Origin of the sequence: Streptomyces sp. cmx-18-6 (genome assembly GCF_046548915.1) — a bacterium.
Classification (GTDB): Bacteria; Actinomycetota; Actinomycetes; order Streptomycetales; family Streptomycetaceae; genus Streptomyces.
The window spans coordinates 1-229,292 of sequence record NZ_JAEBEP010000006.1; the positions used below are offsets into that span (position 1 = coordinate 1).

187 protein-coding genes, 10 tRNA genes, 1 rRNA gene, 1 other RNA gene, 2 pseudogenes and 2 riboswitches (1 of these 203 running past the window's edge) are annotated in these 229,292 nt (G+C 71.5%); of the genes and pseudogenes, 103 read left to right on the top strand and 98 right to left on the bottom strand.

The genetic code is table 11. From position 1 onward, the window contains the following. Window positions 1–116 (bottom strand): 16S ribosomal RNA (locus ACLJPL_RS15475); the annotation flags it as partial. 746 nt (window positions 117–862) lie between these two features. After that, window positions 863–1,420 (bottom strand): MarR family winged helix-turn-helix transcriptional regulator, encoded by a 558-nt coding sequence (locus tag ACLJPL_RS15480; protein WP_411081424.1) that lies wholly within the window; start codon window positions 1,418–1,420, stop codon window positions 863–865. A gap of 163 nt (window positions 1,421–1,583) precedes the next feature. On the opposite strand from ACLJPL_RS15480, the gene ACLJPL_RS15485 reads away from it, so the two are divergent. Next, window positions 1,584–2,927: an MFS transporter gene (locus ACLJPL_RS15485; RefSeq protein WP_411081770.1), complete on the top strand. Its 1,344-nt coding sequence runs from the start codon at window positions 1,584–1,586 to the stop codon at window positions 2,925–2,927. A gap of 86 nt (window positions 2,928–3,013) precedes the next feature. Here ACLJPL_RS15485 and ACLJPL_RS15490 read toward each other — a convergent pair whose 3' ends face one another. Next, window positions 3,014–4,750 carry a SpoIIE family protein phosphatase gene (locus ACLJPL_RS15490; RefSeq protein ID WP_411081425.1) on the bottom strand — a complete coding sequence of 579 codons (1,737 nt, stop codon included), beginning with the start codon at window positions 4,748–4,750 and terminating at the stop codon, window positions 3,014–3,016. Window positions 4,751–5,204: 454 nt separating this feature from the next. After that, window positions 5,205–6,695, bottom strand: a complete 1,491-nt coding sequence (locus ACLJPL_RS15495) for an NAD(P)/FAD-dependent oxidoreductase (protein WP_411081426.1) — start codon at window positions 6,693–6,695, stop codon at window positions 5,205–5,207. Between the two features lie 344 nt (window positions 6,696–7,039). Between ACLJPL_RS15495 and ACLJPL_RS15500 the strand changes: the two genes are divergently transcribed. Beyond that, window positions 7,040–8,071 (top strand): TetR/AcrR family transcriptional regulator, encoded by a 1,032-nt coding sequence (locus ACLJPL_RS15500; protein ID WP_411081427.1) that lies wholly within the window; start codon window positions 7,040–7,042, stop codon window positions 8,069–8,071. A 298-nt stretch (window positions 8,072–8,369) separates the two neighbouring features. Continuing rightward, entirely contained in the window at window positions 8,370–10,544 is a 2,175-nt protein-coding gene (locus tag ACLJPL_RS15505) for a sigma-70 family RNA polymerase sigma factor (protein ID WP_411081428.1), read from the top strand. A gap of 179 nt (window positions 10,545–10,723) precedes the next feature. On the opposite strand, the gene ACLJPL_RS15510 is transcribed toward ACLJPL_RS15505, so the two are convergent. Continuing rightward, window positions 10,724–12,835 carry an asparagine synthase-related protein gene (locus tag ACLJPL_RS15510; RefSeq protein ID WP_411081429.1) on the bottom strand — a complete coding sequence of 704 codons (2,112 nt, stop codon included), beginning with the start codon at window positions 12,833–12,835 and terminating at the stop codon, window positions 10,724–10,726. An 888-nt stretch (window positions 12,836–13,723) separates the two neighbouring features. On the opposite strand from ACLJPL_RS15510, the gene ACLJPL_RS15515 reads away from it, so the two are divergent. The 4 genes from ACLJPL_RS15515 (at window position 13,724) to ACLJPL_RS15530 (ending at window position 19,441) form a co-directional block, all read left to right on the top strand. Further along, entirely contained in the window at window positions 13,724–15,298 is a 1,575-nt protein-coding gene (locus tag ACLJPL_RS15515; protein WP_411081430.1) for a sporulation protein, read from the top strand. Between the two features lie 114 nt (window positions 15,299–15,412). Then, window positions 15,413–16,669, top strand: coding sequence for an L-2-hydroxyglutarate oxidase (lhgO, locus tag ACLJPL_RS15520; RefSeq protein WP_411081431.1), 1,257 nt, complete (start codon window positions 15,413–15,415; stop codon window positions 16,667–16,669). Continuing rightward, on the top strand, window positions 16,662–17,654 hold the full coding sequence (gene trmB, locus ACLJPL_RS15525; protein ID WP_411081432.1) for a tRNA (guanosine(46)-N7)-methyltransferase TrmB: 993 nt from the start codon (window positions 16,662–16,664) through the stop codon (window positions 17,652–17,654). Before lhgO ends, trmB begins: the two co-directional genes overlap by 8 nt. A 155-nt stretch (window positions 17,655–17,809) precedes the next feature. Next, window positions 17,810–19,441 (top strand): PrsW family intramembrane metalloprotease, encoded by a 1,632-nt coding sequence (locus ACLJPL_RS15530; RefSeq protein ID WP_411081433.1) that lies wholly within the window; start codon window positions 17,810–17,812, stop codon window positions 19,439–19,441. Between the two features lie 22 nt (window positions 19,442–19,463). Here the strand turns inward: ACLJPL_RS15530 and ACLJPL_RS15535 are convergent, their stop codons facing one another. The 6 genes from ACLJPL_RS15535 to ACLJPL_RS15560 all read right to left on the bottom strand — a co-directional run bounded on the left by ACLJPL_RS15535 (window position 19,464) and on the right by ACLJPL_RS15560 (window position 24,736). After that, window positions 19,464–20,408 (bottom strand): aldo/keto reductase, encoded by a 945-nt coding sequence (locus ACLJPL_RS15535; RefSeq protein WP_411081434.1) that lies wholly within the window; start codon window positions 20,406–20,408, stop codon window positions 19,464–19,466. 213 nt (window positions 20,409–20,621) lie between these two features. After that, on the bottom strand, window positions 20,622–21,671 hold the full coding sequence (locus tag ACLJPL_RS15540; RefSeq protein WP_411081435.1) for a M23 family metallopeptidase: 1,050 nt from the start codon (window positions 21,669–21,671) through the stop codon (window positions 20,622–20,624). An 11-nt stretch (window positions 21,672–21,682) separates the two neighbouring features. After that, window positions 21,683–21,835, bottom strand: a riboswitch (cyclic di-AMP (ydaO/yuaA leader). A gap of 210 nt (window positions 21,836–22,045) precedes the next feature. Next, window positions 22,046–23,323: a PP2C family protein-serine/threonine phosphatase gene (locus ACLJPL_RS15545; RefSeq protein ID WP_411081771.1), complete on the bottom strand. Its 1,278-nt coding sequence runs from the start codon at window positions 23,321–23,323 to the stop codon at window positions 22,046–22,048. Window positions 23,324–23,464: 141 nt separating this feature from the next. Continuing rightward, window positions 23,465–24,223 (bottom strand): MerR family transcriptional regulator, encoded by a 759-nt coding sequence (locus tag ACLJPL_RS15550; RefSeq protein ID WP_411081436.1) that lies wholly within the window; start codon window positions 24,221–24,223, stop codon window positions 23,465–23,467. Between the two features lie 115 nt (window positions 24,224–24,338). Then, window positions 24,339–24,412: transfer RNA gene (locus ACLJPL_RS15555), tRNA-Met, on the bottom strand. Between the two features lie 111 nt (window positions 24,413–24,523). Further along, a complete protein-coding gene (locus tag ACLJPL_RS15560; protein WP_411081437.1) occupies window positions 24,524–24,736 on the bottom strand; it encodes an ABATE domain-containing protein in 213 nt (70 codons plus the stop codon). Here ACLJPL_RS15560 and ACLJPL_RS15565 point away from each other — a divergent pair. Further along, a pseudogene (locus ACLJPL_RS15565) lies at window positions 24,687–25,049 on the top strand (alpha/beta fold hydrolase); the annotation flags it as partial. The gene ACLJPL_RS15560 and the pseudogene ACLJPL_RS15565 overlap by 50 nt on opposite strands. Before the next feature lie 137 nt (window positions 25,050–25,186). Here the strand turns inward: ACLJPL_RS15565 and ACLJPL_RS15570 are convergent. From ACLJPL_RS15570 to ACLJPL_RS15595, 6 genes are all read right to left on the bottom strand, one after another. Continuing rightward, the gene (locus tag ACLJPL_RS15570) at window positions 25,187–25,729 is read right to left on the bottom strand and encodes a DapH/DapD/GlmU-related protein (protein WP_411081438.1); all 543 of its coding nucleotides are present in this window, start codon (window positions 25,727–25,729) and stop codon (window positions 25,187–25,189) included. A 446-nt stretch (window positions 25,730–26,175) separates the two neighbouring features. Beyond that, window positions 26,176–26,249, bottom strand: a tRNA-Lys gene (locus ACLJPL_RS15575). 312 nt (window positions 26,250–26,561) lie between these two features. Then, window positions 26,562–28,940 carry a DEAD/DEAH box helicase gene (locus ACLJPL_RS15580; RefSeq protein WP_411081772.1) on the bottom strand — a complete coding sequence of 793 codons (2,379 nt, stop codon included), beginning with the start codon at window positions 28,938–28,940 and terminating at the stop codon, window positions 26,562–26,564. A 239-nt stretch (window positions 28,941–29,179) separates the two neighbouring features. Further along, a complete protein-coding gene (locus ACLJPL_RS15585; RefSeq protein WP_411081439.1) occupies window positions 29,180–29,770 on the bottom strand; it encodes a hypothetical protein in 591 nt (196 codons plus the stop codon). A gap of 236 nt (window positions 29,771–30,006) precedes the next feature. After that, a complete protein-coding gene (locus tag ACLJPL_RS15590; RefSeq protein WP_411081440.1) occupies window positions 30,007–30,381 on the bottom strand; it encodes a fluoride efflux transporter FluC in 375 nt (124 codons plus the stop codon). 89 nt (window positions 30,382–30,470) lie between these two features. Beyond that, window positions 30,471–30,950 (bottom strand): FluC/FEX family fluoride channel, encoded by a 480-nt coding sequence (locus tag ACLJPL_RS15595; protein WP_411081441.1) that lies wholly within the window; start codon window positions 30,948–30,950, stop codon window positions 30,471–30,473. A gap of 104 nt (window positions 30,951–31,054) precedes the next feature. On the opposite strand from ACLJPL_RS15595, the gene ACLJPL_RS15600 reads away from it, so the two are divergent. The 5 genes from ACLJPL_RS15600 (at window position 31,055) to ACLJPL_RS15620 (ending at window position 33,669) form a co-directional block, all read left to right on the top strand. After that, complete coding sequence (locus ACLJPL_RS15600; RefSeq protein WP_411081442.1) at window positions 31,055–31,405, top strand: metallopeptidase family protein; 351 nt, start codon at window positions 31,055–31,057, stop codon at window positions 31,403–31,405. Between the two features lie 210 nt (window positions 31,406–31,615). Then, complete coding sequence (locus tag ACLJPL_RS15605) at window positions 31,616–33,307, top strand: metallophosphoesterase family protein (RefSeq protein WP_411081443.1); 1,692 nt, start codon at window positions 31,616–31,618, stop codon at window positions 33,305–33,307. Window positions 33,308–33,387: 80 nt separating this feature from the next. Continuing rightward, a tRNA-Glu gene (locus ACLJPL_RS15610) sits at window positions 33,388–33,460 on the top strand. A gap of 39 nt (window positions 33,461–33,499) precedes the next feature. Then, window positions 33,500–33,574: transfer RNA gene (locus tag ACLJPL_RS15615), tRNA-Asp, on the top strand. Between the two features lie 21 nt (window positions 33,575–33,595). Continuing rightward, a tRNA-Phe gene (locus ACLJPL_RS15620) sits at window positions 33,596–33,669 on the top strand. Between the two features lie 42 nt (window positions 33,670–33,711). Here the strand turns inward: ACLJPL_RS15620 and ACLJPL_RS15625 are convergent. From ACLJPL_RS15625 to ACLJPL_RS15635, 3 genes are read right to left on the bottom strand one after another with little or no spacing between them, the layout of a single operon-like run. Beyond that, window positions 33,712–34,593 (bottom strand): cytochrome c biogenesis CcdA family protein, encoded by an 882-nt coding sequence (locus ACLJPL_RS15625; protein ID WP_411081444.1) that lies wholly within the window; start codon window positions 34,591–34,593, stop codon window positions 33,712–33,714. Then, window positions 34,590–35,435 (bottom strand): DsbA family protein, encoded by an 846-nt coding sequence (locus ACLJPL_RS15630; RefSeq protein ID WP_411081445.1) that lies wholly within the window; start codon window positions 35,433–35,435, stop codon window positions 34,590–34,592. Before ACLJPL_RS15630 ends, ACLJPL_RS15625 begins: the two co-directional genes overlap by 4 nt. A 58-nt stretch (window positions 35,436–35,493) precedes the next feature. After that, window positions 35,494–36,042: a hypothetical protein gene (locus ACLJPL_RS15635; protein ID WP_411081446.1), complete on the bottom strand. Its 549-nt coding sequence runs from the start codon at window positions 36,040–36,042 to the stop codon at window positions 35,494–35,496. Window positions 36,043–36,218: 176 nt separating this feature from the next. Between ACLJPL_RS15635 and hrpA the strand changes: the two genes are divergently transcribed. The 3 genes from hrpA (at window position 36,219) to ACLJPL_RS15650 (ending at window position 40,760) form a co-directional block, all read left to right on the top strand. Next, on the top strand, window positions 36,219–40,160 hold the full coding sequence (hrpA, locus tag ACLJPL_RS15640) for an ATP-dependent RNA helicase HrpA (RefSeq protein WP_411081447.1): 3,942 nt from the start codon (window positions 36,219–36,221) through the stop codon (window positions 40,158–40,160). 137 nt (window positions 40,161–40,297) lie between these two features. Beyond that, window positions 40,298–40,372 (top strand) — tRNA-Asp (locus tag ACLJPL_RS15645). A gap of 139 nt (window positions 40,373–40,511) precedes the next feature. After that, the gene (locus tag ACLJPL_RS15650) at window positions 40,512–40,760 is read left to right on the top strand and encodes a DUF6274 family protein (protein ID WP_411081448.1); all 249 of its coding nucleotides are present in this window, start codon (window positions 40,512–40,514) and stop codon (window positions 40,758–40,760) included. A gap of 814 nt (window positions 40,761–41,574) precedes the next feature. On the opposite strand, the gene bldC is transcribed toward ACLJPL_RS15650, so the two are convergent. Continuing rightward, window positions 41,575–41,781 (bottom strand): developmental transcriptional regulator BldC, encoded by a 207-nt coding sequence (gene bldC / locus ACLJPL_RS15655; protein WP_003949541.1) that lies wholly within the window; start codon window positions 41,779–41,781, stop codon window positions 41,575–41,577. 706 nt (window positions 41,782–42,487) lie between these two features. Next, on the bottom strand, window positions 42,488–43,333 hold the full coding sequence (locus ACLJPL_RS15660; RefSeq protein WP_411081449.1) for a hypothetical protein: 846 nt from the start codon (window positions 43,331–43,333) through the stop codon (window positions 42,488–42,490). Window positions 43,334–43,617: 284 nt separating this feature from the next. On the opposite strand from ACLJPL_RS15660, the gene ACLJPL_RS15665 reads away from it, so the two are divergent. After that, window positions 43,618–44,700 carry a Leu/Phe/Val dehydrogenase gene (locus ACLJPL_RS15665; RefSeq protein ID WP_411081450.1) on the top strand — a complete coding sequence of 361 codons (1,083 nt, stop codon included), beginning with the start codon at window positions 43,618–43,620 and terminating at the stop codon, window positions 44,698–44,700. Window positions 44,701–44,991: 291 nt separating this feature from the next. After that, entirely contained in the window at window positions 44,992–45,249 is a 258-nt protein-coding gene (locus ACLJPL_RS15670; protein ID WP_411081451.1) for a DUF3073 domain-containing protein, read from the top strand. Between the two features lie 158 nt (window positions 45,250–45,407). On the opposite strand, the gene purM is transcribed toward ACLJPL_RS15670, so the two are convergent. The 9 genes from purM to purS form a co-directional block, all read right to left on the bottom strand. Further along, window positions 45,408–46,481: a phosphoribosylformylglycinamidine cyclo-ligase gene (gene purM, locus ACLJPL_RS15675; protein WP_411081452.1), complete on the bottom strand. Its 1,074-nt coding sequence runs from the start codon at window positions 46,479–46,481 to the stop codon at window positions 45,408–45,410. Between the two features lie 63 nt (window positions 46,482–46,544). After that, the gene (gene purF, locus ACLJPL_RS15680; RefSeq protein WP_411081453.1) at window positions 46,545–48,071 is read right to left on the bottom strand and encodes an amidophosphoribosyltransferase; all 1,527 of its coding nucleotides are present in this window, start codon (window positions 48,069–48,071) and stop codon (window positions 46,545–46,547) included. Window positions 48,072–48,427: 356 nt separating this feature from the next. Further along, on the bottom strand, window positions 48,428–49,267 hold the full coding sequence (locus tag ACLJPL_RS15685) for an META domain-containing protein (RefSeq protein WP_411081454.1): 840 nt from the start codon (window positions 49,265–49,267) through the stop codon (window positions 48,428–48,430). Between the two features lie 51 nt (window positions 49,268–49,318). After that, window positions 49,319–50,122 (bottom strand): sterol carrier family protein, encoded by an 804-nt coding sequence (locus tag ACLJPL_RS15690; protein ID WP_411081455.1) that lies wholly within the window; start codon window positions 50,120–50,122, stop codon window positions 49,319–49,321. 39 nt (window positions 50,123–50,161) lie between these two features. After that, the gene (locus tag ACLJPL_RS15695; protein ID WP_411081456.1) at window positions 50,162–51,061 is read right to left on the bottom strand and encodes a M23 family metallopeptidase; all 900 of its coding nucleotides are present in this window, start codon (window positions 51,059–51,061) and stop codon (window positions 50,162–50,164) included. Window positions 51,062–51,100: 39 nt separating this feature from the next. Beyond that, window positions 51,101–51,634, bottom strand: a complete 534-nt coding sequence (locus tag ACLJPL_RS15700) for an ArsR/SmtB family transcription factor (RefSeq protein WP_411081457.1) — start codon at window positions 51,632–51,634, stop codon at window positions 51,101–51,103. A gap of 104 nt (window positions 51,635–51,738) precedes the next feature. Beyond that, window positions 51,739–53,988, bottom strand: coding sequence for a phosphoribosylformylglycinamidine synthase subunit PurL (gene purL / locus ACLJPL_RS15705; protein WP_411081458.1), 2,250 nt, complete (start codon window positions 53,986–53,988; stop codon window positions 51,739–51,741). Beyond that, window positions 53,985–54,665 carry a phosphoribosylformylglycinamidine synthase subunit PurQ gene (gene purQ, locus ACLJPL_RS15710; protein WP_411081459.1) on the bottom strand — a complete coding sequence of 227 codons (681 nt, stop codon included), beginning with the start codon at window positions 54,663–54,665 and terminating at the stop codon, window positions 53,985–53,987. Before purQ ends, purL begins: the two co-directional genes overlap by 4 nt. After that, on the bottom strand, window positions 54,662–54,913 hold the full coding sequence (purS, locus tag ACLJPL_RS15715) for a phosphoribosylformylglycinamidine synthase subunit PurS (protein ID WP_411081460.1): 252 nt from the start codon (window positions 54,911–54,913) through the stop codon (window positions 54,662–54,664). The genes purQ and purS overlap by 4 nt, the downstream gene beginning before the upstream one ends. Before the next feature lie 421 nt (window positions 54,914–55,334). Between purS and ACLJPL_RS15720 the strand changes: the two genes are divergently transcribed. The 8 genes from ACLJPL_RS15720 to ACLJPL_RS15755 all read left to right on the top strand — a co-directional run bounded on the left by ACLJPL_RS15720 (window position 55,335) and on the right by ACLJPL_RS15755 (window position 60,218). Beyond that, window positions 55,335–55,670 carry a histone-like nucleoid-structuring protein Lsr2 gene (locus ACLJPL_RS15720; protein WP_411081461.1) on the top strand — a complete coding sequence of 112 codons (336 nt, stop codon included), beginning with the start codon at window positions 55,335–55,337 and terminating at the stop codon, window positions 55,668–55,670. A gap of 225 nt (window positions 55,671–55,895) precedes the next feature. Further along, window positions 55,896–55,967: transfer RNA gene (locus ACLJPL_RS15725), tRNA-Gly, on the top strand. 79 nt (window positions 55,968–56,046) lie between these two features. After that, window positions 56,047–56,122 (top strand) — tRNA-Gly (locus tag ACLJPL_RS15730). 132 nt (window positions 56,123–56,254) lie between these two features. Continuing rightward, entirely contained in the window at window positions 56,255–57,283 is a 1,029-nt protein-coding gene (locus tag ACLJPL_RS15735; protein ID WP_411081462.1) for an ABC transporter ATP-binding protein, read from the top strand. Beyond that, a complete protein-coding gene (locus ACLJPL_RS15740; RefSeq protein ID WP_411081463.1) occupies window positions 57,280–58,116 on the top strand; it encodes an ABC transporter permease in 837 nt (278 codons plus the stop codon). The genes ACLJPL_RS15735 and ACLJPL_RS15740 overlap by 4 nt, the downstream gene beginning before the upstream one ends. A 54-nt stretch (window positions 58,117–58,170) precedes the next feature. Then, window positions 58,171–59,493: a sensor histidine kinase gene (locus ACLJPL_RS15745; protein ID WP_411081773.1), complete on the top strand. Its 1,323-nt coding sequence runs from the start codon at window positions 58,171–58,173 to the stop codon at window positions 59,491–59,493. Further along, window positions 59,490–60,119 carry a response regulator gene (locus ACLJPL_RS15750; protein WP_411081464.1) on the top strand — a complete coding sequence of 210 codons (630 nt, stop codon included), beginning with the start codon at window positions 59,490–59,492 and terminating at the stop codon, window positions 60,117–60,119. Before ACLJPL_RS15745 ends, ACLJPL_RS15750 begins: the two co-directional genes overlap by 4 nt. Before the next feature lie 23 nt (window positions 60,120–60,142). Further along, a tRNA-Gly gene (locus ACLJPL_RS15755) sits at window positions 60,143–60,218 on the top strand. Between the two features lie 66 nt (window positions 60,219–60,284). On the opposite strand, the gene ACLJPL_RS15760 is transcribed toward ACLJPL_RS15755, so the two are convergent. The 6 genes from ACLJPL_RS15760 to ffs form a co-directional block, all read right to left on the bottom strand. After that, entirely contained in the window at window positions 60,285–61,202 is a 918-nt protein-coding gene (locus tag ACLJPL_RS15760; RefSeq protein WP_411081465.1) for a phosphoribosylaminoimidazolesuccinocarboxamide synthase, read from the bottom strand. Window positions 61,203–61,286: 84 nt separating this feature from the next. After that, window positions 61,287–62,747 (bottom strand): N,N-dimethylformamidase beta subunit family domain-containing protein, encoded by a 1,461-nt coding sequence (locus ACLJPL_RS15765; protein WP_411081466.1) that lies wholly within the window; start codon window positions 62,745–62,747, stop codon window positions 61,287–61,289. Between the two features lie 224 nt (window positions 62,748–62,971). Then, a complete protein-coding gene (locus tag ACLJPL_RS15770) occupies window positions 62,972–64,684 on the bottom strand; it encodes a hypothetical protein (RefSeq protein ID WP_411081467.1) in 1,713 nt (570 codons plus the stop codon). Window positions 64,685–65,010: 326 nt separating this feature from the next. Beyond that, entirely contained in the window at window positions 65,011–66,261 is a 1,251-nt protein-coding gene (purD, locus tag ACLJPL_RS15775; RefSeq protein WP_411081468.1) for a phosphoribosylamine--glycine ligase, read from the bottom strand. A 244-nt stretch (window positions 66,262–66,505) separates the two neighbouring features. Beyond that, complete coding sequence (locus ACLJPL_RS15780) at window positions 66,506–68,746, bottom strand: DNA polymerase III subunit gamma and tau (protein WP_411081469.1); 2,241 nt, start codon at window positions 68,744–68,746, stop codon at window positions 66,506–66,508. A gap of 115 nt (window positions 68,747–68,861) precedes the next feature. After that, window positions 68,862–68,956: signal recognition particle sRNA small type (ffs, locus tag ACLJPL_RS15785), an RNA gene on the bottom strand. A gap of 132 nt (window positions 68,957–69,088) precedes the next feature. Here ffs and ACLJPL_RS15790 point away from each other — a divergent pair. Together ACLJPL_RS15790 and ACLJPL_RS15795 are read left to right on the top strand one after the other, a co-directional pair. Further along, window positions 69,089–69,176: transfer RNA gene (locus tag ACLJPL_RS15790), tRNA-Ser, on the top strand. Window positions 69,177–69,354: 178 nt separating this feature from the next. Next, window positions 69,355–70,137, top strand: a complete 783-nt coding sequence (locus ACLJPL_RS15795) for an HNH endonuclease (RefSeq protein WP_364888910.1) — start codon at window positions 69,355–69,357, stop codon at window positions 70,135–70,137. A gap of 231 nt (window positions 70,138–70,368) precedes the next feature. Here ACLJPL_RS15795 and ACLJPL_RS15800 read toward each other — a convergent pair whose 3' ends face one another. Together ACLJPL_RS15800 and ACLJPL_RS15805 are read right to left on the bottom strand one after the other, a co-directional pair. Further along, window positions 70,369–70,863, bottom strand: a complete 495-nt coding sequence (locus ACLJPL_RS15800) for a Pycsar system effector family protein (RefSeq protein ID WP_364888908.1) — start codon at window positions 70,861–70,863, stop codon at window positions 70,369–70,371. Continuing rightward, window positions 70,860–71,585, bottom strand: a complete 726-nt coding sequence (locus ACLJPL_RS15805) for an adenylate/guanylate cyclase domain-containing protein (protein WP_358666446.1) — start codon at window positions 71,583–71,585, stop codon at window positions 70,860–70,862. The genes ACLJPL_RS15800 and ACLJPL_RS15805 overlap by 4 nt, the downstream gene beginning before the upstream one ends. Before the next feature lie 418 nt (window positions 71,586–72,003). Here ACLJPL_RS15805 and ACLJPL_RS15810 point away from each other — a divergent pair, with 418 nt between their 5' ends. Continuing rightward, a complete protein-coding gene (locus ACLJPL_RS15810; RefSeq protein WP_358666444.1) occupies window positions 72,004–72,465 on the top strand; it encodes a hypothetical protein in 462 nt (153 codons plus the stop codon). Window positions 72,466–72,688: 223 nt separating this feature from the next. Here ACLJPL_RS15810 and ACLJPL_RS15815 read toward each other — a convergent pair whose 3' ends face one another. From ACLJPL_RS15815 to ACLJPL_RS15825, 3 genes are all read right to left on the bottom strand, one after another. Further along, window positions 72,689–73,924 carry a tyrosine-type recombinase/integrase gene (locus tag ACLJPL_RS15815; RefSeq protein ID WP_411081470.1) on the bottom strand — a complete coding sequence of 412 codons (1,236 nt, stop codon included), beginning with the start codon at window positions 73,922–73,924 and terminating at the stop codon, window positions 72,689–72,691. Between the two features lie 11 nt (window positions 73,925–73,935). Continuing rightward, window positions 73,936–74,241: a helix-turn-helix domain-containing protein gene (locus ACLJPL_RS15820; RefSeq protein WP_073767940.1), complete on the bottom strand. Its 306-nt coding sequence runs from the start codon at window positions 74,239–74,241 to the stop codon at window positions 73,936–73,938. A gap of 176 nt (window positions 74,242–74,417) precedes the next feature. Further along, a complete protein-coding gene (locus ACLJPL_RS15825) occupies window positions 74,418–74,921 on the bottom strand; it encodes a helix-turn-helix domain-containing protein (RefSeq protein WP_411081471.1) in 504 nt (167 codons plus the stop codon). Window positions 74,922–75,221: 300 nt separating this feature from the next. Here ACLJPL_RS15825 and ACLJPL_RS15830 point away from each other — a divergent pair, with 300 nt between their 5' ends. The 4 genes from ACLJPL_RS15830 (at window position 75,222) to ACLJPL_RS15845 (ending at window position 80,664) form a co-directional block, all read left to right on the top strand. Then, window positions 75,222–76,502, top strand: coding sequence for a DUF3631 domain-containing protein (locus ACLJPL_RS15830; protein ID WP_411081774.1), 1,281 nt, complete (start codon window positions 75,222–75,224; stop codon window positions 76,500–76,502). A 424-nt stretch (window positions 76,503–76,926) separates the two neighbouring features. Then, window positions 76,927–77,889 carry a DUF2637 domain-containing protein gene (locus ACLJPL_RS15835; RefSeq protein ID WP_411081472.1) on the top strand — a complete coding sequence of 321 codons (963 nt, stop codon included), beginning with the start codon at window positions 76,927–76,929 and terminating at the stop codon, window positions 77,887–77,889. 491 nt (window positions 77,890–78,380) lie between these two features. After that, window positions 78,381–78,905, top strand: a complete 525-nt coding sequence (locus ACLJPL_RS15840) for a plasmid mobilization protein (RefSeq protein ID WP_411081473.1) — start codon at window positions 78,381–78,383, stop codon at window positions 78,903–78,905. Next, complete coding sequence (locus ACLJPL_RS15845) at window positions 78,895–80,664, top strand: relaxase/mobilization nuclease domain-containing protein (RefSeq protein WP_411081474.1); 1,770 nt, start codon at window positions 78,895–78,897, stop codon at window positions 80,662–80,664. The genes ACLJPL_RS15840 and ACLJPL_RS15845 overlap by 11 nt, the downstream gene beginning before the upstream one ends. A 141-nt stretch (window positions 80,665–80,805) precedes the next feature. Here ACLJPL_RS15845 and ACLJPL_RS15850 read toward each other — a convergent pair whose 3' ends face one another. The 3 genes from ACLJPL_RS15850 to ACLJPL_RS15860 all read right to left on the bottom strand — a co-directional run bounded on the left by ACLJPL_RS15850 (window position 80,806) and on the right by ACLJPL_RS15860 (window position 83,479). Further along, window positions 80,806–81,801 carry a hypothetical protein gene (locus tag ACLJPL_RS15850; RefSeq protein WP_411081475.1) on the bottom strand — a complete coding sequence of 332 codons (996 nt, stop codon included), beginning with the start codon at window positions 81,799–81,801 and terminating at the stop codon, window positions 80,806–80,808. Between the two features lie 281 nt (window positions 81,802–82,082). After that, window positions 82,083–82,610: a GNAT family N-acetyltransferase gene (locus tag ACLJPL_RS15855; RefSeq protein ID WP_411081476.1), complete on the bottom strand. Its 528-nt coding sequence runs from the start codon at window positions 82,608–82,610 to the stop codon at window positions 82,083–82,085. Then, window positions 82,607–83,479: an XRE family transcriptional regulator gene (locus tag ACLJPL_RS15860; protein ID WP_411081477.1), complete on the bottom strand. Its 873-nt coding sequence runs from the start codon at window positions 83,477–83,479 to the stop codon at window positions 82,607–82,609. The genes ACLJPL_RS15855 and ACLJPL_RS15860 overlap by 4 nt, the downstream gene beginning before the upstream one ends. Before the next feature lie 618 nt (window positions 83,480–84,097). On the opposite strand from ACLJPL_RS15860, the gene ACLJPL_RS15865 reads away from it, so the two are divergent. The 7 genes from ACLJPL_RS15865 (at window position 84,098) to ACLJPL_RS15895 (ending at window position 92,001) form a co-directional block, all read left to right on the top strand. Further along, window positions 84,098–84,523 carry an ATP-binding protein gene (locus ACLJPL_RS15865; protein WP_411081775.1) on the top strand — a complete coding sequence of 142 codons (426 nt, stop codon included), beginning with the start codon at window positions 84,098–84,100 and terminating at the stop codon, window positions 84,521–84,523. After that, window positions 84,520–84,939 (top strand): DUF6415 family natural product biosynthesis protein, encoded by a 420-nt coding sequence (locus ACLJPL_RS15870; RefSeq protein WP_026237980.1) that lies wholly within the window; start codon window positions 84,520–84,522, stop codon window positions 84,937–84,939. Before ACLJPL_RS15865 ends, ACLJPL_RS15870 begins: the two co-directional genes overlap by 4 nt. A 218-nt stretch (window positions 84,940–85,157) precedes the next feature. After that, the gene (gene fxlM / locus ACLJPL_RS15875) at window positions 85,158–86,393 is read left to right on the top strand and encodes a methyltransferase, FxLD system (RefSeq protein WP_411081478.1); all 1,236 of its coding nucleotides are present in this window, start codon (window positions 85,158–85,160) and stop codon (window positions 86,391–86,393) included. Window positions 86,394–86,448: 55 nt separating this feature from the next. After that, complete coding sequence (locus ACLJPL_RS15880) at window positions 86,449–86,640, top strand: FxLD family lanthipeptide (RefSeq protein WP_012380187.1); 192 nt, start codon at window positions 86,449–86,451, stop codon at window positions 86,638–86,640. A gap of 86 nt (window positions 86,641–86,726) precedes the next feature. Further along, a complete protein-coding gene (locus tag ACLJPL_RS15885) occupies window positions 86,727–89,792 on the top strand; it encodes a lantibiotic dehydratase (RefSeq protein ID WP_411081479.1) in 3,066 nt (1,021 codons plus the stop codon). Next, on the top strand, window positions 89,789–91,021 hold the full coding sequence (locus tag ACLJPL_RS15890) for a lanthionine synthetase C family protein (RefSeq protein WP_411081480.1): 1,233 nt from the start codon (window positions 89,789–89,791) through the stop codon (window positions 91,019–91,021). The genes ACLJPL_RS15885 and ACLJPL_RS15890 overlap by 4 nt, the downstream gene beginning before the upstream one ends. After that, a complete protein-coding gene (locus tag ACLJPL_RS15895; protein WP_411081481.1) occupies window positions 91,003–92,001 on the top strand; it encodes a thiopeptide-type bacteriocin biosynthesis protein in 999 nt (332 codons plus the stop codon). Before ACLJPL_RS15890 ends, ACLJPL_RS15895 begins: the two co-directional genes overlap by 19 nt. 77 nt (window positions 92,002–92,078) lie before the next feature. On the opposite strand, the gene ACLJPL_RS15900 is transcribed toward ACLJPL_RS15895, so the two are convergent. Next, the gene (locus ACLJPL_RS15900; RefSeq protein WP_173314252.1) at window positions 92,079–92,228 is read right to left on the bottom strand and encodes a hypothetical protein; all 150 of its coding nucleotides are present in this window, start codon (window positions 92,226–92,228) and stop codon (window positions 92,079–92,081) included. 209 nt (window positions 92,229–92,437) lie between these two features. Here ACLJPL_RS15900 and ACLJPL_RS15905 point away from each other — a divergent pair, with 209 nt between their 5' ends. Both ACLJPL_RS15905 and ACLJPL_RS15910 read left to right on the top strand, forming a co-directional pair. Next, on the top strand, window positions 92,438–93,994 hold the full coding sequence (locus tag ACLJPL_RS15905; protein WP_411081482.1) for an ATP-binding protein: 1,557 nt from the start codon (window positions 92,438–92,440) through the stop codon (window positions 93,992–93,994). Window positions 93,995–94,129: 135 nt separating this feature from the next. After that, window positions 94,130–95,647 carry a restriction endonuclease gene (locus tag ACLJPL_RS15910; protein WP_411081483.1) on the top strand — a complete coding sequence of 506 codons (1,518 nt, stop codon included), beginning with the start codon at window positions 94,130–94,132 and terminating at the stop codon, window positions 95,645–95,647. Window positions 95,648–96,038: 391 nt separating this feature from the next. Here ACLJPL_RS15910 and ACLJPL_RS15915 read toward each other — a convergent pair whose 3' ends face one another. The 4 genes from ACLJPL_RS15915 to ACLJPL_RS15930 form a co-directional block, all read right to left on the bottom strand. Next, window positions 96,039–96,257, bottom strand: coding sequence for a GNAT family N-acetyltransferase (locus ACLJPL_RS15915; RefSeq protein ID WP_411081484.1), 219 nt, complete (start codon window positions 96,255–96,257; stop codon window positions 96,039–96,041). 311 nt (window positions 96,258–96,568) lie between these two features. Further along, window positions 96,569–97,483: an FAD-dependent oxidoreductase gene (locus tag ACLJPL_RS15920; RefSeq protein WP_411081485.1), complete on the bottom strand. Its 915-nt coding sequence runs from the start codon at window positions 97,481–97,483 to the stop codon at window positions 96,569–96,571. Window positions 97,484–97,487: 4 nt separating this feature from the next. Further along, window positions 97,488–98,057 (bottom strand): isochorismatase family cysteine hydrolase, encoded by a 570-nt coding sequence (locus tag ACLJPL_RS15925; protein WP_411081486.1) that lies wholly within the window; start codon window positions 98,055–98,057, stop codon window positions 97,488–97,490. Between the two features lie 22 nt (window positions 98,058–98,079). After that, complete coding sequence (locus ACLJPL_RS15930) at window positions 98,080–99,213, bottom strand: helix-turn-helix domain-containing protein (RefSeq protein WP_411081487.1); 1,134 nt, start codon at window positions 99,211–99,213, stop codon at window positions 98,080–98,082. A 209-nt stretch (window positions 99,214–99,422) separates the two neighbouring features. Between ACLJPL_RS15930 and ACLJPL_RS15935 the strand changes: the two genes are divergently transcribed. The 11 genes from ACLJPL_RS15935 to ACLJPL_RS15985 all read left to right on the top strand — a co-directional run bounded on the left by ACLJPL_RS15935 (window position 99,423) and on the right by ACLJPL_RS15985 (window position 112,997). Continuing rightward, entirely contained in the window at window positions 99,423–99,890 is a 468-nt protein-coding gene (locus ACLJPL_RS15935; protein ID WP_403236676.1) for an NUDIX domain-containing protein, read from the top strand. Between the two features lie 3 nt (window positions 99,891–99,893). Beyond that, a complete protein-coding gene (locus ACLJPL_RS15940) occupies window positions 99,894–100,541 on the top strand; it encodes a hypothetical protein (RefSeq protein ID WP_411081488.1) in 648 nt (215 codons plus the stop codon). Then, window positions 100,538–102,337, top strand: a complete 1,800-nt coding sequence (locus tag ACLJPL_RS15945) for a DUF4254 domain-containing protein (protein ID WP_411081489.1) — start codon at window positions 100,538–100,540, stop codon at window positions 102,335–102,337. Before ACLJPL_RS15940 ends, ACLJPL_RS15945 begins: the two co-directional genes overlap by 4 nt. 49 nt (window positions 102,338–102,386) lie before the next feature. After that, window positions 102,387–102,962 carry a phosphoribosyltransferase gene (locus tag ACLJPL_RS15950; protein WP_411081490.1) on the top strand — a complete coding sequence of 192 codons (576 nt, stop codon included), beginning with the start codon at window positions 102,387–102,389 and terminating at the stop codon, window positions 102,960–102,962. Continuing rightward, on the top strand, window positions 102,959–104,119 hold the full coding sequence (locus ACLJPL_RS15955; protein ID WP_411081491.1) for a glycosyltransferase family 9 protein: 1,161 nt from the start codon (window positions 102,959–102,961) through the stop codon (window positions 104,117–104,119). The genes ACLJPL_RS15950 and ACLJPL_RS15955 overlap by 4 nt, the downstream gene beginning before the upstream one ends. Then, the gene (locus ACLJPL_RS15960) at window positions 104,116–105,252 is read left to right on the top strand and encodes a hypothetical protein (RefSeq protein ID WP_411081492.1); all 1,137 of its coding nucleotides are present in this window, start codon (window positions 104,116–104,118) and stop codon (window positions 105,250–105,252) included. The genes ACLJPL_RS15955 and ACLJPL_RS15960 overlap by 4 nt, the downstream gene beginning before the upstream one ends. Continuing rightward, window positions 105,237–105,998: an SDR family NAD(P)-dependent oxidoreductase gene (locus tag ACLJPL_RS15965; protein WP_411081493.1), complete on the top strand. Its 762-nt coding sequence runs from the start codon at window positions 105,237–105,239 to the stop codon at window positions 105,996–105,998. Before ACLJPL_RS15960 ends, ACLJPL_RS15965 begins: the two co-directional genes overlap by 16 nt. Further along, window positions 105,991–106,548, top strand: coding sequence for a histidine phosphatase family protein (locus tag ACLJPL_RS15970; RefSeq protein WP_411081494.1), 558 nt, complete (start codon window positions 105,991–105,993; stop codon window positions 106,546–106,548). Before ACLJPL_RS15965 ends, ACLJPL_RS15970 begins: the two co-directional genes overlap by 8 nt. A 1,025-nt stretch (window positions 106,549–107,573) precedes the next feature. After that, window positions 107,574–108,932, top strand: coding sequence for a hypothetical protein (locus tag ACLJPL_RS15975; protein ID WP_411081495.1), 1,359 nt, complete (start codon window positions 107,574–107,576; stop codon window positions 108,930–108,932). Window positions 108,933–109,626: 694 nt separating this feature from the next. Beyond that, window positions 109,627–110,412: a class I SAM-dependent methyltransferase gene (locus ACLJPL_RS15980; protein ID WP_411081496.1), complete on the top strand. Its 786-nt coding sequence runs from the start codon at window positions 109,627–109,629 to the stop codon at window positions 110,410–110,412. A 308-nt stretch (window positions 110,413–110,720) separates the two neighbouring features. Beyond that, window positions 110,721–112,997 (top strand): tetratricopeptide repeat protein, encoded by a 2,277-nt coding sequence (locus ACLJPL_RS15985; RefSeq protein ID WP_411081497.1) that lies wholly within the window; start codon window positions 110,721–110,723, stop codon window positions 112,995–112,997. Window positions 112,998–113,091: 94 nt separating this feature from the next. On the opposite strand, the gene ACLJPL_RS15990 is transcribed toward ACLJPL_RS15985, so the two are convergent. Continuing rightward, window positions 113,092–113,718, bottom strand: a complete 627-nt coding sequence (locus ACLJPL_RS15990) for a hypothetical protein (RefSeq protein ID WP_411081498.1) — start codon at window positions 113,716–113,718, stop codon at window positions 113,092–113,094. A 112-nt stretch (window positions 113,719–113,830) separates the two neighbouring features. Further along, window positions 113,831–114,220: a VOC family protein gene (locus tag ACLJPL_RS15995; RefSeq protein ID WP_411081499.1), complete on the bottom strand. Its 390-nt coding sequence runs from the start codon at window positions 114,218–114,220 to the stop codon at window positions 113,831–113,833. A 163-nt stretch (window positions 114,221–114,383) separates the two neighbouring features. On the opposite strand from ACLJPL_RS15995, the gene ACLJPL_RS16000 reads away from it, so the two are divergent. After that, entirely contained in the window at window positions 114,384–115,586 is a 1,203-nt protein-coding gene (locus ACLJPL_RS16000; protein ID WP_411081500.1) for an Lrp/AsnC family transcriptional regulator, read from the top strand. A gap of 162 nt (window positions 115,587–115,748) precedes the next feature. Here the strand turns inward: ACLJPL_RS16000 and ACLJPL_RS16005 are convergent, their stop codons facing one another. Further along, window positions 115,749–117,335 carry an MFS transporter gene (locus ACLJPL_RS16005; RefSeq protein WP_411081501.1) on the bottom strand — a complete coding sequence of 529 codons (1,587 nt, stop codon included), beginning with the start codon at window positions 117,333–117,335 and terminating at the stop codon, window positions 115,749–115,751. Between the two features lie 90 nt (window positions 117,336–117,425). On the opposite strand from ACLJPL_RS16005, the gene ACLJPL_RS16010 reads away from it, so the two are divergent. Together ACLJPL_RS16010 and ACLJPL_RS16015 are read left to right on the top strand one after the other, a co-directional pair. Beyond that, the gene (locus tag ACLJPL_RS16010) at window positions 117,426–117,821 is read left to right on the top strand and encodes a MarR family winged helix-turn-helix transcriptional regulator (RefSeq protein WP_411081502.1); all 396 of its coding nucleotides are present in this window, start codon (window positions 117,426–117,428) and stop codon (window positions 117,819–117,821) included. Between the two features lie 277 nt (window positions 117,822–118,098). Then, window positions 118,099–119,976: a lysyl oxidase family protein gene (locus ACLJPL_RS16015; RefSeq protein ID WP_411081503.1), complete on the top strand. Its 1,878-nt coding sequence runs from the start codon at window positions 118,099–118,101 to the stop codon at window positions 119,974–119,976. Between the two features lie 61 nt (window positions 119,977–120,037). Here the strand turns inward: ACLJPL_RS16015 and ACLJPL_RS16020 are convergent, their stop codons facing one another. From ACLJPL_RS16020 to cobN, 3 genes are all read right to left on the bottom strand, one after another. Continuing rightward, window positions 120,038–120,493 carry a GNAT family N-acetyltransferase gene (locus ACLJPL_RS16020; RefSeq protein WP_411081504.1) on the bottom strand — a complete coding sequence of 152 codons (456 nt, stop codon included), beginning with the start codon at window positions 120,491–120,493 and terminating at the stop codon, window positions 120,038–120,040. Between the two features lie 137 nt (window positions 120,494–120,630). After that, window positions 120,631–121,761, bottom strand: coding sequence for a hypothetical protein (locus tag ACLJPL_RS16025; protein WP_411081505.1), 1,131 nt, complete (start codon window positions 121,759–121,761; stop codon window positions 120,631–120,633). Between the two features lie 68 nt (window positions 121,762–121,829). Next, a complete protein-coding gene (gene cobN, locus ACLJPL_RS16030; RefSeq protein ID WP_411081506.1) occupies window positions 121,830–125,435 on the bottom strand; it encodes a cobaltochelatase subunit CobN in 3,606 nt (1,201 codons plus the stop codon). A gap of 118 nt (window positions 125,436–125,553) precedes the next feature. Then, window positions 125,554–125,633: riboswitch (cobalamin riboswitch) on the bottom strand. 188 nt (window positions 125,634–125,821) lie between these two features. Here cobN and ACLJPL_RS16035 point away from each other — a divergent pair. From ACLJPL_RS16035 to ACLJPL_RS16045, 3 genes are all read left to right on the top strand, one after another. Continuing rightward, window positions 125,822–127,156: a cobalamin biosynthesis protein CobG gene (locus tag ACLJPL_RS16035; protein WP_411081507.1), complete on the top strand. Its 1,335-nt coding sequence runs from the start codon at window positions 125,822–125,824 to the stop codon at window positions 127,154–127,156. A gap of 90 nt (window positions 127,157–127,246) precedes the next feature. Further along, window positions 127,247–127,876: a precorrin-8X methylmutase gene (locus ACLJPL_RS16040; protein ID WP_411081508.1), complete on the top strand. Its 630-nt coding sequence runs from the start codon at window positions 127,247–127,249 to the stop codon at window positions 127,874–127,876. Then, the gene (locus ACLJPL_RS16045) at window positions 127,873–129,405 is read left to right on the top strand and encodes a precorrin-2 C(20)-methyltransferase (protein ID WP_411081509.1); all 1,533 of its coding nucleotides are present in this window, start codon (window positions 127,873–127,875) and stop codon (window positions 129,403–129,405) included. Before ACLJPL_RS16040 ends, ACLJPL_RS16045 begins: the two co-directional genes overlap by 4 nt. On the opposite strand, the gene ACLJPL_RS16050 is transcribed toward ACLJPL_RS16045, so the two are convergent. After that, complete coding sequence (locus tag ACLJPL_RS16050; RefSeq protein ID WP_411081510.1) at window positions 129,375–130,160, bottom strand: cobalt-precorrin-6A reductase; 786 nt, start codon at window positions 130,158–130,160, stop codon at window positions 129,375–129,377. The genes ACLJPL_RS16045 and ACLJPL_RS16050 overlap by 31 nt on opposite strands. Window positions 130,161–130,206: 46 nt before the next feature. Between ACLJPL_RS16050 and ACLJPL_RS16055 the strand changes: the two genes are divergently transcribed. From ACLJPL_RS16055 to ACLJPL_RS16065, 3 genes are all read left to right on the top strand, one after another. Then, window positions 130,207–131,316, top strand: a complete 1,110-nt coding sequence (locus tag ACLJPL_RS16055) for a cobalt-precorrin-5B (C(1))-methyltransferase (RefSeq protein ID WP_411081511.1) — start codon at window positions 130,207–130,209, stop codon at window positions 131,314–131,316. Window positions 131,317–131,460: 144 nt separating this feature from the next. Beyond that, window positions 131,461–131,736: a hypothetical protein gene (locus ACLJPL_RS16060; RefSeq protein ID WP_411081512.1), complete on the top strand. Its 276-nt coding sequence runs from the start codon at window positions 131,461–131,463 to the stop codon at window positions 131,734–131,736. 114 nt (window positions 131,737–131,850) lie between these two features. Then, window positions 131,851–132,285 (top strand): pentapeptide repeat-containing protein, encoded by a 435-nt coding sequence (locus ACLJPL_RS16065; protein ID WP_411081513.1) that lies wholly within the window; start codon window positions 131,851–131,853, stop codon window positions 132,283–132,285. 45 nt (window positions 132,286–132,330) lie between these two features. Here ACLJPL_RS16065 and ACLJPL_RS16070 read toward each other — a convergent pair whose 3' ends face one another. Together ACLJPL_RS16070 and ACLJPL_RS16075 are read right to left on the bottom strand one after the other, a co-directional pair. Next, window positions 132,331–132,603, bottom strand: coding sequence for a hypothetical protein (locus tag ACLJPL_RS16070; protein ID WP_411081514.1), 273 nt, complete (start codon window positions 132,601–132,603; stop codon window positions 132,331–132,333). Window positions 132,604–132,636: 33 nt separating this feature from the next. Further along, window positions 132,637–133,041 carry a hypothetical protein gene (locus ACLJPL_RS16075; protein ID WP_411081515.1) on the bottom strand — a complete coding sequence of 135 codons (405 nt, stop codon included), beginning with the start codon at window positions 133,039–133,041 and terminating at the stop codon, window positions 132,637–132,639. Between the two features lie 271 nt (window positions 133,042–133,312). Here ACLJPL_RS16075 and ACLJPL_RS16080 point away from each other — a divergent pair, with 271 nt between their 5' ends. The 5 genes from ACLJPL_RS16080 to ACLJPL_RS16100 all read left to right on the top strand — a co-directional run bounded on the left by ACLJPL_RS16080 (window position 133,313) and on the right by ACLJPL_RS16100 (window position 137,924). Further along, window positions 133,313–133,783 carry a cation:proton antiporter regulatory subunit gene (locus tag ACLJPL_RS16080; RefSeq protein ID WP_411081516.1) on the top strand — a complete coding sequence of 157 codons (471 nt, stop codon included), beginning with the start codon at window positions 133,313–133,315 and terminating at the stop codon, window positions 133,781–133,783. Window positions 133,784–133,785: 2 nt separating this feature from the next. After that, window positions 133,786–135,063 carry a cation:proton antiporter gene (locus ACLJPL_RS16085; RefSeq protein WP_411081517.1) on the top strand — a complete coding sequence of 426 codons (1,278 nt, stop codon included), beginning with the start codon at window positions 133,786–133,788 and terminating at the stop codon, window positions 135,061–135,063. A 107-nt stretch (window positions 135,064–135,170) separates the two neighbouring features. Next, window positions 135,171–135,608 (top strand): winged helix-turn-helix transcriptional regulator, encoded by a 438-nt coding sequence (locus tag ACLJPL_RS16090; protein WP_411081518.1) that lies wholly within the window; start codon window positions 135,171–135,173, stop codon window positions 135,606–135,608. Window positions 135,609–135,793: 185 nt separating this feature from the next. Then, the gene (locus tag ACLJPL_RS16095) at window positions 135,794–137,314 is read left to right on the top strand and encodes an MFS transporter (RefSeq protein ID WP_411081519.1); all 1,521 of its coding nucleotides are present in this window, start codon (window positions 135,794–135,796) and stop codon (window positions 137,312–137,314) included. A 154-nt stretch (window positions 137,315–137,468) separates the two neighbouring features. Further along, window positions 137,469–137,924, top strand: coding sequence for a tellurite resistance TerB family protein (locus ACLJPL_RS16100; RefSeq protein WP_073875010.1), 456 nt, complete (start codon window positions 137,469–137,471; stop codon window positions 137,922–137,924). Between the two features lie 43 nt (window positions 137,925–137,967). Here ACLJPL_RS16100 and ACLJPL_RS16105 read toward each other — a convergent pair whose 3' ends face one another. After that, window positions 137,968–139,041 (bottom strand): PucR family transcriptional regulator, encoded by a 1,074-nt coding sequence (locus tag ACLJPL_RS16105; protein ID WP_411081520.1) that lies wholly within the window; start codon window positions 139,039–139,041, stop codon window positions 137,968–137,970. Window positions 139,042–139,427: 386 nt separating this feature from the next. Between ACLJPL_RS16105 and ACLJPL_RS16110 the strand changes: the two genes are divergently transcribed. The 4 genes from ACLJPL_RS16110 (at window position 139,428) to ACLJPL_RS16125 (ending at window position 150,349) form a co-directional block, all read left to right on the top strand. Next, on the top strand, window positions 139,428–140,102 hold the full coding sequence (locus ACLJPL_RS16110; RefSeq protein WP_411081521.1) for a hypothetical protein: 675 nt from the start codon (window positions 139,428–139,430) through the stop codon (window positions 140,100–140,102). 291 nt (window positions 140,103–140,393) lie between these two features. Further along, window positions 140,394–142,517 carry a flotillin family protein gene (locus ACLJPL_RS16115; RefSeq protein ID WP_411081522.1) on the top strand — a complete coding sequence of 708 codons (2,124 nt, stop codon included), beginning with the start codon at window positions 140,394–140,396 and terminating at the stop codon, window positions 142,515–142,517. A 743-nt stretch (window positions 142,518–143,260) separates the two neighbouring features. After that, window positions 143,261–148,285, top strand: a complete 5,025-nt coding sequence (locus tag ACLJPL_RS16120) for a DNA repair ATPase (protein ID WP_411081523.1) — start codon at window positions 143,261–143,263, stop codon at window positions 148,283–148,285. Between the two features lie 30 nt (window positions 148,286–148,315). Next, window positions 148,316–150,349, top strand: coding sequence for an NAD-binding protein (locus tag ACLJPL_RS16125; RefSeq protein WP_411081524.1), 2,034 nt, complete (start codon window positions 148,316–148,318; stop codon window positions 150,347–150,349). Window positions 150,350–150,373: 24 nt separating this feature from the next. Here ACLJPL_RS16125 and trpS read toward each other — a convergent pair whose 3' ends face one another. Next, the gene (trpS, locus tag ACLJPL_RS16130; protein ID WP_411081525.1) at window positions 150,374–151,444 is read right to left on the bottom strand and encodes a tryptophan--tRNA ligase; all 1,071 of its coding nucleotides are present in this window, start codon (window positions 151,442–151,444) and stop codon (window positions 150,374–150,376) included. A gap of 360 nt (window positions 151,445–151,804) precedes the next feature. Between trpS and ACLJPL_RS16135 the strand changes: the two genes are divergently transcribed. From ACLJPL_RS16135 to ACLJPL_RS16150, 4 genes and pseudogenes are all read left to right on the top strand, one after another. Then, window positions 151,805–152,896, top strand: a complete 1,092-nt coding sequence (locus ACLJPL_RS16135; RefSeq protein WP_411081526.1) for an LLM class flavin-dependent oxidoreductase — start codon at window positions 151,805–151,807, stop codon at window positions 152,894–152,896. Window positions 152,897–152,901: 5 nt separating this feature from the next. After that, window positions 152,902–153,495: pseudogene (locus ACLJPL_RS16140) on the top strand (FMN reductase); the annotation flags it as partial. Between the two features lie 279 nt (window positions 153,496–153,774). Beyond that, complete coding sequence (locus ACLJPL_RS16145; protein ID WP_411081527.1) at window positions 153,775–154,200, top strand: universal stress protein; 426 nt, start codon at window positions 153,775–153,777, stop codon at window positions 154,198–154,200. Window positions 154,201–154,335: 135 nt separating this feature from the next. After that, window positions 154,336–157,890: an AAA family ATPase gene (locus tag ACLJPL_RS16150; protein ID WP_411081528.1), complete on the top strand. Its 3,555-nt coding sequence runs from the start codon at window positions 154,336–154,338 to the stop codon at window positions 157,888–157,890. A gap of 83 nt (window positions 157,891–157,973) precedes the next feature. Here the strand turns inward: ACLJPL_RS16150 and ACLJPL_RS16155 are convergent, their stop codons facing one another. The 4 genes from ACLJPL_RS16155 to ACLJPL_RS16170 form a co-directional block, all read right to left on the bottom strand. Continuing rightward, window positions 157,974–158,831, bottom strand: a complete 858-nt coding sequence (locus ACLJPL_RS16155; protein WP_411081529.1) for an ABC transporter permease — start codon at window positions 158,829–158,831, stop codon at window positions 157,974–157,976. Continuing rightward, window positions 158,828–159,802 (bottom strand): ATP-binding cassette domain-containing protein, encoded by a 975-nt coding sequence (locus tag ACLJPL_RS16160; protein WP_411081530.1) that lies wholly within the window; start codon window positions 159,800–159,802, stop codon window positions 158,828–158,830. The genes ACLJPL_RS16155 and ACLJPL_RS16160 overlap by 4 nt, the downstream gene beginning before the upstream one ends. A gap of 95 nt (window positions 159,803–159,897) precedes the next feature. Next, window positions 159,898–160,485 carry an NADPH-dependent FMN reductase gene (locus tag ACLJPL_RS16165; protein WP_411081531.1) on the bottom strand — a complete coding sequence of 196 codons (588 nt, stop codon included), beginning with the start codon at window positions 160,483–160,485 and terminating at the stop codon, window positions 159,898–159,900. 155 nt (window positions 160,486–160,640) lie between these two features. Beyond that, entirely contained in the window at window positions 160,641–161,048 is a 408-nt protein-coding gene (locus ACLJPL_RS16170) for a hypothetical protein (protein WP_411081532.1), read from the bottom strand. A gap of 130 nt (window positions 161,049–161,178) precedes the next feature. Here ACLJPL_RS16170 and ACLJPL_RS16175 point away from each other — a divergent pair, with 130 nt between their 5' ends. Beyond that, window positions 161,179–162,048, top strand: coding sequence for a hypothetical protein (locus ACLJPL_RS16175; RefSeq protein WP_411081533.1), 870 nt, complete (start codon window positions 161,179–161,181; stop codon window positions 162,046–162,048). Window positions 162,049–162,147: 99 nt separating this feature from the next. Here the strand turns inward: ACLJPL_RS16175 and ACLJPL_RS16180 are convergent, their stop codons facing one another. Beyond that, window positions 162,148–162,549, bottom strand: coding sequence for an RNA-binding S4 domain-containing protein (locus tag ACLJPL_RS16180; protein WP_411081534.1), 402 nt, complete (start codon window positions 162,547–162,549; stop codon window positions 162,148–162,150). A gap of 73 nt (window positions 162,550–162,622) precedes the next feature. Then, on the bottom strand, window positions 162,623–164,692 hold the full coding sequence (locus tag ACLJPL_RS16185) for a PhoX family protein (protein ID WP_411081535.1): 2,070 nt from the start codon (window positions 164,690–164,692) through the stop codon (window positions 162,623–162,625). A gap of 305 nt (window positions 164,693–164,997) precedes the next feature. Between ACLJPL_RS16185 and ACLJPL_RS16190 the strand changes: the two genes are divergently transcribed. Further along, window positions 164,998–166,608, top strand: coding sequence for a VWA domain-containing protein (locus ACLJPL_RS16190; protein ID WP_411081536.1), 1,611 nt, complete (start codon window positions 164,998–165,000; stop codon window positions 166,606–166,608). Here ACLJPL_RS16190 and ACLJPL_RS16195 read toward each other — a convergent pair. The 5 genes from ACLJPL_RS16195 to aspS all read right to left on the bottom strand — a co-directional run bounded on the left by ACLJPL_RS16195 (window position 166,533) and on the right by aspS (window position 172,230). Beyond that, on the bottom strand, window positions 166,533–167,801 hold the full coding sequence (locus ACLJPL_RS16195; RefSeq protein WP_411081537.1) for a sensor histidine kinase: 1,269 nt from the start codon (window positions 167,799–167,801) through the stop codon (window positions 166,533–166,535). The genes ACLJPL_RS16190 and ACLJPL_RS16195 overlap by 76 nt on opposite strands. A gap of 44 nt (window positions 167,802–167,845) precedes the next feature. Continuing rightward, on the bottom strand, window positions 167,846–168,499 hold the full coding sequence (locus ACLJPL_RS16200) for a response regulator transcription factor (RefSeq protein WP_411081776.1): 654 nt from the start codon (window positions 168,497–168,499) through the stop codon (window positions 167,846–167,848). Window positions 168,500–168,713: 214 nt separating this feature from the next. Continuing rightward, window positions 168,714–169,295: a Uma2 family endonuclease gene (locus ACLJPL_RS16205; RefSeq protein WP_411081538.1), complete on the bottom strand. Its 582-nt coding sequence runs from the start codon at window positions 169,293–169,295 to the stop codon at window positions 168,714–168,716. An 83-nt stretch (window positions 169,296–169,378) separates the two neighbouring features. After that, on the bottom strand, window positions 169,379–170,173 hold the full coding sequence (locus ACLJPL_RS16210) for a L,D-transpeptidase family protein (RefSeq protein ID WP_411081539.1): 795 nt from the start codon (window positions 170,171–170,173) through the stop codon (window positions 169,379–169,381). 254 nt (window positions 170,174–170,427) lie between these two features. Continuing rightward, window positions 170,428–172,230 carry an aspartate--tRNA ligase gene (gene aspS, locus ACLJPL_RS16215; protein WP_411081540.1) on the bottom strand — a complete coding sequence of 601 codons (1,803 nt, stop codon included), beginning with the start codon at window positions 172,228–172,230 and terminating at the stop codon, window positions 170,428–170,430. A 208-nt stretch (window positions 172,231–172,438) separates the two neighbouring features. Between aspS and ACLJPL_RS16220 the strand changes: the two genes are divergently transcribed. Then, window positions 172,439–174,547 carry a SpoIIE family protein phosphatase gene (locus tag ACLJPL_RS16220; RefSeq protein WP_411081541.1) on the top strand — a complete coding sequence of 703 codons (2,109 nt, stop codon included), beginning with the start codon at window positions 172,439–172,441 and terminating at the stop codon, window positions 174,545–174,547. Window positions 174,548–174,608: 61 nt separating this feature from the next. Here ACLJPL_RS16220 and ACLJPL_RS16225 read toward each other — a convergent pair whose 3' ends face one another. From ACLJPL_RS16225 to ACLJPL_RS16235, 3 genes are all read right to left on the bottom strand, one after another. Further along, entirely contained in the window at window positions 174,609–175,715 is a 1,107-nt protein-coding gene (locus ACLJPL_RS16225; RefSeq protein ID WP_411081542.1) for an AI-2E family transporter, read from the bottom strand. Between the two features lie 88 nt (window positions 175,716–175,803). Then, window positions 175,804–176,760, bottom strand: coding sequence for a pirin family protein (locus tag ACLJPL_RS16230; RefSeq protein WP_411081543.1), 957 nt, complete (start codon window positions 176,758–176,760; stop codon window positions 175,804–175,806). Between the two features lie 286 nt (window positions 176,761–177,046). Further along, complete coding sequence (locus ACLJPL_RS16235) at window positions 177,047–177,514, bottom strand: SseB family protein (protein WP_398840059.1); 468 nt, start codon at window positions 177,512–177,514, stop codon at window positions 177,047–177,049. 222 nt (window positions 177,515–177,736) lie between these two features. Here ACLJPL_RS16235 and ACLJPL_RS16240 point away from each other — a divergent pair, with 222 nt between their 5' ends. The 4 genes from ACLJPL_RS16240 to ACLJPL_RS16255 all read left to right on the top strand — a co-directional run bounded on the left by ACLJPL_RS16240 (window position 177,737) and on the right by ACLJPL_RS16255 (window position 182,043). Continuing rightward, window positions 177,737–179,563 carry an acyl-CoA dehydrogenase gene (locus ACLJPL_RS16240; protein WP_411081544.1) on the top strand — a complete coding sequence of 609 codons (1,827 nt, stop codon included), beginning with the start codon at window positions 177,737–177,739 and terminating at the stop codon, window positions 179,561–179,563. Between the two features lie 109 nt (window positions 179,564–179,672). After that, complete coding sequence (locus ACLJPL_RS16245) at window positions 179,673–180,299, top strand: Uma2 family endonuclease (protein ID WP_411081545.1); 627 nt, start codon at window positions 179,673–179,675, stop codon at window positions 180,297–180,299. A 101-nt stretch (window positions 180,300–180,400) separates the two neighbouring features. Next, window positions 180,401–181,696, top strand: a complete 1,296-nt coding sequence (locus tag ACLJPL_RS16250) for a M18 family aminopeptidase (protein ID WP_411081546.1) — start codon at window positions 180,401–180,403, stop codon at window positions 181,694–181,696. 125 nt (window positions 181,697–181,821) lie between these two features. Beyond that, window positions 181,822–182,043: a DUF6458 family protein gene (locus ACLJPL_RS16255; RefSeq protein WP_411081547.1), complete on the top strand. Its 222-nt coding sequence runs from the start codon at window positions 181,822–181,824 to the stop codon at window positions 182,041–182,043. Between the two features lie 93 nt (window positions 182,044–182,136). On the opposite strand, the gene ACLJPL_RS16260 is transcribed toward ACLJPL_RS16255, so the two are convergent. Beyond that, a complete protein-coding gene (locus ACLJPL_RS16260) occupies window positions 182,137–183,954 on the bottom strand; it encodes a thioredoxin-like domain-containing protein (protein ID WP_411081548.1) in 1,818 nt (605 codons plus the stop codon). A gap of 64 nt (window positions 183,955–184,018) precedes the next feature. Between ACLJPL_RS16260 and ACLJPL_RS16265 the strand changes: the two genes are divergently transcribed. Beyond that, window positions 184,019–184,510 carry an LURP-one-related/scramblase family protein gene (locus ACLJPL_RS16265; RefSeq protein WP_411081549.1) on the top strand — a complete coding sequence of 164 codons (492 nt, stop codon included), beginning with the start codon at window positions 184,019–184,021 and terminating at the stop codon, window positions 184,508–184,510. Between the two features lie 106 nt (window positions 184,511–184,616). Here the strand turns inward: ACLJPL_RS16265 and ACLJPL_RS16270 are convergent, their stop codons facing one another. After that, entirely contained in the window at window positions 184,617–185,411 is a 795-nt protein-coding gene (locus tag ACLJPL_RS16270; RefSeq protein WP_411081550.1) for a carbon-nitrogen family hydrolase, read from the bottom strand. Between the two features lie 373 nt (window positions 185,412–185,784). On the opposite strand from ACLJPL_RS16270, the gene ACLJPL_RS16275 reads away from it, so the two are divergent. Continuing rightward, entirely contained in the window at window positions 185,785–186,609 is an 825-nt protein-coding gene (locus ACLJPL_RS16275; RefSeq protein WP_411081551.1) for a maleylpyruvate isomerase family mycothiol-dependent enzyme, read from the top strand. 86 nt (window positions 186,610–186,695) lie between these two features. Here ACLJPL_RS16275 and ACLJPL_RS16280 read toward each other — a convergent pair whose 3' ends face one another. Beyond that, window positions 186,696–188,003: an MFS transporter gene (locus ACLJPL_RS16280; RefSeq protein ID WP_411081552.1), complete on the bottom strand. Its 1,308-nt coding sequence runs from the start codon at window positions 188,001–188,003 to the stop codon at window positions 186,696–186,698. Then, on the bottom strand, window positions 188,000–188,683 hold the full coding sequence (locus tag ACLJPL_RS16285) for a GntR family transcriptional regulator (RefSeq protein ID WP_411081553.1): 684 nt from the start codon (window positions 188,681–188,683) through the stop codon (window positions 188,000–188,002). Before ACLJPL_RS16285 ends, ACLJPL_RS16280 begins: the two co-directional genes overlap by 4 nt. Window positions 188,684–189,024: 341 nt before the next feature. Here ACLJPL_RS16285 and ACLJPL_RS16290 point away from each other — a divergent pair, with 341 nt between their 5' ends. After that, window positions 189,025–189,927 carry a D-alanyl-D-alanine carboxypeptidase family protein gene (locus tag ACLJPL_RS16290; RefSeq protein WP_411081554.1) on the top strand — a complete coding sequence of 301 codons (903 nt, stop codon included), beginning with the start codon at window positions 189,025–189,027 and terminating at the stop codon, window positions 189,925–189,927. Window positions 189,928–190,011: 84 nt separating this feature from the next. On the opposite strand, the gene ACLJPL_RS16295 is transcribed toward ACLJPL_RS16290, so the two are convergent. Beyond that, window positions 190,012–190,296 (bottom strand): DUF397 domain-containing protein, encoded by a 285-nt coding sequence (locus ACLJPL_RS16295; RefSeq protein ID WP_411081555.1) that lies wholly within the window; start codon window positions 190,294–190,296, stop codon window positions 190,012–190,014. A 47-nt stretch (window positions 190,297–190,343) separates the two neighbouring features. Further along, window positions 190,344–190,826 carry an SRPBCC family protein gene (locus ACLJPL_RS16300; RefSeq protein ID WP_411081556.1) on the bottom strand — a complete coding sequence of 161 codons (483 nt, stop codon included), beginning with the start codon at window positions 190,824–190,826 and terminating at the stop codon, window positions 190,344–190,346. Window positions 190,827–190,888: 62 nt separating this feature from the next. Here ACLJPL_RS16300 and ACLJPL_RS16305 point away from each other — a divergent pair, with 62 nt between their 5' ends. After that, entirely contained in the window at window positions 190,889–191,485 is a 597-nt protein-coding gene (locus tag ACLJPL_RS16305; protein ID WP_411081557.1) for a TetR/AcrR family transcriptional regulator, read from the top strand. Window positions 191,486–191,595: 110 nt separating this feature from the next. Here the strand turns inward: ACLJPL_RS16305 and ACLJPL_RS16310 are convergent, their stop codons facing one another. Genes ACLJPL_RS16310 through pdhA (ACLJPL_RS16320) form a run of 3 tightly spaced genes read right to left on the bottom strand, consistent with a single transcriptional unit; the run spans window position 191,596 to window position 195,177 of the window. Continuing rightward, a complete protein-coding gene (locus ACLJPL_RS16310) occupies window positions 191,596–193,020 on the bottom strand; it encodes a dihydrolipoamide acetyltransferase family protein (RefSeq protein ID WP_411081558.1) in 1,425 nt (474 codons plus the stop codon). Window positions 193,021–193,033: 13 nt separating this feature from the next. Beyond that, complete coding sequence (locus tag ACLJPL_RS16315; RefSeq protein WP_411081559.1) at window positions 193,034–194,014, bottom strand: alpha-ketoacid dehydrogenase subunit beta; 981 nt, start codon at window positions 194,012–194,014, stop codon at window positions 193,034–193,036. A 2-nt stretch (window positions 194,015–194,016) separates the two neighbouring features. Beyond that, window positions 194,017–195,177, bottom strand: coding sequence for a pyruvate dehydrogenase (acetyl-transferring) E1 component subunit alpha (gene pdhA, locus ACLJPL_RS16320; protein WP_411081560.1), 1,161 nt, complete (start codon window positions 195,175–195,177; stop codon window positions 194,017–194,019). Between the two features lie 349 nt (window positions 195,178–195,526). Between pdhA (ACLJPL_RS16320) and ACLJPL_RS16325 the strand changes: the two genes are divergently transcribed. The 3 genes from ACLJPL_RS16325 to ACLJPL_RS16335 all read left to right on the top strand — a co-directional run bounded on the left by ACLJPL_RS16325 (window position 195,527) and on the right by ACLJPL_RS16335 (window position 197,816). Beyond that, a complete protein-coding gene (locus ACLJPL_RS16325) occupies window positions 195,527–196,186 on the top strand; it encodes a response regulator (protein WP_411081561.1) in 660 nt (219 codons plus the stop codon). Window positions 196,187–196,283: 97 nt separating this feature from the next. Beyond that, a complete protein-coding gene (locus tag ACLJPL_RS16330) occupies window positions 196,284–196,721 on the top strand; it encodes a pyridoxamine 5'-phosphate oxidase family protein (RefSeq protein ID WP_411081562.1) in 438 nt (145 codons plus the stop codon). A gap of 63 nt (window positions 196,722–196,784) precedes the next feature. Beyond that, window positions 196,785–197,816: a phosphotransferase enzyme family protein gene (locus ACLJPL_RS16335; protein ID WP_411081777.1), complete on the top strand. Its 1,032-nt coding sequence runs from the start codon at window positions 196,785–196,787 to the stop codon at window positions 197,814–197,816. Window positions 197,817–197,952: 136 nt separating this feature from the next. Here the strand turns inward: ACLJPL_RS16335 and ACLJPL_RS16340 are convergent, their stop codons facing one another. Next, complete coding sequence (locus ACLJPL_RS16340; RefSeq protein ID WP_411081563.1) at window positions 197,953–199,569, bottom strand: protein kinase domain-containing protein; 1,617 nt, start codon at window positions 199,567–199,569, stop codon at window positions 197,953–197,955. Window positions 199,570–199,908: 339 nt separating this feature from the next. On the opposite strand from ACLJPL_RS16340, the gene ACLJPL_RS16345 reads away from it, so the two are divergent. The 6 genes from ACLJPL_RS16345 (at window position 199,909) to ACLJPL_RS16370 (ending at window position 208,078) form a co-directional block, all read left to right on the top strand. Then, window positions 199,909–201,546, top strand: a complete 1,638-nt coding sequence (locus ACLJPL_RS16345; protein ID WP_411081564.1) for a protein kinase domain-containing protein — start codon at window positions 199,909–199,911, stop codon at window positions 201,544–201,546. Between the two features lie 795 nt (window positions 201,547–202,341). After that, window positions 202,342–202,665: a hypothetical protein gene (locus tag ACLJPL_RS16350; protein WP_411081565.1), complete on the top strand. Its 324-nt coding sequence runs from the start codon at window positions 202,342–202,344 to the stop codon at window positions 202,663–202,665. A 182-nt stretch (window positions 202,666–202,847) separates the two neighbouring features. After that, complete coding sequence (locus ACLJPL_RS16355) at window positions 202,848–203,471, top strand: PadR family transcriptional regulator (RefSeq protein WP_411081566.1); 624 nt, start codon at window positions 202,848–202,850, stop codon at window positions 203,469–203,471. A gap of 178 nt (window positions 203,472–203,649) precedes the next feature. Next, on the top strand, window positions 203,650–204,519 hold the full coding sequence (locus ACLJPL_RS16360; RefSeq protein ID WP_411081567.1) for an ABC transporter ATP-binding protein: 870 nt from the start codon (window positions 203,650–203,652) through the stop codon (window positions 204,517–204,519). Then, the gene (locus ACLJPL_RS16365) at window positions 204,516–207,380 is read left to right on the top strand and encodes an FtsX-like permease family protein (RefSeq protein ID WP_411081568.1); all 2,865 of its coding nucleotides are present in this window, start codon (window positions 204,516–204,518) and stop codon (window positions 207,378–207,380) included. The genes ACLJPL_RS16360 and ACLJPL_RS16365 overlap by 4 nt, the downstream gene beginning before the upstream one ends. A 149-nt stretch (window positions 207,381–207,529) precedes the next feature. Continuing rightward, window positions 207,530–208,078: a bacterial proteasome activator family protein gene (locus tag ACLJPL_RS16370; protein WP_411081569.1), complete on the top strand. Its 549-nt coding sequence runs from the start codon at window positions 207,530–207,532 to the stop codon at window positions 208,076–208,078. Window positions 208,079–208,268: 190 nt separating this feature from the next. On the opposite strand, the gene ACLJPL_RS16375 is transcribed toward ACLJPL_RS16370, so the two are convergent. From ACLJPL_RS16375 to pdhA (ACLJPL_RS16405), 7 genes are all read right to left on the bottom strand, one after another. Then, entirely contained in the window at window positions 208,269–209,264 is a 996-nt protein-coding gene (locus ACLJPL_RS16375) for an NAD(P)H-quinone oxidoreductase (RefSeq protein ID WP_411081570.1), read from the bottom strand. Window positions 209,265–209,351: 87 nt separating this feature from the next. Continuing rightward, the gene (locus ACLJPL_RS16380; RefSeq protein WP_411081571.1) at window positions 209,352–210,506 is read right to left on the bottom strand and encodes a potassium channel family protein; all 1,155 of its coding nucleotides are present in this window, start codon (window positions 210,504–210,506) and stop codon (window positions 209,352–209,354) included. Continuing rightward, a complete protein-coding gene (locus ACLJPL_RS16385) occupies window positions 210,464–212,425 on the bottom strand; it encodes a molybdopterin-binding protein (protein ID WP_411081572.1) in 1,962 nt (653 codons plus the stop codon). Before ACLJPL_RS16385 ends, ACLJPL_RS16380 begins: the two co-directional genes overlap by 43 nt. Continuing rightward, complete coding sequence (locus ACLJPL_RS16390; RefSeq protein WP_411081573.1) at window positions 212,422–213,333, bottom strand: NTP transferase domain-containing protein; 912 nt, start codon at window positions 213,331–213,333, stop codon at window positions 212,422–212,424. Before ACLJPL_RS16390 ends, ACLJPL_RS16385 begins: the two co-directional genes overlap by 4 nt. A 118-nt stretch (window positions 213,334–213,451) precedes the next feature. Beyond that, a complete protein-coding gene (locus ACLJPL_RS16395; RefSeq protein WP_411081574.1) occupies window positions 213,452–214,927 on the bottom strand; it encodes a dihydrolipoamide acetyltransferase family protein in 1,476 nt (491 codons plus the stop codon). After that, window positions 214,927–215,958, bottom strand: a complete 1,032-nt coding sequence (locus ACLJPL_RS16400; protein ID WP_411081575.1) for an alpha-ketoacid dehydrogenase subunit beta — start codon at window positions 215,956–215,958, stop codon at window positions 214,927–214,929. The genes ACLJPL_RS16395 and ACLJPL_RS16400 overlap by 1 nt, the downstream gene beginning before the upstream one ends. Continuing rightward, window positions 215,955–217,124, bottom strand: a complete 1,170-nt coding sequence (pdhA, locus tag ACLJPL_RS16405) for a pyruvate dehydrogenase (acetyl-transferring) E1 component subunit alpha (protein ID WP_411081576.1) — start codon at window positions 217,122–217,124, stop codon at window positions 215,955–215,957. Before pdhA (ACLJPL_RS16405) ends, ACLJPL_RS16400 begins: the two co-directional genes overlap by 4 nt. Before the next feature lie 254 nt (window positions 217,125–217,378). Between pdhA (ACLJPL_RS16405) and ACLJPL_RS16410 the strand changes: the two genes are divergently transcribed. Beyond that, window positions 217,379–217,984: an Lrp/AsnC family transcriptional regulator gene (locus tag ACLJPL_RS16410; protein WP_411081778.1), complete on the top strand. Its 606-nt coding sequence runs from the start codon at window positions 217,379–217,381 to the stop codon at window positions 217,982–217,984. A gap of 16 nt (window positions 217,985–218,000) precedes the next feature. On the opposite strand, the gene ACLJPL_RS16415 is transcribed toward ACLJPL_RS16410, so the two are convergent. Continuing rightward, the gene (locus tag ACLJPL_RS16415) at window positions 218,001–218,600 is read right to left on the bottom strand and encodes a TetR/AcrR family transcriptional regulator (protein ID WP_411081577.1); all 600 of its coding nucleotides are present in this window, start codon (window positions 218,598–218,600) and stop codon (window positions 218,001–218,003) included. Window positions 218,601–218,755: 155 nt separating this feature from the next. On the opposite strand from ACLJPL_RS16415, the gene paaN reads away from it, so the two are divergent. Beyond that, window positions 218,756–220,456, top strand: a complete 1,701-nt coding sequence (gene paaN / locus ACLJPL_RS16420; RefSeq protein ID WP_411081578.1) for a phenylacetic acid degradation protein PaaN — start codon at window positions 218,756–218,758, stop codon at window positions 220,454–220,456. Here the strand turns inward: paaN and ACLJPL_RS16425 are convergent. Genes ACLJPL_RS16425 through ACLJPL_RS16435 form a run of 3 tightly spaced genes read right to left on the bottom strand, consistent with a single transcriptional unit; the run spans window position 220,453 to window position 223,285 of the window. Further along, window positions 220,453–221,184 carry a TrmH family RNA methyltransferase gene (locus ACLJPL_RS16425; RefSeq protein ID WP_411081579.1) on the bottom strand — a complete coding sequence of 244 codons (732 nt, stop codon included), beginning with the start codon at window positions 221,182–221,184 and terminating at the stop codon, window positions 220,453–220,455. The genes paaN and ACLJPL_RS16425 overlap by 4 nt on opposite strands. Further along, window positions 221,181–222,566: an HTTM domain-containing protein gene (locus ACLJPL_RS16430; protein WP_411081580.1), complete on the bottom strand. Its 1,386-nt coding sequence runs from the start codon at window positions 222,564–222,566 to the stop codon at window positions 221,181–221,183. Before ACLJPL_RS16430 ends, ACLJPL_RS16425 begins: the two co-directional genes overlap by 4 nt. Beyond that, window positions 222,563–223,285: a DUF5819 family protein gene (locus ACLJPL_RS16435; protein ID WP_411081581.1), complete on the bottom strand. Its 723-nt coding sequence runs from the start codon at window positions 223,283–223,285 to the stop codon at window positions 222,563–222,565. Before ACLJPL_RS16435 ends, ACLJPL_RS16430 begins: the two co-directional genes overlap by 4 nt. A 115-nt stretch (window positions 223,286–223,400) precedes the next feature. Here ACLJPL_RS16435 and paaA point away from each other — a divergent pair, with 115 nt between their 5' ends. The 6 genes from paaA (at window position 223,401) to ACLJPL_RS16465 (ending at window position 228,379) form a co-directional block, all read left to right on the top strand. Further along, window positions 223,401–224,489: a 1,2-phenylacetyl-CoA epoxidase subunit PaaA gene (gene paaA / locus ACLJPL_RS16440; RefSeq protein WP_411081582.1), complete on the top strand. Its 1,089-nt coding sequence runs from the start codon at window positions 223,401–223,403 to the stop codon at window positions 224,487–224,489. Continuing rightward, the gene (paaB, locus tag ACLJPL_RS16445; protein WP_382726010.1) at window positions 224,486–224,776 is read left to right on the top strand and encodes a 1,2-phenylacetyl-CoA epoxidase subunit PaaB; all 291 of its coding nucleotides are present in this window, start codon (window positions 224,486–224,488) and stop codon (window positions 224,774–224,776) included. Before paaA ends, paaB begins: the two co-directional genes overlap by 4 nt. After that, the gene (gene paaC, locus ACLJPL_RS16450) at window positions 224,773–225,489 is read left to right on the top strand and encodes a 1,2-phenylacetyl-CoA epoxidase subunit PaaC (protein ID WP_411081583.1); all 717 of its coding nucleotides are present in this window, start codon (window positions 224,773–224,775) and stop codon (window positions 225,487–225,489) included. The genes paaB and paaC overlap by 4 nt, the downstream gene beginning before the upstream one ends. Continuing rightward, window positions 225,483–225,980: a 1,2-phenylacetyl-CoA epoxidase subunit PaaD gene (gene paaD / locus ACLJPL_RS16455; RefSeq protein ID WP_411081584.1), complete on the top strand. Its 498-nt coding sequence runs from the start codon at window positions 225,483–225,485 to the stop codon at window positions 225,978–225,980. Before paaC ends, paaD begins: the two co-directional genes overlap by 7 nt. Continuing rightward, window positions 225,981–227,039: a 2Fe-2S iron-sulfur cluster-binding protein gene (locus tag ACLJPL_RS16460; protein WP_411081585.1), complete on the top strand. Its 1,059-nt coding sequence runs from the start codon at window positions 225,981–225,983 to the stop codon at window positions 227,037–227,039. A 182-nt stretch (window positions 227,040–227,221) separates the two neighbouring features. Further along, window positions 227,222–228,379 carry an acyl-CoA dehydrogenase family protein gene (locus ACLJPL_RS16465; protein ID WP_411081586.1) on the top strand — a complete coding sequence of 386 codons (1,158 nt, stop codon included), beginning with the start codon at window positions 227,222–227,224 and terminating at the stop codon, window positions 228,377–228,379. Window positions 228,380–228,416: 37 nt separating this feature from the next. Here the strand turns inward: ACLJPL_RS16465 and ACLJPL_RS16470 are convergent, their stop codons facing one another. Both ACLJPL_RS16470 and ACLJPL_RS16475 read right to left on the bottom strand, forming a co-directional pair. Next, window positions 228,417–228,761, bottom strand: coding sequence for a rhodanese-like domain-containing protein (locus tag ACLJPL_RS16470; protein ID WP_356834813.1), 345 nt, complete (start codon window positions 228,759–228,761; stop codon window positions 228,417–228,419). An 81-nt stretch (window positions 228,762–228,842) separates the two neighbouring features. Then, window positions 228,843–229,292 carry the final stretch of a hypothetical protein gene (locus ACLJPL_RS16475; protein ID WP_411081587.1) on the bottom strand. It continues 564 nt past the right edge of the window, so the window shows 450 of its 1,014 coding nt (coding positions 565–1,014); its start codon lies beyond the right edge, outside the window; it ends in the stop codon at window positions 228,843–228,845.

Consider the following 229,292-nt stretch of genomic DNA (forward strand, 5'->3'; position numbering starts at 1 on the left):
CACGTGTTACTCACCCGTTCGCCACTAATCCACCCCGAAAGGCTTCATCGTTCGACTTGCATGTGTTAAGCACGCCGCCAGCGTTCGTCCTGAGCCAGGATCAAACTCTCCGTGAATGTTTACCCGTCATCGGGTGCACACATCACGAGAGCGGAACAACAAGTCGGAATAAGACCCGTTGTTCACAGCGTCCTCGCTGTGTAATGCCTACCGCCGCGCATAGCGGCCGTAGGACTTTTCAAAGGAACCACCAACCTGCACCAAGTGCAGGCCGGGGTATCAACATATCTGGCGTTGACTTTTGGCACGCTGTTGAGTTCTCAAGGAACGGACGCTTCCTTCGGTCCCGTATCACCGGGGCCCTCCGGGCGCTTCCCTTCGTTTTACTTCTTGCTGTTTTGCTGTCTTGCGTTTCCGACTCTATCAGACTGTTTCCTGTCCGATTCCCGGTCGAAGCGGGTCGAGCGATCGTACTTTTTCGCTTTCCAGGTTCTTCGCTTTCGCGTTTTCCCTTTCCGGCGAGTCCGACTCTACCAGATCCTTTCGGGCCTGATTCCCAGTCAGCGGGGCTTGTCCTCCCGGCCCTTGGGCCGTTCCGACGCCCAAACTCTAGCGGATTCCCCCGGTGGCTCATAATCGGGCCGTTCGAAATGAATTCCGGCATGCCGAAATTATCCCGAGTGGGAGGTCGTGCTGAAGTTTGGTTGCCGCGTGATGCGGCGGGATCGGTTGTCGCAGAACCGTTCCGGCCCCATGACAACTCGAAGAACTTTACGGATCGGTCCGGGGCGTGTCAACCCCGCCTCGACCACGGCCCCAGTACCGGCCCCGGCCCCGGCTTCAGCCCCGGATCCACGTCCGGTCAGTCCAGGTCGGTGAGACGGCCGCCGGCGTCCGGCTGGGCGTGTTCCACCCGGCGCAGGAGGCGGATCAGGAGCTCGCCGAGGACTCCGCGTTCGTCGCCGGAGAGGTCCTGGAGGAGGTCCTCCTCGAAGTCGCTGGCCATGCGCATCGCCTCGAGCCACTTCGTACGGCCCTCGTCGGTCAGTTCGACGATGACGCGGACCCGGTTGTTCTCGTCGCGGTCCCGGGTGACCAGGCCCTCGCCGGCCATCCGGTCGATGCGGTGGGTCATGGCGGCCGGGGTCAGGCCGAGGCGCTTCGCCAGTTCGCCGGGGCCGAGGCGGTAGGGGGCGCCCGACAGGACCAGGGTCTTGAGGACCTCCCACTCGGCGCTGCTGATGCCGAGGGCGGCGACCTGTCTCCCGTACGCGACGTTCATCCGGCGGTTCAGGCGGCCCAGCGCGGAGACGACCTGTTCGACCTGGGGGTCGAGGTCGCGGAACTCTCGCTGGTAGGCGGCGATCTGCTCGTCGAGGCTCGGCTCGTGGGGGCCGGGCTCCTCGGTGCTCTCAGACATGGCGGGCAGTATCGCATGCCCCTACCAGCCTTGAAGTCCTTCAGGGTGAAGTTTTCACCTTCTAAGTTTAGTGCTAAAGTCTTCGAGTCTGATTCGTTCGGGATCTTTGATGACGACCTTTGAGACCTTCTAGACCTTGAGGTAGGTGAGTGTGACCAGGGAGATGGGCGCAGCGCTGCGGCGGATCCAGCTGGGCAGCGCGCTGAGCGCGTTCGGGCTCGGGTTCACCGTTCCGTATCTGTACGTCTACGTGGCGCAGGTGCGGGATCTGGGCGCCGGTACGGCGGGAGTCGTGCTGGCGGTCTTCGCCATGGCAGCGCTGGCCGTTCTGCCGTTCACCGGGCGGGCCATCGACCGGCGGGGCCCGCTGCCCGTGCTGGTGGTGGCCTCCGGTCTCGCCGCCGTGGGCGCCGCGGCCCTGGGGTACGCGAGCAGCGTGCCCGCCGCCGTGCTGTCGGCCGCGGTCCTCGGTGCGGGCACCGCCGTCATGCAGCCGGCCCTGGCCACGATGCTCGTCTGGTGCTCCAGCACCGCCACCCGTACGCGCGCCTTCGCCACGCAGTTCTTCCTCCAGAACCTGGGCCTCGGCCTGGGCGGGCTGGTCGGCGGGCAGCTCGTGGACGTGAGCCGTCCGGCGAGCTTCACCGTGCTGTTCCTGATCGAGGCCGTGATGTTCGTGGTCCTCGGCGTCGTCGCGGGGACCGTGCGGATGCCTCGTACGGCCTCCATCGGCGCGGCCCGTCCGAGTGACGGTTCCGCCAAGGGCGGGATGCGGGCGCTGCTCTCGCACCGGGCCATGGTCCAGCTGTGCGTGCTGGGGTTCGTGCTGTTCTTCGCCTGCTACGGGCAGTTCGAGTCCGGTCTCGCCGCCTACGGCACCGAGGCCGCCGGGATCCAGCCGTCGACGCTCGGCTTCGCGCTGGCCGCCAACACCGCGGTGATCGTCGTCGCCCAGTTCGTCGTGCTGCGGCTCGTGGAGCGGCGGCGGCGCAGCCGGGTCATCGCGGCGGTCGGTCTCATCTGGGCCTTCGCCTGGATCGTGGCGGGGTACGCGGGGCTCGGGCACGGCAGCCAGACCATGGCGACGGCCGCGTTCATCTCGACGTACGCGCTGTTCGGGCTCGGTGAGGCGATGCTGTCGCCGACCGTGGCCCCGCTGGTCGCCGACCTGGCGCCGGAGTCGATGGTCGGGCAGTACAACTCGGCGTTCGCCCTGTGCAAGCAGCTCGCGCTGGCGGTCGGTCCCGCTGTCGGCGGGCCGATGGGGGCCGCGCTGCACGGCCCGTACATCGTGACGTTCGTGCTGTTCTCGCTGGGCATCACGGTGCTCGCGCTGCGGCTGGGGCGTCAGCTCACCCCCGTACAGGATCAGCCTTCACTGGGTCACACCCCCTCGCGGGTGGTGGCGGTGTCGCTGCCCGAGGGCGGGGAGAGCGGTGCGGAGGCGGCCGAGCGGGCCGTGTCGGTCACCGCGCCGGCGGCCGCGTCCGCCGCTGCCGGTCGCTGAGCCCGGCTCCCGGCGGCGTAGGGAGTCGTGGAGCCAGGTCGCCGGGCCGGCTCCCAGGTCGTTGAGTCACCTGGCCCTCTTCCGCGTCAGCGGGGGAGGGCGAACTCGCACCAGACCGCCTTGCCGCCGCCCGGGGTGCGGCGGCTGCCCCATGAGGTGGCGATCGACGCGATGATCTCGATGCCGCGTCCCGCCTCGTCCGCCGGTTCGGCCTGGCGGCGGCGCGGCAGGTGGTCGTCCCCGTCGGTCACCTCGATGATCAGCCGGCGGTCCGTGCGGCGCAGTCCCAGGCGCATCGGCGGGGTGCCGTGCTGGAGCGAGTTGGCGACCAGCTCGCTGGCGGCCAGGACGCCGAGGTCGCGGAGCTCGACCGGGAAGCGCCAGGACGTCAGGACTCCGGTGGCGAAGGCGCGGGCGCGCGGGGTGGCCTCGATGCCGCCGAGGAGGTCGAGCGCGGCGTTGTGGAACAGCTCGGCGTTCGTCCCCGTGCGCGCGGGGTGCTGGACGACCAGGACCGCCACGTCGTCGTCGTGCTCGGCGGTCACCCCCAGCGAGCGGATCAGCCGGTCGCAGACCACCTGCGGGGATCCCTTCGCGCCGGAGAGGGCGCGGGCCAGGGAGGCGACGCCCTCGTCGATGTCCTCGCTGCGCCGCTCGACCAGGCCGTCCGTGTAGAGGACCGCGGTGGAGCCGGGCGGCAGCGCGATCGTGCCCGAGGTGTGGATCCAGCCGCCGGTGCCGAGCGGTGGGCCCGTGGGCTCGGCGGCGCGCTGGACCGTGCCGTCCTCGTCGCGGACGAGGATCGGGAGGTGGCCGGCGGAGGCGTAGACGAGCTGCCCCTCGTTCGGGTCGTGGACCGCGTAGACGCAGGTGGCGATCTGGGTGGCGTCGATCTCGGAGGCGAGGCCGTCCAGCAGCTGGATCACCTCGTGCGGCGGGAGGTCGAGCCGGGCGTAGGCGCGGACCGCGGTGCGGAGCTGGCCCATCACGGCGGCGGCCCGGACCCCGCGGCCCATCACGTCGCCGATCACCAGGGCGGTGCGGCCCGCGCCGAGGGTGATCACGTCGTACCAGTCGCCGCCCACGGCCGCGTCGGTGCCGCCGGGCTGATAGGTGGCGGCGATGCGGAGGTCGTCGGGCTGCTCCAGCTCCTGCGGGAGCAGGGAGCGCTGGAGGGTGACGGCCGTCTCGCGCTGGCGGCGCTCGCTGGTGCGCAGGCGCTCGGCGGCTTCGGCGTGGTCGGTGACGTCGGCCGCGTGGACGAGGACGCCTCCCTCGCGCCTGTCGTCCCTGTCCTTCCCTTTCTCCCTCTCGCCGTCCTTGTCCTCCCCGTCCTCCGTGTCGCCCCACGCGGCCACCGGGGTGCAGGTCACGGTGTACGAGCCGCCTTCGGCGGTCCTGCGCGACTTGACCGTGCGGGCGGTGCCGCTGCGCAGGACCTGGTCCAGCAGGGGCAGCACGCTCAGCTCGGCGAGCTCGGGCATGGCGTCGGCGGCGGGCGCGCCGGTGGGGCGGGGGCCGAACGCGGCCTCGTACGCGTCGTTGACGTACGCGATCCGATGGTCCGGGCCGTGCAGCAGGGCGACGGGGGCGGGGAGCCGGCCGAGGATCTCGCGGGCCGAGAGGTCGTCCGGGTCGGGTCCGGGGACGGCCGGCGCGGGGGCGGGCCCGGGTGGTGCCGGGGGCGCATCGTCCGGCGGGTCGGACGCCTCCTGCGCCTGGGCGTACTCGGCTCGGGCCGCAGGTACGGAACTGCGGTCGTCCCGCGCGGCGGCTCGACGCTGCGTACCGGGAAGGCGGGCGCTCCAACGCGTGAAGTTCACGGAATTTCTGGCCTCGTGTGTCGGTCTGGTCCGCTCGGGCGGGCTGATTCTTCCGGCGGCTCTTCCGCCGGTTCTTCCGCCGGGTTGGCAAGCGCCGGGGGCCGTGCCCCCGGGAAGGCGCAGCCGGGCCTCGTCGTCCTGTCGGTGCGTCGCTGCTGGTCACTGTTGGTCACTGCCGGCCGGGTCACTCTGTGCAGGTGTGGGCCCACCTATGGTCACACGTCCAGTGTGACCGACCGTACTGACAGTCGTCGTCCGTTCGCTGTCCTGGCCCTGTCCGGGTGCTGTCCTGGCCCTGTCCGGGTGCTGTCCTGGCGCTGTCACTGGCGCTGTCCTGTGCACTGTCCGAACGGGGTGCGGGCGGCGGTCCGTTCGCTCGTCGGGCGGCGTACGGGTGCGGGTCCGGCGGGTCCGGCTGGTCCGGCTGGTCCGGCGGGTACGGCGGGTACGGACGTCAGGGGGAAGCCTGAGGTGGCAGGTCGCCCGGCGGGGTCTCCGGCCTCTCGTCGGCGCCGGTCCCGGCGCCCGTGTCGGCGTCGGGGCGGGGCAGGGTGCCGGGGCGTGGTGAGGGGGCTCTGCCGCCGCCTGCGGCGAGTTGGAATTCGGCGCGCGGGTGTTCGAGCGAGCCGAGGGAGACGATCTCCCGTTTGAAGAGCCCGGCCAGGGTCCATTCGGCAAGGACGCGCGCCTTCCGGTTGAACGTGGGCACCCGGCTGAGGTGGTACATACGGTGCATCAGCCAGGCGGGGTAACCCTTGAGCCTCCGACCGTAGACGTGGGCGACGCCCTTGTGCAGACCGAGGGAGGCGACCGATCCGGCGTAGGTGTGCCGGTACTCCTTGAGCGGCCGGTCCTCGATCGAGGCGAGGACGTTGTCGGCCAGGACCTTCGCCTGGCGGACCGCGTGCTGGGCGTTGGGGGCGGTCTCGCTGCCCGGTTGGGCGGCGGTCAGGTCGGGGACGGCGGCGGCGTCGCCCGCGGCCCAGGCGTGCGGCATGCCCTCGACGCCCAGGGCGGCGGTACAGCGGAGCCGGCCGCGTTCGGTGAGGGGCAGATCGGTGGCGGCCAGGAGCGGGGCGGGCTTGACACCGGCGGTCCATACGAGGGTGCGGGTGGGGAAGCGGGAGCCGTCGCTCAGGACGGCGATCCGGTCCTCGCAGGTGTCGAGGCGGGTTTCGAGGCGTACGTCGATGTTGCGGTCGCGCAGCTCGCCGATCGCGTACCTGCCCATGGCCTCGCCGACCTCGGGGAGGATGCGGTCGGAGGCTTCGACCAGGATCCATTTCAGGTCCGTGGCCTTGATGTTGTGGTAGTAGCGCGAGGTGTAGCGGGCCATGTCCTCCAGCTCCGCGAGCGCCTCCACACCCGCGTAGCCGCCGCCGACGAAGACGAAGGTGAGGGCGGCGTCGCGGATCGCGGGGTCGCGGGTGGCCGAGGCGATGTCCATTTGTTCGATGACGTGATTGCGCAGTCCGATGGCTTCTTCGACGGTCTTGAAACCGATGCCGAAATCAGCCAGTCCCGGAACGGGGAGCGTGCGCGACACGGACCCCGGGGCGATGACGATCTCGTCGTACGCGATCTCCCGGGCGCCGGTGCCGTCCTCCGCTGTGGCGAGGGTGGTGACGGTCGCCGTGCGTTTGGCGTGATCCACGCGTTCGGCTTGGCCAATAACGATCGTGCAGTGGTTCAGAATGCGCCGCAGCGGTACGACCACATGGCGCGGCGAAATCGAGCCGGCGGCCGCTTCGGGCAGGAACGGCTGGTACGTCATGTAGGGCTCGGGGGTGACGACCACGATCTCCGCATCGCCGGTCTTCAGTCTCTGCTTCAACTTCCGTTGGAGACGCAGTGCCGTGTACATCCCGACGTAGCCGCCGCCGACGACGAGAATGCGCACACCTGGCCGGGTGCCGGGGGTCGTCCCCCGGGAATCTGGAGCCATCACCACCCCATGACGCAACGGAGTCAGTGGTTTGTCCACAGGCCCGGCAAATTGTGTGACCGGAGGATCCTCAGGGCCACTCGCGCCCGGGCGGTCGGGTGATCCGGCAGCCGTGCAGGTCAGGCACTACGCAAGGGGCGAGCGGGCGGGGAACCACAGAGGGTCGACCGGCTCCTGGTCCGGGCGGGGGCCGCCCCATACGGAACTACCCCCTTCTGAATTGACGCGGGCTCAACTATGTTCGTAACCCGTCGGGGTGTCGGGTGCGGATTTCGTATGGCTCCGCTCCCCGGCTGACACGGCGGGAAGTCTCCGGGGGGAGACGTCATAACCGGGGGAAAGTTATGCACATTCAGGATTCGCATGGGCAGTCCGCGCTCTCGCACGCTTCCGAGGACCAAGGACGCCTGGGCTCCGTGGGAGCGCTCGGCGTCATGAGCTCGGCCGATGCCGTCCGGTCCGCGGCCGCGGTGAGCGCGGCGGCGATCGGAACAGCGGCAGGGGTAGGAACGACGGCGGTCGGAGCGACGGCCGTGGGAACGGCTTCGCTCGGTTCTGCTTCGGCCGGGCCGTCCCCGGCCGGATCGGGCGCGAACGGGGTGGCTGCGAACGGGGCGGGCGCGAGCGGAGCGGCGGGCGCAGTGCCTGTGGTCGCTCCGCGTTCGGCTCCGCTGCGCGTCGACGCGCAGCGCAATCTGGAGCACGTTCTGCGCGCCGCGCGTGAGGTGTTCGGTGAGCTGGGGTACGGCGCGCCGATGGAGGACGTGGCACGGCGCGCCCGGGTCGGGGTCGGCACCGTCTACCGCCGCTTCCCCAGCAAGGACGTGCTGGTGCGGCGGATAGCCGAGGAGGAGACCTCCCGGCTGACCGAGCAGGCGCGTACGGCTCTGGGGCAGGAGGAGGAGCCCTGGTCGGCGCTCTCCCGCTTCCTGCGGACCTCGGTGGCCTCGGGTGCGGGCAGGCTGCTGCCGCCGCAGGTGCTGCGGGTCGGGGCCGACCAGGAGGAGCCGGGTCTGCCGGCGTCGCCCGGGACGGGTTCGTCGGCGGGCGAGGCGGTGGACGAGACCCGTGTTCCGCAGCAGAGACAGGGCGTCGGTCAGGCCGACCTCCGTGCGGCCGGCCCGCGCACCGGGGGCTCCGACGAGCTCGACGGGCTCGGTGAGGGGACGGGCGCGATCGAGCTGCTGGAGGTCGTGGGCCGACTGGTCGACCGGGCGCGGGAGTCGGGTGAGCTGCGCGGGGATGTGACCGTGGCCGACGTGCTCCTGGTCATCGCCACGGCCGCTCCGTCGCTGCCGGACGCCGCCCAGCAGGCGGCGGCGTCGTCCCGGCTGCTGGACATCCTGCTGGAGGGGCTGCGGTCCCGGCCTTCCTGACCTCGTGCCCGAGGCTCGGGCCGGATCTCATGGGAGGCCGCGCGCCTGAGCTCGTGCGGGTCTGTGGGTCTGCTGGTCTGTTCGTCCTACCGGCCGTACCGGTCGGACGAACAGACCAACGGGTGCCGGAAGACAGAAAGGCGTGAGGATCTATTCCCCGCAAGAGGGGTCTTCAGTACTTACATTCGAGAAAACGCCCCGGATGAGTGGTTGGCAGTACTGAGGGGTCATCGCGATTGAGCCATGTGGCAGTCTTGGCCGATATTCGGGTCCGAGGGTGTATACGGGGGCTTCCGCGATGAGCGGTAACGAGCAGCACGAAGAGCCGCTCGACGAGATCGCTGCGCCGGGCGGGGGTACGAAAGCCGGCGGCAGGACACAGGCCGAGGGCGGCACGAGGGCCGGTGGAGGCGCGACTCCCGCCGGAGGCACGAAGGCCGTGGACAGTACGAAGGCCGTCGGCGGCACGTCGGCCGCCGGGCTGTCCTCCGGGCAGGTGCCGGTCCAGCCCGTACGCGGGCCTGCGGACCCGGACGGCGACGGCGAGGGCGGCACCGTCCTCCCCGGGCCGTGGCCGGCCGCGGCCGGCCAGGAGGACGACGCCTCCGCGGGGGGCGCGGCGTACGCGGTGCCGTCGCAGCGCGAGGGGCGCGGCGGGTCCGCCGATCTCGGACTGTCCGACGCCCAGTTGGTCGAGGGCATGCGCGACGGGGACAACCTCGCCTACGAGGAGCTGTTCCGGCGGCACTCGGGTGCGGTGCGCCGGTACGCCCGCACCTGCTGCCGGGACGGGCACACCGCCGACGACCTGACCGCCGAGGTGTTCGCGCGCACCCTCCAGGCCGTACGGGGCGGGAAGGGGCCGCAGGAGGCCGTCCGGGCCTACCTGATGACCGCCGTGCGCCATGTCGCCGCCGCCTGGACGAAGAGCGCCAAGCGGGAGCAGCTGGTCGACGACTTCGCGGTGTTCGCCGCGTCGGCCTCGCGCACCTCGGAGCTCGGCGAGGACGACACCCTCGACCTCGGCGCCGATGTGCTGGCCATGCACGAGGCCGAGCAGTCGATGGCCATGCAGGCGTTCCGGAGCCTGCCGGAGCGCTGGCAGGCGGTGCTCTGGCACACCACCGTGGAGGAGGAGTCGCCCAGCGAGGTCGCCCCGCTGTTCGGGCTGACCGCCAACGCCACCGCCGTACTGGCCAGCCGGGCCCGCGAGGGGCTCAAGCAGGCTTATCTCCAGGCCCATGTGAGCCAGGCGCTCACGACCGGCGGCGACTGCGCGCAGTACGCCGACCGGCTCGGGGCCTATGCCCGGGGCGGGCTGCGGATGCGGGCGGAGCGCGGGCTGCGCAAGCACCTCGACGAGTGCGCGAAGTGCCGGGTGGCCGCAGGCGAACTGGAACATGTGAACGCCGGGATTCCGGCGCTGCTGCCCATCGCGGTCATCGGCTGGTTCGCCGCCGGGTACTCGCTCAAGGCCGCAGGCGTCGTGGCGGGCGGAGCCGCCGGGGCGGCCGGGGCGGGAGCCGCCGCTGCCGCGACCGGGAGCGGGGCCTCCTCGGGCGCGGCCGGCGGGGCCGCCGGGAACGCCTCCTCGGGCGCCGCGGCGTCCGAGGGGCTCGGCGCGCCCGCCAAGGCCGGGATCGCCGCCGCCGTGGTCGTGGCCGCCGCTGCCGGGCTGGTGTGGGCGCTCGTCGGCGACGACCAGCCCAAGCCGGACCCCAAGCCCGTGGCGAAGCCCCCGGCGGTGGCCCCCGCCGACCCCTCGCCGGAGCCGCCCGCGTCGGAGCCCGAGCCGGAACCGCCGGCCGCGCCCGCCCCCGTACCCCCGGCGTCATCGGAACCGGAGCCCGAACCGGAACCGGAGCCGGAGGCGGAACCGCAGCCGGGACCGGAACCGGAGCCGCCTACTCCCGATCCGGAGCCGAGCGCCGAGCCCCCGCCCGCTCCGGAGCCGCCCGAGCCCGCGCCGCCGGCGCCGAGCCCGCCGCCGTCCCCGCGGCCGACGCCGAGTCCGGAGCCGCCCCCGCAGCCCGCGCCCACCGTCTACCGGGTCAGCGAACTCCCGTACTCGCTGCTCGGCGACCACACCGAGCCGGAGGTGGTGGTGGGCCGGAGCAGCTGGGTCTGGCAGCGCTCGAACGTGACGATCGCCGACACCAGGTACGCGCACGGGGTGACCGTGCACGCCCGGTCATCGGTGACCATCCAGCTGAACCGCCCGTGCACCCGCTACGAGGCGATGGTGGGCGTGGACGACCTGACGATGGGGCTCGGGGCGGTGCGCTTCTCCGTGTTCGACGGGGGCGGGACGCGGCTGTGGCGCTCCCCCGTGATGGAGGGCGGGGCGCCCGCCGTCCCGGTCAGCGTGGGCATCGGCGGCCTGTCGTCGATCCGGCTGGTGGTGGAGCCCGAGGGGCCGTTGGGCGGGGTGGCGCTGGCGGACTGGGCGGAGTCCCGGATCAGCTGCACCTGAGGCCGGGGGGTCGGGGGCGGGGGCTGGGGGCCCGGGCCGTGGGCCGTGGCCCCGCGGGGGCCCTGGGCCGTGGGCCCGGCTTCGATCGACGCCGGGCCCCCCTGGGCTCCGTCGCATGCCGTCCCGCGACACCGTGCACCCGCCCTGCCGTCACATGCCGTTCCGCGACACCGTGGCCCTCACGGCTGGAGCGTGCGCCGGGACGGGACCACTCCGCCCGCCACCGCCCGCTGGCGCGGCGCGGCCGTGCCCGTCCAGCAGGTGCCCCGGCGGGTGACCAGGCGGCGCAGCCACAGCTCCGTGGAGGCCAGGTCCGCCAAGCCGTCCAGCGGAAGCGGTTCGCCCTCGGAGGCGGCGCGGAGGGCCTTGCGGACCACCCGCGCCTCGACCAGGCCCGCGTCCGCGAGGAGCGGGGCGTCGAACAGGGCCATCAGGTCGGGCAGCGCGGCGCGCAGGCCGGTGTGGGTGACGGCGGTGGAGGTGGCCTGGGACGGGGTGCCCCAGCCGGGCGGCAGGTCGTGGATGCCCGCTCCCCCCAGCACCCGGCGCAGGATCGCGGCCCGGGCGCCCGGCTGGACCCGGAGCGACTCGGGCAGTGCGCGGGCCGCCCGGACCACCTGGTTGTCCAGGAACGGGGCGTGCAGGCGCTGGCTGCGGATCTCGGCCGCCTGCTCCAGGATGCGGTGGTCGGCGGCGCTGCGGGCGAGGGCGGCGCGGGCGCGGGCCTCGCCGGGGCGCTGTACGGAGGTGGGCCGGATCGCCGCTTCCTGGAGGCGAACCGATACTTCGGCCAGCGCCTCGCCGGTCAGCCAGCGGGCCGCGGGGCCCGGGCGGGACCAGGCGAGGGCGGCGAGCGAGGCGTCAGCGGGGGTGGCGAGGTCGGGGGCGTGCCGGTTGGCGTCGGGGAGGAGTCCGGCGGCGGTCTCCAGGCCGGTGCGGTACGACGTACGGGCCAGGCGGCGGGCGGCGCGGTAGAGCGTCAGCGGGACGAACAGGGAGTGCGCCGTGGGGCCTTCGGCCTTGGTGAGGGCGGCGACGGGGCGCAGCAGGTGGCGTCTGCGCCGGTCCATGAGGAGGTCGGCGAGGCGCGCCGGGTGGGCGTCCAGGACCTGCCGCGCGCCGTGGCCCACGAAGTGGTCGGCGCTGCCCGCGGCGAGCCGGCGGCGGTGGCGTTCGGCGACGACGAGGGAGGGGGAGGGTTCGTCGGTGAGCGCGCCGGTGGCCAACGAGGCGTAGGGCAGGGCCTCTTCGCCGGCCGCGACGACCACGTGGTGCAGGCGCGGGTTGGCGGCGATGGCGCGGGCGCGCTCCAGCTCGTCCTCGTCGCCGCGGGTGGTGAGGTCGTTGAAGGTGACGGCGAGGAGCCGCTCCCCCGCGCCGGTCCCGTGGCCGAGGAGGGTGCCGGGCAGCCCCGGCAGTCCGGAGGCCAGCAGGGCGAGCGTGGCGGACGCGCTGCCTCCGGAGAGGTCGGCCCCGATGCCCGCCACGGGGCCGCCCCGGGCCGCGCGGCGGTCGGCGGGTCCCATGCCGGGGACGGGCCCCGGGTCCGGCGGCAGGGTCTCGGGTGCGTGGCGGGGGGCCGTGAGCCGGGCGCGTACCGCTTCGACGAGCGCGTCCCGTACGCCCTCCACCGCGTGCACCGGGTCGACCTGGGGCGCGGCGACGGCCAGGGAGGCGACGGCCTCGTACCCGGTGATCTCCCGCGAGCCCTCCCGCAGGATCAGCGCGTGGCCCGGCGGGACCCGCCGCACACCGACGTACGGAGTGCCGTCGCCGAGCGCCTCGGGGGTCTCCGGGCAGGCGAGGAGGGCGGCGAGGTGCCCGATGTCGAGCTGGGCCTCGATGAGGTCGGCGAGCGGCAGGGCGGCGGTGGCGTAGGCGGTGCCGTTGGCCCAGGGGGTGTGGAAGACGGGGCGCGCGCCGGCCAGGTCGCCCGCGACGGTGATGCGGCGGCCGATCTGGACGACGGCGGTGTAGCTGCCCGGCCAGGCGGTGAGGTGGCGCATCGCCCCGCCGCGCGCGGCGAGCAGGCCGACGCGCAGTTGTTCGTCGGTGGCTCCGCAGCAGCCGAGTACGGCGAGGCGGGCGGTGGGCGCGCCTTCGGGGGTCGCGACGCCGATGATCCGGATCTCGTCGGGGCGCCAGTCGCCGACCGCCCACAGCGGATCGGGGTCGCCCCACAGGAGTTGGGAGCCCACGGGGTGGACCGTGCGCCCCTCGCCGCCGTGGCCGACCGCGCCGACGGTGCCGAAGCTCGCGGCGATACTGCTCCATCCCACCAACCAACGCATCGCCGCCTCCACAGGCTGTGGACGAGCGGCGCACCTGATGAACGCGCCGCCGTTGCGGGACATGCTGCCACGACAACGCCGCACGAGAGGGGGTACGGGCAGCGCACGCCGGAAGGGCATGCGCCCCTGGCAAAGGCCCGACAGGATCTTCACGGGAGTCTTCACCGCGGCGACAGCAACGGAACACCGCATTCCGGGAGTTGCGGGCCGCCGCACGGGCCGGGGAGGCCGTATCGCCCTCCACCGGGCGGCGTCGAACCGCTCCGCGCCGGGAATGCGGAGGGGTCGCCGCCGCCCGGGAAGAGCGGTCGAAATCCGGCCATAGCCGGACCCTTGGCCAGACCATCACCCGATGGTCGTTATTCAGCCATTCTCATGAGGCTCCGCCGCCCGCGCATACCTGTCCGCGCCCCCCGCGGCGGACCCTGCCACGCACAGTCCGGGAGGTGGGCCTCACCTCCCGGACCGGTCCGCCGCCCGCGGGGAATGGAGCGGCGGTATCCCCCAGCCCACTGAGTCCAGTGCAGCGGGCCGACCCACGCGGTACCCAGCCAAGCCCCTCGCCCACGGCCCGGGCCAGAGCGCACGGCCGGGCGCACGGCCACACGCCAGGAGCACGCCGCTCCCCGGCCCATGCACCCCCGGGGTATCGCCCGGACCGCCCGGACGGGCAACAATCCCGCCATACGGACGTCCGCCCCTTAACGGTGGGGATGGGGAGAACTACGCTGTGTTTACCGGTGTTCTCAGCAGGGGGCATATTCCTCGGGGCTCAGCCACATGCGTGTGCAGGCGGAGTACGAGGGTTCGAACCTGGGGAGGATCGGTACGAATGCCGCGCGCCGTCCTCGGTGACGCGGCGGCTGTCTGTGTGTCGAGGGGTGGCGCATGTCCAGGGAGCAACGCGGGCCGAACGAGAAGCTCGGCACGGTTCTCGCCCTCGCGGGAATCAGTAACGCCGGGCTCGCCCGGCGGGTCAACGACCTCGGAGCACAGCGCGGTCTGACACTTCGCTACGACAAGACCTCGGTGGCCCGGTGGGTCGCCAAGGGGATGGTGCCGCAGGGAGCGGCGCCCCATCTGATCGCGGCGGCGATCGGGGCCAAGCTCGGCCGGCCGGTCCCGCTGCACGAGATCGGCCTCGCCGACGCGGACCCCGCGCCGGAGGTCGGCCTCGCCTTCCCCCGGGACGTGGGCGAGGCGGTCAGGTCGGCCACCGAGCTGTACCGACTGGATCTGGCCGGGCGCAGGGGCGGCGGCGGAATCTGGCAGTCGCTGGCCGGTTCGTTCGCGGTGAGCGCGTACGCGACCCCCGCCTCCCGCTGGCTGATAACCCCCGCCGATCCGTCGGTCGCCCGCGACCCGACGGCGGCACAGGCGGCGATCCTCGGCGCGCGGGGCGGCGGACCCGACGGACCGGGTCCACGCGGCCCCCAGGGCGCACCGGACGGCCGCGGCGCACACATTCCGCACACACCCGGGGGCGCGCAGAGCGGCTCCGTGCCCGCGCAGCCCGGCCCGGAGTCCGTCGCGGACGCCTCGCCGCTGCGGGTCGGCCACAGCGACGTGATGAAGCTGCGCGAGGCGGCCCAGGACGCCCGGCGCTGGGACTCCAAGTACGGCGGGGGCGACTGGCGTTCCTCCATGGTCCCGGAGTGCTTACGCGTCGACGCCGCACCCCTGCTGCTGGGCTCGTACACCGACGAGGTGGGCCGGGCGCTGTTCGGCGCGGCGGCGGAGCTGACCCGGCTCGCGGGCTGGATGGCGTTCGACACCGGCCAGCAGGAGGCCGCCCAGCGCTACTACATCCAGGCCCTGCGCCTGGCCCGCGCCGCCGCCGACGTACCCCTCGGCGGCTATGTCCTCGCCTCGATGTCCCTACAGGCGACCTACCGCGGCTTCGCCGACGAGGGCGTCGACCTCGCCCAGGCAGCCGTGGAGCGCAACCGGGGCCTGGCCACCGCCCGCACCATGAGCTTCTTCCGCCTGGTGGAGGCGCGCGCCCATGCGAAGGCCGGCGACGCACCGGCCGCGGGGGCCGCGCTCAAGGGCGCGGAAAGCTGGCTGGAGCGGTCCCGCACGGGCGACGCCGACCCCCCCTGGCTGGGCTTCTACAGCTACGACCGGTTCGCCGCCGACGCCGCCGAGTGCTACCGCGACCTCAAGGCCCCCCGCCAGGTGAGGCGCTTCACCGAACAGGCGCTGTCCCGGCCGACCGACGAGTTCGTGCGCAGCCACGGCCTGCGGCTCGTCGTCTCCGCCGTCGCCGAGCTGGAGTCGGGCAACTTGGACGCGGCCTGCGCTGCGGGCACCCGGGCGGTGGAGGTGGCGGGCCGCATCTCCTCGGCCCGCACCACCGAGTACGTACGCGATCTGCTCCACCGCCTCGAACCGTACGGGGACGAGCCGCGCGTCGCCGAGCTGCGGGAGCGGGCCCGGCCGCTGCTGATGACCCCGGGCTGAGCCGGGGCCCGCGGCCGGAGCGGCACCGGCCCGGGTGTGCGCCACGCCCCGCCCGGATCGGGTTTGAGCCCGTTGTCAGTGGGTCAGTGCACTATCGGGGTGGGAGGTGGCGTGATGATGACGCACGCGGCGTACGACTGCGATGTGCTGGTGATCGGCGGCGGGATCGTCGGTCTGTCGACCGCGTATGCGCTCCAGCGGTCCGCTCCGGGCACCCGGGTGACGGTGCTGGAGAAGGAGCACGGCCCCGCCCGCCACCAGACCGGCCGCAACAGCGGAGTGGTCCACAGCGGGATCTACTACCGCCCCGGTTCGCTCAAGGCGCGGTACGCGCTGCGCGGCTCCGCCGAGCTGGCCGACTTCTGCGCCGAGCACTCCATCGCCCACGCCACCACCGGCAAGCTGATCGTCGCCACCGAGCGCTCCGAGCTGCCCCGGCTGCACAGCCTGGTCCAGCGCGGCCGTGAGCACGGACTGCCGGTGCGGGAGCTGGGCCCGGCGCAGATCGCGGAGTACGAGCCCGAGGTCCGGGGCCTCGCGGCGATCCGGGTCGGCACCACGGGCGTCTGCGACTTCACCGCCGTCGCCACCCGCCTCGCGAGCGAGGTCACCGCGGCGGGCGGCGTCGTGCGGTACGGGGCGGAGGTCACCGCGATAGACCGGCGCGCCTGGGGCGTGGCGGTGCGCACGGCGGACGGGCCGGTGGTCCGCGCCCGGACCCTGGTCAACTGCGCGGGGCTGCACTGCGACCGGGTGGCCCGGCTGGCGGGCGACGACCCGGGGATGCGGATCGTGCCGTTCCGGGGTGAGTACTACGAGCTGGCCCGCCCCGAGCTGGTGCGCGGCCTGGTCTACCCGGTGCCGGACCCGGCCTTCCCCTTCCTCGGCGTCCACCTGACCCGGGGCTTCGACGGCTCCGTCCACGTCGGGCCGAACGCGGTCCCCGCCCTGGCCCGCGAGGGGTACGGCTGGCCGGTGGTGCGCCCCGGCGAACTGCTGTCCACGCTGAGCTGGCCGGGCACCTGGACCATCGCCCGCAAGCACTGGCGGTACGGGGCGGGCGAGGTGCACCGCTCGCTCTCCCGGTCCGCCTTCACCCGGGCGGTGCGGCGGCTGCTGCCCGCGGTGCGGGAGGAGGACCTGCGCCCGTCGCCCGCCGGGGTCAGGGCCCAGGCGGTGCTGAAGGACGGCACGCTGGTCGACGACTTCCTGATCCGCGAGGCCCCGCACACCGTGCACGTGCTCAACGCGCCCTCGCCCGCCGCGACGGCGGCCCTGCCCATCGGACGGGAGGTGGCGCGGCGGGCGCTGCGCCGGGCTCGGGAGACGGGGTGGAGGCCGCCCGCCGTAGAATCGGGTCATTGTGTCTGAGCAGCCTTTGAACCCCAGCACCGCCGCGGCCCCCGAGTCCGGGGCGGCCGACGCCGAAGCCACAGCCGACGCCACCACGGTCCACGCGTCGGCGACCGGATCGACGGCCGCCGACGTCATGGCCGACGAGGCCACGGCCACCGAAGCCACCGCTGCCGGCGGAGCCCCGGCCGCCGATGCCACGGCCACCGCCGAGGTCACGGCCGCCGACGAAGCCGCCGCGCTGCGGGCCGCCTCCTTCGAGCGTGCGCGCCGGCTGCGCCAGGAGCCCCGCTTCCCCGGCGGTCCCGCCGCCGACCCGGCCGGCTCGCACCACGAGCGCCGGATCCGCAGCTTCCAGCCGCGCCGCAGCCGGGTCACCACCGGTCAGCAGGACGCCCTGGAGCGGCTGTGGCCCAAGTGGGGCCTGGACATCGACGGCAGCTACGTGCTGGATCTGCACGAGCTCCTCGACGGCCTGCCGGTCGTCCTGGAGATCGGGTTCGGCATGGGCGAGGCCACCGCGCAGATGGCGGCCGAGGACCCGGGCACCGGCATCCTCGCCGTCGACGTCCACACCCCCGGCCAGGGCAACCTGCTGGGCCTCGCGGACAAGGCCGGCTCGACCAACGTACGGGTGGCCAACGGCGACGCGGTCATCCTCCTGCGCGAGATGCTGGCCCCCGAGTCGCTCGACGGCCTGCGGGTCTACTTCCCCGACCCGTGGCCCAAGGCCCGGCACCACAAGCGGCGGCTGATCCAGCCCGAGTTCCTGGACCTGGTGGCCCCGGTGCTGAAGCCCGGGGCGATCATCCACTGCGCGACGGACTGGGAGCCGTACGCGGAGCAGATGCTGGAGGTGCTGACCGCGCACCCCCGCTTCGCGAACACGGCGGCGGACGGCGGATACGCGCCGCGCCCCGCGTTCCGGCCGCTCACCCGCTTCGAGGGCCAGGGCCTGGACAAGGGCCATGTGGTGCACGACCTGCTGTTCGCCCGTGTCTGACGCACGCTTCGGGGCCGGGACACGGGACCGGACCCGGCGCACCGCCTGCGACGGCCGCGTCCCGGCCGAACGGTAGGACGTCCCGGCCGAACGTTGAGCCGTCCTGGCCGGATGCACCGTCGCCGGTTGTCAGTGCCGCTCGTTAGGGTCGAGGGGTGTCCGACGGTTCCGTGCAGTACCAGCAGCGGCAGCCGGCGGTCCCGGTCCTCCACGAGCAGCGCCTCGACGAGGTGCTGGGAGCCGTGCCGGAGCGCGGCCGATGGAAGTACCGGCCGCGCCGCGTCGGCATGGTGTGGCGCAGCAAGGTGTTCCGCGCCGGGGCGGTGATCGTGGCGCTCGCGCTGTGCGGGCTGGTGATCCTCGCCCTGGTCCGCGAGGAGACCGGGCCGGAGGGGTTCCTGGTCGGTCTCGGCCTGGCGGTGCTTCCGGTGCCGCTCATGATGGCGGCCTTCCGCTGGCTGGACCGGGTCGAACCGGGCCCCTGGCGCAATCTCCTCTTCTCCTTCGCCTGGGGCGCGTGCGCCGCCGCCCTCGTCTCGATCATCGCCAACTCGTTGGCGATGCGCTGGATAGCGACCGCGACCGCCGATCCGGCGAGCGCCGACACCCTGGGGGCGACCGTGATCGCCCCGGTGGTGGAGGAGAGCGCCAAGGCGGTCTCCGTACTCCTGGTCTTCGTCTTCCGGAGGCGGGAGTTCCGGGGGGTGGTCGACGGCATCGTGATCGCCGGCTTCACCGCGACGGGCTTCGCCTTCACCGAGAACATCCTCTACCTGGGCAACGCCTTCGGCGAGGACCAGCACCTGGGCAGTTCGGGGCTGGCCTCGGTGACCGTGGGGACGTTCTTCGTACGGATCGTGATGTCGCCGTTCGCGCATCCGCTGTTCACGGTCCTCACCGGCCTCGGCTTCGGCTTCGCGGCCGTCAGCGCCCGCCGCCACCGGTTCCGCCGGATCGCCCTGCCGCTGCTCGGCCTGCTGCTCGCGATGGGCCTGCACGCCCTGTGGAACGGTTCGACGGTCTTCGGCCCGTTCGGCTTCTACGCGGTGTACGGGGTGGTGATGGTCCCGCTGTTCGGCCTGGTGACGTGGCTGGCGATCTGGTCGCGCCAGCGGGAGCTGCGTGCGCTCGCCGCCGAACTGCCGGTGTACGCGGCGGCCGGCTGGCTGAGCCCCGCCGAACCGCAGGCGCTCTCCTCGATGCGGGCCCGGGGCGTGGCCCGCGACATCGCCCGTCACTGGCACGGGATGCCGGACCGGTCCCGGGGCCGGGCGGCGGCCCGCGCGGTCGCCGAGTACGAGTCGTTCGCGACCTCCCTGGCGGGCCTCCGCCGCCGGGCCCGCCACGGCGCGGTCGGCCCGGACTTCGCCGAGCGGGAACGGGAACTGCTGCACCACCTCTGGCAGCGCCGCGCCATCGCGGGCCCGGCCCTCACCCACGCCGCCCGCGTCACGAGCACCAGACCCCGCCCCCACGCCCGGCCGCCGATGCCGTACGGCTACGGATACGGCCAGAGGCAGGGGTACGGACCCGGATACGGCCAGGGGCAGGGGTACGGACCCGGATACGGCTACGGGCAGGGGTACGGACCCGGATACGGCTACGGGCAGGGCCGGCGCCAGGGTTACGGCCCCGAGTACGGCCACGGGCAGGGACAGAGCCACGGCTACGGCCAGGGGTACGGCCCCGGCCACGGCAGCCCGGTCCCGCCCCAGCATCAGTACCCGTACCCGCACCCGCACCCCCAGTCCGGCCCCCGGTCCGGCCCCACCCCGCCTCCCCCGTAAGGCGGGGCGAGCGCCGGGCGGGTCAGGCGGACGCCTCCGTGAGCGCGGCGACCTCATCGTCCGTCAGGTGCAGGTCGGCGACGGCCAGGAGCGCGGGGAGCTGGTCGACCGTGCGGGCGGAGGCGATCGGGGCGACGACCGTGGGGCGGGCGGCGAGCCAGGCGAGGGCGACCGTGGCGATCTCGGCGTCCCGTTCCGCGGCGATCCGGTCGAGGGCGGCGAGCACCTTGGGCCCCCGCTCCGACTCCAGGTATCCACCGGCCTTCCCGGAGCGGGCGCTCTCCACGTTCGCGCCGGGGCGGTACTTGCCCGTGAGGAAGCCCGCGGCCAGCGCGAAGTACGGGAGGGCGGCGAGTCCGGCGCGGGCGGCGGTGTCCTGGAGGGCTCCCTCGTAGGTGTCGCGGGAGACCAGGTTGTAGTGCGGCTGGAGCGCGACGTACCGGGCCAGGCCCTCGCGTTCGGAGAAGTCGAGGGATGCCTGGAGGCGTTCGGGGCTGATGTTGGAGGCGGCGATGTGGCGCACCTTGCCCTCCTTCACCAGCTGGTCGAGGGCGGTGACGATCTCCTCCACCGGGACCGTCTCGTCGTCGAAGTGCGTGTAGTAGAGGTCGATGTGGTCGGTGCCGAGCCGGCGCAGCGACTGCTCGGCCGCGCCCTTGACGGTGGCGGCGGAGAGCCCCTTGTAGTCGGGGTGGGCTCCGACCTTGGTGGCCACGACGATGTCGGAGCGGTTGCCGCGCGAGGCGAGCCACTTGCCGATGACGGTCTCCGACTCGCCGCCCTGGTGGCCCTCGATCCAGGCGGTGTAGGCGTCGGCGGTGTCGATGAAGTTGCCGCCGGCCGCGGCGTACGCGTCCAGGACGGCGAAGGACTGGTCCTCGTCCGCCGTCCATCCGAAGACGTTGCCGCCGAGGGAGAGGGGGAAGACCTGGAGGTCGGAGCTGCCGAGCGTACGCAGTGAAGTCATGTGCGTGTTCAACGGCGGAGGCGGAGCCGGGTATTCCTCACCCTGCCCCCGGCACCCCGGCCCTGACCCTGGCCCCCGCCCTGGAATACGGTCCCCGGACAGACCGGCAGCCCTGACGTCGGGGGGTGAGCGTCAGGGCTGCCGGGGTTCGGGGGGCGCGCCTACAACCGCGAGGGCGCACGAGAGGGCGTGAAGCGGCTCAGACCGCCAGGCTCAGACGCCCAGGCCCTTGCTGTTCAGCCACGCCGCCGGGTCCATGGCCGAGCCGCCCGCGGTGCGGACCTCCAGGTGGAGGTGGACGCCGGTCACGTTGCCGGTCGCGCCCATGCGGCCGATGGTGTCGCCGGTGTCGACCCGCTGGCCGACCGAGACGTCGATCGAGGACTGGTGGGCGTACCAGATCTCCGTGCCGTCATCGAGCTGGAGGACGGTGCGGTAGCCGTACGAACCGGACCAGCCGGCCGAGGTGATCGTGCCGCCGTGCACGGCCTTGAGCGGCGAACCGGCCGCCCCGGCGAAGTCCAGGCCGGTGTGCTGGCCGGAGGACCACATCGCGCCGGACTGGCCGTAGGTCGAGGTGAGCGTGTACGCGGAGGTGGGCGGGGTGTAGCTGGCGCGGAGCTTGGCGAGGCGCTCTTCCTCGGCCTTCTTCGCCGCCGCCTCCTTCGCCGCCTTCTTCTCGGCGGCGATCTTCGCCTTGGCCTTGGCCTCGGCCTCGTCCTGCTGCTTCTTCGCCTCGGTGGCGGCCTTCTCGGCGGCGGCGGCCTCCTCGGCGGCCCTGGCCTCGGCGTCCGCGCTGGCCTGCTGCTGCTCGGCCTGCTGGAGGATCCGGGCGCGCAGGGCCTCGCCCGCGTCGGTCGTGCCCTGCTCGGCCTCGGCGGTGGTGATGCCCGCGGTGGTGAGCGGCGCGGAGGCGGCGACGACCGGGGCCGCCTCGGCCTCCTGGGACATGAAGGACCCGACGCCGGGAAGGGACTTGGCGTCGGGGAGGTTGTCCACGAAGGAATCGGGAAGAGAGATGGAGACGGGTGCCTTGTCCTGAGCGGTGGCCATGCCACCCGCTCCGACCGCCGCTATGACGCCGACCCCGAGGACGGTGGAGCTACGGGCGAGCCCCCGCTGCTTGGCTACGCGGTGCCTGCCGCGCACGGGACGGATGGACTCCTCGGTGGGATTCCACTCCTCCCACGTCCGTTCCTCGTCACCGAAGGTGTCGACACTGAAGGGTGACGGGGCCTCAGGGGCAGGCTTGTTGGACGCCACGTGGGCGCACTCCTTTCCTTCCTTCTCGCCTACCGGGTTAGCTGACGGGTTCGGAGCAGGAAGGTCTCCTACGGGCCCCTCCGCCTCTCACGAGACGCAGGTGCCCGATTCACCCCATGTAGGTGGTTCCCCGGTTTCCTTGCGGAATTCGGCGCTCGCGCACGGCGCCGTCTCTGACGACGGCTGGGACGACCGCGCTGCGTTATCGAACGTTAATAGACGGACGGGCCCGATTCCAAGCCGTTCCTGTTGATCATTAACGGCCCCGGCACGGACTTACCGGCTACAAGCGGGTGGAAACGGGCGACTTGACGGTGGCTCGGCAACACTACTTTTTCTGACGGTATGTCAAATGTTATGCGGAGCGATGCCCTTCAGTCACGCACCGTGTCATCGCCCCGTCCGACGATCTTCACCGTGGTCCGCCGCACCGGCTGCCCCTCCGCCGGCCGGCTCACCGCGAGCAGCGCCATGTCGTCCGTGGACCGCCCTCCGGTGTGCAGCCGTACGTCGTCGGTGAGCGCCGACAGCAGCTCCTCCGGCCCCGGGAAGATCCGGCCGCGCAGCCGGGCCGCCGGGTCGTAGAAGGCCCCGTTCGCGTCCCGCGCCTCGGAGAGCCCGTCCGTGAAGGCGAGCAGCGTCGAACCGGCGGGCAGCTCCCACTCGTCGGACCGGTCGGGCCACACCCCGAGGTCCATCCCCAGCGGCAGCGCGGGCACGGACGGCGCGAGGACCTCCAGGGCCCCGTCCGCGTGCAGCAGGATCGGCTCCGGGTGCCCGCGGTTGACCAGCCGCAGCGAGGCCGAACCGGGCGGGATCTCGGCCAGTACGGCGGTGATGAACCCCTCCATGGCGTCCAGCCCGTACCGCCGTGTGCCCTCCCGCGCGAGCGCCCGCTCCAGCCGCTGCGCGACGCCCTCCAGCGACCGCTCCTGCTCGGCGGCCTCCCGGAACGCCCCGATGATCACCGCCACGGCCTCCACCGCGTCCAGCCCCTTGCCGCGTACGTCGCCGACCACCAGGCGTACGCCGTACGGGGTGTCGGCCACCGCGAAGAGGTCCCCGCCGACGAACTCGTCCGCCTGCGCCGCCTCGTACCGCGCCGCCACCTGGAGCCCGCCGATCCGCTCCGCCGGGGTGGGCAGCACGGCCCGCATGGCGGTCTCCGCGATGACCCGCGCCGAGGCCAGCTGCTCGTTGCTGCGGCGCACGACCCCGTTGATGACGAGGGCCAGAGCCGCCGCGGTGAGGACCGTGATCATCTCGATGACCGGGACGACGTGCGTGGACGTCCCGTCCGAGAGCCGCATCGCGATGACGGAGAGGACCGAGGCCACACCCGTACGGATCGTGCTGGCGAGCGAGAAGAACGGCGCGGCGATCAGCGGCGCGGCCACGAACAGGGGCACGGCGGTGAAGTTGGGCGGGGCGAGCGAGTCGAAGAGCAGCCCGCCGCCGATCAGGAGCAGCGGCAGCAGCCGGACGAACCGCCGCGTACCGGCGCTCCGGGCCACCACCGGCCGCCCCCGCCCGGCGGAACCGGACAGGGCACGGCTCGCGGAGCCGGACATCGCCCGTCCCATGGAACCGGACATGCCGCGGCCCGGGACGCCCAAGCTCCCGCTCAGGCGTCCACGCCCCTTATCCGCCATCCCCACCTGTGTGCTCCTGCCCGGTCCGGCCACGGCTGCGGACGGTACCGCGCCCCGTCCAGGCTTCCCGGAGCCGCGCCGTGCGCGACTCGTCATCGGCCGAATAGGGGGAAGCGGCGGGGAACGCCGCGCCCTCGGCGGTCAGTCGGAGAGCCGGTGTTCCGCGTAGATCGTCAGCGCATCCCGTACGAAGGCGGCGGTGCCGTCTCCGTAGCGATCGTAGTTCTTTCCGTAGCGCGGATCGGCGACATACATCTCGCCGAGCCCGATCACGTACGACCGGCTCGGCCCGCCGGACGGGGCCGTGCTCGTCGACAGCCACGCGCAGTGCCGCCGCGCGATGTCCTGCGCTTCGTCACCACCGGCATCGAGCCCTGCCTCCCTGGCCCGCCCCCAGTCCCGCGCGATGGTCTCGTGCTCGTCCTGGAACGCCTTCTTCCCGGCCTCCCCGAGCGAACGCCACCACCGGTCGCCCTTCTCGTACGCCTCGCGGCCCCAGCGCTCGGTCACCTCCCGCTCGTGGGCGGTGTGGTCGAAGCCGTCGAACACTTCGTCGGCCATGAGTTCCATCCCCTCCTGCGTCTTGTGGAGAGTGGTCCGCACCGAGGCGATCTGCCGCCCGATGCGCGCCTGTTCCTGTTCGAGCAGCCGCAGATGCGCCCGCAGCGCCACGGCCGTGTCCCGCTGCCCCTCCAGTACGTCCCTGATGGCGGGCAGCGAGAGCCCGAGCTCGCGCAGCAGCAGGATGCGCTGCAACCGGACCAGGGCGTTCTGGTCGTAGTAGCGGTAACCGTTGTTCCCGACCCGGCTCGGCGTGAGGAGGCCGAGGTCTCCGTAATGCCGGAGCGTGCGGCTCGTGGTGCCGGCCTGTCTGGCGATTTCCTGAATGGACCACTCCATGCCGGAAACGCTAGATCTTTACGTTGCGTCAAGGTCAAGCCGGAACATCCGCACGGGTCGTGCCGGGAAACGACTCGGGCCCGGCACGCTGTGCGTGCCGGGCCCGGATCTTCAGTAGCGGGGACAGGATTTGAACCTGCGACCTCTGGGTTATGAGCCCAGCGAGCTACCGAGCTGCTCCACCCCGCGTCGGTAGACATCACTCTACGCCATGCGGGACGCGCCTCCGACCACTTTTCCGCCCGCCCCTCGCCTCGCCCTCGCCCGCACCCGCTCGGCCCACGCTCGGCCCTCCGCAGGTCAGCGGGCCGGCGGGTCAGCGCGCCGGGGGGCGAGCGCGAGCCCCGCACCGTCCCGGACCAGCTCGGGGACCCGCGGGGCGGCGGCCAGCGCCCGGTTGATGCCCGCGAGAGCCTCCGGGGAGGGCGGCTCCCCGTCCCGGGCGGCGTACAGGGCCGCGGCGATGTGCTCGCGTACGCGGTGGACCGCCGCCAGATCGCCGGCGTCGAGCACCCCCGCTCGTCGATCCCGGACCGTCCCGACGCGCCGGGGTGCTCGACGCCGGCTGATCGCGCCGGACTACCCGGGCTTCGGCCACACCCAGGCCCCCGAGGACTTCACGTACAGCTTCGACCGCCTCGCGGACATCACCGAGGGCTTCGTGGAGCGGCTCGGGCTGACCCGCTTGGTGATGTACGTCTTCGACTTCGGCGCCCCGGTCGGCTTCCGGCCGGCGCTCCGGCGCCCGGAGTGGATCGCGGGCCTGGTCGTCCAGAACGGCAACGCCTATGAGCAGGGCCTGTCGGACGGGGCCCGTGACTTCATCGCCCTGCGCCCGGACGTGCCGGGCGCGGAGGACCGCGTACGGGACCTGCTGACGCTGCCGGCCACCCGCGTCCAGTACGAGGGCGGCACCGCCGATCCGGAAGCGGTGGCCCCGCTGATCGCGGACTTCCTCGACCGTCACCACTGCCGCCGGACGGCCGCCTTCCCGCCGGTCACCAGGCTCGCGGGCGGCACGTCGTCGGCCACGACCGCGCCGGCGGCGACCACGGCGTCACGGCCGATGCTGACGCCGGGAAGGATCGTAGCGCCGGCGCCGATCCACACGTTCTCGGCCACATCGATGGGCCCGCCGCTCAGCCATCCCCGCCGCTCCTCGGGATCGACCGGATGACCGACGGTGATGAACGTGGCCTTCGGACCGACCATCACGCCCTCGCCGAGCCGGATGCCGGCGTAATCCAGGAACGTGCAGTTCTGGTTGATGAACACCCGCTCGGCGAGGTCCAGATGGAGGCCGTGGTCCGTGTAGAAGGGCGGATAGACCGTCACCCTGCTCGGCAGTGGCCTGCCGAGGATCCGCTCGAACAGCTCCGCCTTTCCCGCCTCGTCCTCGAACGGCAGGACGTTCAGCCGCGAGGTGAGCTCGGTGGCCCGCAGGACCCTTTCGGCCATGGCCCGGAACTCGGGGCTGTGGATACGCATGAGGCGGTCATCGGGCATGCCACGACCTCTTCTTTCCCTCGGTCGGCGAGCGGGGCAGGGCGGCGGACACGGGTGAGGACCGGTTCACAGCGGCGCACGACGAAGCGCGCGGCACGTGCGGTCCACGACGGATCAGCGTCCCCCACCCGGGAGTTCTCGGCGGAGTCCCCCGTGCTCGTCGGCTCCGGCAGTACGGCTCGGAGGCGAAAGCCGCCGTTCCCCAGAGGGCCCGCCTCCAGTCGGGCCGCCGAGGAGTTCGGCGCGCTCTCACAGACCGGACAGGCCGTGACCGCCGCCCACGGGCGGTCGCCGCCTGCGAGGAACTCGGCGGGAACCCCGTCCACCACTTCCCCGGGTACGACCCGACGGACTATGCCCCGGAGATCATGGAGCGGCTGTCCGAAACGAACCCGAACAAGCAGCAACCCCAGACCAGAGAAACGCTCTGACCTGGGGTCCAAAGGTAGGCCGTGTGGGACTCGAACCCACAACCAACGGATTAAAAGTCCGCTGCTCTGACCAATTGAGCTAACGGCCCCTGCAACATCACCCCCGAGCATAGCCCGCCCGATCCCGGCAGCCGATCCGGTATCGGTGTCGGGCCCTGTCACGCCCCCCGTCGCGTCCCTTTCGCGCCGGGATGCGCCCTTGGTGCGCCCTGGGTGCGCACCTCGGCGGCACCCGGGGAACGCCCGGAGAGGTCCCGGCGAAGCCCCGGAGGAGCCCAGGAGGAGTCCCGGGGAACAGCAACAGGGCCCGTACGGCACCGAGTCGGTTCGGTGTCGTACGGGCCCTGCCGGTCTGTCAGGCGGACCTGCTCAGCCGCTGGTCAGCGGCTGGGCGGTGGTGGTCAGCCGTTGCGCTTCCAGCGCGGCTTGTCGTCGCGGCGGCCGAAGGTACCGGTGTTGGTGCCGGTGTTGGCGCCGCGGTGGTCGTCGCGACGGCCGGTCGGGCGGTCGGTGCCGCCGCCCGAGCGGAAGCCGCCCGCGGGGCGGTCGTCGCGGCGGTCACGGTTGAACGGGCGGTCGCTGCCGCCGGAGCGGAAGCCACCGGAGGGGCGGTCGTCGCGGCGGTCGCGGTTGAACGACGGACGGTCGTTGTCACGACGCTCGAAGGGACGGCCACCACGGTCGTCACGACGGTCGCCACCGCCGGAGCGGAAACCACCCGAGGGGCGGTCGCTGCCGCCGGAGCGGAAGCCACCGGAGGGGCGGTCGTCGCGACGGTCGCGGTTGAACGACGGACGGTCGTTGTCACGACGCTCGAAGGGACGGCCACCACGGTCATCGCGACGGTCGCTGCCGCCGGAGCGGAAACCACCGGACGGACGGTCGTCGCGACGGTCGCGGTTGAACGACGGACGGTCGTTGTCACGACGCTCGAAGGGACGGCCACCACGGTCATCGCGACGGTCGCCGCCACCGGAGCGGAAACCACCCGAAGGGCGGTCGCTGCTGCCGCCGCGGTAGCCGCCACGGTCGCCCCCGCGGTTGTCGCGGCGCTCGTAGTTGCCCCGCTCGTCGCGGCGCTGCTCGTCACGGGCGGCCGGCTGCTCCGGTACGGACACGGCTGCCACCAGGGCGGCCTCCGCCTCGGCGGTGACCTCGGCCACCGCCGCCTCCGGGTCGTCGCCCCGCTCGCGCGCGGCACGGGCGACCAGGCGGTCGGCCTCCTCGCGCAGCTCGACGGCGCGGCGCTGGACGCGCTCCAGCTGCTTCGTCAGGTCGGCGGCCTCGCGCTCGGCCTGCTTGGCGGCGTTGTTCGCGGAGTCGGCCTGGACCTCGGTGAGCGAACGCGCGCCGGTGATCTCGGCGACCTCCGGCTCGAAGACGCCCGCGCCCTGCACGATGTGGCGCGAGGCGTCGACGCCCGCGTCCTCCATCAGGCGGAAGATCTGGCGGCGCTGGTGCGGGAGCGCCAGCGAGACGACCACACCGGACTTGCCGGCGCGGGCGGTACGGCCCGAGCGGTGCAGGTAGTCCTTGTGGTCACCGGCCGGGTCCACGTTCAGGACCAGGTCGATGCCGTCCACGTGGATACCGCGGGCGGCCACGTCGGTCGCGACGAGCGCGTTGACGTAACCCTTCTTGAAGTCCTCCAGGACACGCGTACGGGCGCCCTGGGTCATGCCGCCGTGCAGCGCGTCGGCCTTCACGCCGGACTCGATGAGCTGCTCGGCGATGCGGTCGGCGCCCAGCTGGGTGCGGACGAAGATGATCGTGCGGCCCTTGCGGGCGGCGATGGCGGAGGTGACCGGCGCCTTGTCCTTCGGCTTCACGACGAGGACGTGGTGCGACATGGTCGTGACGTTGCCCTGGGCGCTGTCGACCTCGTGCGTGACCGGGTTGGAGAGGTAACGCTTGACCAGCGTGCCGATCTCGTTCTCCATGGTCGCGGAGAAGAGCATCCGCTGGCCGCCGCCGGGGATCTGGTCGAGCAGCTCGGTGACCTCGGGCAGGAAGCCCAGGTCGGACATCTGGTCGGCCTCGTCGAGGACGGCGACTCGGACGTTCTCGAGCGAGCAGGCGCCGCGGTTGATGATGTCGCGCAGACGGCCCGGGGTGGCGACGAGGACGTCGACGCCGCGCTCCAGCGCGTAGATCTGGTTGCCCATCGACGTACCGCCGCAGACGACCTTCATCTTGAGGCCGAGCACGTCGCCGTACGGCTGCAACGCGTCCGCGACCTGCATCGCGAGCTCACGGGTCGGGGTGAGGATGATGCCGCGCGGCTTCTTCTTCTCGGTGGTGCCACCGGAGAGCGTGGCCAGCAGCGGCAGGCCGAAGGAGAGCGTCTTGCCGGAGCCCGTACGGCCGCGGCCCAGGATGTCCTTGCCGGCCAGGGCGTCCGGGATGGTCGCCGCCTGGATCGGGAAGGGGGCGGTCACACCGTTCTGCGCGAGCTTGCGGACGATGCCCTCGGGCAGGCCCAGCGAGCCGAAGGTGATCGTCGGCTCGGCGTCGGCCTCGGCCACGGGGGCCTCGTCGATCGCGGCGGCGTCGGCGGAAACCTCCGCGTCGACGGGAGCCTCGGCCTGGTCGGCGGAAGCCTCGACGTCGGCGGAAGCCGCGGCCTGCGCGTCCTCGGCCTTGGTGTCGTTGAGGAAGTCGGCGACGGACTTCTCGGCCGCCGGGGCCTTCTCCGCCGACGCGGTGGCGCCGGCGGGGGCCTCGGTCACAGCGGCCTCGACGAGCTCGGTGAGCTCGACGTCGTCGATGTTCTCGGGCATGACGGTGCGGTCAGAACTGGAAATTGACATGCGAAATGCGAAACCTTCCGGAGTCTCGGCACGCGCCCGTAACTCCGTGATTCGCAATTTCGACCGCCTCAATGCGGTCCAGCCACGGCAAGGGAGAGTACGCGCCACACGGCGCTCTTCTGTGTCGGCGCCGGGCAATGGGATCAAACGATCTACTACCATACGCACTCTCACCCGGATCGCGCAAGCCGACCTCATCGAGCACCCCGCTATACCGGCCCCACCTGCGGTGATGCCTCCGGCGTCCGCAGCGGGCCGGCGTCCCCCGGGCTCCTCATCGCCTGCGTCCGGAACTGTGCGGCGGGCGACGCGGAGGGGGGCGGCTCCGGCGGCTCGGAGGGCTCCGGCTCGGGTTCCGGGTCCGGGTCCGGAGCGGGCGGGGCCGGCGGCTCGGGGACGACCGGAGGCGGCTCGCCCGGGCCCGGCGTCGAGGGTGTCGGGGCCGGCGGACCGCCGGGGCGGCCGGGGCGGGCGGTGGGGCGCGGGTCGCCGGGTTCGGGGCGCGGGCCCTTCGGGGTCGCCGAAGGCGTCGCACCGGACGCGTCGGGGCTCGGCTTGTCCCCGGGGGCCTTGCGGTCGGAGTCGGAGTGGGTGTGGGCGTCACCACCGCCCCGGTGCCCGGCCCGGCCGGACCCGGACACGGTGTCACCGTCCGGCTCGGCGGCTCGGCCCTTCGGATCGGCGGACCGCGAGGGCCCGGGCCGGGCGCCGTCGTCGCCGACGCTCATACAGCCGGTGGACGCGGCGATCGTCAGCGCGGTGACGGCTGCCCAACGGGCAGGGACGGACAACTGGCGCACGGGTGGCACCTCCGGGGCGAGGAGAGCGGGACGGGGAGGGACGGGGGGAGGGGTGCGGCGGAGTTGAGCGGAGTGGGGCGGGGCGGAGAAGAAGTGAGGCCGGGAAAGGGTGAGGCCGAGAAGAGCGAGGCCGAGCGAGCCGTACGGCACCGAGCGCGCCGTACGCGGTGGTGTGGTGCCGTGCCCAACTCCCCGGACCCCGCCGGAGACACGCCCGAAACCCCACCCGCCCCGCGCTACCCCCCGAACCCGCCCGCCAGCTCCGCCCCCAGGAACACCGCTCCCAGCCCCGCCAGCAACGACGTCACCACATTCGCCGCGGCGAGGAAGGGCCTCCCCGTCTCGGCCAGGCGCAGGGTCTCGTACGAGAACGTCGAGTACGTCGTCAGCGCCCCGCACAGCCCCGTGGCCAGCAGGGCGTACACCGGGCCGGAGACCGCCGCACCCGTCAGCACCCCGAGCAGCAGGCTGCCCGCCGCGTTGGCCGTGAAGGTGCCCCAGGGGAAGACGTACGCCACTCCCGGCCCCTGGCGCGCCCGCACCGCACGGTCCGTCAGATACCGCAGGGGCGCGCCGACCGCCCCGCCGATCACGACGAGCAACCAGTTCACGCGACCACCACCGGCGCCCGGTTCACCCGGCCACTCCCAGCGGCCCGTTCACGCGGCCACTCCCAGCGGCCCGACCGCCGCCGGCCGGTTCACGCGGCCCGCCCCTCGGTCCGGGCGCGCAGGTCCAGCAGCCGCCGCGTCGCCACCGCCCCGGCCCACACGGCCGCCAGCGCCGCCACGACCGTCGCCGCCATGTACGCCAGGGCCGCCACGAGCTCCTGACGCACCAGCAGGCCCGAGACGTCGGCGGCGTATGTCGAGAAGGTCGTGAACCCGCCGAGTACGCCGACCCCGAGGAAGGGCCGGACCAGCGGACGCCTCACCCGGCCGCGCTCGACGGTCAGCACCATCAGTACGCCGATGAGGGCGCAGCCGCTCACGTTGACCGCGAACACCGTCCAGGGGAAGCCGCCGCCAGGGGTCGGCCAGAGCACCAGGGCCCCGTACCGGGCGAGAGCTCCGAGCGCCCCGCCCGCCGCGACGGCCGCCAGGATCCGGCCCTGCGGGGCGGTGGGCAGTTCGGGTGTCAGCACGCGCCCATTCTCGCTCGCCGCCGCCGGCCGAGCCATCGCACTGCCGGCCGAACCGTCGCACTGCCGCCGACCGAGCCATCGCACTACCGGCGGTCCGCCCGCGCACCACCGGCGGCTCGTCCATCACGGACAATGGCCCTGTGCTGGAAATGTCGCGGGAAGCGTTTGAAGAACTGGTGAGCCAGGCCCTGGACACGATCCCCCCGGAGCTGACGCGGGTCATGGACAACGTGGCCGTGTTCGTGGAGGAGGAACCCGACTCGTCCGATCCGGAGCTGCTGGGACTGTACGAGGGCACGCCGCTCACCGAGCGCGGTGAGTGGTACGCGGGTGTGCTGCCGGACCGCATCTCCATCTACATGGGGCCCACGCTCCGGTACTGCGCGACCCCGGCCGACGTCGTCCACGAGGTCGCCGTGACCGTGGTCCACGAGATCGCCCATCACTTCGGGATCGAGGACGAGCGCCTGCACGAACTGGGCTGGGGCTGACCGGAAGCACTCCGACAACCGGCGACAACCGGCCGCTCCCGGCAACCTCTGCCCGATCCCCAGAAGCGCTCCACGAGACGGGCCGCTGCCGCCCCCGGACCCGGCCCCTGGGCTGCCTCATCCGCCCCCGCACCCGGTCCCCGGGCGGCCGCACCCGTTCCACCGGCCGGTTTCCGCATGGCCGGGGCCGTACCGGGGCATACGCGCCCAATGGTCCGCGTCCCGTTCCGTGCCGCAGCCGACCGCGTCCGGCACCGCATCGCCCAGCTCGTCCGCCCGAAGCCCCCGGCCCGCACCCCCTCCCGCGGCGACGCCGACCCCGGCTCCGCCGAGCCGCGCTCCCCCAAGTCGCGCCCCCGCTCCCGTAAGCGCTCCGGCGCACGACCCGCGCCCGGAACGGGGCTCACGAGTGCCGCCCCGAGGCCCCTCGCGCGGGCCCTCGGCATGCTGGCCGTCGTCGTGCTGGGGGCCTGGCTCGGGCTGCTCGCCGTGGGGTCCATCCGTACGCCGGTCGGGCCCATGGACACCAACATGACCCTGCGCCCCTCGCTCACCGGCGGCAGCAAGATCAACGTGTCCCCGCTCGGCGCGCTGGAGCTGGACTCGCACATCGCCCCGCTCCGGCTCGACGTGGACGTCGACCGCCTCGACCCCGAGCGCTCCCAGGCCCTGGTCGACCAGCCGGAACGGTTCTCCGGCCTCCAGGACGAGGTCACCCGGGACGTCGCCGCCGGCACCCGGGAGCTGGCCGTCCGCTCCTGCGTCGCCGTGATCTCCGGGGCGACCGCGCTCGGCCTCGTCGTCTACCGCCGCCCGCGCCGCGCCCTGGCCGCCGGCGGGCTCGCCCTGACCCTGCTGGCCGCGTCGGGCGTCAGCGCGTACGCCACCTGGAACCCGAAGTCCGTTCTGGAGCCCCGGTTCTCCGGGCTGCTCTCCAGCGCCCCGTCCCTGGTCGGCGACGCGCGCTCGATCGTCACCGAGTTCGACATCTACCAGCAGGAACTGGCCCGCCTGGTCACCAACGTCACCCGGCTGTACGACGCCACCTCCACGCTCCCCGTCTACCGGCCGGACCCCGGCACCATCCGCGCCCTGCACGTCTCCGACATCCACCTGAACCCGGCGGCCTGGCACATCATCGCCTCGCTCGTCGAGCAGTACGAGATCGACGTGATCATCGACTCCGGCGACACGATGGACCACGGCTCGGCCGCCGAGAACGGCTTCCTCGACCCGATCCGCGACCTCGGCGCGCCGTACGTCTGGGTGCGCGGCAACCACGACTCCAAGGTCACCCAGGGCTATCTGAAGAAGTTCAAGAACGTGCGCGTCCTCGACGACGGCAAGGCGGTCGACGTGGCCGGGCTGCGGATCGCCGGCACCGGCGACGCCCAGTTCACCCCGGACCGCTCCAAGCCGGTCGGCGGCAGGGAGGCCGCCCGTCTGGAGGGCATGCGCCTGGCGACCGCCCTGCGCGACCAGGAGCAGGCCGGCACCCCGGTCGACATCGCCGTCGCCCACGACCCGGAGACCGCCCGGCAGACGGACGGCACGGTTCCGCTGGTGCTGGCCGGTCATGTCCACAACCGGGTCAACGAGCAACTGAAGCTCGGTACGCGGCTGAAGGTCGAGGGCTCCACGGGCGGCGGCGGGCTGCGCGCGGTGCAGAACGACAAGCCGGAGAAGGTCCGCGCCTCGGTGCTCTACCTCGACCGCTCCACCCGCCGTCTCCAAGCCTGGGACGAGATCACGCTCGGCGGTCTCGGACTGACGACCGCCGAGGTCAGCCGCCATCTTCCGGAGGAGAACCTGAAGAAGGACGCACCCGTCTCCCCCTCTCCCACGCCCTCCCCCGCGACCACTCCCACCGGCACTCCGGGGCGGCCCACGCCCTCGCCGTAAACCGTTTTGGCGATAGCTCCACCCATCCCATATGCTTCTCACGTCCCCGACGCGCTGCAAAGCGAACCGGCGGGCCAATAGCCCTCATCGTCTAGTGGCCCAGGACGCCGCCCTTTCAAGGCGGTAGCACGGGTTCGAATCCCGTTGGGGGCACGCTTTACCGTGTGCGAGACTTGTTTTCGCACATTGCTTGGTCCTGTGGAGCAGTTTGGAGTGCTCGCCACCCTGTCAAGGTGGAGGCCGCGGGTTCAAATCCCGTCAGGACCGCTGCAGCCCCAGCGGCTGCGTGGCTGGGTAGCTCAGTTGGTACGAGCGATCGCCTGAAAAGCGATAGGTCGCCGGTTCGATCCCGGCCCCAGCCACTTCTCGAAGGCCCCGTCCGATGGACGGGGCCTTCGGCGTTCTCACCCCTCCTTCGCCACGGGATCGCGCTCCTGAGCCGCAGGCTCCCGCTCCTCCGCCGCCGGCTCGCGCCGCCGCCAGGCCCGTACGCCGAGAGCCAGCAGCACCACCAGCACCACGGCCCCCAGCAGCACCGCGTCCGACACCCGCTCCCCCAGCTCCTGCGCCCACTGCTCGACCGCGAACGAGGCGTCGACCCCGAGCAGGCCGGGCAGCGCGGTCGTCCCGTCGTACGCGAGGAAGAGCGCGCCGAGGCCGATGAAGAACAGGCCCGACAGCAGCGACGTGGTGTGCAGCTCGAACCGGCCGAGGCGGACGGTCCGGCCGCGCAGCCAGGCGCGGCGGCCCAGGTCGAAGCGCTCCCAGAGCAGGGCGAGCACGAAGAGGGGGACGGCCATCCCGAGCGCGTAGACCGCCAGCAGGAGACCGCCGTAGACCGGGCTGCCGCTGACCGCCGCCACGGTCAGGACGCTGCCCAGGATCGGGCCCGCGCAGAAGCCGGCCAGGCCGTAGACCGCGCCCAGGGCGTAGACGGAGAACGCGGTGGTGGGGCGGATGCGGCCGCTGAGGGCGGCGATGCGCCGGGAGGCGAAGCCGAGGCTGACGATCTGGGCGGTGCCGAGCGCGATGATCAGCCAGCCCGCGCCCGTGACCAGGGCGTCGCGGTGGCCGTAGAAGAGCCTTCCCGCGTACGAACCGGCCGCCCCGAGCGGTACGAGGGTGGTGGCGAGCCCGGCGTAGAAGATGCCGGTACGGGCCAGCAGGCGGGAGGCGGAGTCGATGGAGTACGCGAAGAAGGCCGGGAGCAGCAGCGCGCTGCACGGGCTGACCAGGGCGAGCAGCCCGCCGAGGAAGGCCGCGAAGTAGCCGATGTCCGCCGTCACTTGGCGGTGTCCCCGGAGCCCTTGGAGCCCTTGGAGCCCTCGGTGTCGCCGGAGCTCTCGGCCGCGTCGCTGCCCGCCTCGCCGGTGGTCTTCGCCCGCTCCGCCGCCGCCTCGATGGCCTGGGTGAACGCCTTTTTGGGCTGGGCCCCCGCGATCGGGCGGCCGTTGATCAGGAACGACGGGGTGGACGTGGCCCCGATCCCGTACGCCTGCTCCTGGTCCTTCGCGACGGCGGCGCGCGCGGCCGGACCGTCCAGGTCCTTCATGAACCGGCCCAGGTCCTCGACCCCGGCCTCCCGCGCGAGGGTCTTGACCCGGTCCTTGCCGAAACCCTTCTCCTTCGCCCCTTCGGCGTAGGCGGCGGCGTGGAACTCCCAGAAGCGGTCCTGCTGCCCGGCGGCCCAGGCTCCGCGCGCGGCGTTCTCCGACTCCTCGCCGAAGATCGGGAAGTTGCGCCACTCGATGCGCAGGGTGCCGTCCTCCACGTACTCCTTGATCAGTTCGGGTTCGGTGTCCCGGGCGAACTGGCCGCAGTAGCCGCACTTGAAGTCGGCGTACTCGATCAGGACGACGGGGGCGTCCGCGCGGCCGACCGCCAGCTTGTCGTCGGCGTCGCGGCGGGCCAGCTTCATGAGCTCGGGGTAGACGCCCTCCTCCGCGCTCGCGGAGACCTCGGCGGCCGGGCCGGTGGAGGTGTTCCGGGTGGAGTCGGCGGGGGCGGTGGCCTTGTAGGAGGCGAACCCGAGGAGACCTGCGGCGACGACGACCACCGCGCCGTAGACCAGGGGCTTGCGGGGGGAGCCCTTCGTGTTCGTGGATGTGGGCTTCTTGGGCGTGGGCATGCGGCACTCCGTGCTGGTGGTGCGGAAGGGGCGGGTGAGGGTGCGGGCCGGACAGGCCCTACACCCGCAGCACGGAGAGTTCGACCGGGGTCGGCGTGGCGGGGACCGGGACCCGGACCCGTATCCCCGGAGGCGGCTCGGCCGGCAGGGCTCCCGTCGCGGCGGGCAGCCCCCACGGGGCGAGGCCGGGGGCCTGGTCGTGCGCGGCACGGGCCCGGGTCGGGACGGCGGGCTCGCTGTCGTGGCCGCCGGGCGGCCGGCAGCCGGGGACACCGGGGCCGGAACCGGAAGCGGCGGCGGCAGCGACGACGGCGGCCGGGGAGGCGTCCGCGACGGCGGCCGGGGAAGCGGCCGCGACCACGGCCAAGGAGGCATCCGGGACCGCGACGGCGGCCACGGCCAAGGAAGCGTCCGGGACCGCGACGGCGGCCACGGCCGGGGATGCATCTGCCACCGCGGCCGTCACGGCGTGCGTGCCGGAAGCGGTCGAGGCTTCCGGCGCGGCGGCCCCGGCGACGGACGGCGAAGCCGCCCCCGCCGGCCCGCACAGCAGTCCCATCACGACCGCGAGCAGCGCCGTCAGACAGCACCACTGCGTACGGGACACGGGACGGGCCTCTCACCAAGGGGCTGAGCGTTCGACTGCCCGAAATGGTACGTGCCGTGATCGCGCCCGCCGCATCGGTCGCCGGTCACCCGCGCCCCCCGCGCCCCGCCGCGTGACGCAGCCCGCCCGAAATGGGGTCGCCACTCCTCGCGCCCGGGTGAGATCCTGGGATCCGTATGTCTACTTCCTTCGCCGATCTCCAGTCCCAGCTCGGACAGCTCTCGCTCCGTGACGCGAACCGGCTCGGCCGGCGCCTCGAAGGAGCGCGCCGCATCCGCAAGCCCGAGGCCCGCCAGACCGTGCTGGACGAGATCGCGGCCGAGGCGGGCAAGGCGGCCGAACGGCTCGCGACGCGCGCGGCCCGGCTGCCGGCCCTGTCGTATCCGCAAGAGCTGCCGGTCAGCCAGAAGAAGGACGAGATCCTGGAGGCGATACGCGACCACCAGGTCGTGATCGTCGCCGGTGAGACCGGGTCCGGGAAGACCACGCAGATCCCGAAGATCTGTATGGAGCTGGGGCGCGGCGTCCGGGGCATGATCGGGCACACCCAGCCCCGCCGGATCGCCGCCCGCACGGTCGCGGAGCGGGTCGCGGACGAGCTGAAGACGCCGCTGGGCGAGACGGTCGGCTGGAAGGTCCGCTTCACCGACCAGGTGAACCCGGAGTCGACGTATCTGAAGCTGATGACGGACGGCATCCTGCTCGCGGAGATCCAGACGGACCGCGAGCTGCTGGCGTACGACACGATCATCATCGACGAGGCCCACGAGCGGTCCCTCAACATCGACTTCCTGCTCGGCTATCTGGCCCGGCTGCTGCCGAAGCGCCCGGACCTGAAGGTCGTCATCACCTCCGCGACCATCGACCCGGAGCGGTTCGCGCGCCACTTCGGCGAGGCGCCGATCGTGGAGGTCAGCGGGCGTACGTATCCCGTCGAGGTGCGCTACCGCCCGCTGCTCGAAGGGGCCGACGAAGAAACAGCGGACTCCGACCGCGACCAGATCACCGCGATCTGCGACGCCGTGGACGAGCTGAGCCACGAGGCCCCCGGTGACGTCCTGGTCTTCCTCTCCGGCGAGCGCGAGATCCGGGACACGGCGGACGCGCTGGGCAAGCGCAACCTCAGACACACCGAGGTGCTCCCCCTGTACGCGCGCCTCTCGCACGCCGAGCAGCACCGCGTGTTCCAGCGCCACACGGGACGCCGCATCGTCCTCGCGACGAACGTCGCGGAGACCTCGCTGACCGTTCCCGGCATCAAGTACGTGATCGACCCCGGCAACGCCCGCATCTCCCGCTACAGCCACCGCACCAAGGTCCAGCGGCTGCCGATCGAGCGGATCTCCCAGGCCAGCGCCAACCAGCGCAAGGGCCGCTGCGGCCGTACGTCGGACGGCATCTGCATCCGGCTCTACTCCGAGGACGACTTCGTCACCAGGCCGGAGTTCACCGACCCGGAGATCCTGCGGACCAACCTGGCCTCCGTCATCCTCCAGATGACCGCCGCCGGGCTCGGCGACATCGAGAGGTTCCCCTTCATCGACCCGCCGGACCACCGCAACATCCGCGACGGCGTGCAGCTCCTCCAGGAGCTGGGGGCGCTCGACCCGGGCGAGAAGGATCCGAAAAAGCGGCTCACCCCGCTGGGCCGCAAGCTCTCCCAGCTGCCCGTCGACCCGCGCCTGGCCCGCATGGTCATCGAGGCCGACAGGAACGGCTGCGCCCGCGAGGTCATGGTCATCGCCGCCGCGCTCTCCATCCAGGACCCGCGCGAGCGGCCCTCGGAGAAGCAGACGCAGGCCGACCAGCAGCACGCCCGGTTCAAGGACGAGACGTCCGACTTCCTGGCGTACCTGAACCTGTGGGCCTATGTCCGCGAGCAGCAGAAGGAGCGCGGCTCGTCCTCGTTCCGCCGGATGTGCAAGCAGGAGTATCTGAACTTCCTGCGCATCCGCGAATGGCAGGACATCTACGCGCAGCTGCGTACGGTCGCGAAGCAGATGGGCATCGCCGTCGAGGAGCCCAAGGGCGACGCGTCCATTCCCGAGCAGGCGGTGCACACCTCGCTGCTGGCCGGGCTGCTGTCGCACATCGGGCTGAAGGACACCGAGAAGAACGAGTACCTGGGCGCGCGCAGCGCCAAGTTCGCGATCTTCCCCGGTTCCGCGCTGTTCAAGAAGCAGCCGCGGTTCGTGATGTCGGCGGAGCTGGTGGAGACCTCCCGGCTGTGGGCGCGGGTCAACGCCCGGGTCGAGCCCGAGTGGATCGAACCGCTGGCCCAGCACCTGCTGAAGCGCACCTACAGCGAGCCGCACTGGGAGAAGGACCAGGCGGCGGTGATGGCGTACGAGCGGGTCACGCTCTACGGAGTGCCGATCATCGCCCAGCGCAAGATCAATTTCGGCCGTATCGACCAGGAAGCCTCGCGGGACCTGTTCATCCGCAACGCCCTGGTCGAGGGCGACTGGCGCACCCACCACCAGTTCTTCCACGACAACCGCAAACTCCTCGGTGAGGTCGAGGAGTTGGAGCACCGCGCCCGCCGCCGCGACATCCTCGTGGACGACGAGACGCTCTTCGACTTCTACGACCAGCGCATTCCGGAGCACATCGTCTCCGGGGCGCACTTCGACTCGTGGTGGAAGCACAAGAAGCGCGAGGAGCCGGACGCGCTCGACTTCGAGCGCTCCATGCTGATCAACGAGAAGGCCGGGGCCGTCACCAAGGACGACTACCCGGACTCCTGGCGGCAGGGGAAGCTCAAGTTCAGGGTGACGTACCAGTTCGAGCCCGGCGCGGACGCGGACGGCGTGACCGTCCACATCCCGCTCCAGGTGCTGAACCAGGTCACGTCCGAGGGCTTCGACTGGCAGATCCCGGGGCTGCGCGAGGAGGTCGTCACCGAGCTGATCCGCTCGCTGCCGAAGCCGGTCCGCCGGCATTACGTCCCCGCGCCGAACTACGCCGACAAGTTCCTGGACCGGGCGGTCCCGCTCCAGGAGCCGCTGCCGTTCACCCTGGCCCGGGAGCTCCAGCGGATGGTCGGCGTCCCGGTCACCGCCGACGACTTCGACCTCTCGCGGGTGCCGGACCACCTGAAGATCACGTTCCGGATCGTCGACGAGCGGCGGCGCAAGGTCGCCGAGGACAAGGACCTGGAGGCGCTGAAGCTCCAGCTGCGCCCCAAGGCCCGCCAGGCGCTCTCCAAGGCCGCGGCGGCGACCGCGGGCCCCTCGGGGGAGTCCATCGAGCGTTCGGGCCTCACCGACTGGACGATCGGCACGCTGAACAAGATCTTCGAGACGCGCCGGGCCGGGCAGCCGGTGAAGGCGTACCCGGCGCTGGTGGACCAGGGCGAGACCGTCGCCGTACGCCTCTTCGACACCGAGGCCGAGCAGCGGCAGGCCATGTGGCGCGGGACGCGGAAGCTGATCCTGCTGAACATCCCGGTCAACCCGGCGAAGTTCGCCTCCGACCGGCTCACCAACCAGCAGAAGCTGGCCCTGTCCCGCAATCCGCACGGCTCGGTCCAGGCCCTCTTCGAGGACTGCGCCACCGCCGCCGCCGACCGGCTGATCGCCGCGCACGGGGGCCCGGCGTGGGACGAGAAGGCGTTCCGGACGCTGTACGACAAGGTGCGCGCCGACCTGGTGGACCTGACCGTCCGCACGATCGACCAGGTGCAGCAGATCCTGGCCGCCTGGCAGGCGTGCGAGCGCCGGCTCAAGTCGACCGGCAGCCTGACGCTGGTGGCCAACGTCACCGACGTACGGGAGCAGCTGGCCCGTCTCGTACCGCCCGGTTTCGTTACGGCGACGGGGCTGCGCCGGCTGCCGGACCTGATGCGGTACCTGGTCGCGGCCGACCGGCGGCTCCAGCAGATGCCGACCGCCGTGCAGCGGGACACCACGCGGATGGCGAAGGTCCACGAGATGCAGGACGAGTACGCGTGGCTGCTCGAACAGCTCCCGCAGGGACGGCCGGTGCCGCAGGAGGTGCTGGACATCCGCTGGATGATCGAGGAGCTGCGGGTCAGCTACTTCGCGCACGCCCTGGGCACCGCGTTCCCCGTCTCCGACAAGCGGATCGTGAAGGCGATCGACGCCGCCGCACCCTGAGGCGGGGCCGGTACGGGGCCGGTCCGGGGGCGGCAGGACGGTGACGGTTTCACCACCAGGAGTGAAGTCGACCTGGGCCTCTTCCCTCCTGTACAGTCTGGTTTCGCAGCAAGCCGCAAGGCAAGCGGCGAAAACCTGGTCCTGTGGAGCAGTTTGGAGTGCTCGCCACCCTGTCAAGGTGGAGGCCGCGGGTTCAAATCCCGTCAGGACCGCAGTAGAAGAAAGCCCGGATCGTTTCGATCCGGGCTTTCTCGCGTCTTGACGGCTCCTTCCGCCACCGGTACCCCGTAGAGACGAGGCCGCCCCGTTTCCCTCGGCAGGGGCGGCCGGGTCCACCGGGAGGTGGCTCGTATGTCCGCGTCCACAGCACGACATGAGACCCGCGCGCTGCTGCGCGCCCATCTGGCGGCCGCTTCCGGTTACGGGCACCTCACCCGGCACTGCCCGGTCTGCCACCGGCTGCTGCGCCTGGCCATGGAGCCCGGGGACGGCGACAGGGAGGCGCGGGAGACCCGCGAACGCCCCGAGGAGCGCCGGACCGCCGAGAGCGCCGCCGCGCCGCCGGACGGCGGCGAGGACGAAAGACCTGCCACGACATGACCATCGGCCGGGTGCTTCCGCGCCCGGGCGGTGGCAGGCTCGTAGAGGACGCGGGTCGGCGGACGGCGGTCCGACAGGGGCGGGCGGGCAGTTGGCAAGTATCGAACAGTGTGACGGGTGTCACTGAAAGAGTTTTCAGAACAGGGCACTTTACGCCTCTCCTACAACTGGCGAATTTAATATGTGCAATTGCACCGCCGACCGAGCTCGGCCGGCCCGTTCCGTCCGGGTAGTCCCCCCGCGTCCCGGACGCTCACCCACACTCCCGCCCAGACCCGCCCACAGGCCCACGAACGGCACCGGACGGACCGGCGGGCACTCGACCTCCGGGGAGCCTCCGGAGCGCCTCCGGGGCACCCCCGAACGGGCCGCCGAACCCGGCAAGCCGACCGACCGCCCGGTTATCGCGCATCGCGCCTCCGGGGCCTTCAGGGGGTGTGCGGAGGGCATGCGGGGGCACGAGAAGGCGGCGGCACGGAGGCATGAGGCAGCGGGCGCGAAGGCGCGGGGCGGCCGGGCACAGAGGCGCGGGACGGCGGGCACAGAGGCGCGGGGCGGCGGGTGCGAAGGCGCACGGCGCGAAGGCGCCCGAACGCGCGAAGGCATAAAAAAGATCGCGCTGGACCCGGCGGAGTCCAGCGCGACCGAATCGACGCACCCATACACAGGTATGACGCCCGTTGGGGCAGGCGTCCGTCGAGTGGAGCTATAAGGGTGGAGCTGTAGATGGGCGGCCGAAGGTTGGGGGACCTGGCAGCTGCCCGGTTGTGATGCTGTGCTGCTGTATTGCTGACTGCTGCGGGGCAGGGGTGTGTCAGGCCTCGCTGCGCTGCTGCGGAATACCCGCAAGCAGTGCGCGGACCTCTGCCTCGCGGTACCGGCGGTGTCCACCGAGCGTGCGGATGGACGTGAGCTTGCCAGCCTTGGCCCAACGGGTGACCGTCTTCGGGTCCACGCGGAACATCGTGGCAACCTCAGCCGGGGTCAGCAGCGGCTCGGCATCAGGGGTGCGAGCGGTCATGAGCGGCCTCCTCGGGAGAACCGAACCTTCTCGGTTCTTTCCTCTAAATTCTGCACCTTGACCCGCGTTGCCCGAAATGGCGGACGCGGGCCGAGTCGGTTATAGGACGAACGGCTTGTCCTCGGCACTACAACTACACCATCCGTCCAGCCGCGTCGGCCAAACCGATGGAATTGCCCTCCCAGGTGTTCATCAGCGACGGAAGCCGATGGACCATGCCATAGCGGACAGTCACACCACCGTGACGATCAGTCACAGAGCGATCAGGAGTCGTCAGACCCCCCATAGCGTGCAATGTCGAGCATTCTGCCCTTACTTGGACAGAAGGAGCCCTCCCCGGACTCCTTGTCCTATTTTGGCATGAGGAGTAGGGATGGGCGCAAGGGCCCCGTTAGTGCTGTCCATCACGCTTGAGGCAAAGGCCCGGTTCGGGACGTAGGTCCTGGGCCCGGCGACGTACTCCTCCGCCTCACCCGTCCCACGCGCCCCACGGGACGCAGGTTCACGGCCCGTCAGCTTCCCTCGCCGACCCTCTCCGAACCCGACTGGCCCTCGCACGGGGCCCGTCCGGCCCTCGTCCGGGGCTCCGGCTCCTCCCGCCGGCCCTCTTCGCCTTCCTCCTTCCCTCCGGTCCGGCCTGTCGGCTCGTCCTGGATGAAGGATGCCCCGGTTCCGTCACGTTGATGCCGCTGTGGGTCTTTTCACGTCAATTGGCGAACTGGCGGTTCCGGACCGCCCGCCACCGCTCCGCCAGCCGCGCGTACGCCTCGCCCGCGGCCTCGCTGTCGCCGTTCCCCAGGGCGGCGAGGCCCGCCGCCACGTCCGCGGCCGACCGGTCCTCCGCGAGCTGCTCCGCCGGGAGCGCGTGCACCAGGCCCCCGTAGTCCAGCTCGACCAGCGAGTGCGGATGGAACTCCTCCAGCCACTGCCCCACGTCCACGAGACCGTCGGCGAGCGGCCCCCCGGCCGCGCTCCGGCGCAGCGTCCGCAGCGCCCGGGCCAGCCTGCGCCGGGCCTCCACCATCGGCGTCCGGTAGCGCAGCAGCGGCTCCGCGCCCTCGCCGTCCGCCGCCGTGTACTCCCGGTCCTCGTCCCGGAAGAGGACGAACCAGCGCACCGGAACCTGCCACACCGTGGTGCGGATCCACGGCCGGACGTCCGGGTTCCGCAGCTGCCAGCGCCCGTGGTCCGCCAGCGCCTGACCGCGCACCACCGCGGGCAGCAGGAGGTCCAGCACGTTGGCCGGAAACATCCCCTCCAGCTCCTCCAGTGCCAGCCATCCCCGCAGCCGGGTACGCCACGGACAGACGCACACCACCCCGTGGAGCTCCGCCACGAACGCGTCGCCGCTCTCGTGCACGGGCACCCCGACCGGCGGGGTCGGCGTCAAGTCGGCCAGCGAGCGGCGCAGTTCGTCCTGGGCCGTGGGCAGGACGGGGCGCTCGGCATAACGGGCCCAGTGACTGCGCTCGGGCTCCGCGAAGGCGGCGAGCGGCTCGTACACCCGGAGGTAGGACGTGTAAGGGACGACCACGGAAGACACCACCGACATGCGCGCATCGTGCCACGCCCGCCCGTCCCCGGGGGCCCGGCGTGACCGGCGGAAGACCCTCCGAGAGGCGCCGGGCCGGCCGTCGTGACCCCGGTCGAGATCCGCCGGACGCGCTCTAAGGGGTGATCCTCGGCACGGGGGGAGATCCACGTCGTCGGAGGACTTACGCTCTTGCCCATCGGACCGGCCGTGCCGGTCGGTCCGGGGCCTGTCCGACGACAGGTTTCGGGGCCCTCCCCACCCCTGGAGGGCCTCCCGCCGCTTCGTACTTGGGAGTCACCACAGTGACCGATGTGACTAACGGCGTCCTGCACACCCTGTTCCACTCGGATCAGGGGGGCCACGAGCAAGTCGTGATCTGCCAGGACCGTGCCACCGGCCTCAAGGCCGTCATCGCCCTCCACTCCACCGCCCTGGGCCCGGCCCTCGGCGGTACCCGCTTCTATCCGTACGCCTCCGAGGCCGAGGCCGTCGCCGACGCGCTGAACCTGTCGCGCGGGATGTCGTACAAGAACGCCCTGGCCGGGCTCGACCACGGTGGCGGCAAGGCCGTCATCATCGGCGACCCGGAGAAGATCAAGAGCGACGAACTCCTCCTGGCCTACGGCCGGTTCGTCGCCTCGCTCGGCGGGCGCTACGTCACCGCCTGCGACGTCGGCACCTACGTCGCGGACATGGACGTCGTCGCCCGGGAGTGCCGCTGGACCACCGGCCGCTCCCCGGAGAACGGCGGGGCCGGCGACTCCTCCGTGCTCACCGCGTTCGGCGTCTTCCAGGGCATGCGGGCCTCGGCCCAGCACCTGTGGGGCGACCCGACGCTGCGCGGCCGCAAGGTGGGTGTCGCGGGCGTCGGCAAGGTGGGCCACCACCTCGTCGAGCACCTGCTCTCGGACGGGGCGCAGGTCGTGATCACCGACGTCCGCGAGGAGTCGGTGCGCCGCGTCACCGATCTGCACCCCGAGGTCACCGTGGCGGCGGACACCGAGGCGCTCATCCGCACGGAGGGCCTGGACATCTACGCGCCCTGCGCGCTCGGCGGCGCGCTGAACGACGCGACCGTGCCCGTGCTCACCGCGAAGGTGGTGTGCGGTGCGGCCAACAACCAGCTGGCCCACCCGGGCGTCGAGAAGGACCTGGCCGACCGGTCGGTTCTCTACGCGCCCGACTACGTGGTCAACGCCGGTGGCGTGATCCAGGTCGCCGACGAGCTGCACGGGTTCGACTTCGACCGGTGCAGGGCGAAGGCCACGAAGATCTTCGACACCACGCTGGAAATATTCGCACGTGCGAAGGCGGACGGGATTCCGCCCGCCGCGGCGGCCGACCGGATCGCCGAGCAGCGGATGGCCGAGGCACGCGGTCGCTGACGGCGGTCCCGTCGTGCGCGGGCGGTCCGGCGGCCGGCAGGAGACAAGACTCACGCCGGTCGGCGGGTCGCCCGCCCGGAAGAGGTTAAAATCGCAGTTGACCAGCGGGGACGGGGCTCCTCGCTGGCCCTGCACCGGGGCGCAAGACGCGGGCGGCGTACCGTATGGCCACGGAAGCAGGTACCGTTAAAGCCCTACGGGCGCGGTCTCTCTGTCGAGAGTCCGTCCTGAAACATGAACGCGTGTCAAGACTCTGGGGCCGTCGAGCCCCGTCACCGAGGGGGTCGAGCCATGGGGCGCGGCCGGGCAAAGGCCAAGCAGACCAAGGTCGCCCGCCAGCTGAAGTACAGCAGCGGCGGGACGGACCTGTCGCGTCTGGCCAATGAGCTGGGCGCATCGCCTTCGAGTCAGCCACCGAACGCCGAGCCGTTCGAGGACGACGACGAGGAAGATGACCCGTACGCACAGTACGCGGATCGCTACAACGAGGACGATGACGAGGATCAGGACGATCAGTCCGGTCCCTCGTCGCAGCGCCGCGGCGCTTGACCTCGCGCTGACACATCAACCCGGTCCGGGCCTGCCCCGGGCCGGGTTCTGTGCGTCCCGGCCCGGCGCCCCGATGCCCGGCCCGGTGCCTTCCGGCGCGTGCCGGGCCGACGACCTCCATCGGCCATCGGCCCGCCCGGCGCACACCGGCGTACGGCTCAGCGTGCGTAGCTGCCGGTCAGCTCGGCTCCCGTGGCGTGGTCGCCCCGGTCGGTGATCTCACCGGCGACCCAGGAGTCGACCCCGCGGTCGGACAGGGTCGTCAGCGCCGCGTCCACCGAGTCGGCCGGGACGATCGCGATCATGCCGACGCCCATGTTCAGCGTCTTCTCCAGCTCCAGCCGCTCCACGTTCCCGGCCTTGCCGACCAGGTCGAAGACCGCGCCGGGCGTCCAGGTGGAGCGGTCCACGGTGGCGTGCAGCCCGTCCGGGATGACCCGGGCCAGGTTGTTCGCCAGACCGCCGCCGGTGACGTGGCTGAAGCCGTGCACCTCGGTGGTGCGGGTGAGCGCCAGGCAGTCCAGCGAGTAGATCCGGGTGGGCTCCAGGAGCTCCTCGCCCAGCGTCCGGCCGAACTCCTCGATCTCGCGGTCCAGCGTCCAGCCGGCCCGGTCGAAGACCACGTGGCGGACGAGCGAGTACCCGTTCGAGTGAAGACCGGAGGACGCCATCGCGATGACCGCGTCACCCTCGCGGATACGGTCCGGGCCGAGCAGCCGGTCGGCCTCGACCACGCCCGTACCGGCGCCGGCGACGTCGAAGTCGTCCGGGCCGAGCAGGCCCGGGTGCTCGGCCGTCTCGCCGCCGACCAGGGCGCAGCCCGCGAGGACACAGCCCTCGGCGATGCCCTTCACGATCGCCGCGACACGCTCGGGGTGCACCTTGCCGACGCAGATGTAGTCGGTCATGAACAGCGGCTCCGCGCCGCAGACGACGAGGTCGTCCACGACCATGCCGACGAGGTCGTGGCCGATGGTGTCGTACACGCCCATCTGCCGCGCCAGGTCCACCTTGGTCCCGACGCCGTCGGTGGCGGAGGCCAGGAGCGGACGCTCGTAGCGCTTCAGCGCCGAGGCGTCGAAGAGGCCGGCGAAACCGCCGAGGCCGCCGAGGCCCGCGACCTCGGGGCGCTGCGTCTTCTTCACCCACTCCTTCATCAGCTCGACGGCACGGTCACCGGCTTCGATGTCGACGCCGGCCGCCGCGTAGGAGGCACCTGTTGTCTCAGACATGGCCTGGGATCTTTCGTGTGGAGATACGGGGCTGGGGGAGGGAGGAGCGGGCGGGCGTCCGGGTCACGGACGGCGCAGCGCGTCGGCCGCCGCGGTCGCCGCGGGTCCTGCCGCCAGCTCGGTCTCCAGCAGCTGCTTGCCGAGCAGCTCCGGGTCCGGGAGCTCCATCGGGTACTCACCGTCGAAGCAGGCGCGGCACAGGTTCGGCTTGTCGATCGTCGTCGCCTCGATCATGGAGTCGATCGAGATGTACGAGAGCGAGTCGGCCCCCATCGAGGTGCAGATCTCGTCGACGGTCATGCCGTTGGCGATCAGCTCGGCGCGGGTGGCGAAGTCGATCCCGAAGAAGCAGGGCCACTTCACCGGCGGCGAGGAGATCCGGATGTGGATCTCGGCGGCCCCGGCCTCGCGGAGCATCCGGACCAGCGCGCGCTGGGTGTTGCCGCGGACGATCGAGTCGTCGACGACCACCAGGCGCTTGCCCTTGATGACTTCCTTCAGCGGGTTGAGCTTGAGCCGGATGCCGAGCTGGCGGATGGTCTGCGAGGGCTGGATGAAGGTCCGGCCGACGTAGGCGTTCTTCACCAGTCCCGCGCCGAACGGGATGCCGCTGGCCTCCGCGTAACCGATCGCGGCGGGAGTGCCGGATTCCGGGGTCGCTATGACCAGATCCGCTTCGACGGGGGCTTCGGCGGCCAGTTTGCGGCCCATCTCCACGCGGGAGAGGTAGACGTTCCGGCCGGCGATGTCGGTGTCGGGACGGGCCAGGTAGACGTACTCGAAGACACAGCCCTTGGGCTTCGCTTCTGCGAATCGAGAGGTGCGCAGACCGTTCTCGTCGATGGCGACGAGCTCGCCCGGCTCGATCTCGCGCACGTAGCTCGCGCCGCAGATGTCGAGGGCGGCGGACTCGGAGGCGACCACCCAGCCGCGCTCCAGGCGGCCCAGCACCAGCGGGCGGATGCCCTGCGGGTCACGGGCGGCGTAGAGGGTGTGCTCGTCCATGAAGACGAGCGAGAACGCGCCCTTGACGTCGGGGAGCACCTTGGCGGCGGCTTCCTCGATGGTCAGCGGCTTGTCGTCCTCGTCGCGCTGCCCGGCGAGCAGCGCGGTCACCAGGTCGGTGTCGTTGGTCGCGGCGACCTGGGTGGTGCGGCCGTCCTTGCGGGGGAGGTCGGCGACCATCTCCGCGAGCTGGGCGGTGTTGACCAGGTTCCCGTTGTGGCCGAGGGCGATCGAGCCGTGCGCGGTGGCACGGAACGTCGGCTGCGCGTTCTCCCACACCGAGGCGCCGGTGGTGGAGTAGCGGGCATGACCGACCGCGATATGGCCCTGGAGGGAACCCAGAGACGTTTCGTCGAAGACCTGCGAGACCAGTCCCATGTCCTTGAAGACCAGGATCTGGGACCCGTTGCTCACTGCGATGCCCGCGGATTCCTGTCCGCGGTGCTGCAGGGCATACAGTCCGAAATAGGTGAGCTTGGCGACCTCTTCACCCGGAGCCCAGACACCGAAGACGCCACAAGCGTCCTGGGGGCCTTTCTCTCCGGGGAGCAGGTCGTGGTTGAGTCGTCCATCACCACGGGGCACGGCACCGAGTGTAGGCGAGATCGACCACTGGTCCGAATTGGGGATCGGTCGGCAAAGCCGGTGCGGATCACGGGCGACCGGTCGGCCGGCGGTGCCGGGCGGGTGATTCGCGGGACTTCGAGCGGTTACGGTGAGTGATCACCTGGCGGGGGTTCGCGGGCCCTCAGGAGCGGGTGCGGCGCTCACTCCCGGGCGGAGGGGCCGGTTACCGGCGAGTAGGGGATGTCGGCGGCGACCGGTCGGCGATCGCCGGGCCGTGGCGCTCGGTGAACCTGCCCCGAGCCCGGCCCGACCGTCTGCCGAACGCCCGTTTCGTGGTGAGCCTCACACCCGGGGGCTCACTCCGGGAAAGGGGTTCACCCCTGTTCCCCGGTCGTCGCGGGTGCGGCCGTCGCGCCGATGCCCTTGCCCTCGTCGGACGTGACGGTGAGCGTGCTGCCCTTGATCGTGTACGTCGTCGGGCCGTCCAGGGCCGCGAGCACGGCCCGCTCCACCTTCATCTCCGCCTCCGGGCACATCTTCCGGGTGCCGGCCAGGGGCCCGAAGGTGATCGTGGAGCCCTTGGCCTTCGCCTTGCCGTGGAAGGAGTTGCAGCCGGATTCGCCCTGCACCGTGCCGTCCTCGCCGAAGGTCAGGTGGGGCACGCGCCCCTTCGGCAGATCGGCGGGCACGGACGTCGCCGTCTCGCCGCTGAGCAGGGTGTTCACCACCCATCGGGTGCCGACCAGATCGGCCGCCTCCTCCTCGCTGAGCTCGATGGCGCCGCCGTCCTCGGTGGTGAGGGTCAGGTTCTTGCCGGAGAGCTTCGCGGTGAGTTCGCCGCTGAGCGCCTCCACGGCGGCCGTCTCGAACTTCTCGACGTCCTCCTCGCACGCCATCTGGGTGGAGTGGGTCCGGCTCACGGTGATCCGGTCGCCCTCCACGCGGGCCTCGCCGCCGATGCGGTTGCAGCCGAAGTCGGCCTTGACCCCGCCCTTCGGGTCGATCTCCAGCCGGGAGCCGTCCGGGGTCGCCGTCTTCTTCCCGTCGACGGTCATGGACTCCACGCTCCACACCACCCCGGTGACGGGCACATCGCTGCGCACGGTGTCGCTGCCGTCACCGGACCCGGAGCCGGAACCCGACTCCGTACCGCAGGCGGCGAGGGTGAGGAGGGCCAGGACGCTGACGCTGACTGCCATACGTTGTGTGTGCATGGCGATGTGACGGTGCGGGGCCCCGATCCGGTTCCGTCCGCCCTGTCTCCCTCAGCCCATGAGGGGCAGCAGCTCCGCCAGGTCGGCGCGCTCGCCGCTGGCGCTGACCTCGGCATCCGCCAGGGCCCGCGCCCATTCCGTGCGCCCGGTGGCGAGCCGGACCCAGGTCAGCGGGCCGGTCTCCACCACGTTGGGCGGGGTGCCCCGGGTGTGCTTGGGGCCGCCGATGCACTGGACCACCGCGAACGGCGGGACGCGCACCTCCACCGAGCCGCCGGGCGCGCGGTCGGCCAGGGCGTCCGCGAGCAGCCGGGTGCAGGCGGCCAGGGCCTGCCGGTCGTACGGGATCTCCAGGCCGAGCGCCGCGTTCAGGTCGTCCGTGTGGACGATCAGCTCGACCGTCCGGGTCACCGTGTAGTCGGCCAGCCGCATGGCGCCGAGCCGGGTGGGCAGCAGCCGGTCCCCCGTGCCGGCGGCCGGGACGTCCGCGAGGAAACCCGCCTCCACCTCCTCGTACAGCGCTATGAGGTCGGAGCGGCCGGCCGCCAGGTCCTCGACGTCCTCCGCGATCCGGGCCGCGTACGCCGAGGTGGCGGGCGGCCACTGGAGCAGCGTGAGCGCCGGCCGCGGCCCGGGCGGCTCCGGCAGGGCCAGGGACCGGCTGACGCTGCCCAGGGCCATCGACACATGGGCGGCGAGCTCGCGCACCGTCCAGTCGCCCAGCCGGGTCGGCCGGGCGAGCTGCTCGGGCGTCAACGTGCGGACGGCGTCGCGGACATGGGCGAACTGCGCGAGGACCGCGGTGCGGGTCTTCAGGTAGTCGTAGGCGCGCGGGCGCTTCTTGGCCGGGGGCATGGGGGCGAGACTAACCGGCCCCACTGACATCGCCCCCGGTCACTTCCGCGCGACCCGCTCCTCCACCTGCTCCCGCTCCGGCATCTGCTCCCGCTCCCGCCCGCGCCCCTCCACCGTGAACGTCTCGCCGTTCGCGGGGACTCCGACGCCCCTCCAGGTGAACGGGACGCCCCGGGCGTCATCGGGGTCCGGGCCGTCCATGAGGTGGAAGTGGAGGTGGGGTTCGGTGGTGTTCCCGGAGTTCCCCACGCTCGCGATCCGCTGCCCGGCCCGGACGGTGTCGCCGGCCTTCACCCGGAGCGAGCCGCGTTGGACGTGGGCGTACGCCGCGTACGTGCCGTCGCCCAGGTCGAGGATCACGTGGTTGCCGAGGATCCTGTGCACGCCGACGACCGACCGCACGTTGCTCTCGATGAGCATCAGGAGGACGAGGGCGGGCAGCGAGTTGCGGCTCAGGTGGTCGCGCTGGCCGTCGCTCGCCCGGACGACCGTGGCATCGGCCACCGCGAGCAGCGGGGCTCCGAAGGCCGGGAAGGCGCGGTTGCGGCGGAAGACCGGCCACACCATCCGGAACGACGGGCGGGCCGGTGTCTCCCCCTTCCCTGTCTCCGGGTCGGCCAGGATGTCGATCGCGTACGTCTGCCCGTACACGTGCGTCCCGTGGCTCGGCGTCTTGTCCGCCGGACTGTTCAGGGCGGTCCAGCGGCCGGTCACCGGCGGCTCGACCTCGACCGGGGCCCGCGGCTCGCCCCGGGGCCTGGCGGCCCTCACCTGGAGCGCGATCGTCGTCAGCATGAGGACCGCCGCCACCCCTCCGGGCAGCAACGACGTCGACCACTTCGGACCGGGCAGGTCCACGAAGAGATTGACGATGACCAGCGCGAACAGTCCCACCCAGGCCAATCGATGGGTCGTCCCTATGGCGTTGCGGACGGACATGATCACTTCCCCCTGTTGTCTGCGTTCGGTCTGCGGTCCCTACGGCGTCGCCGCCGTCAGCACCACCAGCAGCGGCACCACCCGGGCGCCGGGCACCTCGTAGCGGCCCCGGCCGGTCGTGTGCAGCCAGCCCGCGCCGGTCAGCTGGCGCAGGTGGTGGTAGATCTGGCCGGTGGTGCCGACCGCGTCGAGCGCGGCCAGTTCGGCGACCGTGCGGCGGCCGCCGAGGATCTCGCGGAGCAGGCGCAGCCGTACCGGATGGCCGAGCGCGGCGAGCGAGTCCGCCACCGCCGTCCGGTCGTCCGGTCCGTCCTCGCCCTCCTCTTCGAGGAGGGTGCCGGTGAACGCGCCGTACTGCCACTCGTACTGCTCGCCGGTGGGCAGCCGGACCGCTCCGGTGAAGAGCACTCCCCCGTCGGCCCCGGCCTCCCCGGCCTCGGCGAGCTGCTGTTTCAGCCCGCTCAACGCCCAGAAGTCGCCGTCGCCCAGGCGGGGCGACTCCCGGTCCTGCCGCTCCAGCGCCGTGAGCCGCCTCTCCAGCTCGGCGACCCGCTGCTCCAGGTCCTGCTCCATGCTGCCAACCTTACGTAATTACGTAATTTCCATCAAGAGGGTTCGGGGGAAAGCCGAAGCCCCCGCCCGGATGACCCGGGCGGGGGCTCGAACGACACGCGGGCTCAGGCGAGCAGCGCGGGGATCGTCGCCTCGTGCGCCGTACGGAGCTCGCTCAGCGGGATGCTGAACTCGCCCTGGATCTCGATCTCCTCGCCGTCCACGACACCGATGCGGGCGACGGGCAGACCCCGCGCGCCGCACATGTCGTTGAAGCGGAGCTCCTCGCTGCGCGGGATCGAGACGACCGCGCGCCCCGCCGACTCGGAGAAGAGGAACGTGAACGTGTCCAGGCCGTCCGGCACGACCAGCCGGGCGCCCTTCCCGCCGCGCAGGCAGGACTCCGTGACGGCCTGGATCAGACCGCCGTCGCTCAGGTCGTGCGCGGCGTCGATCATGCCGTCGCGCGAGGCCGAGATGAGGATCTCCGCGAGCAGCTTCTCGCGGCCCAGGTCCACCTTGGGCGGCAGGCCGCCGAGGTGCTGGTGGACGACCTCGGACCAGGCCGAGCCGCCGAACTCCTCGCGGGTGTCGCCCAGCAGGTAGAGGAGCTGGCCCTCTTCCGCGAAGGCGAGGGGCGTGCGCCGGTTCACGTCGTCGATCACACCGAGCACGGCCACGACCGGCGTCGGGTGGATCGCCGTCTCGCCGGTCTGGTTGTACAGCGAGACGTTGCCGCCGGTGACCGGGGTGCCCAGCTCCAGGCAGCCGTCCGCGAGACCGCGCGTGGCCTCCGCGAACTGCCACATGACGTCCGGGTCCTCCGGGGAGCCGAAGTTCAGGCAGTCCGAGATGGCGAGCGGCTTGGCCCCGGACGCGGCGACGTTGCGGTACGACTCCGCCAGCGCGAGCTGCGCGCCCGTGTACGGGTCGAGCTTGGCGTACCGGCCGTTGCCGTCCGTCGCCATGGCCACGCCGAGGTTGGACTCGGCGTCGATGCGGACCATGCCCGCGTCCTCGGGCATCGCCAGCACGGTGTTGCCCTGCACGAACCGGTCGTACTGGTCGGTGATCCACGCCTTGGACGCCTGGTTCGGGGAGGCGACCAGCTGGAGGACCTGCTCGCGCAGCTCGGCGGCGCTCGAAGGCCGGGGCAGCTTGCCGGCGTCGTCCGCCTGGAGCGCGTCCTGCCAGGACGGGCGGGCGAACGGGCGGTGGTAGACCGGGCCGTCGTGGGCGACCGAGCGCGGCGGCACGTCCACGATCTGCTCGCCGTGCCAGAAGATCTCCAGCTGGGAGCCCTCGGTCACCTCACCGATGACGGTGGCGATGACGTCCCACTTCTCGCAGATCTCCAGGAAGCGGTCCACGTGCCGCGGCTCGACGATCGCGCACATGCGCTCCTGCGACTCGCTCATGAGGATCTCCTCGGGCGAGAGGGAGGAGTCGCGCAGCGGCACGGTGTCCAGCTCGACGCGCATACCGCCGGAACCGGCCGATGCCAGCTCGCTGGTGGCGCAGGAGAGCCCGGCGCCGCCGAGGTCCTGGATGCCCGCGACGAGCTTCTCCTTGAAGATCTCCAGGGTGCACTCGATGAGGAGCTTCTCCTGGAACGGGTCGCCGACCTGGACGGCGGGGCGCTTGGCGGGCCCGGTGGACTCGAAGGTCTCCGAGGCCAGCACGGAGACGCCGCCGATGCCGTCGCCGCCGGTGCGGGCGCCGTACAGGATGACCTTGTTGCCGGGGCCCGACGCCTGCGCGAGGTGGATGTCCTCGTGCTTCATCACGCCGATGCAGCCGGCGTTGACCAGCGGGTTGCCCTGGTAGCAGGCGTCGAAGACGACCTCGCCGCCGATGTTGGGCAGGCCCAGGCAGTTGCCGTAGCCGCCGATGCCCGCGACGACGCCCGGCAGGACGCGCTTGGTGTCGGGGTGGTCGGCCGCGCCGAAGCGCAGCGGGTCGACGACCGCGACCGGGCGGGCGCCCATGGCGAGGATGTCGCGGACGATGCCGCCGATGCCGGTGGCCGCGCCCTGGTAGGGCTCGATGTACGAGGGGTGGTTGTGCGACTCGACCTTGAAGGTGACCGCGTACCCCTGGCCGACGTCGACGACGCCCGCGTTCTCCCCGATGCCGACGAGCATCGCGTCGTTGGCGGGGACCTTCTCGCCGAACTGCTTCAGGTGGACCTTGCTGCTCTTGTACGAACAGTGCTCCGACCACATCACCGAGTACATGGCGAGCTCGGCGCCGGTGGGACGGCGGCCCAGGATCTCGCGGATCCGGGCGTACTCGTCCTCCTTGAGGCCGAGCTCCTTCCAGGGCTGCTCGGCCTCCGGGGTCTCGGCCGCGTGCTTGACCGTATCCAGGCTCATGCGTTGACCAGCTTCTTGATGATCGAGGTGAAGAAACCGAGGCCGTCGGTGCGGCCGGTGCCGATGAGCGGCTCCACGGCGTGCTCCGGGTGCGGCATCAGGCCGACGATGTTGCCCGCCGCGTTGGTGATGCCCGCGATGTCGCGGAGCGAGCCGTTGGGGTTGCCGTCCAGGTAGCGGAAGGCGACGCGGCCCTCGGCCTCCAGCTCGTCGAGCGTGTGCTCGTCGGCGGTGTAGCGGCCGTCCATGTTCTTGAGCGGGACCCTGATCTCCTGGCCGGCGCTGTAGTCCGAGGTCCAGGCGGTCTCCGCGTTCTCCACCCGCAGGCGCTGGTCGCGGCAGATGAAGTGCAGGTGGTTGTTGCGCAGCATCGCGCCGGGCAGCAGGTGCGCCTCGGTCAGGATCTGGAAGCCGTTGCAGATGCCGAGGACCGGCATACCGGCCTTCGCCTGCTCGATGAGCGGCTCCATCACCGGCGAGAAGCGCGAGATCGCGCCGGCCCGCAGGTAGTCGCCGTAGGAGAAGCCGCCGGCCAGGACGACCGCGTCGACCTGGTGCAGGTCCTTGTCGCGGTGCCAGAGGGATACGGGCTCCGCGCCCGCGATCCGGACGGCCCGCAGCGCGTCCTGATCGTCGAGGGTGCCGGGAAAAGTGACGACGCCGATACGGGTGGTCACTTCTCCTCCTCCACCTTCACGACGAAGTCCTCGATGACGGTGTTGGCGAGGAAGGTCTCGGCCATCTCGTGAATACGGGCGAGGGCCGCGTCATCGACCGGCCCCTCGACCTCCAGCTCGAAACGCTTTCCCTGACGAACGTCCGCGATTCCCTCAAAGCCGAGACGGGGCAGCGCACGCTGCACCGCCTGTCCCTGCGGGTCGAGGATCTCCGGCTTGAGCATGACGTCGACTACGACGCGTGCCACTGGCACTCCCGGTGTGGTGGTGTGGTGCGGCTGTCTCTCCGGGGGGTTCCCCAGACCCCCGCGGGTCCACTCAGCGTACCTGGCCAAAAATTCTACGCGGGTAGATATCGGACGGAACGGACGCGGCGGCAAGACGCCCCGCGCCCGGCCCGGATCACACCGGGATATCGGCCGCGATGACATGCGGGAAAAGTCCTGGAAAAAAATCACGCCCCGGATTGCGCACGGACACGCGGATGTAATTGGCTGGGCTTCACAATGCGGTGCCCGTCGCTGTACAAATGATTACCGGGGAAAGCGCCATTGCCCCGGGAACACCGGAACAGTCGGCATCGGTCGACCCGTATCCGCCTAACAGCCGGAAGGCCGGCCCATCGGCGCACGCCTGACGCGCCGACGCCGTAGGAAAGGACCGATATCCGTGGCCCAGCGCGTAGTGGTTACGCTCTCCGACGACATCGACGGGGGAACAGCGGCGGAAACGGTCACCTTCGCCCTGGACGGGAAGACGTACGAGATCGATCTCAATCCCGCCAACGCGAAGAAACTGCGGAAGACCCTGGCCCCTTACATGGCGGCCGGCCGAAAGCAGACAAATGCTGGCAAGCACGGCAGGACCCCCGCCGCGTACCACCACACCTCCCTCGCCCCCGACCCGGCGGCCGTCCGCGCCTGGGCCCGCTCGCACCGGATGGAGGTGCCGGCCCGCGGCCGGATCCCGAAGAAGGTGTACGAGGCGTTCGACGCGGCCGAGTGAGGGGCGGGCCGCCGCTTCGGCCGATGGCCGCCGGGGGCCGGCCCGCAGCGGCCCGGACGCTCCGTCAGGCGGTCTGCGTACGAACGCGACCGGGCCCGGGAGGGCCGCCGGAGGGCCCCCTCCCCGGGACCCGCCGGGAGCCGACTTGCGCGACACCCCCGCAGGTCGGCTAGAGTCTGGAGCACGCCGAGGGGCGAGGCCGAAAGGCCGGATCCCGAGCCGCGTGCGGGTGTAGTTCAGTAGTAGAACATCCCCCTTCCAGGGGGAAGGCGCAGTGTGCAATTCCTGTCACCCGCTCTGCACGACTCTCCAGACCACTCCGTTGGATCAGGTAGAGTAGTGCTCGCTCCACCGGTGAAAGCCGAGTGGCTGCACTGCGGACGTAGCTCAGTTGGTAGAGCGCAACCTTGCCAAGGTTGAGGTCGCCAGTTCGAACCTGGTCGTCCGCTCCACAGAGACAAAGGCCCTGACCTCATCGGTCAGGGCCTTTGTCGTTCCTCCGGTTTCCCTCTGATGACGTTTGTCATGAGCAGTGATGACAGCGCGCACTGCTCACGGGCCCGGTCCGGCGGAAACCTTGAAGCATGACCAGCGACGACATTCTCAGCGACCGGCCGAACGGGACCGGCGGCACGACCGACGCGGAGACGGTGATCGCGGCGGACGGGGTTCGCCGCAGCTACAAGGACGGCTTCGAAGCCGTCTCCGGAGTCTCCTTCTCCGTGGCCCGGGGCGAGCTGTTCGCCCTCCTCGGGACGAACGGCGCGGGCAAGACCTCCACCGTGGAGCTGCTCGAAGGACTGGCGCTCCCCACCTCCGGGACCGTCGAGGTCCTCGGCCACGACCCGTACCGCGAACGCGCCGCCGTCCGGCCCCGGACCGGGGTGATGCTCCAGGAGGGCGGCTTCCCGTCCGACCTCACGGTGATGGAGACCGCGCGCATGTGGTCGGCGTGCACCACCGGCGCACGCCCCGCCGCCGAGGCCCTGGAGATGGTCGGCCTCACGAGCCGCACCGGGGTGCGGGTCAAGCAGTTGTCCGGCGGGGAGAAGCGGCGGCTGGACCTGGCGCTGGCCCTGACCTCGCGGCCCGAGGTGCTGTTCCTGGACGAGCCGACGACGGGGCTGGACGCCGAAGGGCGGCGCGACACCTGGGACCTGATCCGGGCGCTCCGGCAGGACGGCACGACCGTACTGCTGACCACGCACTACCTGGAGGAGGCCGAGGCGCTCGCGGACCGGCTGGCGATCATGCACCAGGGGCAGATCGTCACGTCCGGGACGACCGCCGAGGTCACCGCGTCGCAGCCCGCCAGGATCCGGTTCACGCTGCCCGACAACGTACCGGCAGGACGCCTTCCGCTCTCGCTGCGGGCGGGTGCGGAGGGGCAGCGGGTGGAGATCCGTACCGCCACGCTCCAGGAGTCCTTGCACGAACTGCTGGGCTGGGCGGGCGAGTCGGGCGTGCGGCTGCTCGGGCTCGACGCGCGTTCCGCCTCCCTGGAGGAGGCGTTCCTCCAGATCGCGAACACGCAGCTCCGCTCCCGGGCCGACGACCCGCGGCGGGCGGGGGCCCCGTCCATGAACGAGACGAAGAAGAAGGTGACGGCATGACCACGCCCACCGTCCTCGCGGACGACCGCACGGCCCCCGGCCGCGCCCCCTCCTCATCCCCCTCCAAGGCGTCCGCCTCCGCACGGCGGCTCACCGCCCTCGCCCGCGCCGAGCTGATCCTCCTGGTCCGCAACCGGACCGCGATCTTCGTGGCCCTGGTGCTGCCGGTCGCGATGATCTTCTCGATCCGGGCCTCGCTCCAGCAGATCGACCTGGCCGGCACCGGCCTCTCCATCGCGGGGGCCGCCCTCACCGGCGGTATCGGCATCGTGCTGGTCCAGGTCGTCTACATGACCCTCGTCACCGGTTACGTCACCCGGCGCGAGGAGCTCGTCCTCAAGCGGCTGCGCACCGGCGAGGTCACCGACCGCGAGATCCTGACCGCCAACGCGCTGCCCGCCGTCGCGCTGGCGCTCCTCCAGGTGGTGCTGCTGGTCGTGGCCGGCGCGATCGCCTTCGACCTGAGCGCGCCGAAGCGCCCGGAGCTGTTCCTGGCGGGTCTGGCCGTGGGCCTCGTGATGATGTCCGGCCTCGCGGCCGCGACCTCGGCGGTGACGCGGACGGTCCAGAGCTCGCAGCTCACCACCTTGCCGCTGTTCTTCGTCTCGCTCTTCGGCTCCGGAATCTTCGTTCCGCTGGAGGTGTTCCCGGACCGGCTGGCGTCGGTGCTGGAGCTGCTGCCGCTGACCGGTGTGATGACGCTGATCCGGCACGGCTGGCTGGGCGGTGTGGAGGGCGGCGACCTGCTCACGGCCACTGTGGCGGCGCTGGCATGGACCGCCTTCGCGGTGTTTGCTGTGCAGCGGTGGTTCCGCTGGGACCCGCGCGGCTGAGCACGGGGCCCCGGCCGGGGGCCGGGACGCTTCCCCCTCCGCCACGTGGATGACATGAAGGAGCTGGACGAGGTGATCGCGCGAGTACGGGGCTGGCGGCGCGGCTGGCAGGAGCGGACCAAGCTTCAGCGCATCGACCTCTACACGCGGGTCACGCTCTGCACGCTCCCCTGGGTCTTCCTCCTGAGCTGGGGCCTGATGCCGCTCGGCGGGACGCTGGAACACGGCTCGGCGTCGGTGTCCCTGGCCGCGGCGTTCTTCGCCGTGAACGTCGTCCAGTGCGTGGTGAGCAACCGCAATGTGGGGCCCGCCTTCGCCCACTACCGGAGGGTGGAGCTCTTCCCGACGCGGCGGCTGCGGCTGCCCGCCGTGCTGCTGGCGGTGCAGACCGGTCTGCTCGTCGCCCTCTCGGCGGTGGGCGGCATCGAGGAGCCGGGGCTCGCCCTGCTGGTGCTGGACCTTCCCCTGGCGTTCACCACGCCCTACGTGCTCCTCGTCCCCGTCCGGAGGTACCTGCTCCAGTGCGCGGCCTACTCGGTGGGGGTCGTGGCGCTGCTGGCGGCGGTCGGAGGGCCCGGCGGCCGGCTGTTCGGGGCCGCCCTGTCGCTGGTCGTCGTCACCCTGCTGGTGCTCGTGTCCGCCCGGCCGAGCGCCTGGAGCCTGAACGTGATGTGGCAGGCCGAGGAGGCGCGGGACACGCAGGCCCGGCTGGCGGTGGCGGAGGAGCGGCTCCGGTTCGGCCGGGACATGCACGACGTGCTGGGCCGGAACCTGGCGGTGATCGCGCTGAAGAGCGAGCTGGCCGTGGAGCTGGCCCAGCGGGGGAACGCGGCGGCGGTGGACCAGATGGTGGAGGTGCAGAGGATCGCCCGCGCCTCGCAGCAGGAGGTCCGCGATGTCGTACGGGGCTACCGCGAGGCCGACCTCCCCACCGAACTCATGGGCTCCAAGGGCGTGTTGGAGGCCGCCGGAATCACCTGCACCGTGGTGGGCGCCGATGGCCCGGCGGGGATCGGGGCGCCCCTCGCGGTGCAGGCCGCCCTGGGTTGGGTGGTCCGCGAGGCGGCGACGAACATCCTGCGCCACGGCGACCCCCAGCACTGCGTCATCCGGCTCACCAGCACGGCGGACGCGGTGGTGCTGGAGGTCGAGAACGACGGGGCCGCCGGTGCGCCGGAGACCATCGGCCCGGGCCCGGGCGGCGGTTCCGGTCTGGCCGGGCTGCGCGAACGGCTCGCCGCGCTGGGCGGGACGCTGGAGGCCGGGGCGGCCGGGGACGATCTGTTCCGGGTGACGGCGACGGTTCCGTTGACGACGCCCCGTAACAGCCCTTCCCCCGCCGGCCACTCCCGCTCCATCTCTCCGGAGGAACGATGACCACCGAAGGTCCCGGCCGGCCCCTGCGGGTGCTGCTCGCCGACGACGAGCACCTGATCCGGGGCGCGTTGGCCGCGCTGCTCGCCCTGGAGGACGACCTCGTGGTGGTCGCGGAGGCGGCGAGCGGTCCCGAGGCGCTCGCGATGGCCCTGGCGCACCGGCCCGACGTCGCCGTCCTCGACCTCCAGATGCCGGGCGCGGACGGTGTGAAGGTCGCCACATCGATCCGCGGCGAACTGCCCGGCTGCCGCACCATGATCGTGACCAGCCACGGCCGCCCCGGGCATCTGAAGCGGGCGCTGGCCGCCGGCGTACGGGGGTTCGTGCCCAAGACCGTCAGCGCCCGGCAGCTCGCCGAGATCATCCGTACCGTCCACGCCGGAAACCGTTACGTGGACCCCGAATTGGCGGCCGACGCCATCGCCGCCGGGGACTCCCCGCTGACCGCCAGGGAGGCCGAGGTGCTGGAACTGGCGGCGGACGGGGCGCCGGTGGCGGAGATCGCGGAGCGGGCCTCGCTCTCGCAGGGCACCGTCCGCAACTACCTCTCGTCGGCCGCGTCCAAGATCGGAGCGGAGAACCGGCATACGGCGGTGCGTCTCGCGCGCGAGCGGGGTTGGGTATAGTAGGCACCGCGCTTCGGCGCACTGCGGACGTAGCTCAGTTGGTAGAGCGCAACCTTGCCAAGGTTGAGGTCGCCAGTTCGAACCTGGTCGTCCGCTCCACAGAACAGAAGGCCCCGGTCCTCATGGACCGGGGCCTTCTGCGTATCCGCTGCTATCCGCCCGTGCCTACCAGCCGCTGCCGGTCAGCACCTCGTACGCCTCGATGTACTTGGCGCGGGTCGCCTCCACGATCTCCTGCGGCAGCGCCGGCGGCGGCTGCTCGCTCGCGCGGTCCCAGCCGGAGGCCGGCGAGGTCAGCCAGTCGCGGACGAACTGCTTGTCGTACGAAGGCTGCGCGCGGCCCGGCTTCCAGGTGGCGGCCGGCCAGAAGCGCGAGGAGTCCGGGGTCAGCACCTCGTCGGCGATGATCAGCCGCTCGCCGCCGTCGCCCTCGTCGGGCCTCTCGAAGCCGAACTCCAACTTCGTGTCGGCCAGGATGATCCCGCGCTGGTGGGCGATGTCCCGGGCCCGGCGGTAGACGTCGAGCGTCGTCTGCCGCAGCTGCGCGGCCGTCTCCACGCCGACCTCCCGGGCGACCTCCTCGTAGCTCACGTTCTCGTCGTGGTCGCCCACGGCCGCCTTGGTGGCCGGGGTGAAGATCGGGCCGGGCAGCTCGGAGCCGTCGACCAGGCCCTCGGGGAGGCCGATGCCGCAGACCGTGCGGGAGGCGTTGTACTCGACGAGCCCCGAGCCGGTCAGGAAGCCGCGGGCCACGCACTCGACCTGGACCATCCGCAGGGACGTGCAGACGAGGGTGCGACCGGCCCAGTCCGCCGGGGCGCCGGGCGGCAGTTCGGTGGAGATGACGTGGTTCGGCACGAGGTCGGCGAGCTGGTCGAACCACCAGAGCGAGAGCTTGGTGAGGACGCGGCCCTTGTCGGGGATCTCCGAGGGCAGGACCCAGTCGTACGCGGAGATACGGTCGCTGGCGACCATGACGAGGTCGCCCGCCTCGTTCCGGTACAGCTCACGCACCTTGCCAGTGTGCAGGTGGGTGAGGCCCGGGACCTGCACGGGCTCGGGCTTTTCTACAAAACCGGACACGACGCCTCCGCGTAGATTGATCCAGGAGCGGTTCCGATTGTCCCGTATCGGCGCGGCCGTGTGCGCGCGGGGCACCCCGGGCCGTCAGTCGCGCTTGCAGATCCGGTCGAGGAGGTTGGCCGTGGCCTGCTGGATCCGGGGGTCGGCGTGGCCGGGGCGGTCCAGGGCCGGGGACCAGGCGAAGGTGCCGGAGGCGAAGACGAGCGCGCCGGAGGGGGCCTGGTAGAGCGAGGTCTCCTGGTGGCGGGTGGCGCCCTCGAAGTCCTGGTACGGGGAGTGGGCGAGCAGGATCCGGTTGTCGTGCTCGGGCAGGCTCGTGCGGGGGAAGTAGCGGTCGGCCTCCCCGGCGACCAGGCCCCCGATCTCGTCGCCCTCGACCGCGCCGGTGGCGTCCCAGAGCCAGTGCTCGGCGTTGCGCACGACCAGGGGGTGGGGTTCGGGGACGCGGCCCGCGTACTGGATGCCCAGGAGCTGCTGTTCCGGCCGGTCGACCTCGCGCCACAGGGCCGACTTCCCCGGGCCCCGGCGCTTGCGGCAGGTCAGCAGGCGGTCCGGGATGCCGGAGGCCGAGGGGGCCAGGCCCACCTGCCAGTACATGGTGTTGGCGGAGAGGAAGACGAGCGAGGTGCCGGAGTCGCGGGCGCGCTCGGCGGCCCGGCGCATGGGCAGCGACCAGTACTCATCGTGGCCGGGGAAGACCAGGCCCCGGTAGCGGCTGGGGTCGACGCGGCCCGCGTGCAGGTCGCGGGCGTCGGCGTAGGCGAGGTCGTAGCCGTACCGCTCGGCCCAGCGGATGAAGTCGTACGCGTGCCCGACGTGCAGGGGCAGGCCGGCTCCGGCGTACGGGCGGTCGAAGGAGATCGTGACGGCGGCGTCCTCCTCGCCGAGCAGCCGCCCCCGCTCGTCCCACGCGTGGTAGAGGCTGGCGCCGGTGCGGCCGTCCTCCGGATAGAGGTTGTACGCCTGCCAGGTGATGTCGGGCAGCAGGAGCAGCAGGTCGGCGGGGTGGTCGTGGCGCACGGTGAACGGGATGTGCGAGCGGTAGCCGCCGGCGGTGGTCAGGACGGCCACATACGCGCCGACCGACCAGTAGCTCGGGATCTGGAGCCGCCAGGACATCCACCAGTGGTGGCAGGAGACGGTGCGGTCGGCGGCGAGGGGGGCGGGCTGGACGATGCCGGAGAGGCGCGGGCTCGTGGTGATCTTGGCCGCGCCGTCGCCGCCGTAATGACCGATCCGGTAGACGTCGACGGAGAACTGCTGGGGCGGGTCGACGGTGATGTGGAAGTCGATGGCCTCGCCCGGGGCCGCCGCCCCCGGCGAGGCGAAGCCCTTGATCTGCCGGCTCACGTCGTCGGCAGTGCGGGTGCCGCCGCCGGCGCTCCGGCCGAGCTCCGGGTCCGCGTACCAGGGCACGACCTGGCCGGTGTCGTCGAAGTAGTTCTCACTGCCGCGCAGCCAGGGCAGCGGGCCCTGCCCGAACGGGTCGCTCACCGCATGCGCGAGGGCGCCCGACTCCCATCGGCGAATCTGCTCCGCCCCCATGCCGCGCCCCTCCCTCAGGTCCCCCGGACAACTCCGGCGCGCTCGATGACAGCGCCGATCCCCAGCACATCACATAACGCACGCACTCCGTCACCCTTCGTCGTGAATTGACGGGAACGGAACCTTCCTTTCCGGTTTCAGGGTTCCGGCCGTACGGGTCCGGGGGCGCGGTCACAGGTCCCCGTCCCGGCCCTGGCCCCGGCCCGTACAGGCCCGGGTCGCGCTCACACCAGGCGTACCGGCTTGTCGGAGCGGACGCCCACCTCGGCCAGCCAGGAACGCAGCGGGTCCGGGTCGCCGTCCTCGACCAGGCTGAGGACCGGGGTGGCGAGATCCGCCCGCCGCTCGCCGTCGACGAGCAGCGCGGGGCCGTCCAGCCAGTCGAGGCCGGGGGCCGCGCCCGCCGTGTCCACGGCCGCGCAGCAGACCATCGCCGCGACGTGGTCGGCCAGCAGCTCCGTCCCCGTACGCGGCGGCTGGAGGGGGAACAGGGGCAGCGGGTCGGGGCCCCAGAGGTCCAGGGCGTCCGGGCCCGCCCCGGCCGCCGTGTGCGGCGCGGGACCGGGAGCCGGGGCCTGCGCGTCCTCACGGGCGACCGCCGCGCCGATGCCCGCGGCGAGCTCGTCGCCGGCGCCTCCGGGTCCGGCCAGGTGCTCCATGACCCGGGCCAGGGTGGGGACCGCCGGATCGGCCGCGGACGCCGGGGGCACCCCCATGGCGTCGAGCACCCGGTGCAGCCGGGCCGCCTCCGTACGCCACTTGCGGTCCACGACCTCTTCCGGATACCGCTGCCAGTCCACCGGGGCCCAGCCGGGACCGCTCTCCGCCGGGCCGCCGTGGAAGAGCCGGGCGGCCAGGAGCGAGGTGGCCTCGTCGGCGAGGCCGGGCTCTTCGAGCAGGTCGCACGCGGGGCGCTCGCCGAGCCGGGAGGCGTAACCGTCGGCCAGCCGGTCCCGGCGCGAGAGCTCGGTGAGGGCGGAGACCACCCCGGCGTCCAGCCGGGAGGGCCAGCGGCCCATCCGCCAGGCGGGCAGCGCGACCCGGGTCAGCAGCCGGTCCCAGCCCGCGTAGGCGAGGCCGACCTGCTCCTGGGCGGCGATGCGGAGCGGGTAGTCGACGCTCTGGGCGCGCATGGAGGCCGTGGCCGCCACGCACCGCTCCATCTCGGCGGCGTGCTCCCGGCAGGCGCGCAGCAGCAGCCGGGCGATCCAGCCGGCGAAGGCGGCCGGCGCGCCGCGCACCGCTCCCCGGCCGGGCGCAGCACCATCGGCGACGGCGGCGTCCAGCGCGCGCACGAAGCGCCGGGCGGCGGCTATGTCGGGGTGCGCGGACGAGCCGGTGCCCGCCACGACGGGGGCGAGCACGGCGCGGAGCTCGGCGACCCGCATCCACCAGAGGAACGGCGAACCGATCACCAGGACGGGGGCGGCGTCCTTCAGCTCACGCCCGGCGCTGTCCCGGCCCGTGCCCTCGTCCCCTTCGGCCTCACGGTCCTTGCTCCCCCGCCGGGCCTTCCGGTGGGCGCGGTGCGTACGGTCCTCCAGCCAGCTGTCGCAGTCCGGGGTCAGCGCTATGGCCGAGGGCGCCGGGACGTCGAGCCGGTCGGCCAGGTCCCGCACCAGCCGGTAGAGATCGGGGGCCCCTTCCTCCGCCACGGGAACGGTCGGGCTCACCGCCGGCCGCGCCCGCGCCACGGAGGCCGCCACCACGGCGGCCACCAGCAGCACCGCGACGGCGACACCGGCCACCGCCCAGCGCACGCCGTCCCAGACCTGCCCGCCGAGATGTCCCTGAGCGACCGCGCCGAACAGCACGATCGCGACGGCCGCAGGCGTGATCACCACGGCCAGCGCCCTGCTGCGGATCCGCAGCAGGGCGAGCGCTCGGGCCTGTGCGGCCCGCGCACCCAGCTCCTCACCCACATCGATATCGGACACGGCCGGATGTCACCCCCTCTGCCCCGCGACGGTTGCTCACTCCCCCACTGTGGCACCCGTCACTGACACCGCAATGCCGGTGGGCCAAGTGCCGGAACGCCTGCGCCGCACCCTAGTTGGGGCCTCGGCGGGCGTCATCCGTCTGGCCCAGTCGTCACCCGATGGAATGGCTTTGGGCAAAGCTGCTGACGTGTCCGCATCCGTAGGGCAGGGGCCTGGTCCCTGGGCACGTCATACGACAGCCCCTCCCGTCTGCCCCGCGTACGCCGGTGGCGTACGCGGGGCAGACGGGAGGGGCTGCTTGTGATGCCGAGTGGGTGGCCGGATCAGCCTTCGGCGGCCTTCAGGGCGATGTCGGTCCGGTGCTGGGAGCCGTCGAGGCGGATGCGCCCGAGTGCGGTGTAGGCGCGCTCACGGGCCACCGCGAGGTCCTTGCCGGTCGCGGTCACCGAGAGGACCCGGCCGCCCGCGCTGACGACCGCGTCGCCCTCGGCGCGGGTCCCGGCGTGCAGGACGTACGCGTCGGGGGCATCCTGCGCCGCGACGTCCGCGAGCCCGTCGATCGGGTCGCCGGTGCGCGGGGTGTCCGGGTAGTTGTGCGAGGCGATCACGACGGTGACCGCCGCGTCGTCGCGCCACTTCAGCGGCGGGAACACGTCCAGGGCGCCGTTGGCGGAGGCGAGCAGGACGCCGGCCAGCGGCGTGCGGAGCCGGGCCAGCACGACCTGGGTCTCCGGGTCGCCGAAGCGGGCGTTGAACTCGATGACCCGCACCCCGCGCGAGGTGATCGCGAGACCCGCGTACAGGAGTCCGGAGAAGGGCGTGCCCCGGCGGCGCAGCTCGTCCACGGTCGGCTGGAGAACCGTTTCGAGGACCTCGTCGACCAGCTTGGGGTCGGCCCACGGGAGCGGCGAGTAGGCGCCCATGCCGCCGGTGTTCGGGCCCTCGTCGCCGTCCAGGGCGCGCTTGAAGTCCTGGGCGGGCTGGAGCGGCAGCACGGTGGTGCCGTCCGTGATGGCGAAGAGGCTGACCTCGGGGCCGTCGAGGAACTCCTCGATGACCACGCGGTCGCAGGAGAGCGCGTGGTCGCGGGCGGCGGCGAGGTCGTCGGTGACGACGACGCCCTTGCCCGCCGCGAGTCCGTCGTCCTTGACGACGTACGGAGCGCCGAAGGCGTCGAGGGCCTCGTCGATCTCCGCGGGGGTGGTGCAGACGTAGCTGCGGGCGGTGGGGACGCCGGCCCCGGCCATGACGTCCTTGGCGAACGCCTTGGAGCCTTCCAGCCGGGCCGCCTCGCCGGAGGGGCCGAAGCACGGGATGCCGGCCGCGCGCACGGCGTCGGCGACCCCGGCGACGAGCGGCGCCTCCGGGCCGACGACCACCAGCCCGGCGCCGAGCTCGGTCGCGAGGCGCGCGACGGCGTCACCGTCGAGCGCGTCGACCGGGTGCAGTTCGGCCACCTCTGCGATGCCGGCGTTGCCGGGGGCGCAGTACAGAGCGGTGACATCGGGGTCGAGGGACAGAGAGCGGCACAGGGCGTGTTCGCGGGCGCCGCCGCCGATGACGAGGACCTTCACGGGGTGCAGCCTAGCCGCCGGGGCCGAGGGACCCGGACGGCCGCCGGTCCGTGGACGGCTCCACGGACGGCCGCCGGTCCGTGGACGGCTCCACCGGGCGGGGGCGGACCGGGTCGCCCCGCCGGGGCAGGTCACCTCTCTCCCGCTGGTGCTCCCTCTGCTCCGTCCGCTACCTCTGCTACGTCCGCTACCTCTGCTCGTTGCGGCTTCACCGGTGCGAGGAGATCAGTCCGTCGCCGCCGCCTCACTGCTCGTTGGGGAACTCGTCCACCACGGTGGCGCCCAGTTCGCGGACGATCAGCTCGTGGCCGGAGAGGGCGGAGTCGACGAGATCCGGGTCGTCGGCCTCCGCCGTGTCGTCCTCGGGGGCGACGGAGCGCGGCGGCTCCGACGCGTACCCCCCGCGGGGCGGCTCGGGGGCGGCCGGCTGCGGCGGCGGGGCGGAGGAGGGGGCCGGCTGGGGCTGCTGCCGCGTGTGCTGCTGGGGGGCGTGCGCCGGGACGCCCTCGTACGCCGCCGGGGTCGGCGTACCGGGAGGGGGCGTCGGGGCGGGTTGGTACTGCGGTGCCGGGGGGCGTCCGCCGCCGGGGGGCGGGGGTGCCGCACCGCCGCCGGAGGCGTCGACGACCGCTTCGACCCGCCACTGGGCGTTGAAGCGCTCGGCGAGCGCCTGCTTGAGGACTTCCTCGCTGCCGCTGCTCGCGAAGTTGTCGCGGGCGCCGGCGTTGATGAAGCCGATCTGGAGGGTGGTCCCGTCGAAGCCGGTCACCTGGGCGTTCTGGCTGAGCAGGATCCAGGTGAAGCGACGCCGGTTCTTCACCGCCTCCAGGATGTCGGGCCACATGTTCCGTACCTGCCCGGCGCCTTGGACCATGCCCTGGCCCGACGCGGGGGCGGCGGGGGCCGTCGCTGCGGGGGCGGGTGGGGTGACTGCCGCGGGCGGCGGGGCGGCGGGGCCGCTGCCGGGGGCGGACGCGGTGGGCCAGCCACCGGGACGCCGCGCCTGCTCGCCCCCGCCGGACGCGGTGGGCCAGGACCCGGGCCGCTGTCCGGGCGCGGGTGTCTCGGCGGGGGGCTCGGCCGGGGTGTTGGGGGCGGGAGCGGCGGGCTCGGCCGGGGTGTAGGGGGCGGGAGCGGCGGGCGGCTCCTCACCCCGTACGGCGGCACGGGCCGCGTCCGGACCGGCGGGGGCTGCGGGGGCGGCCGGGGGGACGTGGGCCTGCGGGGCCGGGACCTGCGGGGCGTGGGCGTGGGCCTCGGGCCCGGGAACGTACCCCATGGGAACCCCGGCCGCCGGAGCCGCGAACGAGGCGGCAGCGGCGGCGGACGCACCGCGCTCCAGCCGGTCGAGCCGGGCCTGCATCGACCGCTCGTCGTCGAAGGCGGCGGGGAGCAGGACCCGGGCGCAGATCAGCTCCACCTGGAGGCGGGGCGAGGTGGCGCCGCGCATCTCGGTGAGCCCGTCGTTGACCAGGTCGGCGGCGCGGCTGAGCTCGGCGGCGCCGAAGACGGACGCCTGGGCCTGCATGCGCTCGACGACGTCGGCGGGGGCGTCGATGAGCCCCTTCTCCCCCGCGTCGGGCACGGCGGCGAGAATCACCAGATCACGCAGCCGCTCCAGCAGATCGGCCACGAAACGACGGGGATCATTGCCGCCCTCGATCACCCGGTCCACGACCTCGAAGGCGGCGGCCCCGTCACCGGCGGCGAAGGCGTCGATGATCGAGTCGAGCAGCGACCCGTCCGTGTACCCGAGGAGCGAGGTCGCCATGGCATACGTCACACCGTCGTCGCCCGCGCCGGCCAGCAGCTGGTCCATGACGGACATGGAGTCACGCACGGACCCGGCGCCGGCCCGCACGACGAGCGGCAGGACGCCGTCCTCGACGGGGCTGTTCTCCCGGCCGCACACGTCGGCGAGATAGCTGCGCAGGGTCCCGGGGGGAACGAGCCGGAACGGATAGTGGTGCGTACGCGACCGGATCGTCCCGATGACCTTCTCGGGCTCGGTGGTCGCGAAGATGAACTTGAGGTGCTCCGGCGGCTCCTCGACCACCTTCAGCAGGGCGTTGAACCCCGCCGGGGTGACCATGTGGGCCTCGTCGATGATGTAGATCTTGTAGCGACTGGAGGCGGGCCCGAAGAACGCCTTCTCGCGCAGATCACGGGCGTCGTCCACACCACCGTGCGAGGCGGCGTCGATCTCGATGACATCGATGGACCCCGGCCCGTTGCGCGCGAGGTCCTGGCAGGACTGGCACTCCCCGCACGGGGTGGGCGTGGGCCCCTGCTCGCAGTTCAGACAGCGGGCGAGGATGCGCGCACTGGTCGTCTTCCCACAGCCGCGCGGCCCGCTGAACAGGTACGCGTGATTGACCCGGTTGTTCCGCAGGGCCTGCTGGAGCGGGTCAGTGACATGCTCCTGACCGATGACCTCGGCGAACGACTCGGGGCGGTAGCGGCGGTACAGCGCAAGGGACGACACATCTACGAGGTTATCGGGGCGGACTGACAACCGACCCCACACCGCCCACCCAGAGGCTCCGACCAGGGCTCGGGCTCCGGCGCCCCACGGATCCCCGAGACTGCCCCCGGGAACGCAAAGGGCCCCCCACGCACCCGCCAGAGCCAACCTACCCTTGCTGCCTTCCGGCCCTGGGGGAGTTCAGTCAGATAGCGCCACGTGAGGGGCTGACGCCCACCTTAGCGGATGCCCACCCCCTCCGGTCCACCCGCCCGCCCCACCGGACGACCTGCGGAGCCTCCGAGGACGATCTACAGGGAACGTGTTCGCGAGCACCCTCAAACGTCTTGTATTGTTTGCGGCGGAGGATTCGCCTAGTGGCCTAGGGCGCACGCTTGGAAAGCGTGTTGGGGGCAACCCCTCACGAGTTCGAATCTCGTATCCTCCGCCATTGCTCTCACCGGGCAATACGTCGAAGGGCCCCACCGTTCGCGGTGGGGCCCTTCGGCGTTGAGGGTTGCAGTTTGGGTTGCAGTTGCTTCGACCGGGCCGCGACGGCTCCCTGCACCCGCAAGAGCCCGGTCTGGTTCTTCTGCGACCACCTGAGCTCTTCTGACAAGGTGCCACCCATGGGGGTCTCCGAGAAGACGCGCAAGATCGTGTGGGCTGAAGCCGGCGGGAGGTGTGCAATCTGCCGTGGGGAGGTGATCACCCCAGGGACGGACTGTGATGATCCGTCGGTCTTCGGCGAGGAGGCACACATCGTGGCTCGTTCCAAAGGCGGCCCGAGGGCGGAGGACCTGGACGACGCCTCCAGGGACAGCCATACCAATCTGCTGCTGCTGTGCAGTAGGCACCACAAGCAGATAGATGACCAACCCACCCATTTCACGGTTGAGCGACTCCGGGAGATCAAGGAGCGGCATGCCGCTTGGGTCCGGCGCTCACTGGACGACAACACCTCAGGCGGCGTGAGGCTCGTTCCCGACCCGGCTTTCCCTCAGCCCAGGGCGTTGGCGCTGATCACGCGGGGCAACCCTCTATGGAACATGATCAAGGCGAGTCTGGCGTTCGAGTACGCCCTGCCGGACGATCTTCCTGACGACGAAGAGTCGTTGATCGTGGAGTTCCTGGACCTGCTCCGGGACTACCTCGACATCGCCCCGGAGCTTCACAGTGTGCGCGACAACCGAGACGCGGAGAAGACGCTTGAGGGTTACGTCCGCGAGCTTGCCGAACAGGATTTCCTCGTGGGCGCCTACGTACGTCACCTGATCTACGTTGATGGTCGTGGCGATCCCCTGGCATGGCCCATGCTCCGGGTCGAGGTTCTGCCCACGTCAGTCGCCGTCATCACGGACCAGGCTGGTCGGCCCTCCACCAGCCTCGGAGAACAGCGGTACAACGGTTGACGCCGAGAACGATCATGGTCAGGGTATGAGTGCGCTGACCCGGTTCCCGTACTCGCGGCGGGCCTTGCGCTGGGCCGGGACCGCAGGGATGCCTTGAGCGCCGCCGAGCGGTTGGCAGCACGCGAGGAGCAGATCGCGCTGTTCCTCATAGGAGTAACGGACATTGACTTGGGAGGGCGAACAGCAGAGCGGTGAACCCGCCTCGCCCGTCGGCCTGGGCGAGGCGGGAGGTCAAGAGACCATGAACGCCGACAACACCAGTAGCCCGCCAACGGCAGCCAGCCGGAACGACCACTTCACGTAAACGTGCTTGCGCCACGCGATCTTGCTGGTGACCACAAGTTGGCGACTCAGCATGGGCAGAGGGTCCTGCGATTCCAGCGATTGCTCCAGGTCCTGCGGCGTCCAGTGCTGCAGGTGACCGAAGAAGACGAAGTTGGTCGATGCTTCGGCCGCCACGTGCTTCGACCGCACCCGGGGTGTCACCACGAGTACTGCTAGCGCGGTGCCGGCAACCAGCAGGGCAACACCCAGCCACAGCAGCACGCCGACTGCGCCACCTTGGCGGGCGAACCGGTGGTCCGACGCTGCCACCGCGGCCACACCGGCCAGGATGGCCGACTCCAGGGTCAGTGCGAACGCCGCTTTGGCGTCAACCTTCCCCGTCCAGTCCATCACGGCGTCGTGGACCTTCCAGGCTGTCTCCCGCGCCTCCTGCGAACTCACGGCTGCCGCCACCATGTCGACCGATACACCGAGAGCATCTCCCCACCAACCTGGTGCTTGACCGGGCCGTTCCACATCAGCTTCGGCTCGTCACCTCTGCTGTACTTCACCTTCTCGTTGAGGCTGTCGAAGACCTCGGCAGTAACGTAGGTGCGGTACGGCCCCTCCCGGACGTCACTGAGCTTCGCCGCGACGTTAGGAGCGCGACCGACCGAGACGAGGTCGCTGTCGTCGTCGCCCCGCACCCCGCCGCGCACGACCAGGGCGGTACCGCTCGCCACCCCCACGCAGTGCTTCAGCTCCCATCCCTTGGTAACCAGGGAGGGGAGCTTGGCCTCCACCACGGGGCGCACAATCTGACTGACTGCGTGATTGATCATCAAGCCACACTCGGCGGCCGCGGTGTTCTTGTTGCTGCCTATGAAGATGGCCATAACGCGGTCGCCGTCAAAGCTCCTGATCTCGCCGCCCTTCGCCTTGATGACCCGACAGGTTGCGTCCAGATAGCAGCGGATGACCTTGGCGGCGGTCGTCTTGGGGAAGTCCCTAGCCAGGCCGGTGGAGTCCGCCATATCCGCGTAGAGGTACACAGCATCCAGCTCGACCGCGCCATTCTTGAGCGTGATCGATTCGGTGGTGGGCACCACGTTGCCCTTGCGGATGTTCCAGTCTGCGCCAGCCACCGTCGTGACGGCCGAGCGGATGTCGTCAGCAAGCCCCATGTAGGTCTCCCTTCACCAGAGTTGAGCAGAACCAACTGAAGCTAGCAGCAGGGACTGACAACCCTCACGTACTTTTCAGCAGCTGAGCCAGATGCCGAGCTGGGGGTCTCGCTGGCCATCTGCGCGGGACCCCGATAAAGCCAGATCTCGGGAAAGATCGGTACAGCTGTTGGCGCTGAGAAGGGTCATGGTCCGGTCGGCGCGAGCGCACTGACACGGTTCCCGTACTCGCGGCAGACCTCATGAGTGAGCAGATGGGTATGCTGCTCCTGGCAGATAGCGCCTGCCCGCTCCGAGTCACGGTGGCCCACGTCCGCCGTGACGGCGAAGACAAGGTTCTCCGAATCGCGCCCAGCACTTCCGCAAGGTCATCAGACATCCGTGCGGGGAACGTGGGCAGCCCTGCGAGGAGCACCCGATGACCCAGAACCGCCGTCAGAAGTTGTGGATTCGCGCTGTCCAGGCCGCCACCGACACGACGTACTCGAACGCTCGCCGCCGCCAGCTCAACTTGCCGACCCTGGCCGAAGTGATGGAGGAGCACAAGAGGCTCGGCAACTTCGGCATCGGCGTCTTCGACTCCCCTCGCCTGGCCACCGAGCAGCGGCGCGCCAAACTCGCCGTCGAGCGCGAGCACCTGCGGCGCAATGAGGACCTCGTCGTGGAGACGGCCCTTTGGCTGCGCGACAACATCATGCCGATCAAGACGCCCACCGTCGGCAGCTACGGTGTGAAGCACTTGATCGAGCAGGCAACAGGCGCATACCTGCCCAACGGCGTACTCATCGCCTCCGCGTTCATCGTCGGGTATCCCTTCAGGTACGACCAGCCGAACGTCCGGTTTGGTATGAGCCAGCGCGACCTGAACAAGCTGAGGTGAGCACGGGCTCCCGCCCTGCAGGCCGGGCCCTCGTGCGAGTGTCGTGGAGCCCGTCCGTTCTCAGGCTGGCTTGGGGTCCGGCGTCGGGGAACGTCGCCGAGCGAAGCGAAGAGCAGTTCGCCGAAGAGTAAGACTTCGGTGGGCGTCCACAGCCAACCCGAAGGGGTCGGCCCGAATCCAGATGCGTTCGGGCCGACCCCTGCCGGACTGAGACCTGCACTAGTCAGCCGGCGGACGGCTCCTCGGGCAGCGGCCAGAGTAGGCCACCGATCTTGTCGGCGGTGTCCGTGAGCACCCGGTTGGTGAGGTGCTGGTAGCGGCGGCGCATCCGGGCGGACTTGCCGGGCTCCCAGCCCATGATCGCGTCAACGACTGTGTCGGGAACGCCAAGGATCAGCAGGACGGTCGCAGCCGTGTGGCGGGCGTCGTGGAGGCGGCCCGCGCGCAGACCGGCCGCCTTGAGGAGGTCCTTCCACTCGTGATGGTCGGTGTTCGGGTTGAGGGGCTCGCCGGTTGGGGAGACGAAGACGTACCCCTCCTCCGCCCAGAGGTCGCCCGCCAGTCGGCGGTCTCGCTCCTGCGCGCGTCGGTGCTGAAGCAGAAGCTGCACCAAGGGCTCGGGAATGCCGATGGGCCGACGTCCGGCGCGAGACTTGGTGTCCTTCGTCTCACGGCGGATGTTGATCTTCTGAGGGCAGTAACCGGGCTTGCGCCCGCAGCGGTTGCCGCAGCCGTGCTCGTACCGGGGCCGTAGCCGGTTGCGGTGGACCGTCATGACCCGCAGTTCGAAGTCAATGTCCGTCCACTTGAGACCGAGGACCTCACCCTGACGCAGCCCCAGAGCAAGAGATACGACCCAGCGCGCCGGGTGCCGAGTCTTGTTGGCCAGGTCCAGAAGCTTGTGCACTTCCTCGACCGTGTAGGGCTCGACCTCTTCCTCTTCCAGTCGCGGCGCCTTGGCGACGGAGGCGGGGTTGACGGTGAGGTGGCCTCGGCGCACCGCCTCGTTCAGAGCCGTGCGCACGGTCCGGTGGACCTGGTGCGCGGTGCCGGCGGCGCTGCCAGCCTTCTGCATCTTGGCGTAGAAGCGCTCCAGGTGCTCGGGCTCCAGCTTGGGCAGGCGGTGCGCGCCGAGACCGGGGATGAGGTGGTGGTAGACGGCGACGCGGTAGCCGTCGATGGTGTTCTCGCCCACGTGTGGTGCGGCGATGTTCTCGACCCAATGGGTCAGCCAGGTCGTGACGGTCCAGGTCTGCCCGGCCTTGCCGACGGTGCCGGCGTCGCGTTTGCGTTCCAGTTCGCGGACCGCCTTGGTGGCGTCGGCGCGGGTCTTGCGCTTGACGTGGCGCCGGTCGGGCTTGCCGTCGTCCTTGACGCCGACGGTCACGTAGCCGTGCCACTTGCCGTCCTTGCCGAGGAAGATCGAGGAGGCACCGTTGGGCTGGCGCGTTTTTGCCATGTCCGCCCCCTTCAGGCCGCGTGGGCGGCGGCCGGGGCGGCTGCCTGGGAGCGATCAGCCAGATAAGTGGCCAGGGCCTCGACCGGCACTCGGCGCAGGCGGCCTATGAGGACGGAGCCGATCTCGCCGGAGGCGATGAGTGCGTACATGGTGGTACGGCCGACGCCGAGGCGGCGGGCGGCCTCCTCAACGGTAAGCGCGACGAGGGGCGCGTCAGAGATGGGTGCCGTGTGTTCCAGCACGAGTGTGCGGAGCCGCTGCTCGGGGACCCCGAGCGCGTCGGCGATAAGGGTGAGCGGGGGCGGAGCGGTGGGCATGAGGGATCGCCTTTCGGCGGTCACGGGGCAACGTGACCGCTGGACTGTCCGGGATGAGCGGTGGGCTTAGATCGGTGTCCGCGTTGGTGGCCCTCGGTGTTCGTAGCACCGAGGGCCTGCGGTGGATGGGCTTCGAAAGCCGTGTTCAGACGCCGGGAAAGATCTCCGCCGAACGGTTACTCGTCGGAGGAACCGCTGCGGAGCGGATCCTCGGGTGAGTTCGGAGCCGGGTAGAAGGAGAGGCTCCCCGGGTCGGGCTCGATGCCGAGGCGCTCGGCGATCTCGTCGTATCGGGCCTCGGCCGCCTCAAGTCTGGCCTTCGCGGCGTCGGCGAGGTCTTGGGCGACTTGGTGCTCCTGTTCGGCCTTCTGAATGTCGAAGGCCGCCTCCTGCAACTCCCAGTGAGGATCGTCGCGGCTCGCGACGGCTTCGAGTAGGAAGTTGCCAGCAGGGACACCGAGGGCCTTGGCGAAGCCGAGGGCCTCGTTGAAGCTGATGCTCCGGGCACCATTCTCGATCTTGGCGATCTGGGTCTGGTGCATCTTGAAGCCCAGGCGACGCATGCGCTCTGCCATGTCCTCCTGGGACAGGCGGGCCGTCATCCGCAGGACCTTCAGGTTGTGCGCCACCAGGGCTTCGCCCTCTGGCGGAGCCCAGCGTTGCGGCTTGGCGTCGTCCACTTCTTTCACCTCCCTCCTCTTCTCGACAAACGGAGGTCGCCACGCCTCCACCCTTAAACCCTACCAGCATGGATAGCCCAACCCGCAAGGGCATACACATAAATGTGACACACGTCACCATGCACCTGAACAGCAATCATGCCGCAAGAGATTAACTTTTCAATGCCCTGAACGCTTGACTTAAGACGGACGCTCGTGCACACTTATGCTATAAGGGCATCCGAAAAAGAACCGCCAGGAGGTTAACCGCGTAGGTGCCCCGAGGAACGCGAAAACCCCCGGCGCTACGAACACCGGGGGCTGCAGGAAACCTCGCCACCGCCCATCCCAGGACAGTCGACCGCGGCGGACCGGGTTGCCCCCCGGAGCCGCCGAGTGAGGATCTCCGTGAACGAGAGTACCGCCCCCGCCGCCCCTGCGGCACCCCGTCCGAGCGGCACCCCATCACCGCACCGTGGCCAGCCGGACGCCGCCGCCGCGCCACTGGACGAGCTGCGCACCGCCTTGGCCCGATTCGTGGTCCTCCCGAGCGAGCAGGCACTGGACGCAACCGTGCTGTGGATCGCGGCCACCCACCTCCAACAGGTGTGGCAGCACGCCCCGCGTCTCGCTGTGGTCGGCCCGGCGAAGCGGTGCGGCAAGTCCCGCCTGCTCGATCTGCTCACCGAGACGGTCCACAAGCCCGTGATCACCGTGAATTCCACGGCAGCGGCCATCTTCCGCTCGATCTCGGACGAGCCGCCGACCCTCCTCGTGGACGAAGCCGACACCATCTTCGGCAGCCCCAAGGTCGCCGAGAAGAACGAGGAGATGCGCGGCCTGCTCAATGCCGGGCACCAGCGCGGCCGACCGGTACTGCGGGTCGTCGGCAAGGAGCACACGCCCCACTCCTTCGCGACCTTCGCCATGGCAGCGCTCGCCGGCATCGGCGACCTGCCCGACACGATCATGGACCGGTCCGTCGTGATCCGGATGAGGCGCCGCGCGGAGGGCGAGCAGGTGAGCCCGTACCGCACACGCCGCGTCAGCCCCGCCCTGCGCTCCCTGCGGGCTCACCTGGCGCGCTGGACCGCCTCAGTGGCCGAGCAGGCCCTCCACCTGGAGCCGAAAATGCCGGTCGAGGACCGGGCGGCCGACACGTGGGAGCCCTTGGTGATCGTCGCGGACCTCGCGGGCGGCACCTGGCCCGAGCGCGCCCGCACCGCGTGCGAACAGATGGTCACCGCCGAGGCCCAGGCCGAGGAGGACAACCCCTCCAACGCCCGGATCCTCGCCGACATCCGCCGCGCCTTCGCCGCCGCAGGTGACCCCGAGAGCGTGTCCACCGACGCCCTGCTCTACCGCCTCAACTCCGAACCCGAAGCTCCGTGGGCCGAAGCCGGACGCGGTGGCCTGAGCCCGCGCGCCCTGGCAGGGCTGCTGCGGGAGTACGGCATCCGCTCCGGCAACGTCCGCATGCCCGACGGCAACCAACTCAAGGGCTATACGCGGACGAAGTTCACCGACGCCTGGAAGCGCTACTGCCCCACCGTCCACCCCGAGATCGGCTCGGACGGCAGCAGAGACACACCGACCAAGTGACCTTCACGGGTGCCGTCGACAGCTCGTCGACGGCACCCGCACCGGGCCGACCGCCGTGAAGCGCCAGCCTGCCATCGCGAATTCTGCGGGCGGACCCGCCCATATCCGTCTCGTGGCGTCCTTGCCGTCCCAGCCACGTAAACGCAGGTCAGAGGCGGTTTCGCCAAGACGGCACAGCGTCCCAAGACGGATGACCATCCGTCTTGGGACTCGAAGTGACAACACGGCACTACCGGCGCGCCCGCCCACCAACGTGTCCGCCTGCCGACCGTGACCACTCGGAGGGACACGCCTCGCACGGCGCTGAGACGTCATGCCACCGGCCGCCGTACTGCCTCTGACCTGCTGCTTCAACGGCAAGACGGCCAAGACGGATCACCACGCACCACCTTTCACACCATGCCCCGAGGGGAGCCCCACGCCCATGCCCGACTCCGCCATACCCACCGCACCGGCCAGCCGTCACCGCGCCACGTGGTGGGACCGGCTCGCCATCATCCTGCTCGGCATCGCCGGATGCGCTCTCTCCTACGACGCGCTGCGACAGATGGCCACGGCCGTGCACATCCGCGACCAACTGGCCTACCTCTTCCCTGTAGTGATCGACGGCTTCATCGCTTACGGCGTCCGCGCCCTGCTGGTCCTGCGCGAAGCGCCGATGCCCGCACGGCTGTATGCGTGGACACTGTTCAGCACGGCGACCGCCGCCAGCATCTGGGCGAACGGTCTGCACGCCCTCGCCCTGAACGGGCCCGGCGCAGTCACCCTCCGCTTGGGCGACGGCACCGTCACGGTGCTGTCTGCCATCGCACCGCTCGCCCTTGCCGGAGCGACACACCTGCACATCCTGATCACCCGCTACGGCGGTAGCTCCACCGTCCGAACGTCGGTGGACGCAAACGTCCTTGAGTATCAGGACGGTACGCAACCGGTACCAGACCGACCGGCCGGGGTTCCGTACACCGCCCGCGCGGACCTTCTCATGGCAGCTCGGCCCAGGCAGCAGCAGTCCACTCGCATGGCCACGGAGACCGCCCCCTTGGCCGCGGCCGACGAAAGCTCGTCCGAAACTGGATACGACGAGGATGCCGATCGCGACGAAGCCGACGCCGAACTCGTACGGCGACGAGAAGCCACAGGCCAGCGCTCCCAGGGGGATTCCGGTCGCCCTCCGGCGACGAGCCTTGGCGGACGTCCCGCGATGGCTTCCATCACCGAGCTGGCACGCGTCATCAGGGCCGCTCATCCAGGGAGTTCCGGACTGACCCGCGACATCGCCCGTAAGGCAATCACCGAAGCCGGACTCGGCGCCGGCACCGATCGGCTCGCCGAAGCGATGGCGCTGGTACGGGACAGTGCCGACGCCCGTCCGCACCCGGACAGCTGACCGGCATCGCAGGGTGCTGTCCGGGACCGAACTGATTCCGGACAGCGCCTGCTTCCCGGTCCACTACACGAGGTGCCCGGCCGGGCCAAGCCGTCGAGTCCCCGGACACTCGCCCCAGCCACCCCAGACCACACTCAGAGAGGAGCCTACAGACTCCCGTGCGCCGCAATCCCTTCTCCCGCAAGGCCACGTCCTCCCAATCCTCGCCGCCCCGTAGTCGCCACTCGCCGCACCCGCCCACGTCCGACCAAGGCTTTGGCGGAGACGCCCTCCACCGGACAGCGGAGCGAGCTGGGGCGAAGTCCACATCGCCTGGGGGCGATGCGGACTTCGCGCTCGGATCCGCCCCAGCGGGGGCGGATCCGGTCCTGGCCCGGGGGGCCAGGACGAAGGCAGACGAGGGGGCCGAGCGCGGCCTCCACCAGGACAAGCAGCCGCCCGCCGAGCCGAGCGAGCCGACCGCCGCCCCTGTCGTACGTCAAGCGCCGACCGTGAACGCCGGCGTGTTCATGCAGCACGGTGTCGCCGCCAACGATGTCCCTGCCCCTATTCATGCCGACATCGCGCCCGGCGCCGAGCGTCGCCGGCACCTGAGTGAGGTGCTCTACCGGCCCCGCTCCGGGACCAAGCGCACTCTGCAACTGACCTGCTCGGCCGAACCGGCGGAGCGTGCGTTCATCGACCTCGCCGCCCGTAGGGCGAAGCGTTCCCGTTCGGCGTACCTCATGGACTGCGCCCTCACCTTCGCCCATGCATACCTGTCCGACCGCCGTCCTGAAGGCGTCGCTCCGCTCCCGTCTCCGCAGGCCACCCAGGACCTGATGGTTCTGTTCGGCAAGCTGGTCAGGGAATTCGGACGCGTGGGGAACAACCTCAATCAGCTCGTCCGCACCGTCCACCAGGGCGAGCTGCCCGATCAAGCCGAAGACACCCTCAGCGAGTTGCACCAGGTCGCCCAACGCGCTCGCCTGCTGCTGGACCAAGCCCTCGCCGGGGGTGGTCGCCGTGGTGCCTGATGTCTCCACGGGTGACCGCAGCCGTGGCCTCCTGTCCTACCTCTTCGGCCCCGGCCGCCGTAACGAGCACACCGACCCGCACATCGTCGCCGCGTTTGCGATGCCCGGCATCAACGACCCCGGCCGTGTTCCCCTCGACCAGCACCACGGAGCCCTCAGCGAGTTGGCCGACTACCTCGACCAACCCGTAAAGCTGCGTGAACAGCGGCTGGGAAAGAAGGTGCCGCAGCATGTGTGGCACTGCCCCGTCCGTACCGCACCTGGCGACCCTTACCTGACCGACGAAGAGTGGGCGGAGGTCGCCCGCCGCATCGTCCACTCCACGGGCATCGCCGAACACGGCGACGACGCCGCGTGCAGGTGGATCGCCGTGCGGCACGCCGAGGACCACATTCACATCATGGCGACCAGCGTCCGCGAAGACGGCCGTCGCCCCCGCAACAAGGGCGACGGCCGACGGGCCCAGGCCGAATGCCGCAGGATCGAGACCGAACTCGGTCTGCGTCGGTTGAAGCCAGGAGACGCGACCGCGCCGAAGACGCCGTCCGGGCCGGAAGTCGCCAAGGCCGAACGACAGGGACGCAAGAACACAGCCCGGGTCTGGCTTCGCGAGCACGCCTACGCCGCCGCGGCGGCAACCCGCGACGAGGACGAGTTCTTCGCCGTACTGACGTCTCTCGGGATCAAGGTCCGCCCCCGTCTCGGTCCCGTCACCGGAGAGGTCACCGGCTACAGCCTCGCCACCGCTGACGACACCGATGCCAAGGGCGAGCCCATCTTCTACAGCGGCTCGGCACTCGCTCCGGACCTGTCCCTAAACCGGCTCCGTGAGCGCTTCGGCTTGGCCGGTGGCAAGGCTGCAGGGCAGGCCACGGCGTTGCACACAAGCCGTACGGACGCAGGCGCCTCCTGGCGGCAAGCCGATGGGGAGCTGCGCGCCGCCTACTCGCTGGTCACCGGGGCCACCGAGGGAACGGCAGTCGATAAGGCCGACGCCAAAGTGCAGGCTCAGGCTGCGGCATTCGCCGAGCTGTTGCACAACACCGCAGTCTCTGCGCCGCGCCAGCTCCGGGCAGAAATTCAAGCGGCAGCCATCGCCTTCAACCGCGCCAACCGCTCCGCCATCCGAGCCGACCATCGAGCCGCCGACGCTCTGCGTCAGGCCGGAAGGACGTTGCTGACCTCGTCCACCGGCAGGGACGGCGACTTCGTCGCCGCCGCGCTCACCTCTGCCGTATTCCTGCTCATCGCCCTTGCCGAGTGGCACGCCCAGCGTGGTCACGCGCAGCAGGCGGCAGCGGCCCAGCAGTCCCTCGTCCACCTTCGAGCCGCCCAACAGCACGCCGCCCGACCGGCCCTCGCCAAGCTCGCCGCACGTGCCCTGAGTCCCCAGGCACAGGATCGGCTCGCCGCAGCCGTCCGAGCCACAATCCCCGACCACGCGCATCGCATCCTCGCCGACCCGGCTTGGCCCGCGCTGTCCACTGCCCTCGCCCAAGCCGAGTCCGCCGGCAACCCGCCGCGCCGGGCCTTGGCCGACCTGTCAGAGCAACGGGAGCTCGACACCGCGGACCGACCGGCCGAAGTCCTGGTCTGGCGCCTGCGGACCGCCACGGCCGGGCAAGTCAGCCAGCGAGCTCGGAGCGCGACAACCCGTAGTGCTCGCAACAACCGTCTGACGACGGAGACGGGCGCACCGTCCGTTCCGGCCGTTCAACTCCAGCCGACGGACGTGAAACGCCTGCGTCCAGGTCACTGACGTGCACTTCCCCGTCCGGAACCACGAAAGGCGCTCGTGAGGCGGATCTTCACGAGCGCCTTTACCCGTCAGCCGGTCGGACTCGGGATCCGGCGGCCGGATGAGCTGGCGAGACCGGTTGCTGTGCTGCCCCGGCAGCCGTCAGGGAAAGGCATCACCGACTGGCCAAAGCTGGGGGAGGCCGAGGACATCCTGGATGGGACAGGTTGGCATGTGCCTTTCGACCTGGGCGTCGGCGAGCTGTGCAGTAGCCCAGGAGGGCAGGACGGGGGCCGGAAGCGAGGCGGGATCCGAGCTGTGCCAAAGAACGGGGGTGTTCTTTGCCCAGGTCCACGGTGCTGGGTTGTCGACGGTGAGAACGCCGCTGACTTTTCCGTGGGCGTGATCATAGGTGGAGTTCCAATAGCCGTTGGATAGACGACCGATGACCGGAGTGCCGGTGTGGACATACTCGACCGAGGCCCCGTATAGCGCTGTCTCGACATCTCGATTCTCAGGAAAGAAAGCCGCGTGGCCCACCGCCACGATGAATGGCATCCCCAAGTCACCATACCTGCTCCCCTTCTTCTTGACCGCGTCGAGCACCCGATCCGACCCGACATCGAGCCAGCTAATCGAAGGGTAAACCCCAATTGCCCTGGCTGCCGGGTCGTCTCGCTTTCCAGGACTTCGGGGTATCGCCTCGAATGACAGGCTCCAGCCGGCTTCCTGCCAGGTATGCCTTGGCAGTGGCACTTTACGCTCGTAGTCTGCGATGACTTGGTCGGGGTCCAGGCTGCTGAGCCACTGCACCAAGCCGTTCTTCAACCGCTTCTGCGAAGGCGCTGCCGCACCCATCGCGTGAACGGAGTACGACAGGAAGAAGTTGGGACTGGGCACATTATCGATGGCGTCGATCAACGGGGGCGGGATCTGTTCACCCATGTCAGCCAGGCGCTGGGCCGACCAGATCGCCTCGACGACGAATCGTTCACCCTCTCGACTAACATGGAAGTCGGGGTTCTTACCCGTAGTTCCGACACTATGCTCGATCGCCACCTTGCAGCCGGAGCCGATCAGCATTTCGTGCAGGTAGAGCTCCCACAATGCCGAGAAGACGTTCGTGCCAGAGTTACGGTCCAGCAGCCTACTACGCATGCCGGGACGAGACTGAGCCGGAAGATGCGACCACCACTCATTGATCACATCCCTTACCTGATCCCAAAAAGGCCCGGCAATTCTCTCGAAGAACTCACTGTCCGGCTCCGCAGCTCGCTTTGGCGATGCATCCGTCCGGTTCCGTCTTACGTATACGGCCACTACACGGTCACCTCTCCATAGGCCAATCCGGACTCACCGACAATGCTCGCCCCTGCCCGCAGCGATCACGAACTGTTAAAAAATGACGTCGTACGTGGGCGGCTCTGGAGCGGAACTGCTCACGGGTGCAACCTCTTCACCATGACCGCGTACACCGGGGAGTCAGCGAAGGGCTGCTGCTCACCCGCCTTCTCGTAGCCCCACGTCTCGTACAAACCCTGAACCTTCGGGTGCGTCACGTCGACCAGGAGCACCGCAAGGGCTTCACCGCGTTCCTTCAGCAGGGCCTCGTGGAGCCGCTCCGAGATCCCCTGCCCCCGCCACTGCGGGCGCACCATGACTTCGGAGACGGCGTAGGTCGCGGTGTAGCCGTTGTTCGGCGCGAACGCCGTGGAACGCCACCACTCACGGCCCGGCTGGAGCGGGGCGCCGTACGCGAAGCCGGTCGGCTCGTCGCCGTCGAAGGCGACGACGCAGGTGAAGCCGTCCATCCCTGACCAGTGATCGACGAACCACGGGAACCGCTGGTTGAACTCGTTGTCCATCGCGTCGGCGTAGGCGTCGGCGTGCACGTCGATCAGCATCTGCTTGAAGCCCTCGGGGAGGCTTCCCTGTCCGTAGTGCCGCAGGTCGATCACCCTGGTCACGTTCGGCTCCATTCATCTCGCATGCGGTCTGCCCAGTCGCGGGCGTACGTCGTCGACGGCGCCAGCCGGAACAGGTCTCGGTGGAAGTCTCCGATCAGGGTGCGCATGCGCCCCGGCAGTGGAGCGCCCTCCATGATCGTGAAGACGGTGCCCGCGGTCGCCGTAGCCTGCTCGGGCTCGCCCTGGCGGAGTTGCGCCAGGGCGAGCTGGCAGGTGGCCAGCGCGCGGTTGCGCTGGAACTCCGCCGGGACCTTGGCCAGGGACCGGTGAGCCATCGCCTCGGCTTCGGCGGACTCCCCGTTGTGGTTGAGGATGATCGCCGCGAGGTGGTTGAGTTCCGCCGGCCCGTAGAACGCGGTCCACCGAGGACGCTCGTCCTCGGCCGCCTTCCGGTAGTTCTCCTGCGCTGCGCCCAAGGACCGGCGAGCGGCCCGCAGGTCTCCCAGCGACGAGTGGGCGAGCGCGAGGCGGACGCGGCCCATGGAGCCGAAGAACGGGTCTCGGCGGGCGGCTGGGGAGGCGTTGGCCGCCTGAGCTGCCGCGAGCTGTTCCGGCCAGTTCTTCCGCTGGTAGGCGAGCATGGCCATGTTGACCCACACGCGCATGGCCGTGGGCGGGTCCTGGGAGAGGCCGGCGAACGTGGACGACTCGTGCAGGTACGTCCGGGCCTTGTCCAGGTCACGCAGATCGATGCACGACCAGGCGGCGACGGTGGTGAACTCGGCCGCGAGCGCGTACAGGGCACGGCGTACACGTTCGCTGGCGTTCCGCTGCTGAAGCTCCAGCACCTTTGCGCGAGCTTCGAGGGCCGCGGTCGCCAGGGAGGCGTGCCCGCCTTGGCGGTCGTCGGCCTCCACGAGCAGGTTCATGCCGGCCGATGCTCGGGCCACGTCCGTCATGCCGACCGACCGACGTTGCTTGACCACGGGAACGACTGCGGCTGCCGTCCCGGTAGTGGAAGCGATGAAGTCGCGACGCCGCACGGGGCCCTCCGGGGGATGTTGCATGGAGCTGGGTGCGCTGAACCCTAAGTCCGCCACGGGGCAGCCGAACACACGCTCAAGTGCGGCGCAAGTGCGTCCGATTGGACGTCGGCTTGATCCGTTGAGCAGGTTGCGCACCGTCCGGGAGGAGATGTCGCCAGGCCGACCGGTGATCTCCTGCAGCGCGGCGTTCAGGCGTGCCGCCAACTCCTCCTGCGTCAGACCGAGTTGATCAAGTCGGTCCTGAAGAACGAGATTTCCTCCCATGCACCGAACGTAGCTCCACCGTCACGCTGACACCTAGAGCTCGGGTAATGGAAACGCAAAGTCTTCCGGTTGGTGGCGTGTACGGATCCGGGACTCTTCCTGTTGCGCTGCGCTCGTCGCTCGTTGACTGGTCATCGGTCGCCAAGCCGGGTTCGGTGCGGCGGCACGGAGGAAAGCCCGGTGCTGCCTTGCTTGTCCGCACCGGGAACCCCAGCCGGAGGGAAAGACCTCGTGACCATGACCGTCGCTCAACCGAATGCGATCGGCTCCCCGGGTTACGCCGCAGAGGTGCCCTGCGTACGTGAGTCCGTGAGCCTCGCCCGCGCTTTCATCTCCCAGGTGCTGGCGGTCTGGGGCATGGACGACGACGTGACCGGCTGGGGAAAGATCATCGTCACTGAACTGCTGGCCAACGCCGTCGAGCACACCGAGACCCTGGTGTCGCGAATCCACATCGAGCGACCGAGCAACGGTGCCGTCCGCATCGGGGTCTCCGACCGCTCGCACGACGCTCCCCATCTGAAAACGGCCGACCTGAACGCTGAGAGCGGCCGGGGTCTGAGTCTGGTCGCGGCGATGAGCGCCCGGTGGGGCTACGACACGCACCCGTGGGGCAAGGTCACCTGGGCTGTGGTCGAGACGCCGGCGGGGAGGGAGCAGTGAGCACGGCAGTGGCTCCGAAACCTCCAGCCCAGGAGTGGACGCCACCGCTCGACGCGGACGGTTTACGGCTCGTGCTGGAGCGGTTCCGGGCGTGGGAACCCCTCGACATCGAGGAGGTCTTCGACGACCTCGACGCGGCGATCGGCAGTCAGCCGCCACCTGTTGCAACGGCTGTCGCCCTGCTCGGCCGCCTCCGCAGACGCCTGAAGCAGCTCAGCGACATCACGGTGGCTGACGACAGCTTCCCGCCCAGTGCTGAGATGACCCGCCTTGTCGAGCGAGGAGTTCCTCTGTTGGAGGAGCCCACTCCGGCTGGTTATCGGCAGGCCGTCGGACTCGCCCGCCGTCTCGCCTTCGTGACCGCTGACCTGATCGAAGTGTTGATCGAGGCTCGCTACATCAAGGAGATCGATTGACGCACGCCCCTTGCCACCCGCGAGCCACCCAGCGGGCTGGTCGACACGAACCGGCCCGCCGGGCAGCCCTCCGCGGGCGTGGTCCTCCCAGCTCTCCGTCCAGCGCGGCCCTGTCGGTCAGCCGACGAGAACCGAGCGCGCTCTCCCCTGGATTACCCGACCCATCCGGCACGCGACCGCTGGCCTGCATCCCCCATACGCACGACTGAAGGAAGTCCATGACGAACACGACCGTCGAGCCCGACGAAGCGACCCGTCTCCGGAACAAGGTGGTGGACGAGTTGCGCGCAGGCGGCGACATCTCCTCCTCGGAGATCGAAGCCGTCATGCGCAAGGTACCTCGGCACGCGTTCATTCCCGACACCCCGCTGGACAAGGCGTACGACACGTACGCGGCAGTGATCACCAAGACGGACGAGCACGGTGTGCAGCTCAGCTCCGTCTCCGCCCCGCAGATCCAGGCGATGATGCTGGAGCAGGCCCAGGTGAAGCCCGGCATGCGCGTGTTGGAGATCGGTTCGGGCGGGCTGAACGCCGCCTACCTCGCCGAACTCGTGGGCGAGCACGGCGAGGTCGTCACCGTGGACATCGACCCCGTAGTCACCGAGCGGGCGCACCGGCTCCTGGACGAGCACGGCTACGACCGGGTACGCGTCCTTACCGCCGACGCCGCCGAGCCCATTCCGGAGCTCGGCGAGGTCGACGTCGTCATGGTGACTGCCGGAGCCTGGGACATCGCTCCGGCGTGGACCGCGCAGCTCAAGCAGGGCGGTCGACTTGTGGTGCCGCTGCGGATGCGTGGCCTGACCCGGTCGGTCGCCTTTACCCAGATCACGGGCGAACACGGCCCGTACCTGGAGAGCGTGTCGGCGCTCATCTGCGGCTTCGTCCCGATGCAGGGCTCGACAGCCCACCGGGAAGAACTTCTTCTCGTCAACGGCACACCGGAGATCGGGCTGAAGTTCGATGACGGGCTACCGGCCGACCCACACCGACTGGACAACGCGGTCACGTTCCCGCGCCACGAGCTGTGGACAGGCGTCGTCATCGGCCTCTCGGAACTCATCGACACCCTCCAGATGGCCATGGCCATCAGCCTGCCCGGCTTCTGCACGATGGCCGTCGACGAGGACCTGGACAGGGGCCTGGTCACCCCCGTGAACAAGCGGTTCGCCCTCGCCGCCGTCGAGGACGACACCTTCGCCTACCTCGTCACCCGCCGCACCGATGACAACAAGCACATCGAATACGGCGTGCACGCCCTCGGCCCGAACGCGGAGCAGTTCGCCGACCAGGTCGCCGACGTGCTCCGTGACTGGGAGGCCAGCCGGCGCGGGGGCCCCAGCCCGGTCATCCGGGTCTATCCGGCCAACACCCCTGATGACCAGATCCCGGCCGACCGGGTCATCGACAAGGTGCACAGCCGGGTCTCGCTCTCCTGGCCCTCGGCGTAACGCCGGAAGCCAGGTTGTTCCACACCATCCGGACACCAAGAAGAAAGGCACGAACATGACGAGCGCCACTCTGGCCCCTCCCGCCCCGCTGGCGGGCCTGGACGACGACTTCGCACCCCTGGACGTGAAGGTCGTCATCGCCGAGCACGCGTACGGCAAGCTCATGTGCTCCACGGGCGACGGCTGCGGCACCACCTGCGCGACCGGCGCCTCCGCCTGCGGCTCCTTCACGGAGGACCCGGCCTGATCCAGGCCGTTCCCTGCCGGTGGGCCGAGCGAAGTGTTCCGCTCGGCCCACCGGCTCCTCACCCGCCCCGCCAGACGGAGGGCCCCATGGTTTCCCGAGCAGTCGCCGACTACCGATGGCAGGGCGCTGCCATGCTGCGCGCCACCACCAGCCCCGGGCCGGCAGACATCCCCCGTACCCTCGACCTGGACAACGTGGCCGTCACTCGCGAGTGGCTGAACCGCGTCTGGGAATGCGATGGCTTCCGCAACGCGCTGGAGCTGGCCACCCCCGTCCTGTCCGACGCCGTCGAAGCAGTCGTCCAAGGCCGGCAGTCCGAGCCCCGTCACGTCCGCCGCACTGCGGTGTCGACGGTCTCCTACCTCTTGCGGTGGCAACACCGGCCGACCCCGCTGGGCCTGTTCGCCGGCACCGCTCCGGTGACGGTCGGGCCCAGGGCAAGCGCGCGGTGGCGCGACAAGCACCGCGTGCTGATCCGGCCGGACTCCGAATGGGTCACCGACATGGTCCTCCGGCTCCAGCGCATCCCCGCGTTACTGGCGCGGCTCCCGCTCGTCGCCAACAACGCAGCCCGCACGCGGGGCGATCGGCTCGTGGCGCCGGGCCCGCCCTCCGACGGGCACGCCGTCCTGCTGGCCCCGGTCGAGATATCCGTCCGCAATGCCCGGCCGGTGGCCGCCGTCATGGACGCCGCCCGCTCGCCCATCCCTTACGGCACCTTGTACCGCCACCTGCGCGACAGCTTCCCCCAGGCCACACCGGAGCAGATCGACGCGCTTCTCACCAGCCTGGTCGAGCAGCAGTTCCTCATCACCAGCCTGTGGGCACCCATGACCACCGTGGACCCCCTCCAGCACCTGTGCCACGAACTGGAACAGCACGGCGCAGACAACATCCCTGACGTGCGTGACCTGGTCCACGAGCTGTACGCACTACGCGACGAGGTATCCGCCCACCAGCCGACACTCTCCGACATCAGCGTGAGTACCCTCGCCACGCGGATGCGCGCCCTCACCCCCGTCACGCCGACACCGCTGCTCATTGACACCGCCCTCGACTGCGAGACCCAGCTCCCGCAGGCCGTGATTGCGGAAGCGCAGGCAGCCGTGTCGGCCCTCTACCGGACCACCCCACAGCCCTACGGCTACCAGCACTGGCGCGACTACCACCGCCGGTTCCGGGCCCGGTACGGCGTCGGCGCCCTGGTGCCGGTGATGGACCTGGTTGCCGACAGCGGCCTCGGGCTGCCCGCCGGATACATCGGCTCCGAACGCGGAGCCTCCCTGAAGGTGCGCACAGACCGCGACGAGCTGCTGCTCTCGCTGATGCAGCAAGTCCTCCTCGACGGCCGCGACGAACTGCGGCTGACGGACGACATGGTCCATGCCCTGGAGAAGGCCGCCGGAACGGACGAGCGGCTGTTCGTGCCCCGAGTGGAGGCCGCCTTCGAGATCCACGCCCCCAGCACCCGGGCGCTGTCCAGCGGCACGTTCGACCTCCTGCTCACGGCGGTGCCCCGCCCCGGCAGCAGCATGGCGGGCCGGTTCGCGCACGTCCTGCCGCCCGAGCACCAAGATGCCCTCGCCACCAGCTATAGCGGGGCACCGGACCGCCTCACGGCGCAGCTCGTGTTCCCGCCGCGTCGGCACCGCAACGAGAACGTCACCCGCACATCGCGACTCCTGCCGCACATCATCGAGCTGTCCGGGCACCAGGAGCGCGACGAGACGACGATCCAGCTCGCTGACATCGCCGTCACCGCCGACCCGCGCAGTTTCCATCTCGTGCAGCTCTCCACCGGTCGGCTCATCGACGTGCGGGTCCTGCACGCGTTGGAAGGCGGAACCCAGACCCCGCCGCTGGCCCGTTTCCTGGCCGAGGTGGCCAACGGACGGTACGCCGCATACAAGCCGTTCGACTTCGGCGCCGGTTCTCGGCTCCCGTACCTCCCTCGGGTCCGCTACCGCCGTACCATCCTCACGCAGGCGCGATGGCTACTGGTGGCGGAAGACCTGCCCGCCCGGAAAGCCCCGAGGCAGGAGTGGGAGGACGCCTTCACTGCCTGGCGGGACCGGCTGCGGGTCCCGATGCAGGTCGCCGTCATCGAGTACGACCAGCGCCTCCCGCTCGACCTGTCCCACCCGGTCCACCTCCGGGTCCTGCGCGCCCACCTCGACAACGCCCGGCGCGTGGAACTGCGCGAGGTACCGGACGCAGACGCCCACGGCTGGATCGGACGGGCACACGAGATTTGGCTCTCGCTGGACCGTTCCGAGCCGGACACCCCGTACGTGCCCCGGCCACGCTCCACTACGTCGCCGGGCGCCCAGCGGCACCTGCCGGGCGGCGGCAACGTTCTTCACGCACAGCTCCACGCCCATCCGCGCCGCTACGACGAGATTCTGAGCCACCACGTCCCCCACCTGCTCGCCGCATTCGGGGAGGAGCCGCCGACTTGGTGGTTCACCCGCCACCGGGAGATGGCCCGGCCGGACGCCGACCAGCACCTCGACCTCACCCTGCTCCTGTCGCCGGACTCGTACGGAGTCGGCGCACAGCACGTCCGCGCCTGGGCCGACAGCCTGCACGCGATGGGGCTCGCGTCCGGATTCGTCCTGGCCCCGTACCAGCCGCAGACCGGACGCTTCGGCCACGGGCCGGCCATGGACGCCGCGCACCAGGTGTTCGCCGCGGACTCCGCCGCCGCCCTTGCGCAGATCCAACTCGCCGAACACACCGATGCCTTCGCACCACAGGCCCTCGCCGCCGCCAGCGCCCTGCACCTCGTCACTCCCCTGGCACCGAACGCTGCGGCGGCCGAAGAGTGGCTGGTGGGCAACCTCCCGCAGGGCACAGGACGGTTGGACCGGACCCTGCGCGGCCAGGTGCTCGAACTCTCCGGGCCGAACGGTGCCTCTGCGTTCGCGTCCCTCCCCGGGGGCAGGCAGGTCGCCGAAGCGTGGCGAGTCCGCGCCGCCGCAGTGGACTTCTACCGGACCGCATTGGTCAGTGAACGTCATCCGCTCGATGTCGCCCGGTCGCTGCTGCACCAGCACCACGTTCGAGCTCTTGGCGTCGATCCGCGCAGCGAGGAGACCACGATCCGGCTCGTGCGTACAGCGGCCCTCCAGCACCGGATGGCGGCCCGATGACCACGCTGGCATCCACCGCCACGACAATCTTGGGGCAGTACACAGCTGATCTGGCTGAGCCTCCTCCCCCGCCCCCGGAGGAGCCCTGGGCGGTGCAATCGCTCGCCGACGGCGCTGCCGGAATCAGCCTGCTGCACATCGAGATCGCCAGCAGGTACGGCGGCTCCTGGCGTTCCGCGCACCGGTGGATCACGAGTGCGGCCTCCGGACCCATCAGCGCGGCCGACCAGACGGGCCTGTTCCTCGGCGCCCCGGCCGTCGGCTTCGTCCTCACCGCCGTTCCCCCGGCGTACCGGCATCTGTATGCCTCGGCGCGCACGACCCTGCACCAGCACATCACCGGCCTCGCCCACCGCCGTGTGGACGCCGCGCTCGCCCGCATCGGCAGGGGAGACCTGCCGACCTTCGCGGAGTACGACCTCTTCCACGGCCTCACCGGGATCGGCGCCTACCTCCTGCGCACCGAGCCCGAGGGCCCAGCCCTGGAAAGGATCTTGCAATACCTCGTCGCCCTGACCCGGCCGCTCGCCGCTGACGGGCGCGGGCTGCCCGGCTGGTGGGTCCGCCATGACCCGGCGCGCGGCGAGTCGCCCCACTTCCCGGGCGGGCACGGCAACTTCGGCGCGGCCCACGGCATCACAGGCCCGCTCCTCCTCCTAGCCCAGGCCACGCGCCGAGGCGTCACCGTAGATGGCCACCAGGACGCCATGTTGACCATCTGCGCCCACCTCGACGCCTGGTGTCAGCACGGCGATTCCGGCCCGTGGTGGCCCGAGTACATCTCGCGGCGCGATCTCGACCGCCGACGGCCCCACAAAAGCACCCTCGCCCGTCCGAGCTGGTGCTACGGCACGACGGGCATCGCGCGGGCAGGCCAGCTCGCGGGGATCGCCCTACGCTCACCCACGCTCCAGAAGTTCTACGAGGACGCCCTGTACCGGGCATTGTCCGATCCCGCGCAACTCGCCCTGGTCACCGACAGCGGTCTCTGCCATGGATGGGCGGGCATCTACCAGACCGCTCACCGCGCAGCCGCAGACGCGCTCGACCCACGCCTTCACGCCCTCCCGGAACGCCTTGGTACCGCCCTCGCCGCATTCGGCCGGCCCGGCTCCCTCGCGGCTCCCGGCCTGATCAATGGCGCCGCTGGCACCGCGCTCGCCCTCACCACGTCCGCCTCGCAACAGGCACCGAGCACTGGATGGGACGCATGTCTCTTGATCAACTGACTCAGGCAAGTGAGCCGAGTCCGACGCAGCACGCAGTGCTCGCCGTCCTGGCCGGCCTGCCGCTCGCCGACGCGGCGCAGCAGTACCGGATAGACCCTGTGGTCCTCTCGGAGGCGGTCGCGGTCTACGACCAGGCCGGCCGAGAAGCCCTGGCCCGCCACGCAGCCACCACCGACTGGTGGCAGACGTACCTTCACTTCACAGACTGGTCGGATGCCGACAGCACCTTCGCCGCGCATGTCCTGCCCATCTTGCGCGAGGCGGAAGCCGCCGACACGATCGACGGCTGGTGGTACACCAGAAAGCATCCCTGCTGGAGGCTGCGTCTCCGGATCCAGCCCGTAAACGGTGCCAAGCTGGCCGTCGCGGACGGCTTCGACCGCCTCGTGTCCGAAGGACACCTTCAGCGCTGGTGGCCCGGCATCTACGAACCGGAGACGCCAGCGTTCGGCGGAATGACCAGCATGGCGGCCGCGCACGCCCTGTTCGTCACCGACAGCCAAGAGATCCAGCATCTGCTCCAGCGCGACGATCTAGCCATCGGACCCAGGGAGTTGTCCGTCCTCCTGTGCACCATCATGATGCGCGCCGCACGGTTGGAGTGGTATGAGCAGGGCGATGTCTGGGACCGCGTCATCACGACGGAGCAGCGCTCGGCCGTCAGTGACGTTCCGCAGAAGCGGCTCGACGCCCGAGCCCAGGAGATTCGTACCCTGCTTCTCGCCGACAGCGACGTCCTGCTGCGCCCCGGAGGCCCGCTGGAACCCGTCGCCGAGTGGGTCGCCGCGTTTCACAGCGTCGGCCAAGCACTCGCCCGCGGCGTCCAGTACGGAACGCTCAACCGCGGGCTGCGACAGGTGCTCAGCTACCACGTGATCTTCCACTGGAACCGGCTCGGGCTGTCCATGCGCGGGCAGAGCATCCTGGCCTGGGCAGCCAGGACAGCGATCCTGCATGGCAACGGGAGTAGGGCGACTTAACGCACAAGGTCCTCGGCGCCGTGGATTCCGCACCCCACGGCTGGGCTGTCATACGGCATCGTCTACCGACGGCCGGATCACCCCCTGTCAAGAAGCTGATCCAGCACTGCAACCACGGCCGCCGCTCCGACCAAGGCGAAGCCTAGGGTGGGTGCGCGCACGATAAGAACGACGACGAGGGTGCCCGACAGGAGTAAGACGAGCGCACGAACGCTGAGCTGTTCCACGGGGAGACCTTCCATACCAGGGTGATCGGCCAACGCTGTTTCACCAATCAGCGTGCGCGGCCCTCACTGCCCTCTGACAGCCCCGGACAGTCCCTGACAAGATCAGTCAGCTAGGTCCGCTGCCAAGCGTTCTGTGGCAGAGTCTGACCACAGCTAGCGTGTTGCGCGCCGCATTGTCATACAGCGAACTCCGGTCCCAGGGAGGCATCGTGAGTGCTCAGGTCTGGACGAGACCCGATCTCTCCCGCCAGCCCCATCTGAAGGACCTCAACGACAGCCTCCATGAGCTCAGACTGAACGCGGGACTTCCATCCGCACGGGGTATCCGAGATCGAATCGGCAAGGACACGCAGAACTTCTATATCGTTAATCACCAAGCGATTTTGGATGCCTTTCAGAAGCCCGACTTGCCGCAGCTCGCCCGTCTCGACCTTATCGTCCGCGCCCTATCCGAGATAGCCCGCCGTGACGAGGACGCAACAGCCGATCGGTTCGACGACCTGCGGAAGCTCGCAGCCAGCGAAGCGGTCACTCAAGCTCACACGGGCGTTCCAGACGATGCCACGGCACAGGATGAGGGTGCGGAAGATGACGCGCCAGGTGATCTATCCTTGGAGCCCCTCAAAGCCCTAATCATTAATGCCGCACAGTCACTTTGGGACGACAAAGACGCACTCCGAGTATTTCTCGGGGTTGTCCGCCGAAGTGAGGGATTCGCGAAAATGGCGGACGCATTAGAGGAGCACCGACCGGCGAATGCAAAGTTCTACGGGGTGCGGAGCCACGAGTTTTCAGTGCCAAACTCCTCTGCACGTTCGGAACTCGTTTCGCTGCACCGCCTTCTTCGTACGCACCGCCTAAAGAACCGCTGGTCTTTCACCGACATGGAGCGCGAAACGCGGATCTCCGCCCATAGATGGATCCGCTGGTACACGCTTGACGAACTACCTGACCGCGAGGCTCTCATCGCCTTTTCCAATGCAGCGCGCTTGCAATTGGAGGACCGCACGATGATGCTCGGGCTCTGGAACGCAGCCCGCGAGAATTTGGGCTGGCGGGCACGCCTCGAAGCCCTACCGTCCACTATTGGGTTCGACGAAGCGTGGGAAATGCGACCTTCGACAGCGTCGCGGTTGTGGGTACTAGCAGGCGTAGGAGGCGATCCCTTAGCCGCCCACGGCCCCGATCTCGCGACCGGGACCGTACCCGCTTTCACCATCGCTGGGCCGGCCGGATCTGGGCGGTCCACCGCTCTGACGACAGTCGCACGTTCTTTGATGGCAGGCGGCGTCAGAATCCTGCTGATCGCGCCACGGCCCTCGCCGCTCCGGGCACTAGCGGGGCAGGGCTCCGTGATGGGCTGTATCGACCGGAAGGACTTCGAGCGTCGGGAGGTGGAGGGGGCATTAGACACGGCCACTCGTGAAGACCCGGTGGTGATAGTTATGGATGACGCCGAGGTGCTAGCAGATTCTGGGGCCTCTTCAGTGCTGAGACATCTACTCCTCCACGGATTCGACGAAGGAACGGCTTTGGTCGCAGCTGGCGAAGAGCAGGCACTCGACCAAGGTCTGAAGTGGCTGAGCGAACTGACAAAGGCGCATAGGGGTCTCCTCCTCGCGCCTCAGGTCCCCACGTCCGGCAGGTTGATCGGCAGCGCTTCGGTAAGACTCTCTTCTGTCAGCGATAGGTCCGCCCCTGGTCGAGGCTGGCTGCATCTCGGTGAGGGCAGTCTCCTAGCGGTGGCCGTTCCCCGTTCGTCGTGATCACCAGTGGGGAAAAGCTACGGCCGCAGGCCCACAAGTACCGACCTGACGCCACGCGTTCATACATGCCGGTTGCCCGTTGGCTGGGCTGGGCAGATCTGAGGACGAGCGCGAGCATCGCATCGGGAGGGGATCGTGGCACGTAAGAAATCATTGGCCGGACAGCTAGTGAAGGCGTACCAGGACTCGAAGAAGGCCAAGGCTGCCGAGCAGAAGCGATTGGAACAGGAACAGGCTCGACGTGCCCGGGCCGCCGAGCAGGCCCGAAGCCGCGAAGAGCGGGCCAGAGCGCAACAGGAGCGGGAGCAGGCCCGGGAGTGGGAGCGGGCGCGCAAGGAGAAGGAACGGCAGGACTCGGAGCGAGCGCGTAAGGCCGCGCAGATCGAACGCGACCTGGAGAAGCGCCAGACCGCCAAAAGGCAGGCCGAGGAACGTCGCAAACGTGAGGACGCCAAGGTCAGGGCGGCCTCCGAGCGGCAGGCGAAACTGGCGCGTACCGAAGCGTTGAAGGCCGAGGCAGTCGACCGCACGACGCAGGTACAGGAGCGGATCGAATCCTTGGAAGCGATCCTCCTACAGAGAGCGACGGGTCTGTACGGTCACCGGACGGCCGTGGAGGACGCCTTCAACAGCAGCGGACCGGACGGCTTGGTCGAAGCGATCGAAAGGGTTCTGACGGAGCTGCCCGATCCAGAGGGCCTGCGGGGTGAGTGGCGTGCCGTATTCGCGCCCGAGACACGAGAACTGGTCGTGGAGATGGATCTTCCGGGTCAGGAGGTCGTGCCTGCGGTCGCGCAGTTCCGCTTCAAGTCCACCGCCCCAGCCGCAGTCATCCCCCAGCCCAGAAAAGAAGTAGAGGTCAAGCAGCAGTACTCACGGCTCGTCGCTCGGCTGGCGCTGCGCGCCATCAATGAGGTGCTGGCCGCCAGCCCGCCGTCGCTTGTCGACGTCGTTGCCTTGAACGCTCACGTCCGGAGTAAGAACCGGGCCACCGGGAAAGCTATCCGTCCGTGCCTGGTCAGTGTGCGCAGCAGTCGTGACGACTTCGAGGACCTGGTGCTGGACGAACCCGCGCTCGACCCGGTCCAGTGCCTGCGCCACCTCAACGCCATTGTCTCCCAGCACCCTTACGACCTCGAACCGGTCCGCCCTGTGGTCACATTCGACCTCAGCAAGTACAAGTTCGCTCCCGAAGTGGATGTCGTGGCCGGCTTAGACAGCAGGCCGGACTTGATGACGCTGGATCCCATCGAGTTCGAACACCTCATCCGCCGCCTCTTCGAGGCGTACGGCATGAAGGCGTGGGTCACGCAGGCATCGCGGGACGACGGGATCGACGCCGTCGCGACGAACGAGGATCCGATGACAGGCGGCCTGTGCATCATCCAGGCCAAGCGCACCAAGAACACTGTCCCGGCGGAAGCCGTCCGCGCGCTGGCCGGCGTCATGCATGACAAAGCCGCCGCGAAGGGCATCCTTGTCACCACCGCGTGGTTCGGAAAGACCAGCCTGGACTTCGCCCATCGCACCGGCCGCATGCAGCTCATCGACGGCCGTGGGCTCAAGGCTCTACTCCAGGAACAGCTCGGCATCGACGCCCTCATCGGGCTCCCTAAGGTTCCGCCTGGCTGGGTTCCGGAAGACCTCAGGTGAGAAGCACTCCGCCGAACGGATCGCGGTCCGTCGCCTGAGCGGCGGGCCTCGTCACTACGCGGCGTCCACGCCTTTCCGAGGGTTGCAGTTCGGGTTGCGTTCATGGGCGTTCACGCAGGTCCGCCCGAGCAACTCGATACCGCTGGATCGCAGGTCAAAACGCCTGTGAACCCGCCCGGACCCCCACGCGAACATTTGGAAAGCGTGTTGGGGGCAACCCCTCACGAGTTCGAATCTCGTATCCTCCGCCATTGCTCTCACCGGGCAATACGTCGAAGGGCCCCACCGCTTGCGGTGGGGCCCTTCGACGTGCGGGCCGCGTTCTCGCACCGACGATGATCACAAGCTGCCGGCACGTGGCGTCGCACGCGGGTGACGCGGGCGGGACCACTCAGGCGTGCGGCCTCGTCACCATGACCGCGTACACCGAGGAGTCAGCGAAGGGCTGCTGCTCGCCCGCCTTCTCGTAGCCCCACGTCGCGTACAGACCCTGAACCTTCGGGTGCGTCACGTCGACCAGGAGCACCGCAAGGTCTTCGCCGCGTTCCTTCAACAGGGCTTCGTGGAGCCGCTCCGAGATCCCCTGCCTCCGCCACTGCGGGCGCACCATGACCTCGGGGACGGCGTAAGTCGCAGTGCAGCCGTTGTTCGGTGTGAACGCCGTGGAACGCCACCACTCGCGGCCCGGCTGAAGCGGAGCGCCGTACGTGAAGCCGTCTGCTTGAAGCCCTCAGGGAGGCTTCCCTGTCCGTAGCGCCGCAAGTCGATCACCCTGGTCACGTTCGACTCCGTTCATCTCGCATGCGGCCTGCCCAGTCGCGGCCGGACGTCGTCGACGGCACCGGCCGAAACAGGTATCGGTGGGAGTCAGGAGATCTTCTCCCGAGGGCGTGGGCAGTCGGATATCTCACCGCGTGGGTCTCAGCCCTTGGTGGGCACCTCCCTGGCCGCGTAGTAGGCGTGCAGCGCGGCCTCGCTGCCTGACCCCAGGGCGGTCATGATCCGCTGGAAGCGGGCGGAGCGGAGGTCGCCGGCCACGATGACGCGGGGGTGCTGGTCGGTCGGCGGGCAGTATCCGTCCGGGCCCCGGGTCAGATCGCCGGGCGGGACGGTCGGGGCGTTGCCGATGCTGAGGTAGGCCGAATCCGCTGTGACCGTCCGCCGCGTGCCGTCCTGGCCCACTGCTTCCGCCGACACGGGGGTGCCCTCTGCGGCCTTCAACGTCAGGTGCTCGACGGGGACAAGGGCGACGCGGGGGTCGTCCCGGATTTCCTCGATCTTGTACGCGTCGGCTGCCGGGTACGCCACGAGCAGGCGGGTGTCTGTGGTCGGGTGGGCGCGCAGGAACGTGCCGATCGGGCGGTCACCGCCCAGGACGAGGAGGGTGCGCCCCTGGGCGTCGTCGGCTTCTGCCTCCCAGAGCGGGGGCAGGACTCGGCCGCTGGGGGCGGTGATCCAGGTGACGTCATGAGGCTGGAGGGGGCCGACGCCGGTGGCGACGACGGCGTACGGAGCCGTGAGACGCGCACCGGTGTCGACCGTGACGGTCACCCGGTCGTCATCGGCGCGGAGTTCGGTAACACGCCTGCCGAGTTCGAGGCGGCACAGCTCGGTGCCCTTCAGTTCCGCCACGATGGCGTCGGCCAGGTCGGTGCCGTTGGTGTGGCCGCCGAGGACGTTGTTCAGGGCCGGGATGCGGTAGAGATTGCGGCACAGCCGGTCCGGCTCGACCAGGATCGAGCGCATGCCGACGCCGGCGGCCATGCGGGCGGCGGCGCAGCCGGCCGGCCCTCCGCCGATGATGATCAGGTCGGTGTCGAGCGGTGTGTCGGCCATGAGGCTATTCCAGCACCGGGTCGGCCACACGCGTATCGAGTTGGCCCATCACATGCTCGACGTCCACGAGTTGGCCTGTTCCGATCAGGCGCCGGGCGACGAGCAGACCGGCGTCGTGGACGTCCGGGCCGGCGTCGCTGGCACAGGCGTCCGTGACGATCCAGGGTGCGTATCCGTGCTCGAAGGCGTCTGCGGCGGACTTCAGAACGCAGCTTTCGGTGGCGATTCCGCAGAAGACGAGGTCGGTCCAGCCGGCCCGTCGCATCAGTTCTGCGGCCTCGGGGGTGAACAGCGTGTATCCGGTCTTGTCGACGCCTGCGTGCGCGCGGCCCGCCGCCTCGGCGAGCTCGGGAACGATGTCGGTCTCGGGTGGTTCCTGGAGCCGACGCCATTGGAAGAAGCGCTCGTAGGGGCTGTCGGGATAGTTGAAGTACCGGGTGAAGACGACAGGGCGCCCAGCGGCGGACCATCTGGCGACGAGGTCGGCGACTGCGGGCACGACATGGCGACTGTGGTGGTTCACGAAGCCGTTCTGCATGTCGATCACGACCAGCGCGGCGCTGTTGATGTCCATCGGCTCTCCCTCCTGCCCGTTCTCAGCCGGCGCTCTCGCGCAGAGCTTCCTGCGTGGTGCGCAGCCGTTCGGCCAATCCGCTGGTCTTCATGATGGCCTCCCGCATCAGGACGTGTTGCGCGGTCTCCTGAGCACGGGCGGTGGTGAGCCGGGAGGCGGCGGCGCGCAGGAATCGCCAGCCGTACCGCTCCGGCATGGAGGGGTCCTGGCCGTCCTCGACCATCTGTTGGATGTGGCGGGTGAAACACCACAGGGCCTGGACGGTCAGTTCGCAGGCGACCAGCTCGTCGGTGGTGAGGCTGCGCTCGCTGGAGTGGGAGGCGTAGGCGACGCCGGACCAGCCGGCGTAGGCGGTGGACACTCCCCGTACACCGAAGGAAACGATGTCCGGGTGGTCGAAGCCGGTGGCAAGAAGCGACTCCTCGACCGTGCAGGCCAGGGGCGCGGGACCACCCGGCGCTCCGCGGTCGACCAGAACCGAGGGAGTGGAGAGCAGGCGCAGCGCGGTGTCGTAGGCGTCACCGGCCCAAGGGCCGGAGGTGAGGCAGTAGAGGGAAAGGACGTATTCGGGGTTGGGGGCCCCGGCGTGGTCCCCTTCGAGGAGTTCGCGGATCTTGTCCCGGGCCCAAGGAAGGTCGGACGCGTAGGAGCGGTAGCGCCAGACGGCCAGGTCGGTCAGCGCGGCAGGTTCGTGCGGCTGGACAAGGTGGAAGACGGCCACCCCGCATGCGAAGACGTGCAGGACACAGCTCTGCGCCTCAGGGTGGTCCAGTCGGGTCGAGGAGGACTCCAGCCACTGAGCACCCTCACTCGGTGCCAGATACTCCCGAAGCCGGCCGGCGCGCTCGACACCGATGAAGACCGGCAGAAACTTGTGGGAGTCGACTTCTATCCGCCCTGTGACGGGTGCAGCCGTGTCACTCATTCCCAGCGCTTCCGCGAACCGGGTTCTCGCGTCGTCGGGTGCGCGACCGAGCGCGGTGTCGAGAATTCCCTGAGACTCGGCGCGAGGCTGGTAACCGGCACCGCCTGCCTCCCAGTTCGACACCGTGCGGTCGCTGACCCCCAGGTACGCGGCGAAGTCCCGCAGGCTCATACGCAGGGCGTCGCGTAGCAGCCGGGCCTCCCGACCGGACCACCTCTGCACCGTGACCACCGTGGCACCCCCTGTCCGTCACCCCGGTGAAACGACCGAACGACCAGCGTAGCCAGCCTTGTTCAGCAGTGCTGCGGCATTGCTGCAGCATCCGTACATCACACTCCGCAACCGTCTTGCTCCATGCTGAATCCACCGCGCCGGAGCCAGCCACCACCAGGCAGCCCCTCCGCGTTCTCTCCTGCACCACCACCAGAAGGAGCACCGGCATGACCGACATCGTCAAGCGCAACGCCCGCGCCATCCTCCTCGACGGCGACGAACTGGTCCTGATCAAGCGCACCAAGCCGGGCAGGGAGCCGTACTGGGTGACGGTCGGCGGAGGGGTCGAGACGGACGACGCGACCATCGAATCGGCTCTGCACCGCGAGGTGTTCGAGGAGCTCGGCGGCAAGCTGGCGCGCGCCGAACTGGTCCACCTGATCACCGACCAGTTGGAAGGCGGCGTCGGCGTCCAGCACATCTTCGCCGCGCGCCTGGAGTCGATGGACTTGGCCGCGCGTACGGGAACGGAGTTCGCCAAACCGGAACGGGGCGAGTACGAGGTGGTCCGCGTCCCGTTCACCAGCGGGGCAGTCCGCGAACTGAATCTGATGCCCCCGGAGCTCGCCGAGTTCATCGCCGCCAACACGTACGCGATCACCTCCGTACTCGACACCCCGATCCGCGAGGCGTGAGCGATGACGCGAGCCCCGGACTTCGTCAGCCTCAACGGCCCTGACAACGTCGGCAAGACGACCCACTTGGTGCGGCTGGCCGAATGGTGGAACGCCTTCCAGCCGCTGGGCGCGGTCCACGAGCACGATCCCGAGCCCTGGGCACGGGTGGCCACCGGCGACTTCGCCCGGTGGTGGTTCGAGACGTCCACGACCGTCGAGCTGACCGAGATGCTGCTCGCCGGTCATGCCAAGCGGGCCGCCGCACGCGAGACCGGGCGTACGGGTCTGCTGGACCGGGGCCTGCCCATGCTTCTCGCTGTGGCCGCTGCAACCTGCGTGGTCAAGGACGGGCTGACCGTCGGCGAAGCGTTCAAGACCGTGACAGGAATCGCCGGTTCGCGGGCCGCCACACCCGAGACCTCCATCCTCCTGCTCCCGTCATTCGACGCCGAACGCAGTTACGCCATCACCAGCGCCCGCGAGGGCCGCCCCTGGACCGGGATCTACCCGGAGTACCAGAAGACGCTGCACGCGGTCCTGCTCCACCAGGCCGACCACGGTGCGTTCGCCGCGGTCATCGACTGCGAGGACCGTTCCTTGGACGCCGTGCACAGCGATGTGCTCGATCACCTCGGCCTCAGCCGACTCATCAACGGGAATCCCCGATGACGCAGAACTCCCCGCCCCTGGTCCTGCCCCCCAGTCTGTCCCGCACCGTGGCAGCGCTACAGGCCAAGGACCGGAACCGCCTGGACGACACCATCACCCGGCTCCACACCGTCAACGGGCGCCTGTGGGACACCGAGGACCGGGTGCGCAGCGCCTTACTCTCCGCCGCCCAGGTCGCCGACTGCAAGCGCGAGATCGACCAGCTCAATGCCGAACGGAACCTGCTCGCCGAGCGGGCTGACGAGGTCCTCGGCTCGCTGGCCGACGCAGGCCGCGCCGACGTACCGCTGCACACCGAGACGCTCGCCTCCGTCATCGACCGCCTCTCGGTGCTGACACTGAGGATCTGGCACAGCGAACGGGCTGCTGCCCGGGACGAGTTGGCCCGCCGACGTGTCCCCGCCCTTCACGGCCAGCGGGAGGAACTGTGCGCCGCCCTCGACGCGCTGGTCTCCGACGTCGTCGCAGGCCGCCGCCGGCTCCCCGTACCGGCTCGCTTCAAGCTGTACGGCCGGGACGACGCCGCCCCCGCAGAGATCAAGCCGAGTCGGCGTCTGCGCCGGGTCCTCGCCTTCGGTGGACTGAGCGAGTGCGGCAAGAGCACCAGCGCCGAGTTCGTCCAGCGCACCTGTGGTGCGCAACGCTTCAAGATCGGCTTCCTTTTGCGGCAGGCGGCCCATCGGGACGGTCTCGCGGACCCGTACGCCCTGTCGTCCCGCCGGCAGGCCGAGCTGCTGCTCGGTGAGCTGAACCGTTTCGCGGACGCGCACGTCGGCACGGAGCTGTTCACCGTCGAGTCCGTCCACGACGACGCCTCGATCACCGAGCTCAAGCGACTCATGGGCGACGCACTCCAGATCGTCTACCTGGACGCCTCCTTCGCCGTACGCGTCGAGCGGTCCGGCACTCCGGCACAGGCCGTCGCCGCGAAGGACCAGATCAAGATGAGCCGTGGCGCCCACCAGGTAGCCGCGCTGGCCGACCACGTCATCGACAACACCGGCAGCATCGCCGCCCTCCGCGCCCGGCTCCGGCGCATCGCGGCCCCGCCCGCATCCACGGCGCTACGCGCGGCCACTCCGTACGGGCTGGGGCTACCTGCCGCCGTAACCTCGGCGACGGCCGACTTCACCGACGCGGTACGGGCTTACGGCCCCGGCGTACGGCTCGCCGCCCTGACCGGCAGCCCCGGCGAGGGCAGCTGGATCGCCGGCTGGTCCGACCTGGACCTCCTCGTGATCGCCGAGCACGAGGCCATCGGCCGGGTCCACGAGGCCCTGGAGCAGTACCGGAGGGCCCTCGGCGGTGCGGCCGCCCTCGGCCCCACCCTCGTCACGCCCGGCGAACTGACCGCCCGGCGCCTCACCCCGCGCCTGGCGTTCGTCCTCCACCAGCTCCAGCAGGGCAGCCCCGTCCTGCACGCCGCACCCAGCCTCGAACTGCCGACGATCAGCCGAGGCGAGCTGGCGTTCGCCGCTGTCCGGGAACTCCCCCAGGTCATCCTGACCATGCGCCGTCTGCGCGCCGACGCGGGGCCGACCGCACTGCGGCAGCTCTACAAGCACCTCGTGCTCGCCTGCCGCCTGCTCCTGCGCGAGCACAACCAGTGGGAGTCCGGCCCCGATCGGATCCTCGCCGCAGCCTCCCGCATGCCGGGCCTGACGGCCCTCGCGACGCCCTCCCTGGCCGAGATCTCCAGGGCCTGGCGCGACGGCGAGGCCGAGCTCGTCCTCAAGCCCGTCACTCTGGCCGTCGACCAGCTCCTCACCTGGTACGCCGCCCAGCTCGCCGCGTGAACAGCCTTTTCCTCTCCTCCCTCGTTCTCCGTCCGACAGGAGCTTCGCCATGCCCGAAACCATCGCCGCGCCGTCCTTCACCGCCCGAATCGTCGAACGGCTCAGCGTCGGAGCCACGAGCCGCCGCGAGCGCGTCATCCATTCCCTGGACGGCCTGGAGGACCCGGTGCACCCCGAGACCCTCGCCACGACCGGAGCCGACCTGTGGCGTCTGCTCCAGGAGCAGGTGCCGGAAGGGCTCGGCTCCGTGGACTTCCTCCTCGGCCTGGACGCCGGCGGCATCCTGCCGACCGTTTCCCTCGCCGGCGCCGCTCAGCTCCCGTACAAGATCGCCTGGAAGCTGCACCTGCCCCTCGACGGCGCGGTCCGCTTCAGCGAGCCCCACGCGATGCGCACCGACGTCTTCGCGTACGGCATCACTCCCGGCCAGCGCATCGTCATCGTGGACGACGAGATCACCACCGGCCGGACCCTGGCCGACCTCACCCGCCGCCTCCGCGAGGCCGGCGCCGCCCCGCTGGTGGCGGCCTGCCTGGTGGAGGACACGACCCGCGGAGCCCGCGACCTGCTCACCGGCCTCGGCCTGCCGCTCGTCTCGCTCACCACGATCGAGGGCGCGGAGTGACAGCTGTGGCCCCGGCGGGGGTCCGGTTCCACCACGGTTCCCTGGTCATCCCCGCCGGGGCCGTCCACACCATCCCGCTCGGGTACGACCGGGACAGCGTTCCCGTCGGCGCACCGCTCCCGCTGGCCGCCTCCGCCGAGCTTGTCCACCGCCTGAGCCGGTGCGGCGAGATCGTCGTGGCCTTCGAGGGGAAGCTCGGTGACTCGCTCCTCGCACTGTCGGGGGTCCGCGCGGTCCTCGACTGGCTGCGGCTGCGGTCAGTACGCGTAGCCGTCCGGGCGGTGGGTCCGTACGCGGGGCTGATCGCCCGCACTGGGCTGATCACGCAGCCCCGGGCCACCGCTCCCAGCGGCTGGCGGGCCGTGATCGGCGACCGCACGGGCATTGAGACGCACGGCTCGGAGGCGGCGGTGAGCCTGGTGCTCGACCCGGCCGCCCCGCCGTGCTGGTCGAGCGACGGCCGCGCCCACCCTGACCTGCCCGCCCGCCACTACCTGGCTCTGGAGCGCCGCCTCGGCATCCGCCTGCCCGGCACGGCTCCTTTCGCTCCCACCCTCGCGACCGGGCCGAACAAGCTCGTGGAGGAGCTGCGCTCGGTGGGCTGGCTGGGCGGTCTGACCATCGCCGCCATCACCGCCACCAGTTGGCCGGAGCGCAAGGACTACACCGCCCAGCGCTACATCGCCCTCGCCGAGCACATCGCCGAGGCACAACAGGCCCAGGCCCGGCTGCTGCTCATCGGCGGCAACCCGGGCGACGGCCTCCGCATCAGGGCGGAGGCTCCCCGTCGCCACGTGCAGGCCCTCCGCATCGGCGGGACGCCGGCCGATCACCTCGCCAGCCTCTTCCCGCACTGCCACCTGATCGTCGGCAACGACACCGGCCTCACCCACCTCGCCGCGATGGCGCGCGGCGGCCAGGATCGCGGCGGACCGCCGGTCATCGGCCTGTACGCGCGCCACAGCCACAGCAAGTGGCGCACCGGCCTGTCGCACCACCATGCCGTCGCCACCAACCTGTCCGACCGCATGCATCAGGGCGACCTCTGCCCCGTCCGCGACGCCATCGCCCCGAACTCGGACGTGCACATGGACGCCTTCCCGCCCGCCGCGCTGGCCCAGGTCGGCCTCGAACTACTCAACGAGGTGGGGCGATGATCTCCCAGCCCCTCCTTCGGGTCGGACCGGTGCGGCGCTTTACCCGCAACCTGCTCTGCCCGGTCGACCTCTTCGGCCACTCGCTGCTCCTGAAGTACACCCGCAACCCGGCCGAGGCCGGAGAGGAGATCCACGGCCACGCTCGCCTGGCCCGGCACTACCGTGTCCCCGCCCTCCACACCCACCTACGCGTACCGGGCGGACACCTCCTCGCGTACGAACGCCTGCCCGGCGGCACCGACCAGGGACTTCTCCTCGACCTTCTCAACACAGACGGGGCGACCACCCACCTCCACACCTACATGGAGAAGCTCACGGCCGCGTACCAGGAGGTCATCCTCGCAACGGCATGGCCAGCCGATCCGGCGCACGTCGTCCGCAAGCTTTACTGGGACCGCGCGGCACCCGGCGGCCGACTCGACACGTACCACGCCGGCAAGGACTTCCTGATCGCCGACGGCCTCGTCGACATCCCGGTATCCCGCCTCAACACTTACGCCCTGAAGATCAACGGCCGCCGACAACACCTGGATTGGGCCGCCACCCTCCGCTGGCTGCGCGCGCACTTCGCCACGGCAGAGCCGGTCTGGGCGGCCCTCACCCAAGGCGACCCCACCGATGTCAACCTCGCCCACCCGCTCGCCTGGTTCGACTACGACACCGCGGGAATGAACAGCATCCCCGGCGAGTTCGCCAACTTCCTCTGGTACGCCTCCGCTCTCGGCGGCTGGCTCGTACCCACCTACAACCCGACCGCCTTCGCCGACCACCCCGCCACCTTCACCCACGTCCCGGCCAACACCCCCGAGGTCCGACGAGCGGCGATCGATCACGCCACCAGCACCATCCACATCGACTACACGCCGCGCCTCTCTGCACCTCGGCGAGCCGCCGTGACCGCGTACTGGAACAAGCTCGTACGACCAGTCGCGGACCGTCTCTGGCCCGGCGAGGACCTGGCGAACCTGCTCCGCCCCTACCTCGCCATGCGCATCCTCGGCGTCTACAACCTGGCCGATCTGGCCTCCGAGGACCGGCTCGTCCTCCTCGCCCGTCTTGCGGAGGCCATGAGCCCCGCCTTCGACCCCACCACCTACTTCTGCCCGCTGGAGTCGCCATGCCCGGCCCCCTGAACGGCCGCACCGCCCTGGTCACCGGAGCCACCGGCGGCCTCGGCTCGGCCATCGCCCGCCGTCTCGCCGCCGACGGTGCCACCGTCGCCCTCGCGCACCTCGACGATGGCCTGGCCGCAGCCGAGCTCGCCGCCCACATCACCGGCAGCGGCGGCGCCGCAATCTCCCTGGCAGCTGACCTCCGCGACGCCGAGGCCGTGCGCGCCCTCTGCCACCAGGCCCACGACCAGCTCGGCCCGATCGACATCCTGGTCAGCAACGCCGGCGCCTACCCGCGCCGCCCGTGGACGGAGACAACGCCGGCTCACTGGGACGAGGCTCTGGCCTCCAACCTGACCAGCCACTACCTCCTCGCCCACGAGCTGTCCCCTGCCATGGCTGCCGCCGGCTGGGGCCGGATCATCACCATCGGCTCGGTCCTCGCCGCGGCGGGCCGTCACGACCTCGCCGGCTACATCAGTGCCAAGGCCGGCCTCGAAGGACTCACCCGTGCCCTCGCACGCGAACTCGGCCCCGTCGGCATCACCGTGAACTGTGTCGCCCCCGGTTCCATCCGCGTCCCCGCTGAGGACACCGTCGTCGACGATCCGGAAGCCATGACCGCCCGGCAGCTCGCCCGCCAGTGCGTCCAGCGCCGGGGCGGCCCGGAGGACATCGCCACGGCCGTCGCCTTCCTCGCCACCGAGGACGCCGGATTCATCACCGGCCAGACCCTGCGCGTCGACGGAGGCTGGATTCTTGGCTGACATCTGGCTCATGCGCCACGGCGCCTATGAAGGCCACCGCCCCGGCTACCACGCCCCGCACGAAGCCGCCCTCACGCAGGAGGGTCGCGAGCAGGTACGCCGCTCCTTGCCCCTCCCTGAGGGCGTCACCGCGATCGTCACCAGCCCGATCCCCCGCGCCCGTCAGACCGCCACCCTCGTCTCCCACCTCACGGGCCTGCCGATCGTGGCCACCTCCGGCCTCCTCGCCGAATGGCGCGCCCCGAGCATCGTTCTCGGCCGCACGGCCGAGACCTACCCGCCGGCCTACCGCGCCTGGCGAGCTCGGCGCCTCGCCAACCCCTCCCTACGTTGCGAAGACGGCGAAAGCCTCACCGACCTCCACACCCGTGCCCGCCACTGCGCCGCCTTCGTCCACCACACCGCTGTGCGCCACGGCTCCCTCCTGGCCGTCTCCCACACCCTCCTGCTGGGCGTCCTCAGCCACCTTCAGGAGGGCCCCGCCGCCTTCGTCACCGCCGCGAAGGTTCCTTGGCGCTTCGCCGAACACCGACCTCTGCCCGGCAATTAGAGAGTGGAACCCGGAATGCGACGCCTTGATCAATAGATGGCTGACGGATACCCAGCACGAAAGGTCGCGAAAGCAGCGTGACGCAACGGTGGATGACCTCCCGAGTGGGCGACCAAAGAGGCACATCATCGTGCTTGGGATCCGCGCCCATTCGCCCTTCGTTTCTGCCGCTCTTCCAATCGTCCTACCGTCTGCGGAAGACGCGCTTGGCGAGGTGAACGGATAGCACGGCCGCGGGACCTGGAGGGTTGATCGGGCCTCCAGCTGAGTACACGACGCACCTCCTGCCACGCCCCCACCAGCCCAGCCAATCCCTCAAGAACGTTGCGGACTTGAACCAGGACGGCTCCCAGGAATCCGAGGATCGCGGGAATCCCTAGTAAGACAGCAGCCCAACACATCAGGACCCCCTCCCCACACATAGTAGCTAGCGGAGCACCTAGACCGAGATAACCAACAGGTATGACTCTTCCGCCCTTTCCGATCGAAGTCAGTACCCAAATGGACGCCTTCCACGCTGCCAAAATCTGTTCCACGGCGAGCATTCTCGGACGGTTCCGTACGCACCGCAGTTTCTTGTCTGCACGGTCTCATCTGGCAGGCCACTGAGTCTGTAGGGTAGAAGCTACATTTTTTGGTCTTCGCTGAGTCATCACTACCGTGGGAATGCTGGCACTAAGGAGTCGCAGCCGTCTTTACGGTGCAGGGTGAATTCTTTGATCGCTGGCGCTTTCCTCGGCTCAGCTTGTCGGCGCGGAGTGGAGGCATGATCTTGGGTTGCCGAAAGCCGCGGCGCGGCTTCCGGTCAGAGCCGTTGTCACTCCGTCACCGCAGTTTCCGGTCAACACCGACGAAGGGTGGAACGGCATCACATGGCGGCGGTCCGGCCGTGGTACCGCATCAGCAGCTGTCAAGGGATGGCTGAATAGCGGTCTGCGCCCCCTCGTGCGCACTTGCTTGCGCTCCCCCGCCGGGCTCTACCGTCCTTCGGCTCACGCCACACGACATCGATGGAAGGGCAGCCGGTGCACAAGGACGAATCCAAAGCCGTCAGCGAGGTCCTCCACGAGCTGAGCAACACCTCACACGTTCAGATCCGCTCGTCGGCCGAACTGGGCACCCACGTCTCCGAGGCTGCGCGAAATGAGGACGAGAAGCGGACAGACAGCGGGCAGGGGCCGCTTCGCCGACGGACCGACTTCAGAGCCGCCCGGAACGCGCCGCGTTCACTGACCCTCAACGCCTGGCAGGTCATTCACGCCATCGGGCTCGGGGCTGCCTCGGCCCGCCAAGGTGCAGGACGAGGACTGGCCGAGCACTGGGGGAGTTTGCGCTATATCCAGGCTCTGGAGGGCAACCAAGGCAACTACCTGCAGCTGTCGTCCGAGGGGCGCGATCTCCTGCGCTTCTATAAGGCCACGCAGTCCGGGGAGATCGGCACCGGCTTCGCTTCCCTACTGGCCGAGAGGCTGGTCAGGTCCCGGTACCCCGACCACTCGGTCTCCGTGATTCCCGCGGATGTTGCGCTGAAGGCCGGCTGGACCCTCCGCAGCGCCTCCGGAGCGGGCGCGCGCCCGGAGCCGCTACAGCGACGACCCCACTTCTTCGTCGAAGCCTGGCAACCGGGGCAGCCGTCCAAGGTCCTCCTCGTCTCCTCCAAGGGCACCCACAGCAGCGTTCAGCAGGTTCACAAGCAGCTCAGCACGGCCAGCGCTCACGTGGAGTCCGTGCACATCGGGCCTTACGGCACCGTCCCGTACCTGCTCATCGGGACAGAGATCCCCAAGAAGGAGAGTCTCGCCCTGCACATCCTGGAGGCGCCAGGCACGACCACCCTCCGCCCGTCCGGAGAAACATCAGAAGCCGACCTGGACCTCACCCTGGACCAGGAGAACCGCGTGGCCGACGTCGTACGGCAGGCCGAGCAAGAGCGCACGATCGTCCCCGGGTTCCAAGTACTGCCCGAATCCTTCGCCTGGTTCAGCATCGTGCTGGCTAGGACGGAAGCGGCCACGCTGACCGCCTTCACCGGAGGTGGCAAACCCACCGCTCAGTACCTGACCAAGGAGCAAGGGCGGCGCCACTTCCAGCACGACGTCCACGCCAACACCGACAGACTGCGAGATGCGGAACACCGCATCCATGGCATCGACTTCGTCGGCACCGACCACATCTTCCGCCTCAACGGCACCCGCGTGGAGGCGTTCTCCGGGCTCGAGAAGAGCCTGTACACGCATCTCCATCATGGGCGCGTCAACGAGTACCGACGCGAAGTACACGAACGCCGAGACCAGTGGCCGGGCCGCATCACGGTGGAACGGTGGAGCGCGGTGTCCATTCGTGCCGACGGAACTGTGCTGGCAATCCGTCTCCAGGAGGAGTGACCGTGCCGACGGGCCTTCGCTCAGATAGTCTCAGTTCTGGTCTCGTTCACCCCCGTCCGACGCCATTCGCGGGTGCTGCCATCACCAGCACCGCACCAAGTCAGGACGCCCCCGACCCCCGCCGGACCCCCACACGAACATTTTGAAAGCGTGTTGGGGGCAACCCCTCACGAGTTCGAATCTCGTATCCTCCGCCATTGCTCTCACCGGGCAATACGTCGAAGGCCCCCGCAGCTTGCTGCGGGGGCCTTCGACGTTCGTCTGGGGCTGCCTGACCGTTCCGCCGGCATCTCTGAGGCAGGGTAAATCCGCCGGCCGGTTCCACACGTCAACGGACGCCTGTAGGGCACCGACGACCGCGTGCGTGGCGCGTTGCTCTCCGCCGCCCCGGTCGGCCGAGTACAAGCCCCAGATCGACCGGCTCAACGCCGAACGCAGCGCCATCGCCGCCAGGGCCGACGTGGCCTTCCGCCTTGGTGGGCGTGAGCGCCGGTGTGCCACTGCACAGCGAGACGCCCCCCAAGGCGGGTGCCTGCCCTGCCAACAGCCAGTGTGGCCAGAGCATGACACACGGCGCCTATCTGGTGAGCGGAGGCGTGCGGGGGCGTGGTGATGGGCATTATCGCGGTGCACTGTCGCGCGTCGGCCGAGTGTGCACGGGGTGCGGGGATGTACGGGGCATCTGGGGGATTGCTTGAACATCATCGAGCATGAGTACGCGGATCTGGGGGCGTTGCAGACCCGTCGCGCTATTCACAGGGCGTACAGCTCACCAGCCGATGAAGTGGAAGAAGTGACGCTGGCACTGGCCCGCCGGTGGGCTGGAGCGCGGGGGACGGTCGTGGACGTCGGCTGCGGCACCGGGGACCTGCTGAGGCGGTGGGCCCGGGAGGGGCACGCCGGGCAGTTGGTAGGAGTGGACCGGTCCGCGGCCGCGGTGAGCGGGACGCGCGAGGACGGCATCGCGGTAGTGCGGGGGGACGCGTGCGAGCTGCCGCTGCGCGACGGGTCGGCAGACTGTCTGCTGGCGCGACACATGCTCTATCACGTGGCCGACCTGGGACAGGCGCTGGCGGAGTCGCGTCGGGTGGTGCGGCCGGGCGGCGTCTTCGTCGCAGTGGTCAACATGATGGGCACGACGCCCCGGCTGGCCCGACTCCTCCGCCGCTGCGTCGACAGCGAAGGCATTCCGGTACCGCCCTTCCCGCGCGTTGACTCCGAGAACCTGCGCCCGTTGCTGAAGCGCGCCTTCGGCGAGGTCGAGGAGACCGGCTATCAGGGGGAGTTGGTATTCCATGAGCCCGAGCCGCTGGCTGCACTCGCCGCCTCGTTGCTCGTGTTCTACGGGCTGGAACGGAAAACGGCCCGGCACAGCCGGGTGGTGGAGGCACTGAAAGAGGAGACGGCGCGGGCCTTCGCCGGCGGTACCGGACCGTGGCGGGACGTGAAGGGCTGGACCGTTTTCGTGGTGAGGAGATGAGGGAGAAGCCCATCACGGGGAAGGGCGCGCTGTGACCGGAGGCTCGCCTGGCGTCGGGGACACCCCGGGCTGCTGTGGGCTCGCTTTTGGCAGGGCCGACACACATGCGGGCCGACCACCCGACCTCACAGGCTTGGCGCCGCACCGAGACCGTGCCTCCACCCGGTTCGGAGGGGAAAGTGTCGATGACCGTACGTAGGACTTCAAGCCGGGCACGTGCTGTCGGGCTTGTCAGCGCATGGGTAGGGGCGGCAGCGTGCGCCGCGACGCTCAACGCCGTGCACTCGCCGCAGCCGTGGGTGATCGGGGTGAGTGCCGCAGTGGGAACGCTGGGCTCCGCGCTCAGTCTGCTGGCGACCACCGTGTTCCAGAGCGACAGCGCCGTCGGCGGGACGTTCGGCCATGTGACCCCTACCGTGATCCGCCAGCTCCCGGCGGAAACGGACCACTTCATCGGAAGGTGGGAGCTGGTCAAGCACATCCGGAGGTTGGTCCGGGGTCCCGGACTGCCCCAGGGGTGGCGTCGACGTTCCCGGCGACGCGGCGCAGGACCGCCCGGCCGATTACGGGTGGTGATGCTGTGGGGCCGCGGAGGCGTCGGGAAGACCGCACTGGCCGTGCGGCTCGCGCATGAACTTGCTCGTGACTTCCCCGACGGGCAGATGTACGTAGACCTGCGCGGCGCATCGGGTTCGACTCCACGGGCACCGGCGGACATCCTGGCCCTGCTGCTGCGCGACCTCGGAGTCGACCCCGGTGCGATCCCCGAGCATGTCGACGACCGCACACGGCTGTTCCGGTCGCGCACAGCGGGCCTGCGGTTGCTGATCGTGCTGGATAACGCGCGGGACGAGGCGCAGGTGCGGCCTCTGCTTCCCGGGGCGTCGACATCGCTGGTCATAGTGACCAGCAGGCCCCGTCTGTCCGGCATCGAGGGCGGCACGTCCTTCGAGCTGAGCGTGCTCGAACACGACCATGCCGTCGAACTGCTGGGGAGCCTCGCCGGTTTCGCTCGGGTGGCCGCTGAGCCGGCGGCGGCCTCGCACATCGTGCACGCCTGCGGCCTGCTGCCGCTGGCTGTACGGATCGCGGGCGCCCGCCTGGCCGGACGCCCGGGCTGGTCACTGGAGAACTTCGCCCTGCGGTTGGCCACTCAGCACCGCCGACTCGAGGAATTGCGGGCAGGCAGCCTCGACGTACGGACCAGCATCACGGTCGGCTACACCGCGCAGCCCGCCGTCAATCAGCGGGCATTCCTCCTCCTCGCCCTGTGTAACGCGCCGACCTTCACCGTCCTGCCGTTGCAGGCGGCCATGGACTGCACGCGGGCGCAGGCAGAGCGAAGCATGGACGAACTCGCCGAGGCACAGATGCTGGAGTGGCTGGGGCACAACGCCGCCGGCGAGTCCGTGTACCGCTACCACGACCTCGTACGGGACTACGCCGCCGAGTTACTCGCCGGCGGAGGTACGGGGACGGAGGACCATCGAGCGGAGCTCGGCAGGGTCATCGGGCACTGCCTGCACCTCGCGGATCGCGCCGAGCGCCGGTTGACGCCGGGCAGTCATCGCCAGGTCGCCCGCTTCCCCCGCTGGTCGGCGTCGCCCGAAGACAGCGGTCCGGACACGGAGCCGGACGTTCTCCAGCAGCTGGCTTCGGAGTACGAGTTCCTGCTGTGCACGGTCCGTGAGGCGCTGGACGCAGGCATGACCACGGCGGCATCAGAGCTGGCCAGTCTGCTCGCGGCGTACCAGGACACCCGCGCGCTGTGGAGCGACTGGGAGCGGACCCAGCGCCCGGTCCTGGAGGCATGCCGGGCGGATGGCGACGAACTGGGGGTGGCCGTCAGCCTCCGCGACCTGGCCGTACTGCGGCGGCTCCAGGGCCGACTGTCCGAGGCTGAGCAGCATGGGCTCGACGCGCTGGCGATCTTCGGCCGCGCTGGCCGGCCGGCGGACACTGCCGACTGCCTCTCCAACCTCGGCTGGCTGTACCGGGTCCGCGGTGAACGCGACCAGGCCCGCGCCTACCTGGCGCGAGCGCTCGCCGTCTCAGAGGAGTGCGGTATCCAGCGCACTCGCGGATGGGTTCTCCAGATGCGCGCCGATCTGGAGATCGATGCCGGCGCCCTGGACACGGCTCTGGCGCTGCTCCACCAGTCGCGCGAGGTCTTCGAAGCCATCGGCGAACGCCGTGGCCTGGGATGGACGTTGCGCATCACGGGGGACGCCTATCGCGAACAGGAACAGTACGACCGGGCGCTCGCACAATACGAGGCCGCTGCGGACCTGCTGCGGACCCACGACGACAGGCGCGGTGTCGCCCGCATCCTGGACGCCATCGGTGCCCTCTACCAGTGCATGGGTCAGGCCCAGGACGCCATGAGGTACTACGAGGACAGCCTCGCCGCCTTCCGGCAACTCGGCGACCTCCAGTGGCAGGCGTACACCCTCGGCGCACTGGCGGACCTCTACACAGGTGTGGACGAAACAGCGAAGGCCGACTCCTGCCGCACCGAGGCTGCGGCCCTTCTCACCGGGCTCACCGGCAGTGAGGCCCGCGCCCAGCCCGCCAGGCGGCTGTGACCAGTACTCCAGCCGAATTCTGGTGGCATTCGCCGGCGTGCAGCCCTGTTCGCACGGACTCGGCCTCGCCGACGAGGCCCCATCCGGCGGCCTGTCAGTCGTTCGGTCCCATCTTCCGGCCGAGGCCACTCGGTTCGGATATTCGTCGAGGTGGCTCGGCCAGGAAGTCGCCCTGCCGCCCCACAGCTCGATCAGGACCATGCCCCGGCCGACGCTCTCGATCCTCGTACGGCCCCGCTCCCGCCGTTCGTTCCTTCGGGCGGAGGCGGTCGGCCAGGACCGTGATCGTGGCCGTGAGGAAGACCAGCTGTGTCAGGGTGCGGGGGATCAGCTCGTCCCACCAGGTCTCGGCCGTGTCCGCCGCGTACACGTTGGCCGGGAACATCGCGATCAGCAGGAACGTGAGCAGCCCCGCCGCCGGGCCGGACGTCCTTCGCCACAGCAGCGCCAGGGCCGCCGCGAGCTCGGCGATGCCGGTCAGTGTGACGAGCAGGCCGGGGGACGGGAGGGCCGGCGGGACCATGGCGATGAGCTCGTCGCGCATGCCGATGAAGTGGGCTCCGCCGGTCAGCAGGAACATGGCCGCCAGGCCGGCGCGCAGGGCGGTGGGCAGGCGGTGGAGTCGGCTGAACCGGCCGGTCCGGCCGGACCGGCGGATGCTGAAGGCGCCGATGATCAGCGCGATGCAGGTGGTTCCGGCCAGGGCGACCAGGGGTTCCACGGGGTGCGTTCCCTTCGGCTGGGAGGAGGAGGGGTGGGGGAGGTGGGGGAGGTGGGGGAGGTGGGGGAGGTGGGGGAGGTGGGGGGGGAGAGGTGGGGGGGAGCAGGTCGCGCTATGCCGGGGGCTCGGTCCGGGCCGCCGCCGATCGGCGGACCGTGGCGTGGTCGATCTCCTGGATCTGGACGACCACGCCGTCCGGGTCGGTGACGCGGATGCTGCGGCCGAAGTTCTCCTCGACGAGGTCGTAGGCGTAGCCGGCCTTCGCGAGACGGTCGGCCACGGTCTCCAGGGGCTCGTCCGTGGCGAAGCCCAGTTCGGTCGTGCCGGGCGGGCGGCCCTGGGAGACGGTGGTGTCGTGGATCCCCAACTCCCCCGCGTCGGCCGACAGCTGGGCCCAGATGTCGACGCTCAGTTCGGGTTGCAGCACGAGTCCCAGGCCCGCGTAGAACTCTCGTGAGGCGGCGACGTCGGCGACGTATCGGATCGGGAGTACGGTCAGCATGGCGGTGGTCCTCTTCCGCGTCCCGGGGGCGGTCTGACGGACCTGCTCGGGACGCCGTTGCGGGGGTTGTGGCGGTCATCGGCAGTCTCGGGTCCGGCCGGCCGGTTCCGTACGCTGTGGGGGGCGGGTTTACGGGAATCGGACAGGGGGAGGGGCTCGGCTGATGGAATCCGTCAGGCTCGACGCCCTGGACCGCCGGCTGATCCACGCCCTCCAGCTCGACGGCCGCCTCCCCTTCAGCCGTATCGCCGCGGCCCTCGGCGTACCGGAGCGGACCGTGGCACGGCGGTATCACCGGCTGCGGTCGCGCCTGGCGTTGCGGGTCGTCGGTCTGGTCGACGGCGGGCGGACCGGGATGCTGGACTGGGTCGTCCGGGTCCGGTGTGCGCCCGAGGCGGTGGAGGCGCTCACCGTCCGGCTCGCCCGGCGCGATGACACCTCGTGGATCGCGCCGCTGGTGGGCGGCACCGAGATCACCTGCATGATCCGTACGCCGCAGCCGAGCACCGACAACCGGCGCTCGTTCTTCGAGCAGCTCGCCCGGACCGCAGGGGTACGGGAGGTCGACGCGGCGTGCGTCCTGCGCCCGGTCGCGGGGGTCGGAGGGTGGGCCGGGCGGATGAGCGCCCTCAGCGAGGCGGAGCAGGAGTTGCTACGGCCGTCCGGGCCGCCCCGAGTGCCTGTGGTGCCTGTGGTGCCTGTGGAGGAGGCACCGAAGGTGGGGGTGGAGGTGGGTCCGTGGGGGGCGGTGGGCGCGTACGCCGAGGCGTCCTCCGGGGCTGCGAACGCGGCCGCCGACGCCGGTCCGGAGCCTGCCGGCGCGGCCGCCGAGTCGGTGCTGGGTGCTGCCGACGCACGTCTGTTGCGTGCGCTGTCCCAGGACGCGCGGGCCGATCTGGGGCAGTTGGCGGCGGCCACGGGGTGGTCGGAATCCACCGTGCGGCGGCGCATCAGGGTGCTGCGGGAATCCAGGGTGCTCGCCTTCGAAGTGGAGGTGGATCCCGCCCTGTTCGGGTACCCCATCGAGGCCCTGATGTGGTTCGACGTGCCGCCGTCCGCCCTCCGGACGGTGGCCGACGCCCTGGCCGGGCACTCCCAGGTCGCGTTCGCCGCCCTCACCACCGGGCCCAGTTCCGTCTTCGCCATGGTGGAGTGCCGCAGCGTGCACGGGCTGCACGACTACGTGTCCACCGAGTTGGCCGCCCTGCACGGCATCACGCGCATCGAGACCGCGGTGACCCAGCGCCGTACGAAACGAGCCGGGCCGCTTCTGGCACCCGTGTCGGAGAACCGGGTGGGTACGGGGATGGGGTCGGTGCCGGGGGTGGGACCGGGGGCGGGACCGGGCAGGACCGCTGCCGAGTAGCGGTCCTGCCTCGGGGTGCCGGTCGGTCTCGTGGTGCCGGTCGGTCTCGGGGTGCCCGGGCGGTCTCCCGGTGCCGGTCGGCCTCGCGGCCGAGGCTCGGTGCGGCCCAGGCGGCCGACCTCAAGCCGTGGGCGGCCGACCTCAGGCCGTGGGCGGCCGACCTCAAGCCGTAGGACGCGGCGTGCGGGTCAGGCGGTGGAGGGACAGGGCTACGGCGGCGGCCAGCGCCCCGCACAGCGCCAGGGCCAGGAAGCCGTGCCCCACGCCCGTGGTCATCGCCCCGGAGGGAGCGGAGCCCGTGGCGAGTTCGCGTTGCACGGAGGTCGCCAGGATCGTCCCGATCACCGCGATCCCGAGCGCCGCGCCGCTCTCGTTGAACGTGTTGAGCAGGGCCGAGCCGACGCCCGACTCCTCGGGGCGCACGGGGGACGCGCCGATGCCGTACAGCGGTACGAAGCACGTGGGCAGGCCCGCCCCGATGACGGCCAGCGCGATCACGGCCGCCGTGACGCTCGACGGCCCCGTGGCGAGCACCGCCGCACCGATGATCTGGGCGATCGCGCCGGCCAGATAGGCGCCCCCGGGCCCGACCCTGTTGATCAGTTGGGGCACGAAGAGGGCGAAGACCAGTGAGGCGAGGCCCATCGGGAGCAGCGCTAGGCCGGTGGCGAAGGCGCTCATGCCGTGGGCGACCTGGAAATAGTTGCTCGCCAGGTAGGAACTGCTCATCATCACCACGGCCGCGAGCAGCAGGCCCACGCTGCTGAGCCAGTACGTCGGGATCCGCAGCAGGTGCAGCGGCAGCAGCGGGTCGGGCTTCCCCAGCTCCGTACGGGCCACGACCGTGAGCAGGACGACGGACAGGGCCATGCTCGACCACGCGGTGACCGACGCCATCCCGTCGTGGAGCCGGATGAGCCCGAACGACAGGCAGGCCAGGCCCGTCGTCGCCAGGAGGGCCGTGGGCAGGCGCAGGGAACGGCGGCCGGCCGGCGCCATGGCGGGGAGGCTGCGCAGTGCCGTGGCTCCGGCGGCGAGGCTCACCGGAATGTTGATGAGGAAGGCCCAGCGCCAGCTGATCGCCGAGACGATGAGGCCGCCCAGCACCGCGCCGAGGATCGCGCCGATGACGCCCAGGCCGCTCCAGAGCGCGAGGGCCGCCTTGCGCTGCTCCTCGTTCCCGTACACCGTCAGCACGATCGACAGCGCCGCGGCGGACAGCACCGCCGCGCCCAGGCCCTGGAGCGCGCGGCCCGCGATCAGCAGCTCCTGGTTCCCCGCGAGCCCGCACAGGACGGACGCGACGGCGAAGGTCAGCAGCCCGGCCAGGAAGGCCCGCCGCCGCCCGATCACGTCGGAGACCCGGCCCCCGAACAGCAACAGGCTGCCGTACACCAGGATGTAGGCGCTGATCGTCCACTGGAGCGCGGCGGGCCCCGCGGGGAGCTCGGCGCCGATCGAGGGCAGCGCGACGTTCACGACGGTGACGTCCAGCATCACCATGAGCTGGGCCACGCCCACGGCCGCCATCGGCGTCCAGGACGCCTTGGGTCGCTCACCGCCGTCGAGCCGTTCGTGTTCCTGGTCCTGTTCGTGTTCCTGGTCCTGTTCGTGCTCCTGGTCCTGTTCGTGTGCCTGTCCCTGCTCGCGATTCCGATCCCGATCCCGATCGTGCTCCTGTCCCCGCTCGTGCTCCTGTTCCCGCTCGTGTTCGGTATTCGGCTGGGGTGGGGATGCGGTTTCGGTCATGGGTGTCCTCCCTGGGTGCCCTGCTCGGCAGCATTTTCATTCATGCGAATGAATCTAGAAACTAGCGACAACAGACCTAGACTGCAAGGCGTGGCGAACAATCCTCTTGCCGACCGATGGCTGTCCCTGGTGCGCCTCGGCGCGCTCATGAACCAGAGGATCGAGCACGCCCTGTCCGAGCGGTACGACCTCTGCGTGAGCGCGTACGAGATCATGGAAGTGCTGACGGCCGACCAGGAATGGCTGCGTCCGGGCGAGGTCAGTTCCCGTACCTCGCGCAGCCAGCCGCAGGTCTCACGGCTGCTGAAGCAGCTGGTCGACGCGGGGTACGTGACCCGTAAGCCGTCCCCCGGCGACGCGCGCGGCTCGCAGATCCGGCTCACCCCCGCCGGGCACGAGATGTTCCGGGCCGCCGCCGCGACCGTCGAGGACGTACTGGGGCAGATCGTCGAAGAGCACCCCGACGCGCGTACGTTGATCGCCTGAGCCGTACGTCACCGCCGCGCCCGGACGCGTAGGCCGCACGAGCCGCACGAGCCGCGCGGGCCGGGTGAGCCGTGTCCTCTACGCGCTGGACGCGAGGCGGAGCGGTCCTGTTCGGACAGTCGCTTTCCGGACAAAACCCGGTCCCCCGGTCGGGCCGGACAACCCCGCGATTCGAACACCGCCTCTCACAGGGCGGACACAGCGTCGCCACATATGAGTCGCGGCAGTGCTGTTCGTCCACGTTCCATCACGCACTCGGAAACCGGAAGTACGAGGAATGATGACCAGACCACAGCAGCGCCGCACCACGCGCCTCGCCCGTCCCTCCATCGCCGTCGCCGCGGCCGTCGTCGTGACCGCGGGCGTCGTCGCCGCCTCGCCCGACACGAAGAAGGCGGAGCCGTCCCCGAAACTCAGCCTGATCGCCGCCTCCACCTCGGTGACGCTCGACTCCTGGCGGGGTGACTCCGGCGTCTATCTGGACCTCGGTACGTATCTCACCTCGGAGAACGGGCCCTTCGAGCTCAAGGTGACCCGTAAGTCCTACAAGGACCCGGTCGTCGCCGCGCAGATCATCCGGGACGGGAAGAAGACCCGGACCAAGGCGTTGCCGGCCGGGCTGGTGAAGAACTTCTCCGGGCTCCCGGACTTCGCGCAGATCAGCGTCACCGACACGGCGGGCAGGAAGGTGCTCGAGAAGACCGAGGCGTTCTGTCCCAACAACGCCTCCGGCCGCGTACGGCCCGACGCTCCGGCGACCTCGAAGTATCCGCAGAGCTGTCCGGTCAACCCGTTCACCCTCGGCTCCGTGTGGGGCGTCGAGAACGGCTGGGCCTCCAACACCTACGCCGGGTACTACTCCGGCCCGGTCGCGCTGGCCCCCGGCACGTACACCGCCAAGATCTCGGTGACCAAGAAGTACCGCGACCTCTTCGGGATCGAGGACAAGCCGCAGACCGTCAAGGTGACGGTGCGCGAGCGCGGTGGAGAGGGCGAGGAAGGCGCGTCCGCCTCCTCCTCCCTCAAGGCCACCCCCGACGCCCACGCAGAACACGCCGGACACGCAGAACACGCAGGACACGCCTCGGCCGACACCAAGGCCACCCCCGACGCCCACGCCGGACACGCGGGACGCGAAGGACACGCCGGACACGGCTCAGCAGACACCGCGGCCGCCACCGCCCCGGCCCCCGCCCACGCCCACCCCGGCGCCCCCGTGCGCCCCGACGCCCCCGCCTCCGCGACGAACGGCGCCGTCCCCACGTACAACGTCGGCCACGGGCCCTACCCGCCCGCGCCGCCCGCCCTCCCCTGGGCGCTCAAAAAGCAGACGCTCGACCGGAAGCAGTCCTTCTCCGCCGCCGGGATCGGGGACCGCGCCGGGCAGACCGACGGGTCCCGCCAGGCGCCCGGCGCCCAGCCCAACGCGAAGCGGCCCAGCGGCAGGGCGGCCGTGCCGGACGTGCCGAAGCCCGACCTGCGCTCGCTGCCCGCGTACGGCATCACGGTCAGCGACGGTTACGAGGACGTGCCCGGCAAGGACTACCTCGCCTTCAGCGCCAACGTGTGGAACGCCGGTCCGGCCAAGCTCGTCGTCGACGGGTTCCGCTCCCCCGGCAAGGAGCTGATGGACGCCTACCAGTACTTCTACGACGCCAACGGCAAGCAGGTCGGCTACACCCCGACCGGCACCATGGAGTGGGACCCGCGCCCCGGCCACGAGCACTGGCACTTCACGGACTTCGCCAGCTACCGGCTGCTGAAGGCCGACCAGAAGGAGACCGTGCGCAGCGGCAAGGAAGCCTTCTGCCTCGCCAACACCGACGCCGTCGACTACACGGTGAAGAACGCCAACTGGCACCCCGGCAACACCGATCTCTCCACCGCGTGCGGCCAGGAGAACTCGATCTCCGTGCGTGAGGTGCTGGACGTCGGCTCCGGCGACACCTACACCCAGGACCTGCCCGGCCAGTCCTTCGACATCACGGACCTGCCGAACGGCACGTACTACATCCAGGTCCTCGCCAACCCGGAGAACCGCCTCAAGGAGACCGACCACACCAACAACAGCGCACTGCGCAAGGTCGTCCTGGGCGGCGAGAAGGGCGCCCGTACGGTGAAGGTCCCCGCCCATCACCTGGTGGACGCCAACTGACACCCCTCCTCGCACCGCGCGCCACCGGCCCCGGAGCAGTCGTTCCGGGGCCGGTGGCGTGTCAGGGCCGTCCCAGCCGGAGATCGATCCAGGGGATCGTGTCGCCGGCGAGCAGATAGCGCTCGGTCTCCGTGAAGCCGTGCTTCAGCGCGAACCGGAGCCCGTCCTCGTTGGAGGACAGCACGACCGTCTCGATCACCTCGGCGCCCAGCTCACGCGCCCGGGCCAGACCGCGGGTGTACAGCTCCGTGCCGAGCCCCCGGCCGCGGTACTCCGCCAGCACCCGGGCGATCACCGTGGCGGTGCCGTCCACCGGCGGGCGGACCGTGGTGCAGCCGGCGAGGGCGCCGCCGAGGTGGGCGACCTCCAGGTGGTTGCGCCCGGCCCGCTCCCGCACGTCGTCCAGAGAGAGCGGGTGCGTCGGGATGATCAGGTTGTGGACGTACCGCCATGCCTCCAGGCCGGCGGCGTCGTCGGGTACCGCGACGCGGAGGTCGGAGAGGGGAAAGGAAGTCATGGGCGCACTAGACCCGAGGTCGCGGCAAGCGTCAAACACGTTTCCGTACAGGGCGGCTGGGAAGCGGGGACAGCGGCCGAACGGGACCCGGAGGCTACGCCCGCACGGGACCCGGGACGGCCGCCGCACGGCCCGGTTCAACGCGGATCGCGTTCGGTGACGCGCCCCGTCGCGTCCGCGTCCAGGTGGGCCGTGCCCTCCTCGCCGGTCACCGTCACCCGCACCCTCGGCCCCTCCCCTGCCCCGGCCCCCGGCGTGACGTCGATGCGCCAGCTCCCGGGGTCGCCCACGCCCAGGGTCGTGCGGGCCTCGCGGACCAGGCCGGGGAAGAGTTCGTACGGGAGTGCCTGGAGGTGCACCGTCCGGCCGGGCGGGAGGGCGGAGTCGCCGCGCACCGCCATGCGGTGGTCCTCGATGGTGATCGCGGTGACGTACGCGGTGTCCACCCGGGTCTCCAGCTCCGTCGCGGTCGCCCGCATCCGCCCGAAGGCGAGGAGGGAGGACGAGGGCCCCGAGACGGTGGTGGAGGTGGAGAACGTACGGGACGACGGGGAGGAAGGCCGCTTCGACGCGGCCGGGGCGTCGTCCGGGGTGAACAGCTCCCCTCGGAAGAGCAGGACGACCAGCGCCGCCCCCGCCAGCAGCGCGACCAGCCCCAGCAGGCACCACGCGCCCTCGACCGCGTCCGGGTCGCTCACCAGGGTGGATTCGGGCGCCGGGTCGATCTCCGCCGCCTCGGCCCGGCGGCTCCACTCCGGGGCGGGCCGGGTGACGATGCGGACGTCCCAGGGCTGGTCCGGGCGGTACTCCACGACCGCGGTCCCGCCCGGCCGGAAGGCGGGGATGTCGACCAGGTTGATGGACTGGCTGATCTTCACGCGGTACGCCGGCCGGCCGTCCTCCGGCTCCGGGGCCACGGTCAGCCGGAACTGCACCGGTACGTCGGCGGTTTCGCCGCCCGTCGCCCGCAGGTCCTCGATCCGGGCCAGGGCGGTCCGCCCGGCCGGCGGCTCCCCGCGCGCCGAACCCCGCCGCCCGCCGAGAGCGGCGAGGAGGATCAGAAGGACCAGGACCCCGCCCCCGATGCCGATGACGGGCGGCCGCTCCAGGATGATGCCGACCACGAGGGCGGCGATCGCCGCACCGGTGACGCTGGAGAGGACCGTCAGGCGCAGCGCGGCCGGAAGGCCACCGGCAGCTGAACGTGCCTTCCCGATCGGCCTGTTGGCTTCACCCGTACCCGTTCGTCCCTGCCCCGTCGTCCCCATGACCGTGATTGTGCCGGTCGGAGGCGGAACGGGGCAGGGGGCGGAAGGGGAACGGGAGGGAGGGAGGGTCAGTCCTCGCCCTCCAGGTTGCCCTCCGTCTCCAGGTACACCTGGCGCAGCGCTTCCAGGACCGCCGGGTCCGGCTTGGCCCACATGCCGCGCGACTCGGCCTCCAGCAGGCGTTCCGCGATGCCGTGCAGGGCCCAGGGGTTGGCCTCCTGGAGGAACTGGCGGTTCTCCGGGTCGAGTACGTACGTCTCGGTGAGCTTGTCGTACATCCAGTCGGCGACGACGCCGGTCGTGGCGTCGTACCCGAAGAGGTAGTCCACCGTGGCCGCCAGCTCGAACGCGCCCTTGTAGCCGTGGCGGCGCATCGCCTCGATCCACTTGGGGTTGACGACCCGGGCGCGGAAGACGCGGGAGGTCTCCTCGACGAGTGTGCGGGTGCGGACGGTCTCGGGGCGGGTGGAGTCCCCGATGTACGCCTCCGGGGCCTTGCCCTTCAGCGCGCGCACGGTGGCGACCATGCCGCCGTGGTACTGGAAGTAGTCGTCCGAGTCCGCGATGTCGTGCTCGCGGGTGTCGGTGTTCTTCGCGGCGACCTCGATGCGCTTGTACGCGGTCTCCATCTCCTCGCGGGCCGGGCGGCCGTCCAGCTCGCGGCCGTAGGCGTAACCGCCCCAGACCGTGTACACCTCGGCGAGGTCGGCGTCGGTGCGCCAGTCGCGGGAGTCGATGAGCTGGAGGAGGCCCGCGCCGTACGTGCCGGGGCGGGAGCCGAAGATCCTTGTGGTGGCCCGGCGTTCGTCGCCGTGCTCCGCCAAGTCCGCCTGGGCGTGAGCCCGTACGTAGTTCTGCTCGGCCGGTTCGTCCAGCGAGGCGGCCAGGCGTACGGCGTCGTCGAGCAGCCCGATCGTGTGCGGGAACGCGTCCCGGAAGAAGCCCGAGATGCGGAGCGTCACGTCGATGCGGGGACGGCCCGACTCCTCGTACGGGATGGGCTCCAGGCCCGTCACGCGGCGCGAGGCGTCGTCCCAGACGGGGCGGATGCCGAGCAGTGCGAACGCCTCGGCGATGTCGTCGCCCGCCGTGCGCATCGCGCTGGTGCCCCAGAGGGAGAGGCCGACCGAGGTGGGCCAGTCGCCGTTGTCGGTGCGGTAGCGGGTCAGCAAGGAGTCCGCCAGGGCCTGGCCCGTCTCCCACGCCAGCTTGGAGGGGACCGCCTTGGGGTCGACCGAGTAGAAGTTGCGGCCGGTGGGGAGGACGTTGACCAGGCCCCGCAGCGGCGAGCCGGACGGGCCCGCCGGGACGAAGCCGCCGTTCAACGCGTGTACGGCGTGGGTGAGTTCGTCGGTCGTGGCCGCCAGGCGCGGGACCACCTCGGTGGCCGCGAACGTGAGGATGTCGGCCACCGCGTCCGGCAGTCCGGCGGCGACACCGGCGACGGCCGCCGGGTCCCAGTCGGCGTCGTCCATCGCCTGGACCAGGGCGCGGGCCTGCTCCTCGATCGCGTCGGCCGCGGTGCGGGTCGCGGCCGACTCGTCGAGCCCGAGCGCCTCGCGGAGCCCCGGCAGCGACGCCGTGCCGCCCCAGATCTGGCGGGCGCGCAGCACGGCGAGGACCAGGTTGACCCGGTCGTCGCCGGCCGGCGGGTTGCCCAGCACGTGCAGGCCGTCGCGGATCTGGACGTCCTTGATCTCGCAGAGCCAGCCGTCGAGATGCATGATGAAGTCGTCGAAGCCCTCGTCCTCCGGCCGGTCCTCAAGACCGAGGTCGTGGTCGAGCTTCGCGGCCTGGATCAGCGTCCAGATCTGCGCGCGGATCGCGGGCAGCTTCGCCGGGTCCATCGCGGCGATCTGTGCGTGCTCGTCGAGGAGTTGCTCCAGGCGCGCGATGTCGCCGTAGCTGTCGGCGCGGGCCATCGGCGGCACCAGGTGGTCGATCAGCGTGGCGTGGACGCGGCGCTTGGCCTGGGTGCCCTCGCCCGGGTCGTTGACCAGGAACGGGTAGACCAGGGGGAGATCGCCCAGGGCCGCGTCAGGTCCGCAGGCGGCGGAGAGGCCCGCGTTCTTGCCCGGCAGCCACTCCAGGTTGCCGTGCTTGCCCAGGTGGATCATCGCGTCCGCGCCGAAGCCGTTGTCGTCGGCGGAGGCGGCGATCCAGCGGTAGGCGGCCAAGTAGTGGTGGGACGGCGGGAGATCGGGGTCGTGGTAGATCGCGATCGGGTTCTCGCCGAAGCCGCGCGGCGGCTGGATGAGGATGAGCAGGTTCCCGCGCCGCAGGGCCGCGAGGACGATGTCGCCCTCCGGGTTGGCGGACCGGTCCACGAACATCTCGCCGGGGGCCGGGCCCCAGTGCCGCTCCACGGCGGTGCGCAGCTCCTCGGGGAGCGTGGCGAACCAGCGGCGGTAGTCGGCGGCCGGGATACGGACCGGGTTCTTCGCCAACTGCTCCTCGGTCAGCCACTCCTGGTCGTGGCCGCCCGCCTCGATCAGGGCGTAGATCAGCTCGTCGCCGTCGCCGGAGACCAGCCCCGGGATGTCCGCCTCGGGCCCGAAGTCGTAGCCCTCGGCGCGCAGTCGGCGCAGCAGGGCCACGGCGCTGGCGGGGGTGTCGAGGCCCACCGCGTTGCCGATCCGGGAGTGCTTGGTCGGGTAGGCGGAGAGCACGAGCGCGATGCGCTTCTCGGCGTTCGGGATGTTCCGCAGCTTCGCGTGGCGTACGGCGATCCCGGCGACCCGGGCCGCGCGCTCGGCGTCGGCGACGTACGCGGGGAGCCCGTCCTCGTCGATCTCCTTGAAGGAGAAGGGGACGGTGATCAGCCGGCCGTCGAACTCCGGCACCGCGATCTGGGTGGCCGCGTCCAGCGGGGAGACGCCCTCGTCGTTCTCCTCCCACGCGACGCGCGGGCTGGTGAGGCAGAGCGCCTGGAGGATCGGCACGTCGAGCCCGGTCAGCGCGCCCGCGTCCCACGACTCGTCGTCGCCGCCGGCCGACGCCTCGGCGGGCCGGGTGCCGCCCGCCGCGAGGACGGTGGTCACGATGGCGTCGGCGGCGCGGAGTTCCTCGATGAGCTCGGCCTCCGGGGTACGGAGAGACGCGACGTACAGCGGGAGCGGGCGGGCCCCGGCGTCCTCCACGGCGGTGCACAGGGCGTCGATGAACGCCGTGTTCCCGCTCATGTGGTGGGCGCGGTAGTAGAGGACGGCGACGGTCGGAGCGCCCTCGTCCACCGCACGGGCGGAACGTTCCAGCGGGCCCCACGCGGGGGCCGGGGCGGGCGGCTCGAAGCCGTGGCCGGTCAGCAGCACGGTGTCGGACAGGAACCGGGCCAGCTGCTCCAGGTTGGCGGGCCCCCCGTGCGCGAGGTAGGCGTGCGCCTCGGCGGCGATGCCGATCGGGACGGTGGAGGCGGCCATCAACTGGGCGTCCGGGGCCTGCTCACCGGTCAGGACGACGACGGGGCGACCGGTGGCCAGCACCGCGTCCAGCCCCTCCTGCCACGCGCGTACGCCGCCGAGGAGGCGTACGACGACGAGGTCGACGCCGTCCAGCAGCTCCGGGAGGCCGTCGAGGTCGACGCGGGAGGGGTTGGCGTACCGGTAGCTGACCGGCCCCTCGGACGCTCGGGCGCTCAGCAGGTCGGTGTCGGACGTCGACAGGAGCAGGATCATGCTGAGTCAGGTCCTTCCTCGGGGTGTCCACGCCCCGGGCGGTGTCGGAGGGGTCTCCCCAACGCCCGGCGTGAGGCCGTGCGGCGCACCCGGCGGGAGACCGGGCGCTCGGGGAAGGGAGTTCCTGACTCGCCCGGCCGGTGGTGGCGGCCGGGCTCACAGTGGCGGGACCGCGCCGGAATCACACCGGGCTTCCTCCCCTGTCGCCGTCTGGCGATGGCGGCCTGAACGGACCACCGCCTGCATCCTAAGCGGCCGGAGCCGGGCGGGGCAGGGGGCGGGGGTGCGGTGGTGATCACTGTTCGCGGGCGGTGGGGCGGACCGTCGTGATCCCCTGTCCCGCAGGTCACAGGCGCGAGCCCGCCGCCGGGAGAGGTGTGGTCGGTATGCTCGCCGCCATGCCCGATTCCGCCCCCTCGCCCCTGGTCCCGGGCGGCGTCTCCCCCCGCGCCGGGGGCGACGCCTGCCCGGGAACGCTGCGGCTGCACCGGGCCGACGACGGGGCGCTGGCCCGCGTGCGCGTCCCCGGGGGCGTGCTGAGCGCGGACCGGGCGGACGCGCTGCTGGCGGCGGCGAGCCGGTTCGGGGACGGTGAGCTGCATCTCACCTCGCGGGGCAACGTACAGCTGCGCGGCCTCGGTGCGGAGTGCGGCGGCGCGCTCGCCGGGGTGCTCGGCGACGCCGGTCTCCTGCCGTCCGCCGCGCACGAGCGGGCCCGCAACATCGTGGCGTCGCCGCGGGCCGGACTGGACGGATCGCCGGCGCTCGGGGCGTGGCTGAGCGAACTCGACCGGCTGGTGTGCGAAAGCGCCGCCGCCGCCGCGCTCTCCGGCCGCTTCCTCTTCGCCCTGGACTCCGGGCGCGGTGACGTGGACGCGCTGGGCGCGGACGTGACCCTGATCGCGGAGGGCCCGGGAGCCGCCCTGCTGCGGGTCGGGGCCGACGACGAGCTGTTCCGGGTGCCCGCGGCCGATGCCCCGCGCGCCGCGCTGCTGGCCGCCGAGGTGTTCCTCCGCGCGGCCCGGGACTCCGGCGCGTGGCGCGTGAAGGACCTGCCGGACGACGTCGTGAGGGACCTGCCCGGCGACGTACGGGCCGAGGTGGTCCGGGTCATCGGGTCGGCGGCCGGCCCGGTCGTGCGCCGCCCCCGCCCGCGTACGGCAGCCGTTCCGGCGCCCGGACCGCTCGGCCCCACCGCGATCAGCGTCGGCGTACCCCTGGGGCGGCTCGCCCCCGCCCAGTGGCGGCTGCTCACGGAGACCGCCAGGCGGTACGGCGGCGAGCTGCGGCTCACCCCGTGGCGCGGGATCGTCGTCCCCGGCCCCTTCCCACGGGACGAGGCGGCACAGGCGCTCCGCATGCTGGACGCGGCCGGGCTGATCACCGGGCCCGACTCCCCGTGGACCGGCGTGGGGGCCTGCATCGGCCGCCCGGGCTGCGGGAAGTCGCTGTCCGACGTACGGGCCGAAGCGGGGGCCGCTGTCGGACCGCCCGGGCGGCTACCTGTGTACTGGTCCGGGTGCGAGCGCCGCTGCGGCCACCCCCACGGGGAGTGGATCGACGTGGTGGCCACGCCCGAAGGGCACCGGATCTCCCACGTACGGGGGGAGCGGCGGGACGCCCCGGCGACGGTGACGGCGGCGTCCGTACGCGAGGACTCGGCGTCCGTACGCGACGAACCGGCGGCACTCGCGGCGGCGGTGGCCGCGGCCCGCGCCTGAACACTCATCCTTGATGAGCTCACGGCAGACGAGCTCACGGCAGACGAGCTCACAGCAGAAGAACTCACGGCAGAAGAAAGCGACAGCACTGTGCACCAGTACGAGAAGGACGGACCGGCGATCTACCGCCAGTCCTTCGCCACCATCCGCGCGGAGGCGGATCTGGCCGGGCTGCCCGCCGACGTCAGCCAGGTCGCCGTCCGCATGATCCACGCCTGCGGCATGGTCGACCTCGTGACGGACCTCGCCTTCTCGCCGAACGTCGTGGCCGACGCCCGCGCGGCCCTGCGCTCCGGCGCACCGATCCTCTGCGATGTGGCGATGGTCGCCAGCGGGGTCACCCGCAAGCGGCTGCCCGCCGACAACGACGTGCTGTGCACGCTGTCCGACCCCGCTGTTCCGGAGCTCGCCGCGAAGATGGGGACCACGCGCAGCGCGGCGGCCCTGGAGCTGTGGCGGGACCGTATGGAGGGGGCCGTGGTCGCGGTGGGGAACGCGCCGACCGCCCTGTTCCGGCTGCTGGAGATGATCGAGGAGGGGGCCCCGCGCCCCGCCGCCGTCATCGGCGTCCCGGTCGGGTTCATCGGCGCGGCCGAGTCCAAGGAGGCCCTGGCCGGGCACGCGTCGGGCCTGGAGCACCTGATCGTGCGCGGCCGGCGCGGCGGCAGCGCGATAGCGGCGGCGGCGCTCAACGCCATCGCCAGCGAGGAAGAGCAGTGACCGGGTTCAGCAGCAGTGGTGGCGAAGGCAGGCTCTACGGCGTCGGGCTCGGCCCCGGCGACCCGAACCTGATGACGCTGCGGGCCGTCCAGGCCATCGGCGAGGCCGACGTCGTCGCCTACCACAGCGCCCGCCACGGCCGCTCGATCGCCCGGTCCATCGCGGCGGCGCACCTGCGGCCCGACCACATCGAAGAGGCCCTGGTCTACCCCGTCACGACGGAGACCACGGACCACCCGGGCGGCTACCGGGGGGCGCTGGAGGAGTTCTACGAGAAGGCCGCCGCCCGCCTCGCCGCGCACCTGGACGCGGGCCGGACCGTCGCGGTCCTCGCCGAGGGCGACCCGATGTTCTACGGCTCGTACATGCACATGCACAAGCGCCTGGCGGACCGGTACGCCACCGAGGTCGTCCCGGGCGTGACGTCCGTCAGCGCGGCGGCGGCCCGCCTCGGCACCCCGCTCGTCGAGGGCGAGGAGATCCTCACGATCCTGCCCGGCACGCTGCCCGAGGAGGAGCTCACGGCCCGCCTCGCGGCGACGGACACGGCGGTGGTGATGAAGCTGGGGCGTACGTTCCCGACGGTGCGCGGCGCGTTCGAGGCGTCGGGCCGGCTGGCTGAAGCGCGGTACGTGGAGCGGGCGACGATGGCCGGGGAGCGCACCGGCGACCTCGCGGACATCGATCCGGCGTCGGTCCCGTACTTCGCGGTGGCGGTGCTGCCGAGCCGCGTCGACGCGCCGCGCCCTCCGGTCTCCTCCGGTGGTGAGGTCGTGGTCGTCGGCACCGGTCCGGCGGGACCGCTGTGGCTGACGCCCGAGACGCGCGGGGCGCTGGCGGCGGCCGACGACGTGGTCGGCTACACCACCTATCTGGACCGGGTCCCGGTCCGCCCCGGCCAGGCCCGGCACGGCTCCGACAACAAGGTGGAGTCCGAACGCGCCGAGTTCGCCCTCGACCTGGCCCGGCGCGGCCACCGCGTCGCGGTGGTCTCCGGCGGCGACCCGGGGGTCTTCGCGATGGCGACGGCGGTGCTGGAGGCGGCCGCGCAGGAGGAGTACGCGGACCTTCCCGTACGGGTGCTGCCCGGGGTCACCGCGGCCAACGCGGCGGCGGCGCGCGCCGGCGCACCGCTGGGCCACGACTACGCCACGATCTCCCTCTCGGACCGCCTCAAGCCGTGGGAGGTCATCGCGGAGCGCCTGCGCGCGGCGGCCTCGGCGGACCTGGTGCTCGCTCTGTACAACCCGGGCTCCCAGTCCCGTACATGGCAAGTCGGCAAGGCCCGTGACCTGCTCCTGGAGCACCGCTCCCCGGACACCCCGGTGGTGCTGGCGCGCGATGTGGGCGGTCCGGCGGAAAGCGTGCGCACGGTGCGGCTGGCCGATCTGGAGCCGGGCGAGGTGGACATGCGGACGCTGCTCATCGTGGGCTCGTCGCAGACGCGGTGGGTGCGGCGGGGGGAGGGCGGTCAGTCCGTCGTGTGGACGCCCCGCCGCTATCCGGAGGCGGCCGCTCCGTCCGCGTAGAGCTCGTGTACCCACCGCACGGCCTCCTCGGGCGTACGGGCCACCGGCACCCCTTCTGGCACCGGTGGCCGCCGGACCACCACGACGGGGATCCCCGCCTCGCGGGCGGCGGTGAGCTTGGGGGCGGTGGCGGCCCCGCCGCTGTCCTTGGTGACGAGGACGTCGATGCGATGGCGGCGGATGAGTTCCCGCTCCCCCGCGAGGTCGAAGGGCCCCCGGTCGAGCAGGACCTCCATCCGGGCCGGGCAGGGCGGCTCCGGCGCGTCGACGGACCGTACGAGGAACCACAGCGCGTCGAGGTCGGCTCCCGCGAAGGCGGCGAGCCCCATCCGCCCGGTGGTGAGGAAGACCCGCTCCCCGAGTGCGGGCAGCAGCCCGGCGGCCTCGGCGAGCGAACCGGCGGAGTGCCAGCGGTCGCCGTCCTGGGCGGCCCAGCCGGGGCGGCGGAGCGCCAGGAGGGGAACACGGGCCAGCGCGGCGGCCTCGGCCGCGTTCCGGCTCATGGTCGCGGCGAAGGGGTGGGTGGCGTCGACGAGGGCGTCGACGCGGTGCGCGCGCAGCCAGTCCGCGAGCCCCTCGCCGCCTCCGAAACCGCCGACGCGTACGTCACCGGGCGGGAGGCGCGGCGCGGCGACGCGGCCCGCGAGCGAGGTGGTGACGCGAACGCGCCGGTCACCGGCAAGGCTCTCGGCCAGCCGGCGCGCCTCGGTGGTACCCCCCAGAACAAGGACATGCGTCACAAGAACATGCGCCATCGTCGGAACGGACTCCTTTCATGAACGCTTCCCCCGAGCGCCTCTCATGAGCGCTGAGGCACAGGGCGGTCGCAGCGCCCAACTCAAACACACCGGTCTGCGCCCCGGCTGGACGACCGGAGCCTGTGCGACGGCGGCGACCACGGCCGCGTACACCGCGCTGCTGACCGGCGACTTCCCGGACCCGGTGCGCATCACGCTGCCGCGGGGCCAGACACCGGCGTTCGCGCTGGCGGTGGAGGAGCTGGCGGCCGGGCGGGCGAGCGCCGGGGTGGTGAAGGACGCGGGGGACGACCCGGACGTGACGCACGGGGTGCTGGTGAGGGCGACCGTACGGAGGCTGCCGCCGGGGTCCGGGGTGGTGTTCCGGGCGGGCCCGGGCGTGGGCACGGTGACGCTGCCCGGCCTGCCCCTGGACGTGGGCCAGCCCGCCGTGAACCCGGTGCCGCGCCGGCTGATGCGCGAGCACGTGGAGCGGGTGGCGGCGGAGCACGGGGAGGCGGGGGACGTGGAGGTGACGGTGTCGGTGGACCACGGCGAGGAGATCGCCCGCTCGACGTGGAACGGCCGGCTGGGGATCCTGGGCGGCCTGTCGATCCTGGGCACGACGGGGGTGGTGGTCCCGTACTCCTGCTCGGCGTGGATCGACTCGATCCGGCGGGGCGTGGACGTGGCGCGGGCGGCGGGCCTGACGCATGTCGCGGGGTGCACGGGGTCGACGTCGGAGAGGACGGTGGCGGCGGAGTACGGGCTGCCGGACATCGCGCTGCTGGACATGGGGGACTTCGCGGGCGCGGTGCTGAAGTACGTACGCCGCCACCCGGTCGCCCGTCTGACGATCTGCGGCGGCTTCGCCAAGCTCTCCAAGCTGGCGGCCGGCCACCTGGACCTGCACTCGGCCCGCTCCCAGGTCGACAAGCCCTTCCTGGCCGGCCTGGCCCGGCGGGGCGGCGCGGACGAGGAGCTGGCCTCGCGGATCGCCACCGCCAACACGGGCCTGGAGGCGTTGCGGCTCTGCGAGGCGGCGGGGGTGCCGCTGGGCGACCTGGTGGCCGCCCGCGCCCGCGACGAGGCGCTGTCCGTCCTGCGGGGCGCGCCGGTGGCGGTCGACGTGATCTGCGTCGACCGGGCGGGGGCGGTGGTGGGGCGGGCCTAGCGCCGGTCGCCGGAGGGGAAGGCGGGTGGGCGGGAGGCGAGGCGCGCCAGGGCCGCTTCTTACGGGAGGAGTTGGGCATACGCCGGCTCAGGCGCGAGCTTCCGGACGTCAGAGGCGCGGAAGCGTGGAGGACTGGGGGAACGCGTGAGAGCGGTCGCATTCAAGGAGATCGGCGGACCGGAGGTCCTGCTCCTGGTGGAGCTGCCCACTCCGGAGCGGCCCGGGCGGATCGCGGTGTACGGCGAGGCGGCCCGCCACCCCGGCCTGCTCCTGGTGGAGCTGCCCACTCCGGAGCCCGGCCGGAACACGGGGAAGGCCGTGCTGAGGGTCGGGGCTGATCTCGAAAACGTACGCACGGTCTCGCTCGGTCGACGCATCCGAGGGCCCGGATCCCAACTGCCTTGGCGGGAGCGGCCGTAGCGTCCGGCCGCGATCGCCACGACCGGACGGGGGCGCTCGGGGCAGCGGCGGCACGGGCGGCGAACCGCGGGAAAGCGGGGCGACGGCCGACGCCCGGCTGGCACTCTGGTGCATATGACCACGCCACTGACCGCACGCCAACGACTCGCCGAGCTCCACCGCTATGCGGCCGTAACCGGCGAGGACTTCACCGACCAGAACCTCGCGTCCACGCGGACAGCTCAACTGCGCTTCTCCCGCTGCACGTTCAAGGGCGCGGATCTGCGCCACGCCACCCTGGACGGCGGCTCGTTCAAGTTCTGCGACCTCAGCGGCGCGGATCTGCGGGGGGCCTCCCTGCGCGGGGCCGTCCTGGCCGGCTGCGATCTGCGGGACGCGGACCTGCGGGACGCCGACCTGACGGACGCGATACTCAGCAGCGTCAACACCGGCATACCCTCGCTCGGCCCGACCGACGTCACCGGCGCCCGTTTCGAGGGAGCCTCCCTGCGCAACGTCCAGGCGGAGGACGTCACGGGCTGGCCCCCGGGGCCCGACGGGAACAGGTAGCCGCCGGCCCCTGACGAGAACGGCGGCCGCCACCACCGCCCCCGGTCACGCGATCCGGTCACCGCGAACGGTCTGCCAGGCCATCTCGCGCAGCACCCGCGTCCGGGAGGAGCCGGGCAGCGCGGACTCCAGCTCTTCCCAGGCCCGTCGCAGCAGACTCTCCGCCTCCCGCTCGCACGCCGTCGCCGCGCCGCAGTCGATCAGAGCACCCCGCACCTCGGCCAACTCCCGCTCGTCGGCGACCGGTTCGCGGACCAGACGCCACACCTCCTGGAGGCGTCGTGACGGCAGCAGGGCGACGGCGTGGGCGAGCGGCATGGTCGCCTTTCACGCCTCTCGGCCGAACAAGGTTCACGCTTCGTCGCGGTGGGTGAGGCGGCCTCCGGTGAGCCGCCAGTAGTGCCGGTGGTCAGTCAGCTGCCAGGTCTCGTCGGCGGCGACCGCCCGCGTGACCCATTCATGGAGCTGCGGGAGGGCCTGGGCCCGTAGGACAGCGCGGACTGCGGCCCGTTCGGTGGCGTCGACCGGGTGGACGCCGATGGTGATGCCGACCGAGTCCGGATGGACGCCGCTGCCGTGGTTACGGGAGTGGGGAGCGACCCACGCCGCTCCCAGGACGATGGTCCCGCTGTCGGGCCCGGTGAGGAACTCCAGATCCCTGACGCGGGCCATGTGAGGGCCGAGACACTCGTTGACGTCGGTGGTGGTCAGAGGCCAGGCACGGTGCCGGGGCAGTCGTCTGTTTCGCGCGGTCATGGCCAGCAGAATGACAGAAGGCCCACATCGGCCAACGGCCCCACTGCTTACGTGTGCCTGCTCCTGCTCCTGCACCTGTGCCTGTGCCTGTGCCTGCTCCTGTCCCTGCACCCGTGCCTGTGCCTGTGCCTGTGCGTCTACGTGACCGTCCGGACCGGGGCGCGTCCGAGCCCCTCGACGGTTTTCGGCCGACCGATAAAGTAATCGCCGGATAAAGAGATCACCCTGTGCGCCGACGCACCGACGCACGTCTCGGGAGGAAGTCGAAGCCATGGGAACTCGTCGCACGTCATTGCCCGGAGTGGGCGCTCAGTACGACTTCACCACCGAGACGGGGCAGCACATCTCCGTCGTCGTCCACCACGACGGACGCCGGTTCATCGGGTTCTACGAACAGGACGACCCCGATTCGTGCCGGTTGTCGGTGCCCCTGACGACGACCGAGGCCACCGCGCTGGCCCACCTCATCGACCCCGCGCCGATCGACGCCGTACGGACCGAGGGCATCGACCTCGTCACCGAGCACATTCCGCTCGGGTCCCGTTCTCCTTACGGGGGGCGGCTGTTGGGGGAGACCCGGGCGCGGACGCGGACCGGGGCCTCGATCGTGGCCGTCCTGCGGACGCACAGCGCGCACCCGTCGCCGGAACCGAACTTTCGACTCGCCATCGGGGACACGCTCGTCGCCGTGGGTACGCGTGAGGGCGTCGACGCGCTCTCCGAGATCATTGCGGAGGGCTGACCGTGCATGACACGACTGCATTGCTGGTGGAGCTGGGCGCCGTCATCCTCGGGCTGGGGCTCATCGGCCGGATCGCCGGGCGGATAGGGCTCTCGCCCATTCCCCTCTACCTCCTCGCGGGGCTCGCTTTCGGCCACGGCGGGCTGATCCCCCTCGACGCGAGCGAGGAGTTCACCATGGTCGGCGCCGAGATCGGCGTCATCCTGCTGCTGCTTCTGCTGGGTCTTGAATACAGCGCGTCCGAGCTGGTCACCAGCCTCAAGACCCAATACCCCTCCGGGGCGGTCGACTTCGTCCTCAACGCGACGCCCGGAGCCGTCGCCGCCCTGATCCTCGGCTGGGGCCCGGTCGGGGCCGTCGCGCTCGCCGGAGTCACCTGGATCTCGTCGTCGGGCGTGATCGCGAAGGTGATGACCGACCTCGGCCGGCTCGGCAACCGCGAGACCCCCGTCATCCTCGGCGTCCTCGTCATGGAGGACCTGGCGATGGCGGTCTACCTGCCGCTGCTCACCGCCATGCTCGCCGGCGTCAGCCTCGCGGGCGGCAGCCTCGCCCTGCTCATCGCGCTGGGCACGGTCGGCTTCGTCCTCTATCTGGCGCTGCGCCACGGCCGCCTCATCAGCCGCGCGGTCTCCTCCGACAACCCGGAGATGCTGCTCCTGGTCGTCCTCGGCCTCACCGTGCTCGTCGCCGGCGTCGCCCAGCAGCTCCAGGTGTCCGCGGCGGTCGGGGCGTTCCTCGTCGGCATCGCGCTGTCCGGTGAGGTCGCCGAGGGCGCGCGCAAGCTGCTCACCCCGCTGCGCGACCTGTTCGCCGCCGTGTTCTTCGTCTTCTTCGGGCTCTCCACCAACCCGGCCGACATCCCGCCGGTGCTGCTGCCCGCCGCCCTGCTGGCCGTCGTCACGGTCCTCACCAAGATCGCCACTGGTTGGTACGCGGCCCGCCGCGCCGGAGTCGGCTCGCGCGGGCGCTGGCGGGCGGGCGGCACGCTCGTGGCGCGCGGCGAGTTCTCCATCGTCATCGCCGGTCTGGCGGTGGCCACCGAGCCGCGCATCGGGCCGCTGGCGACCGCGTACGTCCTGATCCTCGTCATCGTCGGCCCGCTCACCGCCCGGTGGACGCAGCCCGTCGCCGAGAAGATCCAGGCCCTGCGCGACGGGGGCGCCCCCTCCCACAAGGGGAGCGCGGCCCAGGAAGTGCCGAAGGCCGCCCCGGAGCGCCGCCTCGCCGCCCACGACGACCTCACCCCGGAACCCGCGGGCGAGGCGCGCGGCGACTGACGCGACGCACCCCCGCTTTCCCCCTCCGGCCGGTCGCGGCTCCCGCTCCCGCTCAGGCTCCTCGGCTTACTTCCCGTAAGGGCATATCCGGCAGTACGCTCCCCGGCATGGACGCAGCAGCCGTGATCGGCACCGAGAACGCCCTGCCGATGGCCGAAGAAGCCCGCCCCGCCGCCGGTCCCCACCCCTCGATGAGCGACGCGTTCACCGCCGACTGCCCGGCCCGCACCGTGCTGAACCACGTGAGCAGCCGGTGGGGCGTGCTGATCCTGGCCGCGTTGCAGGACGGCCCGATGCGCTTCTACGTGCTCCGGGACAGGATCGGCGGCATCAGCGAGAAGATGCTGTCGCAGAACCTGCGCGTCTTCGTGCGGGACGGTCTGATCGCCCGGGAGGTCGAGCCCACCGTGCCGCCCCAGGTGACCTACTCGCTCACTCCCCTGGGGCGCGAGCTCTCCGTCACCCTGAGCGGCCTGGTGGACTGGGTCACCCACCGGATCGACGACATCCTCGCCGCGCGCGAGCAGCACGACGACCGAGGCTGAGACAGAATCCCGCTGAGACCTGGATCTCACTGACGCCCGGCGTCCCGCCCCCCACCTGCGGGCTCACCCCCACCACCCCGGGCTTACCTCCAGGTATGCCCTTACTTATCGAAAGCCCACAACCTACGGTGAGCCCAACCGGACCGCACAGGCCCGGAAAAGGGACGTTGGGGATGGTGGGGATCGTGGTGTCCACGCAGGTGACCGCCCGGGCCGGGGCGCGCGAATGGATCGGGCTGGCGGCGCTGGCGCTGCCCGCGATGCTCGTGATCATGGACATGAGCGTGTTGCATCTGGCACTGCCGACGCTCAGCCGGGACCTCGCGCCCTCGGGGTCCCAACTGCTGTGGATCACCGACGTCTACGGCTTCGTCATCGCCGGTTCGATGATCACGATGGGCACCCTGGGCGACCGCATCGGCCGACGCCGCATGCTCCTGATCGGCGCCGCCGCGTTCGCCGTCGCCTCGGTGCTCGCCGCCTACGCGCCGACCGCCGAGACGCTCATCGCGGCCCGCGCCCTCCTGGGCCTGGCCGGCGCGGTCCTGGGGCCGTCCACGCTGTCCCTGATCAGCGCCATGTTCCAGGACGCCGGACAGCGGGCCTTCGCCATCACGGTGTGGATGACCAGCTTCATGGTCGGCGGGGCGGTCGGCCCGCTGGTCGGCGGCGTACTGCTGGAGTTCTTCTGGTGGGGGTCGGTCTTCCTCGTGGCCGTGCCCGTCATGGCCTTCCTGCTGGTGGCCGGGCCGTTGGTGCTGCCGGAGGTCCGCAACCCCGACGCCGGGCGGCTGGACGTGATGAGCGCGGCCCTGTCGTTGGCCGGAATCCTGCTGGTCGTCCTCGGGTTGAAGGAGTTCGCGAAGGAGGGGTTCGACTGGCTCGCGCTCCTCGCCCTCGCGGCCGGCCTGGTGACCGGGTACCTCTTCGTCGCCCGGCAACGCCGGCTCACCAACCCGCTGCTCGACCTGGGGCTCTTCGCGAACCGCGGCTTCAGCGTCTCGCTCGGCACCCTCACGCTGACCGTGGTGTTCATGCTGGGCAGCCAGTTCCTCGTCTCCCAGTACATCCAGATGGTGGTGGGCCTGGACCCGCTGGAGTCGGCGGTGTGGAGTCTGCCGATGGTCCTCGGCGGCACGCTCGCCATGTTCATCGCCCAGGGGGTCGCCGGACAGGTCGGCAAGGCCGCCGTCTTCGGGGCCGGGCTCACGGTCGCCGCCATCGGCTTCGCGGTGCTGTCCCGGCTCGACGGAACGTCAGGAATCGGCCATGTCGTGACGGGGTCGACGCTGTTGTTCATCGGACTGATGCCGGTGTCGTCCCTGGGCATCGGGATGATCGTCGACGCCGCTCCGCCCGAGCAGGCCGGTTCGGCCGCCGCAGTCGGGGAGACCACCCAGGAACTCGGCGGCGCACTCGGCATCGCCCTCCTCGGCAGCTTCCTCAACGTCGCCTATCACCGGCGGATGGCGGAGGCGGTGCCCGAAGGCATACCGGCCTCCGACCGCGCGACCGTCACCGACACCCTCCCCGGCGCACTCGAAACGGCCGCGGGCCTGCCCGGGGACGTCGGCGCCGCCCTGGCCGGCACAGCCCGGGAAGCCTTCGCGGAAGGACTCGCGCTGGTCGCCCTCGGAGCCGTACCCGTGCTGCTCGCCCTGGCGGTCACCGCCACCGTGCTGCTGCGGAAGGTCGACGGGAAATAGCGCGGCCGCCCCCAACTCCCCCTGGCCGAAGCAACGGAGGCCCCCACGCCCGGCCCCGCGAACCCGGGGCGGGGGCCCACCGTCCCTGCTAGCTTCTACACGTCTGTAGAGTTTTCTTTTGTTCCGGCATTGCACCGCAACGTATGGAGATGTCATGGCCCTGTGGGATCGGATCAAGGAATCCGCTTCGTCTATGCAGACGCAGCTGGAAGCGAAGAAGAACGACCTGAAGTCCGGGGCGTTCCGGGACGCGAGCATGGCCATGTGCGCTCTGGTCGCCGCCGCGGACGGCTCCATCGACGCGTCCGAGCGCCAGCGCGTCGCCGCGCTCATCGCGAGCAACGACGTCCTGAAGAACTTCCCCGCGGACGACCTCCAGCGGCGGTTCAACGACTACCTCAACAAGCTCACCGCCGACTTCGACTTCGGCAAGGTCAGCGTGCTCCAGGAGATCGCCAAGGCGAAGAAGAAGCCCGCCGAGGCGCGTGCCGTCATCCAGATCGGCATCATCATCGGCGGCGCGGACGGCGACTTCGACAAGACGGAGCAGGCCGTCGTGCGCGAGGCGTGTTTCGCCCTGGACCTGCCGCCGCACGAGTTCGACCTCTGAGGGTACGCACGGGTAGAGGTACTACGGGCCGGCCGGGGGCGCTTCACAGCTCCTTGGCCGGCCAGTCGAGCAACCGCGCCCCGATCACCGCCGTCTGCAGGCTGTAGCGGTGCATCGGGTCCGCCGGGTCGGAGCCGGTGAGCTGGTGGATGCGCTCCAGCCGGTACGTCAGCGCCCGTACGCTCAGCGCCAGGCGGCGGGCTGTCTCCGCCGCCACACAGCCCGCGTCGAAGTAGACCGCGAGCGTCTTCAGCAGCGGCTCCGCACCGCCCCTGGCCTTCTGGAGCGGGCCCAGCTCACTGCGCACCAGATCCGCCATCGCCTGCCGGTCCCGGGTCAGCACCGGGTAGACCAGGAGATCCGAGGCGTAGAGCACGGGGTCCTCCATCCCCATCCGGTCCGCCAGATCGAGGGCTTCGAGCGCTTCGTCGTACGAGTGGACCACCCCGCCAGGACCCTTGTGCGGGCGGCCGATCGCGACCTGGCCGCCGTCCGTCGCCGCGTGCGACTGCTTGGCGAAATAGCGCAGCACGTCGGGCTGGCTGCCGGGCGCGATGCAGACGATCCGCCCGTCCTTCGTCGTCAGCAGGATCTTGCGCCCGCTGAACCGGGCCAGCAGCGCCGCCTCCACACTGCGCGGCACCGCGTCCGTCTCCGTGTACGCCTCCGGGCCCGACGCCACCGCCACCGCGTGCGCCCGGGAAAGCCGCAGGCCGAAGCGGGTGGCCCGCTCCGCGAGACGGACCAAGTCGCTCCGCCCGTACAGCAGATCGTCGATGAACTCCCGGCGCGCCGCCTCCTCCCGGCGTACGGTGAGGCGCTGCGCCCGCTCGAACCCCTCGGCGAACGCGTCGACCGCCTGCTCCACCGCGGCCAGCACCGCATCCGTCACGGCAGGGCTGTTTCCGGCAGCCGCGCGTGGCCAGGACTCTCGCGTCTGCGCCAGGTGCATCGTTACGAGTGCACGCAGCTGATGCCCCGCGTCTGCCGCCTCCCGGCCCAGCGCCCGGCGTATTTCCAGCTCATCGCGCGTCAGCCGACGCCCGGTGGTGGCGACTTCGCCCAGAATGTGGGCATAGTCGCCCAGCATTTCCTCAGGAATCTCCGGCTCGGCCACGCACACTCCTTCAACCTTGCAACAGTCCTGTCATTTCACTAACGCACACCGGGCGATGCCGGTGCCCGGCATCAGGAAAGCGTAAAGATTGCCGGAATCCGGCAGTGCGGCGGGTGGGGGTCGGATGACAGGATCAGGTCAGCAACACAACGGGGGAACGCACGGGGGACACGGGGGAAAGAACAGGGGCCTTCCCGAAGAATCCACGGGGGATCCACGGGGGATTCGGGATTCGACGGAGGGTGCCTGAGGGGAACGACCCGGCTGCTGCGGCGCTGTTCGCAGTGCCGCAGCGCCGGGCCCCGACACCCCCGCTCCCCGTGCGCAGACGAACGACGCGCTCCGCCACGGGGCCGGAGCGCAGAACCGCGGAGGGGGTGGGACCGATGGACGAGTTCCTGGGCGCGGCACTCGGATTTCCCGCCGTCATCTTCGGCGCGGCCCTCGTGGTCGTCATCTGCTTCTGGCTGCTGGTGCTGGCCGGCGCGGCCGATCAGCACTCCTTCGACTCGGACCTCGACTCCGGCACGGCCGGTCTCGGCGGGGTGCCGGTCACGGTCTCCGTGTCGCTGCTCGTCGTCGTCGCCTGGTTCGGCAGCCTGGCCGGTACGGTCCTGCTGCACCGGACCCCGGCCACCGGCACCGCCCGCGCGCTGCTCGCCGTCGCCGTACTCGCCGGATCGCTGTTCCTCGCCTGGGGAACCGTCCGCCTTCTCGCACACCTCTTCCGCCGGTACTTCCCGGCGGAACCTCCGCCGTCGCGCAAGGACTTCATCGGGCGCGTGTGCACCATCCGCACCGGCTCGGTCAGCGCCGCCTTCGGCCAGGCCGAGGTGGCCGCGGCCGATGGTTCGACGGCCATCGTCCAGGTCCGCCAGGCCCCCCGGGTCGCCCGGCTCGCCGAGCTGCACGCCGAGGAGCGCCTCGTCTCCGGCAGCACGGGACTCCTCTACGCGTACGACGAAGAGGGCGAGTTCTTCTGGGTGTCGCCGTACGACGCGGCCCTGGACCCGGGCCCGAAGGCCAGACCGGGCGGCCTGCCGGAGCCCACGAACGGCTGACGCCGGCGGGACGTGTGTCCAGCGGGGCGCGTGCCCGGTGGGCGTGCGGCCGGTGGGCGTGCGCAGGTGCGGGCGGGATGACCGCTGTTGGCTCCGCCGGCCCTGCGGCTCAGGCTCTGGCTCTGGCTCTGGCTGCAGCCGTGAGTGCTCCCGTGGCCGTCGCTGTACCGGGGCTCATCGGTCTCACCCAGCGTTTCCCGTGCGTCCTTCCGCCGTCCGCCCTTTCGACCTGCTCCTTCTTTGTTCTTCGCCTGTCCTCACTTCCGTACCCTCCAGCCGCCAAGGACTCTTATGGATGCCATCTCCATGGGCATCGGCGTGATCATCGCCGTTGTCCTGCTCATCGTCATCGCCATCGCCTTCGTCGTCACCCGGCTGTTCCGCAAGGTCGAGCAGGGCAAGGCGCTGATCATCTCCAAGACCAAGAAGGTCGACGTGACCTTCACCGGGGCCGTCGTCCTGCCCGTGCTCCACAAGGCCGAGACGATGGACATCTCGGTGAAGACGATCGAGATCCACCGCGCCGGGCGCGAGGGGCTGATCTGCCAGGACAACATCCGCGCCGACATCCAGATCACGTTCTTCGTCCGGGTCAACAAGACCGTCGAGGACGTCATCAAGGTCGCCCAGGCCATCGGTACGGGACGGGCCAGCGACAAGGTCGCCATCCAGGAGTTCTTCGCCGCGAAGTTCTCCGAGGCCCTCAAGACGGTCGGCAAGCAGCTCGACTTCGTCGACCTCTACACCAAGCGCGAGGAGTTCCGGGACCGGATCATCCAGGTCATCGGGACCGACCTGAACGGCTACCACCTCGACGACGCCGCGATCGACTTCCTCGAGCAGACCCCGATGTCGCAGCTCGACGGCGCCAACATCCTCGACGCCCAGGGCATCCGGAAGATCACCGAACTGACGGCGATCGAGCACGTGCGCACCAACGAGTTCCAGCGCACCGAGCAGAAGGAGATCACCCGCCAGGACGTCGACGCCCGGGAGACCATCCTGGAGCTGGAGCGCCGGCAGGCCGAGGCGGAGATCAAGCAGCGCCGCGAGGTCGAGACCCTGCGCGCCCGCGAGGAGGCGGCCACCGCCCGGGTGCAGGAGGAGGAGCGGCTCGGTTCGCAGAGCGCGTTCATCAAGACCGAGGAGCAGCTCGGCATCCAGCGCGAGAACCAGGCGCGGGAGATCGCCGTCGCGCAGAAGAACCGCGAGCGCGTCATCGCCGTCGAGAGCGAGCGCATCGAGAAGGACCGGATGCTGGAGGTCATCGGGCGCGAGCGCGAGACCGAGCTCAACCGGATCGCCGCCACCAAGGAGGTCGAGGCCGAGCGCCGCGAGGTCGCCGACGTCATCCGGGAGCGGATCGCGGTGGACCGTACGGTCGCCGAGCAGGAGGAGTCGATCCTGACCCTGCGCGCCGTCGAGGACGCCGAGCGGGCCCGTAAGTCGATCATCATCGCCGCCGAGGCGGAGGCCCAGGAGAAGCTGGTCAAGGACATCAAGGCGGCCGAGGCGGCGGAGGCGGCCTCCACGCACCTGGCCGCCGAGCAGCTCACGCTCGCCGAGGCACGGCTCAAGACGGCCGACCTCGACGCGCAGGCCAAGCTGCGGCTCGCGGAGGGTGTGCAGGCCGAGACGGCCGCGCCCGGACTCGCCGCCGTCCAGGTCCGCGACGCGGAGGCCGACGTCACCGAAAAGGCCGGTCTCGCGGAGGCCGAGGCCACGTCGGCGCGGCTCAAGGCCGAGGCGGAGGGCGCGCGGCTCAAGGCCCTCGCCGTGGCGGAGGGCACGCAGGCCCAGGCGTCGGCGGACGCGGCGGTCATCGGCGAGAAGCTCAAGGCGGAGGCCGCGGGGCTCACGGAGAAGGCGGCCGCGATGGCGGCGCTGGACGAGGCGTCGCGCGGTCACGAGGAGTACCGTCTGCGGCTCGAGGCGGAGAAGGAGATCCGGCTGGCCGGGTTCGACGTGCAGCGGCAGGTCGCGGAGGCTCAGGCCACCGTGCTGGCGACGGGGCTGGAGAACGCGGACATCGACATCGTCGGCGGCGACTCGGTCTTCTTCGACCGGCTGGTCTCGTCCATCTCGCTCGGCAAGGCCGTCGACGGCTTCGTCGACAACTCGCAGACCACGCAGGCGCTGGCCGGTCCGTGGCTGGACGGGTCGTCGTCGTTCACAGACGACCTCAGCCGGGTGCTGGGGTCGGTCTCCACGGGCGATGTGCAGAATCTGACGGTGTCGGCGCTGCTGATGCGGCTGATGGGGTCGGCGGGGGCGGCCTCCGGGCAGGTGGAGCAGTTGCTGGCGGCGGCGAAGGATCTGGGCCTGGCGGACCTGCCGGTGGCTCCGCCCGGCGGTACGAAGGTGGCTCCCGCGCCGGCGGTGGCGTCCCGCAACGGCGCAGGCACGCCAAGCTGACACCCACCACCTCCGGCCCACGCGGCGCCTCCGGCCCACCCGGCACTCAAGGACGAGCCCCTCCGGCCACCCCCAGCCCACCCGGCGCTCAAAGACGGAACCCTCGGCCACCCCAGCCCACCCGGCGCATCAGGACGGAACCCTCGGCCACCCCCAGCCCGTCCGGCGCTTGAGGACGGAACCCTTGACCCGGGGGCCGGCCACGCTCGGCGGAGTACCCCACCACCCCCAGCCCGTCCGGCGCTTGAGGACGGAACCCTTGGCCCAGGGGGCCCGGACAGGTTCGGTGTGCCCCACGGGGGTGGGCGCACCGGGCCCGCCCCACACGCACGGGGCGGGCCCCCGGGCCCGAGGGTTCCGTCCTCAAACGCCGGACAGGCTGGATTCAGGGCCCGCCCCACACGCAAAGGGCGGGGCCACCCAGCCCGAAGGTTCCGTCCTCAAACGCCGGACGGGCTAGGTGGATGCCGGACGGACTGGGTGGGTGCAGGACAGGCTGGCTGGCTGGGCGCAGGACAGGCTAGGTGGGTGCCGGACAGGCTGGCTGGGCGCAGGACAGGCTAGGTGGGCGCCGCACGGACTGGGTGGGCGCAGGACAGGCTAGGTGGGTGCCGGACAGGCTGGCTGGGTGCAGGACAGGCTGGATTCAGGGCCCGCCCCCCGGCCCCCCGCTCCCCGCCCCGGGGGCCCCGTCCTCGAACGTCGGACGGGCTGAACAGACGAACACGTAGGGAGCCGTACGCATGGACAGCGACATCACCGCCACCCCCGCCGCCACCCACCCCCGGCCCGGGGCGAGCGATGTGGACGCCGGTGCCTATGAGGTGCTGCGGCGGCGGCTCTCCGCCCAGGCCGGAGAGCTCGTGCGCCGCGCGGAAGCGCTCAACGCCCGACGCACCGAGGAGTTCGGCTCGACCGAGCTGCGGCTCCTGGCCACCGAGCAGATCCGCACCGAACACGCCTCCGTGCCCCGCGACCTCATCGCCGTGGGCGACCAGTTGCTGTTCGGCTTCGAGCGGGGCCCGGGGGCCCGGGGAGAGGCCGGGGTCGACGACGTACTCCTCGTACGGGGTTCGGGGCCCGGGGACGACACCCCGGCGGACACCGCCCTCCTCGACGACGACGGCTTCCGGCGCGAGTTCTCCTCGCTCCACCGCTACTTCCGCGACGCCCGCCTCCTGCGTCTGCGCCGCGTCAACGGCAAGCTGCTCGCCGTCTTCCGCACCGGCGAGAACGCCGAGGACATCCGCGTCCTGCGCTGGGCCCTCGGGCCGGACGGGACCCCCGGGGCGTTCCTCGACGCGCAGGGCGAACGCGACCACGTCTTCCCGCCCTCGCACGACTTCGACTGGACCGTGGCGGGGCGCGACGCGCACATCCCCGGCCGCCACCCGCACATCGCCATCGGCAAGGACGGCGGCCTCTTCGTCGACACGCTCGGCGGCACCCTCACCGTCAAGGTGAGCGACGACACCGAGTCGCCGGACGGGATCTACCAGGAGCCCGTCGACGAGCCGTTGCAGTCGCTGGCCGACGCCGACGTGGAGTACGCCGAGGTCGGGCCGCTGACCCTGCTGCGCGTGCGGCCGTACAAGGAGAAGACCTGGCGGCACCTGGTCTTCAACTCGCTGCTGTCCACCGTCCAGCGGCTCGACGGCATCGGGCCCGCCTGCCATCGCCTCCCCGAGGACCAGGGGATCATCTTCCCCGGCGGCTACTACCTCACCACCGGCACCGCGAAGACCTTCGACACCGCCGAGGAGCTGACCGAGCCGGTCTTCGAGGGCGCGGTCCGCTCGCCCAACGGGGAGGACGTCCTGTACGTCTTCCGCTCCCGCGACGGCGTCCGCAGCCTCCTCCTCCCCTACAACCTGATCCGCCAGGAGGTCGCCACCCCGCTCACCGGGCGCGGGCACGCGCTCCTGGACGACGGGACACTGATCCTGCTCCGGGACAACCCGGACGGTCCGGCGCGCGTGCACCCGTCGCAGCGCTGGCAGACGCCGTACGTCTCCGACACCTACGCCGCCTCCCGCCCGGCCGGGACCGGGCCGCTCGCCCGGACCGGCAACGCCGACCTCGTACGCGGGATCTCCGACTGCCTCGCACTGGCCCACGGCGTACGGGACATGACCCCGACGACCGCCGTGTACGGGCAGCTCGCCGCCGACTGCGCCCGCGCCCAGGACCGCTACCACTGGCTCTCCGACCCCGAACTGGGCACGCTCGGGGAGCCGTTGGGGGAGCTGCGGACCACCGCCCAGCAGGTGCTGGCCGAGTTCACCGCCGTACAGGAACTGACGCAGCGGGCCGCGGACGCCCTGGAGGAGACCACGGCCCGCATCACCGCGCTCGTGCGGCGGGTGCGCGGCGAGGTCCCCGGGTCGGCCGCCGCGTGGGTGGAGCGGCTGACCGAACTGCGGCAGGCGCACGGGCACTTGGCGACGGTCAGCGAGATGCGGTACGCGGACGTCGAGCGGATCGCGGAGCTGTCGGCGCGGACCGAGGACGACATCGCGTCGGCCGCTCAGCGGGCGGTCTCCTTCCTCGCCCGCGAGGACGCGTTCGACGGGTACCACGAGGAGATCGCCGGGCTCGTCCAGGACGCGGGCGCACTCGCGACCGTACGGGACGCGTCCGCCGTGACCGACCGGCTGGCCGCGATGACGGACGGGCTGGCCACCGTCACGGACGTGGTGGCGGGTCTGGAGATCGGTGACGCCACCGTGCGGACGTCGATCCTGGAGCGGATCGCGGAGGTGCTGGGCGGGGCCAACCGGGCCCGCGCCACGCTGGACGCGCGCCGGCGGGAGCTGCTGTCGAAGGAGGGGCGGGCCGAGTTCGCGGCGGAGTTCGCGCTGCTCGGCCAGGCGGTGACGGGGGCGCTGGCCGCCGCCGAATCGCCGGAGGCGTGCGACGACCAACTCGCGCGCCTTTTGCTCCAGTTGGAGAACCTGGAGTCGCGGTTCGCGGAGTTCGACGACTTCCTCGCGGAGCTGGCGGAGCGCCGGAGCGAGGTGTACGACGCGTTCTCGGCCCGTAAGCAGACGCTCCAGGACGAGCGGGCGCGGCGGGCCGAGCGGCTGGCCGGGTCGGCGCAGCGGGTGCTGGAGACGATCGGCCGGCGGGTGGCCGCGCTCGACGATCTCGACGCCGTCCACACCTACTTCGCCTCCGACCCGATGGTCGCCAAGGTCCGCCGGACCGCCGATGAGCTGCGCGGACTGGGCGACCCCGTACGGGCGGAGGAGCTGGACGGGCGGCTGAAGGCGGCCCGCCAGGAGGCCGGGCGCGCGCTGCGGGACCGCACCGAGCTGTACGCGGACGGCGGCTCCGTGATCAAGCTGGGGCGGCACCGGTTCGCCGTCAACACCCAGCCGTTCGACCTGACCCTGGTGCCGGCCGGGGAGCGGCTGGCGTTCGCGCTGACCGGGACCGACTACCGGGCCCCGGTCACCGATCCGGCCTTCGAGGCGACCCGCCCGTACTGGGAGCAGCTGCTGCCCTCGGAGTCGGCGGCCGTCTACCGGGGCGAGTACCTGGCCGCCCGGCTCCTCGACGAGCGGGGGGCGCAGCACCTCGCCGCGCTGACCGACGACGAACTGGCTGTGCTCGTACGCGAGTCGGCGGCCGAGGCGTACGACGAGGGGTACACCCGGGGCGTCCACGACGAGGACGCCACCGCCATCCTGCGCGCGCTGCTGCGGCTGCACGGGGACGCGGGGCTGCTGCGCCACGAGCCCGCCGTCCGGGCCGCCGCCCAGCTCTTCTGGGCGTACGGCGCCGACGAGGCGCTGCGCACGTCCTGGACCCGGCGCGCGGCCTCCCTGGCCCGTGCCCGCGACACCTTCGGCCTGGCCCCGGCGATCGCCGTGCTCCAGGAGGAATGGGCCCTGGAGATCGGCGGGTTCGGGGACGACGCCCGGCCCGACGCCGTCGCCGCGTACCTCTTCGAGGAGCTGACCACCGGGCCCGCCGGGTTCGTCGTGGGCACGGCGGTCCACTCCTTCCTGGCCGCCTTCCACCGGGCGGCCGGCCCCGACGCGTACGGGGACGACCTCGCCGCCCTCGGCGACGACCCGGCCGCCCGGAAGCAGCTCGTGGAGGGCTGGCTCACCCCGTACGCGGAGGCCGCCGGGACCGGCGCGGGCCCCGGGGACCTGGCGGAGGCCGTGGCGGTGGAGCTCTGCCCGGAGCTGGAGCGGTACGGGTGCGACGCGCCGCTCACGGAGCGGGTGGAGGGCCTCCTCGGGGACCATCCGCGCATCGGGGGCGGCGGAGCCCTCACCGTACGGATCGACGAACTCCTGGCTCGCACGGGCGAGTTCAGCGCCCACACCGTGCCCGCCTTCCGGGCCTACCAGCGGCTGCGCACCTCCCTGACGGCCGCCGAGCGCGGGCGGCTGCGGCTGGACGACCACCGGCCGCGCGTGATGTCGGCGTTCGTCCGCAACCGGCTGCTGGACGAGGTGTACCTCCCGCTGATCGGGGACAGCCTGGCCAAGCAGCTCGGCACCGCCGACGCCGACCGGCGCACCGACTCGCAGGGCCTGCTGCTGCTCGTCTCACCGCCGGGCTACGGCAAGACGACGCTGATGGAGTACGTGGCGGACCGGCTCGGGATGGTGCTCGTCAAGATCAGCGGGCCGAACCTGGGGCACGACGTGACCTCGCTCGATCCGGCCCAGGCGGCGAGCACGACCGCCCGGCAGGAGATCGAGAAGATCAACTTCGCGCTGGAGGCGGGCAACAACACGCTCCTCTACCTCGACGACATCCAGCACACCTCGCCCGAACTGCTGCAGAAGTTCATCCCGTTGTGCGACGCCACCCGTCGCATCGAAGGCGTGCGGGACGGCGAGCCGCGCAGTTACGACCTGCGGGGGAAGCGGTTCGCGGTGTGCATGGCGGGCAACCCGTACACGGAGTCCGGCGAGCAGTTCCGCATCCCCGACATGCTCGCCAACCGGGCCGACGTCTGGAACCTGGGCGAGGTGCTCAGCGGCCGCGAGGACGTCTTCGCGCTCAGCTTCGTGGAGAACGCGCTGACCGCCAACCCGGTCCTGGCCCCGCTTGCGGCCCGCTCCCGCGACGACCTGGCGCTGCTGGTGCGGCTGGCCGGCGGGGGCGACCCGGCGGCCCGCGCCGAGCACCTGGAACACCCGTACTCCGCAACGGAGTTGGACGCGATCCTCGCCGTACTGCGTCATCTGCTCACCGCCCGGGACACCGTCCTCGCGGTGAACGCGGCGTACATCGCGTCGGCGGCGCAGACGGACGCGACCCGCACGGAACCGCCGTTCCGGCTCCAGGGTTCGTACCGCAACATGAACAAGATCGCGGAGCGGATCGTGCCCGTCATGAACGACGCCGAGCTCTCCGCCGTCGTCGACGACCACTACGCGGGCGAGGCCCAGACGCTCACCACGGGCGCGGAGGCCAACCTGCTCAAGCTGGCCGCCCTGCGCGGCACGCTCACCGCCGCGCAGGCCGAGCGGTGGGCGGCGATCACCTCCTCGTACGTCCGTACGCAGGCGCTGGGCGGCCCGGACGGCGACCAGATGACCCGGGCCGTGGCCGCGCTGGGGCTGCTCGCGGACCGGATCGCGGCGGTGGAGACGGCGATCCAGCGGGCGGCCGATCCGCGCCATCTGCTGGCGGGCCCGGTGCACGCAATCAGCCAACAGGGCGCCGCGAACCAGCCCGCCTCTCTTGACCCTGCCGCTTCCCCGAACCACCGTGCGAAGATCATGAACACTCCACACTGACCGGGACGACCGAGCCGGAAGGACCACGGCATGCCGGGTTTCGGGCCGCCACTTCCTCAGCAGCCGGGACGGCCGCAACCAGGACGACCGCAACCGGGAGGACCGCGCCCGGGGCGTTCGCCGGCCACCGGGCACATGATCGTCTGCGGCGACGACGCCCTGGCACGGCGGCTCTCGGTGGAGCTGCGCTTCGTCTACGGGGAACGGGTCACCCTGCTCCTGCCGCCCGGCCGCGACGCCGGCAGCCCGGAGACGCCGCTGACCCAACGGGGGCGCGCGGCGGCCCTGTTCGGCCGGATGTCGGCGGCGATGAGCCGTAACGGGAGCGGTGGCGGAGGCAGCGGCGACACCAACGCCGGGGTCGAGGCCGTCCGGATCATGGAGGCGCCCGAGCCCTCCGACGACGTGCTGGAGGACGCGGGCGTCGACCGGGCCGCCGCCCTCGCGCTCGTCTACGACGACGACGAGCGCAACATCCGCGCCGCCCTGACCGCCCGCCGCCTCAACCCCCGTCTGCGGCTGGTCATCCGGCTCTACAACCGCAAGCTCGGACAGCATCTGGAAGAGCTGCTGGACCAGGCGGCGGCGGTCGCCATGCCCGGCATCGACCCGGCGCTGCTGGACGCCTCCACCACCGTGCTCTCCGACGCCGACACCGCCGCCCCCGCGCTCGCCGCCACCGCGCTCACCGGCAGCAGCAAGGTCATCCAGGCCGAGGGACTGCTCCTGCGCGCCGCCGAACGCCCGCCGCCGCGCCCCGGCGAGACGTCCGACCCGGGACTGTGCACGCTCGCCCTGCTGTCCTCCACGACCAACGACCCGGCAGGGGCGGAGGGTTCGGACAGCAGCGGTGACGAAGGCCCCCGACTCCTGCCCGACGAACGGTCCGTGGCGGCGGCGACCGGGCGCGGAACCGTCGTCCTGGAGACGATCAGCCGGGCCGACCCGGACCGCCCCGCGACCCGGATGGGAGGAAGGGGAGCCCCGCTCGCCCAGGTCTTCTCCCGCCGACTGCGCTGGTCGGCCCTCGGCGTCGGGGCCGCCGCGGTCGCCCTGGTGATCGCCTCGGTCCTCACCACCACGGACAGCCTGCTGCACTCCACCTACCTCACCATGCTCGACCTGCTGGGCATGAACGACCCTTCGGAGGACGGCTCACCCGCCCGGAAGATCATCCAGCTCCTCTCCGGCGTCGCCGGCCTGCTCCTGCTCCCGCTGCTGCTCGCCGCCGTCCTGGAGGCGTTCGGCACCCTGCGCACGGCCTCCTCGCTGCGCCGCCCGCCGCGCGGCCTGTCGGGGCACGTGGTGCTGCTCGGGCTCGGCAAGATCGGTACGCGCGTCCTCGTACGCCTCCGCGAACTCGACATCCCCGTCGTCGTCGTGGAGGAGGACCCCGAGGCGCGGGGCATCCCGCTGGCCCGTTCCATGCACGTGCCGACGGTCATCGGCGACGTCACCCAGGAGGGCGTCCTGGAGGCGGCCAAGATCCGCCGCGCCCACGCCCTCCTCGCGCTCACCAGCATCGACACGACGAACCTGGAAGCGGCCCTGTACGCCCGCTCGGTGAAGCCGGACCTGAGGGTGGCGCTGCGGCTGTACGACGACGAGTTCGCCACCGCCGTCCACCGCACCCTGCGCACGGCGCACCCCCAGGCCCTGACCCGCTCCCGGTCCGTCTCCCACCTGGCCGCCCCGTCCTTCGCGGTCGCCATGATGGGCCGCCAGATCCTGGGCGCGGTCCCGGTCGAGCGGAAGGTGATGCTGTTCGCCGCGCTGGAGGTGGAGGGCCATCCGCAGCTGGAGGGCCACACGGTGGAGCAGGCGTTCCGGGCGGGCGCGTGGCGGGTCCTGGCCCTCGACGCGACCCCGCCCGCCGACCGCAACCCGGACCTCGCCGCCCTCCCGCCGTACCCCCCGGAGGGCGGCGCGCCGCCCTCCGGCCTGGTCTGGGACCTGCACCCGGGGTACGTGCTGCGCGCCCAGGACCGGGTGGTGATCGCGGCCACCCGGCGGGGCCTCGCGGAGCTGCTGCGGGGGCAGCGGTCGGCGGTGCCCCGGCAGTAGTGCCTCCTGAGGCTTGCGCGGGGCCTACCGGACCGCGCCCATCGCCTCCCGCACCTCGTCCAGCGTGGCCTCCGCCAGTGCGTTCGCCCGCTCGTTGCCCGTACGGAGCACCGACCGTGCGTACGGCAGGTCCTTCGCGTACTCCGCCCGCCGGGCCCGGAAGGGCGCCAGGCAGCCGTTGACCGCGTCGGTCACCGTCCGCTTGAGTGCGGCCGCGCCGCCGTCGCCGATCTCCGCCGCGACCTCGTGCGGGTCGCGGTCCAGGCAGAGGGCGGCCAGCAGCACCAGGGAGGAGACTTCGGGGCGGGCGCCGGGGTCGTAGGCGATGTGCCGGTCGCCGTCCGTGGTCGCCCCCTTGATCAGGCGGGCCGTCTCGTCGGCGGTGGCGGAGAGCGGGACGGAGTTGGCGCGGCTCTTGCTCATCTTCGTGCCGTCCGTGCCGAGGAGCAGGGGCGCGGCGGAGAGCAGGGCGTCCGGTTCCGGGAAGACCTTCCCGTACCGCTCGTTGAAGCGGCGGGCGACCGTCCGGGTGAGTTCGAGGTGGGGCAGCTGGTCCAGGCCGACCGGGACCACGTTGGCCTTGCAGGACAGGATGTCGGCGGCCTGGTGGACCGGATAGGTGAGCATCAGCCCGCTGACGGACGCCTGCCGGGAGTGCGCGATCTCGTCCTTGACGGTGGGGTTGCGGTTCAGCTCGGCGACGGAGACGAGGCTGAGGAAGGGCAGCAGGAGCTGGTTGAGCGCGGGGACGGCGCTGTGGTTGAAGACGGTGGACCGGACGGGGTCGATGCCGAGCGCCAGGTAGTCCAGGAGCAGCCCGTCCGTGTACTCCGCCAGCCGCTCGGCGGTGTCCCGGTCGGTGAGGACCTGGTAGTCGGGGATGAGGATCATGACGTCCACGCCGAGATCCTGGAGGCGGACCCGGTTGCGCAGGGTGCCGAAGTAGTGGCCGAGGTGCAGGGGGCCGGTGGGGCGGTCCCCGCTGAGGACCCGGAAGCGGCCGGGGTCCTGGGCGATGCGGTGCTCCAGCTCGGCGCTGCGGCGCTCGGCGGGGGTGGTCTCAGGGGTGGTCTCAGGGGTGGCGGTGGTGGTCATGGGCGGGGTCTCCTCGCGGGTGGTGCGGTGGATGCGTGGAGGACGGCCCGAGCGGTGGGGGGCGGTGCCCCCGTTCCCGTACATCGCGCCTGCAAGGTCTGTAAGAAGGCAGCGAAAAGGGCCGTCCATGGTGAACGGCCCTTGGTTCCGTGCAGACAGATGTCGCGGCCGCTCCTCAGAAGGAGCGCCACCAGTTTCGGCACGGTACGGAGGTCATGCGGCCACTGTACCGGTCCCGGGCGGTCGCGGGCGGGGGAATAGGGGTGGAGGACGCCCCGTTGTAGGGTGTAGTTCAACGTTCAACCAATTAGCGCGACAGTTGCTCGCGATACTTGCCGCGACCCTCAGGAGGCGGACGCCATGCAGTTCGGGATCTTCACCGTCGGAGACGTCACCACCGACCCGACCACCGGCCGGACGCCGACCGAGAACGAGCGGATCAAGGCGACCCTGGCCATCGCGCAGAAGGCCGAGGAAGTCGGCCTGGACGTCTTCGCGACCGGCGAGCACCACAACCCGCCGTTCGTCCCGTCCTCCCCCACGACGACGCTCGGCTACATCGCGGCCCGCACCGAGAACCTGATCCTGTCCACGTCCACCACGCTGATCACCACCAACGACCCGGTGAAGATCGCCGAGGACTACGCCACCCTCCAGCACCTCGCGGACGGCCGCGTCGACCTGATGATGGGCCGGGGCAACACCGGCCCGGTCTACCCCTGGTTCGGCAAGGACATCCGCCAGGGCATCCCGATGGCCATCGAGAACTACGCCCTGCTGCACAAGCTGTGGCGCGAGGACGTCGTGGACTGGGAGGGCAAGTTCCGTACACCGCTCCAGTCGTTCACCGCGACCCCCCGCCCGCTGGACGGCGTCCCGCCGTTCGTGTGGCACGGCTCCATCCGCTCCCCGGAGATCGCCGAGCAGGCCGCGTACTACGGCGACGGCTTCTTCCACAACAACATCTTCTGGCCGATGGAGCACACGAAGAAGATGATCTCGCTCTACCGCCGCCGTTACGCGCACTACGGTCACGGCACCGCCGAACAGGCCATCGTGGGGCTCGGCGGCCAGGTGTTCATGCGGAAGAACTCGCAGGACGCGGTACGGGAGTTCCGCCCGTACTTCGACAACGCGCCGGTCTACGGCCACGGCCCGTCCCTGGAGGACTTCACCCGTGAGACCCCGCTGACCGTGGGCTCCCCGCAGGAGGTCATCGAGCGGACGCTGACGTTCCGGGACGCGGTGGGCGACTACCAGCGGCAGCTGTTCCTGATGGACCACGCGGGGCTCCCGCTGAAGACGGTCCTGGAGCAGCTCGACATCCTCGGCGAGGAGGTCGTGCCCGTGCTGCGCAAGGAGTTCGCCAACCTGCGGCCGGCCGGCGTGCCGGAATCCGCGCCCGTCCACCCGGCGGCCGTCGCCGCCCGCACCTCTCGGAAGGAGATCTGACCTCCATGTCCGCCACCACCCCCGTGCGCATCGTGGCCGTCTCGGCCGGACTCGGCCGGCCGTCCTCCACCCGGCTGCTGGCCGACCGGCTGGCCGCCGCCTCCCGCGAGCGCCTCGCGGCCGAACAGGACCGGAACGTCGAGGTCCAGGTCGTCGAGCTCCGCGACCTCGCCGTGGACATCGCCCACCACCTGGTCAGCGGCTTCCCCTCGGCCACGCTGCGGGAGGCGATCGACGCGGTGACGGAGGCGGACGGGCTGATCGCCGTGACGCCGGTGTTCACCGCCTCGTACAGCGGTCTGTTCAAGTCGTTCTTCGACCTGATCGACAACACCGCGCTGACCGGCAAGCCCGTCCTGATCGCCGCGACGGGCGGCACGGCCCGCCACTCGCTGGTCCTGGAGCACGCGCTGCGGCCGCTCTTCGCCTATCTGCGGGCCGTCACCGTGCCGACGTCCGTGTACGCCGCCTCCGAGGACTGGGGCTCCTCGGGGGACGAGTACACCGAGGGCCTGCCGTCCCGCATCCGGCGCGCGGGCGGCGAACTGGCCTCGGCGGTCCTGGGCCGCACGGCCTCCGGGGCGTCGCTGAGGTCCGGGGCCATCGGGGCGTCGCTGAGGTCCGGGGCCCCAGGGGCTACCGGGGCCATCGGGGCCATCAGGGCCACCGGGGCCATCGGGGCCACCGGGGCCATCGGGGCCTCCCGAACGCCGGTGGACGACGGAGAGTACGCGGTGGTCCCCTTCGAGCAGCAGCTCGCGGACCTGCGGCTGGACTGACCGGCCCGATTGTCCCGTTTGATTACAGTGAAGCCGGACGCTGTACGAGGAAGCCGGACGCTGTACGAGCCGGAGTGAGCTAGCGAGCTGGAGGCAGACATGGGCAGGATCGTCGTGGGCGTGGACGGGTCCGATCCCTCGATCAGGGCACTGCACTGGGCCGTACGCCAGGCCGAGCTGACCGGTGACACCGTGGAGGCCGTGAACAGCTGGGAGTACCCCGCGACCAGCTGGGCCTCCATGATGCCGGGCCTGCCGGAGGACTTCGACCCGCAGGCGCTGGCCACGGTCTCCCTGAACGAGGCGCTGGAGGAGGCCCTCGGCGCCGAAGGAGCGGCCGCGGTCAGCAAGATCGTGGTCATCGGCAACCCCGCCCAGACCCTGCTGGACCGGGCCAGGGGCGCCAACCTGCTCGTCGTGGGAGCCCGTGGTCGCAGCGGGTTCAAGGCGACCCTGCTGGGTTCGGTGAGCCTCCACGTCACGCAGCACGCGCCGTGCCCGGTGACGGTGGTACGCGGCGACTGACGGACCGCCCCTCCCCACCGGTGACGGGGTCCGGAGCCTGGTCCCCTCCCGCCGGTGACGGGCACGGGACTCGGTGAAGCCTGGTCACCGGGGAAAGGGGGGGCCGTTGTCAGTGGGTCCTCCTATCGTGTGGGCATGACCCCTGCTCTGTTCGGGCGCGACCATCCCGCAGGCGTCCTCCGCTCGGAGATCGTCCGGGCCACGGACAGCCACGGCGGTCTCGTGCTGGTGACGGGCGAGGCCGGGATCGGGAAGACCGCCCTGGTCACCGAGGCAGCGCACGAGGCGCGGGGGCGCGGTGCGCTGGTGGTCGGCGGTTCCTGCTGGGACTCCGACAGCACTCCCGGCTACTGGCCCTGGGTGCAGGTGCTGCGCGGACTGCGCAGGGCCGCCACGGCGGCGGAGTGGTCGGCGGCCCAGGAGGCGTCGGACGGGCGGCTCGGCATCCTCCTGGGCGACCCCGGCAGCGGGACCACCGGCAGCGGCGGCACGGGCGCGGAATCCGGCACGCCAGGCGCGGAGGGTGTGGCAGGCACGCAGGGCGCGGAAGGTGCGGACGGTGCGGATCCGGGCCCCGGTGCGGACGGCGCCGAGGCATTCGGGCTGTACGACGCGGTGACCACCGCCCTCGTCTCCCTCTCCCAGAGCCGCCCGCTGGTGGTGGTCCTCGACGATCTGCACAGCGCCGACCCCGCCTCGCTCCGGCTGCTCGAATTCGCCGCCCAGCACGCCTGGTTCGAGCGGCTGCTCCTGATCGGCACCTACCGTGACGTCGAGGTGGAGGCCCCCGGCCACCCCCTCCAGCAGCTGATCCTGCCCCTCGTCTCCCGCGCGTCGGCCACCCTCACGCTGACCGGCCTCGGCCGTGACGAGGTGGGAGCGCTGATGACCGTGACGACGGGCCGCGAGCCCGCGCCGCAGCTGGTCGAGGAGGTCCACCGGCGTACGGGCGGCAACCCGTTCTTCGTCGAGCAGACCGCCCGGCTCTGGCACAGCGGCAGCCCGGTCTCCACCATTCCGCCGGGGGTGCGGGAGGCGGTCCGGCAGCGGCTGAGCCTCCTGCCGGAGGCGGTCGTCTCCCTGCTCACCACCGCCGCCCTGCTCGGCCGGGAGTTCCGCCGGCAGGTCCTGGCCGTGGTGCACGGATCGCCGGTCCCCCACGTGGAACGGCTGCTGGAGCCGGCGATCGTCGCCCGGGTCGTCGTCCCCCGCCCCTCCGGGAGTTACGCGTTCGCCCACGACCTGCTGCGCGAGACGCTGTACGCCTCCCTGGACGACGCGGACACCCGCCGACGCCACGGCGACGCCGTACGGGCGCTGGACGCGCACGGGGGCCTCGACGGTGCGGTGCGGCCCGGGGACCTCGCCCGCCACGCCCACCTCGCCGGGGGCGAACTGGGGCGCGACCGGCGGATCGACCTGCTGCTCGCCGCCGCCCAGGACGCCTCGGGCCGCCTCGCCGACGAGGAGGCCATCGGCCACTACCGCCGGGCCCTCGCGGTGGCGTCGGGGGAAGCGGGCGAGGAGACGGGCCCGGGAGCGGGAGGGCAGACGCGGGCGGGAGGGGAAGCGGGAGCGGAAGAGGAACCGGGAGCAGGCGGGGTGTCGCCGGAGAGTGTGCCGGCCCCCGACCGGCGACGGACCGCGTTGATCTCCCTCGACCTCGCCGAACAGCTGCGGCGCGCCGGGGAGACGGCCGAGAGCGACCGCCTGCAGGACCGGGCGGTGGCCCTCGCGCGGGAGCACGACGAGCCCGAGCTCCTGGCCCGGGTCGCGATCACCCTGTACCGCCAGGGGGCCCTGGGCGGCGAGGCGTTCATGGCCACGTTCCTGGGCGAGGCCCACCGCAAGGTCACCGGCAAGGACGGGCAGGACAGCCTCTCCGCCGACCGGCTCGCCCAGGAGCTGGCCATCCACATCATGGCCCTGGCCCGCAGCGGCTCGGACGACGAGGCCCTCGCCTTCTCCCTCTGGGCGCGCCACGACTCCGTCTGGGGGCCCGGATCGGCGGTGGAGCGCCTCGGGCTGACCGACGAGATGACCGTCGTCGGCCGGCGCACCCAGAACCTGGACATGGAGCTGCACGCCACCTCCATGCGGTGGGTGGCCCTGCTGGAGCTCGGGGACCCGGCCTTCATCGACCAGTACCACACCTTCATCCGGGTCGCCGAACGCTCGGAGCTGCCCAGGTTCGCCCTGTCCATCGCCGTCGACAGCAGCCTGATCGCCTCCCTCCAGGGCCGGTTCGCCGAGGCGACCGAGGCCCTCGACAGCGAGGCGCTCGGCCCCGGGGGCGACGACCAGGAGGCGTTCGGCTTCATGGGGCTTCATCTGCACTGGGCCCTGCATCTGCTCCGGGGGCACTTCGCGGAGGCCGAGAAGGTCCTCCCCGCGCTGCGGGGCGCCCGGTATCCCTACCCCGGGCTGCTGGAGGCGCTCACGGCGGTGGAGCAGGGCGACGCGGCCCCGGCCCTGCGCCTGATCGCCGGGCACTCCGACCGCACGGCCCCCTATCCGCGGGCGTTCTCGCCGCTCTGGCTCCGGCTGCTGGCCCAGACGGCCGCGGCCACCGGCGACCGGCTGCTGATCGCCCGCGCGGAGGACGAACTCGCCCCCTACACGGGCCAGTGGGCCGTCTCGCTGTACGGGTGCGACATCGGCGGCCCCGTCGACCTCTGGCTCGGTACGCTCGCCGCCGCCCGGGACGACCGGGGCGGCGCGGTGGCCCTGCTCACCGAGGCCGCCGCGTCCTCGGACCGCCTCGGCGCCCGCCCCTGGGCCGTCCGCGCCCGGCTCCACCTGGCCCGCTCCCTGCTGGCCCGCGCGGAGGCGGACGACCTGGACCGGGCCGGCCGCCTGCTGGCCGAAGCGGAGCGGGAGTCCGCCGGCTTGGGCCTGCACCACCTCGTCTCCGAAGCGGCCACCCTGCGCACGACCCTGTCGACCACCCCGGCCACCTCGACCACCTCGGCCCCATCAACCACCCCGGCCCCATCGACCACGTCGGCCCCGGACCACGGGCGACCCGCCCCGGAGCCCGCGCCCCCAGCCCCCACCGCCCCAGCCCCTGCCGCCGCCCCCAGCCCCGGTCCTGCCGCGCCCGGCGTCGCTGCCTCCGGCCTCACCGCGCCCGCCCCGGCTGCCGCCGCCGAGTTCCGGCGCAACGGTCCGGTGTGGGAGCTGCGTTGGGACGGGCGGACCGTGCACGTCCCGGACGCCAAGGGGCTGCGGGACCTGCACAGCCTCCTCGGGCTGCCCGGGGCCGACGTCCCGGCCGTGGAGCTGCTCGCCCCCGAGGGCGGCAGCGTCGTGGTCGCCGCCGGGCAGCTGGGCGGCGACCCGGTGCTCGACGAGGAGGCCAAGCGCCGCTACAAGGAGCATCTGGCCCGGCTGGACGCCGAGATAGACCGTGCGGCGGCACGGGACGACACCCAGCGCGTCGAGGCGTACGACCGGGAGCGGCAGGCACTCCTGGACCAACTGCGCACGGCTGCGGGACTCGGTGGCCGGACCCGTCGTCTGGGCGACCAGACCGAGCGGGCCCGCAAGACGGTCACCGCCCGCATCCGCGACACCCTGCGGAAGCTGGACTCCCTGCACCCCGAACTGGCGGCACACCTGCGGGAGTCCGTGACCACGGGCACCACCTGCGCCTACCGCCCCGGGCGCACGCCGGACTGGCGGCTGTGACCCGGGGCCGCATCGGCCCCGGGTCACCACCGCCAGTCATCGACTTCGCCGTCCGTCACCTCAGACCGGCCACAGCCGCTCGGTCACTTCCGGTTGTACAACCGCATGGTCACCGAACCGAAGACCAGCATGATCACCGCGGCCCACCCCAGCGACCAGCCGAGGTCCGACGCGGGCCAGTTGCCCGCCATCAGTTCGCGCACCGCCGTGGCGAGGTGGGTGATGGGGCTGTTGTTCACGAAGACCTGGAGCCAGCCCGGCATCGTCTGCGGGTCGACGAAGACGTTGCTGAGGAACGTCAGCGGGAAGATCACCATCATGCTGACGCCCATCACCGACTTCTCGGTCCGCAGCAGCAGTCCGAACATGGTCCAGATCCAGGAGAACGCGAACGAGAACACCAGCAGCAGCACCACTCCCGCGACCACCCCGAGCACGCCGCCGTCCGGCCGGAACCCGATGATCATGCCGACGGTGAGCATCACCACCGAGGCCAGGACATAGCGCAGCACATCGCCGAGCAGATAGCCGACCATCGGTGCGGGCCGCCAGATCGGCAGCGTACGGAACCGGTCGAAGACGCCCTTGGTGATGTCAGTGTTGACCGAGACTCCCGTGTACATCGTGATCATCACGACGCTCATCACCAGGATGCCGGGCAGCAGGAACTGGATGTACTCCTGCGTGGAGCCGGCCAGCGCCCCTCCGAAGAGGTACGTGTACATCAGGACCAGCATGATCGGGAAGGCCGTCACATCGAAGAGCTGTTCCGGCACATGCTTGATCTTCAGCATGGCGCGCCAGCCGAAGGTGAGGGAGGCCGACAACGCGCTGGGCCTCGGCGGCCGGTCCAGGCCGACCAGCAGGGCCGAGAGGCGCTCCTTGTCCGGCGCGGCGAGTGCGACGTCTTCCAGCTCCGTCTTGGTGGTCGCGGTGCTCATGCCGCCACTCCCTTCTTGTCGGTGAGGGCGAGGAAGACCTCGTCGAGGCTGGGCTGTCCCAGCGAGAAGTTGTCGACGGTGATGCCGGACCTGGCCAGCTCGGCCAGGGCGCGGGCCGCCTGTTCCGCCGCGCCCCGGTCGGAGCCGTGCGCGTCGACCCGGGCGGTCAGCGCCACCGGGTCCGCGTCCAGCTGGACCGTGGCGTCGTCCAGCGCGAGGGAGAGCACGCGCTCGGCCTCGGGGCGCTGGGCGGCGTCGCGCAGCCGCAGGTGGACGGTGCCGGAGCCGACGGACGCCTTGAGCTCGCCCTTGGTGCCCTCGGCGATCACCCGGCCGTGGTCGATCACGGCGATACGGGAGGCCAGCTGGTCGGCCTCGTCCAGATACTGGGTGGTCAGCAGGACCGTGGTGCCGTGCGCGACGACCGCGCGCACGATGTCCCACACCTGGTTGCGGCTGCGGGGGTCGAGCCCGGTGGTCGGCTCGTCCAGGAACAGCAGGTCGGGGGTGTTGAGGATGGACGCGGCGATGTCGATACGGCGTCGCATGCCTCCTGAGTAGTTCTTCACCTGCTTGGCCGCCGCCTCGGTCAGCCCGAAGCCCTCGAGCAGCTGGGCCGCCCGGTCGCGGGCCGCGGGCTTGGAGTGGCCGAGGAGCCGGGCGAGCAGGACGAGGTTCTCGAAGCCGGTCAGGTCCTCGTCCACCGAGGCGTACTGCCCGGTGAGACTGACCCGGCTGCGGACCGCGTCGGCTTCCTTCACCACGTCCTTGCCGAACACGCGGGCCGTGCCGCCGTCCGGGCGCAGCAGTGTCGCGAGCATCCGTACGGTGGTGGTCTTCCCGGCGCCGTTGGGTCCGAGGACCCCGTAGACGGTGCCGGTCGGGACGGCGAGGTCGACGCCGTCCACCGCGCGGTTCTCGCCGAAGACCTTCACCAGCCCCGCGGTCTCGATGGCCAGTTCAGTGCTCATGATCCATTCCTTGTGCGTCGTCGGTACGTCGTCGTCGGTGCGCGTCAGTGGTCCGGGTTGGGGGTGGAGGCGGTGTCGGGGGCAGGAGTCGGGTGTCAGGAGACATAGGGGCGGACCGCCCGGGCTTCTCGCAGGGCGCAGCCCCACCAAGCGAGCTGGTCGAGCATCAGCCACACCGCCCGGTCCCGCCCGCCGGCCCGGGTTCGGTCCTCCAGCGGTGCGTGCAGGAAGTCGAGCGCCACCCCGTTGCGCAGGGTCACCGTGTGCAGCTCCGTGAAGACCGAGCGCAGCTGCTCCACCGCGTACAGCCCGGACGAACCGTGGCCGTAGCTCACGAAGCCGACCGGCTTGGCCTGCCACTCGTCGTACGCGAAGTCGATGGCCTGCTTCAGGGAGGCCGGGAACGAGCGGTTGTACTCCGGGGTCACCACGACGAACGCCTCGGCCCGCCCGATCGCCCCGGCGAACTCCGTCATCTGCTCCGTCGCCCGCTCCGGGTAGTGCACGGGGAAGTCGAACTCCGCGAGATCCAGCACCGCGAGGTCGAGCTCGCCCCGTACCCGAGCCCGCTCCACGAACCAGCGGCCGACCTCGCCGCCGATACGCCCTTCGCGCGTGCTGCCGATGATCACCGCGACCCGTAGCGGAACCTCGCCGTCCTCGCTCGGCCTGTCGTCCGTCATCGCCCGCACCTCCTCCCGATTCCCTCACCCGGCCCTCCGGCTCCCTCACTCCTTGGGCGCCAGACGCCGGGGCGCGGCCGCCAGATGCGATCTGGCGGCCGCGCCCACGGTCGGAACGCACGGCTGGAAAGGCTCTCGCGGCCCCGTCCCGCCGGTCAGCGCTCCCGCGAGTAGAAGAGATAGAAGGCAGCCAGGAAGACGCCCACGCCGACCACGAGACCCAGCACGGTCGACCGCAGCACACTCGTATCGGTGAGGCTCACCAGGAAGCCCACCGCACAGGCGGTCAGTGCGCCGTACGCCACCGCCCGCGGCCCGTGCGGCAGCTCGCGCTGAATCCGGCCCAGCGCGAAGCAGAGGGCCGCCAGGGCGGCGCCGGCGACGAGGCCCAGGACGACCTGCCCGCCGGTGCTGGGCCCGCCGTCGCGGCGGATGAACGCGGCGTAGAACCCGTAGATGATGCCGAGCGCCAGAGGCACCGCCACGGCGAGGGGGGTGAGACCGCGGGGCCGTGCGTGCGCGCGGGCCCCTTTCCGACCGGGCATGGCTGCGTGTGTGACCATCGCCGACAGCTCCTTCCGTCGCCCCGTCGCTCGCCCCCGTTCCTCCAGAGCACACCCGCCCGCGCGGCCCGGCAACTCGAACGGCCTACGGCCCGGAGCGGCCGGGCCCCGCACGCGATTCCCTGGGGGTGTGCGGACCTCTCTCTCGGTGACCCTCTCGGCCGTCCTGCTCGTCGTGCTCACTGTTCTGGTGCCGTTCAGCGCGCTCTCCGCCTGGGTCGACCTGGAGATCGACGACACCGACCGGTACGTGGCCGCCGTCTCCCCGCTCTCCGCCGATCCCGCTGTGCGCGGCACCGTCGCGGACCTGGTCACCGACGAGGCGATGCGGCAGATCGATCTCGGACCGCTCCAGGACACGGTCCGGGACTTCCTGCACGAGACCGTGGGCTCCTTCACTTCCACCGAAGCCTTCCGCACCGCCTGGGACGCCGCGAACCGCTCGGCCCACGAGGCGGTGACCGCGGCACTGGACGGCGATGACGGCGAGGCGGTCACCATCGATCTGGCCCCGGTGATCGAACAGGTCAAACAGGAGCTGATCCGCCAGGGCGTGCCGTTCGCGGACCAGATCCCCGTCCAGCGGACGGAGATCACGGTCATCGGCGCGGACCGTGCGGACACCCTCAGGGACTCGTTCCGCTGGCTGCGCTACTGCAGCATCTGGCCGGCCGTCGCCACCCTGGTGCTGCTGGTCCTGGTGGTGGGCATCGCGACGGTACGGGGCGGGCTGCGGGCCGCCCTGACGGCCACGGCGGCCGTGGGCGCCGGGTTCGTGCTCGGCGCGATCGTGCTGCGGATCCTGGTCGCGGTCGGCCGGAGCCGGGTGCTGGACGAGGTGCCGGGCAGCGACCGGGACGCGGCGGCCGCGGTGGTGGACGCCCTGACCGCATCCCTGCGCACCACGGTGTGGGCGGTGCTGATCGTCGGCGCGGTCCTGCTGGTGGGGGCGGTGGTGGCCCGGGTGCTGCTGGGACGCCAGAAGGCCGGGCGGGGCTGACCCGAGGGCGTACGGACGCACGAAGCATCCGGGGACGCCCGTACCGATGTTTCACGTGAAACAGCCGGACAGAGCCCGCACGAGGGACCGCCGTCCGGCTCAGAGCTCCGGCGGGCGGCCCTGGAGGCGCTCCATCTCGCGGCGGTCGCGCTTGGTCGGGCGGCCCGTGCCCCGGTCCCGTACCGGCACCTGGATCGCCAGCTCGCGCGGCGGCGGGGGCGGGCTGTTGTCGACGAAGCACTCGACGGCCACCGGCGGCCCGACCCGCTTCTTCACGATCTTCGAGACGACGACCACCCGGTCCCGCCCCGCGTGCCGGAGCCGTACCTCGTCGCCGACGCGGACGGCCTGGGCGGGCTTGGCCCGCTCCCCGCCGACCTTCACATGCCCGGCCCGGCAGGCGGCGGCCGCCTGGGCACGGGTCTTCGTCAGCCGGACCGACCAGATCCACACGTCGACCCGGACGCTTCCTTCCGCCTGCGGCGCGTCCCCGGAACCCATGCTGACGACTGTAGTCGGGACCGGGCGGTCGGCGGGAGGCCATCAGCCCTCCCGCCGACCGCCCACCCGGGCCTCACACCCCGATGTCGCGCCCGTCCTTGCGCCAGACCGCGACGACCGAGGGGCGGACGATCTTCCCGGGGCCATCGGGCCAGACGCTCGCCGGCTTCTCCACCGAAGCGCCGTCGACCTCGCCCGGGTGCTGGACGGCGACCAGGACCCGGCGGTCCTGGATGACCGGGCCACACGTCTCCGCACCGGCCGGGACCGTCAGGAACTGCTTCAGCTCACCGCGCCGGTCGCCGTGGGTCGCGACGCCGAAGAGGCCGTCGTGCGAGCCGAGCTGGTTTCCGTCCGTGGAGATCCACAGGTTGCCGTGGTCGTCGAACGCCACGTTGTCCGGGCAGGAGATGGGGCTGACGCGCTCCTTGGGGAAACCGGCGAAGTACGTCGACGGGTCGTTCGGGTCGCCCGCGACGAGGAAGAGCCGCCAGGCGAACCCGTCGCCCGCCGGGTCGTCCCAGTTCTCCGCGAGCTCCAGGATCTGCCCGTGCTTGTTGGCGTTGCGCGGGTTCGCCTCGTCCGCCCCGGGCTTGCCCTCCTTGCCCCGGTCCGAGTTGTTGGTGAGCGCCACGTACACCCGGCCGGTGCGCGGCGAGGGCTCGACGTCCTCGGGCCGGTCCATCTTGGTGGCGCCGACCTTGTCACCGGCCAGCCGCGTGTAGACGTACACCTCGTCGGCGGTCATGCCGGGCACGTGCGAGGTGGTGCCGGTGGCCAGCGGAATCCAGACGCCGCTGCCGTCGAACTCACCATCGGAGGGCAGCTTTCCGGTGCCGTCGATCTCGGCGGCCGGGGAGTCGCCGGTCAGCTTCGCGACATAGAGCGTGCCCTCGTCCAGCAGCGTCAGGTTGTGCTCACGCGCAGAGCGGGAGTTGCCCTTCTTCATCCGCTTGCTGGAGACGAACTTGTAGAGGTAGTCGAACCGCTCGTCGTCGCCCATGTACACGACCGGGCGTCCGTCCGAGGTCAGCCGGGGCTCGGCCGCCTCGTGCTTGAACCGCCCCAGCGCGGTCCGCTTGCGCGGGGTGGAGTCGGGGTCGTACGGGTCGAGTTCGACGACCCAGCCGAAGCGGTTGGCCTCGTTGGGCTCCTTCGCCAGGTCGAACCGCCGGTCGAACCGCTCCCACTTGCGCTCGGTGGCCCCGGTGCCGATCCCGTACCGCTTGTGCAGGTCGGTGGAGCCGTGGGCGAAGTACTGGTTGAAGTTCTCCTCGCCGTGCAGCGTGGTGCCCCACGGAGTGGTGCCGCCCGCACAGTTGTTGAGGGTGCCGAGCACCTTGCGGCCGGTGCGGTCGGCGGACGTACGCAGCAGAGCGCTTCCGGCGGCCGGTCCGGTGACCCGGAACTCACTCGTCGTGGTGAGGCGTCGGTTCAGCGGGTGACGGCCGACCAGGCCCAGCTTGCCGGTGCGGTGCTCCTCCTGGACGACGACCACGGAGAGTCCGTGCGCGGCCCAGGCGATCTCCACCTGCTCGCGCGTCGGGTTGGCCGGATCGTAACCGCGGAACATGAGGATCTCGTCCGTGTACTCATGGTTGGCGACCAGGACCTGACGGCCGCGCTCACCACGGAGCGGCAGGAGTGAGAGGAAGTCGTTGTTGTAACCGAACTGGCCCGCCTGCGCCTTGGCGGACTGCTTCTCCGGGTCGAAGGCGGGCGCCCCGCGCAGGATCGGCTCACCCCAGCGGATCACCACGTTCTGGCCGTACCCATCGGGAACGGTGACCTTGTCGTCCTTGTTGGGGGCCACCGGAGAGAACCGCAGGCCCCGGGCCCCGGACGGGGCGGGTTTGCGGGGCGGGACCGGTTTGTGGCCGTGCCCGGCGAGCGCGACGGCCTCGGCCTGCGGGGCCCCCGGGCCGGTCAGCGCGGCCGTCCCGGCAGCGGCGGCGACCGTCACCACGGCGGCGGCACGCATCATCGACCGGCGCGACACCGCACGGGCGATGATGTCGCCGGCGTACTCGTTGTCGCTGGTGTTCGGGACCTCCTTGAAACAGGCGTCCCCGCAGCGGTAGCGGCAGGTCAGCGAGGAACGCCCGCCCGAGTGGGAAGTGATGAGCGGCAGCAGATTACGCACGTGGGTTCCCTCCGTCTGAGTGTCGTGCGTGACGGTAGGTGCGCCCCCACGCGGTCCGAGGGACTCCCGGTGAACGGAGGGTGAAGTCCCGGCCACCGCTGTTTCCTTCGGGCGGGAAACCCTCTAAGTAGGGGACATGGCCATGGACTCGGTCCGGGATCGGTTTCGGCTCGGTTGACGCCGGGGTGGGCCGGACCGGCGAACGGCCGGATCCGGCCGCTAACCTTACGTATCCGTCCTGGCCAGGGTTGGCATCGCTCAGGTCGGACATTCCCCGCACCCAACTCATGCGAAAGGGCTCGCCCATGGGCATTCGGAGCTTGCTGCGTAAGGTGTTCGGCCGCACGGAGCAGGACGAGCCGACCACGGCCACCGTCCCGCCCCAGGCCGAGCGCACCCAGTCCACCGAGCCGGAGCCGGAGACCACTTCGGCGGCCGAGCCCGCGGCGGAGCCGAGGGCCTCGATCCCGGCTCCGGCCTCCTCCCCCACCTCTTCGCCTGCTCCGGGCTCCCCGGCCGCGCCGGATTCGCCCTCCGGTACGTCGCCCGCCGCCGACTCCGCCGCTGCCGACTCCTCGGACGCCACCGAGCGTGACGCAGGTGCGGCGGACCTGGTGGCCGCGGCCTTCGACAAGGCGGCCGCCGCCCCGAAGGCTCCGTCGCCGACCGTCCCCGCACAGGGGACGAGCCCGGAAGCCGAGTCGGAGGCGCAGTGGAACGCGGAGCCGGACACGGCCCCGGAGCCGGCAGCCGGAGCGACGACCGAGCCCGTTGAGGAGCCCGTCGTCGAGCCGGTCACGGTGGAGGAGCCTGCCGAGCCCGTTACGGAACCCGTTGCCGAACCCGTGAAGGCCGAGGAGCCCGCACCCGAGCCAACCCCGGCCCCGGCCCCGATCACGATCGACTTCGATGTCGCCCCGGAGCCCGTCCCGGAGCCCACTCCGGAGCCGGAGACGAAGCCGGCGCCCGAAGCGGAGGCCGAGCCGGAGACCGAACCGAAGGCGGAGGCGGCCCCCGCCGCAGAGGCCCCGGCAGTCCCCGCCGCGGAGGCCGCTCAGGGTCCGGAAACCCCCGAAGCCGCTGAGACCCCGGCAGCCCCCGAAGCCGCTCAGGCCCCGGAAGCTCCGGAAGCCGCTGAAGCCCCCGAGCCCCCCAAGGCCCCCGAAGCCGCCGCCGCCCCGGAGACGGCCGCGCCCGCCGTCCCCACCCCCACCCCCAAGTCCGCCACCACCCTCGCCCGGGTCACCCAGCGCGCCCCGCAGCTCATCGCCCCGTACAAGGCGGCGCAGGCGGCGCTCAAGGCGCACGGGCTGACCGGGCTGCGCGCCCGCGTGTACCTGGTGCTCGACCGCTCGGGCTCCATGCGGCCGTTCTACAAGGACGGCAGCGCCCAGCACCTGGGCGACCGCGCCGTGGCGCTCGCCGCGCACCTGGACGCGGACGCCACGGTGCCCGTCGTCTTCTTCTCGACCGACATCGACGGCACCGGGACGATCGAGCTGGCCGCCCACGAGGGCCGCGTCGACGAGCTGAACGCCGGTCTGGGCCGGCTGGGCCGGACCAACTACCACCGCGCGATCGAGGAGGTCGTGGCGCACCACGAGAAGTCGCAGGCCACCGCACCGGCTCTGGTGATCTTCCAGACGGACGGCCCGCCGGACGCCAAGCAGCTCGCCCGTCAGGCGCTGGCGGAGGCGGCGCGGCTGCCGCTGTTCTTCCAGTTCGTCGCCTTCGGCGAGCAGGACGGCAAGGGCTTCGACTTCCTGCGGAAGCTGGGCGCCCCCAACGCGGCGTTCTTCCATGCCGGCCCGGCCCCGCGCGAGATCGCGGACGCCGACCTCTACCGGGAGATCCTCGCCGGACTGCCGGCCTGGATCGCGGCACGCGAGGCCCGCCCCGAGGGCTCCGAGGGCTGATCGACCGGCAGCCGCACGGTCACGGCGAGACCGCCGCCCTCCGGGCCCGGTACCGCCGTGACCGTGCCGCCGTGCGCCACCGCGATGGAGCGCACGATCGACAGCCCGAGGCCCGAGCCGGGGCCCATCCGGTCCCGGCCCTCGCCCCGCCGGAACGGCTCGAAGAACCCCGCGACATCGGCCTCGGAGAGCACCGGCCCGGTGTTGCGCACCACCAGGACCCCGTCACCGCTCAGCGTGACGTCCACCGAACCGCCCGGCACGTTGTACGTCACGGCGTTGGCCAGCAGGTTCGCCACCAGCTGGGCCAGCAGCAGCCGGTTGCCGCGCACCGGACAGGCCGCCGCCACCGCCACGTTCACCACCGGACGCCCCCCGGCCCCCTCCTTCGTCAGCATCCTCGCGAGCGGCTTCGCCACCGGATGCCGGGCCGCCTCCTCCGTCACCACCCGGTCGAACCGGACGTCCTCCCGCTCGTCGGCGGCGAGCCCCCGTTCGCTGCGGGCCAGCACGAGCAGCCCCTCTATCAGCCGCTCGCTGCGCCGATTGGTGTCCAGCAACGTCTGCCGGGTCCGTACAAGGTCCTCGGGGGTCGGGTCGTCCAGGCCCACCTGGATCGCCGCGCGTTGGGTGGCGAGCGGGGTCCGCAGCTCGTGCGAGGCGTTCGCAATGAACCTGCGCTGGCTGTCGAACGCCTTCTCCAGCCGGGCCAGCAGCGCGTCCAGCGTCTCGCCCAGCTCCTTCAGCTCGTCGTCCGGTCCGCTGGAGGCGATCCGTTCGTGCAGCGTCCGCTCCGAGAGCCTGCGCGCCTTCGCCGTCATCGCGTGCACGGGCCGCAGCACCCGGCCGGCGATCCACCAGCCCACCCCGACCGCGCCCGCCGTCATCACGAGGAGTGCGGCGAACGACCAGTACATGTGCTGCTTGCTCGCCGCGTCGCTGACGTGGTCGGTCAGTTCGTAGGCGGTGGGCGCGCCGATCGAGCTGCGGGCGATGTACGGGCCGTTGTCGGTGTACCCGGGGGGCAGGACGACGACCGAGGAGGCGATGGCGCGCGCCTCGGAGTCCGTACCGGCACGGGAGGCCACGTTGACGGTGGCCAGCAGGGCCGTGCCGAGGATCAGGAAGACGCCGCCGTACACGAGGGCGATGCGGGTGCGGATCGTGGAGTGCGGCAGCTTCGACGCGTCCATCAGCCGCCGCGGCCGGGACGGCCCCCGCGCTCCGGGCGGCCGCTTCACAGGGCGTACCCCACGCCCTGGACGGTACGGATGAGGGCGGGTTCGCCGAGCTTGGCGCGGAGCTTGCTCATGCAGACGCGCACGGCCCCGGTGAAGGGGTCGGCGTTGGCGTCCCAGGCGCGCTCCAGCAGTTCCTCCGCGCTGACCGTCCCGCCGTCCGCCTCCAGGAGCAGTTGCAGCACGGTGAACTCCTTCGGCGACAGATCGAGGTCCCGGCCGTCCCGGAGCGCGGACCGCCGTACGGTGTCGAGCCGGACGCCGTGCCGCTCCAGCTGGGGCGGTACGGGTCTGGCGCTGCGGCGGCGCAGGGCGCGGACCCGGGAGACGAGCTCGGGGAACTCGAACGGTTTGCTGACGTAGTCGTCGGCTCCGAGGTCGAGCCCGGCGACCCGGTCCTCCATCGCGCCGGAGGCGGTCAGCATGAGGATCCTGGTGCGGGAGCCGGCGGCGACCAGCCGGCGGGCCACGTCGTCGCCGTGCACGCGGGGGAGGTCGCGGTCGAGCACCACGACGTCGTAGTCGTGCAGCCCGAGGTAGGCCAGGGCCGCGTCCCCGCTGTACACCGTGTCGACCGCGAACCCGGCCCGGCGCAGTCCGGTGGCGACCAACTCCGCCAGGACCTCCTCGTCCTCGGCGACCAGTACCCGCATCGTGATGTCCCCTGCCTCGTGCACGCTTGTCCGCTCCCTCCCAGGATGCGTCTTTCCTACGGGAACGATTACGCGAAGGCATGTTTCGCAAAGCTCTCCACCGGAGCGCTTCGGGGGAGGAACACCGCCCGGACGCGCGTGCGCCCGCGTCCTGCGTACGCCGGGAGCCCGGGCCGCGAGCGACGGTCCCGGGCTCCTGACGTGAGGCGTCCGGTCAGCGCACCCAGTTCTTGAGCGGCTCGGTGTCCAACTCCATCCCGACCGGGTCCGGGAGAGCGACGGTCTTGCCGTACGGCACCGTCACGACCTGCTCGTAGCGCACGCCGTCAGGCTGCGAGTGGACCTTTACCTCGCAGGCGTCCCGGTCGATCAGCAGGTAGACGGGGATGCCGGTCTCGGCGTACGCGCGCGGCTTCTCGACCCGGTCGCGGCGGTCGGTGTCCTCGTCGTACGAGGTGACCTCGACGACCATGAGGACGTCATCGGGGCTTGCCCATTCGCCCTGGCCGACGAAGGTGTCGATAGGAGCAAGCACGGCGTCGGGCCGGGCGTTGCCCTTGCGGTAGGACCCGATACGGAGTCCCTGCTCGCCGAACAACCACATGCCCGGTCCTGATTGCATGCAGATCTGCGTCAGCCAGACGATGATCCGCCCGTGGTCCCCGTCCGGCACAGCCTTGACCCCCAGTTTCCCGTTCACGAACTCCAGCCGCAGCGCCTCATCGGCGCGTATGGCGTGACGGGCCAGGTCCTCGAAGACGTCCTGCGTCAGGACGCGATCCTCGACCACGCTCACAACGACCTCCTCCTGCAAGGGATCACCGGGTAACCGGGGTGCATCTCCAGCCTACGGGCGCAGGCCCCCGCCCGTCCGCCCGATCACCGCCCCAGCGACTCCGCGTCGCCCATCACGATCACCGGGTCCATCGCCGGGTCCAGGGTGCGCAGCAGCTCCTCCATGTGCTCCTCCGGGATGGAGACGCAGCCCTGGGTGGGGCCTCCGTGGTCGACGTGGATCCAGATGCCGCCGCCGCGTCCGAGGCCGAGGGGGCGGGTGCGGTCCAGGGGGCTGACGCCCTCCGTGCGGTTGTAGTTGATCGCGACGACGTAGTCGAACGAGCCTTCCAGGGGCTCGCCGAAGAACCCCTCGCCGTCCACCGCGAACCGGGGGTGTTCGTCGTACGGGAGCAGCGCGCCCGGGTCGGGGAGCCGGCCGCCCGCGTCGGTGAGCGAGTAGACGCCCGAGGGGGACCTCAGGTCGCCCGCCACATGGTGGTCGGTCCAGCCCTCCATGCCGTTGTGGGCCTTCCACGGACCGGCTGCCGCCGCCCACTCCTCGTCCGGGTCCTCGCGGCTGTACAGCACCGCGCTCGACTGGTTGGAGTCGACGTCCTCCCCGGTGACCACGAACACCTGCCGCGCCTGTTCGGGAATCTGCTTCCGGGTCAGCGGCCCGAGACCCGGGATCTCCGCCGGGCTCGGCGCGGGCTCCGCCGCCGGTGACGCCCGGCGTACGGACGCGGCGTCCGACTGGGGGCCCGCAGCACCCTGCGCCGGGGCGGTCGACGTGGGAGCCGGGTCCGGCGAGGCGGCGGAGGAGCAGGCGGTGAGCAGCAGGGCCAGCACAAGGAGGGGAGCGGTGAGCAGGGCGGGCGGGCGGCGCGGGACGGACACGGTGGCGGGCTCCTCGGGATGACGGCCGACTGCTGACGGCCGGCGGGCTGACGGCGCGGCGGGCCGGGGTGCGGCAAGGATGTCGCTGCCAGTCTTTGCCGCACCCGGCGCGGCCCAATCCGAACCGGGGCCATCCGGCTGTACGGCGTCGCCCGGCCGTCGCGGGCCCTCTCAGGTCCGCGCGACGAAACAGCCCCCGATCAGGTGATCGGGGGCTGTTTCACGTGAAACATCGCAGAGCGGGACCGTACGGACTACTTGTCGGTGGCCGGCTTCTCCGAGGTGCTCGCGCCCTTCGCTGCGACCGGCTTGCGGAGCTGGATGTTCAGCTCGCGCAGACGGGACTCGTCCAGCTCGGTCGGGGCGCCCATCATCAGGTCCTGGGCGTTGCCGTTGAGCGGGAAGGCGATCGTCTCGCGGATGTTGGGCTCGTCGGCCAGCAGCATCACGATGCGGTCGACGCCCGGGGCGATGCCGCCGTGCGGCGGAGCGCCGAGGCGGAACGCGCGGAGCATGCCCGCGAACTCGTGCTCGACGGTCTCGCGGTCGTAACCGGCGATCTCGAAGGCCCTGAGCATGAGCTCGGGCTCATGGTTGCGGATGGCGCCCGAGGACAGCTCGATGCCGTTGCAGACGATGTCGTACTGCCAGGCCAGGATGTCCAGCGGGTCCTTCTCCTCCAGGTCGGCAAGGCCGCCCTGGGGCATCGAGAAGGGGTTGTGCGAGAAGTCGATCTTCCCGGTCTCCTCGTCCTTCTCGTACATCGGGAAGTCGACGATCCAGCAGAACCGGAAGACGCCCTCCTCGAAGTGGCCGGCGCGCTTGGCGGCCTCGACCCGGACGACCGACATGATCTTGGAGACCTCGTCGAACTCGCCCGCGCCGAAGAAGACCGCGTGCCCCGGGACCAGGGAGAGGCGCTCGGTGAGCGTCTTGACGTCGGTCTCGGTGAGGAACTTCGCGATCGGTCCGGCCAGCGTGCCGTCCTCGCCCACACGCACCCAGGCCAGGCCCTTGGCGCCGTGCTCGACGGCGTACTCACCGAGGCCGTCGAAGAACTTGCGGGACTGGCCGGCGGTGTCCGGGACGGGCAGCGCGCGGACGTGCTTGCCGGCGAACGCCTTGAACCCGGAGTCGGCGAAGACGTCCGAGATGCCGACGAGCTCCAGCTTGGCGCGCAGGTCCGGCTTGTCGTTGCCGTACTTCAGCATCGACTCACGGAACGGGATGCGCGGGAACGGCGAGGTGACCTCGCGGCCGTTGCCGAACTCGGTGAAGAGCTCGGTCATCAGCTTCTCGATCGGCTGGAAGACATCCTCCTGCTCGACGAAGGACATCTCGACGTCGAGCTGGTAGAACTCGCCCGGCGAGCGGTCCGCGCGGGCGTCCTCGTCGCGGAAGCAGGGCGCGATCTGGAAGTAGCGGTCGAAGCCCGAAATCATCAGCAGCTGCTTGAACTGCTGCGGGGCCTGCGGCAGCGCGTAGAACTTGCCGGGGTTCAGCCGGGACGGGACGACGAAGTCACGGGCACCCTCGGGGGAGGTCGCGGTGAGGATCGGGGTGGCCATCTCGTTGAAGCCGAGGGCCACCATCTTGGAGCGGATGGAGGCGATCACGGCCGAGCGCAGCAGGATGTTGCGGTGCATGCGCTCGCGGCGCAGGTCGAGGAAGCGGTACTCCAGGCGGCGTTCCTCGTTGACGCCGTCCTCGGTGTTGATCGTGAAGGGCAGCGGGCCGGCCTCGCCGAGCACCTCGACCTCGGTGACCTCGATCTCGATCTCGCCGGTCGGCAGCTCCGGGTTGACGTTGTCCGCGCCGCGCGCGGAGACCTTGCCGTCGATCCGGACGACGGTCTCCTTGGTCAGCTTCGCCAGGGCGTCGTTGCCGGGGGTGCCGGGGCGGGCCACGAGCTGCACCAGACCGTAGTGGTCGCGCAGATCGATGAAGAGGATGCCACCCAGGTCTCGGCGATTGTGCAGCCAGCCGCTCAGCCGGACGTCGGTGCCGACGTCAGAGGCGCGGAGCTCGCCGCAGGTGTGGGACCTGTACCGATGCATCGTCGTTCATCCAGTCTTCGCGGTTAGGTGGTGGATCGAGCCACCCCAGGCTACCGCCCGGGACGCGACCGCCTCATTCCTCCGCCCCGCCCCTGCCCCGGCCCCGCTCGCGCCCCCCTTCCGCAGCCCTCTCCCGTCCGCCCCGCCCCGCTCCCGCCCGGCGGCCCCTCGGTGGCGTACGCGGAGCACATCTTCCTAAAGTGGGGCAATGCGCACCGAGGAATTCCTGGCCGCGATCGCGACCGGCCTGTGGCGCTGGGACAACGCAGCCGGCACGGTCACACTCGATGCGGAGGCGGCCCGGCTCCTCGGCCTGCCCGCCGAGCCCGGCAGCTACCGGGAGGCGGCGGTGCGCTCCCGTTTCCACCCGGTCGACTGGAACGAGATCTACGGGGTCGTGAACCTGGCCGTCGCCGAGGGCACCCTCGCCGAGGCCCGGCTACGGATCGTGGACGAACGGGGCCGGGTGCTGCGTACCGTGCGCAGCCGCTCCAAGCCGGTCGTACCGGAGGAGCACGGCTCCGAGAACTACGTGCTCATCGGCACCCTCCAGGAGGTCGCCGAACCGCAGCTCGGCTCGTCCGGCCCGCACACGCCGATCACCGGGGACTGGCGCAGGTCCCGGGAGGCGTTCCTGCTGGACGCCGGGCGGGCGCTGGCCGAGGCCCGGTCCACGGAGGAGGTGCTGCGGGTCGCCGCGTCCCTGTCCATGCCCGGGTTCTCCCCGGACGGGCTCGCGGTCTTCGGCTCCGCCGGGGAGCGGCTGACGATCATCGGCCACCACGGGCAGAGCACCGGGGACGAGGACGCCTTCACGGACATGCCGCTGGAGACCGACTACCCGGCCGCCGAGGTCGTCCGCACCGGCCGCGCGATCTATCTCCCCTCCCCCGAGGAGTACCGCCGCCGCTACCCCGCCACCTGGCCGCTCGCCCGGCGCTTCGGGCGGCAGTCCTGGGCGTACCTCCCGCTGGTCTCCTCCGGCCGCACGATGGGCGCGTGGATGGCCGGGTTCCAGCACCCTGTGGGCTTCTCGCCCGACGAGCGCGCGGTGCTCTCGACGGTCGCCCGGATGCTCGCCCAGGCGCTGGCCCGGGCCGGGGTCGCGGAGACGGAACGCGAGCTGTCGCTCGGGCTCCAGCGCTCGATGATGCCGACGCTGGGGCCGGACATCCCCGGTATGACGGTGGCGGCGCGTTATGTGCCGACCGGCGGCGGGCTCCAGGTGGGCGGCGACTGGTACGACATGATCCCGCTGCCCAACGGCCGGATCGCCCTGGTCATCGGCGACGTCCAGGGCCACGACGTGCGGGCCGCCGGGCTGATGGGCCAGCTCCGCATCGCCCTGCGCGCGTACGCCTCCGAGGGCCACCGCCCGGACGCCGTGCTCTCCCGGGCCTCGCGCTTCCTCTCCGGGCTCACCGACGCGTACGAGGGCGTGGAGGGCGACGACGAGCCCTCCGCGCCGCGCTTCGCGACCTGCCTGTACGCCGAGGTGGACCCGGCCACCGGGACCCTGGACATCGCCCGCGCCGGGCACCCGGACCCGGTGGTGGTCAGCGCCGACGGCACCGCGGTGATCCGGCAGACGGCGGGCGGGCTGCCGCTGGGCATCGAGACGGACTCCGACTACCCCACCACCCGGGTCGTCCTGGAGCCCGGCGAAACGATCATGTTGTGCACGGACGGCCTCATCGAGACCGGCGGCCACGACATGGCCACCGGCTGGACCCGGCTGCGTCCGGTCCTGGAGAAGCCCACCGAGGACCTGGAGCGGATGGCCGACGCCCTGGTCCAGGCGGTGCACGGGCCGACCTCGCACTACACGACGGGGCCGCTCGCGGACCGGCGCGAGGACGACATCGCGGTGCTGGTGCTGCGGCGCGAGAGCGCCCCGGCCCGCGCGACGCCGCCGCGCCGGAGCGTCCTGACCATCGCGCAGGCCGAGCCCGAGCGGATCTCCGTGGCCCGGCAGCTCGTACGGGAGCTGCTGCACGACTGGAAGGACCCCGAGCAGGTCGACTCGGCGGTCCTGATGGTCTCGGAGATGGCCACGAATGTGCTGGTCCACACGGACGGGGACGCGCTGACGGTCGCGGAGGTGTCCGGGGAGCGGGGCGAGCGGCGGCTCCGGGTGGAGGTGGCCGACGCGAGCGACGAACTGCCGCACAAGCGGCGGCCGGGGGAGATGGCGTCCAGCGGGCGGGGGCTGGTGCTGATGGAGATGCTGGCGGACGCGTGGGGGGTGGATCCGCGGGGGGAGGGGAAGTCGATCTGGTTCGAGCTGTACGAGTCGGCTGAGCCGGGGGAGTTCTGAGCGGCTCCCGGGTGGCCCGGGCCCTGATGGCCGCGGGCCCTCCCCCGTAACGGCTCCGTCCTCAAGCGCCGGACGGGCTGGGGTGGCCGCCGGGCGGGCCGGAGTCGCCGCCGGGCGCGCTGGGATCGCCCCCGGAGCGGCGGCGCAGTTCGCCGAGGATGCCGAAGGCCGCCGCGCACAGCGGCACCGCGAGCAGCATGCCCAGCAGTCCGGCCACGCCCGCGCCCGCCGTCAGCGCGATCATGACCATGGCCGGGTGCATCTGCACCGTACGGCTCTGGATCACCGGCTGGAGGACGTGGCCCTCCAGCACCTGGACCGCGAGCACCACCCCCAGCGCCCACAGCGCGATCACGAACCCCCGGTCGGCCAGGGCGACCAGCACGGCGACGGCCCCGGAGATGAACGCGCCGAGGTACGGGATGTACGCGCCGACGAAGACCAGCGCACCGAGCCCCACCGCCCCCGGCACGTCCAGGATCAGCAGGCCCACCGTGATGCACAGGGCGTCGATCAGCGCGATGAACGTGGTGCCGCGCATGAAGCCCTCGACGGCCTCGAACGCCCGCCGCCCCATGGCCTCCACCAGGTCGCCGGCGCCGCGCGGGGCCACGGTGTGGGCGAGGCGCGCGGCGCGGTCGGAGTCGCGCAGGAAGAAGAAGGTCAGCAGCAGCGCCAGCACACTGGTCGCCACCAGGGTGCCGACCAGGCTGATGCCGCTGAGCAGGCCGCCGGCCGCGCTCGCCCCGAACTTGTCGACCAGGTTCCTGGCGTTGTCGGCGAGGCTGTCGACGTCGGTGTTCCCGCCGATGTCCAGGTGGTCGACGACCCACTGCCCCGCCTGCTTCAGCGAGGCGACGATCTGGTCGCCGGAGTCGACGAGGGCGGTGACCACGATGTACCCGGCGCCGCCCACCACCGCGACGAGCGCCGCGCAGGTCAGCCCGGCGGCCAGCGACCGGTTGACCCTGCGGGCGGTCAGCCAGCGGTGTACGGGACCGAGCAGCGCGGTGCCGAGGAGGGCGAGCAGCACCGGCGTGACCGCGGTCTTCAGGGCGACGACCAGCCAGATCGCGACGGCCGCGACCCCCGCGACCAGCAGGACGACACCGCACCAGGCAGCCGCGCGGCGGGCGCTGTCGGGCAGGAGGGGCTTGGGAGCAGGCACCCTCCCACCCGATCACGGTGCGCGTCGGCGGGCCCGCCCGCCGCCACCGTACGGGTGACGGCCCGTCAGGCACGGCCGCACCCTGGCGTCACATGCCGTGGACCGCCGGGACCGTGCCGAGGCGGCCGGCCTGGAAGTCCTCGAACGCCTGCTTCAGCTCGGCCTGGCTGTTCATCACGAACGGTCCGTAGTGGGCCATCGGCTCCCGGATCGGCCGGCCGCCGAGGAGGACGATCTCCAGGTCCGGGGTGTTCCCGTCCTGCCTCTCGTCCGCGCGGACGGTCAGCGAACCGCCGCTGCCGAACACCGCGGTCTGCCCGAGGCGGATCGGGCGGCGCTCCTCGCCGACCGTGCCGCGCCCGGCCAGGACGTACGCGAGGCCGTTGAAGTCCTCGCGCCACGGCAGGGTCACCTCCGCGCCGGGCCGGACGGTGGCGTGGATCATCGTGATCGGGGTGTGGGTGATGCCGGGACCCTGGTGCCCGTCGAGCTCACCGGCGATGACCCGGAGCAGCGCGCCGCCGTCCGGGGAGGCGAGGAGCTGCACCTCGCCGCCGCGGATGTCCTGGTAGCGCGGGTTCATCATCTTGTCGGCCTTGGGAAGGTTCACCCAGAGCTGGAGCCCGTGGAAGAGCCCGCCGGACAGGACGAGCGACTCCGGCGGAGCCTCGATGTGCAGCAGCCCCGAGCCCGCGGTCATCCACTGGGTGTCGCCGTTCTCGATGGTGCCGCCGCCACCGTTGGAGTCCTGGTGGATGAAGGTGCCGTCGATCAGGTACGTGACGGTCTCGAAGCCGCGGTGCGGATGCCAGGGAGTCCCCTTCGGCTCGCCCGCCTGATATTCCACCTCACCCATCTGGTCCATCATGATGAACGGGTCGAGGTGCTGGTAGTTGATCCCCGCGAACGCGCGGCGGACGGGGAAGCCCTCGCCCTCGAATCCGCTCGGCGCCGTGGTGACGGCGAGCACGGGGCGGGCCACGGCGTCACCCGAAGCGGCCACCTTGGGCAGGGTCAGCGGGTTGTCGACGGTCACTGCGGGCATGGGAGCCACCTCCGGGCGAGTCTTCTGGAACGAATTTAGTTGAATGGTGAACATCCTGCAAGGCGTGCGGCATTCCCGGTCCGTCCCCAAGGCGTTTTCGACCCGTCCCCAAGGCGTTTTCGACCCGCCCCCGAGGTGTTCCGATCCCCGCCCAAGGCGTTCCGCAGGCCGCTCCCGGGCCGCCCCCGAGCCGCTCCCGGCAGCGGAAAGGGCCCGCGCCACTCCTGGCGCGGACCCTCGCCCGAACAATGAAACCGCAGGTCAGCGACCCACGAGAGGCTGGAACCTACCCGTACATCCGACGCATCGCGAAGTCGACCATCTGCTCGACCGCCTTGGCGTCGAAGACCATCCGGTGATCACCCTCCATGTCGAGGACGAAGCCGTACCCCGTGGGCAGCAGGTCGATCACCTCGGCGCCGGTGATCACGAAGTACTTGGACTCCTTGCCCGCGTACAGCCGCAGCTCCTTCAGCGTGGTGAACATCGGGATCACGGGCTGCTGCGTGTTGTGCAGCGCCAGGAAGCCGGGGTTGTCGCCGCGCGGGCAGTAGACCTTCGACGTGGCGAAGATCTGCTGGAAGTCCTCGGCGGCGAGGGAGCCGGTGGTGAAGGCCCGGACCGCGTCGGCCAGGGAGGGCGGTGAGGGCTCGGGATACAGCGGCTGCTCGCCGTAGCCGCCGCCCATCTGGCCCATCTGGCCCATCTGACCCATCTGCTGCTGAGCACCAGGGTTCTGGTCGTAGCCGTACATGCTGCAAAGAGTAATCGGACACATCTACGGCTTGAGGGGTTGCGCCTTATTACTGACGGGTAGCATCATCGTAGAGGTCAGCTGATACACCCGCGTCTGCCCGCACCGAGCACGCCTGTCCGTACCGAGCACCTCTTCCTGTACCGAACGCCTGCCTGTCGCCCGACCCGCATCACTCCCCGGGGCGCTGCGCGCCACTGCTATTGATTACGGAGCCTTCCCATGGGGCACTACAAGTCGAATCTCCGCGACATCGAGTTCAACCTCTTCGAGGTCCTCGGGCGCGACAAGCTGTACGGCACCGGTCCGTTCGCGGAGATGGACGTCGACACCGCGAAGAGCATCCTGGAGGAGATCGCCCGCCTCGCGGAGAACGAGCTCGCCGACTCCTTCGCCGACGCCGACCGCAACCCGCCGGTCTTCGACCCGGAGACCAACACCGCGCCGGTCCCGGAGAGCTTCAAGAAGTCGTACCAGTCCTTCATGGACTCGGAGTACTGGCGCCTGGGCCTCCCCGAGGAGATCGGCGGCACCACCTCCCCCCGCTCCCTGATCTGGGGCTACGCGGAGCTGCTGCTCGGCGCCAACCCGGCCGTGTGGATGTACTCCTCCGGTCCCGCCTTCGCGGGCATCCTCTTCGAGGAGGGCACCGAGGAGCAGAAGAAGGTCGCGGAGATCGCCGTCGAGAAGCAGTGGGGCTCGACGATGGTGCTGACCGAGCCGGACGCCGGCTCCGACGTCGGCGCGGGCCGGACGAAGGCCGTGCAGCAGGAGGACGGCTCCTGGCACATCGAGGGTGTGAAGCGCTTCATCACCTCGGGCGAGCACGACATGTCCGAGAACATCCTCCACTACGTGCTGGCGCGCCCCGAGGGCGCGGGCCCCGGCACCAAGGGCCTGTCGCTCTTCCTGGTTCCGAAGTACCACTTCGACTGGACCACCGGCGAGCTGGGCGAGCGCAACGGCGCGTACGCGACGAACGTCGAGCACAAGATGGGCCTCAAGGCGTCCAACACCTGCGAGATGACCTTCGGCGACCGCCACCCCGCCAAGGGCTGGCTGATCGGCGACAAGCACGACGGCATCCGCCAGATGTTCCGCATCATCGAGTTCGCCCGCATGATGGTCGGCACGAAGGCCATCGCCACCCTCTCCACGGGCTACCTGAACGCGCTGGAGTACGCCAAGGAGCGCGTCCAGGGCACGGACCTGTCGCAGTTCATGGACAAGACCGCGCCCAAGGTCACCATCACGCACCACCCCGACGTGCGCCGCTCGCTCATGACGCAGAAGGCGTACGCCGAGGGCATGCGCTCCCTCGTGCTGTACACGGCCACCGTCCAGGACGCGATCCAGGAGAAGGAGGCCGCGGGCGAGGACGCCAAGGCGCTGAACGGCCTCAACGACCTGCTGCTCCCGATCGTGAAGGGCTACGGCTCCGAGAAGTCCTACGAGCAGCTGGCGCAGTCGCTCCAGACGTTCGGCGGCTCGGGCTACCTCCAGGAGTACCCGGTCGAGCAGTACATCCGGGACGCCAAGATCGACACCCTCTACGAGGGCACCACGGCGATCCAGGGCCAGGACTTCTTCTTCCGGAAGATCGTCCGCGACCAGGGCGTCGCGCTCAACACGCTCTCCGAGGAGATCAAGAAGTTCCTCGCGGGCGCGCAGGGCAACGAGGAGCTGGCCCCCGCGCTGGACTCCCTCGCCAAGGCGGCCGTGGACCTGGAGGCGATCGTCGGCACGATGATCACCGACCTCACCGCGACCGGCGAGGACGTCAAGAACATCTACAAGGTGGGCCTCAACACCACCCGCCTGCTGATGGCCTCCGGCGACGTCGTCGTCGGCTACCTGCTCCTCAAGGGCGCGGCCGTGGCCGCCGAGAAGCTGCCGACCGCCTCCGCCAAGGACGTGGCCTTCTACCGGGGCAAGATCGCCGCCGCGAAGTTCTTCGCCGCGAACATCCTCCCGGGCGTCTCGGCCGAGCGCGCGCTCGCCGAGAACGTCGACAACTCCCTGATGGAGCTGGACGAGGCGTCCTTCTAGGGAATCGCTCGCCTGTTTCGTCAACGCGCGCCGCCATCCGGAATTCGTTCGGGTGGCGGCGCTGTCGTATCAGCTGGGTACGCTGAGTGCACGGCCCAGAATCCCTTCCATGGGAGGAACCATGACCGCCGAGGCACGGTCCGAAGCGTCGCAGCTGCGGCGCGCCAACCCCGGGTGGCCGGTCCCGCCGCCGGACGGCTACACCGTGGACGACTTCTTCACGCTTGACGACCTCCCGCCGCACACGGAGCTGATCGACGGGAGCCTGGTTTTCGTGAGTCCGCAGCGGAATTTCCACACGCTGGCGATGTATCTGCTGGAGCAGGGACTGCGGCAGCACGTTCCGAACGACCTGCGCGTGCGTCGTGAGATGGCGGTTGTGCTCGGCAAGCGCAACGCTCCGGAGCCCGACCTGGTGGTGGTGAAGGCAGACTCCGTGGGAGGGCTCCGCCAGACCCGCTACCAGGCCGCCGACGTCCTCCTCGCCGTAGAGGTCGTCTCGCCCGACTCCGAGGACCGCGACCGGGACACGAAACCGCACAAGTACGCGGCGGCGGGTATCAAGCACTTCTGGCTCGTCGAGATGACCGGCGAGAGGGATCGCCCGATGGTCATCACCTACGAACTCGACCCCGTCAATAAGACGTACGTCTCCACCGGCGTCCACCACGACCGCCTCAAGCTCTCCGCCCCGTACGACATCGACATCGACCTGACCGCGATCGACGAGCTGTAGATCGAACTGCGGAGCGGGCCTCAGGACGAGCGGTAAGGGGTGTCCGACCCCCCTGTCTGTCACCGGTTTTCGGACTCGGCGCCCTCGATACAGTGAAGACCATGAGTTCTCGCCACCGGTTCGACCGAACGCACACCGATGATCTGATGTCCTTCCTGGCGGCGAGCCCGTCCCCCTACCACGCTGTGCACAACGCCGCCGCCCGCCTGGAGAAGGCCGGATTCCGGCAGGTCGAGGAGACTGCCGCCTGGGACGCGTCCACCGGCGGGAAGTACGTGCTGCGCGGCGGGGCGATCGTCGCCTGGTACGTGCCCGAGGGCGCGCAGGCGCACACCCCGTTCCGGATCGTCGGCGCGCACACCGACTCCCCGAACCTGCGGGTGAAGCCGCTGCCCGACACCGGGGCCCACGGCTGGCGTCAGATCGCCGTCGAGGTCTACGGCGGCACCCTGCTGAACACCTGGCTCGACCGGGACCTCGGCCTGGCCGGCCGGATCTCGCTGCGCGACGGGACGCACCGGCTGGTCAACGTCGACCGGGCGCTGCTGCGGGTGCCGCAGCTGGCCGTGCACCTGGACCGGTCGGCCAACGAGGGTCTCAAGCTGGACCGGCAGAAGCACATGCAGCCGATCTGGGGACTCGGCGAGGTGGCGGAGGGCGACCTGATCGGCTTCGTCGCCGAGGAGGCCGGAGTCGACGCGGAGGACGTCACCGGCTGGGACCTCATGCCGCACGCCATCGAGGCGCCGTCCTACCTGGGCCGGGACCGGGAGCTGGTCGCCGGGCCGCGCATGGACAACCTGCTGTCCGTGCACGCCGCGACCGCCGCCCTGGCCGCCGTCGCCGGACAGCCGGACGCCGGGATCCCGTACATCCCGGTCCTGGCCGCCTTCGACCACGAGGAGAACGGCTCGCAGTCCGACACCGGAGCGGACGGACCGCTGCTGGGCACGGTGCTGGAACGTTCGGTCTTCGCGCGCGGCGGTTCGTACGAGGACCGCGCCCGCGCCTTCGCCGGGACGGTCTGCCTCTCCTCCGACACCGGCCACGCCGTGCACCCCAACTACGCCGAGCGGCACGACCCGACGCACCATCCGGTCGCCAACGGCGGGCCGATCCTCAAGGTCAACGTCAACATGCGCTACGCCACGGACGGCAGCGGCCGCGCGGTGTTCGCCGCCGCCTGCGAGAAGGCGGGCGTGCCGTGGCAGACGTTCGTCTCCAACAACGCGATGCCCTGCGGTACGACGATCGGGCCGATCACCGCCGCCCGGCACGGCATCCAGACCGTGGACATCGGCGTCGCGATCCTCTCCATGCACAGCGCGCGCGAACTGTGCGGCGCGGACGACCCGTATCTGCTGGCCAACGCGCTCACGGCGTTCATGACGGACTGACGCCCGCGCGTCCCCGTCTTCTGTTCCCTCACCCAACCTCCTTCCCGCACATGGTTGTTGCCGGGCCGGGTACGCGACCCGTACAACCGGTCCGGATTCACCGGATCGTCGAGGAGGCGGGATTCATGGGACTCGGAGGATGCATTCTCCTGATCGGTGGTGGCGCGATCCTGGCGTTCGCGACCGACTGGAAGGTGGACACCGTCAACGTCGACCTGGTCGGCTGGATCATGATGCTCGTCGGCCTCATCGGGGTGTTCGTCTACATGAGCATCGCGCGTCGTCGGCGTATGGTCGTGCCGCCCACCACGACGGTCGTCCAGGACGACGAGCGGCGCTACCAGTGACCGGCGGCCGCGACAGCGCGGCCCCGGCGCACCACAGGACTTGAGAGACGGGGGCCGCCGCTCCTCCTGGGGAGCGGCGGCCCCCGCATCGCGTCAGCCCTGCTCGTCCATCCCTGCCAGCACCAGCGGCAGCCGGGTCGCCCCCTGTTCGGTCACGCTGACGGGCACGCCCCAGTCCTGCTGGTGGACGTGGCAGGCCGGGTACTCGTTGGCCGGGTCGTCGTCGCAGGACGCGGCCATCGCGGAGACGTGCAGCACGCCCTCGGTGACCCCGTCCGCGAGGACCAGGTCGCGCCCGAGGTCGGCGCCCGCGCCGGAGCCCTCGGCCAGCAGCTCGGGCGGGGTGGCGGAGACCAGCAGCCGGGTCGAGGGCCCGTACCGGGTGTCCAGCTTCTGGCCCGCCGGGGCCTGGAACACCACGTCGAGCCGGAGAGCGCCCGGGGCGACCTCGGTGGCGGCGCGCTGGGTGCGGTGCGCCCGCTCGGGTACGCGTACGGCCTCCTCGGGCAGCCGCAGGCGGGTCAGCCGGTGCCGGGCCGACTCGACGACCACCAGGTCGCCGTCGACCAGCACCGCGTCGCTGGGTTCGCGTACGTCGGTGGCCAGGGTGGTGACCTCGTCGGAGGCGGGGTCGTAGCGGCGCAGGGCGTGGTTGTACGTGTCCGAGATCGCCACGGACCCGTCCGGCAGCGCGGTCACGCCGATCGGGTGCTGGAGCAGCGCCTGCGAGGCCGCGCCGTCGCGGTGGCCGAAGTCGAAGAGGCCGGTGCCGACAGCGGTGTGCACGTGCTCGTCCCGGTCGACCCAGCGCAGGGCCGAGGTCTCGGAGTCCGCGACCCAGAGCCGGTCGCCCTCGGCGGAGACCGCGAGCCCGGACGGCTGGGCGAACCACGCCTCGGCGGCCGGCCCGTCGACCAGCCCCTCGTTGGTGGTCCCGGCGGCGACCCGTACGGCGCCGTGCTCGGGGTCGTACGTCCACAGCTGGTGCACGCCCGCCATCGCGATCCACAGCCGGTCGCCGAACCACGCGAGGTCCCACGGCGAGGAGAGGTCCACCTCGCGCGCCGGACCGCTGGTCGGGGTCCCCTGCCACCACTGGCGGCCGGTCCCGGCGAGGGTGCTGGTCACCCCGGTCGTGAGGTCGAGGGCGCGGATCGCGTGGTTGACGGTGTCCGCGACGGCGATGCGCCCGTCCGGCAGCACGGCGAGCCCCTGCGGTTCGCTGAACCGGGCCTCCTCCGGCCCGCCGTCGCGCAGGCCGCGCTCCCCGTTCCCGAAGTGCCGTCGTACGGTCTCGCCGTCCGCTTCCAGCTCCACGAGCCGGTGCCGGGTGGTGTCGGAGACCAGGAAGCCGCCATCCGGCAGGAGCAGCGCCTTGCCCGGGAAGCGCAGATGCGTGGCGACCGGCTCGGGCGCCACATACGGGCCGTCGCCCCGGCGGAGCGTCCCCTTGGCGGCGTGCTCGGCCTCCAGCTCCTCGACCAGCTTCTCGATGGCGTGCGCGTGGCCCTCGCCCGCGTGCTGGGCGACGATGTAGCCCTCGGGGTCGATGACGACGAGCGTCGGCCAGGCCCGTACGGCGTACTGCTTCCAGGTGGCCAGCTCGGGGTCGTCGAGAACCGGGTGGTGGACCTCGTACCGCTCGACGGCGTCGACGACCGCCTGGTGCTCGGCCTCGTGGACGAACTTCGGCGAGTGGACCCCGATGATCACCACGGTGTCGCGGTGCTTCTCCTCCAGCTCCCGCAGCTCATCCAGGACATGCAGGCAGTTCACACAGCAGAAGGTCCAGAAATCGAGGATGACGATGCGTCCTCGCAGTTCGGAGAGGGTGTACTGCCGGTCGCCTGTATTGAGCCAGCCGCCCTTGCCGATGAGTTCGGGGGCGCGGACGCGTGCACGTGTTGCCATGCCACAAGTCAACACCGCCCCCGCCTGCGCGCATTCCGCCGGGGCCCGGGGGAACCTGTGCCCTATGAGACTTCTCGTGCGTGAGCGGCTGTTCGCCATCGGTGACGACTACTGGATCGAGGACGTCGACGGCCGCAAGGTCTTCCTGGTCGACGGCAAGGCCATGCGGCTGCGCGACACCTTCGAGCTGAAGGACGAGACCGGCCAGGTCCTCGTTGAACTGCGGCAGAAGCTGGTCAGCCTGCGGGACACGATGCTCATCGAGCGCGGCGACGAGGAGCTGGCCAGGGTCCGGCGCAAGCGGCTCTCGCTGCTGCGCAACCACTACCGGGTGACCCTGGTGGACGGTACGGAGATGGACGTCAGCGGCAAGATCCTGGACCGCGAGTTCGCCATCGAGTACGACGGTGAGCTGCTGGCCCAGATCTCGCGGCGCTGGCTGACGATCCGGGACACGTACGGCATCGACGTGGTCCGCGAGGACGCGGACATCGCGCTGCTCATCGCCGTGGCGATGTGCGTGATCGTGCTGGCGGACAAGGACAGCGAGGGCTGATCGCCTTCCCGCGCACGGGAGTTCGTTGTTTCACGTGAAACAGGGCGTTTCGTGAAACAGGGCGTTTCACGTGAAACAACGAGCGGCACTCGGAAACGAACGGTCCTCAGATACGCGGCGGGGCGAGCCCCAGGCGGCGGTCCTTGAGCGCCGGGAACTGCTCCCGGGTCGCGCCCACCTTCGCCGGGTCGAACTCCACGGTCAGGATCTCCTCATCCGCACCGGCCCGGGCCAGCACCTCGCCCCAGGGGTCGACGACCATGCTGTGCCCGGCCTGCGGGATGCCGGCGTGGGTGCCCGCCGTGCCGAGGGCGAGGACGTACGCCTGGTTCTCGACGGCCCGGGCCTGTGCGAGGAGCGTCCAGTGCGCGCGCCGGCGCTCCGGCCAGCCCGCCGCCACCACGAGCGTCTCGGCGCCCGCGTCGACGAGCCCGCGGAACTGCTCGGGGAAGCGCAGGTCGTAACAGGTGGCCAGGCCCAGCGTGGTCTGCGGCAGGGAGACGGTCACCAGCTCGCCGCCCGCGCCCATCATCACCGCCTCGCCCTTGTCGAAGCCGAAGCGGTGGATCTTGCGGTAGACCGCCGAGCGTTCGCCGTTCGGGGCGAAGACGAGCGAGGTGTTGTAGAGGACGCCGTCCGGCGCGCGCTCGACGAACGAGCCCGCGTGCAGCCAGACCCCGGCCTCGGCCGCCGCCTTCGCCATCACGTCGTGGGTGGGGCCGTGGAGCGGCTCGGCCTCCTGCTCGAAGAGGGTGTAGGAGAACGCCCCGACCGGCCAGAGCTCAGGAAGGACCACCAGGTCACAGCCGCGCTGGGCGACCACCAGGGAGGCCGCCCGCTCGCGGCGGGCCTCGACGGATTCGTCCGGGTCTACTGCGATCTGGATGAGGGAGGCGCGCACACTACCACCGTCCTGGCATTCGAGCCGTCAACACGGGCCTACGATCGTCACACGAAAGCACTGCCGGGGTGCCTGCTCGCAGCGTAACTTGGACCGACCGGAACAGGGGGGGGCGGGAGAAGGAGCGGGGCTGGACGCGTGCAGCTGCAAGGCGGAGGATTGAGGCATGGCGGAGCCATGGTGATCGACGACAACGCCGCAGATGCGCGTGACCAGCCCCGCGACGCCGCCCCCCATGTTCCGGTCGGTCCCAAGCGACTGAACCTCCACGCAGCCCGCAGCCCGCAGCCCACGACAGCGTCGTCCGTGCCGGCCCGCCCGCCGGCACTCCCTGCTCTCCAGCCCATGCACCGAAGAACCGCCGAGGGGTCCCGTGACCGTCCATCCCAGCCTCCAGACCTACGCCGACTCCGCGACCCACTCCATCGAAGCGATAGCCGACCTGGTCAAGCCACTCGCTGAGGGGGAGTGGAACCGCCGTACGCCGTGCCCCGGATGGTCGGTGCGGGACATCGTGTCGCACGTCATCGGCATGGAGTGCGAGATGCTCGGCGACCCGCGGCCCATCCATACGCTGCCGCGCGACCTCTACCACGTACAGAGCGACTTCGCCCGGTACATGGAGATGCAGGTCGACGTCCGGCGTCACCACACCGCTCCGGAGATGACGTCCGAGCTGGAGTACGTCCTCATCCGCCGCGCCCGGCAGCTCCGCAACGAGTCCCGCGCCCCGGAGACGACGGTCCGCGCGCCGCTGGGCGCCGAGCAGACCCTCGAAGTGGCGCACAACATGCGGGCCTTCGATGTCTGGGTGCATGAGCAGGACCTGCGCACGACGCTCGGCCAGCCGGGCAACCTGGACTCCCCCGGCGCGCACATCACCCGGGACGTCCTGCTCGCCGCGCTGCCGAAGGTGGTCGCGAAGAACGCGGGCGCGCCGGCCAACTCGGCGGTGGTGCTGGACGTGCACGGCCCGCTGGAGTTCCTGCGGACGGTGCGGGTCGACGCCGAGGGGCGCGGCTCGATAGACGGATCCCCCTCGCTGGGCCCGGCCGTGACGCTGTCGATGGACTGGGAGACGTACGTACGCCTCGCCTGCGGCCGGGTCCGCCCGGCGGCGGTCGCCGACCGGATCAAGGCCGAGGGCGACCAGGAGCTGGCGGCGGCGATCCTGAACCACTTCGCCGTGACCCCGTAGCACCGGCTTTCTCGGCGGCGCCCGCCCCGTACGTCACGGATGGCGGGCGCGCCGCCGGGCGCGTGACACGTGACACCGGGCGGCGGCTACGCGGGGACGTGCACGGCCTCCACCCGGCTCACCACATGGTGGTCGCGTTCCCTGAGCGCCGCCCGGCGGCGCAGCCGCAGGATCTGGGCGACGCCGAGCGCCTCCAGGACGAAGACCGACGCGAACGCGACGCGGTAGTTGCCGCCCGTGGCGTCCAGCAGGACTCCGACCGCGAACAGGGTGGTCATGGAGGCGATGAACCCGCCCATGTTGACGATCCCGGACGCGGTGCCCTGACGTTCCGGCGGGTTGGCGGGCCGGGCGAAGTCGAAGCCGACCATCGAGGCGGGGCCGCAGGCGCCCAGCACCACGCACAGGACGGTCAGCAGCCACATCGGGGTGTGCGCGGCGGGATAGAAGATCGCCGAGGCCCAGAGCAGGGCCGTCGTCGCGACCGTGCCCAGCGCGATGGGGACCCGTGCCCCGTGGTGGCGGGCGATGATCTGCCCGTAGACGAGCCCCACCACCATGTTGGACAGCACCACCAGGGTGAGCAGCGTGCCCGCCGTCCCCCGGGTCAGCCCCTGGGCCTCCACCAGGAACGGCATGCCCCAGAGCAGCAGGAACACCATCGCCGGGAACTGCGTGGTGAAGTGCACCCACATCCCGAGCCGGGTCCCCGGTTCCCGCCAGGCGGCGGCGATCTGCCGGCGGACGTACGCTGCCCCCGCGTGCTCGGCGGGCGGCGGCTCGTGCCCCTCGGGGTGGTCCTTCAGGAACAGCAGGAGCAGCACCAGCACGGCGACGCCCGCCAGCGAGCTGCCGACGAAGGTCGTGGTCCAGCCGAAGCTGTGCAGGGCGCGCGCGATGAAGAGGGTCGAGACGAGGTTGCCGGCCATCCCGAACAGCGCGGCGACCTGGCCGATCAGCGGTCCGCGCCGGGCCGGGAACCAGCGGCTGCCGAGCCGCAACACGCTGATGAACGTCATCGCGTCGCCGCAGCCGAGCAGGGCGCGGGCGGCCAGTGCCATGCCGTACGAGGGGGAGAGCGCGAAGCCGAGCTGGCCGACCGTGAACAGGACGACCCCGATGGTGAGGACCCGCTTGGTGCCGAGCCGGTCCACCATCAGCCCCACGGGTATCTGCATGCCCGCGTAGACGAGGAGCTGGAGGATGGAGAACGTCGACAGGGCGGAGGCGTTGACGTCGAACCGGTCGGCGGCGTCGAGACCGGCCACGCCCAGGCTCGTACGGAAGATGATGGCGACGAAGTAGACGGCGACGCCGATGCCCCAGACCCAGGCGGCACGCCGGCCGCCGGGCGGATCACCGGGCAGCGAGAGCGTGGGGGCGGCCGAACTCACCGGTCCTCACCCCGGACCAGCACCCGTACCCGGCTGACGTGACGCCGCACGACCTGCGCGGCCCCCTCGGCGTCGCCGGCCCGGAGCGCCTCCAGCAGCTCGCCGTGCTCGGTGATGTTGGCCTCGATCCTGCCGGGATGCGCCTCCATCACCGCGACGCCCATGCGCAACTGACGGTCCCGCAGCTGGTCGTAGAGGCGCGACAGGATCTCGTTGCCCGCGTGCTTGACGATCTCGGCATGGAAACACCGGTCCTTGACGGCCACCGCCGCCAGGTCCCCGGCCTCCGCCGTCTGCCGCTGCTCCTCCAGAAGCTGTTCGAGCCGCGCGATCAACTGCGGTGACGCGGGCACGGCCTTGCGCGCCGCGAACTCCTCCACCAGCAGCCGGGTCTCCACCACGTCCCGGATCTCCTGCGCGGAGACGGCGAGCACCAGGGCGCCCTTCTTCGGGTAGAGCTTGATCAGCCCCTCGACCTCCAGCCGCAGCAACGCCTCCCGCACCGGCGTCCGCGACACCCCCACCGCGTCCGCGAGCCCGCCTTCGGTGAGCAGCGTCCCGCCCTCGTAACGACGGTCGAGAACCGCCTCCTTGATGTGGGCGTAGACGCGCTCGGCGGCGGGCGGCTGCTTGAGGGAGGAGCGCGGCGGCTGTACGGGGGCGGGGGCTGCGGCAGGCATGCGCACAGCATAGATACAACATGCACGCATGAGGGAGCGGCGTCCGGATATTGGACCGTGGCGGGTTTCCCGCGCCCTGTGCGCCCCCTCCCCCGTCCCGACCTGAGCGCCTTTGGTCACGTCGGGAGATTCCTGGCACATGCCAGGACCGCGACCACCTGATCGACGAGTCGCTTTCCTCGTACGCCTGAGCTGAAGCGCCCTCAGGCCCCTCGGCCGGTCAAGGTCAAGGCTGCGCAAATTCACTCGTTCGGGAACACATCCTTTGGCCCGTCCCAGGAGTCTCACCATCGAGCGGCACCCTTATGTGGCCGCATATCAGGGGCATTTGGAGCGTTCAGTTGAAAATCGGGATCAAGCGCATCAATCGCGTCACCGTCACGAGCACGGTGGCTCTCACCGCGGGTGCGGTGCTCGCGAGCGGCGGATTCGCTTCGACGGCACACGCCGCCACTCCGCCGCCGGCTCCGAAGATCGTCGCGGCGGGCGGCTTCGTGATGAACAACGGCACCGGAAAGGCTCTGTTCTCCAAGACGGCGGACACCCGCCGCTCCACCGGCTCCACCACGAAGATCATGACGGCGCTGGTGGTGCTGTCGCAGAAGAACGTGAACCTGAATTCCAAGGTCACGATCCAGAAGGCGTACAGCGACTACATCGTCTCCAAGAACGCCTCGTCCGCCCGGCTCATCGTCGGCGACAAGGTCACCGTGGGCCAGCTCCTCTACGGCCTGATGCTCCCGTCCGGCTGCGACGCGGCGTACGCCCTGGCCGACAAGTTCGGCACCGGCACGACCCGTGCGGCCCGCGTGAAGTCGTTCATCGGCAAGATGAACGCCACGGCGAAGAGCCTCAAGCTGAAGAACACCAACTTCGACTCCTTCGACGGCATAAGCAGTGGGAAGAACTACTCGACCCCCCGCGACCTGACGAAGATCGCCAGCCAGGCGATGAAGAACCCCACGTTCCGTACGGTCGTCAAGACGAAGTCGACGACGCAGAAGGTCACCACGAAGAACGGTGGCTACCGCAACATGGCGTGGACCAACACCAACAAGATGCTCAGCAGCTACAGCGGCGCGATCGGCGTGAAGACGGGCTCCGGCCCGAGCGCCAAGTACTGCCTGGTCTTCGCGGCGACGCGTAACGGCAAGACGGTCATCGGCACGGTGCTGACGTCGACCTCCGAGGCCAACCGCACGGCCGACGCGAAGAAGCTCCTGGACTACGGGTTCAAGAAGTAGTCGGACAGCGCCGTACGGAGAAGGGGCCCGGCCCGCACGCAGTGTGCGGACCGGGCCCCTTCCGCGTGCCGATGGCCTGCGCGCCTACGGAAGCTGCCGGCGCAGGTCGTCCTGGAAGGCGTCCCACGCGGCGGGCGCGACGGTGACGATGGGCCCGCCGGGGCGGTCGCCGTCAGCGATCCGCGTGGGGAGCGGCTGCCCTGCCTCCGGCAGCCCGGCGACGACGACTGCTACCGGCGCGGCCTCCTGATCGTCGACCGGCTCGCCGACCGCTGGGGCGTCGAGCCGTGCACGATCGGCAAGAGCGTGTTCGCCGAGCCCGCCGTGCGGTGGGGAACGCCGTCGCCGCACCTGACGTGGACGCGGCACTCACCACCGTACGAGGAACGCGACCGTACGAGGAACGCGCTCGTCGTTCAGCGCGCGAGGCGGCGCAGAAGCCGCACGTACGGGCCCCAGCGCGCCGGATGCTCCACCGCCCCCGTGCACGCCCGTTCGGCGCGGTCCAGGCTGTCCTCCAGCAAGGCGTCATGGAGCGGGCGCCAGAGGAGGGGCCAGGCGAGTCGGGCCGGGCCGCTGGTGCGCATGGCGAGGGTGTGGCGCAGGATCGTGCGCGTTTCGTCGACGGGCAGGACGGCGTACTCGTGGAAGCCGTGGAACCCGCTCGGGCCGCTGAAGGTGAAGCGCACCCAGGTGGCGGGGACGTAGGCGGTGACCGTGTAGCGGACCGGGCCGTGGCCACCGACCGCGCCGGGCGCCAAGGGACGGTCGAACTTCATCGGCGGCCAGCTCCGGTGCGGCCACAGGCCGTCTTCCTCGCCCGCCAGGGTGTCCAGCAGGGCTCCGACCTCGCCGCCCTTCGCGGCCAGCAAGCGCTCGTGCACGTTGTAGACGCCCATGCGTCCCCCCTTGAAGCGATATAGAGAGACCTCTCTAATATGGTGAGCGTACTCTCTGGTTCATGGCCAGACCAGCCCGCTTCGCGACGGATCAGCTCCTCGACGCCGCCGTGCGACTGGCCGCCGCGTCGGGCCCGGCCGGGGTGACCATGTCCGCCGTCGCCCAGGCGGTCGGAGCGCCGAGCGGTTCGCTCTACCACCGCTTCCCGGGACGGAACGCGCTGCTCGCCGAAGTGTGGCTGCGCACGGTGGAGCGCTTCCAGGAGGGGTACTTCGCGGCCATCGCCGCCGAGGCCGACGCGGGGCAGGCCGGTCGTGCGGCGGCTCGCCATGTCATCGCCTGGAGCCGCGCCCATCCGGAGGAGGCCGCTCTCCTCCTCTACGGGGCCGAGGACTTCGGGCGGGCGGCCTGGTCCGAGGAGCACGCGCAGCGCGCGGATCGCGGCGACCTACGCGTACGTTCCACCCTCGGTTCCCTCGCCAAGAGCCTCGGCGCGGACGAACCCCGGGACAGCGAACGTGTCGTGCTCGCCGTGGTCGACCTGCCGCTTTCCGTGGTCCGTCGCCACCTCCGGGCCGGCCGGCCCCTGCCCGCCCATGCCGAGGACCTGGCGGAGGAGGCCGCAGCCGCACTCCTGGGCGCGGAATCCCGGCGATGACGTACCGCGCCCGCCCGTAACGGCCAACCGCTTCCGGAGCTTCCGGAGAGGCCCTGATACGCCGGTGGGCCCGTACGTCGTCGACGTACGGGCCCACCGGGAAAACGCGCTTACGCCCAGGTGATCAGGCGCTTCGGCTGTTCCAGGATCGCCGCCACATCGGCCAGCACCTTGGAGCCGAGCTCGCCGTCGACCAGGCGGTGGTCGAAGGAGAGGGCCAGCGTGGTGACCTGACGCGGCTTCACCTTGCCCTTGTGGACCCACGGCTGGAGCTTGATCGCGCCGACCGCCAGGATCGCGGACTCGCCCGGGTTCAGGATCGGGGTGCCGGTGTCGACGCCGAAGACGCCGACGTTGGTGATCGTCACCGTGCCGCCCGCCATCGCCGCCGGAGACGTCTTGCCGTCCCGGGCCGTGGCGACCAGCTCGCCCAGAGCCGCCGCGAGCTGCGGGAGCGTCCTGTCGTGCGCGTCCTTGATGTTCGGCACGATCAGGCCGCGCGGGGTGGCCGCCGCGATGCCCAGGTTGACGTAGTGCTTCTGCACGATCTCCTGGTTGGCCTCGTCCCAGGCGGCGTTGACCTCGGGGTTCCGCTTGATCGCGACCAGGAGGGCCTTGGCGATGATCAGGAGCGGGTTGACCCGCACCCCCGCCATGTCCTTGTCCTCCTTGAGCTCCGCCACCAGCTTCATCGTGCGCGTGACGTCGACCGTCACGAACTCGGTGACGTGCGGCGCGGTGAAGGCGCTGCCCACCATCGCCTGCGCGATCGCCTTGCGGACGCCCTTGACCGGGATGCGGGTCTCCCGGGCCGAGCCGGCCGTGGCCGGGGTCTCGGGGGCGGACGCCGTGGCCGGCTCGGCGACCGGGGCCTGGGCGGGAGCGGAGGCCGCCGGAGCAGCCGCCGCGTGCACGTCCTCGCGGGTGATGATGCCGTCCTTGCCGGTCGGCACCACCGTCGCCAGGTCGATCCCCAGGTCCTTGGCGAGCTTGCGCACCGGCGGCTTGGCCAGCGGGCGGCCGACCGGCGCCTCAGGAGCCGGAGCCGGAGCCCCGTGCCCGTTCAGCTCCGCCTGTACCGCCGCCGCGACCACGGCGGCCTCCGGCGCGGCCGACCCCTTGCGCGGGCGGCGCTTGGTGGAGGACTCCGCGACCCCGTAGCCGACCAGGACCGGCGTACGGCCCTTCGGCTCGTCGGCCGGAGCGGGAGCGGCGGCCTCCACCGGCTCCTGCACCGGAGCCGGAACCGGAGCCTCCTCGTCGCTCCCCGGCGCCACGTCCACCGAGATGATCACCTGGCCGACGTCGACCGTCGTACCCTCCGGGAAGCGCAGCTCGTGCACCACGCCGTCGAACGGGATCGGCAGCTCCACCGCCGCCTTCGCCGTCTCGACCTCGCACACGACCTGGCCGTCGGCGACCGTGTCACCGGGCTGGACGAACCACTTGAGAATCTCGGCCTCGGTGAGGCCCTCGCCCACGTCGGGCATCTTGAACTCGCGGAAGCGAGCGGACGTCTGTGTCATCGTCGTCACGACCCCTCTCTTCTCAGTACGCAAGCGAGCGGTCGACGGCGTCGAGCACCCGGTCCAGGCCGGGCAGGTACTCGTCCTCCAGCCGGGCCGGCGGGTAGGGCACGTGGTAGCCGCCGACCCTGAGCACCGGCGCTTCGAGGTGGTAGAAGCTGCGTTCGGTGATGCGGGCGGCGATCTCCGCGCCGGAGCCGTAGAAGACGGGCGCCTCGTGGACGACCACGAGCCGGCCGGTCTTCTCGACCGACGTCTGGATGGCGTCGAAGTCGATCGGGGACATCGAGCGCAGGTCCAGGACCTCGATCGACTTGCCCTCCTCCTGGGCGGCCGCGGCCGCCTCCAGGCAGACCTTCACCATCGGCCCGTACGCGACGAGCGTCAGGTCGCCGCCCTCGCGGACGGTCACGGCCCTGTGCAGCGGGCCGGGGATGGACTGGGTGTCGACCTCGCCCTTGTCCCAGTAACGCCGCTTGGGCTCGAAGAAGATGATCGGGTCATCGCTCTGGACGGCCTGCTGCATCATCCAGTAGGCGTCGCTCGCGTTGGACGGCGAGACCACCTTCAGGCCCGCGACGTGCGCGAACAGCGCCTCGGGGGACTCGCTGTGGTGCTCGACCGCGCCGATGCCACCGCCGTACGGGATACGGACGACGACCGGGAGCTTGATCTTGCCGAGCGCGCGGGCGTGCATCTTCGCGAGCTGCGTGACGATCTGGTCGTACGCGGGGAAGACGAAGCCGTCGAACTGGATCTCCACGATCGGGCGGTAGCCGCGCAGGGCCAGGCCGATCGCGGTGCCGACGATGCCGGACTCCGCGAGCGGGGTGTCGATCACCCGCTCCTCGCCGAAGTCCTTCTGGAGTCCGTCCGTGATGCGGAAGACGCCGCCGAGCTTTCCGACGTCCTCGCCCATGATCAGGACCTTGGGGTCGGTGTCGAGGGCCAGGCGCAGCGACTCGTTGAGCGCTTTCGCGATGGACATCTTTTCCACTGCCATGGCTACTTGCCCTCCTCGGCGGAGTCTGCGAACGATGCCTGGTAGGCGGAGAACTGGGCCCGCTCCTCGTCGACGAGGGAGCTGCCGTCCGCGTAACCATGTTCGAACAGGGACATCGGCTCCGGGTCGGGCATCGCACGAACCGCCTCGCGCACCCGCCTGCCGAGGGTCTCGCTCTCCTCCTCCAGCGCGGTGAAGAAGGCGTCGTCGGCCAGCTCCTCCTTCGCCAGGTAGGTGCGCAGCCGCAGGATCGGGTCCTTGGCCTCCCAGGCGGCCCGCTCCTCGTCGGCCCGGTACTTCGTCGGGTCGTCGGAGGTGGTGTGCGCGCCCATGCGGTACGTGAACGCCTCGACCAGCGTCGGCCCCTCGCCCCGGCGGGCGCGCTCCAGCGCGGAGCGGGTGACCGCCAGACACGCCAGTACGTCGTTGCCGTCGACGCGGACGCCGGGGAAGCCGTACCCCTGCGCGCGCTGGTAGAGCGGCACGCGGGTCTGGCGCTCGGTGGGCTCGGAGATGGCCCACTGGTTGTTCTGGCAGAAGAACACGACCGGGGCGTTGTAGACCGCGGAGAAGGTGAAGGACTCCGCGACGTCGCCCTGGCTGGAGGCCCCGTCACCGAAGTACGCGATCACGGCCGAGTCCGCGCCGTCCTTGGCGACGCCCATGGCGTAGCCGGTGGCGTGCAGGGTCTGCGAGCCGATGACGATCGTGTACAGGTGGAAGTTGTTGGTCGTCGGGTCCCAGCCACCGTGGTTCACCCCGCGGAACATGCCCAGCAGGTTGGTGGGGTCGACCCCGCGGCACCAGGCGACGCCGTGCTCGCGGTAGGTCGGGAAGACGTAGTCGTCATCGTTCAGCGCCCGGCCGCTGCCGATCTGCGCGGCCTCCTGGCCCAGCAGCGAGGCCCAGAGGCCCAGCTCGCCCTGACGCTGGAGGGCGGTCGCCTCGGCGTCGAAGCGGCGGGTGAGGACCATGTCGCGGTACAGACCGCGCAGCTCGTCCGCGCTCAGGTCGATGCTGTAGTCCGGGTGCTCGACGCGCTCGCCCTCGGGCGTCAGCAGCTGCACGAGCTGGGGCTCGGAACTCTGTGGCGTCTTCGCGGCGCTGGTCCGCTTGCTGCTGCGTCGCGGTTTACGCGCGGCGGCAGTGCTCTCCACGGTCACGTGCGTGCTCCTCCGTCGGTCCGGCCCCCGGGGTCTGCCGGGAGACCAGTGCGGCTCGCCTGTGTCCGGACCCGTGCACGGGGTGGGTGCCGCTCAGCCGGGATACAGGCGTGACAGGTGCCCCGGCGAGCGCCCTGTCATAGGCACGTTACCCAGTGCATCGCATAACTGCGAAACCCTATCTGACCTGCGATTTTGCTTGGATTTCCAAGTAAATCGAAAAAATCGCGAAGCTCTGCTGGTCACAGCACTGGGAACAGCCTTGCAGGCCGCCGGAACAACGGCACGTTATCCCGCGGAACAGCGCCAGGGAAGAGCGGAGAGGAGGCGAGTGTGTGAGACTGCGACCGTGCGCGAAGATGGAAAAATCACGGTATTTCTGCTGGATGATCACGAGGTCGTCCGGCGCGGCGTCCATGAGCTGCTCTCCGTCGAGTCCGATATCGAGGTGGTCGGGGAGGCGGGCACGGCCGCCGACGCCCTGGTCAGGATCCCGGCGACGCGTCCCGATGTGGCGGTGCTCGATGTGCGGCTGCCGGACGGCAGCGGTGTGGAGGTGTGCCGGGAAGTCCGTTCGCTGGATGAGAACATCAAATGCCTGATGCTCACCTCGTTCGCGGACGACGAGGCCCTTTTCGACGCGATCATGGCCGGTGCGTCGGGTTATGTGCTGAAGGCGATCCGGGGCGATGAACTGCTGAATGCCGTACGGGATGTCGCCGCCGGGAAATCCCTGCTGGATCCGGTGGCGACCGCCCGGGTGCTGGAGCGGCTGCGCAACGGCGCCAACGGCAAGGGCGACGACCGGCTCGCGAACCTCACCGAGCAGGAGCGCAAGATCCTGGACCTGATCGGTGAGGGGCTGACCAACCGGGTCATCGGGGAGCGGCTGCACCTCGCGGAGAAGACGATCAAGAACTACGTCTCCAGCCTGCTGTCCAAGCTGGGCATGGAGCGCCGCTCGCAGGCCGCCGCGTACGTCGCCCGACTCCAGGCCGAGCGCCGCTGAGCCGGCCGCCTCGAAGAGATCCGAGGGACTTTGGTCCCGGGCCACCAGGGGCCGGGGACTCTTACCCGGCCCCTACACGTGCCGGACAGTGGACCGTATGCCCTCCGACGAAGCCCCTGTCCCCGCGGCGATCGAGCTGCTCCGCCGGGTCCCGTACGGCCGGCTCGCCACCAGCATGCGCGCCCTGCCGTTCCTGGCGGTGGCCCGGCACATCGTGAGCGACGGCCGCATCCTGCTGCGGATGCACAGCGGCTTCGGCTACCACGAGGCGTGCGACGGGAGCGTCGTCGCCTATGGGGCGGACAACTACAACGCCGCCTCGGACGGTGGGGGCGACGGCCTGTGGTCCGTGCAGTTCACCGGGCCGGCCGAGATCGTCCATCCCTGCCCTGAGCAGCGGGAACTCTTCGGTGCCGCGCCCGTCCGGGCCAACGGGGAACCCTTCGCTCCGGCCTACCTCCGGGTCGACCCGCACTTCGTCACCGAGCACACTCTCGACTTCGACGCAAGTCAGCTTGTCCGCCACGCAGCGTGATCTACCATTTGGTAAGTGCCGCGCTCATATGTAACCCGCCCACCAGTTCCTCCGGTCGGCGAGGTGCTGCGCCGCTACCCGCACGTGGGCGAGCCGCTCGCCTGCGAGCCGATCACCAAGGGCCTGCTGAACCACGGATACCGCGTGTCCACCACCAGCGGTTCCTACTTCCTCAAGCACCACCTCGACAAGAAGCACATCGACGACGCCACCGGTGAACGCGCCACGATCGTGCGCCAGCACCGGGCCACCCAGCGCCTGGCCTCCCTCGGCGTGCCCGTCGTCCCGCCGCTGGCCGACGCGGACGGCGCCACGGTCACCGTGATCGGCGACCGCTGCTATGCCCTGCACCCCTGGGTCGACGGACTGCACCGGGTCGGATCCCAGCTCACCCCCCACCAGTCGCGACGTCTCGGGACGCTCCTCGGAGCCGTACACACCGCTCTTGAGCAGGTCATGCCGAACGGTGGCGGGCCCGAGCCGTCTGAGGGGTCCTTACCCGCCGGGTACGGCAGTCCGCACGCCGCCGACACCTTCGCGCTGATCGACGAACTGCTGGCGGTGGCGCGCGGGCAGCGCCCCCGGGACGCCCCCCGCGACGCCTTCGACGAGCTCGCCGTGCACCGTCTCGTGGAGCGCCGGGCCCTGCTGGAGCGGCACGCCCACCGCCGGCCGCCGACCCCGGACGGGCCCGCCACCGGGTGGGTGCACGGGGACTTCCACCCGCTCAACCTGCTCTACCGGGGGGCCGATCCGGTCGCCATCGTCGACTGGGACCGGCTGGGCGTGCAGCCGCGCGCCGAGGAGGCGGTCCGGGCGGCAGCGATCTTCTTCGTGCAGCCGGGCGGGGAGCTGGACCTCGCGAAGGTACGGGCGTACGCCCGCGCGTACCGGCGGGCGGCGGGGGCGGGCGCGGCCGAACTGGCCGCCGCCGTGCACCGGGTGTGGTGGGAGCGGCTCAACGACTTCTGGATACTGCGCTGGCGCTACCGCCTGGACGACCGAAGGGCCGACCCGCAGTTCCCCGCGGTGTCGGCCCTGGCGGTGTGGTGGACCCGTGAGTACGAGGCGGTGTGCGCGGCCTTCACGGAGTGACGCGGGTGGTGGTGGTGGGGGGGCGCGTGTGCCTGGAGTGACCCGCGCGGCTGGGGGGCGCGTGTGCCTGGAGTGACCCGCGCGGCTGGGGGGCGCGTGTGCCTGGAGTGACGCGGGCGGCTGGGCCCCCCGGGGCCTACGGGGTGGTGCCTCCCGCCGCCGGGCCGGTCGTGTCGCCCGAACCGGTGGTGGTGCCGGTGTTGCCGCCGGCGCCGCCGTTCGCTCCCTCGGTCCCGCCGGGCTCGCCGCCGTTGCCGCCGCCCGGGGTGCCGGGGTCGGTGGTCGGGTCGGTGGGGTCGCCGCTCGGCTCGCCGGTGGTGCCCTCGTTGGTGTTGCCGTCCGACGTGCCGGGGTCCGGGGCGGACGGGGTCGGGGACGGGGTGAACGTGGGCCGGCTCTGGGTCGGCGGCGGGGTCCACGGCGGCGGGTTGGGCTGGGTCTGGCCGCCGGTGGACGTGCCCGGCTGCTCCGGCTCCTCCTCCTCGTCCTCCGAGGGCTCCGGCGAGGACTTCGTGGGGGTGGGGCTCGTCGAGGTGGTCGGCGTGACCGGCCGCTTCTCGTTGTCGTCGCCCTTCGACGCGCTGATGGCGAAGGCGACTCCGGCGCCGATCGCGACCAGGGCGAGCACGGCGAACAGCCACATCTTGCCGCGACGGCCGCCGGCGCGCTGACCGCCGTCGTACCCGCCGTCGTCCGGGTTGTACGGGGGCAGGATCGGGCCCTGCGAGGTGTCCCCGTGCATCGGGTGGCCCATGGCCCGCGTGGAGCCGGTCATTCCGTGCGGCGGGGTCTGGCCGCCCTCGTGCAGCGCGACCGGTCCGGTGTTCCACGTACCGGTGTGACCGCCCTGCACCTGGAGCATCTGGAGGCTGTACTGGACCAGCCCGCGCATCTCCTCGGCGCTCTGGAACCGGTCGTCCGGGTCCTTCGCCAGCGAGCGCATCACCATCCCGTCCAGCTCCGGCGGCACCACGTCCGAGACCTCGGACGGCTGCACCGGGATGTCCTGGACGTGCTGGTAGACCACCGAGAGCGGGGTCTCGCCGGTGAAGGGGGGCCGCAGCGCGAGCAGTTCGTAGAGCAGGCAGCCGGTCGCGTACAGGTCGGAGCGGTGGTCGACGGCCTTGCCGAGCGCCTGCTCGGGGGAGAGGTACTGCGGCGTGCCCATGACCATGCCGGTCTGGGTCATCGTCGACTGCGCGCCGTGCAGGGCGCGCGCGATGCCGAAGTCCATCACCTTGACCGCGCCGGAGTCCGTGATGATCACGTTGGCGGGCTTGATGTCGCGGTGCACGATGCCGTGCTGGTGCGAGTAGGCCAGGGCCTCCAGCACCCCCGAGACGATGATCAGAGCCTGCTCGGGCGGCGGGGCCTCGGCGGTCAGGAGCAGGTCGCGGATCGTCCGGCCCTCGACCAGCTCCATCACGATGTACGGGACGGTCTGGCCGCCCACGACGTCCTCGCCGGAGTCGTACACGGCGACGATCGCGTGGTGGTTGAGGCCCGCGACGGACTGCGCCTCGCGCGTGAACCGGGCCTTGGAGACCGGGTCCTCGGCGAGGTCGGAGCGGAGCAGCTTCACCGCGACCGTACGTCCGAGCCGGACGTCCTCCGCCGCGTAGACCTCTGCCATGCCGCCCCGGCCGAGCCGGTAGGTCATCCGGTAACGTCCGTCACCGACGACGCCGCCGACTCCCCAGGCGTCGGAGCCATCCGAAACTCCGCCGCCGTTTGCTTCGGAATCGGGTGCCATCAGTCCTCGCCGTCGTATCTGTCCGCGCGTCCGCGGGTTCTCACGGTGCCTTGCTGCATTGCCACGTCACGCTACAGCCTCCGCCGGACACCCAGGTTCCGGTCCAGGCCGATCATCCGACCGGTCCGCGCGCCTTACACCCGGATTCCATGCGATTCCTGTAACGCTTCCGAGACGCTTCTTGTGCCGAGGGTCACGGAACGGGCACCCGGCTTGACGTGTCGGACCCCTCGGGCAGACTTGGCGCGTGGATCGCGCCGAACGGAACCGCGTCGCACGCGATCACGTCCTACAGAAACATCGCGTGCGCAGAGCGCGCCGCCGAGGGGGATGCAAGTCATGAGCCAGGACGGCGCACGGGGCCGCTATGCGGGCGGGGCGGTGGCGGGCGGCCGCTACCAGTTGCGCGACCTGCTCGGCGAGGGCGGGATGGCGTCCGTCTACCTCGCCTACGACTCCGCCCTGGACCGCCAGGTCGCGATCAAGACCCTGCACACCGAGCTGGGCCGCGAGCAGTCCTTCCGCGAGCGGTTCCGGCGCGAGGCGCAGGCCGTCGCCAAGCTCCAGCACACCAACATCGTCTCGGTCTTCGACACCGGCGAGGACGAGCTCGGCGGCGCGCTGATGCCCTACATCGTCATGGAGTACGTCGAGGGGCAGCCGCTCGGTTCGGTGCTGGCCACCGACATCCGGCAGTACGGCGCGATGCCCGCCGACAAGGCGCTCAAGGTGACGGCGGACGTGCTGGCCGCGCTGGAGACCAGCCATGAGATGGGCCTGGTCCACCGCGACATCAAGCCCGGCAACGTGATGATGACCAAGCGCGGCGTCGTCAAGGTCATGGACTTCGGCATCGCCCGCGCCATGCAGTCCGGCGTCACCTCGATGACGCAGACCGGCATGGTCGTCGGCACCCCGCAGTACCTCTCCCCCGAGCAGGCCCTCGGCCGCGGGGTGGACGCCCGCTCCGACCTGTACTCGGTCGGCATCATGCTCTTCCAGCTGCTCACCGGCCGGATCCCGTTCGACGCGGACTCGGCGCTCGCCATCGCGTACGCGCATGTGCAGGAGGAGCCGGCCGCGCCGTCCAGCATCAACCGGTCGGTCACCCCGGCGGTGGACGCGCTCGTCGCCCGCGCCCTCAAGAAGAACCCGAACGAGCGCTTCCCCAGCGCCGCCGCCATGCGGGACGAGATCGCCCGGGTGCTGAACGCCTCCGGCGGCCAGACCGGCGCCCCGGCCATCGTGGCCGGGGGCGGGCCCGCCAACAGCGGTTCGGGCGTCGGCTCGGCGGTGTTCCCGCCCGTCGACCAGGCGACTCCCGCGCCGCAGGGCCTCCAGACGCCGTACCAGCCGCACCCGCACCAGCCGGGCCCGTACAACCAGCCGGCCCCGACGCCCACGCCGGGCTACGGCTACCCGCAGGCGGGCCAGGGCTACCCGACGCCGGGGCCCCTGGCCCACCAGACCCCGCCGCCGTACACGATCAACCCGCAGCACCAGACGGTCGCCGGTTCGGCCGGAGGCAGCGGCGGCTCCAGCCGGAACATGCCGGTCATCGTCGGCTCGATCGTCGTCGCGCTCCTCGCCATCGGCGGCCTGATCACCGCCATCGCCCTCCAGAACAAGGACGACGAGGCGGGCAAGGGCGGCGACCCGGGCACCAGCGAGACCTCCACGGAGGAGGGCTACCGGCCGCCGGAGCGCAACCGGACGATGGATTCCACGAAGTGCACGAGCGCCACGGAGGACTCCAACGACCCGCAGAAGGTCCAGGCGCCCCGCTTCGTCTACAAGGACATCCTCTCCGCGAAGGAGTGCGCGGCCGCCGCGGGCTGGACGGTCAAGGAGATCGAGGAGCCGGGCAACACGTACGCCGAGGGCCAGATCGTCGGACAGTTCCCGTCGCCGGGGACGGCGGTCCCCGAGCAGGGCGCCCACTTCGAGCTGAAGGTCTCGACGGGGCGGGCTGCCTGATCGTTCGGTCGTTGCCGGACAACGCGTGATCGTCGCGGGACCACTGGGGCCCGTTCCGGACCGTTCGTAGGCCACCGATGCCCGGTTGTCTCCTCCTCGCTCGTCCGGGATGCCGGATGGAAGAGCACATGTGACGCTGATCTCATGGCTCCAGGACTTCCGGCCGTGTGGTCGTCGAGGTGCGCGGTCTGTCTGCTGGTAGCGGCCGGGGCGGCGCTGGGTCCGTTGGGGTCTCCGGCGGCGCCTGCGGCGTCTGTGGCGTCTGTGGCGTCTGTGGCGCAGGGGTCGTTGAGGTCGCCGGCGGTGTCTGCGGCGCTGGGACCTTCGGGGTCGTCAGCAGCGTCGGGGTCGTCTGCGGCGTTGAGGCCGTCGGGGTCGTCCGCAGCGTCTGCGGCGCAAGGGCCTTCGGGGTCGTCGGGCAGGGCGGCGTTGAGGCCGTCGGGGTCGTCCGCCGGGGCCGTCCACGGGTCGTTGCCGGGTGGCGGGCCGTCCGTCGCCGCGACGCCCGGCGGGGCCGCGAGCCCCGTCGCCACGGCGTCCGCCGCGCCCCCTCCCCCCACCGCACCGGCCCCCTCGGGCGCGTCGCCCGCTTCGACGCCGTCACCCGTTGCGGCGCTTCCGTCGTCCCTCGTCCCCCTCCCCGTGCCGTCCGGCGACGGGGGCCCGGGAGCCGCCGAGCCCGTTACGGGGAGCGGCAGCGCCCTGTCCGCGGATGCCGGGTACGGGGACGGGGACGGCGGACAGGACCCGGAAGGCCCCTCCTCCCCTTCCCCCTCCCGTTCCGCTTCCGCCGAGGTGTCCGGGTCGACCGCCCCGATGGCCGGGCGCGAGGCCGGGGCGGGCAAGCCGCGCCCCGGGCGCTCGCTGACCCCCTTGGAGCTGGCGCGGGCCGAGACGCCGGCCGAGCCGGAAGCGTCGGACGGGCCGGGTAAGGACACCGCCGACCTGCCGGTCTTCACCCCGCCGCCGGACGCGTTCAGCGACCCCGGACCGTCGGCCGGGAGGGCGCTGGACGCCGCGACCGTACGGCAGGCGCAGCAGGTCTCCCTGGGGGCGGGCATCGTCCTGGTCGGGCTGGGACTCGGCTTCCTCGGCCTCCGGATGCGCCGCGCGAGCTGAGAGGTCCGGGTCGCGCGAGCCGGGCGTTCCGAGTTGCGGCCGTGTGGTGTCGTGGTCGCGGCCGAGCGGCGTCATGGGTCGCGGCCGAGCGCGTCATGGGGCCCACCGTGCGGTGTCGTGGGTCGCGGCCGAGCGGTCGAGGTGACTTGCCACGAACGACATACTCGGTATACATACTCAGTATGTCGATCCGCCACGGGCTGCTGGCCCTCCTTGAGCGGGGCCCTCGTTACGGCTCCCAGCTCCGTACCGAGTTCGAGTCGCGCACCGGCTCGACCTGGCCCCTGAACGTCGGCCAGGTCTATACGACGCTCGGCCGCCTGGAGCGCGACGGCATGGTCGTCCAGGAGGGCGCGGACGACGCCGGGCACGACCTCTACGCGATCACCGACGACGGCCGGGCCGAGCTGCGCAGTTGGTTCGAGACCCCCGTGGACCGCAGCAACCCGCCCCGCGACGAGCTGGCCATCAAGCTCGCCATGGCCGTGGGAGCACCGGGCGTCGACATCCGCAACGTCATCCAGTCCCAGCGCCACCACACCCTCAAGGCCATGCAGGACTACACCCGGCTCAAGGCCCAGGCCCTCGCCGACGTCCCGGCCAACCGCGACGAGGTCGCCTGGCTTCTCGTGGTGGAGCAGCTGATCTTCCAGGCGGAGGCCGAGGCCCGCTGGCTGGACCACTGCGAGTCGCGACTCGTCCGCCTCGCCGAGGCCGCCGCCACCGAGCCCACGGCCGACCCCGGCCCCGCGGCCACCCGGGGCGCGGCCCGGTCGCTGACCGGACGCGTGAGGGCCCGGCGCTGAGCCGATCCGGCGCGCCGCCTGCCCTCCTGCCTGGTTGCCTGCCTGGCTGCTCGGCTGTCGGCTCTCCGGCTGCCCGACGCTGAACTCGGCGTCCCGCAGCCCGCTCACCGCACCTCTCGTCCTTGCCACCACCTCTCGTACCTGAACCACACCACGCTTCCAGGGGGAACCACCGACCATGTCCTCATCCGCCACGCCGCCCTCGCAGTCCCCGGGAGCGCCCCCCGGAACACCCGCCGGCGACCCCGTACTCGAACTGCGGGCCCTGACCCGTACCCACGGCTCCGGCATCGCCGAGGTGCACGCCCTGCGCGGCATCAACCTCGCCGTGTACCCGGGGGAGCTGGTCGCCGTGATGGGGCCCTCCGGCTCCGGCAAGTCCACCCTGCTGACGCTGGCCGGCGGCCTCGACACCGCCACGAGCGGCCAGGTCGTCATCGAGGGCCGGGACATCGCCGCCCTCGGCCCCAAGGGCGTCGCCGCGCTCCGCCGCCGCAGCGTCGGGTACGTCTTCCAGGACTACAACCTCATCCCGGCCCTGACCGCGGCCGAGAACATCGCGCTGCCCCGCGAACTCGACGGCGTCTCCGTGCGCAAGGCCCGGAAAGAGGCCCTCGCCGCACTGGCGGAGATGAAGCTGACCGAGATAGCCGACCGCTTCCCTGACGAGATGTCCGGCGGCCAGCAGCAGCGCGTCGCCATCGCCCGCGCCCTCGTCGGCGACCGGCGTCTCGTGCTCGCCGACGAACCGACCGGAGCGCTCGACTCCGAGACCGGCGAGGCCGTCCTCGCCCTCCTGCGCACCCGCTGCGACCAGGGCGCGGCCGGGGTGATGGTGACCCATGAGCCCCGGTACGCGGCCTGGGCCGACCGGGTCGTCTTCCTCCGGGACGGTTCGATCGTCGACCAGACGCTGAGCACCGGAGCCGACTCCCTGCTCGCCGCCGCGGCAGGAGCCGGAGCCGGTGGAACCGCCGGAACCGGAGCCTCCGGGATCGGAGCAGCCGGAGCAGCCGGTGCTGCGGGAACCTCCGAGGCCGCCAAGTGAGCGTTCTCTCCGGATGGCGCGCCGCCTTCCGCATCGCCAGACGCGACGCCCTGCGGTCCAAGGGCCGCAGCGCCCTGGTCGTCGCGATGATCGCCCTGCCCGTCCTCGGCGTCACCGCCGCCGACCTGACGTACCGCAGCGCCAAACCCACCGTGGCTGAGGAGCTGACGGCGAAACTGGGAGCGGCCGACGCCCTGTTCAGGAGTGAGGGGATGGGGCCGGTCCGGCTGGAGCAGATGCCGGACGGCGTCATCTGGGGGACGCCCGAGGACGCCGCGGAGACGTATCCCGGCGAGGACCAGCGGCCCGTCGACGTACCGGCGACCTTCCCCGAGGGCTCGCGGTACCTCACCCAGCGGAGCGCGCCCGCCTCCGTGACGACCCGTCACGGCATCGCGGACACCCAGATCACCGAGCTGCGCATCGCGGACCCGCTGCTGCGCGGCCGGATCGAACTGACCGATGGCGCGTTCCCGCAGGCCAAGGACGAGATCGCGGCGACCGAGGCGTTCATCGAGGCGTCCGGGCTGTCCATCGGCGACCGGGTCACCGTGCGCGGCCCGCAGCAGCACTACACCCTCACCGGCGCCGTGGAGCTGCCCGCCGAGCTGGATGCCGCCTCCCTGTTCGCCGTGCCCGGGGCGGTCATCGCCCCGTGGCGGAAGACCGCGGACCGCGACGAGGAGATCGCGCCGCCCCAGGCCGGCGGCGTGGAGTGGCTGGTGAAGGGCCCGTCCGGGGCGGGCGTGACGTGGTCGGACGTCCTCGCCGCCAACGAGAAGGGCGTGATCGTCACATCCCGCCAGGTCGTGCTGAACCCGCCGCCCGACTCCGACATCCCCATGGCCGCGCAGATGAACGGCTGGAGCGGCGGGAACAGCAACGCCGAGATGACCGCGGCGGCCCTCACCGTGGTGGCCATGGCCATGCTGGAGATCGTGCTGCTGGCCGGGCCGGCGTTCGCCGTGGGCGCCCGCCGCTCCCGGCGGCAGCTGGGCCTGGTCGGTTCGTGCGGCGGCACCCGCGCCCAGGTCCGGGCCGTGGTGCTCGCGGGCGGCGCGGTGCTCGGCGGGTCCGGGGCCGTCGTCGGGGTCGGCGCGGGTTTCGGTCTCACCGTCCTCTTCCGCCCGATGATCGAGGACTTCACCGGCAGCCGCTTCGGCGAACTGACCGTCAACCCCTGGGAGATCCTCGGCATCGCCGTGCTCGGCCTGGGAACCGGCGTCCTCGCCGCACTCGCCCCGGCGATCATGGCGGGCCGCCAGTCCATCCTGGAGTCGCTCACCGGGCACCGAGGCACCCGCCGCGGCTCCCGGGTGCTACCGATCATCGGCTCCGCCGCGCTCGCGGCCGGCATCGCCCTCGCCGTCTTCGGGGGCGTCAACGGCAACACCCTTCTGGTCGCGGGCGGTTCCGTCCTGGCCGAACTGGGCCTCCTCGGCTGCATCCCCGTGATCGTCGGCTTCCTCGGCCGGCTCGGCCGGCGGCTCCCGCTGACGCCGCGCATCGCCCTGCGGGACGCGGCCCGCAACCGGGGCCGTACCGCCCCCGCCGTCGCCGCGATCATGGCGGCCGTCGCGGGCAGCGTCGCCATCGCCACGTACACCAGCAGCAGCTTCGCCGAGCACGCGTACGACCACGAGCAGAACCTCACCGAGGGCACCGCCGCGCTGACGTCGTTCGACATCACGGAAAAGGCGGAACTCCCCCGCGCACGGGCGGCCGTCGAGCGGATCCTCCCCGTCAAGGGGGGCCGCGCCGAACTCGGACGGGTCTGGGCGGGCAGCGACTGCACCGTGTACGTCTACGACGAGGAGAACGGCTGCGGAACCCTCGAACTCATCAAGCCCACCGGCAAGGCCCATTCCTGTCCTCTACAGGGCAAGGGGGCCAAGGAACTCGCCCTGCGGATCTCGGCCGAGGAGCACAAGCGGGTGATGAAGTCCCCCGCCTGCATGGACGTGAACTACACCATGACGTCCTTCGGCAGCAGCGACAAGATCATCGTCGGGGACGCCGCCCTGCTCACGTCGTACGTGAAACTCGACGACCCGGCTGCGGCGAAGGCCCTGGCCGCGGGCACGCCCGTCCTGCTCAACTCGGCGTACGCGAAGAACGGCGAGGTCACCCTCAAGGCCGTCCACGCCTACAACGACAAGGACAAGAAGAACCGCGCCCTGCACCCCGGCAAGACCCGCACCACCGTGGACCGGCTGAAGGTCTACGTCGCGCCGGACAGCTACGCGTCGACCCCGAGCATCCGGATGATCATGCCGAAGCAGGCCGTGGAACGGCTCGGCCTGCACTCCGAGGACTACGGCAGCATCTACACGCTCAACCGTGAGCCGACGGACACCGAGCGGCAGGCGGTCGACGCGGCGCTCTCACAGGCCGGCGACAACACGTATGTGATGACCGCGAACGACATGCGGCAGGGGGACGATGAGCTGATCCTGCTGGTCCTCGCCCTGTTCGCCGGGATCGTGACGCTCGGTGCGGCGGCCATCACGACCGGACTCGCCAAGGCCGACGCGGAGGCCGATCTCACCACGCTCAGCGCGGTGGGCGCGCCCCCGGGCGTGCGGCGCTCGCTCTCCGGTTTCCAGTGCCTGGTCGTCGCGCTGACGGGCGTGCTGCTGGGGACGGCGGCGGGGATCGTGCCCGCGGTCGCCCTGCGGCTGACCGACCTGCGCGATGCCATGGCGACCATGCGGGCCGACCCGATGCAATCGGCGTACACCCCGATCGTGATGCCGTGGGGGACCATCGCACTGCTGGCCGTGATCGTCCCCGTGCTGGCCGGGCTGCTGGCCGCCGCCCTCACCAGCTCCCGGCTGAAGCTGGCCCGACGCGCGGGGTGAGGTCCGATTCCGGCGCCCCGGGGCGATGCCGACCGCCCCGGGGTGTTTCCGGCGTCCTCGGGACACTTCCGGTGCCCCCGGAAACGGTGGATCATCCGTTTCCGGGGGCACCAACGTGGTGTACGGCATGTGTGCGAGACAATGGCGGCATGGAAATGCCGAGGAATGACCGGTCGCAGGAGCACCCGCAGGTCCTTGTCGTGGGCCAGGACGGAATGGCTATCGGCGGCGGTGCCAGTGGCGACGAGTCGCGCGAGGTCCCGGTGACGGAAATGGTCGAACAGCCCGCGAAAGTCATGCGCATCGGCAGCATGATCAAGCAGCTTCTGGAGGAGGTCAGGGCGGCCCCTCTCGACGAGGCGAGCCGGGTCCGGCTCAAGGAGATCCACGCCAGCTCCGTGAAGGAGCTGGAGGACGGTCTCGCGCCGGAGCTGGTGGAGGAGCTGGAGCGGCTCTCGCTGCCGTTCACCGAGGAGTCGGTGCCCTCCGAGGCCGAGCTCCGAATCGCCCAGGCCCAGCTGGTGGGCTGGCTGGAGGGCCTCTTCCACGGCATCCAGACGGCGCTGTTCGCCCAGCAGATGGCGGCCCGCGCCCAGCTGGAGCAGATGCGCCGCGCGCTGCCGCCCGGGATGGCGCACGAGGACGAGGAAGGCGGCGGGGATCCGCACGGGCCGATCCGTTCGGGCCCGTACCTGTAGCCGTATCCGACCGAGCGAGCGATCGAGCGAACGAACCGGCGGGGCCCGGCGCACACGGTGTGTGCGCCGGGCCCCGCCGCCGTGGGCGATCAGCCGGTGTGCGAGCAAGGGACGATCAGCCGGTGCCCGCGCCCGGTCCGCCGCCGTGGACGATCAGCCGGTGCCCGCGCCCGGTCGGCCGCCGTGGCGATCAGCCGGTCTGCGCGCCCGGTGCGAGCAGCAGCACCTTGCCGACGTGGGCGCTGGATTCCAGCACCCGGTGCGCCTCGGCGGCGTCCTCCATCGGCACCGTACGGTCCACGACGGGCCGGACCACTCCCTCGGCGATCAGCGGCCACACGTGCTCGCGTACGGCGGCGATGATGGCGGTCTTCTCGGCGAGCGGGCGGCCCCGCAGGGAGGTCGCGGTGACGGCGGCCCGCTTGTTCAGCAGGGCCCCGAGGTTCAGCTCGCCCTTGACGCCGCCCTGGAGGCCGATGATCGCCAGGCGGCCGTTGACGGCGAGCGCCCGCACGTTCCGGTCCAGGTACTTGGCGCCGACGATGTCCAGGATGACGTCGGCCCCCGCCCCGTCGGTCGCCTTCGCCAGCTCCTCCACGAAGTCCTGCTCGCGGTAGTCGATGAGGATGTCGGCGCCGAGGGCTGCGCACTCGGCGAGCTTCTGCGGGCTGCCCGCCGTGACCGCCACCCGGGCGCCGACCGCCTTCGCCAGCTGGATCGCCATCGTGCCGATACCGCTGGAGCCGCCGTGGACGAGGAGGGTCTCGCCCGGGCGCAGGTGCGCGATCAGGAACACGTTCGACCAGACTGTCGCGGTCACCTCGGGCAGCGCGGCCGCCTCCGTCAGACCGACGCCGTCCGGTACGGGGAGGAGCTGGCCCACCGGTACGGCGACCTTCTCCGCGTAACCGCCGCCCACCAGCAGCGCGCACACCTCGTCGCCGACCGCCCAGCCGGTCACCCCCGGCCCGAGCGCCGCGATCCGGCCCGCGCACTCCAGGCCGGGGTAGGGGGAGGAGCCGGCCGGCGGGTTGTAGAAGCCCTGCCGCTGGAGGACGTCGGCCCGGTTGACGGCACTGGAGACGACCTCGACGAGGACCTCGCCGTCGCCGGGTACGGGATCGGGCGCCTCGGCCCAGACGAGCGCCTCGGGGCCACCGGGTTCGGGGATCGTGATCGCATACATGGGCGCGAGGCTACTCCCGCCGCTGCCGGGATGCGCTTCGCACCACCGTCCGGTGCGCTGCCCGCCGGCCGCCCGCTTTCCCCGGGTTCAGGGGCGGTGGTGCGGCGGCAGGTGGGGCAGGGAGGGGCCCGAGGGGCCGGAGCCGGTCGGCGGGCTGGCGCGCACGATGGTGATGACCCGGTCCGTCAGCTGCAACGGACTGGCCGCCGGGTCGTCGTAACCGAGCAGCCGGTGCCCGCGCAGCACGCTGACCACCAGGTCGTCGGTCTCCCGGACGCTCTTGCCCACCTCGGCCTTTATCACCGGCCGTTCGACGAGATCGAGGCCGCTGCCCTGCTGGATCAGGTCTTCCATCACCGTGCCCGCGCTCGGGCTGAGGACGGAGAGGCCGAGCAGCCGTCCGGCGGCGCTGGCGCTGGTGATCACCGCGTCGGCGCCGGACTGCCGCAGCAGCGGCGCGTTCTCCTCCTCGCGGACCGCCGCCACGATCTTCGCCCCCCGGTTCAGCTGACGCGCGGTCAGCGCCACGAGGACGGCGGTGTCGTCGCGCTGGGTGGCGATGATGACCTGACGCGCCTTCTGGAGCTCGGCCCGCAGGAGCACGTCACTGCGGGTGGCGTCGCCGAGCACGCCGGTGAAGCCTTCGGCGTTGGCGGCCTCGATCACCTTGGAGGCCGGATCGACGATGACGATCTGCTCCTTGGGCAGGCCGGTGGCGCAAAGGGTCTGGATCGCCGAACGGCCCTTGGTGCCGAAGCCGACGACGACGGTGTGGTCACGCAAGTTGGATCTCCAACGCTTCAGCCGGAAGTCCTCGCGGGTCCGTTCCGTGAGGACTTCGAGAGTGGTGCCGACCAGGATGATCAGGAACATCACGCGCAGCGGTGTCACGAGCACCACATTGATCAGCCGGGCTCCGGCGCTGTACGGGGTGATGTCGCCGTATCCGGTGGTCGAGAGGGTGACCGTCGCGTAGTAGACCGCGTCCAGCAGATCGACCTTGCCGTCGGCGTTGTCGTTGTAGCCCGCGCGGTCGAGCCAGACGATCAGCACGGTCGCGGCCAGCACGAAAAGCGCCATCAGCAGCCGCTTGCCGACCTGCCGCGCCGGACCATGGACGACCCGGCGGGGGAGCATCACCCGCGTCGTCGCGAAATGTTCCTCCGCCCGCCTGGCCATCGCGTCCTGGCCGGGAAGTTTCACGTGAAACACCCCTCCGTCCACGGCGTCGCCGGGGCCCATGGGAGATCCAGAATCTCCACCTCGGTGCCGGACCGTACCCCGCCGGGCTCCACGACGGCCAGCCCGTCCGCCGCCGCGATCCCCCGCAGCATGGCGGGACCGTTGTAGCGCAACGGCTCCACATGGTCCCGGCCGCCCGCCCGGCCCGCGCGGTGGACCACGGGGACGAGCCGGGTGTCATGCGGATGGCCCTGCACATCGGCGTGGACGAGGGTCCGGTACGCGTCCTGGGCCGGGCGGCCCGCGAGCCCGGCGATGAGCGGTTCGGCGAGGGTCAGCAGGCCGGACACGGCGGCGAGCGGGTTGCCGGGCAACCCGACCAGGCAGGGCCCGTCCGGGGAGAGCCGCGCCAGCAGCATGGGGTGGCCGGGGCGTACCGCGACGCCGTCCACGAGCAGCTCCGCGCCGAGGCCGGCCAGGACCGGATGGACATGGTCGACCGGGCCGGAGGCGGTCCCTCCGGTGGTGATGATCACGTCGGCGTCGGATGCGGTGAGGGCCTCGCGCAGCGCATCGGCGTCGTCCCCGAGGCGGCGGGGCGCGGAGACCTCGGCGCCCAGGGCCCGCAGCCAGGGGCCGAGCATGGGGCCGAGGGCGTCGCGGATGAGGCCGTCGTGCGGGAGGCCCGCGGCGAGGAGTTCGTCACCGAGTACGAGGACGTCGACGCGGGGGCGGGGGACGGCGGGCAGGGCGTCGTACCCGGCGGCGGCCGCCAGCCCGAGCACGGCCGGGGTGACGACCGTGCCGGCCGGAACCAGCCGGTCGCCGGAGCGGCACTCCTGGCCCCGGGGGCGGATGTCCTGCCCGGTGGCGACGGGCCGCAGTGCGTGCAGCAGCCCTCTGGCCTCGTCGGCGCGGGCGTGCTCGCTGCGGATGACCGCCGTGGCGTCGGCCGGGATACGGGCTCCGGTGGCGATCCGTACGGCGGCCCCATCGGGAAGCGCGGGGGTGGAGGGGCCGTCGTCCGCGCCTGCCCTTGACCGTGCTCGGGCTCCGGCTCCGGCTCCGGCTCCGGCTCCGGCTCCGGCGAGGAGACCCGTGCCCTCGTCGTACGTCCAGGGGCCCGGTCCTGCGACCGCCCAGCCGTCCATGGCGGAGGTGTCGAAGGACGGCAGGTCGGTGAGGGCTCCGAGGGGCTCGGCGAGTACGTGGCCCAGGGCCCGGTCGAGCGGCAGCCGGACGACGGCGAACGGCCCACCCCGCCCGGCCCGCGCGGCGACGGCCCGCGCACGGTCCCAGGAGAGGCAGGGGAGGTCCGGGGCGGGGGAGCCGGGAGCGGTTGAGGCGGGGACGTGGGCCGGGGGCGTCGCGTACGGGGAGGGGGTCGGGTACGAGGAAGAGCGCGGGGCACCCGCCGCGCGGGCGGGCTCACCGGGGCTCTGGTCGCGCGGTGCCGGGTCGTGAGGCTCCTGGTCGCGCGGGGTCCGGTCGGGCGGGGTCCGGTCGCGCGGGGTCCGGTCGCGTGGGGTCCGGTCGGGCGGTGTCCGGTCGGGCGGTGTCCGGTCGGGCGGTCCCTGGTCGCCCGGCACTTGTTCGCCCGGCACTTGTTCGCTCGGCACCGGACCGGGCGGCACTTGACCGCGCGGTGCCCGGTCGTGCGGCACTTGATCGCGCGGCTGCGGGTCGTACGGCACCTGATCGTGCGGCGCACGGCCGTCAGCCCGGTCGCGCAGCCGGTCGTCAGCCCGGTCGCGCACCCGGTCGTCGGCCCGGCCGTCAGCCCGGTCGTCGGCCCGATCGCGCAGTCGGTCGTCAGCCCCGCTACGCGCCCGGTCGTCCGCCCGGTTCCGGCCGCCGACCAGCGCCAGGGCCTGTTCGACGGCCAGTTCCTCGGCCGCGGCACGCGCCGCCGCGCTGTCGGGGCCGGTGGGGGCGCTGTCGGCCGTGCTGTTCCGGCCGGGCAGGTCGCTGCCGGTCATGGCGTTCCGGCCCCTTCGCCGCTCGTCTCCGGCCGGGTCCCCCGCTTCGCCTCCTCGGCCGCCTCCGCCTCCCAGCGCAGGGCGAGCGCGGTGGCCTTGCGGGCGGCCTCGGCGACCGCCGCCGCCGCTTCCTCGGGCCCGGTGGCGACGCCCGCCCTGGTGGCCGCCGCGTACCCGACCAGGAAGGTCGTGAGCGGTGCGGCGGGCCGGGCGACACCGTGGGCGGCGTCGCGGGCGAGGTCGAGCAGGACGTCGGTGTCGACGTCGAGTTCGATTCCCAGTTCGTTCTTGACCGAGGTGATCCATTCGTCCAGCACGGCCCCATGCTCCCTGATCCGGGCGCGGGCGGCGGCGATGTCGTCCCAAGTGTCGCAGTCGAACGCGGCGTGGGGCCCGGCGTCGACCCGCGCGAGGTTCAGCTCGCCGGTCAGCAACCGCAGCGGCAGCCCGGCGAGGCTGCCGTGCTCGGTGGCGAGGAGGGCCAGCTCCCGGCGGAGCGGCTCGGCGCGGTAGACGGCGACGAGCGGCTGGTCGCGGCCGCCGGGGTCGGTGCACAGAGCGCCCTCCCGGTCCGGCTCACCGGCCGCGGCGAGCAGTGCGCCGACCGTCGCGGGTCCCAGGAACGGAAGGTCGGCGGAGAGTACGAGCACCCGCTCCGCCCTCGTCAGCCGCACCCCCGCCCCGAGCGCCGCCAACGGGCCGCCGCCCTCCGGGACTTCCCGCGTCCAGGCGACCGGCCGGGAGGTGGGCCTGCGGCCGCCCACCACGACGGTGACGCCCGCACCGGAGCAGGCTGCCAGGACGCGGTCGAGCAGCGCACGGCCGCCGACCCGCACGGCCGGCTTGTCGGCGCCGCCGAGCCGCTTCGCGGCCCCGCCGGCCAGGACGATCACGTCGTAGGCGGTCATACGACGAGTATGGGCGGCACCGGTGGCCGACGCCCCCTCCGGGGTGGCCACAGGGCCTGGTCCGGAGAGGGCGTCCGCGCGACGAGCAGGACCTACAGGGCGACCGGAGGTCCAGGCCCTACAGGGTGCGCAGCAGCACCGCGGGCTGCTCCACGCAGTCGGCCACGTACCGGAGGAAGCCCCCGGCCGTCCCGCCGTCGCACACCCGGTGGTCGAAGGTGAGCGAGAGCTGGACGACCTGACGTACGGCCAGCTCACCTTCGTACACCCAGGGTTTGGGCATGATCCGGCCGACGCCGAGCATCGCCGCCTCGGGGTGGTTGATGATCGGAGTCGAGCCGTCCACCCCGAACACCCCGTAGTTGTTCAGCGTGAAGGTGCCGCCGGTCAGCTGGGCCGGGCTGAGCTTCCCGGTCCGCGCCAACTCGGTCAGCCGGGCGATCTCGGCCCCGATCGACTCGGCGTTACGGGTGTGGGCGTCGCGGACGACCGGGACGACGAGCCCTCGCTCCGTCTGCGCCGCGAACCCGAGGTGCACGCCGGGCAGGCGCACGATCTCCCGCGCGGCGGTGTCCACGGTGGAGTTGAGTTCCGGGTACCGGGCCAGCGCCGCCGTGCAGATCCTCGCCAGGAGCGCCAGGACCGACACCTTGGGCCCGCCGGACGGCCCCGAAGCAGCGTTCATCGCGGCCCTCGCGGCCATCAGCTCGGTGGCGTCCGCGTCCACCCAGCAGGTGGCGTCCGGGATCTCGCTCCGGCTGCGCGACAGCTTGTCGGCGACCGCTCCGCGCACCCCGCGCAGCGGAATCCGCTCGGCCACCGCCGGAGCGCCCGCGCCCGCCAGGGCCGTGGACGCCTGGGCGGCGGACGCCTGGCCCGCTGCCGCCTCCGCAACGACGGGCTCGGCGGCCGGGCGCGTCTCCGTCGCCGTGGCCTGACCGGCCTGACCGGCCCGCCGGATCGCGGAATCCACGTCCGCCCGCAGGATCAGCCCATCGGGCCCCGACCCCGTCAGCCTCCGCAGATCGATCTCATGCTGCCGGGCCAGCCGGCGTACGAGCGGCGAGACCACGGCCACGGGCCCCTGCTGACCGTTCACCGCGCCGACCGCGACCGGCGCGGGGGCCGGGGCAGGCGGGGCGGGGACAGGCGGGGGAGCCACGGGCACGGGTGCGGGAGCAGGCGCGGCCACGGGCGCGGGCGCGGTGAAAGCGCCGTTCCGCTCCGGCCGGATGCGCCTGCGCCGGGCGGCCGGGGCACCGGTCCCGTACCCCACGAGCACGTTCCCGGACCCGCTGGAGGGCTCGTCGCCGGAAGACCTGTCATCCTCCTGCGAGGTGGCGTCCGTCGCCCCCACCGCGACCGTCAGCAGTGGTGCCCCGACCGGGAGTTCGGAACCCTCCTCGCCGAACCGCGCGGTCACCACGCCCCCGTAGGGGCACGGCACCTCCACCATCGCCTTGGCCGTCTCGACCTCGACGACCGGCTGGTCGATGGCGACGACGTCGCCGACCTCCACCAGCCAGCGCACGATCTCCGCCTCGGTCAGCCCCTCACCGAGGTCGGGCAGCTTGAATTCGAGAACCTGGGCCATCAGCTGTCCGCCTCCCACTGCAACCGGGCCACCGCGTCGAGCACCCGGTCCACTCCCGGCAGATGGTGCCGCTCCAGCATGGGCGGCGGATAGGGGATGTCGAACCCGGCCACCCGCAGGACGGGGGCCTCCAGGTGGTGGAAGCACCGCTCGGTGATCCGGGCCGCGATCTCGCCGCCGGGTCCCCCGAAACCGGGGGACTCGTGGACGACGACCGCCCGGCCGGTGCGCCGCACCGAGGCCGCGACCGTCTCGTCGTCGAACGGCACCAGCGAGCGCAGGTCCACGACTTCCAGGTCCCAGCCCTCCGCGACGGCCGCCTCGGCGGCCTCCATACAGACCGGCAGGGAGGGCCCGTACGTGATCAGGGTGGCGCTGCGCCCGGTGCGGCGGACCACGGCCTTGCCGATCGGCTCGACGGCGGCCGGTGCCTCGGGCGACCAGTCGGCCTTGGACCAGTAGAGCCGCTTGGGCTCCAGGAAGACCACCGGGTCGTCCGAGGCGATGGAGGCCCGCAGCAGGCCGTACGCGTCGTCGACCGTGGCCGGTGTGACGACGTGCAGACCCGGGGTGGCCATGTAGTACGCCTCGGAGGAGTCGCTGTGGTGCTCGACCCCGCCGATCCCACCGCCGTACGGCACGCGCACGGTGATGGGGAGCGGCATGGCTCCCCCGGTGCGGTTGCGCATCTTGGCGACATGGCTGATCAGCTGCTCGAACGCCGGGTAGGCGAACGCGTCGAACTGCATCTCCACCACGGGCCGCAGCCCGTACATCGCCATGCCGACCGCCGCCCCGAGGATGCCCGCCTCGGCCAGCGGGGTGTCGGTGCACCGCTCGTCGCCGAACTCCTTGGCCAGCCCGTCCGTGACCCGGAAGACCCCGCCCAGGGTGCCGACGTCCTCACCGAGCACATGCACGGCCGGGTCCTCGGCCATCGAGTCGCGCAGCGCGCGCCCGAGGGCCTGCGCCATGGTGGCCGGTTTCGCCTTCGCCGTGCGTGCGCCGGCTTTCGTCGCCGCCGTGGTCATCGGCCCGCCTCCGCGCTGTGCTCGTGCCCACCGTGGTGGTCCTGCTCGGCGTCCAGCTCGGCGCGCAGGGCCGCGGCCTGCTCCCGGAGCTGGCCGGTCTGCTCGGCGTACACATGGCTGAACATGTCCATCGGCTCCAGCACCGGGTCGGCGTTCATCCGGTCGCGGAGGGCGGCGGCCATGCGTTCGGCGGCCTCCTTCGCCCGGGCGATGCCCTCGTCGTCGAGCAGCCCGCGGCCGGTCAGCTCGCGCTCCAGGAGCTGGACCGGGTCGTGCGCCCGCCAGGTCTCGACCTCGCTGTCGACCCGGTAGCGGGTGGCGTCGTCGGCGTTGGTGTGGGCGTCCATGCGGTAGGTGACGGCCTCGACCAGCGTGGGGCCCTCGCCGCGCCGGGCACGGGCCACGGCCTCGCTGAGCACCTGGTGCACGGCGGCCGCGTCGTTGCCGTCGACCAGGCGGCCCGGCATCCCGTACCCCACGGCCTTGTGGGCGAGGGAGGGCGCGGCGGTCTGCTTGGCCAGCGGTACGGAGATGGCGAAGCCGTTGTTCTGCACGAGGAAGACGACCGGGGCCTTCCAGACGGCCGCGAAGTTCAGCGCCTCGTGGAAGTCGCCCTCGCTGGTGCCGCCGTCGCCGACCATGGCGAGCGCGACCACGTCATCGCCCTTGAGCCGGGCCGCGTGGGCCAGTCCCACCGCGTGCGGCAGCTGGGTGGCGAGCGGGGTGCAGAGCGGGGCGATGCGGTGCTCACGCGGGTCGTATCCGGTGTGCCGGTCGCCGCGCAGCAGGGTCAGCGCCTCGACCGGGTCGAGTCCGCGCGCCACCGCCGCCAGGGTGTCCCGGTAGCTGGGGAAGAGCCAGTCGCGCTCCTCCAGCACCAGGGCCGCGGCGATCTCGCACGCCTCCTGGCCGGTGCTCGACGGGTAGACCGCCAGCCGGCCCTGCTTGGTCAGCGCGGTGGCCTGCGTGTTGTACCGGCGGCCGCGGACCAGCTCGGCGTGCAGCCGGAGCAGCAGCTCCGGGTCGACGTCGGCGACCGCGTCCGTGCCGAGCACCCGGTAGGGCTCCGGGTCCGGGAGCAGCGGGGCGGGGTCGGTGATCGGCTTCCAGGCCGGGGGCGGCGTGGGCCGGTAGGCGGCCGTGCCGGGCAGCTCTTGGACCGTCATGGAAAGCACCTCCAGGCATCGATGGAGATCGAGAGATCGAGGGTGTCGATATATGTGGTGATGGCAAGAGATGTCGCGAGGGTGTCGCGGAGCGGGCGAGGCACCGGTGTGGTGTGCCTCACCTACCGATTGTTCGGTCGCGAGCGCATTTTGGCTACAGGCCCCCTCAGCCTGTGGACAAACGGTTCTCCACAGCCTGGGATAGAGACAGGTCGTCCACAACAGGGAGGCGCGGGCAGATGGCAGCTGAACAAATGGCCGACCGGGGCGAGGACCCCGGCCAGGTCCCGCCCGCCGCCGCCCCGTCGACGCCCCTGCCCTCGGCACCGCCTCCGCCGCCGGCCCCGGCCTCGGCCCCGGCCCCGGCCTCGCCCCCGGCCGAGCCCCCGCCCGCGCGCCCGCTGGACGCCATCGACCGCGACATCCTGCGCATCCTCCAGACGGACGGCCGCGCCTCGATACGGTCGGTGGCCGAGCGGGTCCACGTCTCGCGCGCGAACGCGTACGCCCGCATCAACCGGCTCGTCGAGGACGGTGTGATCCGGGGCTTCGGCGCGCGGGTCGACCACGAGCGGGCCGGGCAGGGCGCGTCGGCGTACATCACGCTCAAGATCGTGCAGAACTCCTGGCGCACCGTGCGCGAGCAGCTCCAGGCGCTGCCCGGCGCCACGCACATCGCGCTGGTCAGCGGCGATTTCGACGTCCTGCTGCTGGTGCACACGCCCGACAACCGGGCGCTGCGCGAGCTGGTCCTCACCCGGATCCAGTCGATCCCCGAGGTGCTGTCGACGCGCACGCTGCTGGTGTTCGAGGAGACGGATCTCGGCCCCCGCCCGGACCGCCCGGCGGAGCTGGCCTGACCGGAGGCGGGCGGCCTCAGCGGCCGCCGGTCGCCCGCATTCCCTCGAAGGCGAGCTGGACGATCGTGTCCGCGAGCTGGTCCTCGCCCGGGAAGCCGCCGGGCTGCGGCCGGTACCACTCGACCAGCGAGTTGACCATGCCGAACAGCAGCCGGGTGGCCAGTCGTATGTCCACGTCGGCCCGGAGGTCGCCGTCCGCCACCGCGGCCTTCAGCAGATCGGCCACCCGCTGGTCGAACTCGCGCCGCCGCTCCAGCGCCCAGCGCTCGGTCTTGGTGTTGCCGCGCACCCGCAGCAGCAGCGTGACGTAGGGGACCTCCGCCATCAGCACCTCGACGGTCCGGCGCGTGACGTACTCGACCCGCTCGATCGCGCGCCCGCGCACCGCCCCCGGCTCGTCCAGGATGGCGAAGAGCCCGTCGAGCGCCCGGCTCACGGCCCGGCGCAGCAGCTCCTCCTTGCCCGCCACATGGTGGTAGATGGAGGATTTGGAGATGCCCGCCGCCCGGGACAGGTGCTCCATGGACGTGCCGTCGTAACCGCGCTCGTTGAAGACACGGACGGCGACGGTGAGCAGAGTCTCCGGGGTGTACGTGTCCCGCTTGGCCGTGGTCATGTCCGCGATCCTCCCCCATGAGGGATCGTCCCCGCACGGGCGGGGACCACTGAGTTGTCCACAGGTTCTCCGGGCCCCCTTGTCCCGACCGATCGTTCGGTTAATCTAACTCCGTCCGTACGTCCCCGCCCGGCTCGATGAGGAGTTGGTCCGCCATGGCCGCCGCGCTCACCCCCCAGCAGCTGTCCGAGACCCACCGGCCCACGCTCGACCAGGCCCTCGACACGATCAGTACGCGCGCTTACTGGTCGCCGCACCCCGAGCACCCGAAGGCGTACGGGGAGGGCGGCGCTCCGGGCAGTCTCGGGGCGGCCGAGGGCAAGGCCGCGTTCGACGCGCTGCTGAACACCCGGTTCGACCTGGATCAGCCGGGCGCCGACGGCTGGACGGGCGGGGAGACCTCGCCGTACGGCCCGGTGCTCGGCGTCGAGTATCCGCACGCCGACCTGGACGTCCTGCTCCCGGCGATGAAGGCCGGCACGGCCGACTGGCGGGCGGCGGGGCCCGAGACCCGGGCCCTGGTCTGTCTGGAGATCCTGGCGCGGATCAGCGCCCGCACCCATGAGCTGGCCCACGCCGTGATGCACACCAGCGGCCAGGCTTTCATGATGGCGTTCCAGGCGGGCGGCCCGCACGCGCAGGACCGTGGCCTGGAGGCCGTGGCGTACGCCTATCAGGAGCAGGTCCGCACGCCGGGGACCGCCGACTGGTCCAAGCCGCAGGGCAAGCGCGATCCGCTGAAGCTGACGAAGTCGTTCACCACGTCCGGGCGCGGGATCTCGCTGCTCATCGGCTGCAACACCTTCCCCACGTGGAACGGCTATCCGGGCCTGTTCGCCTCGCTCGCCACGGGCAACCCGGTGCTGGTGAAGCCGCACCCCCGGGCCGTGCTGCCGCTCGCGCTCACCGTCAGGATCGCCCGTGAGGTGCTGGCCGAGGCGGGCTTCGACGCCAACCTGGTGGCGCTCGCCGTCGAGCGGCCCGGTGAGGGCATCGCCAAGACCCTCGCGGTCCGCCCCGAGGTCAAGATCATCGACTACACGGGCTCCACCGCCTTCGGCGACTGGCTGGAGGCCAACGCCCGCCAGGCACAGGTCTACACGGAGAAGGCCGGCGTCAACACGATCGTCGTCGACTCCACCGACGACTACCGGGGCATGCTCGCCAACCTGGCGTTCTCCTTCTCGCTCTACAGCGGCCAGATGTGCACCACCCCGCAGAACCTGCTGATCCCCCGGGACGGCATCGCCACGGACGCCGGTCCCAAGTCCTACGACGAAGTGGTCGCCGACATCGCGGCGGCCGTCGACGGGCTCCTCGGCGACGACGCCCGCGCGGCCGCCCTGCTCGGCGCTCTGGTCAACCCGGACGTCAGGGCCCGGGTGGAGGCCGCCGGTGAGCTGGGCGAGGTGGCTCTCCCCTCGCGTGCGGTCGTCAACGCCGAATTCCCCGACGCCGTCGTCCGTACGCCGGTCGTCGTCAAGCTCGACGGCACGAAGACCGACGACGACGCGGCGTACCTCTCGGAGTGCTTCGGTCCGGTCTCCTTCGCCGTCGCCGTCGAGTCGACGCCCGCCGCCCTGGAGCTGCTGCGCCGCACGATCCGCGACAAGGGCGCGATGACGGTCGGCGCGTACACCACCTCCGCCGAGGTGGAGCGGGCGATCGAGGACGTCTGCCTGGACGAGTCGGCCCAGCTCTCGCTGAACCTGACCGGCGGGGTCTACGTCAACCAGACGGCGGCCTTCTCCGACTTCCACGGCTCGGGCGGCAACCCGGCGGCGAACGCGACCCTGTGCGACGCGGCCTTCGTCGCCAACCGCTTCCGCGTACTGGAGGTGCGCCGCCAGGCTTAGAGGGTGTCCCGGGGGTCGGGGACGTCGGCGTGGCGCTGCACCCACGCGTGCATCGCGATCGCCGCGGCGGCCCCGGCGTTGATGGACCGGGTCGAGCCGAACTGCGCGATCGAGCACACCATCGAGGCGTGCTCGCGCGCCTCCTCGGTCAGGCCCGGCCCCTCCTGCCCGAACAGCAGCACACAGCGGCGCGGCAGCTCGGTCCGCTCCAGCGGTACGGCGCCGGGGAGGTTGTCGATCCCGATGATCGGCAGCCCCTCGGCCGCCGCCCACGCGGTCAGGTCCGCCGTGTCGGGGTGGTGGCGCACATGCTGGTAGCGGTCGGTGACCATGGCGCCGCGCCGGTTCCAGCGCCGCCGGCCCACGATGTGGATCTCCTTGGCGAGGAAGGCGTTGGCGGTCCGCACGACCGAGCCGATGTTGAAGTCGTGGCCCCAGTTCTCCACGGCCACATGGAAGTCGTGCCGCCGCAGATCGAGGTCGGCGACGATCGCCTCCCGCGTCCAGTAGCGGTAGGCGTCGCCGACGTTGCGCCGGTCGCCGTGGGCCAGCAGCTCGGGGTCGTAACGCTCGCCCTCGGGCCACGGCAGCGGGTGCGGCCCGACGCCGATGCCCTGGCCGTAGCCGTCGTCGTACTGGTCGGGCTCGGCCGGGACGGGGTCCAGGGGCGGGGGCTCCGGCGAAGCGGGCTCTGGGGTGCTGCCGGTCCTGCCGGTCTCGCTGCTCACCCGACGAGCGTATGGCCCCCGCCGCCGCCGTGCGGCGGGGCCTCCCCCGTACCGCCATGAGCGCCGTCCCCCGGCCGGTCCCGGTCGTGCGCCGGCCGCGCGCCGGGCACGCCCTTCACCTCAGGCCCCTGCCGGAACCGGGAGCCGAAGGGCAGCCACGCCGACAGCCGCTGCCTGCCCCACACGGCCCGGCCGCCCAGCCACATGAGGAAGGCCGTCGGCAGGAACACCGCGTCCGCCGCGATCATCGCCATCGAGAAGAACGGCAGTCCCAGCAACAGCGCGATCCCGGCGTGCTCGCCGATCATGATGACCAGCAGGACGTTCTTGAGCCGCCGGTTGAACAGGGTGAACGGGAACGCGACCTGGACGACGACCGTCGCGTACGTCAGCACCATCACCATCAGCCCGCTGGAGGCGAGCACGTCCGACAGGGCGGGCCACGGGGTGAAGTAGTCGAGCTTGAGCGGGTAGTAGAGCGCGGTGCCGTCCTGCCAGCGCGAGCCCTGGATCTTGTACCAGCCGGCGGTCGCGTAGATCAGGCAGACCTCGACCATGATCACGACGAGCGTGGCGTTGTGGACGAGATTGGCCAGCACGTCGAGCAGGGCGCGCGGCTGCCCGGCCGGCGCGTAGCGGTTCGCGGCCCACCAGGCGGCGACGGAGAGCCAGAGCAGCCACAGCAGGACGCGCAGCCACCAGGTCCCGCCGAGCCCGTCCATCACGGTGGCGACGATCAGGACCGGGCCGAGCATCGCCCACAGCACCGGCCCCACGGCGTCCCGCCGGGGCGGCAACCCCTCGGCGGCCCGCTCGGCCTCCCGGGCCTCGCGCCGCGCGTCCAACGACCAGACCTGGGCACAGCGCGTCAGCACCAGGTAGATCGCCATCAGGTGGATGACGTTGTCGCCGCCGTCGCCCATGAAAACGCTGCGGTTCTGTACGGAGAGCACGCCGACCATGAAGAGGACCGACATCGTCCGGGTGCGCCACCCCAGGAGCAGGGCGGCGGCGGACAGCAGGGTGAGCGCGTACACCGCCTCGAACCAGAGGGTGCTGTCCGACCAGAGGAGGACGGAGAATGCCTCGTTCCCGGCCGTGAGCTGACGGGCCAGGTCCCAGTGCCACGGGCTGTCGGGGCCGTACAGCTCATGGCGGTGCGGCAGCTCGCGCAGCAGGAAGAACAGGTAGGTGGCGGCGAAACCGACCCGGATGACGGCGCTCTGGTACGGGCCGAGGGCCGATGCGGTGATGCGCTGGAGGGCGCGGGCCAGGGCGTTGCCGGCCCTGCCGATCCGGTCGGGGGCGGCGGACCGGGAACCGGGGGCGCGGCCGGGCTGGAGAGGGGGGCCGGGCGTCTCGGGGGGCGGGGTGGCGGTCACTTGCCCGCCTCCTCGTCGCGCGCCGCGTCACGTGGCGCGTCACTTCGTGCGGGGAGGTCGTCGGGTGTCACGGTCCACCAGGGCAGTACGCGGTAGTTCGGGCCGGTGCCGGCCTTCTCGTTGGACCACGGGGGCGGGGCGATCAGGCTGGAGGCCGACCTCATCTGGATCCGTTCGACCGTGCCGCCCAGGTCGCGCTCGCCGAGCCGCAGCATCGCGATGCGCCGGATGTAGCGCTCGGAGAGCTCGCCGCGCAGGCCGTTGGGCTTGTTCCGGTCGTCGTGGGAGTTCAGGTAGAAGTCCCAGCCGCGGCGGAGTTCGTTCTGGTTCACATGGCTGGGGAAGGGGTTGCCGCGTATCGCTTCGCCGTCCTCGCGGGAGAGGCTGATCCAGGAGGTGGTGCGGCGTCCATCGGCTCCGGCCACCTCGGCCCGGACCTGGACGGCGATGTTCTGCTGGAGCGGGTTGGGGGCGAAGAGCTTCCAGTTCTGCTCGAACTCCGGGTATATCCAGTCGTCGATCGTCTTGCCGTGCTGCTTGGTCAGCGTGTTGGACGGGGCGACGTGCAGAAAGACCATGGCCACCTGTGCGCAGGCCAGCAGGCCGATGAGGGAGAGGGCCAGGGCGGCGACGACCTGATATCCGAACGAGAGCCCGGCTATGCCCGCGCCCGTTCCGGAAAGCCCCCCGCTGGAGCCCTCGCCGTGGTCCGAATCCATCCCGCCCCGATCACCGTCGATCACCACTGAGTTATCCACAGGGTTGACACCCTACGGGCCGCCGACCGACCATTGAAGTCAATGAACCGAACGATCGGTCGGTAGGGAGTCCGGGATGGCGGCAGTGACTGCGGACCAGAAGACGCAGAGCACCTCAGGCACGGCGGACGCGGCGGCGAGCGGGACCGCGGACACGGCGGCCGCGGCCCGCATCGCGGCCTTCGACGCGGCGGTGGCGGCCGACGAGCGCATCGAGCCGCGGGACTGGATGCCCGAGGCGTATCGCGCCACGCTGGTCCGCCAGATGGCCCAGCACGCCCACTCGGAAATCATCGGCATGCAGCCCGAGGCCAACTGGATCACCCGCGCGCCCTCGCTGCGCCGCAAGGCGATCCTGATGGCGAAGGTGCAGGACGAGGCCGGGCACGGCCTGTATCTCTACAGCGCGGCCGAGACGCTGGGCACCAGCCGGGAGGAGCTGCTCGACAAGCTCCACGCCGGCCGCCAGCGCTATTCGTCGATCTTCAACTACCCCACCCTGACCTGGGCCGACGTCGGCGCGATCGGCTGGCTGGTGGACGGAGCGGCCATTACGAACCAGGTGCCGCTCTGCCGCTGCTCCTACGGCCCCTACGCCCGCGCGATGGTCCGCATCTGCAAGGAGGAGTCCTTCCACCAGCGCCAGGGGTACGAGCTGCTCCTCGCCCTCAGCCGCGGCACCGAGGCCCAGCACGCGATGGCCCAGGACGCGGTGGACCGCTGGTGGTGGCCGTCCCTGATGATGTTCGGCCCGCCCGACGACGCGTCGGCCCACTCCGAGCAGTCGATGGCCTGGAAGATCAAGCGGCACTCCAACGACGAGCTGCGGCAGCGGTTCGTGGACATCTGCGTGCCCCAGGCCGAGGCGCTGGGCCTCACCCTGCCGGACCCCGACATCCGGTGGAACGAGGAGCGCGGACAGCACGACTTCGGCGCGATCGACTGGACGGAGTTCCAGGAGGTCCTCAAGGGCAACGGCCCGTGCAACGAACAGCGGATCACCCAGCGGCGCAGGGCCCATGAGGAGGGCGCCTGGGTCCGGGACGCGGCCGCCGCGTACGCCGCCAAGCACGCGGCCCCCTCCGCACAGCAGGCCCGGCCCGCACAGCCGGCACAGCACACACCGCAGGCACACCGGGAACAGCACGTGGAGGAGACGGCATGAGCAGCTCGACCGACTGGCCGCTGTGGGAGGTGTTCGTGCGCTCGCGACGCGGGCTGTCCCACACCCACGCGGGCAGCCTCCACGCCCCCGACGCCGAGATGGCCCTGCGCAACGCCCGCGATCTCTACACCCGCCGCTCCGAAGGCGTCTCGATCTGGGTCGTCCCGTCCACCGCGATCACCGCCTCCTCCCCCGACGAGAAGGACTCCTTCTTCGAACCGGCCGGGGACAAGCCCTACCGCCACCCCACCTTCTACGAGATCCCCGAAGGGGTGAAGCACCTGTGAGCGCGGCCCTCGCCCTCGGCGACGACGCGCTGGTGCTCTCGCACCGGCTGGGGGAGTGGGCGGGCCACGCCCCCGTCCTGGAGGAGGAGGTGGCGCTCGCCAACATCGCCCTGGACCTGCTCGGACAGGCGCGGGTGCTGCTCTCCCTCGTGGGCGACGAGGACGAGCTGGCCTACCTCCGCGAGGAGCGGGCCTTTTGCAACCTCCAGCTGGTCGAGCAGCCGAACGGGGACTTCGCCCACACCATCGCCCGGCAGCTCTACTTCTCGGTCTACCAGCACCTGCTGTACGAGCGGCTGGCGGCCGGGGGCGGCGAGTTCGCGGACCTCGCGGCGAAGGCCGTCAAGGAGGTCGCCTACCACCGCGACCACGCCGAGCAGTGGGTCCTGCGGCTCGGTGACGGCACCGCCGAGAGCCATGACCGTATGCAGGCCGGCCTGGAGGCGCTCTGGCGCTTCACCGGTGAGATGTTCCAGCCGGTCGAGGGGCTGGACGCCACGGGTGCCGGCGTCGATGGGCAGGAGCTGGAGCAGGCATGGCTGGCCGCCGTCACCGGCACCGTCGAGCGGGCCACGCTGACGCTCCCGACCGGCTCCCGGACCGGGGCCTGGGCGGCGGGCGCGGGCCGTCAGGGCCTGCACACCGAGCCGTTCGGCCGGATGCTCGCCGAGATGCAGCACCTGCACCGGAGCCACCCGGGGGCGTCATGGTGACCGACACCCCGCTGGAGGCGGAGCTGCGCAGCCTCGCCGGTTCCGTCCCCGACCCCGAGCTCCCCGTGCTGACCCTGGCCGAGCTCGGCGTCCTGCGGGGCGTGCGGGTGGAGGGGCCGGGCCGGGTGACCGTGCGGCTCACCCCGACGTACACCGGCTGTCCGGCGATCGAGGCCATGTCCGCCGACATCGAGCGGGTGCTGCACGACCACGGCGTTCCGGAGGTCTCCGTGGTCACGGTCCTGGCCCCGGCCTGGTCGACGGACGACATCAGCGCGGAGGGACGCCGCAAGCTGGCCGAGTTCGGCATAGCGCCCCCGCGCGCCCACAGCGCCGACGGCGGTCCCGTCCCCCTGACACTCTCGGTGCGCTGCCCGCACTGCGGCTCCACGGACACGGAGCTGCTCAGCCGGTTCTCCTCCACGGCGTGCAAGGCCCTGCGCCGCTGCGTCGCCTGCCGTGAACCGTTCGACCATTTCAAGGAGTTGTAGATGTTCCATCCGCTCCGGGTCAGCGCGATCGAACGGATCACGGACGATGCGGTCGCCGTGACCTTCGCCGTTCCGGCCGAGCTGCACGAGACCTTCCGCCACACCCCCGGCCAGCATCTGAACGTGCGCTACAGCGTGGACGGCAAGGAGGTCCGGCGTTCGTACTCGATCTGCGCGCCGGCCGCCGAGCGTCCCGCCGAGCCGGTGGTGCGGGTCGGGATCCGCGGCGTCGAGGGCGGGGCCTTCTCCACCTATGCCCTGAAGGAGCTGGCTGTCGGGGACCGGGTGGAGGCCATGCCCCCGATGGGCCGCTTCGTACTGAAGCCGCGCCCCGGCCTGTTCGCGGCGGTGGTCGGCGGCAGCGGCATCACGCCGGTGCTGTCGATGGCGGCCACACTCCTGGCGCGGGAGGACGAGGCGCGGTTCTGCCTGATCCGGAGCGACCGCACGGCCGCCTCGACGATGTTCCTGGACGAGGTGGCCGACCTCAAGGACCGGTATCCGGACCGCTTCCAGCTGGTCACCGCGCTCTCCCGGGAGGAGCAGTCGGCCGGGCTCCCCTCCGGGCGGCTGGACGCCGACCGGCTCACCGCCCTGCTGCCCGCGGTGCTCCCGGTGCCGGACGTGGACGGCTGGTTCCTGTGCGGGCCGCTGGGTCTCGTACGGGGGACGGAGAGCGCACTGCGCTCCCTCGGCGTCGACCGCTCCCGGGTCCACCAGGAGATCTTCCACGTCGACGACGGCCCGTCCGACGTCACGGTGGTCAAGGTCGCCGCGCCCTCCGACGCCACGCTGACGGCCACCCTGCACGGCCGCTCGGGCAGTTGGCCGGTCAAGGACGCGGAATCGCTGCTGGAGACCGTGCTGCGGAGCCGGTCGGACGCTCCGTACGCCTGCAAGGGCGGGGTGTGCGGGACGTGCCGGGCGTTCCTCGTCTCGGGGGAGGTCCGGATGGACCGGAACTTCGCGCTGGAACCGGACGAGACGGAAGCGGGCTTCGTGCTGGCCTGCCAGTCGCATCCGCTGACCCCGGAGGTGGAACTCGACTTCGACCGCTGACGCTGTTCCCCTCGCGTCCCCTCCGGCTGACGCCACCCCCTTCCCGCTGACGCTGTCCCTCTGCCCTCCCGCTGTTTCCGCTCCCGTAGAACCTGTTCCCTTCCCGTAGAACCTGTTCCCTTCCCGTAGAACCTGTTCTATCTTGACGGCCCGTCAGGGAGCGTCAACGGGAGGCCGGGACAGTGGACTTCACCTTTACCGAGGAACAGCAGGCAGCCGTGGAGGCGGCCCGGGCGGTCTTCTCCGGCGTCGCGCCCGACAGCGTGCCCAGCCCCGCGCTCACCCGGGGCGCGGTGGCCGAGGACATCGACCGCCGGCTCTGGGGCGAGCTCGCGAGCTCGGACCTGCTCGGCCTCACGCTCGCCGAGGAGCACGGCGGCGCCGGGCTCGACCCGGTGGCTCTCTGCCTGGTCCTGCGCGAGTCGGCCAAGGTCCTGGCCAGGGTCCCGCTGCTGGAGAGCTGCGCGGTCGCGATGGCCGTCGAGCGGTACGGGGAGCGCGCCCTCGCGGCGGAGCTGCTGCCCCGGGCCGCCCGGGGGGAGCTGATCCTGACCGCCGGGGCCAGCGGACGCACCGGCCACGACCCGGCCGAACTCGCCGTCACCGCACGGCCGGAGGGCGAGGGGGAGGGCTCCGCCGGCCCTGCGGGCTGGGTGCTCGACGGAGTTCAGTCGGCGGTTCCCTGGGCCCAGGCGGCCGACTGGATCGCCGTGCCCGCCCACACCGGGGAGGGGCGGGCGGTCCTGGCCCTCGTCCGCCGCGCCCAGGAGGGCGTCACCCTGGCGGACCAGGTCTCCACCAGCGGCGAGCGCCTCGCGGAGGTCAGGCTCGACGCCGTGCGCATCGACGCCCGCGAACTGATCGACGCGGCGGGCGCCTGGGACTGGCTGCGCTCCCTGCTCACCACGGGGGCCTGCGCACTGGCCCTCGGGCTGGGCGAGCGGGTGCTCGCGATGACGGCCGAGTACACCGGCAAGCGCGAGCAGTTCGGGTTTCCCGTCGCCACGTTCCAGGCGGTGGCGGTGCAGGCGGCCGACCGGTACATCGATCTGCGCGCCATGGAGGTGACCCTGTGGCAGGCAGCCTGGCGGATCTCCACCGACGCCGGGGGCCCGTTGCCCGCGGCGGGCGACATCGCCGTGGCGAAGATCTGGGCGTCCGACGGGGTCCGCCGCATCGTGCAGACCGCGCAGCACCTGCACGGCGGTTTCGGCGCGGACACCGACTACCCGCTGCACCGCTTCCATGCCTGGGCGAAGCAGATCGAACTCTCCCTCGGCCCGGCGGCGGCCCATGAGGAGGCACTGGGCGACCTGCTGGCCGCCCACCCGCTCGCCTGACCGCAGGGGGCGCTCAGGCCCTCGGACCGGGGGCGCCTCAGAGGACGAAGGCCGACGCCCCGTCGTCCGTGACCATGGGGCGTCCGGCGCCGTCCCAGGCGAGCATGCCGCCGTCGATGTTCACGGCGTCGATCCCCTGCTGGACCAGATACTGCGTGACCTGGGCGGACCGGCCGCCGACCCGGCACATCACATGCACGCGCCGCCCGTCCCCGGCGGCTTCGGTCAGCTCGCCGAACCGGCCCACGAAGTCGCTCATCGGGATGTGCAGCGCACCCTCTACATGCCCGGCCGCCCACTCGTCGTTCTCCCGGACGTCCAGGACCAGGCCGTCCGAGGGCACCTCGGCGACGTCCACCGAGGGCAGCGGGGCGAAATTCATGGTCATGCCTTCTCTCGTAACGTACGCGGCCGGGGGTGTCCGGCCCTGATCCGCCGGGCACCCCCCAAGTCACCGGGAACGCTACTGCACCATTTCCGCGAGCTCGGCCTCACGCCGGGAGACCTCGCCCAGCAGCTGCTCCCCGATGTCCTCCAGCAACTGGTCCGGGTCGTCCGGAGCCATCCGCAGCATCGAGCCGATCGCGCTCTCCTCCAGCTCCTTGGCGAGCACCGTCAGCAGTTCCTTGCGCCTGCTGAGCCACTCGAGACGGGCGTAAAGCTCCTCGCTCTCGCTCAGCGGGGTCAGCGGCAGGGCCGGACCCGCCGCCCACTCCGCGGCGAGCTCCTTGAGCAGGTCGACGTCACCGCGCCCGTAGGCGGCGTTCACGCGGGTGATGAACTCGTCGCGGCGCTCCCGCTCCGGCTCGTCCTGAGCGAGGTCCGGGTGGGCCTTGCGGGCGAGCTCGCGGTAGAGCTTGCGGGCCTCCTCGCTCGGCCTGACCCGCTTCGGCGGCCGCACCGGCTGCTCGGT

Coding starts and splice junctions, on each gene's coding strand:
- ACLJPL_RS15480 (WP_411081424.1), bottom strand. CDS start 1,420: ATGTCTGAGAGCACCGAGGAGCCCGGCCCCCACGAGCCGAGCCTCGAC.
- ACLJPL_RS15485 (WP_411081770.1), top strand. CDS start 1,584: ATGGGCGCAGCGCTGCGGCGGATCCAGCTGGGCAGCGCGCTGAGCGCG.
- ACLJPL_RS15495 (WP_411081426.1), bottom strand. CDS start 6,695: ATGGCTCCAGATTCCCGGGGGACGACCCCCGGCACCCGGCCAGGTGTG.
- ACLJPL_RS15500 (WP_411081427.1), top strand. CDS start 7,040: ATGCACATTCAGGATTCGCATGGGCAGTCCGCGCTCTCGCACGCTTCC.
- ACLJPL_RS15505 (WP_411081428.1), top strand. CDS start 8,370: ATGAGCGGTAACGAGCAGCACGAAGAGCCGCTCGACGAGATCGCTGCG.
- ACLJPL_RS15510 (WP_411081429.1), bottom strand. CDS start 12,835: ATGCGTTGGTTGGTGGGATGGAGCAGTATCGCCGCGAGCTTCGGCACC.
- ACLJPL_RS15515 (WP_411081430.1), top strand. CDS start 13,724: ATGTCCAGGGAGCAACGCGGGCCGAACGAGAAGCTCGGCACGGTTCTC.
- lhgO (WP_411081431.1), top strand. CDS start 15,413: ATGATGACGCACGCGGCGTACGACTGCGATGTGCTGGTGATCGGCGGC.
- ACLJPL_RS15535 (WP_411081434.1), bottom strand. CDS start 20,408: ATGACTTCACTGCGTACGCTCGGCAGCTCCGACCTCCAGGTCTTCCCC.
- ACLJPL_RS15545 (WP_411081771.1), bottom strand. CDS start 23,323: ATGGCGGATAAGGGGCGTGGACGCCTGAGCGGGAGCTTGGGCGTCCCG.
- ACLJPL_RS15550 (WP_411081436.1), bottom strand. CDS start 24,223: ATGGAGTGGTCCATTCAGGAAATCGCCAGACAGGCCGGCACCACGAGC.
- ACLJPL_RS15570 (WP_411081438.1), bottom strand. CDS start 25,729: ATGCCCGATGACCGCCTCATGCGTATCCACAGCCCCGAGTTCCGGGCC.
- ACLJPL_RS15580 (WP_411081772.1), bottom strand. CDS start 28,940: ATGCCCGAGAACATCGACGACGTCGAGCTCACCGAGCTCGTCGAGGCC.
- ACLJPL_RS15595 (WP_411081441.1), bottom strand. CDS start 30,950: ATGGCTCGGCCGGCGGCGGCGAGCGAGAATGGGCGCGTGCTGACACCC.
- ACLJPL_RS15605 (WP_411081443.1), top strand. CDS start 31,616: ATGGTCCGCGTCCCGTTCCGTGCCGCAGCCGACCGCGTCCGGCACCGC.
- ACLJPL_RS15630 (WP_411081445.1), bottom strand. CDS start 35,435: ATGCCCACGCCCAAGAAGCCCACATCCACGAACACGAAGGGCTCCCCC.
- hrpA (WP_411081447.1), top strand. CDS start 36,219: ATGTCTACTTCCTTCGCCGATCTCCAGTCCCAGCTCGGACAGCTCTCG.
- ACLJPL_RS15650 (WP_411081448.1), top strand. CDS start 40,512: ATGTCCGCGTCCACAGCACGACATGAGACCCGCGCGCTGCTGCGCGCC.
- bldC (WP_003949541.1), bottom strand. CDS start 41,781: ATGACCGCTCGCACCCCTGATGCCGAGCCGCTGCTGACCCCGGCTGAG.
- ACLJPL_RS15660 (WP_411081449.1), bottom strand. CDS start 43,333: ATGTCGGTGGTGTCTTCCGTGGTCGTCCCTTACACGTCCTACCTCCGG.
- ACLJPL_RS15670 (WP_411081451.1), top strand. CDS start 44,992: ATGGGGCGCGGCCGGGCAAAGGCCAAGCAGACCAAGGTCGCCCGCCAG.
- purM (WP_411081452.1), bottom strand. CDS start 46,481: ATGTCTGAGACAACAGGTGCCTCCTACGCGGCGGCCGGCGTCGACATC.
- ACLJPL_RS15685 (WP_411081454.1), bottom strand. CDS start 49,267: ATGCACACACAACGTATGGCAGTCAGCGTCAGCGTCCTGGCCCTCCTC.
- ACLJPL_RS15690 (WP_411081455.1), bottom strand. CDS start 50,122: ATGCCCCCGGCCAAGAAGCGCCCGCGCGCCTACGACTACCTGAAGACC.
- ACLJPL_RS15695 (WP_411081456.1), bottom strand. CDS start 51,061: ATGTCCGTCCGCAACGCCATAGGGACGACCCATCGATTGGCCTGGGTG.
- ACLJPL_RS15700 (WP_411081457.1), bottom strand. CDS start 51,634: ATGGAGCAGGACCTGGAGCAGCGGGTCGCCGAGCTGGAGAGGCGGCTC.
- purL (WP_411081458.1), bottom strand. CDS start 53,988: ATGAGCCTGGATACGGTCAAGCACGCGGCCGAGACCCCGGAGGCCGAG.
- ACLJPL_RS15735 (WP_411081462.1), top strand. CDS start 56,255: ATGACCAGCGACGACATTCTCAGCGACCGGCCGAACGGGACCGGCGGC.
- ACLJPL_RS15740 (WP_411081463.1), top strand. CDS start 57,280: ATGACCACGCCCACCGTCCTCGCGGACGACCGCACGGCCCCCGGCCGC.
- ACLJPL_RS15745 (WP_411081773.1), top strand. CDS start 58,171: ATGAAGGAGCTGGACGAGGTGATCGCGCGAGTACGGGGCTGGCGGCGC.
- ACLJPL_RS15750 (WP_411081464.1), top strand. CDS start 59,490: ATGACCACCGAAGGTCCCGGCCGGCCCCTGCGGGTGCTGCTCGCCGAC.
- ACLJPL_RS15765 (WP_411081466.1), bottom strand. CDS start 62,747: ATGGGGGCGGAGCAGATTCGCCGATGGGAGTCGGGCGCCCTCGCGCAT.
- ACLJPL_RS15795 (WP_364888910.1), top strand. CDS start 69,355: ATGGGGGTCTCCGAGAAGACGCGCAAGATCGTGTGGGCTGAAGCCGGC.
- ACLJPL_RS15805 (WP_358666446.1), bottom strand. CDS start 71,585: ATGGGGCTTGCTGACGACATCCGCTCGGCCGTCACGACGGTGGCTGGC.
- ACLJPL_RS15810 (WP_358666444.1), top strand. CDS start 72,004: ATGACCCAGAACCGCCGTCAGAAGTTGTGGATTCGCGCTGTCCAGGCC.
- ACLJPL_RS15815 (WP_411081470.1), bottom strand. CDS start 73,924: ATGGCAAAAACGCGCCAGCCCAACGGTGCCTCCTCGATCTTCCTCGGC.
- ACLJPL_RS15820 (WP_073767940.1), bottom strand. CDS start 74,241: ATGCCCACCGCTCCGCCCCCGCTCACCCTTATCGCCGACGCGCTCGGG.
- ACLJPL_RS15835 (WP_411081472.1), top strand. CDS start 76,927: ATGCCCGACTCCGCCATACCCACCGCACCGGCCAGCCGTCACCGCGCC.
- ACLJPL_RS15850 (WP_411081475.1), bottom strand. CDS start 81,801: ATGCGTAGTAGGCTGCTGGACCGTAACTCTGGCACGAACGTCTTCTCG.
- ACLJPL_RS15860 (WP_411081477.1), bottom strand. CDS start 83,479: ATGAACCTGCTCGTGGAGGCCGACGACCGCCAAGGCGGGCACGCCTCC.
- ACLJPL_RS15865 (WP_411081775.1), top strand. CDS start 84,098: ATGACCGTCGCTCAACCGAATGCGATCGGCTCCCCGGGTTACGCCGCA.
- fxlM (WP_411081478.1), top strand. CDS start 85,158: ATGACGAACACGACCGTCGAGCCCGACGAAGCGACCCGTCTCCGGAAC.
- ACLJPL_RS15880 (WP_012380187.1), top strand. CDS start 86,449: ATGACGAGCGCCACTCTGGCCCCTCCCGCCCCGCTGGCGGGCCTGGAC.
- ACLJPL_RS15885 (WP_411081479.1), top strand. CDS start 86,727: ATGGTTTCCCGAGCAGTCGCCGACTACCGATGGCAGGGCGCTGCCATG.
- ACLJPL_RS15890 (WP_411081480.1), top strand. CDS start 89,789: ATGACCACGCTGGCATCCACCGCCACGACAATCTTGGGGCAGTACACA.
- ACLJPL_RS15895 (WP_411081481.1), top strand. CDS start 91,003: ATGTCTCTTGATCAACTGACTCAGGCAAGTGAGCCGAGTCCGACGCAG.
- ACLJPL_RS15915 (WP_411081484.1), bottom strand. CDS start 96,257: ATGGTGCGCCCGCAGTGGCGGAGGCAGGGGATCTCGGAGCGGCTCCAC.
- ACLJPL_RS15920 (WP_411081485.1), bottom strand. CDS start 97,483: ATGGCCGACACACCGCTCGACACCGACCTGATCATCATCGGCGGAGGG.
- ACLJPL_RS15925 (WP_411081486.1), bottom strand. CDS start 98,057: ATGGACATCAACAGCGCCGCGCTGGTCGTGATCGACATGCAGAACGGC.
- ACLJPL_RS15935 (WP_403236676.1), top strand. CDS start 99,423: ATGACCGACATCGTCAAGCGCAACGCCCGCGCCATCCTCCTCGACGGC.
- ACLJPL_RS15940 (WP_411081488.1), top strand. CDS start 99,894: ATGACGCGAGCCCCGGACTTCGTCAGCCTCAACGGCCCTGACAACGTC.
- ACLJPL_RS15945 (WP_411081489.1), top strand. CDS start 100,538: ATGACGCAGAACTCCCCGCCCCTGGTCCTGCCCCCCAGTCTGTCCCGC.
- ACLJPL_RS15950 (WP_411081490.1), top strand. CDS start 102,387: ATGCCCGAAACCATCGCCGCGCCGTCCTTCACCGCCCGAATCGTCGAA.
- ACLJPL_RS15960 (WP_411081492.1), top strand. CDS start 104,116: ATGATCTCCCAGCCCCTCCTTCGGGTCGGACCGGTGCGGCGCTTTACC.
- ACLJPL_RS15965 (WP_411081493.1), top strand. CDS start 105,237: ATGCCCGGCCCCCTGAACGGCCGCACCGCCCTGGTCACCGGAGCCACC.
- ACLJPL_RS15995 (WP_411081499.1), bottom strand. CDS start 114,220: ATGCTGACCGTACTCCCGATCCGATACGTCGCCGACGTCGCCGCCTCA.
- ACLJPL_RS16000 (WP_411081500.1), top strand. CDS start 114,384: ATGGAATCCGTCAGGCTCGACGCCCTGGACCGCCGGCTGATCCACGCC.
- ACLJPL_RS16005 (WP_411081501.1), bottom strand. CDS start 117,335: ATGACCGAAACCGCATCCCCACCCCAGCCGAATACCGAACACGAGCGG.
- ACLJPL_RS16015 (WP_411081503.1), top strand. CDS start 118,099: ATGATGACCAGACCACAGCAGCGCCGCACCACGCGCCTCGCCCGTCCC.
- ACLJPL_RS16020 (WP_411081504.1), bottom strand. CDS start 120,493: ATGACTTCCTTTCCCCTCTCCGACCTCCGCGTCGCGGTACCCGACGAC.
- ACLJPL_RS16025 (WP_411081505.1), bottom strand. CDS start 121,761: ATGGGGACGACGGGGCAGGGACGAACGGGTACGGGTGAAGCCAACAGG.
- cobN (WP_411081506.1), bottom strand. CDS start 125,435: ATGATCCTGCTCCTGTCGACGTCCGACACCGACCTGCTGAGCGCCCGA.
- ACLJPL_RS16035 (WP_411081507.1), top strand. CDS start 125,822: ATGCTCGCCGCCATGCCCGATTCCGCCCCCTCGCCCCTGGTCCCGGGC.
- ACLJPL_RS16050 (WP_411081510.1), bottom strand. CDS start 130,160: ATGGCGCATGTTCTTGTGACGCATGTCCTTGTTCTGGGGGGTACCACC.
- ACLJPL_RS16055 (WP_411081511.1), top strand. CDS start 130,207: ATGAGCGCTGAGGCACAGGGCGGTCGCAGCGCCCAACTCAAACACACC.
- ACLJPL_RS16065 (WP_411081513.1), top strand. CDS start 131,851: ATGACCACGCCACTGACCGCACGCCAACGACTCGCCGAGCTCCACCGC.
- ACLJPL_RS16070 (WP_411081514.1), bottom strand. CDS start 132,603: ATGCCGCTCGCCCACGCCGTCGCCCTGCTGCCGTCACGACGCCTCCAG.
- ACLJPL_RS16075 (WP_411081515.1), bottom strand. CDS start 133,041: ATGACCGCGCGAAACAGACGACTGCCCCGGCACCGTGCCTGGCCTCTG.
- ACLJPL_RS16080 (WP_411081516.1), top strand. CDS start 133,313: ATGGGAACTCGTCGCACGTCATTGCCCGGAGTGGGCGCTCAGTACGAC.
- ACLJPL_RS16090 (WP_411081518.1), top strand. CDS start 135,171: ATGGACGCAGCAGCCGTGATCGGCACCGAGAACGCCCTGCCGATGGCC.
- ACLJPL_RS16100 (WP_073875010.1), top strand. CDS start 137,469: ATGGCCCTGTGGGATCGGATCAAGGAATCCGCTTCGTCTATGCAGACG.
- ACLJPL_RS16110 (WP_411081521.1), top strand. CDS start 139,428: ATGGACGAGTTCCTGGGCGCGGCACTCGGATTTCCCGCCGTCATCTTC.
- ACLJPL_RS16115 (WP_411081522.1), top strand. CDS start 140,394: ATGGATGCCATCTCCATGGGCATCGGCGTGATCATCGCCGTTGTCCTG.
- ACLJPL_RS16120 (WP_411081523.1), top strand. CDS start 143,261: ATGGACAGCGACATCACCGCCACCCCCGCCGCCACCCACCCCCGGCCC.
- ACLJPL_RS16125 (WP_411081524.1), top strand. CDS start 148,316: ATGCCGGGTTTCGGGCCGCCACTTCCTCAGCAGCCGGGACGGCCGCAA.
- trpS (WP_411081525.1), bottom strand. CDS start 151,444: ATGACCACCACCGCCACCCCTGAGACCACCCCTGAGACCACCCCCGCC.
- ACLJPL_RS16135 (WP_411081526.1), top strand. CDS start 151,805: ATGCAGTTCGGGATCTTCACCGTCGGAGACGTCACCACCGACCCGACC.
- ACLJPL_RS16145 (WP_411081527.1), top strand. CDS start 153,775: ATGGGCAGGATCGTCGTGGGCGTGGACGGGTCCGATCCCTCGATCAGG.
- ACLJPL_RS16150 (WP_411081528.1), top strand. CDS start 154,336: ATGACCCCTGCTCTGTTCGGGCGCGACCATCCCGCAGGCGTCCTCCGC.
- ACLJPL_RS16155 (WP_411081529.1), bottom strand. CDS start 158,831: ATGAGCACCGCGACCACCAAGACGGAGCTGGAAGACGTCGCACTCGCC.
- ACLJPL_RS16160 (WP_411081530.1), bottom strand. CDS start 159,802: ATGAGCACTGAACTGGCCATCGAGACCGCGGGGCTGGTGAAGGTCTTC.
- ACLJPL_RS16165 (WP_411081531.1), bottom strand. CDS start 160,485: ATGACGGACGACAGGCCGAGCGAGGACGGCGAGGTTCCGCTACGGGTC.
- ACLJPL_RS16170 (WP_411081532.1), bottom strand. CDS start 161,048: ATGGTCACACACGCAGCCATGCCCGGTCGGAAAGGGGCCCGCGCGCAC.
- ACLJPL_RS16180 (WP_411081534.1), bottom strand. CDS start 162,549: ATGGGTTCCGGGGACGCGCCGCAGGCGGAAGGAAGCGTCCGGGTCGAC.
- ACLJPL_RS16190 (WP_411081536.1), top strand. CDS start 164,998: ATGGGCATTCGGAGCTTGCTGCGTAAGGTGTTCGGCCGCACGGAGCAG.
- ACLJPL_RS16195 (WP_411081537.1), bottom strand. CDS start 167,801: ATGGACGCGTCGAAGCTGCCGCACTCCACGATCCGCACCCGCATCGCC.
- ACLJPL_RS16200 (WP_411081776.1), bottom strand. CDS start 168,499: ATGCGGGTACTGGTCGCCGAGGACGAGGAGGTCCTGGCGGAGTTGGTC.
- aspS (WP_411081540.1), bottom strand. CDS start 172,230: ATGCATCGGTACAGGTCCCACACCTGCGGCGAGCTCCGCGCCTCTGAC.
- ACLJPL_RS16220 (WP_411081541.1), top strand. CDS start 172,439: ATGCGCACCGAGGAATTCCTGGCCGCGATCGCGACCGGCCTGTGGCGC.
- ACLJPL_RS16230 (WP_411081543.1), bottom strand. CDS start 176,760: ATGCCCGCAGTGACCGTCGACAACCCGCTGACCCTGCCCAAGGTGGCC.
- ACLJPL_RS16235 (WP_398840059.1), bottom strand. CDS start 177,514: ATGTACGGCTACGACCAGAACCCTGGTGCTCAGCAGCAGATGGGTCAG.
- ACLJPL_RS16240 (WP_411081544.1), top strand. CDS start 177,737: ATGGGGCACTACAAGTCGAATCTCCGCGACATCGAGTTCAACCTCTTC.
- ACLJPL_RS16245 (WP_411081545.1), top strand. CDS start 179,673: ATGGGAGGAACCATGACCGCCGAGGCACGGTCCGAAGCGTCGCAGCTG.
- ACLJPL_RS16250 (WP_411081546.1), top strand. CDS start 180,401: ATGAGTTCTCGCCACCGGTTCGACCGAACGCACACCGATGATCTGATG.
- ACLJPL_RS16255 (WP_411081547.1), top strand. CDS start 181,822: ATGGGACTCGGAGGATGCATTCTCCTGATCGGTGGTGGCGCGATCCTG.
- ACLJPL_RS16260 (WP_411081548.1), bottom strand. CDS start 183,954: ATGGCAACACGTGCACGCGTCCGCGCCCCCGAACTCATCGGCAAGGGC.
- ACLJPL_RS16265 (WP_411081549.1), top strand. CDS start 184,019: ATGAGACTTCTCGTGCGTGAGCGGCTGTTCGCCATCGGTGACGACTAC.
- ACLJPL_RS16285 (WP_411081553.1), bottom strand. CDS start 188,683: ATGCCTGCCGCAGCCCCCGCCCCCGTACAGCCGCCGCGCTCCTCCCTC.
- ACLJPL_RS16300 (WP_411081556.1), bottom strand. CDS start 190,826: ATGGGCGTCTACAACGTGCACGAGCGCTTGCTGGCCGCGAAGGGCGGC.
- ACLJPL_RS16305 (WP_411081557.1), top strand. CDS start 190,889: ATGGCCAGACCAGCCCGCTTCGCGACGGATCAGCTCCTCGACGCCGCC.
- ACLJPL_RS16315 (WP_411081559.1), bottom strand. CDS start 194,014: ATGGCAGTGGAAAAGATGTCCATCGCGAAAGCGCTCAACGAGTCGCTG.
- ACLJPL_RS16330 (WP_411081562.1), top strand. CDS start 196,284: ATGCCCTCCGACGAAGCCCCTGTCCCCGCGGCGATCGAGCTGCTCCGC.
- ACLJPL_RS16340 (WP_411081563.1), bottom strand. CDS start 199,569: ATGGCACCCGATTCCGAAGCAAACGGCGGCGGAGTTTCGGATGGCTCC.
- ACLJPL_RS16345 (WP_411081564.1), top strand. CDS start 199,909: ATGAGCCAGGACGGCGCACGGGGCCGCTATGCGGGCGGGGCGGTGGCG.
- ACLJPL_RS16355 (WP_411081566.1), top strand. CDS start 202,848: ATGTCGATCCGCCACGGGCTGCTGGCCCTCCTTGAGCGGGGCCCTCGT.
- ACLJPL_RS16360 (WP_411081567.1), top strand. CDS start 203,650: ATGTCCTCATCCGCCACGCCGCCCTCGCAGTCCCCGGGAGCGCCCCCC.
- ACLJPL_RS16370 (WP_411081569.1), top strand. CDS start 207,530: ATGGAAATGCCGAGGAATGACCGGTCGCAGGAGCACCCGCAGGTCCTT.
- ACLJPL_RS16375 (WP_411081570.1), bottom strand. CDS start 209,264: ATGTATGCGATCACGATCCCCGAACCCGGTGGCCCCGAGGCGCTCGTC.
- ACLJPL_RS16380 (WP_411081571.1), bottom strand. CDS start 210,506: ATGGGCCCCGGCGACGCCGTGGACGGAGGGGTGTTTCACGTGAAACTT.
- ACLJPL_RS16385 (WP_411081572.1), bottom strand. CDS start 212,425: ATGACCGGCAGCGACCTGCCCGGCCGGAACAGCACGGCCGACAGCGCC.
- ACLJPL_RS16390 (WP_411081573.1), bottom strand. CDS start 213,333: ATGACCGCCTACGACGTGATCGTCCTGGCCGGCGGGGCCGCGAAGCGG.
- ACLJPL_RS16395 (WP_411081574.1), bottom strand. CDS start 214,927: ATGGCCCAGGTTCTCGAATTCAAGCTGCCCGACCTCGGTGAGGGGCTG.
- ACLJPL_RS16400 (WP_411081575.1), bottom strand. CDS start 215,958: ATGACCACGGCGGCGACGAAAGCCGGCGCACGCACGGCGAAGGCGAAA.
- pdhA (WP_411081576.1), bottom strand. CDS start 217,124: ATGACGGTCCAAGAGCTGCCCGGCACGGCCGCCTACCGGCCCACGCCG.
- ACLJPL_RS16410 (WP_411081778.1), top strand. CDS start 217,379: ATGGCCGACCGGGGCGAGGACCCCGGCCAGGTCCCGCCCGCCGCCGCC.
- ACLJPL_RS16415 (WP_411081577.1), bottom strand. CDS start 218,600: ATGACCACGGCCAAGCGGGACACGTACACCCCGGAGACTCTGCTCACC.
- paaN (WP_411081578.1), top strand. CDS start 218,756: ATGGCCGCCGCGCTCACCCCCCAGCAGCTGTCCGAGACCCACCGGCCC.
- ACLJPL_RS16435 (WP_411081581.1), bottom strand. CDS start 223,285: ATGGATTCGGACCACGGCGAGGGCTCCAGCGGGGGGCTTTCCGGAACG.
- paaA (WP_411081582.1), top strand. CDS start 223,401: ATGGCGGCAGTGACTGCGGACCAGAAGACGCAGAGCACCTCAGGCACG.
- paaB (WP_382726010.1), top strand. CDS start 224,486: ATGAGCAGCTCGACCGACTGGCCGCTGTGGGAGGTGTTCGTGCGCTCG.
- paaD (WP_411081584.1), top strand. CDS start 225,483: ATGGTGACCGACACCCCGCTGGAGGCGGAGCTGCGCAGCCTCGCCGGT.
- ACLJPL_RS16460 (WP_411081585.1), top strand. CDS start 225,981: ATGTTCCATCCGCTCCGGGTCAGCGCGATCGAACGGATCACGGACGAT.
- ACLJPL_RS16470 (WP_356834813.1), bottom strand. CDS start 228,761: ATGAATTTCGCCCCGCTGCCCTCGGTGGACGTCGCCGAGGTGCCCTCG.